This window comes from Niallia laureatilytica (assembly GCF_046613985.1).
GTDB lineage: Bacteria > Bacillota > Bacilli > Bacillales > Cytobacillaceae > Niallia.
Window position 1 is genome coordinate 57,672 of the sequence record NZ_JBKKHP010000008.1, and the last position, 193,664, is coordinate 251,335.

Annotated in this window: 191 protein-coding genes and 3 riboswitches (1 of these 194 only partly in view); of the genes, 146 read left to right on the forward strand and 45 right to left on the reverse strand. The window is 39.6% G+C overall.

Annotated features, from left to right (window positions below):
* Window positions 1–457 carry the end of a sugar kinase gene (locus ACLIJJ_RS18260; RefSeq protein WP_411411481.1) on the forward strand. It extends 491 nt beyond the left edge of the window, so only the last 457 of its 948 coding nucleotides appear in the window; its start codon lies beyond the left edge, outside the window; its stop codon occupies window positions 455–457.
* A gap of 57 nt (window positions 458–514) precedes the next feature.
* On the opposite strand, the gene ACLIJJ_RS18265 is transcribed toward ACLIJJ_RS18260, so the two are convergent.
* Window positions 515–1,279 (reverse strand): IclR family transcriptional regulator, encoded by a 765-nt coding sequence (locus ACLIJJ_RS18265; RefSeq protein ID WP_237940642.1) that lies wholly within the window; start codon window positions 1,277–1,279, stop codon window positions 515–517.
* Between the two features lie 286 nt (window positions 1,280–1,565).
* Here ACLIJJ_RS18265 and ACLIJJ_RS18270 point away from each other — a divergent pair, with 286 nt between their 5' ends.
* The 9 genes from ACLIJJ_RS18270 (at window position 1,566) to ACLIJJ_RS18310 (ending at window position 10,946) form a co-directional block, all read left to right on the forward strand.
* Complete coding sequence (locus tag ACLIJJ_RS18270) at window positions 1,566–2,471, forward strand: phosphate ABC transporter substrate-binding protein (protein WP_233316246.1); 906 nt, start codon at window positions 1,566–1,568, stop codon at window positions 2,469–2,471.
* Window positions 2,472–2,545: 74 nt separating this feature from the next.
* Window positions 2,546–3,469, forward strand: a complete 924-nt coding sequence (gene pstC, locus ACLIJJ_RS18275; protein ID WP_233316247.1) for a phosphate ABC transporter permease subunit PstC — start codon at window positions 2,546–2,548, stop codon at window positions 3,467–3,469.
* Window positions 3,469–4,356 carry a phosphate ABC transporter permease PstA gene (gene pstA, locus ACLIJJ_RS18280; RefSeq protein WP_233316248.1) on the forward strand — a complete coding sequence of 296 codons (888 nt, stop codon included), beginning with the start codon at window positions 3,469–3,471 and terminating at the stop codon, window positions 4,354–4,356. Before pstC ends, pstA begins: the two co-directional genes overlap by 1 nt.
* Before the next feature lie 18 nt (window positions 4,357–4,374).
* Window positions 4,375–5,202 carry a phosphate ABC transporter ATP-binding protein PstB gene (gene pstB / locus ACLIJJ_RS18285; RefSeq protein WP_233316249.1) on the forward strand — a complete coding sequence of 276 codons (828 nt, stop codon included), beginning with the start codon at window positions 4,375–4,377 and terminating at the stop codon, window positions 5,200–5,202.
* A gap of 11 nt (window positions 5,203–5,213) precedes the next feature.
* The gene (gene pstB, locus ACLIJJ_RS18290) at window positions 5,214–5,987 is read left to right on the forward strand and encodes a phosphate ABC transporter ATP-binding protein PstB (RefSeq protein WP_233316250.1); all 774 of its coding nucleotides are present in this window, start codon (window positions 5,214–5,216) and stop codon (window positions 5,985–5,987) included.
* Between the two features lie 15 nt (window positions 5,988–6,002).
* The gene (phoU, locus tag ACLIJJ_RS18295) at window positions 6,003–6,662 is read left to right on the forward strand and encodes a phosphate signaling complex protein PhoU (protein ID WP_411411446.1); all 660 of its coding nucleotides are present in this window, start codon (window positions 6,003–6,005) and stop codon (window positions 6,660–6,662) included.
* Window positions 6,663–6,801: 139 nt separating this feature from the next.
* Complete coding sequence (locus ACLIJJ_RS18300) at window positions 6,802–8,601, forward strand: methyl-accepting chemotaxis protein (protein WP_237940646.1); 1,800 nt, start codon at window positions 6,802–6,804, stop codon at window positions 8,599–8,601.
* Window positions 8,602–8,773: 172 nt separating this feature from the next.
* Window positions 8,774–9,970 (forward strand): 3D domain-containing protein, encoded by a 1,197-nt coding sequence (locus tag ACLIJJ_RS18305; protein WP_411411447.1) that lies wholly within the window; start codon window positions 8,774–8,776, stop codon window positions 9,968–9,970.
* A gap of 157 nt (window positions 9,971–10,127) precedes the next feature.
* A complete protein-coding gene (locus ACLIJJ_RS18310) occupies window positions 10,128–10,946 on the forward strand; it encodes a MetQ/NlpA family ABC transporter substrate-binding protein (RefSeq protein WP_233316254.1) in 819 nt (272 codons plus the stop codon).
* Between the two features lie 358 nt (window positions 10,947–11,304).
* Here the strand turns inward: ACLIJJ_RS18310 and ACLIJJ_RS18315 are convergent, their stop codons facing one another.
* From ACLIJJ_RS18315 to ACLIJJ_RS18325, 3 genes are all read right to left on the reverse strand, one after another.
* Window positions 11,305–12,597, reverse strand: coding sequence for an ABC transporter substrate-binding protein (locus tag ACLIJJ_RS18315; RefSeq protein ID WP_233316255.1), 1,293 nt, complete (start codon window positions 12,595–12,597; stop codon window positions 11,305–11,307).
* Window positions 12,598–12,685: 88 nt separating this feature from the next.
* Complete coding sequence (locus tag ACLIJJ_RS18320) at window positions 12,686–13,513, reverse strand: carbohydrate ABC transporter permease (RefSeq protein WP_233316256.1); 828 nt, start codon at window positions 13,511–13,513, stop codon at window positions 12,686–12,688.
* Entirely contained in the window at window positions 13,513–14,481 is a 969-nt protein-coding gene (locus ACLIJJ_RS18325; RefSeq protein ID WP_237940650.1) for a carbohydrate ABC transporter permease, read from the reverse strand. The genes ACLIJJ_RS18320 and ACLIJJ_RS18325 overlap by 1 nt, the downstream gene beginning before the upstream one ends.
* 245 nt (window positions 14,482–14,726) lie before the next feature.
* Between ACLIJJ_RS18325 and ACLIJJ_RS18330 the strand changes: the two genes are divergently transcribed.
* The 6 genes from ACLIJJ_RS18330 (at window position 14,727) to ACLIJJ_RS18355 (ending at window position 23,590) form a co-directional block, all read left to right on the forward strand.
* Entirely contained in the window at window positions 14,727–16,544 is a 1,818-nt protein-coding gene (locus ACLIJJ_RS18330; RefSeq protein ID WP_237940653.1) for a cache domain-containing sensor histidine kinase, read from the forward strand.
* Window positions 16,541–18,139: a response regulator gene (locus ACLIJJ_RS18335; RefSeq protein WP_233316259.1), complete on the forward strand. Its 1,599-nt coding sequence runs from the start codon at window positions 16,541–16,543 to the stop codon at window positions 18,137–18,139. Before ACLIJJ_RS18330 ends, ACLIJJ_RS18335 begins: the two co-directional genes overlap by 4 nt.
* Before the next feature lie 205 nt (window positions 18,140–18,344).
* Window positions 18,345–20,015, forward strand: coding sequence for a glycoside hydrolase family 13 protein (locus ACLIJJ_RS18340; protein WP_411411448.1), 1,671 nt, complete (start codon window positions 18,345–18,347; stop codon window positions 20,013–20,015).
* Between the two features lie 118 nt (window positions 20,016–20,133).
* Window positions 20,134–20,736 (forward strand): SAM-dependent methyltransferase, encoded by a 603-nt coding sequence (locus ACLIJJ_RS18345; protein WP_233316261.1) that lies wholly within the window; start codon window positions 20,134–20,136, stop codon window positions 20,734–20,736.
* Window positions 20,737–20,916: 180 nt separating this feature from the next.
* A complete protein-coding gene (locus ACLIJJ_RS18350; protein ID WP_411411449.1) occupies window positions 20,917–22,962 on the forward strand; it encodes a bifunctional diguanylate cyclase/phosphodiesterase in 2,046 nt (681 codons plus the stop codon).
* Window positions 22,963–23,356: 394 nt separating this feature from the next.
* A complete protein-coding gene (locus ACLIJJ_RS18355; RefSeq protein WP_233316263.1) occupies window positions 23,357–23,590 on the forward strand; it encodes an excisionase family DNA-binding protein in 234 nt (77 codons plus the stop codon).
* 104 nt (window positions 23,591–23,694) lie between these two features.
* Here the strand turns inward: ACLIJJ_RS18355 and ACLIJJ_RS18360 are convergent, their stop codons facing one another.
* Window positions 23,695–24,006 (reverse strand): winged helix-turn-helix transcriptional regulator, encoded by a 312-nt coding sequence (locus ACLIJJ_RS18360; protein WP_233316264.1) that lies wholly within the window; start codon window positions 24,004–24,006, stop codon window positions 23,695–23,697.
* Between the two features lie 154 nt (window positions 24,007–24,160).
* On the opposite strand from ACLIJJ_RS18360, the gene ACLIJJ_RS18365 reads away from it, so the two are divergent.
* Window positions 24,161–25,012, forward strand: a complete 852-nt coding sequence (locus ACLIJJ_RS18365; protein ID WP_233316265.1) for a VOC family protein — start codon at window positions 24,161–24,163, stop codon at window positions 25,010–25,012.
* Window positions 25,013–25,168: 156 nt separating this feature from the next.
* Window positions 25,169–26,011 carry an STAS domain-containing protein gene (locus ACLIJJ_RS18370; protein WP_237940658.1) on the forward strand — a complete coding sequence of 281 codons (843 nt, stop codon included), beginning with the start codon at window positions 25,169–25,171 and terminating at the stop codon, window positions 26,009–26,011.
* A 74-nt stretch (window positions 26,012–26,085) separates the two neighbouring features.
* On the opposite strand, the gene ACLIJJ_RS18375 is transcribed toward ACLIJJ_RS18370, so the two are convergent.
* Complete coding sequence (locus tag ACLIJJ_RS18375; RefSeq protein WP_233316267.1) at window positions 26,086–26,778, reverse strand: aspartate/glutamate racemase family protein; 693 nt, start codon at window positions 26,776–26,778, stop codon at window positions 26,086–26,088.
* 113 nt (window positions 26,779–26,891) lie between these two features.
* On the opposite strand from ACLIJJ_RS18375, the gene pdxR reads away from it, so the two are divergent.
* From pdxR to ACLIJJ_RS18395, 4 genes are all read left to right on the forward strand, one after another.
* Window positions 26,892–28,280 (forward strand): MocR-like pyridoxine biosynthesis transcription factor PdxR, encoded by a 1,389-nt coding sequence (gene pdxR / locus ACLIJJ_RS18380; RefSeq protein ID WP_411411450.1) that lies wholly within the window; start codon window positions 26,892–26,894, stop codon window positions 28,278–28,280.
* A gap of 87 nt (window positions 28,281–28,367) precedes the next feature.
* Entirely contained in the window at window positions 28,368–29,408 is a 1,041-nt protein-coding gene (locus ACLIJJ_RS18385) for a SepM family pheromone-processing serine protease (RefSeq protein ID WP_411411451.1), read from the forward strand.
* Window positions 29,409–29,580: 172 nt separating this feature from the next.
* On the forward strand, window positions 29,581–29,775 hold the full coding sequence (locus ACLIJJ_RS18390) for a Loki-CTERM sorting domain-containing protein (RefSeq protein WP_233316270.1): 195 nt from the start codon (window positions 29,581–29,583) through the stop codon (window positions 29,773–29,775).
* Window positions 29,776–30,432: 657 nt separating this feature from the next.
* Entirely contained in the window at window positions 30,433–33,171 is a 2,739-nt protein-coding gene (locus tag ACLIJJ_RS18395) for a tetratricopeptide repeat protein (protein WP_411411452.1), read from the forward strand.
* Window positions 33,172–33,214: 43 nt separating this feature from the next.
* Here the strand turns inward: ACLIJJ_RS18395 and ACLIJJ_RS18400 are convergent, their stop codons facing one another.
* The 3 genes from ACLIJJ_RS18400 to ACLIJJ_RS18410 form a co-directional block, all read right to left on the reverse strand.
* Window positions 33,215–34,867 (reverse strand): glutamine--tRNA ligase/YqeY domain fusion protein, encoded by a 1,653-nt coding sequence (locus tag ACLIJJ_RS18400; protein ID WP_237940660.1) that lies wholly within the window; start codon window positions 34,865–34,867, stop codon window positions 33,215–33,217.
* A gap of 199 nt (window positions 34,868–35,066) precedes the next feature.
* Window positions 35,067–35,384: an AzlD domain-containing protein gene (locus tag ACLIJJ_RS18405; protein ID WP_237940661.1), complete on the reverse strand. Its 318-nt coding sequence runs from the start codon at window positions 35,382–35,384 to the stop codon at window positions 35,067–35,069.
* On the reverse strand, window positions 35,374–36,105 hold the full coding sequence (locus ACLIJJ_RS18410) for an AzlC family ABC transporter permease (RefSeq protein WP_251648041.1): 732 nt from the start codon (window positions 36,103–36,105) through the stop codon (window positions 35,374–35,376). Before ACLIJJ_RS18410 ends, ACLIJJ_RS18405 begins: the two co-directional genes overlap by 11 nt.
* A 105-nt stretch (window positions 36,106–36,210) precedes the next feature.
* Here ACLIJJ_RS18410 and ACLIJJ_RS18415 point away from each other — a divergent pair, with 105 nt between their 5' ends.
* Entirely contained in the window at window positions 36,211–36,759 is a 549-nt protein-coding gene (locus tag ACLIJJ_RS18415; RefSeq protein ID WP_233316274.1) for a helix-turn-helix domain-containing protein, read from the forward strand.
* Here the strand turns inward: ACLIJJ_RS18415 and ACLIJJ_RS18420 are convergent.
* On the reverse strand, window positions 36,740–36,958 hold the full coding sequence (locus tag ACLIJJ_RS18420) for a hypothetical protein (protein WP_237940663.1): 219 nt from the start codon (window positions 36,956–36,958) through the stop codon (window positions 36,740–36,742). The genes ACLIJJ_RS18415 and ACLIJJ_RS18420 overlap by 20 nt on opposite strands.
* Window positions 36,959–37,068: 110 nt before the next feature.
* Entirely contained in the window at window positions 37,069–38,247 is a 1,179-nt protein-coding gene (locus ACLIJJ_RS18425) for an MFS transporter (protein WP_233316404.1), read from the reverse strand.
* Window positions 38,248–38,630: 383 nt separating this feature from the next.
* Here ACLIJJ_RS18425 and ACLIJJ_RS18430 point away from each other — a divergent pair, with 383 nt between their 5' ends.
* The 29 genes from ACLIJJ_RS18430 (at window position 38,631) to ACLIJJ_RS18570 (ending at window position 70,017) form a co-directional block, all read left to right on the forward strand.
* Window positions 38,631–39,980, forward strand: coding sequence for an aspartate kinase (locus tag ACLIJJ_RS18430; protein ID WP_233316405.1), 1,350 nt, complete (start codon window positions 38,631–38,633; stop codon window positions 39,978–39,980).
* A gap of 468 nt (window positions 39,981–40,448) precedes the next feature.
* Window positions 40,449–41,654, forward strand: a complete 1,206-nt coding sequence (locus ACLIJJ_RS18435) for an amidohydrolase (RefSeq protein ID WP_233316276.1) — start codon at window positions 40,449–40,451, stop codon at window positions 41,652–41,654.
* A gap of 50 nt (window positions 41,655–41,704) precedes the next feature.
* Complete coding sequence (locus tag ACLIJJ_RS18440) at window positions 41,705–42,919, forward strand: M20 family metallopeptidase (RefSeq protein WP_233316277.1); 1,215 nt, start codon at window positions 41,705–41,707, stop codon at window positions 42,917–42,919.
* 25 nt (window positions 42,920–42,944) lie between these two features.
* On the forward strand, window positions 42,945–43,970 hold the full coding sequence (locus ACLIJJ_RS18445) for an ABC transporter ATP-binding protein (RefSeq protein ID WP_411411453.1): 1,026 nt from the start codon (window positions 42,945–42,947) through the stop codon (window positions 43,968–43,970).
* Entirely contained in the window at window positions 43,967–44,980 is a 1,014-nt protein-coding gene (locus ACLIJJ_RS18450) for an ABC transporter ATP-binding protein (protein WP_411411454.1), read from the forward strand. Before ACLIJJ_RS18445 ends, ACLIJJ_RS18450 begins: the two co-directional genes overlap by 4 nt.
* 20 nt (window positions 44,981–45,000) lie before the next feature.
* Window positions 45,001–45,951 (forward strand): ABC transporter permease, encoded by a 951-nt coding sequence (locus tag ACLIJJ_RS18455; RefSeq protein ID WP_233316280.1) that lies wholly within the window; start codon window positions 45,001–45,003, stop codon window positions 45,949–45,951.
* A 16-nt stretch (window positions 45,952–45,967) separates the two neighbouring features.
* Window positions 45,968–46,894: an oligopeptide ABC transporter permease gene (gene opp4C, locus ACLIJJ_RS18460; protein ID WP_233316281.1), complete on the forward strand. Its 927-nt coding sequence runs from the start codon at window positions 45,968–45,970 to the stop codon at window positions 46,892–46,894.
* A 48-nt stretch (window positions 46,895–46,942) separates the two neighbouring features.
* The gene (locus tag ACLIJJ_RS18465) at window positions 46,943–48,565 is read left to right on the forward strand and encodes an ABC transporter substrate-binding protein (protein WP_411411455.1); all 1,623 of its coding nucleotides are present in this window, start codon (window positions 46,943–46,945) and stop codon (window positions 48,563–48,565) included.
* 219 nt (window positions 48,566–48,784) lie between these two features.
* The gene (locus ACLIJJ_RS18470; protein WP_233316283.1) at window positions 48,785–50,515 is read left to right on the forward strand and encodes an ABC transporter ATP-binding protein; all 1,731 of its coding nucleotides are present in this window, start codon (window positions 48,785–48,787) and stop codon (window positions 50,513–50,515) included.
* Complete coding sequence (locus tag ACLIJJ_RS18475) at window positions 50,508–52,358, forward strand: ABC transporter ATP-binding protein (RefSeq protein WP_411230163.1); 1,851 nt, start codon at window positions 50,508–50,510, stop codon at window positions 52,356–52,358. Before ACLIJJ_RS18470 ends, ACLIJJ_RS18475 begins: the two co-directional genes overlap by 8 nt.
* Before the next feature lie 191 nt (window positions 52,359–52,549).
* Window positions 52,550–53,248, forward strand: coding sequence for a GTP pyrophosphokinase (locus ACLIJJ_RS18480; RefSeq protein ID WP_411411456.1), 699 nt, complete (start codon window positions 52,550–52,552; stop codon window positions 53,246–53,248).
* Window positions 53,249–53,453: 205 nt separating this feature from the next.
* On the forward strand, window positions 53,454–54,593 hold the full coding sequence (locus ACLIJJ_RS18485; protein ID WP_233316286.1) for a DEAD/DEAH box helicase: 1,140 nt from the start codon (window positions 53,454–53,456) through the stop codon (window positions 54,591–54,593).
* Window positions 54,594–54,723: 130 nt separating this feature from the next.
* Entirely contained in the window at window positions 54,724–54,960 is a 237-nt protein-coding gene (locus tag ACLIJJ_RS18490; RefSeq protein ID WP_233316287.1) for a hypothetical protein, read from the forward strand.
* Between the two features lie 37 nt (window positions 54,961–54,997).
* Window positions 54,998–56,122 carry a GerAB/ArcD/ProY family transporter gene (locus tag ACLIJJ_RS18495; protein ID WP_233316288.1) on the forward strand — a complete coding sequence of 375 codons (1,125 nt, stop codon included), beginning with the start codon at window positions 54,998–55,000 and terminating at the stop codon, window positions 56,120–56,122.
* A 39-nt stretch (window positions 56,123–56,161) separates the two neighbouring features.
* Window positions 56,162–57,280, forward strand: a complete 1,119-nt coding sequence (locus ACLIJJ_RS18500; protein WP_233316289.1) for a GerAB/ArcD/ProY family transporter — start codon at window positions 56,162–56,164, stop codon at window positions 57,278–57,280.
* Entirely contained in the window at window positions 57,277–58,875 is a 1,599-nt protein-coding gene (locus tag ACLIJJ_RS18505) for a spore germination protein (protein WP_233316290.1), read from the forward strand. The genes ACLIJJ_RS18500 and ACLIJJ_RS18505 overlap by 4 nt, the downstream gene beginning before the upstream one ends.
* Window positions 58,872–60,068 carry a Ger(x)C family spore germination protein gene (locus tag ACLIJJ_RS18510; protein ID WP_233316291.1) on the forward strand — a complete coding sequence of 399 codons (1,197 nt, stop codon included), beginning with the start codon at window positions 58,872–58,874 and terminating at the stop codon, window positions 60,066–60,068. Before ACLIJJ_RS18505 ends, ACLIJJ_RS18510 begins: the two co-directional genes overlap by 4 nt.
* A gap of 93 nt (window positions 60,069–60,161) precedes the next feature.
* A riboswitch (TPP riboswitch) is annotated at window positions 60,162–60,271 on the forward strand.
* 143 nt (window positions 60,272–60,414) lie between these two features.
* The gene (locus ACLIJJ_RS18515; RefSeq protein WP_233316292.1) at window positions 60,415–61,029 is read left to right on the forward strand and encodes a thiamine phosphate synthase; all 615 of its coding nucleotides are present in this window, start codon (window positions 60,415–60,417) and stop codon (window positions 61,027–61,029) included.
* Window positions 61,010–62,131, forward strand: coding sequence for a glycine oxidase ThiO (gene thiO, locus ACLIJJ_RS18520; protein ID WP_411411457.1), 1,122 nt, complete (start codon window positions 61,010–61,012; stop codon window positions 62,129–62,131). The genes ACLIJJ_RS18515 and thiO overlap by 20 nt, the downstream gene beginning before the upstream one ends.
* A 3-nt stretch (window positions 62,132–62,134) precedes the next feature.
* Window positions 62,135–62,338, forward strand: a complete 204-nt coding sequence (gene thiS, locus ACLIJJ_RS18525) for a sulfur carrier protein ThiS (protein WP_233316294.1) — start codon at window positions 62,135–62,137, stop codon at window positions 62,336–62,338.
* 5 nt (window positions 62,339–62,343) lie between these two features.
* Window positions 62,344–63,111, forward strand: coding sequence for a thiazole synthase (locus ACLIJJ_RS18530; RefSeq protein ID WP_233316295.1), 768 nt, complete (start codon window positions 62,344–62,346; stop codon window positions 63,109–63,111).
* Window positions 63,108–64,112 carry a ThiF family adenylyltransferase gene (locus ACLIJJ_RS18535; RefSeq protein ID WP_233316296.1) on the forward strand — a complete coding sequence of 335 codons (1,005 nt, stop codon included), beginning with the start codon at window positions 63,108–63,110 and terminating at the stop codon, window positions 64,110–64,112. The genes ACLIJJ_RS18530 and ACLIJJ_RS18535 overlap by 4 nt, the downstream gene beginning before the upstream one ends.
* Window positions 64,113–64,261: 149 nt before the next feature.
* A complete protein-coding gene (locus ACLIJJ_RS18540; RefSeq protein WP_311315973.1) occupies window positions 64,262–64,633 on the forward strand; it encodes a lmo0954 family membrane protein in 372 nt (123 codons plus the stop codon).
* Between the two features lie 21 nt (window positions 64,634–64,654).
* Window positions 64,655–65,302: a PspA/IM30 family protein gene (locus tag ACLIJJ_RS18545; protein WP_411411458.1), complete on the forward strand. Its 648-nt coding sequence runs from the start codon at window positions 64,655–64,657 to the stop codon at window positions 65,300–65,302.
* A gap of 130 nt (window positions 65,303–65,432) precedes the next feature.
* On the forward strand, window positions 65,433–66,170 hold the full coding sequence (gene liaF, locus ACLIJJ_RS18550; RefSeq protein WP_411411459.1) for a cell wall-active antibiotics response protein LiaF: 738 nt from the start codon (window positions 65,433–65,435) through the stop codon (window positions 66,168–66,170).
* Window positions 66,167–67,213, forward strand: coding sequence for a sensor histidine kinase (locus ACLIJJ_RS18555; protein ID WP_233316299.1), 1,047 nt, complete (start codon window positions 66,167–66,169; stop codon window positions 67,211–67,213). Before liaF ends, ACLIJJ_RS18555 begins: the two co-directional genes overlap by 4 nt.
* Window positions 67,210–67,842 carry a response regulator gene (locus ACLIJJ_RS18560; protein ID WP_237940670.1) on the forward strand — a complete coding sequence of 211 codons (633 nt, stop codon included), beginning with the start codon at window positions 67,210–67,212 and terminating at the stop codon, window positions 67,840–67,842. The genes ACLIJJ_RS18555 and ACLIJJ_RS18560 overlap by 4 nt, the downstream gene beginning before the upstream one ends.
* Window positions 67,843–68,038: 196 nt before the next feature.
* On the forward strand, window positions 68,039–69,367 hold the full coding sequence (locus ACLIJJ_RS18565; protein ID WP_233316301.1) for a polysaccharide biosynthesis protein: 1,329 nt from the start codon (window positions 68,039–68,041) through the stop codon (window positions 69,365–69,367).
* A gap of 98 nt (window positions 69,368–69,465) precedes the next feature.
* Window positions 69,466–70,017 carry an RNA polymerase sigma factor gene (locus ACLIJJ_RS18570; RefSeq protein WP_237940672.1) on the forward strand — a complete coding sequence of 184 codons (552 nt, stop codon included), beginning with the start codon at window positions 69,466–69,468 and terminating at the stop codon, window positions 70,015–70,017.
* Between the two features lie 21 nt (window positions 70,018–70,038).
* Here ACLIJJ_RS18570 and ACLIJJ_RS18575 read toward each other — a convergent pair whose 3' ends face one another.
* Window positions 70,039–70,275 (reverse strand): hypothetical protein, encoded by a 237-nt coding sequence (locus ACLIJJ_RS18575; protein WP_233316303.1) that lies wholly within the window; start codon window positions 70,273–70,275, stop codon window positions 70,039–70,041.
* Window positions 70,276–70,421: 146 nt separating this feature from the next.
* Between ACLIJJ_RS18575 and ACLIJJ_RS18580 the strand changes: the two genes are divergently transcribed.
* Both ACLIJJ_RS18580 and ACLIJJ_RS18585 read left to right on the forward strand, forming a co-directional pair.
* Window positions 70,422–71,357, forward strand: a complete 936-nt coding sequence (locus ACLIJJ_RS18580; protein WP_245399831.1) for a magnesium transporter CorA family protein — start codon at window positions 70,422–70,424, stop codon at window positions 71,355–71,357.
* Window positions 71,358–71,445: 88 nt separating this feature from the next.
* Window positions 71,446–71,949 (forward strand): acyl-CoA thioesterase, encoded by a 504-nt coding sequence (locus ACLIJJ_RS18585; RefSeq protein WP_233316304.1) that lies wholly within the window; start codon window positions 71,446–71,448, stop codon window positions 71,947–71,949.
* 145 nt (window positions 71,950–72,094) lie between these two features.
* Here ACLIJJ_RS18585 and ACLIJJ_RS18590 read toward each other — a convergent pair whose 3' ends face one another.
* Complete coding sequence (locus tag ACLIJJ_RS18590; protein WP_325169582.1) at window positions 72,095–73,006, reverse strand: DMT family transporter; 912 nt, start codon at window positions 73,004–73,006, stop codon at window positions 72,095–72,097.
* 105 nt (window positions 73,007–73,111) lie between these two features.
* Here ACLIJJ_RS18590 and ACLIJJ_RS18595 point away from each other — a divergent pair, with 105 nt between their 5' ends.
* Both ACLIJJ_RS18595 and ACLIJJ_RS18600 read left to right on the forward strand, forming a co-directional pair.
* On the forward strand, window positions 73,112–74,545 hold the full coding sequence (locus ACLIJJ_RS18595) for an aminotransferase-like domain-containing protein (protein WP_233316305.1): 1,434 nt from the start codon (window positions 73,112–73,114) through the stop codon (window positions 74,543–74,545).
* Window positions 74,545–74,820 (forward strand): hypothetical protein, encoded by a 276-nt coding sequence (locus tag ACLIJJ_RS18600; protein ID WP_192486536.1) that lies wholly within the window; start codon window positions 74,545–74,547, stop codon window positions 74,818–74,820. The genes ACLIJJ_RS18595 and ACLIJJ_RS18600 overlap by 1 nt, the downstream gene beginning before the upstream one ends.
* Window positions 74,821–74,852: 32 nt before the next feature.
* Here the strand turns inward: ACLIJJ_RS18600 and ACLIJJ_RS18605 are convergent, their stop codons facing one another.
* The 3 genes from ACLIJJ_RS18605 to ACLIJJ_RS18615 all read right to left on the reverse strand — a co-directional run bounded on the left by ACLIJJ_RS18605 (window position 74,853) and on the right by ACLIJJ_RS18615 (window position 76,263).
* Window positions 74,853–75,491 (reverse strand): Bax inhibitor-1/YccA family protein, encoded by a 639-nt coding sequence (locus ACLIJJ_RS18605; RefSeq protein WP_192486535.1) that lies wholly within the window; start codon window positions 75,489–75,491, stop codon window positions 74,853–74,855.
* 69 nt (window positions 75,492–75,560) lie between these two features.
* Window positions 75,561–75,959, reverse strand: a complete 399-nt coding sequence (gene mscL / locus ACLIJJ_RS18610) for a large conductance mechanosensitive channel protein MscL (RefSeq protein WP_192486534.1) — start codon at window positions 75,957–75,959, stop codon at window positions 75,561–75,563.
* Window positions 75,960–75,993: 34 nt separating this feature from the next.
* Window positions 75,994–76,263, reverse strand: a complete 270-nt coding sequence (locus tag ACLIJJ_RS18615; protein WP_192486538.1) for an acylphosphatase — start codon at window positions 76,261–76,263, stop codon at window positions 75,994–75,996.
* A 233-nt stretch (window positions 76,264–76,496) separates the two neighbouring features.
* Here ACLIJJ_RS18615 and ACLIJJ_RS18620 point away from each other — a divergent pair, with 233 nt between their 5' ends.
* Window positions 76,497–77,624 carry a DUF4309 domain-containing protein gene (locus tag ACLIJJ_RS18620; protein ID WP_233316308.1) on the forward strand — a complete coding sequence of 376 codons (1,128 nt, stop codon included), beginning with the start codon at window positions 76,497–76,499 and terminating at the stop codon, window positions 77,622–77,624.
* Window positions 77,625–77,677: 53 nt separating this feature from the next.
* Here the strand turns inward: ACLIJJ_RS18620 and ACLIJJ_RS18625 are convergent, their stop codons facing one another.
* The gene (locus ACLIJJ_RS18625; RefSeq protein ID WP_411411460.1) at window positions 77,678–78,910 is read right to left on the reverse strand and encodes an aminopeptidase; all 1,233 of its coding nucleotides are present in this window, start codon (window positions 78,908–78,910) and stop codon (window positions 77,678–77,680) included.
* Between the two features lie 291 nt (window positions 78,911–79,201).
* On the opposite strand from ACLIJJ_RS18625, the gene pgmB reads away from it, so the two are divergent.
* Window positions 79,202–79,867 (forward strand): beta-phosphoglucomutase, encoded by a 666-nt coding sequence (gene pgmB / locus ACLIJJ_RS18630; protein ID WP_411411461.1) that lies wholly within the window; start codon window positions 79,202–79,204, stop codon window positions 79,865–79,867.
* A 36-nt stretch (window positions 79,868–79,903) separates the two neighbouring features.
* Here pgmB and ACLIJJ_RS18635 read toward each other — a convergent pair whose 3' ends face one another.
* On the reverse strand, window positions 79,904–80,341 hold the full coding sequence (locus ACLIJJ_RS18635; RefSeq protein WP_192486530.1) for a MerR family transcriptional regulator: 438 nt from the start codon (window positions 80,339–80,341) through the stop codon (window positions 79,904–79,906).
* Between the two features lie 197 nt (window positions 80,342–80,538).
* On the opposite strand from ACLIJJ_RS18635, the gene ACLIJJ_RS18640 reads away from it, so the two are divergent.
* Window positions 80,539–81,729 (forward strand): MFS transporter, encoded by a 1,191-nt coding sequence (locus tag ACLIJJ_RS18640; protein WP_192486529.1) that lies wholly within the window; start codon window positions 80,539–80,541, stop codon window positions 81,727–81,729.
* 28 nt (window positions 81,730–81,757) lie between these two features.
* On the opposite strand, the gene ACLIJJ_RS18645 is transcribed toward ACLIJJ_RS18640, so the two are convergent.
* Both ACLIJJ_RS18645 and ACLIJJ_RS18650 read right to left on the reverse strand, forming a co-directional pair.
* Window positions 81,758–83,848 (reverse strand): DNA topoisomerase III, encoded by a 2,091-nt coding sequence (locus ACLIJJ_RS18645; RefSeq protein ID WP_237940677.1) that lies wholly within the window; start codon window positions 83,846–83,848, stop codon window positions 81,758–81,760.
* Between the two features lie 162 nt (window positions 83,849–84,010).
* Window positions 84,011–84,169 (reverse strand): hypothetical protein, encoded by a 159-nt coding sequence (locus ACLIJJ_RS18650; RefSeq protein WP_233316311.1) that lies wholly within the window; start codon window positions 84,167–84,169, stop codon window positions 84,011–84,013.
* A 142-nt stretch (window positions 84,170–84,311) separates the two neighbouring features.
* Here ACLIJJ_RS18650 and ACLIJJ_RS18655 point away from each other — a divergent pair, with 142 nt between their 5' ends.
* The 5 genes from ACLIJJ_RS18655 to ACLIJJ_RS18675 all read left to right on the forward strand — a co-directional run bounded on the left by ACLIJJ_RS18655 (window position 84,312) and on the right by ACLIJJ_RS18675 (window position 88,679).
* Complete coding sequence (locus ACLIJJ_RS18655; protein ID WP_192486527.1) at window positions 84,312–84,689, forward strand: DnaJ family domain-containing protein; 378 nt, start codon at window positions 84,312–84,314, stop codon at window positions 84,687–84,689.
* Window positions 84,690–84,908: 219 nt separating this feature from the next.
* On the forward strand, window positions 84,909–85,709 hold the full coding sequence (gene motA, locus ACLIJJ_RS18660) for a flagellar motor stator protein MotA (protein ID WP_192486526.1): 801 nt from the start codon (window positions 84,909–84,911) through the stop codon (window positions 85,707–85,709).
* The gene (motB, locus tag ACLIJJ_RS18665; RefSeq protein ID WP_237940679.1) at window positions 85,702–86,520 is read left to right on the forward strand and encodes a flagellar motor protein MotB; all 819 of its coding nucleotides are present in this window, start codon (window positions 85,702–85,704) and stop codon (window positions 86,518–86,520) included. The genes motA and motB overlap by 8 nt, the downstream gene beginning before the upstream one ends.
* Window positions 86,521–86,655: 135 nt before the next feature.
* Entirely contained in the window at window positions 86,656–87,753 is a 1,098-nt protein-coding gene (locus ACLIJJ_RS18670) for a carbohydrate kinase (RefSeq protein ID WP_192486524.1), read from the forward strand.
* A gap of 14 nt (window positions 87,754–87,767) precedes the next feature.
* Window positions 87,768–88,679, forward strand: coding sequence for a pseudouridine-5'-phosphate glycosidase (locus ACLIJJ_RS18675; protein WP_192486523.1), 912 nt, complete (start codon window positions 87,768–87,770; stop codon window positions 88,677–88,679).
* Window positions 88,680–88,772: 93 nt separating this feature from the next.
* Here ACLIJJ_RS18675 and ACLIJJ_RS18680 read toward each other — a convergent pair whose 3' ends face one another.
* Window positions 88,773–89,099 carry a helix-turn-helix domain-containing protein gene (locus ACLIJJ_RS18680; RefSeq protein ID WP_233316312.1) on the reverse strand — a complete coding sequence of 109 codons (327 nt, stop codon included), beginning with the start codon at window positions 89,097–89,099 and terminating at the stop codon, window positions 88,773–88,775.
* Window positions 89,100–89,763: 664 nt separating this feature from the next.
* Window positions 89,764–89,849: riboswitch (cyclic di-GMP riboswitch) on the forward strand.
* A 39-nt stretch (window positions 89,850–89,888) separates the two neighbouring features.
* Here ACLIJJ_RS18680 and ACLIJJ_RS18685 point away from each other — a divergent pair.
* On the forward strand, window positions 89,889–90,008 hold the full coding sequence (locus ACLIJJ_RS18685; RefSeq protein ID WP_311315909.1) for an anti-repressor SinI family protein: 120 nt from the start codon (window positions 89,889–89,891) through the stop codon (window positions 90,006–90,008).
* Window positions 90,009–90,227: 219 nt separating this feature from the next.
* Here ACLIJJ_RS18685 and ACLIJJ_RS18690 read toward each other — a convergent pair whose 3' ends face one another.
* Window positions 90,228–90,551 (reverse strand): helix-turn-helix domain-containing protein, encoded by a 324-nt coding sequence (locus tag ACLIJJ_RS18690; protein ID WP_233316313.1) that lies wholly within the window; start codon window positions 90,549–90,551, stop codon window positions 90,228–90,230.
* 331 nt (window positions 90,552–90,882) lie between these two features.
* Between ACLIJJ_RS18690 and treR the strand changes: the two genes are divergently transcribed.
* The 3 genes from treR to map all read left to right on the forward strand — a co-directional run bounded on the left by treR (window position 90,883) and on the right by map (window position 93,074).
* Window positions 90,883–91,593, forward strand: a complete 711-nt coding sequence (treR, locus tag ACLIJJ_RS18695; RefSeq protein ID WP_237940681.1) for a trehalose operon repressor — start codon at window positions 90,883–90,885, stop codon at window positions 91,591–91,593.
* 80 nt (window positions 91,594–91,673) lie between these two features.
* The gene (locus ACLIJJ_RS18700) at window positions 91,674–92,189 is read left to right on the forward strand and encodes a type 1 glutamine amidotransferase domain-containing protein (protein WP_237940683.1); all 516 of its coding nucleotides are present in this window, start codon (window positions 91,674–91,676) and stop codon (window positions 92,187–92,189) included.
* 126 nt (window positions 92,190–92,315) lie between these two features.
* Window positions 92,316–93,074 carry a type I methionyl aminopeptidase gene (map, locus tag ACLIJJ_RS18705; RefSeq protein WP_233316316.1) on the forward strand — a complete coding sequence of 253 codons (759 nt, stop codon included), beginning with the start codon at window positions 92,316–92,318 and terminating at the stop codon, window positions 93,072–93,074.
* 24 nt (window positions 93,075–93,098) lie between these two features.
* On the opposite strand, the gene ACLIJJ_RS18710 is transcribed toward map, so the two are convergent.
* Complete coding sequence (locus ACLIJJ_RS18710) at window positions 93,099–93,323, reverse strand: DUF1128 domain-containing protein (protein WP_233316317.1); 225 nt, start codon at window positions 93,321–93,323, stop codon at window positions 93,099–93,101.
* A gap of 192 nt (window positions 93,324–93,515) precedes the next feature.
* Here ACLIJJ_RS18710 and ACLIJJ_RS18715 point away from each other — a divergent pair, with 192 nt between their 5' ends.
* The 3 genes from ACLIJJ_RS18715 (at window position 93,516) to ACLIJJ_RS18725 (ending at window position 95,332) form a co-directional block, all read left to right on the forward strand.
* Window positions 93,516–93,989: a low molecular weight protein-tyrosine-phosphatase gene (locus ACLIJJ_RS18715; protein WP_233316318.1), complete on the forward strand. Its 474-nt coding sequence runs from the start codon at window positions 93,516–93,518 to the stop codon at window positions 93,987–93,989.
* Window positions 93,990–94,024: 35 nt separating this feature from the next.
* Window positions 94,025–94,399, forward strand: a complete 375-nt coding sequence (locus ACLIJJ_RS18720; RefSeq protein WP_411411462.1) for a YtxH domain-containing protein — start codon at window positions 94,025–94,027, stop codon at window positions 94,397–94,399.
* 111 nt (window positions 94,400–94,510) lie between these two features.
* Complete coding sequence (locus tag ACLIJJ_RS18725) at window positions 94,511–95,332, forward strand: YihY/virulence factor BrkB family protein (protein WP_233316320.1); 822 nt, start codon at window positions 94,511–94,513, stop codon at window positions 95,330–95,332.
* A 222-nt stretch (window positions 95,333–95,554) separates the two neighbouring features.
* Here ACLIJJ_RS18725 and ACLIJJ_RS18730 read toward each other — a convergent pair whose 3' ends face one another.
* From ACLIJJ_RS18730 to ACLIJJ_RS18740, 3 genes are all read right to left on the reverse strand, one after another.
* Window positions 95,555–97,480 (reverse strand): heavy metal translocating P-type ATPase, encoded by a 1,926-nt coding sequence (locus ACLIJJ_RS18730; protein WP_411230119.1) that lies wholly within the window; start codon window positions 97,478–97,480, stop codon window positions 95,555–95,557.
* 206 nt (window positions 97,481–97,686) lie between these two features.
* Entirely contained in the window at window positions 97,687–98,862 is a 1,176-nt protein-coding gene (locus tag ACLIJJ_RS18735; protein ID WP_251646340.1) for an MFS transporter, read from the reverse strand.
* Between the two features lie 145 nt (window positions 98,863–99,007).
* The gene (locus ACLIJJ_RS18740) at window positions 99,008–99,427 is read right to left on the reverse strand and encodes a pyridoxamine 5'-phosphate oxidase family protein (RefSeq protein ID WP_197974718.1); all 420 of its coding nucleotides are present in this window, start codon (window positions 99,425–99,427) and stop codon (window positions 99,008–99,010) included.
* Between the two features lie 253 nt (window positions 99,428–99,680).
* On the opposite strand from ACLIJJ_RS18740, the gene cax reads away from it, so the two are divergent.
* The 3 genes from cax (at window position 99,681) to ACLIJJ_RS18755 (ending at window position 102,687) form a co-directional block, all read left to right on the forward strand.
* Window positions 99,681–100,745, forward strand: coding sequence for a calcium/proton exchanger (gene cax, locus ACLIJJ_RS18745; protein WP_192486428.1), 1,065 nt, complete (start codon window positions 99,681–99,683; stop codon window positions 100,743–100,745).
* Between the two features lie 407 nt (window positions 100,746–101,152).
* Window positions 101,153–101,764: a YczE/YyaS/YitT family protein gene (locus tag ACLIJJ_RS18750; protein ID WP_192486427.1), complete on the forward strand. Its 612-nt coding sequence runs from the start codon at window positions 101,153–101,155 to the stop codon at window positions 101,762–101,764.
* A 197-nt stretch (window positions 101,765–101,961) separates the two neighbouring features.
* The gene (locus tag ACLIJJ_RS18755; RefSeq protein WP_396953811.1) at window positions 101,962–102,687 is read left to right on the forward strand and encodes a YfkD famly protein; all 726 of its coding nucleotides are present in this window, start codon (window positions 101,962–101,964) and stop codon (window positions 102,685–102,687) included.
* 45 nt (window positions 102,688–102,732) lie between these two features.
* Here ACLIJJ_RS18755 and yfkAB read toward each other — a convergent pair whose 3' ends face one another.
* Window positions 102,733–103,857 carry a radical SAM/CxCxxxxC motif protein YfkAB gene (yfkAB, locus tag ACLIJJ_RS18760; protein ID WP_411411463.1) on the reverse strand — a complete coding sequence of 375 codons (1,125 nt, stop codon included), beginning with the start codon at window positions 103,855–103,857 and terminating at the stop codon, window positions 102,733–102,735.
* A 103-nt stretch (window positions 103,858–103,960) separates the two neighbouring features.
* On the opposite strand from yfkAB, the gene ACLIJJ_RS18765 reads away from it, so the two are divergent.
* From ACLIJJ_RS18765 to ACLIJJ_RS18790, 6 genes are all read left to right on the forward strand, one after another.
* Window positions 103,961–104,452 (forward strand): YtxH domain-containing protein, encoded by a 492-nt coding sequence (locus ACLIJJ_RS18765; RefSeq protein WP_192486425.1) that lies wholly within the window; start codon window positions 103,961–103,963, stop codon window positions 104,450–104,452.
* Between the two features lie 203 nt (window positions 104,453–104,655).
* On the forward strand, window positions 104,656–104,841 hold the full coding sequence (locus ACLIJJ_RS18770) for an SE1561 family protein (RefSeq protein ID WP_192486424.1): 186 nt from the start codon (window positions 104,656–104,658) through the stop codon (window positions 104,839–104,841).
* A gap of 134 nt (window positions 104,842–104,975) precedes the next feature.
* Window positions 104,976–106,511, forward strand: coding sequence for a fumarate hydratase (locus ACLIJJ_RS18775; protein WP_411411464.1), 1,536 nt, complete (start codon window positions 104,976–104,978; stop codon window positions 106,509–106,511).
* 118 nt (window positions 106,512–106,629) lie between these two features.
* Window positions 106,630–107,388 carry a delta-lactam-biosynthetic de-N-acetylase gene (gene pdaA / locus ACLIJJ_RS18780; protein ID WP_411411482.1) on the forward strand — a complete coding sequence of 253 codons (759 nt, stop codon included), beginning with the start codon at window positions 106,630–106,632 and terminating at the stop codon, window positions 107,386–107,388.
* A 97-nt stretch (window positions 107,389–107,485) separates the two neighbouring features.
* Window positions 107,486–108,346: a DNA-3-methyladenine glycosylase family protein gene (locus ACLIJJ_RS18785; RefSeq protein WP_411411465.1), complete on the forward strand. Its 861-nt coding sequence runs from the start codon at window positions 107,486–107,488 to the stop codon at window positions 108,344–108,346.
* A 136-nt stretch (window positions 108,347–108,482) separates the two neighbouring features.
* Window positions 108,483–109,298, forward strand: a complete 816-nt coding sequence (locus ACLIJJ_RS18790; protein WP_233316324.1) for a DUF1385 domain-containing protein — start codon at window positions 108,483–108,485, stop codon at window positions 109,296–109,298.
* A 30-nt stretch (window positions 109,299–109,328) separates the two neighbouring features.
* Here ACLIJJ_RS18790 and ACLIJJ_RS18795 read toward each other — a convergent pair whose 3' ends face one another.
* On the reverse strand, window positions 109,329–109,658 hold the full coding sequence (locus ACLIJJ_RS18795; protein WP_233316325.1) for a DUF3139 domain-containing protein: 330 nt from the start codon (window positions 109,656–109,658) through the stop codon (window positions 109,329–109,331).
* A gap of 334 nt (window positions 109,659–109,992) precedes the next feature.
* On the opposite strand from ACLIJJ_RS18795, the gene abnB reads away from it, so the two are divergent.
* The 10 genes from abnB (at window position 109,993) to ACLIJJ_RS18845 (ending at window position 121,291) form a co-directional block, all read left to right on the forward strand.
* Complete coding sequence (abnB, locus tag ACLIJJ_RS18800) at window positions 109,993–112,695, forward strand: arabinan endo-1,5-alpha-L-arabinosidase AbnB (RefSeq protein ID WP_282581416.1); 2,703 nt, start codon at window positions 109,993–109,995, stop codon at window positions 112,693–112,695.
* 146 nt (window positions 112,696–112,841) lie between these two features.
* The gene (rlmD, locus tag ACLIJJ_RS18805; RefSeq protein ID WP_192486419.1) at window positions 112,842–114,233 is read left to right on the forward strand and encodes a 23S rRNA (uracil(1939)-C(5))-methyltransferase RlmD; all 1,392 of its coding nucleotides are present in this window, start codon (window positions 112,842–112,844) and stop codon (window positions 114,231–114,233) included.
* 244 nt (window positions 114,234–114,477) lie between these two features.
* A complete protein-coding gene (locus ACLIJJ_RS18810) occupies window positions 114,478–115,278 on the forward strand; it encodes an SDR family oxidoreductase (RefSeq protein ID WP_251646390.1) in 801 nt (266 codons plus the stop codon).
* A gap of 110 nt (window positions 115,279–115,388) precedes the next feature.
* Window positions 115,389–117,320, forward strand: coding sequence for a BglG family transcription antiterminator (locus ACLIJJ_RS18815; RefSeq protein WP_411411466.1), 1,932 nt, complete (start codon window positions 115,389–115,391; stop codon window positions 117,318–117,320).
* Between the two features lie 49 nt (window positions 117,321–117,369).
* Window positions 117,370–117,813 (forward strand): transcriptional regulator GutM, encoded by a 444-nt coding sequence (locus ACLIJJ_RS18820; protein ID WP_233316329.1) that lies wholly within the window; start codon window positions 117,370–117,372, stop codon window positions 117,811–117,813.
* Window positions 117,814–117,834: 21 nt separating this feature from the next.
* Window positions 117,835–118,380, forward strand: coding sequence for a PTS glucitol/sorbitol transporter subunit IIC (gene srlA, locus ACLIJJ_RS18825; protein ID WP_233316330.1), 546 nt, complete (start codon window positions 117,835–117,837; stop codon window positions 118,378–118,380).
* Window positions 118,381–118,399: 19 nt separating this feature from the next.
* Complete coding sequence (srlE, locus tag ACLIJJ_RS18830; RefSeq protein ID WP_233316331.1) at window positions 118,400–119,401, forward strand: PTS glucitol/sorbitol transporter subunit IIB; 1,002 nt, start codon at window positions 118,400–118,402, stop codon at window positions 119,399–119,401.
* A gap of 60 nt (window positions 119,402–119,461) precedes the next feature.
* Window positions 119,462–119,821: a PTS glucitol/sorbitol transporter subunit IIA gene (locus tag ACLIJJ_RS18835; RefSeq protein WP_233316332.1), complete on the forward strand. Its 360-nt coding sequence runs from the start codon at window positions 119,462–119,464 to the stop codon at window positions 119,819–119,821.
* 103 nt (window positions 119,822–119,924) lie between these two features.
* The gene (locus ACLIJJ_RS18840; RefSeq protein WP_233316333.1) at window positions 119,925–120,596 is read left to right on the forward strand and encodes a transaldolase family protein; all 672 of its coding nucleotides are present in this window, start codon (window positions 119,925–119,927) and stop codon (window positions 120,594–120,596) included.
* 23 nt (window positions 120,597–120,619) lie between these two features.
* On the forward strand, window positions 120,620–121,291 hold the full coding sequence (locus ACLIJJ_RS18845) for an HAD family hydrolase (RefSeq protein WP_237942227.1): 672 nt from the start codon (window positions 120,620–120,622) through the stop codon (window positions 121,289–121,291).
* Between the two features lie 203 nt (window positions 121,292–121,494).
* On the opposite strand, the gene ACLIJJ_RS18850 is transcribed toward ACLIJJ_RS18845, so the two are convergent.
* Window positions 121,495–122,265, reverse strand: a complete 771-nt coding sequence (locus tag ACLIJJ_RS18850) for an SDR family NAD(P)-dependent oxidoreductase (RefSeq protein ID WP_411411467.1) — start codon at window positions 122,263–122,265, stop codon at window positions 121,495–121,497.
* 415 nt (window positions 122,266–122,680) lie between these two features.
* On the opposite strand from ACLIJJ_RS18850, the gene nirB reads away from it, so the two are divergent.
* From nirB to ACLIJJ_RS18875, 5 genes are read left to right on the forward strand one after another with little or no spacing between them, the layout of a single operon-like run.
* Window positions 122,681–125,086: a nitrite reductase large subunit NirB gene (gene nirB / locus ACLIJJ_RS18855; RefSeq protein WP_411411468.1), complete on the forward strand. Its 2,406-nt coding sequence runs from the start codon at window positions 122,681–122,683 to the stop codon at window positions 125,084–125,086.
* Window positions 125,087–125,119: 33 nt separating this feature from the next.
* A complete protein-coding gene (gene nirD, locus ACLIJJ_RS18860; protein WP_233316336.1) occupies window positions 125,120–125,437 on the forward strand; it encodes a nitrite reductase small subunit NirD in 318 nt (105 codons plus the stop codon).
* A 3-nt stretch (window positions 125,438–125,440) separates the two neighbouring features.
* Complete coding sequence (gene cobA, locus ACLIJJ_RS18865) at window positions 125,441–126,916, forward strand: uroporphyrinogen-III C-methyltransferase (RefSeq protein ID WP_233316337.1); 1,476 nt, start codon at window positions 125,441–125,443, stop codon at window positions 126,914–126,916.
* Complete coding sequence (locus ACLIJJ_RS18870; RefSeq protein WP_251646398.1) at window positions 126,871–127,605, forward strand: sirohydrochlorin chelatase; 735 nt, start codon at window positions 126,871–126,873, stop codon at window positions 127,603–127,605. Before cobA ends, ACLIJJ_RS18870 begins: the two co-directional genes overlap by 46 nt.
* 12 nt (window positions 127,606–127,617) lie before the next feature.
* Window positions 127,618–128,418 (forward strand): formate/nitrite transporter family protein, encoded by an 801-nt coding sequence (locus ACLIJJ_RS18875; RefSeq protein ID WP_411411469.1) that lies wholly within the window; start codon window positions 127,618–127,620, stop codon window positions 128,416–128,418.
* A 73-nt stretch (window positions 128,419–128,491) separates the two neighbouring features.
* Here the strand turns inward: ACLIJJ_RS18875 and ACLIJJ_RS18880 are convergent, their stop codons facing one another.
* Genes ACLIJJ_RS18880 through ACLIJJ_RS18895 form a run of 4 tightly spaced genes read right to left on the reverse strand, consistent with a single transcriptional unit; the run spans window position 128,492 to window position 131,751 of the window.
* Window positions 128,492–129,250, reverse strand: a complete 759-nt coding sequence (locus ACLIJJ_RS18880; RefSeq protein WP_411411470.1) for an ankyrin repeat domain-containing protein — start codon at window positions 129,248–129,250, stop codon at window positions 128,492–128,494.
* Window positions 129,251–129,283: 33 nt separating this feature from the next.
* Window positions 129,284–130,513 (reverse strand): amidohydrolase family protein, encoded by a 1,230-nt coding sequence (locus ACLIJJ_RS18885; RefSeq protein ID WP_341074901.1) that lies wholly within the window; start codon window positions 130,511–130,513, stop codon window positions 129,284–129,286.
* Window positions 130,514–130,520: 7 nt separating this feature from the next.
* Window positions 130,521–130,889, reverse strand: coding sequence for an amidohydrolase family protein (locus ACLIJJ_RS18890; protein WP_411411471.1), 369 nt, complete (start codon window positions 130,887–130,889; stop codon window positions 130,521–130,523).
* Window positions 130,852–131,751 (reverse strand): amidohydrolase family protein, encoded by a 900-nt coding sequence (locus ACLIJJ_RS18895; protein WP_411411472.1) that lies wholly within the window; start codon window positions 131,749–131,751, stop codon window positions 130,852–130,854. The genes ACLIJJ_RS18890 and ACLIJJ_RS18895 overlap by 38 nt, the downstream gene beginning before the upstream one ends.
* A 172-nt stretch (window positions 131,752–131,923) precedes the next feature.
* On the opposite strand from ACLIJJ_RS18895, the gene ACLIJJ_RS18900 reads away from it, so the two are divergent.
* From ACLIJJ_RS18900 to ACLIJJ_RS18910, 3 genes are all read left to right on the forward strand, one after another.
* Window positions 131,924–132,697, forward strand: coding sequence for a DeoR/GlpR family DNA-binding transcription regulator (locus ACLIJJ_RS18900; RefSeq protein WP_233316342.1), 774 nt, complete (start codon window positions 131,924–131,926; stop codon window positions 132,695–132,697).
* Window positions 132,698–132,795: 98 nt separating this feature from the next.
* Window positions 132,796–133,251: an AraC family transcriptional regulator gene (locus tag ACLIJJ_RS18905; RefSeq protein WP_233316343.1), complete on the forward strand. Its 456-nt coding sequence runs from the start codon at window positions 132,796–132,798 to the stop codon at window positions 133,249–133,251.
* A 230-nt stretch (window positions 133,252–133,481) separates the two neighbouring features.
* Entirely contained in the window at window positions 133,482–133,877 is a 396-nt protein-coding gene (locus ACLIJJ_RS18910; protein WP_233316344.1) for a VOC family protein, read from the forward strand.
* 261 nt (window positions 133,878–134,138) lie between these two features.
* On the opposite strand, the gene ACLIJJ_RS18915 is transcribed toward ACLIJJ_RS18910, so the two are convergent.
* A complete protein-coding gene (locus ACLIJJ_RS18915; protein WP_233316345.1) occupies window positions 134,139–135,542 on the reverse strand; it encodes an MFS transporter in 1,404 nt (467 codons plus the stop codon).
* Between the two features lie 269 nt (window positions 135,543–135,811).
* Between ACLIJJ_RS18915 and ACLIJJ_RS18920 the strand changes: the two genes are divergently transcribed.
* The 4 genes from ACLIJJ_RS18920 (at window position 135,812) to sspO (ending at window position 140,415) form a co-directional block, all read left to right on the forward strand.
* A complete protein-coding gene (locus tag ACLIJJ_RS18920; protein ID WP_411230127.1) occupies window positions 135,812–138,181 on the forward strand; it encodes a polyprenyl synthetase family protein in 2,370 nt (789 codons plus the stop codon).
* Between the two features lie 366 nt (window positions 138,182–138,547).
* Window positions 138,548–138,769, forward strand: a complete 222-nt coding sequence (locus ACLIJJ_RS18925) for a YdbC family protein (RefSeq protein ID WP_233316346.1) — start codon at window positions 138,548–138,550, stop codon at window positions 138,767–138,769.
* Between the two features lie 228 nt (window positions 138,770–138,997).
* Window positions 138,998–140,209 (forward strand): MFS transporter, encoded by a 1,212-nt coding sequence (locus tag ACLIJJ_RS18930; RefSeq protein ID WP_233316347.1) that lies wholly within the window; start codon window positions 138,998–139,000, stop codon window positions 140,207–140,209.
* Window positions 140,210–140,280: 71 nt separating this feature from the next.
* The gene (gene sspO, locus ACLIJJ_RS18935; RefSeq protein WP_233316348.1) at window positions 140,281–140,415 is read left to right on the forward strand and encodes a small acid-soluble spore protein SspO; all 135 of its coding nucleotides are present in this window, start codon (window positions 140,281–140,283) and stop codon (window positions 140,413–140,415) included.
* Window positions 140,416–140,450: 35 nt separating this feature from the next.
* On the opposite strand, the gene ACLIJJ_RS18940 is transcribed toward sspO, so the two are convergent.
* Window positions 140,451–141,611, reverse strand: coding sequence for an endonuclease (locus ACLIJJ_RS18940; RefSeq protein WP_251646404.1), 1,161 nt, complete (start codon window positions 141,609–141,611; stop codon window positions 140,451–140,453).
* A 191-nt stretch (window positions 141,612–141,802) separates the two neighbouring features.
* Here ACLIJJ_RS18940 and pepF point away from each other — a divergent pair, with 191 nt between their 5' ends.
* The 14 genes from pepF (at window position 141,803) to ACLIJJ_RS19010 (ending at window position 157,834) form a co-directional block, all read left to right on the forward strand.
* On the forward strand, window positions 141,803–143,614 hold the full coding sequence (pepF, locus tag ACLIJJ_RS18945; RefSeq protein ID WP_233316350.1) for an oligoendopeptidase F: 1,812 nt from the start codon (window positions 141,803–141,805) through the stop codon (window positions 143,612–143,614).
* Window positions 143,615–143,730: 116 nt separating this feature from the next.
* A complete protein-coding gene (locus tag ACLIJJ_RS18950) occupies window positions 143,731–144,345 on the forward strand; it encodes an acetate uptake transporter (protein WP_237940711.1) in 615 nt (204 codons plus the stop codon).
* Window positions 144,346–144,513: 168 nt separating this feature from the next.
* A complete protein-coding gene (locus tag ACLIJJ_RS18955; RefSeq protein WP_233316352.1) occupies window positions 144,514–144,687 on the forward strand; it encodes a hypothetical protein in 174 nt (57 codons plus the stop codon).
* A 773-nt stretch (window positions 144,688–145,460) separates the two neighbouring features.
* Complete coding sequence (locus tag ACLIJJ_RS18960; protein ID WP_233316353.1) at window positions 145,461–146,432, forward strand: ABC transporter ATP-binding protein; 972 nt, start codon at window positions 145,461–145,463, stop codon at window positions 146,430–146,432.
* 24 nt (window positions 146,433–146,456) lie between these two features.
* Complete coding sequence (locus ACLIJJ_RS18965; protein WP_233316418.1) at window positions 146,457–147,461, forward strand: ABC transporter ATP-binding protein; 1,005 nt, start codon at window positions 146,457–146,459, stop codon at window positions 147,459–147,461.
* 85 nt (window positions 147,462–147,546) lie between these two features.
* Window positions 147,547–149,280 (forward strand): peptide-binding protein, encoded by a 1,734-nt coding sequence (locus tag ACLIJJ_RS18970; protein WP_233316354.1) that lies wholly within the window; start codon window positions 147,547–147,549, stop codon window positions 149,278–149,280.
* A gap of 229 nt (window positions 149,281–149,509) precedes the next feature.
* The gene (locus tag ACLIJJ_RS18975) at window positions 149,510–150,472 is read left to right on the forward strand and encodes an ABC transporter permease (RefSeq protein ID WP_233316355.1); all 963 of its coding nucleotides are present in this window, start codon (window positions 149,510–149,512) and stop codon (window positions 150,470–150,472) included.
* A 12-nt stretch (window positions 150,473–150,484) separates the two neighbouring features.
* Window positions 150,485–151,405 carry an oligopeptide ABC transporter permease gene (opp4C, locus tag ACLIJJ_RS18980; RefSeq protein ID WP_233316356.1) on the forward strand — a complete coding sequence of 307 codons (921 nt, stop codon included), beginning with the start codon at window positions 150,485–150,487 and terminating at the stop codon, window positions 151,403–151,405.
* A gap of 135 nt (window positions 151,406–151,540) precedes the next feature.
* Window positions 151,541–153,208 (forward strand): ECF transporter S component, encoded by a 1,668-nt coding sequence (locus tag ACLIJJ_RS18985; RefSeq protein ID WP_411411473.1) that lies wholly within the window; start codon window positions 151,541–151,543, stop codon window positions 153,206–153,208.
* Window positions 153,205–153,954 (forward strand): LytR/AlgR family response regulator transcription factor, encoded by a 750-nt coding sequence (locus ACLIJJ_RS18990; protein ID WP_251646408.1) that lies wholly within the window; start codon window positions 153,205–153,207, stop codon window positions 153,952–153,954. The genes ACLIJJ_RS18985 and ACLIJJ_RS18990 overlap by 4 nt, the downstream gene beginning before the upstream one ends.
* Before the next feature lie 152 nt (window positions 153,955–154,106).
* Entirely contained in the window at window positions 154,107–155,339 is a 1,233-nt protein-coding gene (locus ACLIJJ_RS18995) for an L-lactate MFS transporter (RefSeq protein WP_233316359.1), read from the forward strand.
* A gap of 261 nt (window positions 155,340–155,600) precedes the next feature.
* Entirely contained in the window at window positions 155,601–156,260 is a 660-nt protein-coding gene (locus ACLIJJ_RS19000) for a 5-bromo-4-chloroindolyl phosphate hydrolysis family protein (RefSeq protein ID WP_233316360.1), read from the forward strand.
* Window positions 156,257–157,336 carry a toxic anion resistance protein gene (locus ACLIJJ_RS19005; protein WP_237940713.1) on the forward strand — a complete coding sequence of 360 codons (1,080 nt, stop codon included), beginning with the start codon at window positions 156,257–156,259 and terminating at the stop codon, window positions 157,334–157,336. Before ACLIJJ_RS19000 ends, ACLIJJ_RS19005 begins: the two co-directional genes overlap by 4 nt.
* An 18-nt stretch (window positions 157,337–157,354) precedes the next feature.
* Complete coding sequence (locus ACLIJJ_RS19010) at window positions 157,355–157,834, forward strand: GNAT family N-acetyltransferase (RefSeq protein ID WP_251646410.1); 480 nt, start codon at window positions 157,355–157,357, stop codon at window positions 157,832–157,834.
* A 41-nt stretch (window positions 157,835–157,875) separates the two neighbouring features.
* Here the strand turns inward: ACLIJJ_RS19010 and ACLIJJ_RS19015 are convergent, their stop codons facing one another.
* The gene (locus ACLIJJ_RS19015) at window positions 157,876–158,397 is read right to left on the reverse strand and encodes a QueT transporter family protein (protein WP_237940715.1); all 522 of its coding nucleotides are present in this window, start codon (window positions 158,395–158,397) and stop codon (window positions 157,876–157,878) included.
* Window positions 158,398–158,404: 7 nt separating this feature from the next.
* A riboswitch (PreQ1 riboswitch) is annotated at window positions 158,405–158,449 on the reverse strand.
* A gap of 178 nt (window positions 158,450–158,627) precedes the next feature.
* Here ACLIJJ_RS19015 and ACLIJJ_RS19020 point away from each other — a divergent pair.
* The 13 genes from ACLIJJ_RS19020 to ACLIJJ_RS19080 all read left to right on the forward strand — a co-directional run bounded on the left by ACLIJJ_RS19020 (window position 158,628) and on the right by ACLIJJ_RS19080 (window position 172,221).
* Window positions 158,628–159,455 carry an SAM hydrolase/SAM-dependent halogenase family protein gene (locus ACLIJJ_RS19020; protein WP_311315912.1) on the forward strand — a complete coding sequence of 276 codons (828 nt, stop codon included), beginning with the start codon at window positions 158,628–158,630 and terminating at the stop codon, window positions 159,453–159,455.
* Between the two features lie 136 nt (window positions 159,456–159,591).
* The gene (locus ACLIJJ_RS19025) at window positions 159,592–160,845 is read left to right on the forward strand and encodes a M20/M25/M40 family metallo-hydrolase (protein ID WP_233316364.1); all 1,254 of its coding nucleotides are present in this window, start codon (window positions 159,592–159,594) and stop codon (window positions 160,843–160,845) included.
* 218 nt (window positions 160,846–161,063) lie between these two features.
* Window positions 161,064–162,065 carry an efflux RND transporter periplasmic adaptor subunit gene (locus tag ACLIJJ_RS19030; protein WP_411411474.1) on the forward strand — a complete coding sequence of 334 codons (1,002 nt, stop codon included), beginning with the start codon at window positions 161,064–161,066 and terminating at the stop codon, window positions 162,063–162,065.
* Complete coding sequence (locus ACLIJJ_RS19035) at window positions 162,065–162,766, forward strand: ABC transporter ATP-binding protein (protein WP_245399834.1); 702 nt, start codon at window positions 162,065–162,067, stop codon at window positions 162,764–162,766. The genes ACLIJJ_RS19030 and ACLIJJ_RS19035 overlap by 1 nt, the downstream gene beginning before the upstream one ends.
* Window positions 162,763–163,941, forward strand: a complete 1,179-nt coding sequence (locus tag ACLIJJ_RS19040) for an ABC transporter permease (RefSeq protein WP_237940716.1) — start codon at window positions 162,763–162,765, stop codon at window positions 163,939–163,941. Before ACLIJJ_RS19035 ends, ACLIJJ_RS19040 begins: the two co-directional genes overlap by 4 nt.
* 116 nt (window positions 163,942–164,057) lie before the next feature.
* A complete protein-coding gene (locus ACLIJJ_RS19045) occupies window positions 164,058–164,747 on the forward strand; it encodes a response regulator transcription factor (RefSeq protein WP_237940717.1) in 690 nt (229 codons plus the stop codon).
* Window positions 164,686–166,221, forward strand: a complete 1,536-nt coding sequence (locus ACLIJJ_RS19050; protein ID WP_411411475.1) for a sensor histidine kinase — start codon at window positions 164,686–164,688, stop codon at window positions 166,219–166,221. The genes ACLIJJ_RS19045 and ACLIJJ_RS19050 overlap by 62 nt, the downstream gene beginning before the upstream one ends.
* A 44-nt stretch (window positions 166,222–166,265) precedes the next feature.
* Window positions 166,266–166,790, forward strand: coding sequence for an acyl-CoA thioesterase (locus ACLIJJ_RS19055; RefSeq protein ID WP_237940719.1), 525 nt, complete (start codon window positions 166,266–166,268; stop codon window positions 166,788–166,790).
* Between the two features lie 314 nt (window positions 166,791–167,104).
* Window positions 167,105–168,301: a branched-chain amino acid ABC transporter substrate-binding protein gene (locus ACLIJJ_RS19060; RefSeq protein ID WP_233316370.1), complete on the forward strand. Its 1,197-nt coding sequence runs from the start codon at window positions 167,105–167,107 to the stop codon at window positions 168,299–168,301.
* Between the two features lie 160 nt (window positions 168,302–168,461).
* On the forward strand, window positions 168,462–169,439 hold the full coding sequence (locus ACLIJJ_RS19065) for a branched-chain amino acid ABC transporter permease (RefSeq protein WP_233316371.1): 978 nt from the start codon (window positions 168,462–168,464) through the stop codon (window positions 169,437–169,439).
* Between the two features lie 9 nt (window positions 169,440–169,448).
* Entirely contained in the window at window positions 169,449–170,720 is a 1,272-nt protein-coding gene (locus ACLIJJ_RS19070; protein WP_251646413.1) for a branched-chain amino acid ABC transporter permease, read from the forward strand.
* Window positions 170,721–171,497: an ABC transporter ATP-binding protein gene (locus ACLIJJ_RS19075; protein WP_233316373.1), complete on the forward strand. Its 777-nt coding sequence runs from the start codon at window positions 170,721–170,723 to the stop codon at window positions 171,495–171,497.
* A gap of 13 nt (window positions 171,498–171,510) precedes the next feature.
* A complete protein-coding gene (locus tag ACLIJJ_RS19080) occupies window positions 171,511–172,221 on the forward strand; it encodes an ABC transporter ATP-binding protein (RefSeq protein WP_233316374.1) in 711 nt (236 codons plus the stop codon).
* A 44-nt stretch (window positions 172,222–172,265) separates the two neighbouring features.
* On the opposite strand, the gene ACLIJJ_RS19085 is transcribed toward ACLIJJ_RS19080, so the two are convergent.
* Window positions 172,266–173,324 (reverse strand): lactonase family protein, encoded by a 1,059-nt coding sequence (locus ACLIJJ_RS19085; protein ID WP_411411476.1) that lies wholly within the window; start codon window positions 173,322–173,324, stop codon window positions 172,266–172,268.
* 228 nt (window positions 173,325–173,552) lie between these two features.
* Between ACLIJJ_RS19085 and ACLIJJ_RS19090 the strand changes: the two genes are divergently transcribed.
* Together ACLIJJ_RS19090 and ACLIJJ_RS19095 are read left to right on the forward strand one after the other, a co-directional pair.
* On the forward strand, window positions 173,553–174,620 hold the full coding sequence (locus ACLIJJ_RS19090) for an ATP-grasp domain-containing protein (protein WP_233316376.1): 1,068 nt from the start codon (window positions 173,553–173,555) through the stop codon (window positions 174,618–174,620).
* A gap of 224 nt (window positions 174,621–174,844) precedes the next feature.
* Window positions 174,845–175,027 carry a hypothetical protein gene (locus ACLIJJ_RS19095; protein ID WP_233316377.1) on the forward strand — a complete coding sequence of 61 codons (183 nt, stop codon included), beginning with the start codon at window positions 174,845–174,847 and terminating at the stop codon, window positions 175,025–175,027.
* A gap of 305 nt (window positions 175,028–175,332) precedes the next feature.
* On the opposite strand, the gene ACLIJJ_RS19100 is transcribed toward ACLIJJ_RS19095, so the two are convergent.
* Window positions 175,333–175,458 carry a YfhE family protein gene (locus ACLIJJ_RS19100; protein ID WP_411411477.1) on the reverse strand — a complete coding sequence of 42 codons (126 nt, stop codon included), beginning with the start codon at window positions 175,456–175,458 and terminating at the stop codon, window positions 175,333–175,335.
* Window positions 175,459–175,519: 61 nt separating this feature from the next.
* Window positions 175,520–176,419 (reverse strand): TIGR01777 family oxidoreductase, encoded by a 900-nt coding sequence (locus ACLIJJ_RS19105; RefSeq protein WP_237940723.1) that lies wholly within the window; start codon window positions 176,417–176,419, stop codon window positions 175,520–175,522.
* Between the two features lie 96 nt (window positions 176,420–176,515).
* Between ACLIJJ_RS19105 and recX the strand changes: the two genes are divergently transcribed.
* Both recX and ACLIJJ_RS19115 read left to right on the forward strand, forming a co-directional pair.
* A complete protein-coding gene (gene recX, locus ACLIJJ_RS19110; protein ID WP_411411478.1) occupies window positions 176,516–177,325 on the forward strand; it encodes a recombination regulator RecX in 810 nt (269 codons plus the stop codon).
* A gap of 90 nt (window positions 177,326–177,415) precedes the next feature.
* Entirely contained in the window at window positions 177,416–177,730 is a 315-nt protein-coding gene (locus ACLIJJ_RS19115; RefSeq protein ID WP_411411479.1) for a YfhH family protein, read from the forward strand.
* A 41-nt stretch (window positions 177,731–177,771) separates the two neighbouring features.
* Here the strand turns inward: ACLIJJ_RS19115 and ACLIJJ_RS19120 are convergent, their stop codons facing one another.
* Window positions 177,772–177,921, reverse strand: a complete 150-nt coding sequence (locus tag ACLIJJ_RS19120; protein WP_233316382.1) for a small, acid-soluble spore protein K — start codon at window positions 177,919–177,921, stop codon at window positions 177,772–177,774.
* A 107-nt stretch (window positions 177,922–178,028) separates the two neighbouring features.
* On the opposite strand from ACLIJJ_RS19120, the gene ACLIJJ_RS19125 reads away from it, so the two are divergent.
* Entirely contained in the window at window positions 178,029–178,298 is a 270-nt protein-coding gene (locus ACLIJJ_RS19125; RefSeq protein ID WP_233316383.1) for a YfhJ family protein, read from the forward strand.
* Window positions 178,299–178,336: 38 nt separating this feature from the next.
* Here the strand turns inward: ACLIJJ_RS19125 and ACLIJJ_RS19130 are convergent, their stop codons facing one another.
* On the reverse strand, window positions 178,337–179,317 hold the full coding sequence (locus tag ACLIJJ_RS19130) for a metal-dependent hydrolase (RefSeq protein WP_233316384.1): 981 nt from the start codon (window positions 179,315–179,317) through the stop codon (window positions 178,337–178,339).
* A 268-nt stretch (window positions 179,318–179,585) separates the two neighbouring features.
* Here ACLIJJ_RS19130 and mutY point away from each other — a divergent pair, with 268 nt between their 5' ends.
* A complete protein-coding gene (mutY, locus tag ACLIJJ_RS19135) occupies window positions 179,586–180,674 on the forward strand; it encodes an A/G-specific adenine glycosylase (protein ID WP_237940724.1) in 1,089 nt (362 codons plus the stop codon).
* A gap of 39 nt (window positions 180,675–180,713) precedes the next feature.
* On the opposite strand, the gene ACLIJJ_RS19140 is transcribed toward mutY, so the two are convergent.
* Entirely contained in the window at window positions 180,714–180,938 is a 225-nt protein-coding gene (locus ACLIJJ_RS19140; RefSeq protein WP_233316386.1) for a hypothetical protein, read from the reverse strand.
* Window positions 180,939–181,054: 116 nt separating this feature from the next.
* Between ACLIJJ_RS19140 and fabL the strand changes: the two genes are divergently transcribed.
* Window positions 181,055–181,798, forward strand: coding sequence for an enoyl-[acyl-carrier-protein] reductase FabL (gene fabL, locus ACLIJJ_RS19145; protein WP_233316387.1), 744 nt, complete (start codon window positions 181,055–181,057; stop codon window positions 181,796–181,798).
* A 28-nt stretch (window positions 181,799–181,826) separates the two neighbouring features.
* Here fabL and ACLIJJ_RS19150 read toward each other — a convergent pair whose 3' ends face one another.
* Window positions 181,827–182,441: a TetR/AcrR family transcriptional regulator gene (locus tag ACLIJJ_RS19150; protein WP_233316388.1), complete on the reverse strand. Its 615-nt coding sequence runs from the start codon at window positions 182,439–182,441 to the stop codon at window positions 181,827–181,829.
* A 186-nt stretch (window positions 182,442–182,627) separates the two neighbouring features.
* Between ACLIJJ_RS19150 and ACLIJJ_RS19155 the strand changes: the two genes are divergently transcribed.
* From ACLIJJ_RS19155 to ACLIJJ_RS19180, 6 genes are all read left to right on the forward strand, one after another.
* Window positions 182,628–183,365: an SDR family NAD(P)-dependent oxidoreductase gene (locus ACLIJJ_RS19155; RefSeq protein ID WP_233316389.1), complete on the forward strand. Its 738-nt coding sequence runs from the start codon at window positions 182,628–182,630 to the stop codon at window positions 183,363–183,365.
* A gap of 39 nt (window positions 183,366–183,404) precedes the next feature.
* Window positions 183,405–184,190 (forward strand): SDR family oxidoreductase, encoded by a 786-nt coding sequence (locus ACLIJJ_RS19160; protein WP_233316390.1) that lies wholly within the window; start codon window positions 183,405–183,407, stop codon window positions 184,188–184,190.
* Window positions 184,191–184,432: 242 nt separating this feature from the next.
* Window positions 184,433–184,609: a gamma-type small acid-soluble spore protein gene (locus ACLIJJ_RS19165; RefSeq protein ID WP_233316391.1), complete on the forward strand. Its 177-nt coding sequence runs from the start codon at window positions 184,433–184,435 to the stop codon at window positions 184,607–184,609.
* A 281-nt stretch (window positions 184,610–184,890) separates the two neighbouring features.
* Window positions 184,891–185,151, forward strand: coding sequence for a YgaB family protein (locus ACLIJJ_RS19170; RefSeq protein ID WP_233316392.1), 261 nt, complete (start codon window positions 184,891–184,893; stop codon window positions 185,149–185,151).
* Window positions 185,152–185,336: 185 nt separating this feature from the next.
* Window positions 185,337–185,867, forward strand: coding sequence for a nucleoside tri-diphosphate phosphatase (ntdP, locus tag ACLIJJ_RS19175; RefSeq protein WP_233316393.1), 531 nt, complete (start codon window positions 185,337–185,339; stop codon window positions 185,865–185,867).
* A gap of 146 nt (window positions 185,868–186,013) precedes the next feature.
* Window positions 186,014–187,762, forward strand: coding sequence for an ABC transporter ATP-binding protein (locus ACLIJJ_RS19180; protein ID WP_282581419.1), 1,749 nt, complete (start codon window positions 186,014–186,016; stop codon window positions 187,760–187,762).
* Between the two features lie 42 nt (window positions 187,763–187,804).
* On the opposite strand, the gene ACLIJJ_RS19185 is transcribed toward ACLIJJ_RS19180, so the two are convergent.
* Both ACLIJJ_RS19185 and ACLIJJ_RS19190 read right to left on the reverse strand, forming a co-directional pair.
* Window positions 187,805–188,893: an FUSC family protein gene (locus tag ACLIJJ_RS19185; protein WP_233316394.1), complete on the reverse strand. Its 1,089-nt coding sequence runs from the start codon at window positions 188,891–188,893 to the stop codon at window positions 187,805–187,807.
* A 300-nt stretch (window positions 188,894–189,193) separates the two neighbouring features.
* On the reverse strand, window positions 189,194–190,492 hold the full coding sequence (locus tag ACLIJJ_RS19190) for a glutamate-1-semialdehyde 2,1-aminomutase (protein WP_237940726.1): 1,299 nt from the start codon (window positions 190,490–190,492) through the stop codon (window positions 189,194–189,196).
* A 200-nt stretch (window positions 190,493–190,692) separates the two neighbouring features.
* Between ACLIJJ_RS19190 and ACLIJJ_RS19195 the strand changes: the two genes are divergently transcribed.
* The 4 genes from ACLIJJ_RS19195 (at window position 190,693) to ACLIJJ_RS19210 (ending at window position 193,487) form a co-directional block, all read left to right on the forward strand.
* Complete coding sequence (locus tag ACLIJJ_RS19195; protein ID WP_237940727.1) at window positions 190,693–191,079, forward strand: ion channel; 387 nt, start codon at window positions 190,693–190,695, stop codon at window positions 191,077–191,079.
* 71 nt (window positions 191,080–191,150) lie between these two features.
* Window positions 191,151–191,615: a thioredoxin-dependent thiol peroxidase gene (gene bcp, locus ACLIJJ_RS19200; protein ID WP_237942232.1), complete on the forward strand. Its 465-nt coding sequence runs from the start codon at window positions 191,151–191,153 to the stop codon at window positions 191,613–191,615.
* Window positions 191,616–191,950: 335 nt separating this feature from the next.
* Window positions 191,951–192,394, forward strand: a complete 444-nt coding sequence (gene perR / locus ACLIJJ_RS19205) for a peroxide-responsive transcriptional repressor PerR (protein ID WP_245399835.1) — start codon at window positions 191,951–191,953, stop codon at window positions 192,392–192,394.
* A 217-nt stretch (window positions 192,395–192,611) separates the two neighbouring features.
* A complete protein-coding gene (locus ACLIJJ_RS19210) occupies window positions 192,612–193,487 on the forward strand; it encodes a nucleotidyltransferase-like protein (RefSeq protein ID WP_233316423.1) in 876 nt (291 codons plus the stop codon).
* Window positions 193,488–193,664: the final 177 nt, after the last annotated feature.

Consider the following 193,664-nt stretch of genomic DNA (forward strand, 5'->3'; position numbering starts at 1 on the left):
TCCTAATATTAGACCAGCTCTCTGGCCGGATAAACAAGAGATGGTTAAAGTGATTAATAACGTTGCAGTACTAGCAGATATTGTCTTCCCGGGAATGGAAGAGGGAAGGATTTTGACAGGCAGAGAAACGCCAGAGGGAATAGCCCAATTCTATCATGATGCTGGAGTAAAGACAGTAGTCATTAAACTCGGACCTCAAGGTGCTTTTACAAGCTCATTAGATAAGAGTTTCTATACAAAAGGCTTTAAGGTCAGCAAGGTGATTGATACGGTAGGGGCAGGCGATGGATTTGCGGTTGGGGTTACAAGTGCATTGCTGGAAAATCTGCCTTTGGAAGAAGCCATTATAAGAGGTACAGCCATCGGCGCACTTGCCGTGATGTCCCCTGGAGATAATGATGGACTGCCGGACAGGGAAAATCTGAATGCCTTTATGGAACTTAAATTAAACAGATAAACATAAAAAAAGAGCAATGGAATGCCTTGATAGGCAATCCTTGCTCTTTTTTTATGTTTATGAGCTGATCCAGCCGAAGTGCCGGGAAATTTCTGTACTGTATTGCTTTACTTTATCAACCAAGATGTCATTAACAGCATCCATTGTAACCCTTGTACTAGGGCCTGAGATGCTAAAGCTTGCGATAATGTTGCCTTCATGATTGTAAATAGGAGCGGCAATACAGCGTAAGTCTTTTTCATTTTCGATATTATCCAGTGCAAAACCTTGCAATTTCACCTTTTCAATTTCTTCTCGAAGACTTTCCTTTGAAGTAATAGTGGCAGGTGTCTTGCTGATGAATTCGATTTTGGACAGCAGTTCTTCCTGGATATCAGAATCAAGCCCTGATAACAGTACCTTGCCGACCGCTGTACAGTACATTGGCGCCCTGCTGCCGATACGGGAAAACATACGGATTGTTTGAGTGCTTTCAATCTTGTCCACATAAAGGACTTCTTCGCGATCTTTAATACATAGATGGATTGTTTCGTTTACTTCATTTGACAATTTAGAAAGAAAAGGCCTTGCTGTTTGGACGAGGGTATTGCTGTTTAAGAAGTTCCTAGCGAGAAACAGTGTCTGCAAACCTAATTTATATTTGTCCGTATCTGCATTCTTTTCCACATAGTTCATGTTTGTCAATGTTGCTAAGAGCCGGTGCACAGTGCTTTTGGAGAGTCCAACCTGTTCAGACAGCCGGGCGATTTGAAGTCCGTCTGGATATTCAGCCAGTTTGTTTAAGATGGTTAATGCTCTTTCAAGTGATTGAACGTTTGACATAGTTTTTACCTCTTCATCTAAGTCGGAATAGGACCATTTAAATCTATATTACGCCACATCCAATCTTTTGTAAATTAACGGATTAGCAGTAAAAATGACGGAAACAGGGATATATTTTAGGTTTTTCCTACTATAAAAATAGGTCTATAACCACTTTTTCGACAAATATGTACAAAAAACCCGCCTTTACAAAACCTTTACAAATGATTCAAACAGCATTAATAGTTTTCCCTTATTCTAATTCTTGTAGGACAAATCCAACATATCCTTAGGGGGAATTAAAGAAATGAAAAGTTTGAAAAAGCTAAGCCTGCTTCTGCTAGTTGCAGCACTAATGGCGTTCATTGCTGCATGCGGAGGAAATAACGACACAAGTGGATCTAACAATGATGATAATGGTTCAGAAGAAGAAGCACTGTCAGGCACTTTGACAATTTCAGGTTCATCTGCAATGCAACCATTGGTAGCAGCTGCTGCTGAAGAGTTTATGGCTGAGAATCCAGAAGTTGATATCCAAGTTAATGCTGGTGGTTCTGGTACAGGCTTATCACAAGTTTCTGAAGGTTCCGTTGATATTGGAAACTCTGACGTTTTCGCTGAAGAAAAAGAAGGAATTCCTGCTGATGAGCTAGTTGACCACAAAGTTGCTGTAGTTGGTATGACAGCTGCTGTTAACCCATCTGCTGGAGTTAAAGATATAACTAAAGAAGATTTAATTAAAGTATTTACAGGTGAAATCACTAACTGGAAAGACCTTGGCGGAGCTGATCAAAAAATCACTCTAGTAAACCGTCCTGATTCTTCTGGTACACGTGCTACTTTCAATAAATATGCATTAGACGGCGCTACACCTGCTGAAGGAGTTACAGAAGACTCTTCAAACACAGTTAAGAAAATCATCTCTGAAACAGAAGGAGCTGTAGGTTACCTTGCACTTTCTTACTTCACTGATGACACTGTAACACCACTTGCAATTGACGGTGTAGAAGCTACAGATGAAAACGTAAAATCTGGTAAATTCCCAGTTTGGGCTTACCAACATGCTTATACAAAAGGTGAACCTACTGGACTTGCTAAAGCGTTCCTTGACTACATGGCTGCTGATGAGCAAAAGCAATTGATTGAAGATCAAGGTTACATTCCTGGTGGCGACATGGACGTAGAGCGTGACGCTGAAGGAAATCAAAAATAAACGAAATAAGTAGGGGGCAATGCCAAGTTGGCGTTAGCCCCATTATGACGTAAATTAGGGGTGCTTCAAAAATTATGGAAAAGTCATCACTTCCTGTTAGGGAAAGATTAATTAAATCTAATAAAACAAGGCTTAATGGTGAGGTACGGGGTAGAGTTTTAGTAACATTATGTGCAATTATTATGATTTCTGCAACAATTGCAATCACAATTTTCCTAAGTACAAAAGGTTTACAGTCTTTCATTAAAAACGGTGTAAGTCCGATTGAGTTCTTAACCAGTACAAATTGGAATCCTACCGATCCAGAAAGCCCGATGTATGGGGCGCTGCCTTTTATCTTTGGTTCTTTCGCTGTAACAATGCTTGCGGCACTAGTTGCAGCACCACTTGGAATTGGAGGAGCTATTTTCATGACAGAAATCGCTCCGTCATGGGGGAAGAAGATACTTCAACCGGTAATTGAATTGCTAGTTGGTATTCCTTCCGTTGTTTATGGGTTCATAGGGCTTACAGTATTGGTGCCTTTTATCAGAGAGCATGTAGGCGGACTAGGTTTCAGCTTATTGTCTGGAACAATAGTTTTAGCAATCATGATCCTGCCGACAGTTACGACTATTGCAACAGATGCGATGGCAACATTGCCTAAATCATTGCGAGAAGGATCTTATGCACTTGGTGCAACAAGATGGCAAACAATCAGGAAAGTGCTTGTTCCAGCGGCCCTTCCATCTCTTTTAACAGCAGTTGTTCTAGGTATGGCAAGAGCGTTTGGAGAAGCTTTAGCAGTTCAAATGGTTATTGGAAACACAAGAATTATTCCTGAAAGCATCTTAGATCCAGCCGGAACATTGACAACAATCATTACATTGAATATGGGTCATACAACATATGGAAGTATTGAAAACAATACTTTATGGTCAATGGGTCTGATTCTACTAATTATGTCATTCGCATTTATCTTGCTAATCCGTTATCTGTCATCTAGGAGGAAAATTTAATGAACAGCAGAGTTGCAGATCGTATCGCAACCAGTGTTTTTGTTGCGATAGCTATTGTTATTGTATCCGTACTTGTCGGATTGTTTTCATATATTTTGTTTAATGGCGTCAGCCACATCTCTCTTGATTTCCTGACTAATCCTTCCAGTAATGTTCGTGCAGGGGGCGGAATCAGAGATCAATTATTCAATTCATTTTATATTTTGTTTATCACAATGTTAATCACTGTTCCGCTTGGGGTTGGCGGCGGAATCTATATGGCAGAGTATGCAAAACCAGGTCGAGTAACAAATACAATTCGTACTTGTATCGAGGTGCTTGCATCACTTCCTTCTATTGTTATTGGTATGTTCGGTCTATTAATGTTTGTTAACTTAACTGGATGGGGCTATTCAATCCTTGGTGGTGCGTTGGCACTAACAGTGTTCAACCTGCCTGTTATGGTACGTGTAAGTGAAGATGCACTACGTTCTGTACCGCGTGATCAAAAAGAGGCTAGTCTTGCATTAGGAATTACACATTGGCATACAATTAAAACGATTCTGTTACCAACGGCATTTCCATCTATTCTAACAGGCGCTATTCTTGCTTCAGGAAGAGTGTTCGGAGAAGCAGCTGCTCTATTATTTACATCTGGATTATCAACACCAAGACTGGATTATGCAAACTGGAATCCATTCGTTGAAAACTCACCACTAAATATTTTCAGACCTGCAGAAACCTTAGCTGTTCATATCTGGTCTGTTAATACACAAGGGCTGATTCCAGACGTTGAGGATATCGCAAACGGTGCGTCCGCTGTATTGATTCTGTCTGTGCTGATTTTTAACCTAGGTGCTCGTATAATCGGAAGTTTAATCCATCGGAAACTTACAGCATCTAAATAACGATTAAGGATGATGAAAATGAATACAAGTACATTGCCAAGAACTGCCGTCCTTAACAGAGAACAGATTTCTGAAACGTCAGTTACAAATAAAGAGTTAATCCTTCAAGTGAAGGATTTAGACATATATTATGGAGAAAAACGTGCAGTAAATACAATTTCAATGGATATTGAAAAAAATTCAATCACAGCACTAATTGGACCTTCTGGCTGTGGTAAGTCGACATTCCTTCGCAGTATTAACAGAATGAACGACCTTATCCCTGGTGCTAAAGCAAAGGGAGAAATCCTGTACGAAGGCTTAAATATCCTTGGCGATAATATTGATGTTGTTGCCTTAAGAAAAGAGATCGGAATGGTATTCCAAAAGCCGAATCCATTCCCGAAATCAATCTATGAAAATATCGCTCATGCCTTGAAATTCTCTGGTGTTAAGAAAAAAAGTGAACTGGATGTTATTGTTGAAGAAAGTTTGACGAAAGCAGCACTTTGGGATGAAGTAAAAGACAGACTTCATAAATCTGCTTTATCATTGTCAGGCGGACAGCAGCAACGGTTATGCATCGCCCGTACAATTGCTATGAAACCATCGCTTATGCTTCTTGATGAACCTTCTTCTGCTCTTGACCCTATTTCAAATGCGAAGGTCGAGGAGCTGATTGTAGAATTGAAGAAGGAATACTCCATTCTTATCGTTACGCATAACATGGGGCAGGCTTCGAGGATTTCGGATAAGACAGCTTTCTTCTTGAGCGGAGATTTAATTGAATTTGACGCGACAGAAAAGATCTTTACTAACCCATCTGTTAAAAAGACAGAAGAATATATTTCCGGCCGATTTGGATAAGGAGGACTATCATGTCAACTGTTGTTGCGCAAGCACCTGTATTTGAAATAAATGACTTAAACCTTTGGTATGGTGACCACCATGCATTAAAAAATATCAATTTTCCAATAAACCGTAATGAGGTTACAGCTATTATCGGTCCTTCCGGCTGCGGAAAATCAACATTCATCAAAACGTTAAACTTGATGATTAACATGGTACCGAGTGTTAAGATGTCTGGGGAAATCAACTATAAGAACAAAAATATCATCAATAAAAAAATCGACCTCGTCGATCTTCGTAAAAATGTCGGAATGGTGTTCCAAAAGGGAAATCCATTTCCGCAGTCCATATTTGAAAATGTGGCTTATGGTCCGAAGATTCACGGTGAAAAACGAAAAAAAGCATTAGAAGAGATTGTGGAAAAATCACTTCGTGACGTTGCACTTTGGGATGAGGTAAAAGACCGTCTGCATAGTCCTGCTATGGGGCTATCTGGTGGACAGCAGCAGCGCCTTTGTATCGCAAGAGCTCTTGCGACAAAGCCGGATGTGCTGTTGATGGATGAGCCGACATCTGCACTTGACCCGATTTCAACATTGAAGATAGAAGAGCTGATGCTTGAACTGAAAGAAAAATATACAATTGTTGTTGTTACACATAATATGCAGCAGGCAGCACGTGTATCTGACAAGACGGCGTTTTTCTTAATGGGAGAGCTTGTTGAGATTGATGAAACATCTAAAATTTTCTCAAGACCAGCTGACCAAAGAACTGAAGACTATATTTCCGGACGTTTCGGATAAATTGGGGTGCGATGAATGAACACTAGGACGAATTTTGACAGCAATCTTAAAGAATTGAAGCAAAGCCTTTTAGATATGGCAGAGGAATCGGAATATGCCTTAAAGAAAGCAATGGCATCCTTGATTAACCAAGATTTGCAAAAGGCGGAAGAAGTGATAGAAGGAGATAACAAGATTGATGAGATGGAAAATAAAATCAATGATCAGGCAATCTTGTTAATCGCAAAAGAATCACCTGTAGCAACAGATTTAAGAAAGATTATTGTTGCCCTCAAAATTTCGTCTGAAGTCGAGCGGATTGCCGACATGGCTGTTAACATCGCCAAATCAACGATTCATATTGGCAAGGAGCAGCATATTAAAGACATAGTAGAAATCCCGCAAATGATGGAGAAGGCTTTAAATATGCTGAGAGAATCCTTGACAGCATTCTATACAGAGGATACGGTTATTGCCAAAGCAAGCGCAGAAAAGGATGACGAAATTGATGCTATGTACGGCAGACTCATCCAAGAATTAATGGGCTATATCCGTCAAAATCCGTCTGAAACAAAGCAGGTAACACAGCTAGCATTTGTTTGCAGATATATTGAAAGAATCGGTGACCATGTCACAAATATTGCCGAGAATGTCATCTATTTAGTGACAGGAAAAAGATACGATTTGAATAATTAATCAGCAGAGTTTTCTGCTGGTTTTTTTTATGTAATTAATGTGTAAAATTTCTGTAAATTTGTAGATAATGAGCGCTAAATCCTGCATATTGGTAAGTGGGTATTTTGTCTTATTTATCATTATTTGCAGGAGGAAAGTCATGTCTGGTAAATGGAAATGGAAGCTGAAAACTAAGAAAAAAAGTAATACTGCCAAGCGGGCATGGTTTAAGAAAAAAAGTCTTGAAAAGGTGAAAAACATCTTTAAATGGAAAGACATTCAAATCCGTTCAAAGCTTTATTTACTGTTCGGTTTTAATGCCATTCTTTTCTTTGCTACAACTGTTATTGTCATTTTCCTGCTCAACATGGTTTGGGCAAAAACAGTCGATATTAAGAATCAAGGCGAAAAGGCGGCAGCAATTGAGGAGATAGGCTCACTTATCAGAGCAAAGGATATTCGGATTGCAGACTATATCACCTTCTTAAAAGAAGATGATATTAAAAGCTATCGGGAACTTCGGAATGAACTAAATGTATCGCTAGAAAGCTTAAATGAGACATTGGACAATAAGGAACAGCAGCAGCTGACAAAGAAAATAGAGGTAAATAATAAACGAATTGATGAGCTGTTCATCAGTGTTGTCGCACCTGCTGTTGTCAGGCTCGATGAACAGATATATACAGATGCGAGGATGGAAATAGCTCAGCTTCGCGAGGAAAATGCAGCAACACTTCAGGATTTAATCCAGGATGTGGAAGCAGACAGGAATAATACGATGCAGAATATGGAGCAAAGTATGACGCTGTTTGTTTGGCTGATAATCGGCGCCGCAGCTTTGTCTGCGATTTTCAGCGGCGTGTTTGTCTTCTTTGTATCCCGGTCACTTAAAAACAACTTGGCAAGGATTGTAGGAAGGGCCAAACGGGTCGCACAAGGTGACTTGGAGGAGGATGTGTCCACTTATGATGGCAAGGATGAAATAGGCCAGCTGGAGAAGGCAATCAGCGGTATGGTTGACAGCTTAAGGAAAATGGTGAATGGCATTGGAACTGCAGCTGTCTCTGTCCATAAGAACAGTGAGGAGCTTGCTCACAGTTCATCCAATGTGAAACATTCCAGTCAGCAAATTTCTGAAACGATGGCAGCACTGTCAGTCAGTGCAGAAAAACAGGGAGAAGGGACAGGCCAGCTGATCGCTGCATATAATTCTTTTAATACCCAGCTAGGAGTGGCAGCAGATAATGGAGCAATGGTGAACGAAGGCTCAGCAAAAGTACTCTCTGTGACACGGAGCGGCCATGAATCGATGAAGGAATCTATTAAACAGACGAATATTGTTTATGAAATGATCAGAAACACATATGAAGAAGTGCTGGGAATGGAAGAAAAGACAAGAAATATTCATACACTTGTTGAGTCCATTAAAGGGATTGCGGCTCAAACCAATCTATTAGCATTAAATGCGGCAATTGAGGCAGCTAGAGCTGGTGAGGCAGGCAGGGGTTTTGCGGTAGTCGCAAATGAGGTCAGAAAACTCGCCAATCAAGTGGAAGATTCGTTAGTAGAAATAAACAGTACTGTAATAGCTGTGCAAAATGTTTCTGAAGCAGTTTCTCGCTCTCTTAAGGACGGTTTCCAAGAATTAGAGGATGGAACGGCGAAAATAAGGAAAACTGGCGAAGGGCTTGAAACGATCAAATCAGAGGTAGAAGACATGGTTTGTAACATTGCTGTAATATCCAACACACTCGCAGACTTAATGGCTGGCTCAAAGGAGATAAAAGCGGGCGTGGAAGAAGCTGCAGAAGCCTCCCAAACCTTTGCTGCAGGAGCAGTTTCTTCGTCTGGATCGCTTCAGGAGCAGGATTCTGAGCTTGAACATATCTTTGCGAGGACGAATAAGATGCTGTCAGAAGCTAATAATCTATCTGCCCTTGTTAAGAATTTTAAGATGTAATCTAACTAGGCAGCTTGGTAAATAGTAGTATTTTTAATAGGAATTAAACCCATTTATAGCAGTATGTTCTAGCATGTAAGCGTTTTTTAAAGGAATTGACTTGCGAATTTAATAGAATTGTAATTTAACACCCCCTTTCATATGTTATAACTTAATGGAAAGGGGTTTTAAGATGAGTCTGATAAAAAAGATGATGGTTTTATCATTAATATGTGCTTCATTCTTTTCAACTACATTGATGGCACATGCAGAAACGAGTCAAGAAACACTTACAAATGGTAAAAGCAAACTAGAAGAGAAAGATAAATTGCTCGACGAAAAAGAGCAAGAACAGCAGCAGGCATCAAAAGAGCTTCAAGCTGTTCAAGACGAGCTGAAATCTACAGAAAGCCAATTAGAGGCAAGTAAAAATGAGATTTCAAGCATCGAAAGCAAGATAGAAGAAACGAAACAAAAGATAGAAGAGAAGAAAGAACAGATAGTTGTTTTAGAAGATAAAGTATTAGAACGTAAGGATGTTATGAAAGATAGACTCGTAACCTTACAAAACACAGATAAAACAAACATAATTATGGAAGTTATACTTAATGCTCAAGATTTATCCGATTTCTTAGATCGTGCAGCAGCTGTATCAGCTTTCTATAATGGAGATAAAGACCTTCTGGAACAGCAGCAGCAGGATCTTGAGACGATTGAAGCAGAGAAAAAGGATATTGATGCAAAAGAAGCAGAACTGCAGGAGAGTTATGAGTCTTTAGCTGAAAATCAAGCAGCTCTAGAAGAGAATCTCGAAAAAAGACAGGCAGCTGTAGAGAAGGCTAATAAGGAATACGAAAGCATCTCGAAAGAAATTGAGATTGCGGAGTCAGAAAAGGTAGCAATTCAAGCAGAATTGAAGAAAGCCGAAGAATCAATTAAGAAGCAGCAACAAGAGGCTGAGGCTCGCAAAAAAGCGATTGTACAGCAGCAAACAGCAGTTTCTGCTGAAACAACGGAGGCGCCGAAATCTTCCTCTTCATCTGCATCAAAATCAAAAGGTAAAAACAATTCAAGTTCTTCTTCAAAAGAAGAAAGCAGCAGTTCAAAGACAATCTATGTCTCTGCAACAGCGTACAGCCATGAGAGCACGAAGTCTGATTATACTGCGCTAGGGTATAACATTAAAAAGAATGCGAACATGAAGCTGATTGCGGTTGACCCGTCTGTTATTCCACTAGGCACTAAAGTATGGGTTGAAGGCTATGGAGAAGCAATTGCAGGTGACACTGGCGGTGCCATTAAAGGTCACAAAATTGATGTTCTCATGCCTAACAACAAAAAAGCGAAGGCCTGGGGCCGAAAAACAGTAAAAGTGAAAATCCTTGACTAATAAAGTTCAGGTGCAAAGCTCGCGCTTTGCACCTTTTTTGTCTTTGTATGAAATTTAGGAATATTTGAGAATTATTCTCAAAAATAACTGATTCATGCTATAATTACTTCTGGTCATGGAGCCAGAAAATAATGGAGAAAGACAGAGGGGTATATAAATGAAAAAAATCATGATGTTTATTTTGTTTAGTGTCCTATGCCTTGCAGGATGCGCAAGCAATGCAGATAAAGAAGAGCCAAAGGAAGAGAAAAAGGAACAGACACTTAAAGTGGCTTCCTTAATTCCTCCGATGACAGACATATTGGAAATAGCAAAGCCGCTGATGAAAGAGGAAGGCATTAATTTGGAGATTGTTGTTCTTAACGATAATGTTCAACCAAATAATGCCCTGCAAAACAAAGAGGTCGATGCTAACTTCTTTCAGCATGTTCCTTATATGGAGCAGTACAATCAAAACTCAAATGCAGATTTAGTAGCAGTACAGCCAATCTACCATGCAGTATATGGAGGATATTCTCCTAAGTATAAATCATTGGAAGACCTCCCGGATGGAGCTACTGTTGCAATTGCGAATGACCCGACAAATATCAGCAGATCTCTTGCGCTTATGGACAAATACGGGCTGATTAAGTTAAAAGATGGTGCAACTAGTACGACTGCAACAGAAGCAGATATCGCTGAAAATAAACATAACTTTGAAATCAAAAAAGTAGACTTACTTATGCTGGCACGTGTCTATGAAGATACAGATCTTACAATCATGACGCCTGCTTATGCAGAACCGCTAGGCTTAAAGCCGAACAAAGACGCTCTATTAACAGAAGGAGTAGAGTCTGCGTTTGCCATCACGCTCGTAGCACGAGAGGATAATGCCGATTCTGAAGCAATCAAGCTTCTAGCAGAAAAAATGACTGGACCTGAAGTGAAGAAATTCTTAGAGGAAGACTATAAAGATTCAGCGTTGCCAGCATTCTAATACAAAAAAAGATCCAGCTAATTACTTAGCTGGATTTCAAATATATCTATTTCAAGGGGGAACTTGAAAAAGAGTTAGTGTCTTAACATATTCTTATTGTACCCTCTAATTATGAAGAAACTATGACAAAACTATCAACTTTTCATAACAAGTTTGTGAAGCTTTGAAGACTATAGGTTAATTAAAAAAGCAGTGTGTCTCTGTGAGGGAGAACACTGCTTTAATACTATCGTTTAATTAACGGAGCAAACTAGGGAGGATTTTCCGCTGACTGCCCTTTTAAATATTCATACTTAGTCTACATACGAAAAAGCAGTGTTTCTCATAAAAGAAACACTGCTTTTTATTGCTGCTAAAGTTATTTCTTCAGCTTATTCCAAGTTTCATCAAGTGCTTTCATTGTTTCTTCTCTTGTACTTTCTTTGCCTACATAAGCTTGCAGGCTAGAACCAAATTCTTGGCCAGCACCGTCTGGATATTTCATGAACTGCCAAGTGTATGTTTTGCCTTCTTGAGAATACTTTTGAATCTCTGCGCCTAATGGACCGATATCATCAGCACTTGCTTCAATTGTTTTGAATGCAGGTACATATTTGAAGTCTTTTACTAACATTGTTTTAGCTGTATCAGAAGTAACAGTCCAGTTTAAGAAATCTAGAGCCGCTTCTTTATCAGCATCTGGAGCGCCATTGTGAACAACCCAGTTAGTTGGAACGTCTACCATCAATTTGTCTGATTGTGCTTCATCATCGCTAAGCGGCATTGGAATAAAGCCGACTTCCATATTAGGGCTCAATTTATCCAGCATCGGCTGAATCCAGTTTCCTTGTTGAATCATTGCTGCTTCACCTGTAGCGAATAAAGTGACCTGTGTATTATAGTCAGTTGTTAAAGGATTTTTGTTACCATTATCCAGTGTCAAGTCCAATAGATCAAAGTACTTGTTAAAATACTCATTGCCCTCAATCTTGCTCGTGCCATCATTCAAGCCTTTAATGAACGCATCTGCATCATCTTGATAAGCAAAAGGTACATTCAAGCCGTGGTTTGCAAGCACCCACCACTCGCCATAGCCGATTGAGAAAGGAGTAATGCCCGCAGATTTTAGTTTCTCTGCTGCTGCTTCTAACTCAGTGAAAGTAGTAGGAAGGTCTGTGATGCCTGCTTTTTTGAATAGCTCTTTATTATAAGCGAAGCCGTAACCTTCTAAGTTTACTGGCTGACCGTAAAGTTTCCCATCAATTGTCATTGGAACTAAGGCACTTTCATAAGCATCCTTCACCCATGGCTGATCAGATAAATCCTCGAGCTTATCCTTCCAAGTAATTGCTTCCTGGTAGCCGCCATTACCAAAAATATCTGGAGCTTTATTAGAAGCAAATTTAGCTTTCAGAGCAGCTGCTCCGTCTGCACCGCCTCCGACAGATTCGATATTAAAGGATACGTCAGGATGTTCTTTTGTATATGCATCTGTTAATGCTTTTAATTGATCAGCAATTTCAACTTTCCCGTTGAATATATCAACAACTACTTTTCCGTCCTTGCTGCCTGAGCTATCAGAAGCAGTTTCATTAGAACATGCTGTTGCAAGAAGAAGTGTTGCTGATAATACACCTGCTGCTAGTGAATATTTTTTGAATTTAAAACCCATTGGTTTCCCCTCCTGAATTTTAGGAAAAATTTTATATGGATCTCCATCCTTTAAAAAGGATGGAGGCTGATCCCGAATGTAGCTGTGCTTATTTGATAGAACCGCTTGTGATACCTTTGATAATATGTTTTTGCATCGCAAAGAAGAAAATCAATAATGGAATGATGCCGAGCATTAATGCGGCTAGTGCTAGATCCCATTGCTTTGTATATTGGCCAAAGAAGAAGAAGGTAGCCAAAGGAATTGTCCGCAATTCTGGATTCTGCAAGACAAGGGATGGAAGCAGATAATCATTCCAAATCCATAAACTGTTAAGGATAACAATTGTTACAGTGATTGGCTTTAACAGCGGGAAGACGATGCGCCAGAATAAACCGAAACGTGAACATCCATCGATAATTGCAGCTTCTTCTAATTCCACTGGTATTCCTTTAATGAATCCGTGATATAAGAAGATAGTCATACCTGATCCAAATCCTAAGTACATGATGACAAGCCCCCAGATGCTGTTCAGCAAGTTCAAGTTGCCGGCTGTCTTAATTAATGGAATCATGATGGATTGGAACGGGATAATCATTGCAGCAACAAAGGACATAAAGATGATATTAGAAATTTTCTTTTTAGTCCTTACAAGCATATACGCAGCCATTGAACAGAACACAACTAATACAATATTGCTTGCGATGGTGATAATTAAAGAGTTGCTTAGTACCTTTAAGTAATCAAGCTTTTCAAATGCACTTACATAGTTTTGGAACTGAAGCACCTTAGGCAATGCTGATGTATTCGTCAAAATTTCAGCAAATGGCTTTAAGGAGTTGGCGATTACATAATAGAATGGTACGAGAAACACAAGTCCAATCAGTATCGCGAATATTTCCAGAATAAAGGTTTTTCCAGTATATTTGCTGCCCATTAGGATTCAACCTCCTTCTTCTTAGACAGTGTAACTTGAAGGACAGAGATTGTTGCCACAACAAGGAAGAATATTAATGCTTTTGCTTCGCCAATTCCGTAGCGGTTGTTAACAAATGCTTCTGTGTAAATGTTAAGCGCTAACATTTCTGTTGACTTAAATGGGCCACCATTTGTCAGGGACAGGTTTGCGTCAAAGATTTTGAAGGAAGACGCAGTTGTTAAGAACAGACAGATTGTTACCGCTGGCGCAACTAAAGGTAAAGTGATATGACGCAATATTTGCCATTTATTTGCTCCGTCAATCTTAGCTGCTTCAATAAGCTCTTGCGGAACATTTTGTAATGCAGCAATGTAAATAATCATAATATATCCAGCACCTTGCCAGACGCTGACAATAACAATTCCCCAGAATGCGGTATTTGCATCTCCGAGCCATGCCAGCTCAAAGAGCGGAATGCCAGTTAACTCTCCAATTGAAGCGAAGCCTCTTACAAAGATGAACTGCCAGATGAATCCTAGCAATAAGCCTCCAAGAAGATTCGGCATGAAGAAAACTGTCCGAAGAATATTTCTTGTTTTCAGCATTTGTGTAACTAAAAGTGCTAAGCCGAAGCCAATTAAATTCGTCAATACAATGGCGACAATTGTATACTTTGTCGTCAGCAGGAATGACGCTTGAAATTGCTTATCCTCTGTAAACAAGTATTTAAAATTATCCAGTCCAACCCATTTTACTTGTCCTGTAATGCCGTTCCAATCAGTAAAAGAATAATAGATTCCGGTAAAGAATGGGATTAAGACAATAATGGTAAAGGCGAGAAACACAGGACCCACAAATAGTGTGAACAGCCCTGCATTTTTCAGTCTCTTTTTCTTGGCTGTTGTAATAGGCTTTTTGGTATTTCTGTTAATAGGTGTAACAATAGTGGAATTATTATGTTCCTCTAATTTATTTTGGTTGTTCACTTTCCGCACCTCCTGTATGTATAATGTAAGTTATAAAATGATTTTATGAAACGGCTTACATTGACGACAAGGGTGGAAAATATTAAACCGCCCTTTTTAGGCGCGGTGATGATAATAGAGATATATTAAATAGGAAGAGTGTGCACAAAGCAGATAAAAGTTGCTCATACTTCCACACTTATGCTAGTACATATAGAAGGGAGGGCAGGTCAGGAGAGAACACCTTTGAACTGCTGACCAGAATAATGAGATGGGGAATCCGGAAAAAACTGATACTGCTGCTGATGATAGCGACCATTCTTCCTTTTGGAACGGGGATTATCATCACCTATTATTATACGATTGACTCTATTAAGGAAAGGTCTGTCACAACTAACTATGACTTTATTAAAAAGGGAGAAGAGGAGCTTTCTGTTTATTTAGAGGATATTGCGCAGATGTCTTCTGTATTGTACCGGTATACTCCTTTCATGAATGTGCTTGTAAATGGGATTGAGGATGACAGTTCTGTTAATGAGGAGGAGGTAAGACGACTGCTGGCGTACTTGTTTAACACAAGAACAGAAATTGAACAGATGCATCTGTACATTGATAATGGGAAAGATTCTTATACAAATTATCATAGTAAAATCAGCGGCAGGGTAAAGTATGAAAATGTTTTTGACCATCCGTACTATGCGCAATTTAAGACGAACAAGGCGGACTATTCTCTTATTGAAGCACCGCATGAAATTTACAGCTATAATAATATCTCTGAAATTCCCAATTCAGAGAAAAATAATGTCTTAAGCTTTCATAATATAATCCGCAATATACCTGCAGAGGATTTCCTCGGTTATTTGTCGATTGACATCAATCTTTCGAGGATTGAGAGCATCGCCGAGCGCCTGTACACAGCAGGAGAAGAGGATTTATATATTGTTGATGACAAGAAAAAGATTATCTATTCTTCAACCAAAGAGGAAATTGGCAATGGAATGACAGAGGCTTGGTATGAAAAGATGCTTGATACGCGTGCAGAACAAAGCTATGAGTGGGAAGATGACGAGTTTTCCGGTGTAATCGTATTCCAGAAGTTCTCAGTTCAAGAGAATGACTGGTATATAGCAAAACGTATTCCGTATGCAATTTTATACCAGACTGCAAGAGAAACGGTTGTTATGAATAGTTTAATAGGAGTTATTGCTTTGGCAATCGTGCTGTTGGTCACATCACTCGTATCGGTAAAGGTGACAGCGCCGATTAAAGTGCTGATTGCCAATATGAAAAAAGTTGAAAGCGGTCAGCTGGAAGCAGACTTCGATTCTTTAGGCAATGACGAAATCGGGATGCTTGGGAAGCACTTTAAATCAATGATCGGAAAAATTAACTTGCTGATTGATAAAGAGTATAAGTTAGAAATCGAAAATAAGGCGTCACAGCTGAGGGTATTGCGGTCTCAGATAAATCCTCACTTTTTGTATAACAGCCTACAGTCGATAGGTACACTTGCATTAAAGTCGAAGGCAGCAAATGTATACTCCTTGTTGACATCCTTATCGAATATAATGCGGTACAGCATGAATATGCAGGAGGATATTGTTCCATTTTCGATGGAAATAAAGCATGTACAAGCATATTTATCGCTGCAAAAGCAGCGCTTTGATGAACAGTTTGAATTCAATATCCATGTATCACCAGGCCTTGGAAATATCCTTGTCCCGAAAATGATTTTGCAGCCAATCGTTGAAAACTGCTTTAAACATGGGTTTGCAGATCAAGTTAAGCTGGCAACAATCACTATTCAAGCTTCGTTATTGAACGATTATATTGTTTTGTCGGTCAGTGATAATGGTAAAGGAGCTAGCATGGAGGAGCTTCAGGAAATCAGGCAGAAGCTCTATAAGAAGGGGAATATAGCAGAACCTGGACAAAGGGAATCAATCGGACTTAAGAATATTTATGAACGAATCCAGATTTATTATGGAAATCAAGCTGAGATGATTATCAGCGGTAAGGAAGATCAAGGATTCATGGTAGAAATATATATTCCAAAGATAATTAATGGGGTGCAGGAACAATGAAAGTTTTGATTGTGGATGATGAAAAGCATGTCAGGGAAGGCATTCGGCTTCTTGCAAATTGGGAAGAGAACAATATTAATGAGATCTATGAGGCAAGCAATGGGGAAGATGCAATCGAGCTTATTGAACGCTACAAGCCAGAGTTGATTTTTTCTGATATGAAGATGCCGAAAATGGATGGAACGAAATTGCTGGAATGGATTAAGCAAAATCAGCCGACTAGCAAGACTGTCGTCATTACAGGCTATGATGACTATGATTACATGCGAAAAGCCATTCATTTCAACAGCTTTGATTATTTACTAAAACCTGTAGATCCAGAGATATTAAATAATACCCTGAAGAATGCCGTGGAAAGATGGAACGAAGAAGAAGTGGACAGGAAAAGGAAGGTGAATTCAGATCAGCTTATTAATAAGATGAAGCCAGCATACCGGGACAGAAAGCTGACCCATTTTTTAACAAGCAGATCTGTCAATGAAGAGGTCTTACGCGAATTCCAATTCTATTTAGCAAGTGAATACAGGGTTGCTGTTATGTGCATCACAGAAAAAACAATTGAACAGTTTAACAGAGACAGGGAGTTAGCTTACTTTTCCATCTTGAATATTATCACGGAGGCACTTAGTGAAAGAAGGAGCGGGATTGCGTTTCGCTATCTGGCTAATAAAGGTGAAATCGCGATTATCCTGTGGAATAAATCGGAGGATGTTGACCCTTTACTCACAGAAATTTATAAAAAAATTCAGCATACATTTGAAGTTTCCTGTCCGATTGCAGTTGGCGGTCCTGTCGGGGAGCTTGCGAAATTAATGGACTCTTATGAGGCGGGGAAAGAGCTGCTATATTCCATGAATGTTTTAGAAAAGCGTGCAGTTAGGGTGTACAGCGGGTCTTTGCTGCCAAAGCTAGAATGGAAAAGTTTAATGAAGCACAACTCAGCGATTAAAATGGCGATGCAGACAGGAGAAATTGGTGCTTTTCGAGAATTATTAGAGCAAGTTGCAGCAGAATATACCGAAAATGGATTTCTATCATGGAAGCAGCTTTTACATTTTGAGAAGGAATATAGAGTCGTCGGAGAACGGTGGTATAAGAACTATCAAATAGCTTTCCCGGAGGCATGGGAAAGTGCTGAAAACAGAACAGATAGCTTTTTTGAGTCAGATGGAAGCTTTCAGCTAGAAGCATATAAAACATATATAAAAAGAGAAATTGCTGTGTTTCTGAAAAAGGTGAAGCGGGCTTCTGCAACGAAAGAAAGCAGCATCATCTACGAGATTGAAAAGTATTTGCACGCGAATTTCAACAGAGATGTCAAATTACAGGAGCTTTCCGAACGCTTTTTTATCAGCAGGGAATATATCTCAAGAAAATTTAAAAAGGAATTCCAAGTAACCATTACGGATTACTTAACGAAAATCAGGATTGAAAAGGCTAAATCCCTGCTTGTAAACAGCTCGCTAAAGATATATGAGATTGCCAGTATGATAGGCTATCAGGATGACAAGTACTTCCGCAAGCTGTTTAAGAAAACAGTTGGTGTCACTCCAAATGAATATAGAGATGCACAAATCACCAATACGTTAAAGTAAATTAAAAGTAACGTCTATATTGTTTTAATCACTAATATAAGGGTAAAGGGAAGTTCAATATATTCCACCCTATTTGCTCAATGTAAGCAGTTTCAATCTGGGGGATATGCTTTAAAATATAAAGGAAACATATCAATTATTAAAAAGGCTTTTTTGTAAACCAGCAGAGTGTTTGGACTTTTTAAAATAGATGAGGTGCATATAGATGAACAAAAAATGGTGGAAAGAATGCGTAGCCTATCAAGTATATCCGCGAAGCTTCATGGACAGCAACGGCGATGGAGTGGGAGATTTAAAGGGAGTTACCTCCAAGCTTGATTACTTGAAAGAGTTAGGCATTGATGTTATTTGGCTATCCCCGATGTTTAAATCACCGAATGATGACAATGGTTATGATATCTCAGATTATCAGGATATTATGGAGGATTTCGGTACGATGGAAGACTTTGATGAGCTTCTTCACGAGGTACACGCTAGAGGGATGAAGCTTATACTTGATTTGGTTATTAATCATACGAGTGATGAGCATCCTTGGTTTATTGAATCTCGTTCATCTAAGGACAATCCAAAACGAGATTGGTATATATGGAGAGATGGCAAGGATGGGAAAGAGCCGAATAACTGGGAATCGATTTTCAGCGGCTCTGCCTGGAAATATGATGAGGAAACAGAGCAATACTTCATGCATATATTCTCGGGGAGACAGCCTGATTTAAACTGGGAAAACCCTGAGGTGCGGGAAGCTCTCTATAACATGGTTAACTGGTGGCTTGATAAGGGGATAGACGGTTACCGGGTTGATGCTATTTCTCATATTAAAAAAGCACCAGGCTTGCCGGATTTATACAATCCTGACCATTTGGAATATGTTCCGAGTTTTCCTTACATGATGAATGTACACGGAATTGATGAGTTCTTAACAGAATTTGCTGATAAAACAATCAAAAACTATGACATTATGACAGTCGGAGAAGCAAATGGTGTCGGCCTTGATGATGCGGACAAATGGGTAGGCGAAGAAAACGGTTATTTCAACATGATATTTCAGTTTGAGTTCTTAAGTTTATGGAATAAAGATGATGAAGACAAAGTCGATATTATTGCCTTAAAAAGGGTGCTGTCCAAATGGCAAAAGGGTTTAGAAGGCCGAGGCTGGAATGCTTTGTTTATCGAAAATCACGATCAGCCGCGCAGGGTGTCTTCCTGGGGAAATGATAAGCGCTATTGGAAAGAGAGCGCGAAAATGCTTGCATCTATGTATTTCTTAATGAAGGGAACACCATTTATTTATCAAGGTCAGGAAATTGGCATGACAAATGTTCAATTCCCTTCTATTGATGATTATGATGATGTTGGCATGGTTAACTTCTATAAAGTGGAATCGGAAAAGGGAGTTCCTCACGAGGATATTATGAAGGTTGTCTGGAAGCAGGGCCGTGATAATGCCCGGACGCCGATGCAATGGAATGCAGAAAATATGGCTGGCTTTACAACATCAAACCATACATGGATAGGAGTAAATCCTAATTATCTGGAAATCAATGTAGCTAATCAAGAGCAGGACCCTGATTCCATCCTTTCGTTTTATAAAGAGCTGATTAAACTGAGAAAAGGAAGCCCTCTGTTCACTTACGGAAGCTACCAGCTTTATTTGGCGAATCATCCAAGATTATTTGTATACACGAGAACTTTAGGTAAAAGAAAGGCTATCATTATTAATAACTTCAGTGATAAGCCGACCATTTTCAAGGTTCCATCAGAGCTTGTGTATCAATATTCTGAGCTGGCTTTAACTAATTATGAGGTTAAGGATAAAAAGCTCCGCAAGAAAACAGCTCTTAAACCATTTGAGACAAGAGTATACTTTATTTCATAACTTGCTTGCATAAGGAAGGCTTAGCCAAAGAGGGCTAAAGCCTTTTTTTGTTTGTATATAATATGTTTATGTGTATAGTTGGTTGTAGGATTAAACAGTTAAGAAAGGAGCGGGGAGAATGAAGGGAAAAGATTATGACAAAATACTGCGTATCAAGACAGAAGGAGAGCAGGCAGGCTTCAACAGCTCCTTCCATTACCACCGTTATGAACCGACACCATATGGGTATTTGACAGCATTTTTTGAGGAGTACAAGCTAAAAGAAGCAGATCGTATTGTTGACTTCGGATCGGGGAAAGGGAGACTGCTATTTTTGCTTCACCATTTATTCCAAACCACAGGCATTGGTATCGAGATGAATGAGCAGTTCCATACAGAGGCTATAACCAATAAATCGAGCTATTTTGCTAACAAGAAAAAGCAGGGAGAGCAAATACAGTTTCTCTTATGTAAAGCAGAGGATTACGCAATCCATCCTAATGATACTATCTTTTATTTCTTTAATCCTTTTTCTGTGCAGATCTTTCGGAAAGTCATCAATAATATTTTACTGTCTGCAGAGCAGCATGCCCGAGCTATCAGAATCATCTTATATTATCCATCAGATGAGTATATTTACTTATTAGATGAGCACCCGTCCTTTGTGAGGGAAGCTGAATTTTTCGTGCCTGCAGTGCATGAGGATTCGAGAGAGAAATTCCTTGTTTATAGCCATACGTAAAGAGAAGTACAAAGTTATCAAAATTGGAAGAAAATGCTGTAGCTACATCTCTTGTAGAACAAACCATTATCCTATATAGTCATAGATAAATAGTATAAAAGTCGTAGGATTAAAGTTTGTAATGGCAAAATAAACTACAATACTATTAATCTGTTGAATCCATCAAGAGGGAGAATTAATATGTTTACATTGCCAGATAGCAGTAAAGTAGTTTATTTAGAAGGCCATTATTCCATGCCTGTAGTAGCATTATCGATTATTATTGCGTGTATTTCAGCTTATACTGCTATATCAATTAATGAGCGTATAAGGTACAACAGCTTTTTCCATCGTTATGTATGGCTGACCCTTGCGTCCTTTACAATGGGATTCGGAATTTGGTCCATGCATTTTATCGGAATGAGTGCCTTGATGCTGCCAACCTCGATGCACTATCACCTCGGTTTGACTGTCCTATCTGTATTGCCTGCAATGCTTGCATCTTTTCTGGCATTCTATATGACAAGTTCTGGGAGTAAGTCTGTCACATCGATTGTCATCTCAGGAATTGTTATGGGTTTAGGGATTTCACTCATGCATTATATTGGCATGATGGCGATGATTATGGAGGATGTGCAATATACGTATCGGCTTAATTATTTTATTTTATCCGTTCTAATCGCGATTATTGTTTCATTTGTCTCATTATTTATTTTTGCGCGGATGAACAGATTTATGAACAACTTGGTGTTAAAGCTGATAACAGCCATCATAATGGGCCTTGCTGTTGCGAGTATGCATTATACAGGCATGTATGCAGTTAAATACTATGTTGATGCAGATGTACAGCTGAATAACAGTATGCATGAAATGAATGTTGGCTTCTTGATTCTATCCGTTGCTGCCGGGACGTTTGTTGTGCTGTTTATTTCTGGTTTATCGGCATTGCTTGATCGGTATGTTGATTATCGCCTCAATTATTTTGACTCCCTCACAAGGCTGCCAAACAGAAGACAGTTTGAGAAAATAATTCATACTCCAGGAAATATTAAAGGACTTGCTGTTCTTCATATTCATGATTTGGAGAAATGGAATAACACATACGGCTTTGAGTTCGGTGATGAAATCATCCGCTATATTGAACAGATTACTGTTAAGCTGAAGCCGAAGACAGTTGCCGTCTATCGTATTGAGGGTAACAGGCTTGGGTTTATCAGCACAAGCAAAGAGGATAATAAAAAAATGGAAGAAATGGCAAAACAAATTTGTGCTATTCTTTCATCTGCTCTTAATATCAATGACAGAATGATTATGATTAAGACTGTTTTTGCGATATCACTTGTTGAAAAAAAACGTGATGAAACGCAAGTTTATGAAAATGCCCTTGCTGTTTTGAATCATCATTCTGTTAAATATGAGCATGAAGTAATCACATATGATCCAGCCATTCATGTTCAGTCCTTCCAGACAACACTAATCGCAGATGTGGAAGAAGCGATGAGCAATGATCAGTTTTACCTCATGTATCAGCCGAAGGTGGAAATGCATTCAAATAAGATAACAGGACATGAAGCTTTATTGCGCTGGAATCACCCGATTTACGGATTCCTGTCACCAGCTGTCTTTATTCCGATCTTAGAATCTGCTGATAAAATGTTCGATGTCACAGACTGGGTCATAGACAGAGTATGCCGCCAGATTGCGGAATGGGAGAAAAACGGAACAAGAAAGCCTGTTTCTGTTAATATCCCTGGCCCCTATGTAACATCGCCAAGGCTGATGTCCTACTTAGAGGACCGTGTTACAAAGTATGGGTTTAATCCAGAGCTTCTGGAGCTTGAAATGACGGAAACGAGCGCGGTTGAGAATATTGAGGGTGCTATTCAAGCAGTCCATGCATTCCGTAACTTCGGCTTTTCTGTGGCCCTTGATGATTTTGGGACAGGAGTTTCCTCCTTATCTTATCTCAAGAGATTGCCAGTCACTACATTGAAAATCGACAAATCATTTGTTGATGGAGTTCCAGGCTCACGAAAAGACTCTGAAATTATGAAAGCAATCATTGCTTTAGGTAATTCCCTGCATTTAAATATTGTCATTGAAGGGGTAGAAACAGAGCAGCAAGTAACGTACTTGTCCACTGTGGATGGGTGCAAGGTGCTGCAAGGGTATTATTATGCGAAGCCAATGGTGCAAAGTGAACTGGAGGATTGGTGTCACAATTTCACGACGAAAACGGCTATATAATAGGAAGTGTATATTTTTAAAGAGGAGTTTCTTTATTTGTTGCAAAACAAAAAAAGAAGCTCTTTTTTTGAGGAAAAAGAGGACTTGTTAGTTAAATCATATTCGCCTTACAGATTTCTTCTGTTTTTCGGCTTTGCAAAGAAGGAACAATAAAAAATCAGTGAGAAAATCCCGATTAATTCCGCTAGAAATAAACCATTAAGGATTGTGCTTAACATTTTGCATCCCTCCGATATGATTGCTTCTTACACCTTTACTATACCCAGAAAGCATGTAGCTACCGTTAATGTATTATTAAATTAAAGTAATGAATGTATATTATTTATGAAGCATAAGTATTTGTTTGTTTAGCTAGAAGCAGGCATGCTATAGTAACAGATGAGGAGTGTTAACAATGTACTTAACAATTGAAGAAACGGCTGAATATTTATCTGTGTCTGTGTCTTATGTGGAAAATCTAGTGCTGCAAGGAAAAGTTCGGGTGCTACATGATGAGGACGGGAATGTATTAATCTATAAAGATCAGTTTAAAACCCATTTTAAACAGCTGGAAAAGTATCAGCTGCTTATGCAGGAACTAGCGAACGAACCGATACCGGAAGATAAAGATATTAAGGATGAAGACTAGGTATTCATAAATAGAAAGAAGGCGAATGGATAATAAGACCATTCGCCTTTTCTTCATGTACTTAATCCTCTATTGGGAATACTATACTCATTGCTTGCTTCGTTTTAAGCTTCCAGCCATTCTTGAGACCATTTTTCAATTTCTTTCATTAATGGCTGCAGGGAACGGCCTTTTTCAGTCAGAGAGTATTCTATGCGCACAGGAATTTCCGGGTAAACGTCCCTGATGACAATTCCTTGTTTTTCTAATTCTTTAAGCCTTTCTGAAAGAAGCCGCCCGCTGATTCCAATAGATGATTCAATGGTGCAGAAGCGCTGAGATCCATTCAGCAGCTGATAAATAATTAAACCAGTCCAACGCTGACTTAACAGTCCCATGGCTTTTTCAAACCTTGGGCAAATGACGGATGGATTCATGATATTTCACTCCTTTTTTTTATTATACAATAGTTATTACCTTAAGTAAAAATATTATCATTTATAAATTACTTACTTTACAATCATTGTTTATTAAAATATAATTACTTACATAAAGTAAGTGAGGTTAACAAAAATGACAGGAGGAGTTCCCTTGAGTTTTCACGAGTATCCTAATTTATATGTAGAGAATGTTACGTTAAAGGTTAAAAATTTGCAGAAGATGATTACCTTTTATAAGGAGATTATCGGGTTTCAAGTACTAGAGCAAACAGACAGTAAAGCAGCTTTAACAGCAGATGGAAAGACAGCGCTTCTTTATTTAGAAGAATTGAAAGAGGCAGAAGATAAGCGACGTCGCACAACTGGCCTGTATCATTTTGCTTTGCTTCTGCCGACAAGAGAGGATCTTGGCACACAGCTGCAGCATCTGTTAGAGAGCGGTTATCCATTGCAAGGAGCTTCTGACCATAATGTAAGTGAAGCACTTTATTTAGGTGATCCAGAGGGGAATGGGATTGAAATTTACCGTGACCGTGCTGCAAACCAATGGGCATGGGAAGATGAGTTTGTAAAAATGGACACACTGCAGCTGGATGCGCAAGGTGTGCTAGATGCTGGTAGAAATAAACAGTGGCTTGGTTTGCCAAGAGACACAAAAATGGGGCATATTCATTTACATGTGGCTGAATTGGCAGAGACAGCGGATTTTTATGTGAAGGGATTAGGCTTTAATATTGTGCAAAAATATGGAACACAAGCCTTTTTCATTTCTACAGGCAAGTACCATCATCATATTGGCTTAAATACATGGAATGGTGTCGGTGCACCTGCACCGCAGGACAATAATCCAGGCTTAAAATACTTCGACTTGAAGGTTCCGAGCAAAGAAGCAAGAGATGAGATTGCAGCAAGACTTGAGGGCATGGATGCTGAAATTACAAAGACGAACGATGCTTACTATGTAAAGGACCCTTCTGGGAACACAATTCGCTTAGTTCTATGATTAATATTTAAAAATTTGTGATTAAAAAAATTGCCTAATTCCCACTTTATTATTAAAATTTTAAATAGTGATTACTACAATAGGAAAATATTAAAATTGGACGGTTTTTCCTTTGAAAATTTCCAATCATAATTTTTTAGAATAGGTGGGAATATTTTGCAAAAGAATGAAAAGCTTTATAAGTATTTTCTTGAAAATGCTGACAGATTGACAGATGATTGGTATGCAAACTTGGACAGGACTGATCCTAACGGAGTTTATGCATCTGAAGATCCAGAAATCATTAAAACATTAAAAAAGCAAAATAACGACTTTCATTACTATTTAGCAAAAGTATTTATTGAGGAAGAAGAAAAATTTCTTGAGGAGTTCCGTGAATGGGTTGTAGCCATTGCCTCTGATAAGGAGCATTTAGAGACACCTATCCATTTTATTATTAGGGAGTTTATTCGGACTAGAGAGCAATACTTTCAGCTCGTCGAGGAATTTAAGCAAAAAAACGATATACCAGAAGAACGGATTACTATTTGGAATCGCAGCATTGTGCGGATTTTTGATATTGTTATCCTGCAGTTCACGGAACAATTCCATGAAAACTCGATTAAACAGCTTCGAGCACAGCAGGAAATGATAAATGAACTCAGTTCACCTGTTATATTGCTCAGTGAAAACCGTGCCTTGCTTCCGCTTGTAGGTGATATCGATACAGCACGGGCTGCTGCTATTTTGGAAAATACAATTAAACAGTGTGCTGAGAAGAGGGTAACACAGCTGTTTATAGACTTGTCTGGGGTTATTATTATCGACACAATGGTTGCTCATCAAATTTTCCAGCTGATTAACGGCTTGAGCTTGATTGGAGTTCACTCCACACTGTCTGGAATCAGACCAGAAATCGCGACAACTGCCATTCAGCTAGGATTATCCTTTAATGATATTTCGATTGCTTCCACATTAAGCAAAGCAATCGCTGAGGACAAAGAATTCTTTAACGAGTAATAGCAATTATTTTTTTCTTTATATGGTAAAAACCACACCGTATTGCCTTCTAATAAATACGGTGTGGTTTTTTATTATTTGCCAAATGAAAAGTCAACAGCCTCTTTAGAATGAAGATAGGTTGTATTAAATAAAGGAATGTTTATATCTTCGTCTTTAATTAATAGAGGTATTTCTGTACAGCCTAAGATGATTCCTTCTGCACCTTCTGCGATAAGCTTACGAATGATATCCAAATACCTCTCTTTTGACTCAGGCAAAAATTGTCCTTGGCATAGCTCGTCAAAAATGATGGAGTGAACATCCTCTCTGTCACAAGCTTCCGGGATGATTGTTTCAATTCCGAAGACCTCAAGGATATTGCTGTAGAAACCTTGCTCCATTGTGAATTTTGTTCCAAGTAAACCGACTTTTTTAAGCCCTTTGGCAGTAATGCTTCTTGCTGTTGATTCAGCGATATGAATGAGAGGAACCGAAACGGCTTCTTTCACCTCATTTGCCACTTTATGCATTGTGTTCGTACAGATAAGAATTACATCTGCACCGCCTGCTTCTAATGTTTTGGCAGCATCAGCAAGCTTCTGGGCTGCTAAGTCCCATTTTCCTTCCCGTTGCAGAATGGCTATTTCCTCCATATTAAAGGAATAAAGCAAGCATTTTGCTGAGTTTAATCCCCCTAATTCTTCCTTAACTAATGTATTGATAATATGATAATAGTCTGCTGTTGATTCCCAACTAAGCCCGCCGATCAGTCCGATAGTTTTCATTGTTTTCTCCTTCGTTGTATAGTTTTCCACAGCATAACATGCTATTCTGGTATATAGTAGGACCACAATTTATAAACTTTTATAGTGCCAGAGCATTTCGAGGTGGCTAATTTATGATATTCATTACAGTAGACAGGTCAAGCCCTATCTCTTTAACGCAGCAAATTTACGAACAAATCAGAAGTAGCATTCTTGGCAATACCTTAAAAGAAGGACAAAAGCTATTGTCAACAAGAGAGCTTTCAGCAACAATCGGCGTATCACGGAACATCGCTATGGAGGCGTATGACCGATTAATAGCGGAGGGTTTTTTAGAAGTTAAGCCAAAGGCAGGCACCTTTGTATCAAAGGGTACAGCGCTGACTACCATCAAGCATATGGAGCATGAGGGTCCTAAGGACCAAGCCTTTCCTTATGAAAAACCATATATTGATTTTCGCGGCGGGAATCCGGCGACCGATTATTTTCCACGGAAAAAGTGGGGCCAGCTCACAAAAGAAGTATGCATCGACTCTCCCCAGCATATATTCGGTTACAGTGATCCTCGCGGAGTGCCAGAGCTTCGGAATGTACTTGCTCAGTATTTGCGAAAAGCTCGGGGAGTAAAGTGTGATCCAGATCAAATTATCATTACATCAGGTGCGACCCAGGCATTGCGCCTTATTACTGAAATGATGCTGACTTCTGATGGATTTATCGCCTCAGAGGACCCGGTAGCAGATGAAATGAGGAATATTTTCTCAGTGGCAAAAGCAAAAGTATATCCAGTGCCAGTTGATGAAAATGGAATTATTCCTGAGCAATTGCCTGAAGCTGCGCCGGATTTCCTGTTTGTCATTCCTTCCCATCAATTTCCTTTAGGAGGAATATTGTCTATTCAAAGACGGTTGATGCTGATTGAGTATGCTCGAAGAACAGGCTGTTATATCGTGGAAGATGATTATGACAGTGAATTTACCTATGAAGGTGCCCCTGTTCCATCGATGCAGGGTATTGATCAGGAGCGTGTCCTGTATGTTGGTACGTTCAGCAAAATATTATCCCCAGCTTTGCGAATAGGATACGTCGTTTTGCCACATCCATTATTGAGAGAGTTTCAACAGCTGAAGTGGTTTAATGACAGGCATACATCGTCAATCGAACAATATGTGCTTGCCCGCTTTATGAAAGAGGGACATTTTGAGAGGCATATTCGCAAAATGAAAAAAATTTATCAAGAGCGCAGACAGGTGCTGGTTGATGCAATCAATAGCTGCTTTGAGGATGCCAAAATTATCGGGAAAGCAGCAGGGATGCATTTAGTGGTAGAATTTCCAGGCGTTTATTTCACTGAGGACAAAATGAACAGAATGAAGAAAGAGGGTGTTTGCATCTATCCAGTCGAGCAATACAGCATGCGTAAAGGAAGTCATGAGCATCTTGCTGTGCTAGGATACGGAGGTGTAGCACCAGAAGAAATACGAAAAGGAATCCTTATCTTGAAAAGGGTGCTTTCGTTTTAACATCATTTTTTAATGAACCTTTATCCTTTTTATGTTATAAAAAAGATAGCAGTCATTAGAAAAGAAAGTAAGGAGTTATATTTTGCGATGAAACAAAAAGGGACAAACAAAAAATTAAAAATAAGCCTATTTATACTCATGGGGATATTGCTAGTATTATTCTTTATTCCTACTCCTTATTACTTGAACCAGCCTGGTTCCATTGAATCGCTCGCGGAGAAGGTTACTGTCGAAGATGGAGATAAGACAGAGGCTGGCAGTTTGAACTTGACGACTGTCTATTCTATTAAGGCAAGTAACCCTTACATACTCCTGTATGGCTTGTTGGCTCCACATACAGAAATTAAAGAAGAAGAAGAAGTGAAGGGCGATCTTTCGGATCAGGAATATAATTCACTTCTGCTCCACATGATGGACACCTCTAAACAAAATGCGATTATTGCCAGTCTGCATGCTGCAGGGGAAAAGGTAGAATATCAATATAATGGTGTGTTTGTTGCAGGGGTGCTGGAAACATCAAAAGCAAAATCGGTTATCCATGTTGGCGATATTATCCATAAAGTAGATGGAAATGAATTCACACAAGCCACCGACTTAATTGCTTATTTAAAAGGCAAAAAAGCTGGAGATAAAGTAGAAATTGAATACACACATAACAATAAAGACAAAAAAGCAACAGTGGAAATGATTGTTCTGAATAAACAGACAGGCCAAGCGGGAATAGGGATAAGTACGGAAAATAATATGTCTATTGATCCCTCTGTTAATGTAAAGATAAACAGCGATAATATAGGCGGTCCGTCAGCAGGTCTGATGTTCTCATTAGAAATTTACAATCAATTAGAAGATGATGATTTAACAAAGGGCTATAAAGTAGCCGGTACCGGAACAATGGATGCAGAGGGTAATGTCGGTCAGATTGGCGGCATTAAGCATAAAATTGTCGCTGCACATAAAGCGGATGTAGACATATTCTTCTATCCAGAGGATAACTATAAAGATGATACGAATGAAAAGGAAATTAAAGAAGAAGTAGCAAAAGAAGGCTATGACGACATTAAAATCGTGCCAGTCAGCACATTGCAGGATGCAATAGATTATCTGGAGAAGCTCCCAGAAAAAGAATAATTCAAGAGTTAAGCGGGTGTAACAATGCCCGCTTTTTTATATGCTTTTTTAAAGGGATAAGTTGAGGGAAGCTAGTTTAAAAAGCCAAGATTAGGGAATGTTATGTACATGGATACATAGAACGGAATGTATTGCTTCAAGAGATTTTGGAGAATACAAAGGAGGTTTTATCATGAATGATTTTTTAGATGGAATATTTAGTGTATTTTATGGAGTATTTGGTTTTCCGTTGGCAATAATCTTCATTATTATTGTCGTTGCTGCAGTAATTCAAATCAGAAAGCGCCGCCGCCGAAAAAGAGAAGACTGGTACGGCCAATCACCAGTAGAGAAATTTGATGAAAATGATAAAGGGAAAAATAAGTAAGGTTGGGACATAAGTGTGTAAAACCGTGTGAAAACCGAACTATTTAATTGTTTTTTTTGATTAAATAGTTCGGTTTTTGTTTTTTTAGTTTAAATACAATAATTAAAAAATCATAGTGGAATGGAGCGGCGGACACTCGGGACACCTGCGGGAAATAGAGGAAAGGATGAGACCCCGCAGGCGAAGACGAGGAGGCTCATCTTCCTCCCCGCGGAAAGCGAGTGGCTGGAGCGCAATGAAACGAACTGATTTTAAAGCCATAATCTATTTAGTCACAAGCTTCATTTTTTAAATTTAGATGTAATTTATTATTCGTTTTTAAATAGGTTATCTTTTCTTTCATCTCAACATCTATATGCTGTTAACCGTAAAAGGAGAAAGGGTATATAGGCACTAGAGGAAGGCTCGCTTATTTTAGTAAGCTATTGTTATAGAAACAGACCTTTTAGTAAATGTTTTGTAACATAAATGAACAATTGCCGAAATGTACGGATGGAACGTCTTTGCTACAATAAAGAGAAGTATGGACTTATAGTTATGAATGCTGTCTTATTTGCATAATATTACAGTTGAATAGATACAAAGATATCGGGACTAAATGATTATGAGGATGAGGAAAAAGGTCATCATCATTCCAAAGATTAACAGGGGGAAGTTATGACATTAGAAAAGAAGTTAATTAATAAAACCTATTATGAAAGTTTTACCGTCGATCGGGAAGAGCCGCCAATCGAAGTGCTCGGCCAATTATATATCGCAGAGCAAAGAAAAAACGTTCCGGATTTAACGTCAATCCGATATGCACAGGGAGAGCTGTACTTCCACGTACATGATTATGAATCAGCAATATTCAAGTGGGAAAATATCTCAAATGAGCTCGAACCATGGGCGAAGAAAAACTTGGCTGACGCTTATATGGAATTAGGAGAGTTATCGACAGCAGAAAGTATTTATAAAGCTGTGTTAACTGATTCTGAACTATTAAGCACAGAGATTTCGATGCAGCTTTTTGCGTTATATATCGAAAAAGGCAATCATGATATGGCGCATCACACTATTAAAAGCTTGCTTGCAACAAACCCTGACTATGCCAACATGACACTTTTGGCGAAAACTTATTTTGAAGAACATGAAGCATGGGGAGATGCAATTGAACTAGCTGTTAATGAAGGAGAAAGAACGAATTCATTAAAATGGTATGAAGCATTGATTCAATATGCAAAAATCGGCGTTATTGCAGAGTACGAGCCAAACTATTTTAGGCAAAGCATCAGAAGTGTTGCCGAGCTGGATCAAAAACTGTTTGAGCAATTAAGTGTGGCATTCTGGGAAAATTATCGAAATAGTCCTTTTTACTTGGCATGGCTGTGGGACTACAACCAGTTGTTTCAACAGCTTCAATGGGAGAAAGAAGAAGAGTGGACAGAGCTTCCTAGTATGCTTGAAGACTCTTATTTGCATTTGATTAGCTCTGTTTATCCAATTAAGGAAGTCAGAGGACTTATTCCAGATATATTGAGCAATTTATTGGTAACAGCTAATAATCAGGATAGCATAATTGCGGCATCTGCTGTGCTTGCATGGAATGATATGTTCCCTAGTACAATTGAGGCGGAGTTTATCAACAGCGCAGAGCATTTAATTAATACTGCAGAGGCTGTTGTTGACTTGGCAGATATCATGCAATTGCTTCAGTCTATTACAGATTGGGCGGAGAATAATGATATCATCATCGACAAGAAATTCTCACAAAGAGTAGTGGAACAGATTCCTGCTGAAAGCCGTCAGCTTCTAATTATCGGTTCACCTGGAAGCGGCGTAAATTCTTGCATTAATGAACTTGTTGGGGAAACATTATTGTCAGAAGGCACAAATAGCCTTATCTCCATCCATGATCATGACTATTTAGAGATGGAGGAACTGACTGAAGAAGGAATCCGCCCTATTGATACATTAAACGATTTTTATGAAGAACAGCTTTCAAAAGATAGACATGGAGAGGAAACCCGCATCTTCCATTTATATACTCCATCCCATCTTTTGCATGAGAATAATTGGGCAATAACAACACTTCCTTTCCCTCATCAGGAGAGGTATGCAGATTACGCTTTACTGGCAGACAGCCTTCTTTTTGTCATTAATGAAAGATCGCTATTTCAGTCAAGTGATTATGAGAGACTGCTTGAATGGAAGGAAAAGGCTCCTCATTTAACGGTGCAGTTCTTAATCTACGCAGATGAAGCAGAAAACGAGAAAGTGGCAGCAAAAAGACTGCAAAAGGCAACAGCAGCAATTGATCAATATTTTCCAAACAGTGCTGTTTTCCTTTACTCAAAGGAAAATGACCGCAGTGTGCAGCTAAATGATATCAGCAGTTTTTACAGAAGACATTTTGCAGAAAGAAATATAGCAGAAGAGCGGACAACAAAAAGCATTGCCATCATTCAGGATTTATTATCTAATCTATTTGATAAGCGCTTGGAGATGGAAGAAAGTCTTTATACGACACTTCGTATGTACGAAGAAATAGTCAGCAAGCTGTCTGGTGCAAATAATCAGCTGGCAGATATGGAATCAGAAAAAACTCGTATTATCGTAAATGCTTTTGGAGAAATAAAAGAAAGCACAACACAGGAAATCCTTGAGGAAATTCCGAAGATTTTACGGAATTGCAAAAACTTCATTAAGGAAGACAGCGACTTTGGTAAGATTCATGTTGAGCTTAATGACAGAATGAATAGTGAGATTGACCAATATGTTCATAACGCATTGCTGCCAAAAGTATATGGCAAGATAAATGAATGGATTAAGCTGTCACAGGAACAATTGGAGGAAAGCCAAAACTTCTTAAATGAATTATGTGAAGGCTTTAATGGATTGTATGAGGAAAATCAATTGACACTCAGCTGTGATTTCTCCATATTAGATGATTGGAGAAGAGATGCACGCAGGCTGACTGGCGGCATTAAGCTTGATAAAGCTAATATTTTGCTTCGTCTTAAGCCTTCCCAAGTATTGCTTAAGAGTGCAGGGAAGCTGCTTGGCAGCATACCGCAAAACAAAAAAATGCTTTATACAAGATATCAGAAATATATTGAAACAGAGGATTTCACTGAAGTTGCTAACAATATTGCAGATGCATTCCTTCAGCAGTTTGACTTCTATGAGAAGGGATTAGCAGGGGATATTCATATCTTCTTCAGCAATCCATATGATGTGCTGCAAAAGACAATGGAAGAAAAAACTGTCGACATTCAAGAGTATCAAGACTTGCTGGAAAGACTAAAGAATAATCCGGAAATGTTCCACGATCCGCTTCGTTTATTCGAACTTCGTCTGCTTCAGTACGACTGGCTCACTAGTCCAGGAAAGCTGTCTTACAGTAAACATCTATAATAAAAAAAAACACAGCACGCATTGCGTGCTGTGTTTTTTTATTTTACAGCTTAAAGGAGCTCTTTAATGAAACAATTCGGTTAAATACAGGTTTTTCAGATGTTGTATATTTCGGATCTGCACTGAAATATCCATGTCTGAAGAATTGATATTTATCGTATGCTTGTACATCCTTCATATTTGGTTCAATGAAGCCTTGGACAATTTCAAGAGACTTCTCGTTAACATAGTCAAGGAAGGTTTCTCCTTCTGCCATTTCCTCCGCTTCTTCGTCTAAAATAAGCGGCTCATACAGGCGGAACTCAGCAGGGATGGCATTCGTCGCTTCCACCCAGTGCAATGTTCCTTTTACTTTTCTGCCTGTAAATCCAGATCCGCTTTTTGTTTCTTGATCATACGTACAGCGAAGCTCGATAACATTTCCTTCTTCATCCTTGATTACTTCCTCGCATTTAATGAAGTAAGCGTGTTTTAAGCGAACTTCGTTACCAGGGAATAGACGGAAATATTTCTTTGGAGGGTTTTCCATGAAATCTTCCTGTTCGATATAAATCTCACGAGAGAATGGAATTTGACGTGTTCCCATCTCTGGATTCTCTGGATTAATTTCTGCCTCCAGCATTTCAACTTGCCCTTCAGGATAGTTGGTAATAACTACTTTCAATGGGTTAAGTACGCCCATTGTACGAGGCGCTTTCAATTTCAAGTCTTCACGTACAAAGTGGTCCAGCATTGCTGAATCAACTGCACCAGAACCTTTTGAAATACCAAGCTCTTTACTGAATTCTTTAATCGCTTCAGGTGTTACGCCTCTTCTTCTCAAGCCGGAGATTGTCGGCATGCGAGGATCATCCCAGCCGTCTACGTATTTTTCATCCACTAAAAGCTTCAGCTTTCTTTTACTCATTACCGTATTCGTAATGTTTAAGCGGCCGAATTCAATTTGTTGCGGCGTGCTGTCCATTTCACATTCTCTAATAACCCAATCATACAGCGGACGTTGATCCTCAAACTCTGTTGTACACAATGAGTGTGTTACACCTTCAATAGCGTCCTCTAAAGGATGGGCAAAGCTGTACATAGGGTAAATGCACCACTTGTCACCTGTATTATGGTGTGAAGCATGTGAAATACGGTAGATTACTGGGTCACGTAAATTGATATTTGGAGAAGCCATATCAATTTTTGCACGCAGAACTTTTTCTCCATTACCAAACTTACCATCTCTCATAGCTTGGAATAGCTCTAAGTTTTCTTCTACTGAGCGGTCCCTATGCGGGCTGTTTTTTCCTGGCTCTGTCAATGTTCCTCTATACTCACGAATTTGGTCTGCATTTAAATCATCTACATAAGCAAGACCTTTTTTAATCAGTAGGATGGCACGGTTGTACATCTCCTCGAAATAATCAGATGCAAAAAACAAGTTATCCCATTTGTAACCAAGCCATTCTACATCTTCCTTAATTGCATTTACATATTCAATATCTTCCTTCAAAGGGTTTGTGTCATCAAAGCGCAAGTTTGTTTTCCCTTTAAATTCATCTGCCAGTCCAAAATTAATGAAGATTGACTTGGCATGACCGATATGCAAATAGCCGTTCGGCTCTGGAGGGAAACGAGTGATGACAGTATCGTGTTTGCCTGTCTCCAAATCTTCCTTCATGATATTTTTAATAAAGTTTGAATTGTTCTCCACTATATGGCCACCTTTCTTTTATGTATAAAGATAAATGTGCTAAGTTTTACCATTTAGCACATTTTGCAGAAATGATACAGCAAAAAGATTTCTTCTTTTAATTATATCAATAATATATCCAAATTTTTATTATAAACTTCCTAGTTAAGAAACGAAAGTCCTAGAATTGTTCTTTTTAGGTGGAAAATAGAAGTTTCTGTTAAAAAAAGAACCGGATAGCAGCCATCAAGAACACACCTGCAAGCACTGTAGTAAGCAAGCTTTTCGTAAATAATGCTATCAGAAGTGTTGGAATGGAAGCAGCCAATACAGTCCAGTCTACATGTAATCCACCACTGGAAGAGGATAAAAGATTTTCTACAATTAAACCTGTGAAAATACAAACTGGCAAATAGGAAAGCCATTTTTCCACAGGCTCAGGAACAGTGAAATTCCTTACGAGTATAAATGGCAAAACTCTCGGAATGATTGTTACTACCATGCAGGCAAGCAAAAGCAGGAGATATTCACTTGTCATTATTTGTCACCACCCCAACTGTTGCTGTTATAATTGTTGCTACGATGACGGCAAGACTGCTCGACATAACTGCTGACAGGAGCACCATTAACACTACCATTACTATTATCAGAAATAGATAGTGCCTTAGTTTGGAAGCCTGAACTGTTTGAAGCTGAAGAATCAGCAAGGCAATAAACATAGCAGTCAAGGCATAATCAAGTCCAAAAATCTCAGGATCAGGGAACCATTTGCCTGCATATGCGCCGACAGTACAGGAAATAATCCAAACTGTATAGGCTGTAATATTTAGACCATTCATCCACCGGTCTGTTATCGGGATATTTTTAGCAATCTTTGTAATGGCAACACCAAAGGACTCATCTGTTACAAGACTGCCAATACCGATGTTTTTCAATAAAGAATATTGTGTAAATTTAGGTGCTAGTGCAGAGCTGAGCAGTAAATGTCTTAAGTTAACAATAAACGTTGTCAGCACAATCGCACTAGTTGGACTGCCTGCAGCAATCATCGCACAGATAATAAACTGCGCCGAACCAGCATAAACAAGCAGAGACATGAAAAATACAGCCGCTATGCTTAAACCGGAAGAGACACCAACCACACCCATCGCTAAGCCAATACTAATATATCCCAGCAATGTGGGAATGCAGTCCTTTACCCCATCTAAAAAGGAAAAGGAGTTTGCTTCCTTCTCTACGTAAACTTTTGAAGATTCCAGGATGATACCCTCCTACGTTGTTTAATATATTATATAAATGTATGTTATAATGTACAGTATATAAAAGCTAGAATCATAAATCAATGAAAATTTAAGGAGCGTATAATGGAATCTATTACAAATGTTATTGGGCAAAATCTTGAAAACCTGCGCAAAACAAGAGGTTATAGTCTGGATAAAGCAGCAGAGCTGACAGGTGTCAGCAAAGCAATGCTAGCCCAAATAGAAAAGGGGAAATCAAATCCAACTGTTTCAACATTATGGAAAATCGCAATGGGGCTGCAAGTTTCATTTTCTTATTTCATGACGGAAAATACAACGACTGTAAAGAAGGTGTTATTTAAGGAGATTGAGCCGTTTCGAGATGATGCAAATCAATATCGGCTGTTTTCACTGTTCCCGTTTCATCCTGAGAAGAAATTTGAAGTCTACACTGTTGAAATGGATGGAAAGACAGAGCATTTTTCGGAAAAGCATGCAGGGGAGGAGTATGTGATTGTTGGAGAGGGAAGTGTTGCTGTCGTTATTGGTGATGACAAATACTATCTTGAAAAAGGGGATGCCCTTTCCTTTACATCTAATCGAGATCATCTGTACATTAATACTGGAGAAACCTTGGCGACACTTTTCGTTCTCATTTATTATCCGGAATAAAAAAAGAACCATTCTCCAAATCGCCGGATGAATGGCTCTTTTTATGTTTTTTCGCTTTACTGGACAGCAGTTCAGCTTTTGTTTTTGTTGTTTTTGTCATATGGTTGATGGTGCCCCAGCTTCCTCTTTTAATAGCAGGGTTGAATCCTGTTTCTCGGAGCTGTTTTTCCCGTCTTTTTTTTGCAGCAGATTTAGCCATTTTTTAAATTCCTCCAATAAATAGAATAGGTATACTCTTAAAGCTTTAGCCTTGCTTTTAGAGTATACCTATTATTATATACATTTTCTTATGAAAGATGCTAAGTTAGGTTATGACATGGATTGTTTTGCATATTTTGGATGGCGGTGCAGCATTGTTATTAAGAAAATGCCGCATATTAGCAGCAGGCTGCTTGTTGTAAAGAAAACAGCTGAAAAGCCGTAATGTGCTGCTATCAATCCGCCGAAGGTTGGTCCAATCACATTTCCAAGGAAGCGCAGGCTTGTTTCGTATCCCATCACTTCGCCCTGCATAGTAATCGGAACCTCCTGCCTTATATAGGCTATCCTTACTGGTATAAGTCCGCCAATGGATACGCCGAGAATAAAGCGGATAATCAACAGCTGCCAATATTCATGAACAAATCCGCCTGGCAAGTAGACTAATCCTGCTATAAATAACAAGATGACAAGTATCTTTAGATAGCCGTTACGATCACCAATTTCTCCCCATTTTCGAGCCATCAGCAAGTTTCCTAACCCAGCTGCTGAAAAGGCGATGCCGGAAAATAAGGCGATGCTCTCTGGACCGTGCAGCTTACTTACATATAAAGAGAGGATCGGCTGAATGCTGAAATGGGCAATCTGAATAACAGCAGATATTAGCAGTACTGTAATAAATATTGGGTTTTTTAGTATATAGGCCAGCACCTCTTTTGACGAATAGTGCTTTTTGATGCCATCCTTCACAGGAAGGATGAATTCCTTTGTGGTGAAGACCAAGATAACGGACAGAAGGATAGCAAAAGAAGTATATCGGAAGGTTGCAGAGTAACCGAAGCTGTCAGCAATTGCTCCTCCAAGCAAAGGACCGATGAGGGAGCCTGTAATACTTCCGGTCTGCAAGGTGCCGAGAACCTTTCCAGCCGTTTTTTTAGGAGTTTGTGTAGCGATAAATGCCTGTGACATCGGAATAAAACCTGTAAAGAAGCCTGTGAAAAAGCGGAGCGCGAATAACTGCCATACGGAAGTGACAAAGCTCATTAGAAAGATGGAGAGTCCGAGACCGAAACCTAACGCAATTAAGATTTTCTTTCTGCCATACTTATCCCCAATCTTTCCCCAAATAGGAGAAAATAAAAAAGCGGCAATGAAGGTGACTGAAAAACAGAGACCTGACCAATGTTGAACATATTCCTCTGAGAAATTTCCCATTGACTCAATATAAAGAGATAAAAAAGGTAACACCATTGTCATGCTGCCGCTAATAAAAAAGTTAGCGAACCACATGATTGTTAAATTTCGTTTTGAATACTGTTGATAATCGTCCAAAAATAACACTTCTTTCCGAAAACAATTTCGTTTTTCTAAATATTATCTTAACGCAATTCATACAAACAAGGAAGCCTTTAGCTTTACAAAAATATTGGAAATGTGCTAGTTCATTTTATTTTTTTAAGAATATTCAGCATTTGTATTCCTTAAAAGAACAAATGTATTTTACGAGAAGAAAACACTTGCTTCTTTAGTGCAAAAAAGCAATAATATGTTTAGTATTAATAATGGAAAATTTAAAAAATACCCTTAAGCGAGATGTTCCGCTGTTTATGGGAATGATAGCGAGGGAATTGACCAGCATAAACAATATACTTGATTCAATGGGAGATGGCGGCATGAAGGTAGTTAAGTTTGGGGGAAGCTCATTAGCTTCAGGACAGCAACTGGAAAAGGTACTGCAAATCATTAAGGCAGATAATGAGCGCAGAGTTGTTGTAGTGTCTGCCCCAGGGAAAAGAAATAATGAGGATACGAAAGTGACAGATTTGCTTATCAGCTGCGGTGAGAAGGTTTTGGCAGGAAAGGATCCAGGCGAAGAGGTAGAACAGATTATCGAAAGGTATGCAGATATTGCCAGAGAGCTTGACCTTTCCAGTGACATCATCACACAGATTAAGGGAGATTTCCTGGAGCTGTTAGCAGGTAGTACAGAAAATGCCCATTCCTTTATGGAAGCAGTAAAGGCGAGCGGGGAAGATAACAATGCTAAATTGGTTGCGAATTTCTTAACAGCAAGAGGCTTAAAAGCAGTATATGTAAATCCACAGGAAGCAGGGCTAATCGTGACAGATGAGCCAGGTAATGCCCAAGTGCTGCCAGAGTCTTATGACCGCTTATATTCGCTGCGTGACTATAATGACATTATTGTGTTTCCAGGATTTTTCGGATACAGCAAGTCTGGTGAGGTTGTCACATTCTCAAGGAGCGGCTCTGATATAACTGGTGCAATCTTGGCAAATGGCCTCAAGGCTTCTGTATATGAGAATTTCACAGATGTAGATGCAGTCTACTCCGTAAATCCAGCTATTGTGGCTCAGCCAAAGGAAATCAGTGTCCTTACATATCGGGAGATGAGGGAGCTTTCTTATGCCGGCTTTTCTGTCTTCCATGCAGAAGCTTTAATTCCTGCTTATCGTGCGGGAATTCCGGTTCATGTAAAGAATACGAATAATCCTGCCGTTCCTGGTACAAAGATTGCAGCAAAGCGGGATAATGATAATGGACCTGTAGTAGGAATTGCGAATGATAAAGGTTTTTGCTCCATCTATATCAGCAAGTATTTAATGAATAAAGAGATTGGCTTTGCTAGAAGAGTTCTCTCTATTCTTGAGGAATATGGAATCTCTTATGAACATATGCCTTCAGGTATTGATGATTTGACAATCATTTTGCGTCAAGACCAGCTGCTCCATGTGAATGAATCAGAGCTGCTTGACAGGATAAAGGAAGAACTGCATGCAGAAGAAGCTGTCATCGAGCATAATCTGTCATTAATTATGGTGGTTGGAGAAGGAATGCGCCATAATGTCGGAACAACATCGCGGGCAGCGGCAGCGCTGGCACAGGCAGGAGTTAATATAGAAATGATTAACCAAGGTTCGTCTGAAGTCAGCATGATGTTTGGCGTAAAAGAGCATTTTGCCAAGAAGGCTGTGAAAGCATTATACGAAGAGTTTTTTCAATAAAATTTACACCTGCTGCTTTTATTAGCAGCAGGTTTTTTGTTTGCTCTTAAGTTTTGATGATTTGGAGTAGGACAAACAAATTGTGAGAAAAAAATTTAAGTTGAGATGAGTGTTAGATTTTCTGACATAAATTTAGTTTATAGTAGAAAATGAAAGCGGAAACAATGTTGTGGTAGGTAGAACGGGGGAAAAATAAGTGCAAATACAATAATTAACTATTAATTCTGTTTATTATGATAATTAAAAAAACTTAGTATACTATTCCGAAAATTGAAGTTAATTTATAAGAAATAGAATACTTGCTAGGAAAAAGAAAGGAGGAATTCGCTAATATTACCAGTAATAGAGAGTGGCAACTCAACTAGAAAAGAGTGAATAAATATACTTTTTAATTTGTAATTATTAAAACCTCAAAAAACCTTTTGGAAAGATGTAATTAAAATTCTTCATTATATTAGGAGGGAACGTATGTTACAAAAATGGCATGAAGAGCTGGAAACAATGTTCGATCAGATGGTGGAGTGGAGAAGACATATGCATCAGTATCCTGAGCTGTCATTCCAGGAGGTTGAAACTCCAAAGATGATTGCAGATATCCTTGAGGGATTCGGAATAGAAGTGAGGCGCAATGTTGGGGGCAGAGGTGTAGTAGGAAAAATCTATGGAGCGAAACCAGGGAAAACGATTGCCTTGAGGGCAGACTTTGATGCATTGCCAATTCAGGATGAGAAGGAAGTGCCTTATAAGTCAAAGGTCGCTGGTGTAATGCATGCTTGCGGGCATGACGGCCATACTGCCACATTGCTTGCCGTTGCAAAGGTACTGCAGGATAACAAGGAAAACATCGCCGGTAATATAGTGCTTTTACATCAGCATGCAGAGGAGCTGTCACCAGGCGGTGCAAAGGCAATGATTGAAGATGACTGCCTTGCAGGAGTTGATGTAGTATTCGGAGCACATCTATCCAGTTTAAGTGAGTTAGGCAAGTATTATTGCAAGCCAGGCTATTCCCAGGCTGCAGCAGATGCATTTGAAATCACAGTAAGCGGAAAAGGCGGACACGGTTCATCGCCACATGAAACGGTCGATGCTATCGCTGTCGGCACAGCTCTTGTTACACAACTGCAGTTCATTGCAAGCCGCAGAGTAGATCCACTGAACCCTGTTGTACTGTCAATCGGTTCCTTCCACAGCGGCAATGCTAAAAATGTTATTGCTTCAAAGGCAACATTGACTGGAACAGTAAGAACACTCGATAAAGACTTACGTGTATTTATGGAAGAGGAAATACGCTTAATGGCAGAGAGTGTTTGTGAAAGCATGCAAGCATCTTGTGAAGTGAATTACATAAAAGGATATCCTGCCGTTTATAATCATGAAGAGGAAGTGGCTGTTTTTGAGAAGGTGATTGCAGACAGCCTAGATAAGGAAATGGTCGTTCGATCTTTGCCAATTATGGGAGCAGAGGACTTCTCCTATTATCTGCTAGAAAAACCAGGCATGTTCTTCCATACTGGTGCAAGAATAGAAGAGGCACAAAGCTATCCGCACCACCATCCAATGTTTGATTTTGATGAGAGAGCCATGATAAATGCCGGCAAAGCTTTCTTGAGTATTGTAGAGCACTATGTTGCTATTAAGTCACAAGAGGAAGTGGCGGAAACTGTTCTTTAAGATTTGTAGTCAAGCTGATAATTTAAATAGTGGATGGGAGAGATGCTGCAATGTTAAGCAAATGGTATGAAGAAATTGAAGCGATGTATAGCAAAATGGTGGAGTGGAGACGTCATTTTCATGAAAATCCCGAGCTTTCCTTTCAAGAAGTAAACACTAGCAAAATGATCGGTGATTTACTTGAGAGCTTCGGAATTGAAATAAGAAGAAATGTTGGCGGAAATGGGGTTGTTGGAAAAATTCGGGGGGCTAAACCGGGGAAAACCATTGCTTTGAGAGCTGACTTCGATGCATTGCCAATTCAAGATGAGAAGGATGTTCCCTTTAAATCGAAGGTAGACGGAATCATGCATGCATGCGGACATGATGGTCATACAGCCACATTGCTGGCAGTGGCAAAGGTGCTGAATGACAATAAGGAAAGTCTTGCAGGCAATATTGTGCTTTTACATCAGCATGCAGAAGAGCTTCCGCCAGGTGGGGCTATTGCCATGATAGAGGATGGATGTCTTGATGGAGTAGATGTTGTGTTTGGGGCACATCTTGCTTCAGGAAATGCGCTTGGAGAAGTGCTATATGGAGTCGGACCTGCTTCTGCTGCAAGTGATACCTTTGAATTGAAGATTCAGGGCAAAGGCGGACATGGAGCTTCTCCGCACCAAACAATTGATTCTATTGCAATTGGAGCGCAGATTGCTAACCAATTAAAGCATATTGTCAGCCGCCGTGTTAATCCGCAAAAACCTGCTGTTATCTCAATCGGCTCCTTCCATGCAGGTAATGCTGGGAATGTCATTGCAGACACTGCAGAAATAACTGGCACAGTCCGTACTTTTGACGAAGATGTTCGTGACCTTATTGAAAAAGAAATGGATGAACTGATTAGCGGTGTTTGCAAGGCATTTCATGCAACCTATGAATTTGATTATTCAAGAGGCTATCCTTCCACTGTGAATACACAGGAAGAAACAGATATTCTTGTAGAGTGCATTACAGCTAATTTACCAGATCAGAAGCTAGTGGAAATCGTTAAGCCAGGAATGGGCGGAGAGGATTTTGCTTATTATCTTCAACACAGACCAGGCTCATTCTTTTCTGTCGGTGCTAGAAACGAAGAAATCGGTGCTGTTTATCCTCATCACCATCCAATGTTTACATTTGATGAGAGAGCAATGCTTCATACAGCAAAAATTTTCTTGAGTCTAGTAGATTATTATCTGAATCCTGAAAAGGCTGATGCATTAGTAGAATCAACCACTATTTAACTGAAATTCAACTGGAGGGGGAAGAATGGGGAACAATATTTTAGAAGTGGATAAACTGCAAACGGCTTTTAAAACAGATAAGGGGGAAGTCATTTCTGTCGAAGAAGTGACTTTCCAGCTAGAGCCTGGTGAGACAATCGGGATTGTCGGTGAATCAGGCTGCGGTAAGAGTGTTACTTCTTTATCTATCATGAGACTTCTCGGAACACACGGCTTCATAAAAAAGGGCTCTGTAAAGCTGAATGGCAAAGATTTAACACAAATTTCAGAGGCTGATATGAGAAAGGTGCGCGGAAACGAAATTTCCATGATCTTTCAGGAGCCGATGACCTCCTTAAATCCGGTATTCACAATCGGAAACCAAATGGTTGAATTGATTCGTCTGCATATGGACTACAATGCGAAAGAGGCAAAAAGCTATGCAGTAGAAATGCTTCAAAAGGTTGGGATACCGAGAGCAGAAGTAATTATTGATGAATACCCCCATGCTCTATCAGGCGGAATGAGACAGCGGGTCATGATTGCGATGGCATTATCCTGCAAGCCAAAGCTGTTGATTGCAGATGAGCCGACAACAGCCCTTGATGTCACAATTCAAGCGCAAATACTGGAACTAATGAAAAGCTTAAAAAAGGAATCGAACACTTCCATTATGATGATCACACATGATTTGGGCGTTATTGCTGAAATGGCTGATAAGGTGATTGTTATGTATGCCGGCCAGGTGGTGGAGGAAGCGGATGTATTTACATTATTCGATGAACCGAAGCATCCATATACAAAAGGTTTAATCGATTCCATCCCTCATTTAGAATACGATTCAGATGAGAAGCTGTATTCTATCCCTGGGTCTGTACCGACATTGCAGCAAATGCCAAAGGGCTGCCGTTTTCATACAAGATGTCCTTATGCAATGGAAAAATGCATTGCAGAAAGACCTCCCCATGTAGAGGTTGATGGCAACAGTGAGCATAAAGTAAGATGCTGGCTTTATGATGAGGCAGGCAGCAAGACAAGCACACATACTAGTGGAAGTGAGGTAAATGTATGAGTAAGATAACTTTACCTGAAAAAGACGGAATATTAGGACAATTATCTGAGCCGTTGTTAGAGATTAGAAACCTCAAAAAATATTACCCAATTAAAAAAGGTGTGCTGTCGAAAACAGTCGGTCATGTAAAGGCTGTTGATGGGCTGGATTTTTCTATCTACCCTGGTGAAACCATTTCCCTTGTTGGTGAATCGGGGTGCGGAAAATCAACGACAGGAAGAGCAATTGTTAAGCTGGACCCTCCGACAGATGGGAGTGTGCTGTTCGAAGGAAAAGATATGGCAGATTTAAGCAAAGGGGAATTGCGAAAAATCCGCACTCAAATGCAAATAATTTTCCAGGACCCTTATTCCTCCCTTAATCCGCGCAAAAGAATCGGCGATCTTTTAGCGGAGCCGCTGTTGGCACATAAATTAGCTTCAAAGGAAGAGGTGAACAAGAAGGTAGATCAGATGCTTGAGACAGTGGGATTAACTAAGTTCCATAAGGGGAGATATCCTCATGAGTTCTCAGGTGGCCAGCGGCAAAGGATTGGTATCGCAAGGGCACTGATGCTGAATCCAAAATTGATTGTTTGTGATGAGCCTGTATCTGCACTTGATGTTTCTATCCAGGCACAGGTGCTGAATCTGCTCAAGGACTTACAGAAGGAGTTCAATTTAACTTACCTTTTCATTGCCCATGGCCTTGGTGCAGTCAAATATATCAGTGACAGAATTGCGGTTATGTACTTAGGGAAAATCGTTGAGCTCGGCAAAACCGGTGATATCTTTGCAAGGCCAAAGCATCCGTATACACAAGCGTTGTTAAGCGCCTACCCGATTCCAAATCCGCATTTGCGGGATAGAGAGCGGATTGTGGTGGAAGGAGATGTACCGAGTCCGGCTAATCCTCCAAAGGGGTGCAGATTTCATACGAGATGTCCGTTTGCGGCTAATATTTGCAGAGAGCAGGAGCCTGTTTTGAGCGGAGACAGCCATACGGTTGCCTGTCATTTTCCACTATCATAACAAAGGGAGGGAGCTCATAAATGCTACAGTACATTATCCGAAGAATATTAATTGCCATTCCAGTATTGTTTGGGGTGACGGTATTTAACTTTGTCATCATTAATATGGCACCCGGAAACCCTGTTGACATGTACCTCAATCCAGATGCAACAGAAGCGGATGCAGAAGCAAAGAAGGAGGCGCTCGGACTTAATGATCCTATCTATGTCCAATACTTCCGCTGGCTTAGCAATCTGCTTCACGGAGATTTTGGTTTTTCTTATACAACCTATGAACCAGTGCTCGATCTTATTTTAACAAGAGTGGGGCCAACGCTTCTCCTCATGGGGGCAGCACTTGTCATTGCCTATATTATTGCTATTCCGATTGGGATTCTCAGTGCGACAAGACAGTATTCTTGGATTGATTATTTAACGACAACATTTTCCTTTTTAGGTGTTTCCATCCCAAGCTTTTTTCTAGGACTCGGAGCGATTTATGTGTTTGCGTTAGTGCTAGGTGTCCTCCCTACAGGTGGAATGTTTACACTTGGAAGTGACGGAGGCTTTATGGATACACTCGTTCACCTCTTGCTGCCGGCACTCATATTAGGAACAGGGATAGCAGGCAGCACAGTCCGATACGTTCGAAGCAGCATGCTTGAGGTGCTGGGACAGGATTATTTAAGAACAGCCAGAGCAAAAGGGCTTAAGGAGTTCATTGTCACAAATAAACACGCTTTGAAAAATGCCCTTATTCCAATAATCACGATTATAGGTATGGAAATACCAGTGTTAATAGGTGGTGCAGTTGTAACAGAACAGATCTTCCAGTGGCCCGGGTTAGGACAATTGACAATCCAGTCAATCAGCTCCAGAGATTATCCGACATTAATGGCGATAAACTTCCTGGCTGCTTTTGCTGTACTGTTCTCCAATCTGCTCACAGATATTCTTTATTCTGTCGTCGATCCGCGCATCAAATATAGCTAAGGGGGGAGGAATTAGGATGAGTATACCAAATGTAAAGCTCGATACAGAGCTGCCAATCAATCAGCTGCCAGTTGCAGTCAAAGAGGAGCTTGGCAATGAAGAAAGCTATCTAAAGCTAATTACGAAACGATTTTTTAAACATAAGCTGGCTGTTGTCGGTTTAATCATTTTCAGTTTCATTGTGCTTTTAGCAATATTTGCTCCGCTGATTGCCCCGCATAATCCTTATGCTGTTGAAGGGGAATTCGCTGCGGCACCAAGCGCTGAACATATTCTTGGGACAGATGAAGTAGGCAGAGATTTATTTAGCCGATTGATATATGCTGCCAGAGTTTCTCTTTCAGTAGGCGTCGGTGCTGTTGTTATCTATGTAGCCATCGGTACTATTTTAGGTGCGATCGCTGGATACTTTGGAAAATGGGTAGATATGGTCATTATGCGTATTACAGATGTCTTCATGTCGTTCCCTTATTTGATGGTCATTCTAGTTTTGGTAAGCATCATGGGGCCAAAGCTCATTAATGTTATTCTGGTTTTAGGCTTGCTTGGTTGGCCGTCGATTGCACGGCTTGTTAGGGGGAGCGTCCTTTCCATTAAGGAGATGGACTATGTGAAGGCAGGTGTTGCTCTAGGTTTTTCTACACCAAAAATTGTTTTTCAGCATATCTTGCCAAACTGTATTGCCCCAATTTTAGTAAATGCAACCTTCGGGATTGCTTCGGCAATTATTATGGAAGCTTCTTTAAGCTTTCTCGGCATGGGTGTTCAGCCGCCTACAGCGAGCTGGGGGAATATGCTGACAGAAGCACAATCAATAACGGTATTGGCATCACAGCCATGGCTTTGGATTCCACCGGGCATTATGATTTTGCTTTCCGTGCTTTCCATTAACTTTATGGGCGACGGACTGCGAGATGCAATGGACCCAAAAAGCCTGAAGTAAGTGGTGGGAATATATATTCACAGTCTAAAGATAAATGGGGGAAAACAGATGAAGAATGTATTCAGAAAAGGATTAGGCTTAATTGCGATTGCAGTCCTGCTTTTATTGTCAGCATGTTCAGGTGCAGCAAACAGCGGCACGAATGCAGGGGGCTCCAAAGACAACACGATGTATATCGGACTAGTAAATGCTCCAGTCAGCTTCAACCCTATTAACTCATCTGATATTGCTGCTTCATGGCTTGAAAAATTCATGTTTGATACGTTTTTAGAAATGACTGGGCCGCTGGAATTCACTCCTAAGCTTGCAGATTCATTTGAAACAGAAGACAATCAAACATTCACCATTAAGCTGAATGATAAAGCAGAATGGTCTGACGGAACGCCAGTAACAGCAAATGATGTTGCGTTCACGATGAATCTTGTGGCAAACCCTAAAACAGAAACAGCAATCGGCACATATTTGACAATCATTGACGGATTGACCGAAAACGGCAAGTTCCCAGATGGTGTTACAGAAATTCCTTCCTTAACAATTGTTGATGATAAAACAATCCAATTTAAGACAAAAACACCAGTAGATCCAAACATGGTTAAAGAACAGCTTGGCTCTAAATTTATGATTCTTCCAGAGCATGTTTTAAAAGATGTAGCTCCAGAAGACTTGCAGAAGGATCCTTTCATGCAAAAACCGACAGTAACAAATGGGCCGTTTAAATTCGTGAAATATGCGAAGGACCAATATGTGGAGTATGAAAAGAATGACAACTACTATTTAGGTGAAGTAGAGCTTGATAAAATGTTCGTTAAGATTATGCCTGCAGCAAACCTTGTTGCACAGCTTCAAACAGGTGAGATTAATATGAATGCTGCCGGCGGTATCGGCAAGATTGCTGTACAGGATTTCGATACAGTGAAGGGCTTTGAAAATGTAACAACAAAAACAGATAGAACATATGGCTATCAAAATATGATGTTCAACACAGAAAAAATTACTGATCAAAAAGTCCGCCAAGCAATTGCTTATGCGATTGACCGGGAGAAAATAGTTGATCAGCTGTTGAAGGGTGAAGGAGAGATCGTTGATGGACCATATACATCAATTAGCCCTTACTTGGATAAGGATTTAGCAACATACACATATGACCCAGAAAAGGCAAAACAATTGTTAGAGGAAGCTGGATGGGATTTCAACAAAACAATTGATTTTGTTGTACCGATTGGCAATAAAGTTCGTGAGCAGTCTGCTGATATCATTGCCCAAAACTTAGAGGCAATCGGCTTGAAACTCAATACAACAACTTATGATTTCCCGACAATTATGTCAAAAGCAAAAGCAGGCGAATTTGATTTGCTGCTTATGGGATTCACGAATACAATCGATCCTGATGTGACTACTGTTTATGGTAGCGGCGCTACAAGCAACTATACTAACTACAGCAACCCTGAAGTTGATAAGCTGCTTCTAGCAGGAAAACAAGAGCCTGATACAGAAAAGCGTAAAGAAATTTACAATCAGCTTCAGGCAATCTGGAGCGAGGAATTGCCAGTCTTCACCCTTTATTCCGATTTTGATTTTGGAGCAGTATCAAAAGATGTTGCTGTCGGAGAACCGAAAGTATTTGGCTTCCATAATGAGATGTATAAATGGTCACTGACAGGAGCAGAATAATAAAAAATTAATTTAAATTTAAGGCGGGGGCTGTAGAATAATTCTACAGCCTTTTTACCGTAAACTTAGCGGAGCTGCTCCTGCCTAAAAAAGTGCTGAGATAGGTATAAACTTATGTTTTCTATTTTGGGGAAAAGAGGTATGATAATAGCAATATTTAGTTTTCCTAAAGAATTTAAAAACGGTTACATTGTTTATACAAAAGGCGGGAGGAGAAACATGGCAAAAATATTCAAAAGACTTCGGACATATCAAGTCAGCATCGCTGTTGCATTAGTTCTGATGCTGACAGAACTTGCAGTAGAGCTTGTCCAGCCTCTTATTATGGCAAAGATTATCGATGATGGATTGGCACATCAAAATACGGACACTGTTATTTTTTGGGGAAGCATTCTTGTCGGTATTTCCCTGCTTGCCTTTGCAGCAGGAATTATCAACACATTTTATTCAGCCCATGTCAGCCAGAACTTCGGCTACAGCCTCCGCAAAGAGCTCTATTCAATCATTCAATACTTTACATTTGCCAACAGCAGCAAGTTTTCCAGTTCTTCCTTAATAACAAGGCTGACAAACGATATTACACAGCTGCAAAATATGATTTTTATGAGCTTGCGTTTCCTTCTCCGTTCTCCCTTATTAATAGTCGGCGGAATCATCATGTCCTTTGCTGTCAACGCCAGGCTTGCTTTAATACTTGCAGTGACTATTCCTGTTATCATCCTGATGTTTATATGGGTAATCCGTAAAGGCGGGAGGCTGTTTAAGAAAGTACAGAGTAAATTAGATTTCGTGAACAATGTAATGCTTGAAAACTTAACCGCCGTTAAGCTGATAAAGGCATATACTCGAAAGCGTTTTGAGAACGATCGGTTCACTGTTGCCAGTGATGATTTAAAACAAAGCACAGAAAAAGCGTTGCGTGTAATGGAAATCACTGTTCCGCTCTTGCTGTTTATCATGAATCTCTGTATAATTGCCATCCTTTGGCTGGGATCAGGCCAAATAGCTGCTGGTGAGACACAGGTGGGGGATGTTGTTGCCATTATCAACTACTCATTAAGAATTACCTCTTCTCTATCTGTCATCACAATGCTCATTATGGTGATTTCCCGCTGTAAGGCATCAGCTGACAGGCTGCAGGAGGTTTTTGAGATGGAAGAAAAGGACAATGATAAAGCGAATCCTTCTCAGCAGCAAAAGAAAATTACCGGAAAATTAACATTCCGGGATATTGCCTTTGCTTATCCGAATACGAAAGTAAATGTACTGGAGAAAATCAGCTTCACTGTACAGCCCAATGAGGTCATTGCTGTCATGGGAATTACCGGAGCAGGAAAAACATCATTATTTCAGTTAATACCAAGACTCTTTGAACCGACTAAGGGTGCTGTTTATATGGATGACACAGATATCACTGATTATGATCTTGATTCCTTGAGAAAGCAGATTGGCTATGTGCCGCAAGTTTCCTTATTGTTTACAGGAACAATAAAGGAAAATATCATGTGGGGAAACCCTTTTGCTTCTGATGAGATGATAGTAAAGGCAGCTAAAGATGCACAAATACACGAGACAATTATGAAGCTGCCGAAGAAATATGAGACAAGAATTGGCCAAAAAGGCATTAATTTGTCTGGCGGACAAAGGCAAAGACTGTCTATTGCAAGGGCACTCGTAAGAAATCCTAAAATATTGCTTTTGGACGACAGCACAAGTGCGTTAGATTTGCAGACAGAAAAAGAGCTGCTTCAGGCAATCTCCACATATAATGCGACTGTACTTTTAATTACTCAAAAAATTTCAACAGCACGAAAGGCAAATCGGATTCTTCTGATGGAGGAAGGGAAAATTCTTGCCTATGCCCATCATGAACAGCTGTTGAAAGAAAACAAACTTTACCAGCAAATAGTTGAGTCACAGTTAGGGAAGGAGGAGGCTAGTCATGTTTAAGACCCTGACCGATGCTTTTTTGTATCCTAAGCCGGAAATAGGTAGGAAGGCTACAAAGAAAAAGGCGAAGACAAAACCCCGAAACATGAGCAGAACCCTGTATCGTTTATGGCAGTACATGGCTGTTCAGAAAGGCCTACTCTTTGTTGTGCTGTTTCTTGTAGCCGCAAGCTGCTTGTTAGGTTTATTAGGGCCTTATCTTGTCGGTAAATCAATCGATCAATATATTGTAAACAAAGAATTTACCGGGCTTGGCACGATGCTGCTTATACTCGGGGTCATCTACTTCTTTTATTCTGCCAGCCTATTTTTGCAGAACTATTGGATGATTGGCATATCCCAGTCAACGGTGTACAGACTTCGCACTGACCTTTTTGCACAGTTTCACCAGCTGCCGATTGCCTATTTTGATAAAAGACAGCATGGAGAGCTGATGAGCAGGGTGACAAATGATATTGAGAATGTCAGCTCCACACTCAACAGCTCTGTTATCCAAATATTTTCGAGTATTCTAACACTGATTGGAACGGTCTCCATCATGCTCTGGCTCAGTCCTCTCCTCACCGTACTGAGTTTAACGATAATACCTGTTATGTATTTTGGGATGAAATGGATAACGGCAAGAACAGGAGTGCTCTTTAAGGAACAGCAGAATAAATTAGGGAATCTAAACGGTTTTATTGAGGAATCCATTTCAGGCCAGCGAATTGTTAAAACCTTTTCCCTAGAAGACAGGATGATTAGTGACCTTGTTGATAAAAGTGAAAACTTAAAAAATGTTAGCTATTGGGCCCAAGTTTATTCTGGCTTTATTCCAAAGCTGATGAACATGCTCAATAATATCAGTTTTGCACTGATTGTCGGTGTCGGCGGACTAATCATTTTAAAAACAGGAAACATTTCTATCGGAGTTATCGTCATATTTGTTGAATACTCACGGCAGTTCACCCGCCCTCTGAATGATCTTTCCAATCAGTTCAACACATTATTATCTGCAATAGCTGGGGCGGAAAGAGTATTTGAAGTGCTTGATGAACAGAAAGAGGAGAAGGATGAAAACACAGCCTTTTCTCTTGAAGCTGTAAAGGGTGATGTTGTTTTTTCAAATGTGTCTTTTGCTTATGAAGAAGATAAAGGCATTTTGAATGGTGTTTCTTTCCATGCTAAACAAGGTGAAACGATTGCCCTTGTCGGTCCTACTGGAGCAGGAAAAACGACGGTCATTAACCTTCTGTCGCGATTTTATGATGCCACAGAAGGTACAATCAAACTCGATGGCTATGACCTTACCACTATTAAACGAGAGAGCCTACGCTCCCATATGGGCTTTGTTCTCCAGGATGCTTATTTATTTTCAGGGACAATTAGAGAAAATATTCGTTATGGAAGGCTGGATGCAACCGATAAAGAGATAGAGGAAGCAGCCATGCTTGCAAATGCCCACAGCTTTATCAATAGTCTGCCGGACGGATACGACACGGTTTTGGCAGCAGATGGGAACAGCATCAGCCAAGGACAAAAACAGCTGTTGTCAATTGCTAGAGCAATCCTTGCTGACCCTAAAATACTTATACTTGATGAGGCAACGAGCAGTATTGATACAATAACTGAATTGAAAATTCAAGAAGCGCTGCAGGTGCTGATGAAGGAGAAAACCTCCTTTGTTGTTGCTCATCGATTGAACACAATAAAGCATGCCGATTGTATACTAGTGCTTAATAATGGTGAGATCATTGAAAAAGGGTCGCATGATGAGTTATTGCTGAAAAAAGGCTTTTATTATCGACTGAACCAGAACCAGTTTCAGACAAATTCTGGCGAAAATGGAGCTGAAGGTCTTTAAAATACCAAGAAAAGGGGAATTGACTGACCGGTCATTTTTCTCTATAATAAAGACAGGTGCCTGTCACCCTTAACATTTCGAAGAGGTGAATGGTTGAAATGAAAACAATCGATCAGATTATCGAACTTTTGAAGAATATTGGAGTCAATGCAGAAAAGGTTTATAGAAAACCAAAGGAGACTTATTGATTTATGGATCGCTCTAACAACAATGAATCACTGCTTTCTCTAAACGAGTGGAGCTTAGACGACCTTTCAAATGAACTGATAGAGTGGAAAAACAATTTAATCGTCTATCGCTTTGCTTTAGAGGAAGTTAATACAAAACTGAAAATATTAAATGAAGAATTTCAATTTATCCACAATCACAATCCGATTGAACATATTAAATCACGAATTAAGGATCCGCGCGGGATTATGGTAAAACTTAACCGCAAAGGTCTCGACATTACAGTTGAAAATGCGAAAGAGCATATTCACGATATAGCTGGTGTACGAATTACCTGCTCTTTCATCTCTGATATTTATGACATTTATGAAATGCTGAAAAAACAAAGTGATATAAAAATCGTAGAAGTAAAAGATTATATTGAGAACCCAAAACCAAATGGTTATAAAAGTCTCCATTTAATTGTTAAAATTCCTGTGTTTTTGAGCAATGGAATGGAAGAAGTATATGTAGAGGTACAAATAAGAACAATAGCTATGGACTTCTGGGCAAGCCTTGAGCATAAAATTTATTATAAATTTGATAAAGGCATACCAAACCATTTGCTTGCAGAACTGAAAGAAGCAGCAGGTGCGGCCCATGAACTCGACGTTAAAATGAAAAAGATTAAAGATAGAGTTGATATTTACCAAACAGTTGGAGATGCTCAAACCCTCGTCTAAATTAAAAAAGAAAGTCTGCATTTCTCAGCAGACTTTCTTTTTTTCTTAAACTGCTGTTTCGATGATTGCATATCTATTTTTACGAGAATAATTTATAATAAGGAGATGCTTTTGTATTTGAACCTTTAGATGTTCTAATAAACATAATCCTTATAACAAAAAGGAACAGTAAAAAGCAGCAGCTGCAATGAAAAAGGAGAATAAAATGAGTAACCAAACCCTTTTAAATAAGATGAAACCATTTATAGAAGAAAACTGGGCTAAACAAGGTTTTCAAAAACCAACAACTATTCAAGACAAGGCTATTCCGGAGATTTTAGATGGCAAGGACATCATCGCTGAATCGCCAACAGGTACGGGAAAAACATTGGCATACTTGCTGCCGGTATTAAATAAGATTAACGCAGAATCCAAGGCTATGCAGGCAGTAATATTGGCCTCTTCTCAGGAGTTGGTTATGCAAATTCTGGCTGAGGTTCAAAAATGGGGAGAGAACAGCGGTGTGAGATCTGCTTCGTTCATTGGCGGAGCTAATGTAAAAAGGCAATTAGAAAAGCTGAAGAAAAATCCTCATCTTGCTATTTGCACACCTGGAAGGGCTTTGGAGCTTATTAAGCAAAAGAAGCTAAAAATGCATGAAGTAAGAACAATTGTCCTTGATGAGGCTGATCAGCTTCTCGTTCCAGAGCATATTGAATATGTACGCCAAATCATTAAAGCGACACAGAAAGAGGAAAGACAGGTTGTAATGTTCTCAGCAACGTTGACAGACAGAACAGAAGCGCTTGGCAAGGAACTGCTTTTAGATCCAGCAGTTATTCGAGTTAAAAAGGATACTACTATTGAAGCAGCAGATGTGCAGCATATATATTTTCAGGCAGAGCATCGAGACAAAATTAAACTGATGGAGAAAATCTCTCGTCTTGAAAATGCAAAGGTGCTTGTTTTTATTAAGGACATTGGAAATTTAGATGTGCTTCATGAAAAATTAGCCTTCAAGGAAATTAAAACGAGCAAGCTCCATAGTGATCTTAACAAGATGGACAGGCAAAAATATACAAGACTGTTCCGGTCTGGCAAAACGAGTATGCTGCTGGCAACAGATGTTGCAGCACGCGGGCTAGATATCCAAAATATAACCCATGTTGTGCATTTTGATTTTGCAAAAGATAAGACCCAATATATTCACCGTTCCGGCCGAACAGGACGATTCGGTAAAGAAGGTACAGTCATCAGCCTTGTAACAGAAAGAGAAGAACGGGAATTGAAGCAAATGCTGAAAGAATTAAAACTTCCCCTCAAACGCAAAGTATTTTATCAAGGTGAAATTACAGACGTACAATAAAATAATCAACTCAAATGCCGCTAAAAAATTAGCGGCATTTTTTTATTTTTATGCCTGCAAATTTTTACTACATAATATTGGAGAATTTTCACAAGATAAGACAAGAATAATATTTTGCAGGTGAATTAATATGGTTACATTTGTTTATTTATTGCTGATTGGCATGATGGGAAGCCTTACCCTGATTTTAGATATGTTCGTATTTCATGACAGCCTAAAGAATTGCTTTATGAACATATATAAGGCTGAAGTTGGAGCAGGAGCAATCACTATTGTCTTAACAGCAGGCTTTGGCTTTATCTGGTCTGTAGTGGTTGATTTCAGGAGGCTGAAAAAGAAGCTGCAGGGAAACAAAACCAATGCTTGAAACTATTTATGTTAAAAACTAAAGGAAGTGGAGTCCAATGCTCAAAGAGAACATTTCTTTAAGCCAATTAGCAGCATTAGTATTCAATTTTCAAATTGGCAGCTCCATTGTTTTCGGACTTGCATTAGACGCAAAAGAGGATGCATGGATTGCTCTCTTTATTGCATTTGGCTTTGGGATTTTCATCACTATGTTTTATTTATATTTAAGCTCACTGCTTCCTGGGAAAAATTTGTATGAGATGTTTGAGTACTGCTTTAAAAGACCGATAGCAATATGTATTAGCTTCGTGTACATCATTTATTTCTTGTACTATGCTTGCCGGATTATAAGAGACTTTGGAGAATTGATATCTGCGACGGTACTGCCGACCACTCCCATTGAATTCAGTACTTTTACACTGCTACTTGTGATAGGTTATGTGCTCTATTTAGGGATTGAGGTGCTGGCAAGGACATCTGAGATATTCACACCATATGCGATTATTTTTATGGTCCTATTAATTGTGTTTTTATATTCGGGGAAAAACCTGGATATGACAAATGTCAAACCTGTTTTAGGAGAAGGATTCAGCCCTTTATGGAAGGTGATTTTTCCTTATGAACTCGTACGTCCATATGGCCAGCTGCTTATTTTAACATTCATCCTTCCGAGTGTATCCAGATTAGATCAGAGCGCCAAAGTCGTAATGTCCAGCATGATTATTTCCAGCCTTTTGCTGATAGCATCATCTATGCTGATTATTCTGGCGTTAGGTCAAAATATTGCTCTTCGTTCTAATTTTCCGCTGTTGAGCGCTGCCCGTCTTATCTCTATTGGGGAATTCATTCAGCGGGTTGATGCAATTGTTGTTTTTACAATGGTGCTAGGGACATTAGTGAAAAGCTCTATTTACATATATGGAGGATTGAAGGGACTAGAGTATGTATTTTCGATTCCATTTCGCTTTTTTGCAATTCCCGTTTCATGTTTAATTTCACTATTCTCGATTTTTATTGCAAAAGGCTATTCCGATCATATTAACGAAGGACTGCTTTCCAATCCTTTCTTGCTGCATGTACCGCTGCAATTTGGGCTGCCTGCATTGTTATTAGTTATCCTGCTCTTTAAAAAATGGAGAGGGAAAAACAATGGCAAACAGATGAAGGAAAGGAATATGTAAAGTAACTTGCTGTGCAATAATCCATAAGGTGTTGAGCGTATGCTAAAGGAAAATATTTCATTAAGCCAATTAATCACATTAGTTATAAATTTCCTGCTCGGCAGCGCTATTGTAGTCGGAGTAGGGTTAGAGGCGAAGCGGGATGCATGGATGGTCGTAATTGCAGGCTTTTTTATCGGAATCCTCATCATGTCTGCTTATTATTTTTTGCTGTCTTTGCAGCCTGGAAAAAACCTCTTTGAAATAATGGAAATTTGCTTTTCCAGACCTGTAGCAGTCGTTATGTCTCTCGTATACATTTGCTACTTTCTGTATATAGCATGCCGGGTAATTAGAGATTTTGGAGAGCTGATTTCAGCAGCGATTCTTCCGTTAACGCCCATTGAAGTTACAGTAGTTCTGCCTGTCCTTGTCATAGGTTATATCCTCTATATGGGGATTGAAGTGTTGGGACGAACCTCTGAAATCTTTACACCATATACATTTGCCTTCATGCTCTTGTTGTTTATTTTCTTGTATGGGAGCGGAAATATTGAGCTGGACAATCTTCAGCCAGTTGCTTCAACCGGTTTTATGCCAATCCTGAAAGCAATCATTCCCTCTATCTCTGTTTTTCCCTTTGGGGAGCTGATTGCATTCACAGTGGTCCTTGCAGATGTGACGAACTTCAAGTACAGCAGGAAAGTAAGCCTTATGGGTGTTACCATTGCTAGTTTCCTGCTGCTTCTGTCTGTGTTTTTAATCGTCACATCTTTAGGTGAAAACATCGCCCTTCGTTCCAATTTTCCCCTGCTTAGTGCAGCGAGGCTTGTGAGTATTGGTGAATTTATTGAACGGATTGATGCATTAGTCGTCTTCATTATCATGCTCGGAATTTTAATTAAGAGCTCTGTCTTTATTTATGGCGGTCTCAAAGGATTAGAGTATGTATTCAATAAGCCATACCGGTTTTTTTCTATCCCAGTTGCCTGCATCGTCTCGATCTTCGCTGTTTTTATTAGTAATGACTTTGCAGACCATATAAAAGAGGGTCTTTATGTGGATATATTTATCTTACATCTGCCATTGGAATATGGGTTCCCAATTTTAGTGCTGGCTACATTACTGTTTAAAAAGTGGAGGAAAGACCGAGGCTCAGGCAAGGAGGCAAAAGCATGAAGAAGTTCTTGAAAAAACTGCTTTCCATCAACAGCAAAAAACAAATACCTTCTAATACGAAACCGACAAAAGCGGAAGAAATTGAAATGAAAGAAATCAGCTTTGAAACCGTGAAGGACGAGATTAAAAGGATTTTTGGCAATACAGCAGATTTAAAGGCAGATGATGTATTAGTAGGTAAGTCAGAAGCGATTATTTTTTATTTAGACACGGTCATCAATACCGACTTTCTCAAGGATATGCTTGGACAAACTTTGGAAAGTCCTGTTGAACAGGATATTAAGATTACGAGTGAAGAAGAATTGCGAGCATTTGGGAAAAAAGCTTTTGGTGTGTCAGGCTATAAACTTATTAATACAATCAGTGAAATGACAGAGACAATTCTTGAGGGAAGAATTGCTGTTGTTATAAAAGGGATACCGGCTGCACTCACTATCAGCTTCATCAACAGTGAAGGAAGAACCGTTTCGGAGCCGACTACACAAACAGTTGTAAGAGGTCCAAAGGATGCATTTGTTGAGGACATATCAACCAACATTAATTTAATCCGGAAAAGGATAAAAAACCATAATCTCCAGTTTGAGAAATTCAAGGTAGGAAATGAAACGAGAACGAGTGTGTATGTCGGCTCCATAAAAGGGGTTGTGAATGAAAAGATATTAGAAGAGGTGCGGAAACGAATAAAAGATATTAATATTTCCGCTGTTTTTGAATCTGCGAACATAGAAGAGCTCATTCAGGATAAATCTGCGACTGTCTTTCCTCTGGCTTTGAATACAGAGCGGCCGGATTCAGTCTGCTCAGCGCTTTTGGATGGAAAAATCGCCATCATAACCGACGGGACACCGTTTATTTTGCTGGTGCCTGCCGTACTGACAGATTTCTTTATTTCATCTGAGGATAATTACCAGAATTATTTCATGTCCAGCTTTATCAGGATGATCCGTTACCTGTCGTTTATGATTGGTTTGTTGATGCCTTCTGCCTATGTAGGAGTATTAACCTTCCACCCAGAGCTTTTGCCGACAACTTTGCTGTTAAGCGTAATTGCCCAGCGGGAGGGTGTGCCGTTCCCGGCAGTTATTGAAGTATTTATTATGGAGATAACCTTTGAAATTCTCCGTGAGGCCGGTGTCCGCATGCCAAGGGCAGTAGGTCAGACAGTATCCATCGTTGGAGCATTGGTAATCGGGCAAGCTGCAGCAGAAGCTGGAATCATTTCTAATATCATGGTAATTATTGTAGCGATCACAGCGATTGCTAACTTTGTCTTTCCGAATTACAGCTTTGCGAATGCCTCCCGGTTGATACGGTTCGTGCTTATTATTGTTGCATCGATACTCGGATTGTATGGAGTATTACTTGTGCTGATATTTATGGTTGCCCACCTTAGCTCGCTCCGTTCCTTTGGTGTGCCGTACTTGGCGCCAGTTGCACCGTTTATTGTCGAGGATCAAAAGGATATATTTATTCGCACGCCAATCTGGTTTCAAAATAAGCGGCCTGCCTATTTAAGTCCTAGCAGCACAGATAAGCAAAAGCCGCAAGGTTCACCATCTCCTCCTAAACAGACGAAAGGAGGAAGCGGGGATTGAAGCTTTATGGAAAACTGCTTATCTCCATTATGATTGTTTTCCTTTTGAGTGGCTGCTGGGATCGGAAGGAACTGTCAGAAATTAAACTCGTTTCAGGGATGGCGGTTGATAGAGGAGATGACGGCAAATATAAAGTGACGGTAGAGGCATTAAATGCAGCAGAATTGAATTCACGGACGAGCGGAGGCAATGCTCCTGCATTAGTAGAAACGATTGAAGGAGAGACCTTATCGGAAATCAGTCATCAATTCAGCCAGTATTATGCTCAATACCTTGTTTTTTCTCATATGAAGCTCCTCGTTATTGGAGAAGATGTAGCAAGGACTGGGATGATTGATTTTATTGATTATTTAGAAAGAAACAGGGAGCTTCGTGATGACTTCAAAATTCTAATTGCAAAGGACACGAAAGCGTCTGATGTGTTAAAGGTGACAAATCTCTACCGGAAATCCTCTTCTCTGAAGTTGTCGACACAGCTTGAAAACATGTTCCAAGACTGGGGCGGAGATCCGGATATGAGAATAAATGACTTTATCAATGACATCACTTTAGAAGGGAAGGAAGCAATTTTAAATGCAGTAGTTGTACAAGGAGACAAGAAAGTTGGAGCAACTGTTGAAAATATGAATAATGTTACACCAGAAGCAATCGTACTAGTTGATTCCCTTGCGATTTTTGACAAAAAGAAGCTAGTCGGCTTTTTGCCAATAGAGGACACTCGAGTGTATTTATGGATAACAAATAAATTTCAAAATACAACCTTGACAGTACAATGCGGGGATGATGAATATAGTGCTGTAAGAATTATCCACTCAACAACAGATGTCCAGACGAAAATGGATGGAGTAATACCTGAATTCAACATCAATATTAAAGCAGAAGGCTATATTGAAGGCACACAATGCTTTAAAGCATTGGATAAAATAGAGACCTTTCAAAAGTATGAAGACCTTGTCAGTAAAGATGCATCAGAAAAAATTAAAACCACAGTCGAAAAAATGCAAAATGAATATGGGCTGGATATATTTGGATTCGGAGAAATGATGAGAAGGCAGCATAATGACCAGTTTGCAAAGATAAAGGACGACTGGAACAAATACTTTTCAGAGGCCAAAGTAAATGTGGACTTTGAGTTCATCTTAAGAAGGACAGGAATCAGGTCAGACAGTTTCCTTGACGAAGTAGAGAAATAACGAAAAATAATAATGATCCCAAAATTTAATATAATTGCTTGAAATATGAAATAGATATGATATTCTGTATGTACAAACGAAAATTAAATGAGAAATCATCACTAGGGGATCCCTTGATAAGGGCTGAGAATAAAGTAGCTACTTTTAAACCCTCATAACCTGAACAGGTTCGTACCTGCGTAGGAAAGTGGAAGATTGTTTTGTTATGTACTTTTACTGTTCATACAATCAAAAGCCACTTTCCTACGGGATAAAGTGGCTTTTTTTATTGGAAAAAGGGAGGATTGGAGGGATGGCTACCAATTAAAGTTGAGTAATTTCATAGGTAAAGGTGGTTATTGATGAAATGAAGCTTATTGCCATAACAAATGATGCTTATTCAGTAGAGGAAACATGCACTAAAATACTGGAGATTCATGATTATGTTGATTTTATTCATATAAGAGAAAAGTCTAAATCGATGCTGGAGATATATTGTCTTTGTAAACAGCTTTTGGCAGGAGGGGCAGATAAACGAAAAATAGTTATCAATGGAAGGGAAGAAATCCTGCTTTTAGCCAATATGCTTCATGTTCATCTTCCCGAAAAGGGGTTTCTGATTGAAAGGACGCGCCGAAGGACAGCATGCCAGCTCGCCGGGAAATCAGTACATAGCCTTAAGGCAGCACTAGAAGCAGAAAAGGAAGGGGCAGATTATATTATTTACGGACATTGCTATGAAACGGACAGTAAAAAGGGGATGCCTCCTAATGGAATAAAGACATTGCAAGAAATCAAGCAGGCAGTCAAGCTTCCTGTATATGCAATCGGCGGGATAAGTGAGGACAAAGTGGCTGGGCTGTATGAATGCGGTGCTGATGGGATTTGCGTTATGTCAGGGATTTTTGCTGCAGGAAGTCCAAAGCTCGCCGCAAAAAAGTATCAAGAAAGGTGCAAAGAGTATGCAAACACGAAAATTTGAAGCTGCTGTTATTGGCGGCGGCATTATCGGCAGTGCAATTGCTTATCATCTATCCAGTGAAAACATTCAGACTGCCGTATTCGAGGCAAATGAGATTGGCGGGAAAACAACAAGCGCTGCAGCAGGAATGCTGGGTGCCCATTCTGAATGGGAGGAATTTAAAGAACTGTATCCATTTGTCGCAGACAGCCACAATTTGTATAACCAGTTGTCGCTGCAGTTAAAAGAGACTTGCGGGATTGATATTGAATTGAAAAAGGGAGGGATTCTTAATCTAGTCTATTCAGAGGAGGAAAAGAAAAAATTTAATTCTGTTCTTCACTTACCTTCTGTTTCATGGCTGTCTGCAGAGGAAGTTTGGGAAATAGAGAAGCATGTTAGCCAAGACATCTTCGGTGCTGTATATATGAAAGACGATGTCCATGTCACGCCGATATCTGCTTGTAACGGATTCAGCAAAGGTGCCTATCAGCTAGGTGCACAAATCTTTGAACATACGATTGTGCTTGAAGTGGAGCGATTTGGCAGTGAGTATCTTATAAAAACTACGAAAGGTGATTTCTATGCGGAAAAAGTAATCATTGCCTCTGGAGTATGGACAAATAAGTTTTTTGCTAAATTTGGAATTGGAAATGCCTTAGTTCCTGTTAAAGGCGAGTGCCTCTCTGTTATCAATGACCGATTGCCTTTGAGCAAAACTTTATTTCATGAAAAGAGCTATATTGTGCCAAGAAATAATAATCAGCTAGTAATAGGTGCAACACAGAAATGGAATGATTGGAATGAGTTGCCGAGCTTTGGCGGCATACAGGAAATCATGGAGAAGGCACGGAAAATGATGCCAGAGCTTGCATTAATGCGCCCAAGCAGGTTTTGGGCAGGGTTAAGGCCGCAATCCTTCGACAAAAGACCTTTTATCGGTGAGCATCCTGAAACCACAGGGTTATACTTTGCTGCTGGCCACCAGAGAAACGGCATCTTAATGGCACCAGCAACAGGGATGATGATAACAGATTTAATAATGGGAAGAAAGGTGAATGAGCTTTGGCTGAAGGCATTCAGAATCGACAGAGCAGAGCATTCCCAAATGGAGAGGGTGTAAGAAATGAATATACAGCTAAATGGGAAAAGCATAGATGTTCCTGATGATATAGGAACATTGCAAGATTTACTAGTTTGGTATGGTTTGCAGGATCGAATGGTTATAGCTGAATTAAACAGAGAAATTATTAAGAAAGAAACCTATCAATCTACAGCACTTACAGAGAAGGATATTTTAGAGCTTATTCATTTTGTCGGAGGAGGATGAAATAAATGATGAAAATAGGTAACCGTACATTTCAGTCAAGATTATTGCTAGGAACAGGTAAATATCCATCATATGATATCCAAAAGGAAGCAGTAGCAGTATCCGGTGCAGAAATATTAACATTTGCACTCAGAAGAATGAATGTGTTTGAAGAATCTCAGCCTAACTTCCTGGAGAAATTGGATTTGACGAAATATGCCTTGTTGCCGAATACGGCTGGAGCAAAAAATGCAGAAGAAGCAGTACGAATTGCGAAGCTTGCAAAAGCTTCAGGTCTTTGTGACATGGTGAAAGTAGAAATAATCGGCTGCAGCAAAACACTGCTGCCAGATCCTGTTGAAACATTGAAGGCTTCAGAGAAGCTGCTTGAATTAGGATTTACTGTTTTGCCTTACACTTCTGATGATGTGGTGCTCGCTAAGCGCCTTGAGGAATTGGGAGTCCATGCTGTCATGCCAGGTGCGGCACCAATCGGCTCAGGCAGAGGGATAATTAATCCGCTAAATATCAGTCTGATTATCGAGCAATCAAAAATCCCTGTAATTGTCGATGCTGGCGTTGGTTCTCCAAAGGATGCAGCATTTGCCATGGAGCTTGGGGCAGACGGAGTGCTACTTAATACGGCAGTTTCCAATGCAGAAGATCCTGTGAAGATGGCAAGAGCCATGAGCCTGGCGATTGAGGCAGGAAGACTAGGCTTTGAAGCGGGGAGAATGGCGATGAAGAAATATGGAGAAGCGAGCAGCCCGGCAAGCGGACTGGTGACCTCATGATTGGCAAATATAAAAAGCAAGAGCTGTTTATTGGGGAATCGAGTCAAAAGAGATTGCAGGAAAGTCATGCCGTTATTTTAGGTGTGGGGGCACTCGGTTCATCGACAGCAGAGATGCTGACAAGAGCAGGCGTTAAAAAGCTGACAATCATCGATAGAGATTATGTGGAATGGAGCAATTTACAAAGACAACAGCTTTACACAGAGGAAGATGCAGCATTAAAGCTGCCAAAGGCAATTGCTGCAAAACGGAGACTAGAACAGGTAAACAGTGATGTGCAGATTGATTGCCGGGTTGAGGACATAACAGGCAAGAATATAGAAGAAATGATTAAGGGAGCTTCCATTATTATCGATGGAATGGATAATTTTGAAACAAGACTTATCATCAATGATGCTGCTGTAAAAATGAATATACCATATATATTCGGTGCCTGTGTCGGCAGCTATGGGCTGACATACCCTGTCATTCCTGGTGAGTCACCGTGCTTGCACTGTATTATCGAGCAGCTCCCAGCACAAACAGAAACATGTGACAGTGCTGGAATTATCAGTCCTATTGTCCAGCTTGTCGCAGCTTTTCAGGCTGCATACGCGCTGAGGGTTCTCTCAGGCAAGGCAGTCGAACCGATACTCGTATCCTATGATATTTGGAGTATGCAAAAGGCAGAGATTCATGCCGATAAACTGAAAGACCCTCATTGTCCCGCATGTAGCCAAAGGTTATTCTCCTATTTGGACACAGGTAATCAAACGAAAACAGATATATTATGCGGCAGGGATGCCATTCAAATCCGGCCGGGAGTTTCACAAAGCTTTGATTTGGATGCCCTTGCTAAAAGCATTCAGCATGTTGTTGAACATATGATTGTTAATCCCTATTTACTCGCTTGTGAGTTTGAAAAGCACAGGGTTGTCCTATTTAAAGACGGACGTGCCATTATCCATGGCACTGATGAGCGCTCAAGGGCAAGAGCCATTTACAGCAGACTCGTTGGATGATTAATGCCAGCCTAAAGACCTTTTGAAGAGAAGGTCTTTTTTTTATGCCGCCAAAAAGCTGAGCATCCACTAAGCCTCAAGTCTTAGAGAGAAATCAAGCGGAAGCACGTTATGAAAAAACGTGCTGAAAGCTATGATAGGAGTATGAAATGAAAGGAGAGATTGATGAAATGAAAAAAGTAGGTTTAGTTCTTATCGGGGCGACAGCGGCAATTATCCTTCTGTCACAGTTAGGTCCTCTAGTTGGGCTGATTATAAGCGGAGCATTGCTGTACCTTGTGTTCAAGCAATTTTTAAAGGCAGGGCATACAGGAGCGAAGATAGGATGGGGAGCATTAGGCATCATATTACTCTGTATCACTGCAAGTAATCTTCCTGCAATACTTGGTTTAGCTGCAGCGTACATCCTGTTTTTAGTAATTAAAAAGTGGAAAAAGCCGAGTGTCACAGAAAAAATCAATACCTCTGATGATCCGTTCCAGAATTTTGAGAAGCAATGGTCTGAACTTAACAAAAACTAAACAGAAAAGAGGAAAATAATTATGGCAAAACTATTAGAAAGAATCAAAAATGCAGTAATGGCAGATATCAATGAAGTGCTGGATAAAAAAGAGAACAAGAACCCTCTTGCTCTGCTCAATCAATATTTAAAAGAATGTGAAAAAGAGACAGAAAAGGTAAAAGGGCTTGTAAAGCGCCAATATGTATTGAAAGAAGCGTTCACAAAGGAGCTTAAAGAGGCTGAGGAGCTAGCAGAAAAACGTAAAAATCAAGCAGAAATCGCATCAAAAGCAGGGGAAGAAGAGCTGTTTGCCTTTGCTCAAACAGAGCAGCATCATTATGAAGAAAGAATTGTCCGCTTGATGGAATCACTGAAAATCACAGACCAGCAGACAAGTGAGCTTGAGGCAAAATACGCCTTGATGAAGCATAAGCTAAAGGATATGAATATCCGCCGCCTTGAACTGATGGGCAAGGAAAACATGACAAGAGCTTCCTATACAATTGATAAAGTTACAAATGAACAAGGAAAAGAAGGTCAACCAACAAGATTCGATGAACTGGAAACATATATTGAAGGCTTAGATAAGAAGATTACGAACAATTATTACCAGCATACAATTGATGAAAAAATCGCAATCCTAGAAAAAAAGCTAGAGGAAAAGAAAGATGAAACTTTCACATCTTGAAAAAAATGATATTCTTAAAAGGCGTAGGTTTTTTATACGCCTTTCCGAGTATAGATAAGACGGGAATGAAATTATATCTATAGCCGGAAGGGCGTAGCCACCATGAAGGGAAAGGAAGGAGGAGCTTTCATTGTTTGAAAGAATTAAGAAGGATTTTGCTGGCTGGTTTGTAGTTGTTGCCGGGTTCCTGCTTCTATTGGAAATTTTCGTTTTGCATCCAGGATTAATCTTTTCCTTTCTGATTTCCATCGGTCTGATGTATTACGGAAAACGGGGATTAAAGGGGAAAACAGGAAAGTTGATGTTTTGGGCTGGATTGCTCGTGCTGCTGATTAGTGTGCTCAATATGTTTACGGTGAAGTTCCTGTTATTCAGTCTCCTTTTTTATTGGTTTGTGCAGTTTATCCAGAACAAAAACAATAAAGAGGTAATCAAACCAATTATTAAGGAAAAGAAAGAAGGGGACGGAGAGGACATAATCATTAAAAAGGAGCCGATGTTTCGCAACAGGCTGTTCCATCGGAATGAAACTCCTGATCATGTTTATGAGTGGAAGGATATCAATATTCAAACAGGTGCAAGTGATACGATTATTGATTTGAGCTATACGGTACTGCCGCAAGGGGAAACAGTCATCTCCATCCGGAATCTTGTCGGCAATGTCAAAATATATATACCATATGATTTGGAGGTCAGCATCAACCACTCCGTCCTGTTAGGCTCTGCCTCTATCTTCGATGAAGTAAATGAAGAGAATGCCTTCAATCTGAATGTAATCAGAAGCAGCGCTGCCTATGACCAAGCGGAAACAAGAGTGAAGATCATCACCTCTTTTTTAGTCGGAAATTTAGAGGTGAAAAGAATATGAGCATCATACAACGGCAAATTATATGGGGAATAAGCATTGCATTAATTTTGCTGATTTTCACTTCTGCTGTCTTTTTGCTCGTGTTTCCGCCGGACAGCTGGAGTGATATTTGGGATAAACAGGTTCTTGATATTCCTTTTGTCTTGTTCGTCGTTAGTGCAGATGTGGCGATTGGGCTCTTTTTTGGAGTGTTGAGCGGTTACTCATGGAGAAAGCAGTTTAATGCTCTTGATGGTATGATTCACAGCGGGGAAAAGAATAAGGAGCTGGACCGGGAAAGCTCAGGCTTTTATGAAGAAATACATTCTTTAGGGACCAAAATAACAAGTGTGCAAAACAAGCTGAAGGAGCAAATTAAACTATCGCAGAAGCTTGTCACAGAGCAGGCTGAGAATCAGCATACAAGAGTTCAAGCTGTCATTGCTGATGAACGGAACCGCCTTGCCAGAGAGCTTCATGATTCTGTGAGTCAGCAGCTTTTCGCTGCCTCCATGCTCTTATCTGCTATCAACGAAAGAAGACAGCCTGATGGTGATCCTGTTGAAACAAAGCAGCTAAAGCTTGTTGAAGAGACCATTCACCAGTCGCAGCTGGAAATGCGGGCACTGCTGCTGCATTTAAGACCTGCGGCATTAAAGGATAAAACCTTAAAAGAGGGCATAATGGAGTTATTATCAGAGCTTTTGCAAAAAGTGGAAATGCAAATTACGTGGAAGCTCGAGGAATTTATATTGGATAAAGGTATAGAAGACCATTTATTCCGAATTCTGCAGGAATCTGTCTCAAATACACTCAGGCATGCTAAAGCAAGCAAGCTTGATGTGCAGCTGCTACATAGAGAAGAGTACGTCATCTTAAGGGTTATGGATGACGGCATCGGATTTGATGTGGAAGAGAGCAAAACAGGTTCTTATGGTCTGCAAAATATGCATGAGCGGGCAGCTGAAATCGGCGGCCAGCTGAAAATAATCAGCTTGCAGCAGCAAGGGACACGGCTTGAGGTGAAAGTGCCGATGATTTTAGATGAGGAGGAGAAAGGATGATAAGAGTTCTGTTTGTCGACGATCACGAGATGGTCCGGATAGGCGTTTCCTCTTACTTATCAGCACAAGCGGACATTGAGGTTGTCGGTGAAGCTGACAATGGAAGAACGGCCATAGATATGGCTTTAGAATTACGCCCTGACATCATCTTAATGGATTTAGTCATGAAGGAAATGGACGGGATTGAAGCAACAAAACACATTATCGAAGCGTGGCCGGAGGCGAAGATCATTATAGTTACAAGCTTTTTGGATGATGAGAAGGTATATCCAGCATTGCAGGCAGGAGCGACCAGCTATATGCTGAAAACATCGAAGGCAAGTGAAATAGCAGATGCCGTCCGCTCCACCTTCAAAGGACAAATTGTCCTCGAGCCGGAAGTCACTGATAAGATGATGATGAAGATGCGGGAGAAGCCGCAAAGCTTACTTCATGACGAACTAACAGCAAGAGAGATGGAAATACTGCTGCTCATGGCCGAAGGAAAAAGCAACCAGGAAATAGCAGATGCATTGTTCATTGCTATCAAAACAGTTAAGACCCATGTGAGCAATATTTTAAGCAAGCTTCAAGTACAGGATAGAACACAAGCCGTCATTTATGCCTTTAAGTACAGGCTAGTTGAATAAAAAATCCGCGAGGGAAACCTTGCGGATTTTTTGTTTTTATTCGGATAAAAGGTGTTAGAGTCGGTGTTTAGGTCTTTTAAACAAACGTTTGATTAATAATAAACTTTAAAACTTGTAAATATATTTTTATAACTTGTCTCATATGATGAAAGAAAAGCAAATAAAAATAATCCATTTTTATTGTAAGGAGAGGTCCATGAGTTCATTTTATAAAGGTACGTTCCTACTGATTGTTACGGCGTTTTTTGGCGAATGCATTGAATTTTTAATCAATATGGTAATGGCAAGAGAACTGGGGGAACAAGGACTGGGGCTTTTTATGACTATCCTGCCGACGATTTTTCTTATTGTTCTGCTTGCAAGCTTTGAGCTGCCAGTCTCTATCTCTAAATTTATTGCAGAGAAAGACTCAGTCTATCATCACAGCATGCTTCAGCAGGTGATAAAATGGACAATCATCTTTACGATTGTACTGACTGTTATTGCTGGTTTTGTTATCCCATTTATTCCTATTTTCAAAGACTATCATCCAATATTAAGATGGCTTGTGCTGTTGCTGCTGCCGATAATCTCCTTTACTTCGATTGCAAGAGGATTTTTTATGGGGAAACAGCAGATGGGGAAGATTGCTGCATCTAATTTCTTGCGTAAAATTGTTCAGCTGGGAATGCTCGTCTTCTTGTTCCAATGCTTTTCTTTTGATTTGGAGACCTCTGTCCTAATCGCTTTTTGTACGATTGTAGGCAGTGACTTAGTTGTGTTTTTATATTTGCTTCATATGTTCTTTGTCCAATATCAGCGCATTAGAAAAGGAAACAATGAGAACATGGGCGGCAAGGCTATTTGGAAGGACCTATTAAGTGTATCTATTCCAACAACAGGTCTGCGGATTTTTCATGCATTGTCCCATGCTGTCCAGCCGTTTCTAATAAAAGGGGCATTAGTGTCATCTGGAATTACCGCTGCCAATGCAACAGAGCAGTTTGGGATGCTTGCAGGAATTGCGTTAACTATCGGTTTCTTTCCGGCATTCATTGCTCATTCCTTTATGACCATGCTGATTCCGACCGTTTCAAAGGCTTATGCAGACAGAGACTACTTGCATTTGCAGAATTTGCTTAAACAGGTGATGCTGATAACTCTTGGGTACGGATCCGTTGCTGTAAGCATCTTCTACTTCTATGCAGAACCGCTGACAATGAAATTCTTTCACTCATCACAAGCAGCTTCGATTGTACAGTTACTGTGGCCGTATTTCTTCCTCCATTATTTTACGATTCCAATGCAGGCATTCCTGATTGGGTTAGGCCTTTTAAAGGATGCCGTTTTCCACTCTATATGGGCTACAGTGTTTTCGTATACCGCCATCTATTATCTTGGCTCGTTAAGCCATTTGCAGATGGGAGGAATAGCAATCGGCATGAATTTAGGTGCAGTTATATTAGCCCTGCTCCATTATTTGACCATTTGCAAAAAAATCGGCTTTTCGATTTGGCTTTCACCAGGTAAACAAGTACATCAATAAAAATTTCTTTTAAAAAAATTTTTTTTGAAAAAAGTGTAGGGGTTGAAGGATGCCGTTTCGTTTATTGTATAGGAAAGCGTCCTAGGGGAAGGAGGACAATGATGAAACCCCTAAACAATAAATATTCAGGTGATTGTAAAGAAACCTGTTATGAAGAAATAATTAAAGAACATGGAAATGCTATATATGCCTATATTTTTTCATTGGTCAAACATAAAGAACTAGCTGAAGACATTTACCAGGAAGTACTCATATCCTCTTATCTGTCGTTTTCTTCCTTCGAAGATTACAGCAAAGCAAAAAGCTGGCTGTACAAAATAGCAATAAATAAATGCCGTGATTATTGGAGAAAAGAAAAGACATCGAAGAAGTTCTGGGAGGAGACCGTATATACATACGTAAGGGATACTTCTGTTTCCCTGCCGCCAGAGGATACAATTATGAATAAATGTGCACATGAGGAAATGATTGATACATTAGAAGAGCTGCCGCCAATGTATAAGGAGCCACTTCTATTATTCTATTATCATAACAATACACTGCTTGAAATTAGCGACAAAACAAAAACGCCCCTTTCAACTGTGAAAACACGAATGAAAAGGGCAAAAGAACAGCTTCGTCCTAAAGTAAATAAACTGGTTTCCATTTAGTATGGAAACCTTTTTTTATCTTCAATCTTCCCGCTGCTTGTTATAATAGTTAACCGAATACATGGCACCTTCACTGACCATATTGTTATCCCCAATATCTTGCGGATCAGGATTGCCGGTTTTTACCATAAGTGGCTCGTCCTGTTTGGAGTTAAACTTCTGAGTGACTCGCTGCATCATTTCTTTCCCTTTTGAGGTAAAAAGAAGGTAACTCCCAACTCCTGCACCAACAACAGCTAATGTACGCATCGTTTTCATTATTCATCCCTCCGATAAGTTTGTCCAAAATTTTTACTAGTCTTTATTTACCCAAGAGTAGCTGAAGGGAAACCTGCCTATACATTTAAGTTTTTTTTCCACCAAATGAGGGAAAGATAAGAAAAAACGTGATCGGAGTGATCTTTTTGAAAAAGTATCACATGAGCAACTGGGTATGGTATGCACTTGAAAAGATGGAAGAGATCGATCAAATAGAGGCAGAACTGAATTTACAGATGGAAGACTGGGGAAAAATCATTAATGAGAAAAAAGGTAACTATTTAGAGATGGACACCTCAATAATTGGCAAGGAATCATTGAGCGGGTCCCTTATCTATAATCGAAAGATCGAGGAACGAGGCGATTATGAGCTGTTTTACTTCTTTATATGCGGCAATACGCTTATAACATTGGACTATCATGATAACAGCCTCCATCTAAAAGACAGGACTACTATTATTCGTGCGGCAAAAAACGCAGAGTCCTCTGTTGATGGCTTTATGGTGATACTTGGCAATATTATGACAGACATTTTGTATCATATTGATGCATATGAGGAAAAGCTTGATGAGCTAATTTGGGATGTAAAAGAAAAAAACAGTACAAATACATTAGATAAGATTTATCAGTCTCGCCATGAAATACTTATTTGGAAAAACGTAATGATGCCGTTTTTAGAGCTGAAGTTTGCGATAGAGGAAGCATTTGGTGATGCTGTGAATAATGGCAGAGATTATAAGCGTGTTTCTAAAAGAATTCAAAGAGGCCTTACTTTAGTAGATGAATATGAAAAGGAATTAAATAATCTCGTCCACTTTGAAGAGGTTGTTTCCCAGCACCGCGGAAATGAAATTATGAAGACATTAACGGTTTTTACTGCCCTTTGCACGCCAATCATGGCACTTGGAGCATTATGGGGTATGAACTTTAAATACATGCCTGAGCTTGATTGGAAATACGGCTATGCTATTTCCCTAGCCTTAATCGTCCTGACTACTGTCATTATTTATGCTTATTTGAAAACACGGGGCTGGATGGGCGATCTTTTAAGAGCCAAAAAGAAAAATTCTTTTTTTCAGTAGCATGAAGGCACAATAGACGGCAAATAGTAAATTACATATAATAATATTAGTAAGTTATTATCCGCGAAAGTTACTCTAAGGAGGATATATGGAAGGTTCTAAATATTGCAGTGAGTCGCTCGTTATAAAAACGAGCATTGTTTTCCCTACAGATACGAACACATACGGTACTTTGTTCGGAGGGAAACTGATGGCATACATCGATGATACGGCTGCTATTGCTGCCATGAGACATGCAAGAAAACATATTGTAACAGCCTCGACAGATTCAGTCGATTTTCTTCATCCAATTCAAGAAGGAAATTCAGTTTGCTTAGAAGCATTTGTCACTTATACAGGAACATCCTCTATGGAAGTGTTTGTAAAGGTGACAGCAGAAGACTTGCTGTCAGGGGAAAAGAATCTCTGTGCTCTCAGCTTTTTAACTATGGTCGCTATAGATGAACATGGCAAACCGACAGCGGTGCCGCAGGTTGTCCCGCAAACAGAAGAAGAAATCAGTCTGTTTGAATCAGGTAAAGTGCGGGCCCAGATGAGAAGAAACAGGAAAGCAGAAACACAGGAGCTTGCTCGGAAATATAAGTCAAAATGACGTTAATCTGCCACTCAAAAGGCATGACCTGACAGGTAATGCTGTCGAAATTGGCAAATTATTTTCCAGGAAATGATGATATTTCTGGAATGATGTCTTTTTTGCCTTTCATTGTCTTATCTAGGCGAAATGTGAAATGGCATCCTCATTTAGAGGATGCCATTTTTTTTATTGAAATTATTTGCATAATTTTCTCGAGGTTTACTAAAACAAGGCTGCATAAAATCAGCATTACCCCAATAAGCATGACTGGATGAACAACTTCCTTATAGAAGAGGCGGCCGATAGTTAAGGCGATTAGCGGCGACACGTACAGCCATGTCGAAGGTAGAAACGCATTCGTTTTTGCTACAAGATAATAATAGATTGTATGGGCAATCATGGACCCTGCTACAGTTAAATAAACAATAGATAAAAAACCCGGCATTGTTATAGCAGGTGCTGTTTCTCCAGTGAATAAGGATAAAAGCAGCAACAGCAGCCCTCCGTATATCATTTGTACAGCATTTAAAGCCATTGGGCTTTCTTCTTTGAAGGTTTCAACGGTCTTTCCAGAATAGATGGAGCCTGCTGCATAGCCAATTTGACCAATAAGGATGATTCCACACCCGATAATCCAATGGATGTCCCAAGCAATCGACAATCCTGGCAGAAAGAGACATACTACCCCGAGAAATCCTAATAGGACACCACAGATACTTGCTTTAGTAATTTTAACCCGCAAAAGGGCAGTCTGAATTAGGATAATCATGATTGGTGCTGAAGCAGACAAGACGGCTGCAATTCCTGAGGAAATAAATTGTTCGGCCCAATATAGACAGGCAAAGGTAATGAAAGTTAAAGATAATCCTGTAAGCATAAGCTCTTTGCGCCAAAGGAGCTTCCATGTCGTCTTTTTTCGGGCAAGCAATAATACGTAAAGAACGGCACCTGCTGCCATAAAGCGTATTCCAGCCGACAGGAATGGTGGAAAGCCTTCGTCGACACCTACCTTGATAGCTAAGAATGTTGTTCCGAAAATAAAACACATCAGACTGTATAAAAAAATGGTCATCATAATCCCTCCTGCCCTAATTGTAAGCCAGACAGGACAGACCAGATGAATTCATGTAGAACAGATTTAAGGAAATGGTACAATAATAATAAGTAGGAGGGGTTGGAAATGGTTATAAAATCGGAACATACTGCACTATACAAGCAAGTTTATGAATATATGCTGACCCGTATTCAAACAGGAGAGTGGGAAAAAGACAGACGGCTTCCCTCGGTAAGAAGTCTTGCAGAGCTGTTGGGGGTTCACCGCTTGACCATCTTAAAAGCGTATCAGCTTTTAAAGGAGGAAGGACATGTTTATGCAAAGGACAAAACAGGCTATTATTGTAAAAATAGTAATCTTTTAAGCGGGCCAGGAGAACAGCCTGCCATCTACTCTTATATACAGAACAGCATCTTGTCAGATATTCATCGTGAGCAAACCTTTTTTAAATTTTCTGCTGCTGTCATTGACCCGACTTTATTGCCAAACAGATACCTATCTCAGCATGCAAAGGAGATATTCGATAAATATCCTCATTTGCTAGGCACATATGCACCCGTAAAGGGAGATGAAGAACTGATTGCAGGTTTGTCAGCTTATTTTCAAAAGTATGACCGATTGTACATACATGAGGATTCAATTATTATCACATCCGGAGCACAGCAGGGCATTGATATTATTGCCAAGGTATTCGTTCAGGCACATGATCATGTGCTGATTGAAAGCCCAACATACAGTGGAGCAGCAGATATATTTGTAAACAGAGGCGCAAAACTAATTCCTGTTCCGATAACCTCAGCAGGTTTTTGTCTTGAGGAAGTAGAATTACTTATGAAGAAGCACAAGCCAAAGCTTTTCTATACAAATCCAACTTTTCATAATCCGACAGGCTATACGGTTCCGACTGAGCAAAGAAAGCAGCTGGCAGAGCTTGCCGAAAAATATCAATGTATTATTTTAGAAGATGATTCTTTCCATGAAATCTATTTCCACGAACCGCCGCCGCCGCCGATTTTCTCTTATGATACAGGAGGATATGTCATCTATTTACGAAGCTTTTGCAAATACATGGCTCCAGGATTAAGAATATGTGCGATGGTTGCCCATCCGAGTTTAACGAAATGGCTCATTAAAGGAAAGGCGCTCGCAGATAACGGAACACCATTGCTTAACCAAAAGGCCTTTTTATTTTATCTTACTTCGGATAGAGTCCGTACACATATGGAAAAACTGAGGATAGCTTTGCAGATAAGAAAGGAGACAATGGAAGAGGAACTAAAGGGTTATTTCAAATGGGACAGTCCAGGCGGAGGTCTTAATTTATGGGTTCGCCTTCATGATGCCATTGATAAAACCGCGTTGAAAGACAAGGCGCTTGAAAGTTCTGTTTCCTATGTACCAGGTTATATTTGTGATCCTCTTGAAAGAGATATTCCATATATAAGGCTCAGCTACTCCTACTTAAATGAGCAGGAAATCAAGAATGGAATGGAGCTTCTAACGAATATTTATGATTCCTTGACTAACGGAATGGATGATAAACCGAACAGGAGGTTATAATGGCAGAACTGGCTTATTATGTTGTGACAAGAAGAATTGAGTTCAACATGCAGGTTATAGATGAAGTAGAAAAATGCTTGATTCTATCGAGTGACAAAATCAAGACTGAAAATGCAGCCTTTTATTTAGAATCTGTTTATGACATATCTGTTAAAAAAACAAATAACCTCTATCAAATTCTTTATTTGCATACAAATAAAGGTGTTTTCTCTTTTATTGTTAAAGAAGATCCAGCTGACTTCATCCGTCAAGTGAAGGGGAAATTAAGAAAATAAAAAATGCTGCCGAAAAGCAGGCAGCATTTTTATTAGTCCTTGCTTGAGAGAATCCCAAAAATTCGCAAGATGTTGATGAATAGGTTAACAAAATCCAAATACAGATTCAATGCCATTAATGGAACCTGCTCTGCAGTTACGCCATAATGCTTCATTCTGTTAAAGTCGTACAGCACATATCCACTGAATACAAGCACGCCGATAAAGGAATAAGCAAGCATTGCTGTTGAGCTGATTGGCCAGATTATGTTGAAAATTCCAATGACGATTAATGCCAGCAAGGCTGCCATCAGCATGCCGCCAAGGAAGGACAGGTCACGTTTTGTCGTTGTTGCATAAACAGCCAGTCCAGCAAATACAATCGTTGTTGTTCCTAATGCCATAATGACAACATTCGCGCCTATTGTAGAAACATAATGGGACACGATTGGATATGTTGTAATACCTGAAATAAAGGTAAAGGCATAAAGGAAGGAGTATGACATAGACTTTCCTCTTCTCAAGAAGAAAGCGATAAAGAGCAATACGAGCTCCAATATAGCCAATGGTAAAAACAGAGAAGCTGGAACGAAATTCCCTGCTAAAGTACCGATAGTAGCAATTCCTAATGATAAGGCAAATGTCCTTAACACGGCAGGTAAATGATCCGTTTTCATACTATGTGTGTACATAAAGTCACTCCGTTGATATTATTTTAATATTTTTACGTTTAATAGAGGAGAAGGTTTCAAAAAAAAGCATTAATTTTCTTCTTCTCTGACGCGATCCTTCTTTAAAAGATCGCGGATTTCCATCAACAGCTCTTCCTTCGCATCAATGGAAGGGGCTTTTTCTTCAGCCATTTCTTCTTTCTTCTTTTTAAACTTGGAAAGCAGCTTAATAACCATAAAGATGGAGAAAGCCACAATAAAGAAATCTAGAATTGTCTGGATGAATTGTCCGTAAAGCACAGTTGCTTTACCGTATGTTATTTTAAGATTTGTTAAGTTAACACCGCCGAGGAGGACCCCGACAATAGGCATAATAATGTCATTTACGAGAGAGCTGACAATCTTGCTGAATGCTCCGCCGATGATAACACCGATTGCTAAGTCAATCACATTGCCTTTGACCGCAAAGGCTTTAAATTCTTTCCACATTGTTAAACTCCTAACTTTATTTTCGTTTTTAAATCTAGTAACGGATGCTGAATGAGCGGAAGTGCTCAGGCTCTTGCTCTGTAATATCGACATGATGGACAGCCGCAAAGCGGTTTCCCTTTTTTATGTCGTCTATAAAAGAGGCTAGTGTCTCCTTTGGTCCTGAGATAACTGCTTCAACAGAACCGTTGTCTTTGTTTCTGACCCAGCCGTTTACATTATATTCGATTGCTTTCATTTGTACAAAATAGCGAAAGCCGACTCCTTGAACCTTTCCAGTGATGGCAAGATGATATTGAATCATAATAATTATTCCTTCCATTATTGTTTTTAGGAATGCTAACTATAGGATAACATAAAAGTGAGCTCGGCCAAATCGAGACTTGGCATATGTTGAAATTGCCAATTCAAAAGGTTTGCAAAGATGGAAAAACCTAGATTTGTAGAAAGGAAGCCATTTTGTTAATATTAATAAGTACGTCTAATAAAGCAAATTAAATAAAGCAAATTACGTGTTTTTAAAATCAGGAGAAAATAATGAAACCATATATATACATTAGCATGCTTATACTGTGTGCTGTTTTAATTGTCGTTGGGACAATCCAATATAGTATTAACAAGAATAAAGAGAGTGAAGCTTCTGCTAAAGCAAGTGAAACTAAAAAAATCAATTGGATTATAGAAAATGCCATTTCGTCTATAACAATCAAAGAAGATAATGAAGTATATGAAGCATACTTGATCGGCGATGAAACAGAGAAATATACGCTAGAAGAAGACAATTTTCTTGGTGACAAGGATGATACCATTGTCGAGGGGGCTTTTTCGCTGTATTTAACAGCAGAGTCAGAAGATGATACAAAAGAATATAAACAAGTGATTAAGCTCAGAAATCCGCTTATCTTTAACACAAAAAATAAAAATATCAGTACTTATACTGTAAATAAACATAGTATTATTGCAATCTATCAGACGAAGTCTAAGGATAATACAGTTGCCTCTTTGTATGCAGTTGACGATGGGGAGCTTACATCCCTTACTACAACTGAAATTCCAGTGTTAAAACGGAAAATAAAGAGCATCCAGCAAAATTACTTGCAAACAGCAGAAAAAAAGCAGGATAACGTATATGAAGTGACTTCATGGACATTAGATTCAGGCCGTCTTCAGCTCAAAGAGGCAGACAAGACGTCCATTGACAATGAAAAGGCTATAGAGAGATGGGTGGAGGAAGAAGACTATTATTTGCCGTTCAAAAATCTCACTATATCCAAAGATATTTTGACTATAGCAGAACAGGGGATGCTGATGGGAAGCCAGTATCCGATTGGTACAAGTATTAGCGAAATAACAAAATCAAATGATGAATATATAAAAACAGAGCAAAATGATGGATTAATGATGGTCGAATATCCAGAAGTTACCTACTATTATGATGGGAAGACAAAGCAGGTAAACTCTATCGCCATTCCCGGCATGCGTTTAAAGGCCGACATGTCTGCAGTCAATAAGGCATTAGGCAAGCCGGAAGCCATCGCGGCAAACAAAGAAAATAACGGTTATATTGCCACATATTCGGCTAACCATTATGAAATGAAGTTTATTCTTGACAGCAATCAGCATGTCCAGTCGATTCAGCTTGTGAAAAAACAGGACAGCAAATGAAAAAGAACCTAGCAGGTAGGTCCTGCTAGGTTCTTAATGTTGAGTTGGTTATATTAGAAAGCCCAATCTCCGTTACGGAAGACAGCTTCTGTTTTACCGTCAGATGTAATACCGTCAATATCCATTTTGTCAGAACCAATCATGAAGTCTACATGCGTGATGCTCTCATTTAGGCCTGCAGAAGCTAATTCTTCGCTGGACATTGTTTTTCCGCCTTTAATACAGAATGCATAGGCGCTGCCGATTGCCAAATGGTTTGATGCGTTCTCATCAAACAATGTATTGTAATAAAGGATATTAGACTCTGAAATAGGGGAACGATGGGGCACAAGCGCCACTTCACCTAAATAGTGGGAGCCTTCATCTGTTTCCACAAGCTGTCGTAAAATTTCCTCCCCTTGTTCTGCCTTCACATCCACAATTCTGCCGTCCTTGAACGTAACCGAAAAGCGGTCGATGATATTTCCGCCGTAGCTTAGCGGCTTGGTGCTTGAAACAGTACCGTTTACACCTGTTTTGAATGGAACTGTGAACACTTCTTCTGTCGGCATATTTGCCATGAACTCGAAGCCTTTTTCATTAACACTTCCAGCTCCGCACCATAGATGGTTTTCGGGAAGCTCAATTGTTAAGTCTGTTCCAGGTGCTGTATAGTGCAGCTTTTTGTATGACTTGCTGTTTAAGTAATCTACTTTTTCATGAAGATTTTTATCGTGCTGCTTCCATGCCTCGATTGGTTCGTCTTGGTCCACTCTTGATGCTTTGAAGATAGCATCCCACAGCAGGTCAACACGCTTTTCTTCCGGCTCATTGGCAAAAACAGTGTTAGCCCATGCGACAGAAGGAACACCGATTACTGTCCAGCTGACCTTATCTGATTGCACATATTTGCGGAAAGTGCTTAATGCCTTTCCAGAAGCCTTTTGGAAGTTGGCAATTTTTTCAGTTGAAATGCCTTTAAGCAAATCAGGGCTAGAAGAGAGGACTGACATGAATGCAGCTCCGTCTTTGGCAAGCTCTTCTGTTTCTTTCGCTCTCCATTCAGGATATTCTAAAAATGCTTCACTTGGTGCAAGCTCGTACTTCGTTCTTGTAACGATGTCGTCCGTCCAATTTACAACGACATTTTTAGCGCCTGCTTCATATGCTTTTCTGACAACAAGACGAACAAATTCAGCTGCATCGATTGTTGTATTTACGACTAAAGTCTGTTCCGGCTGAATATTGACGCCAACTTTCACTGCAAGTTCTGCATATTTTTCTAAATTTTGTTGAAATGTACTCATGACCCATTCTCCTTTATTAAGAGCTAGTATGTAATGATTGCCTATTTTGGAATTTTAGAAAAGCCGTTCCACTTTATCAGTATAATGTATGACATAGGAAATCCTTTCATCCATTGTAGCTTGTTTATACATATAAATAAACTGATTTGTCTAATAGTTGCAGATTTATTTGTTGATGAAAGCTATGTTCCGATAATGCTTTTGCACAAACTCACTCTTATAATCGCAACAGAAGGCGTCACCTCCAGGTTTTTGCTATAATATAAAGACTATTACGATTCGGAGGAAATCATGAACCCATCTTTAAAAGCTGTTATTTTTGATTTTGACGGAGTTATTGCTGATACTGTGCATCTTTATTATGAGGCAACAAAAAGAGTTGCTGATGAGCTGGAGGTGTCCTATACAATGGAAGATAATCTTCGTTTTCAGGGGATACCAAGAAAAATATTAATGGACGAGCTTGCCAATAGATGTGCAAGAGAAGTGACAGAGGAGGAGAAACTGTTGCTTGGCAATAAAAAAGGGGAATACTACCGAGAACTGATTACCGGCTTTACGAATGACGATATGCTTCCAGGCATGTATGAATTCTTGTTTAGTCTGAAGGAATCGGGCATCAAGATGGGGATTGCCTCCTCAAGCTCCAATGCTCCATTTCTTTTAGAGAAATTCGGTATCAAGGATTGGTTTGGGTGTATCGTTGATCCTCATAAGCTGAAAAAAGGCAAGCCAGACCCAGAAATATTCCTTACAGCAGCAGATTGCCTTGGTATTCCCTATGACTGCTGTGCTGCAGTGGAAGATGGTGAGGCAGGATTGCAGGGCATTATGGCGACACCAATGTTCTCTGTGAGCATCGGAAGATCAGTTGAATTAAAGCAGGCGGAGTGGAATGTGCCAAGCACGGATCATTTGACCCTTGATGAACTGCTGCGCAGGTTTGCAAACAGATAAAAAAAATCCAGCAAGCATAGACTTTGCTGGATTTTTCTATTTATTGTCTTCCTCGGCCCACTTCTTTAAAGCAGCTTCAGCTCGGTTCTTCAGTGACAAAATATCTTCCTCTACTTTAAGGATATTTTGCTTTTTTTGTTCAATCAGCTTCAGTTGCTCTAATGTTGTTTCTAAAATTTTCTCTAGCTTTTCTCTTTGCAGATTCGTTCCCTTTACTTGGCGGTAATCTAGTTTTTGCAGCTCTAAAGCATCACTTAAGGCAATGAAATCCTGGAGTTCCTGAAGAGAAAAACCGAGAACATCCTTAGCATTCGTTATTTTTTTTAACAGTGACACATGTTCTTCTGTATATAAACGGTATCCGCCATCGCTTCTTTGTGGAGAAGGAATTAATCCTATCTGCTCATAATAACGAATGGTCCGTTTCGTTAATCCGCTCATTTTTGCTACATCATCAATTTTTAACAGTTCCATAGCTCTTGCTCCTTTTAGATAATGCTCCCATTCAGGCAGCAGTATTGCGTTAAATCTTACTAATAACTTTGGCATATTAAAAAGAAAAGAGCAAGTGATTCACTGACAAACATTAACGTTGACGTAAACGTTAATTAGGTCTATACTTTTATTTGGATTATTAAATGTATTAAATTATAAAAAGAAGGTTGATATGAATGAGCAGGGAGACTGTTACGTCATTAGAAACACCAAACAAGCAGCCGCTTGTTATATGGGTCATCTTTTTTGCAACCATCATTTCCTTTATGGGACTTGGGCTGGTTGATCCAATCCTGCCAGCGATTGCTGTGCAATTGGATGCGACACCAAGCCAGGTGTCTTTATTGTTTTCCAGCTATAACTTGATTACAGGAATTGCTATGCTGATTACAGGAGTGGTTTCAAGCAGAATTGGTATAAAGTGGACGTTGTTGACAGGAATTTTGTTTACAATTGTCTTTGCTGGATTAGCTGGATCGTCTAACGGTATTTGGCAGATTGTCGGTTTCCGCGGTGGATGGGGACTTGGGAATGCTTTATTTATCGCAACAGCGTTGTCCGCTATCGTAGGCCTGTCAACTGGTGGAACGGCAAAAGCGATAATTTTATATGAGGCAGCCATTGGACTGGGGATCTCAGTAGGACCTCTTCTAGGAGGAGAATTGGGTTCCATTTCGTGGAGAGGCCCATTTTTCGGTGTAAGCATATTAATGATTATTGCGTTTTTGGCATTATTGCTGAAAATGCCTAAATTAGAAAAGCCGAAGGTAAAAAGCTCTGTATTAGATCCGATCAAGGCACTTAAATACCCAGGCTTATTTCGGTTAGGCCTGACTGCCTTTTTATACAATATTGGATTCTTTACATTGATGGCGTACTCACCATTCGTAATGGAATTAGATGAACATGGTTTAGGATATGTCTTCTTAGGGTGGGGATTATGTCTCGCAATTACATCAGTCTTGATTGCGCCAAGGCTGCAGGAAAAATTCGGTACAATTAAATCCATGACTGCTATGCTGCTGTTATTTGCGCTGACTTTACTTACGATGGGTATTTGGACAGACAGCAAGGAAGTGGTTATCTTATCTGTTATTGTGGCAGGTCTTTTCTTAGGCACAAATAATACACTGATTACTACAGCCGTTATGGAGGTTGCTCCTGTTGAAAGAGCTACAGCCTCAGCTGCTTACAGCTTTGTCCGCTTTTTTGGTGGTGCGGTTGGTCCATGGCTTGCAAATAAATTGGCAGAGGTTTATTCACCTCATGTGCCGTTTATAGTTGGAGCAGTGTTTGTATTGCTTGCGATGGTAACTGTTGCAACAGGCAGAAAACATCTTCATCACGTGGACCGGATTTCTCATTAAAAAAAGTAGACCATAGGGTCTACTTTTTTTATTTATCTTCATCCTTATTCATAGCGGCCTTTAATAAATCACCAAGGCTGTTACCGAAGCTTTCATCCTTCGTATACTTTTGCACAAGTTTGCGTTCTTCCTTTTTGCTGACGGATTTTTTACGGTCAGCAGCCTTTTCAACTACATTACATGAGCGGCATTGGAAGTATGTTCCTGCTACTCCGTTATGAATTTCCATTTTCTTATGGCATTGCGGGCAACGCTTGTTGGAAAGCTTAGGGTCCTTCCGTTTGCTGAAATTGCAATCCATGCTTGAGCAGACAAGAAGTTTGCCGTTTTTCGTGTTTTTCTCTTTCAAGAAAGATCCGCACTCAGGACATTTTGATCCAGTCAGATTTTGGATTTTATAGGCTTTATTGCTATTTTTGATTTCCAAAATAAACTGCTTTGTCTGTTGCTTGATTTCCTCCATGAATTTATCTGGATTTGCTTTGCCTTTTGCAATATCTTCTAATTTTTTCTCCCATTGTGCTGTCAGCTCAGGCGACGTCAAGTCATCATTGACAAGTTCAAGGAGTTGTTTACCTTTTTGAGTTGAATAAAAGCGGCCGTTTTGTCGTTCTACAACCTCTGTGGCGACAAGACGCTCAATAATTTCTGCTCTTGTTGCTGGTGTACCAAGTCCGAATTTCTCCATTTTCCCGAGGATATCAGCCTCACTGTAGCGAAGCGGCGGCTCTGTCCACTTTTGTTCGCTTTTTATAGAATGAACACGGACCTCCTCACCTTGCTTCACGGAGCTTAGCAGAGGATTGTTTGCAATTTTTGCACCTGTTAATACTTTAAAGCCTGGTTCGATAACATTCGTATCGTGGATGACAAATTGATGTTCGCCAATTGTCAGTGTTGTCGCAATAACCTCATATCTATGCTTCGGATAGAACAGGCATAAGAATCTTTTCACAATTAAATCGTAAATTTTCTTTTCGTCTCCATCAAGCTTGTGTAGGAATACTGGCTGTTCTGTCGGAATGATGGCATGGTGATCAGAGACCTTGTCATTATTAAATATATTAGGAGCTTCCACTTTGCCTTTTTTAACAAGCAGCTTTTGAGTTTCTTCTTTATAAGCGGCTGACACGCTTTGCAGTCTGTCAAACATCGTATCCTTCATATCTGTCGTTAAGTAGCGGGAATCTGTCCTTGGGTATGTCACTAATTTATGCTGCTCATACAGCTTTTGAAGGACATTTAATGTCTTTTTCGCTGAGAAGCCGAAAATCTTATTCGCATCGCGCTGTAGTTCTGTTAAGTCATACGGTAGCGGATGGTGTTCTGTTTTCTCTTTGCGTGTCATGGAGACAACTTTTGCTTGTTTATCTTTTGTACTGTTAATAATGGCTTCCATTTGTTCTTTTGAGAAAACTCGCTTTTCGCCATTCTTTTCATAGTGAGCAGTTGATTCACCGATTCTTGCACTAATTGTCCAATATTCCTTTGGAACGAATGCTTGAATTTGTTTCTCTCTTTCAATAACTAGAGACAGAGTAGGTGTCTGCACTCTTCCTGCAGAAAGCGGGTCATTAAACTTTGTTGTTAAAGCTCGGGATACGTTTAAGCCAATCAGCCAATCAGCTTGTGCTCGGCAAACAGCGGAAGCATAAAGCCGGTCGAACTCTTTGCTTGGCTTTAAGCTGCGGAAACCGTCAAGGATAGCTTTGTCAGTCTGAGAAGAAATCCAGAGACGCTTCATCGGTTTTTGGAAGCGGATTTTATCCAATATCCATCTCGCAACTAATTCTCCTTCACGCCCAGCATCTGTTGCAATGATGCACTCTTTAATGTCTTTTCTTTTAGCAAGCTGTTCAATCGCCTTATATTGGTGGCTAGTTTGCTTCATAACTTTAAGATCCATCTTTATAGGAATAATTGGCAAGTCGTCTAAATTCCAAGTTTTATATTTAGGGTCATAATGCTCTGGCATCTTTAATTCAATTAAATGGCCTAATGCCCATGTCACAATATATTTGTCTGATTCTATATAGCTTTTCGCTGTCTTTTGGCATCCGAGAACTCTGGCAATCTCTCTGGCCACACTCGGTTTTTCACAAAGTACAAGTGATTTCATATTTGCTCCTTCCAGCACCTGTTTTTCTAATAAACAAGCTAAGTTAGCTTGCAATTTTTAGGTCTTATCAACAATAGTATACCATTTGTTGTAATGGAAGTGATAAAAGGGAGGTTGGTTATGAGGGAAGGGCAGCCGGCAAGGAGCCGGCTTGCCTAGCAGTCAGTCTTCTTCTATACGATTTTTAAATGCTTCTTGTGTGACGATAAATTCCTCGTCTTCAGGTGCATCCTCTGCATGTGTATGTTTTCTTACACCCTCTGGAAGCGGACCAGGATGATGTTTTTTCTTATGTTCGAAATCTTTTCCTCTTGCCATCATTACACCCCTTTCTTTTCTTTTATATTGTCCTGAAAAATAAGAATTCCTATTCTTGTACGAAACAATTTTTAAATGGATATTATCGAGCATTTTAAGATAGGTTGTAAGTTATAATAAAAATAAAGGAAAGGATGTGCAAATCATGGATTTCTCTACAATCGTTTCGGAAGACAAGATAAAAAGAGCGTATCAAGAAGGTGAATTTAATAATTTGCCGGGATTTGGTAAACCGCTGCCTAAAGACAGCTTGGCAGCAGTGCCAGAGGAACTGCGCATGGCTTACCGGATTTTGAAAAACAGCGGCTTTTCTCTGGAAGAAAATGAACTAAAGCAAGAGCTGCTTACAATAGAGAATCTCTTGAAGGCATGTGCTGATAAAGATGAAGCGGCCGAATTGCAGACGAAATATAACCAGAAGCAGATACAATTCCATAAAATGATGAAAAAACGGACAGGGAACAGCCATTCAAAACTTTTCGGCAGCTACCAGCAAAAGGTAGAAGATAGGCTGACCCGCTAAGTTCATACTCTGATGATGCTGAAATAGGCATCTTTTTTTTGTGTTTTTACAGTGTTCAAAAAAAGTTCACAAAAATCATATAAATAAAAATCACTTTTTTTCTAAAAATTTGCTGGGAAATGTCGAAGAAAAGGAAGAGAAAGTAATCAAACTGTAATGAAACAAAAAAGCAATAGTAATAAAAGATAGAAGAAATAAACTGTAAGATAGGTGGTTTTTATGGATAAAACATCATTAATTGGTATCATACTAGCAATCGTTGCAGTAGGGGTCGGAATGGTCTTCAAAGGGGTAAGTCCTTCCGTGCTTGCCAACCCAGCAGCCCTTCTGATTATCGTATTAGGGACTATAGCGGCAGTTGTCATCGCCTTCCCTACTAGTGAAATTAAAAAGGTTCCTAAATTATTTGGCATCATCTTTAAGGAACAAAAGGTTCCAGATACGAAGGAATTAATCCGCATGTTTTCTGAGTGGGCACAATTAGCTCGTAAAGAAGGTCTTTTGGCATTAGAATCAAAAACTGACGAAGTAGAAGACCCATTTTTGAAAAATGGCTTGTCTATGTCAGTAGACGGACAAAGTGCTGAGTATATTCGTGATGTTCTATCAGAAGAAATTGAAGCAATGGAAGAGCGCCATCAAGCTTCCGCATTAATCTTTACACAAGCAGGAACATATGCACCGACACTTGGAGTGCTTGGGGCCGTTATTGGTCTTATTGCTGCACTAGGTTATATGGATGATTCAGAAGGATTGGGACATGCAATTTCTGCTGCGTTCGTTGCAACAATGCTTGGTATCTTTACAGGGTACGTATTATGGCATCCATTTGCCAATAAGTTGAAAAGAAAATCAAAAATTGAAGCGAAACAAAAATATTTAATGATTGAAGGTATCCTTTCTATCCTAGAAGGGGAAGCACCACGTGTTATCGAACAAAAACTAGCATCTTATTTGCCGATTTCTGAAAGGAAAAAATTCCTAGAAGAACTGGAAGGCAGCGTGAGCGCTAATGAGTAAAAAAAGAAAGAAAAAGGAGCATCATGAGGAGCATGTAGACGAATCATGGCTTGTTCCATACGCAGATTTGCTGACACTACTGCTGGCATTGTTTATCGTTCTTTATGCAATGAGCTCTGTTGATCAGAAAAAGTTTGCTGCATTGGCAGAAGTTTTTAATCAAGAATTTCAAGCAGGTACTGGTATCTTTGAATATCCAAGTCCTACTCCTGTAGAAGTAGAAGAGAAGTCTGACTTAGATGAGAACAATAAAACCGAAGGTGACGCTGCAGAAGAAAAAACCTCTGCTAATAAAGAAGTGTCAGAAGAAGAGTTAACCGAAGCTCAGCAAAAGCAGGATCAAGAAGAATTGCAAGGTATTCAAGATAAAGTTAATAGTTATATAGAAAAGAACAATTTGGAGGACAAGCTGGAAACCTCGTTAACAGATGAAGGCCTGCTTGTTTCCATCAGAGATAATGTTCTGTTTGCCTCTGGTAGCGCCAATATCCGCGGAAAAGACGAACATCTAGTTTCCGAGATTTCTAAACTATTAGTTATGGAGCCGCCGAGAAGCATCATAGTCAGCGGACATACAGACGATGTGCCAATCAAAAATTCTGAATTTGATTCAAACTGGGATTTAAGTGTTTCAAGAGCAATCAATTTCATGAAGCTGTTAATGGATAATAACAAGCTGAACCCAAGTTCCTTTAGTGCAAAAGGCTATGGAGAATTCAAGCCAATTGCCAGCAATAAAACAGAAGAAGGAAGAGAAAAGAACAGACGTGTTGAAATCTTAATACAGCCGAGAACCGTTTCAGAAGACTAGAGATAGTCTTCTTTTTTTTGTGAAAAAACAGTGAATTGGAAAAATTAGAAATTAAGACTTGTTCTCTAATTAACAAAAGTTTATAATATAAACAAAAGTTTAAAAAGCTGATACATACTGTTCGGGGGTGAAAATATGAATGAAAAAGAGATTACCATTTTGCAGCTTATCCAAGAGAACCCTTTTCTAACACAAAATGAACTAGCAGAAAAAACAGGGTTATCCAGATCAGCGGTTGCCGGGTATATTTCTGCTTTAACACGTGAAGGAAAACTTCTTGGGCGTGCTTATGTTTTGCCGCAGAAAAAAGAAGTTATTTGCATTGGTGGAGCTAATATTGACAGGAAGATTCAAGTGGAGGAAAGAATTAAGTTTGGAACCTCCAACCCTGCCAGCACCAGTCAGTCCTGTGGCGGGGTTGCCCGGAATATTGCGGAGAATCTTGGCCGGCTTGGAATGGACAGCTCCTTATTGACTATGGTTGGAGCAGATCATGGCGGGGATTGGATCATCGATTATACGAAGCTCTATGCTGATATGAAGCCGACTATTATCTCAGAAGAGTATGCAACAGGCACTTACACTGCTCTTCTTGATGTAGAAGGGGAGATGACTGTCGCTTTAGCTGATATGTCGATATACGACAGTATGACACAAGACGTTATTGAAAAACGCTGGGGGCATATTGCGTCATCTGAATTGATTATATTAGACACTAATTTCCCTGCAGACGTGCTAGAGCAAATCATTGTCAGATGCAGGAAGGAAAATCTCCAGCTTTGTGTTACTCCAGTTTCTTCTCCTAAAGTGAAGAAGCTGCCAAGTGACTTAAGAGGGGTGACATGGCTGATTGCCAATAAGGACGAGGCAGAGGCATTGTCAGAAATGAAAATCTATGAAGAAGGAGACTTCTTTAAAGCAGCTGAAATCATCATGAAAAAGGGTGTTGAACGGGTTGTAATTACCCGTGGTGACAAGGGCTTAATATTCTTTACGAAGCTTGGAGAAGCCGGTGTTATTTTGCCGCCTCCTGTTGAGGTTGCAGATGTAACAGGTGCAGGAGATTCTTTAGTTGCCGGAATCATGTACTCGTATTTAAAAGGATTAAATACGGAAAACTCCTGTAAAATTGGGGTTGCCTGCTCATTAATGACACTGCAATCACATGAAACAGTCAACCCGTTATTAAATCAGAAGAAATTGCAAGACACGTTCAAAAAATACTTTGATTAAAGGAGATATTATAAATGAAAACAGAATGGCTAGAGTATTCAGTAGAGGTATTAGAAGCAAAGAAGAACAATAAAGCGATTGTAGCCCTTGAGTCGACAATCATTTCACATGGTATGCCTTATCCGCAAAATGTGGAGACAGCGAAAGAAGTAGAGGATATCATCCGCAAAAATGGAGCAGTTCCAGCAACGATTGCCATTATTGACGGAAAGATTAAAATCGGGCTTTCAGATGATGAAATTGAATTTTTGGCGAAAAGCGATGATATTGAGAAAGCAAGCAGAAGAGATTTGCCATATTTGATTGCCAATAAGAAAAATGGTGCAACTACTGTTGCTGCGACAATGATCTGTGCTGAGCTTGCCGGGATTGAAGTGTTCGTTACAGGAGGCATCGGGGGAGTCCACCGTGAGGCAGAACAGACAATGGACATATCTGCTGATTTGCAGGAATTGGCTCAAACAAGTGTGGCAGTTGTGTGTGCAGGAGCAAAGTCAATCCTTGATATCGGCTTGACACTTGAGTATTTAGAAACATTTGGTGTGCCGGTTGTTGGATATGGCACTGAAATATTGCCGGCATTCTATACAAGAACAAGCCCATTTAATGTAAACTTCCGTATTGATGAGCCAGGTTTGGCGGCTGACATGATTCGTACGAAATGGGAGCTTGGCTTAAAAGGCGGTGTGGTAATTGCTAATCCGATACCAGAAGAGGATGCAATGGAAGAATCCTATATAACGAACATCATTGAAACTGCATTGAATGAAGCAAAAACAAACGGCATCAGCGGGAAAAATGTTACACCATTCTTGCTTAGCAAAGTAAAGGAACTGACAGAAGGATCAAGTCTGACAGCTAATATCGCATTAGTGAAAAATAATGCTGAGGTCGGCTCTAAGATTGCTGTTGAACTAAATAAATAATAAATGACTGGCAAAAGGCTATATGGTGCTTTCTTTAACAGGGAAGCTTCCATATGCCTTTTTTTTTAGGAAACGATTCCAAAAGCCTTGTCATTAATCTGCAGATGTCTTCTTGAATTTAATGAATTCTAAGTAGCATGAGAATTCTTCCTTTGTAATTCCTTCTTTTATAGCATCTTCTACTAAATTAATCCATTCTGAATCTAAGTATTCCGCCCCGTTAGAATTTGTTTCGAGGAGTTCTTCCACATGAGTATCAAGCGTGGTAGCAAGCTTTGAAAGGACCTGTAAAGAGGGATTCTTTTGGATGCCTCGCTCAATATAACTCAAATAAGACTTCGAAACACCTGCACGGTCAGATAGCTCGTTAATGGAATAGCCTTTTTCTAACCGCAGTCTTTTTAGTGCAGCACCAACCATATAGAATAATCTCCTTATGTATTATTAAACACATTTTCATTATAACGAACGAATTGTTCAATAAAAAATACAAAAAAGCTAGCATTCACGAGAAAATTCGAGAAAAAGAACGATAACCGTTCTCTAAAGAGAAAAAATAGCGGATTTTAGAATTTTCCAAAATGAGATAATTGAACTATACTAAACTCATCGGTTCGATAAAAAGAACGAAAAATCATTTAAAAAGAACTAATTTTGTTCATTCATAAAGCATATATTTGAAACTAATAGGTTAGCAGGTGGATTATGTATAGAAAAAACTGCGATAAGTGCAACAGACCATCTTACAGCAGCGCAGAAAGAGGGGAATGGTTCTGTCCGGTGTGCAACAATGACCTGACAAAATACCCATTTTTTGATGCAATGACCTTTGAAAAAATTCATATTAATTACTCTTTTAAAAAAGTATTGTCGTCCTATAGAAACCAATATATTAAAAAAGAAACCAGAGGATTCACGGGGGAGTTCGACAAAATATAACAATTCCCCACAAAATTAACGTTATATTGTAATAAGAAAAGGTATTGTTGTAGAAAAAAGTAGAAAAATATTTGGTAAAATGTATAAATTTCTTACAAAATTTTGCACATATGAAAAAAGAAAAGATATATAATTAAATGCATAAAAGATTGAAGGGCAAACCAATTCGAAAGATTGGGACGCAAAGTCACGGGTCTAATGTTTCTGAACAATGACAGCCGGACTGCCAAAGTACAAAGAAAAGTATTTTTGGGAGAGGGGCATAATTAAGTGATTGAAGAAAAATTAATGGTAGAAGAACTAGACACAGAATGGATTCAGTTAATGAAGGAAGCTAAAAGTATCGGGCTGGACATACAAGATGTGCGCAATTTCATCCATAACGATTAAGAGATTGCTTAATTAATATAGTATCCTAATGAGAACTCTGTACACCCTAAAGACAATATGAATGCTTTCATTTAACTGCGCTTATAATTATTATAATATTCAGAATATTTAAGGGGCAAGAAAGTTATTTCTGCTCCCTTTAGGTGCATGTGTAAAATAAAAAAGACACAAAATATTTGTGTCTTTAAGTAATCTTATTTAAGCGAACTGTGAAAAGTTCTATTTTTTTTGTTCAATTCTCCATTTATTATACTCAAGGAATTCGCGAAACTCAGATTTGGAAACGCCTGAGTCCATTGCCTCTTTAACAATTTTCAGCCATTCTGAATCAAGATCATCTTTATTTTGCTGTTCATTAATTAGATGATCTACAGGAACATTAAAAACAGTAGCTATTTTTTCTAAAAACTGTATGGATGGATTTGACTGGAGATTCCGCTCCAAGGAACTTAAATAAGATTTTGCAACACCTGCTTGTTCAGCAAGTTCTGACAAGGACATTCTTTTTTCTAAGCGAAGTTTTTTTACACGATCACCGATCATACAGTCTCACACACCTTATCACTATATGTAATAATATCATAACAAATATAATCCAAAAGTTCCATATAAAGAACGAATTGTTCGATGGTTTTGTTAATATTACCAAAAAAAATTCATAAAATATACAATTATTCCTTATTTGCTGGTAATTTTAATGCTTCCACTTTTAATAAGAGCAGTGTTTATAAAGTGTCATCGTATCCAATACCCTGTTCTGTTAGCATTTAAACCTTTTTTTATTTTATTTTATTTTTTTGTATTTAGACAAGCTCGTATAAAAAAGGTAGAATAAAGGCGAAGATAGAGGAAGATTTGAGCGATGGTGATAAGGATGAATAAATACCTAATTATATTTGAAGAAATAGAAACAGCAATTAGAAACGGCAGTTATGCCCCAAACAGCATATTACCTTCTGAGAATGAACTGGCTGAACGCTATAACACTTCACGCGAAACAATTCGCAAGGCGTTGAACATTCTTGCTCAGAAGGGATATATTCAGAAATTGCGCGGCAAAGGGTCGCTTGTCCTGGATATGCAGAAACTGCAATTCCCAATATCCGGTCTTGTAAGCTTTAAAGAACTAGCAGAGAAAATGGGCTCCAGTTCGGTGACACATATTGAAAGCTTTGAGAGAAAGAACCCGTCACCTGTTCTTCAAAAGGAAATGAACTTGAAGAAGGATGAATCCATTTGGGAAGTTTTACGTATAAGGGAAATTAATAAAGAAAAAATTATCCTGGATAAAGACTATATTATTGAAAAATTTGTACCAGGTCTGACAAAGGAAATATGCAGACGCTCTATTTTTGACTATATTGAAAAGGATTTAAAATTGAAAATCGGCTTTGCGAGAAAGGAATTCACGGTGGAAACACCTACTGAGGAGGATTATCGCCTTCTTGATTTAGAGGGGTTTCAGGCCATTGTGGTCGTTAAAAACTATATTTATTTTGAAAACGCTGCCCTTTTTCAATATACAGAATCCAGACACAGGCCAGATAAGTTTCGATTTGTAGATTTTGCAAGAAGAAATGAATAAAATTTATTAAAGGATGTTTTATCTTGTCCAATAAGGGAACTTTATCTCTGAAATCAAAAATAGAAGGAGATGTTCCCTATATGAGTAAAATTGCAACATTAATAACTAATATGTTCGAGGATTCAGAGTATACGGAGCCGGCAACATCCTTCAAGGAAGCTGGCCATGAAGTAGTAACAATTGAACTCGAGGCCGGCAAAACGGTGACAGGCAAACAGAACAAAGCTGAGGTTAAGATTGATAAAGGCATTGATGAGGTCTCTGCAGGTGATTTTGATGCTTTATTTATTCCTGGAGGATTTTCTCCTGACCAGCTGCGCGGTGATGATCGTGTTGTTGCGTTTACAAAAGAATTTATGGACAGCAAAAAGCCAGTATTCGCAATCTGCCATGGTCCGCAGCTGTTAATCACAGCAAAGACATTAGAGGGCAGAAATGCTACCGGGTATAAATCTATCAAAGTCGATATGGAATATGCTGGTGCAACATATAAGGATGAAGAAGTTGTTGTATGCGGCGGACAGCTTGTAACAAGCAGAACGCCAGAAGATATTCCTGCTTTCACAAGAGAATCATTAAAGCTGCTCGAAAAATAAAGGTTTTTAAAAAAAGTGCCTGTTAGTTTACTAGCAGGCATTTTTTTTCGTTTTTGCTTATAATCTTGATAAAGATATGCAATAAAGAAAATAATAACATTCAACTAAAAAAGGAGAATATAATTCATGATTGTACTGAAGTCGATGAGAGAAATCGAAAAGATGAAAGCGGCTGGCCGAATTTTAGCTGCCTGTCATAAAGAGATTGCAAAAATGATAAAGCCTGGGATTACTACAATGGAGATAGAAAAGTTTGTTGAGGGTTTCTTAAAGGAAAGAGGTGCTACGCCTGAGCAAAAGGGCTATCGTGATTACCCTTATGCCATTTGTGCAAGCATTAATGATGAGGTTTGTCACGGATTTCCTAGAGAGGAGGAGCTAAAGTCTGGTGATATTATCACAGTTGATATGGTTGTGAATTTACATGGAGGCTTGGCTGATTCTGCGTGGACATATAAGGTTGGAACAGTATCTGATGAAACGGAAAAGCTGCTGGAAGTTACAAAAAAGGCTTTGTATATTGGAATTGAGCAAGCGAAGATTGGCAACAGGATTGGTGATATTGGCGCTAGCATTCAACAATATGCAGAAGAAGAGGGATACTCTGTTGTAAGAGATTTCATCGGCCATGGTATTGGTGCTGTTATTCACGAAAAACCTGAGGTGCCTCATTTTGGCGAGAAAGGTAAAGGACCGCGAATTAAAGAAGGCATGGTTTTCACCATAGAGCCAATGATTAATATCGGAGCATATCCTGTCAAAATGGACGCAAATGGCTGGACTGCCCGGACAAAAGATGGTACATACTCCGCACAATATGAACATACAATAGCCATAACGAAGGACGGGCCGATTATCCTGACAGACCAGGAAGAAGGTATATAAAAAAGAGAAGGATAGCCTTCTCTTTTATTTTTTGCGGAGATTTCCCAATTCTTCTGCTAATGCTTGCATTTCATTCGGGCTGAAGGAATCTCTTTTCATGATATGATCATAAATTTCCTTCAGTTCTGTATACATTTCTTCATCGAAATGTGTTGGTTTAATCGCTCCAAGGTTCAGTACTTTCAGTTTTTCTTTTATTTGTTCAATCATGTATTCCACATTTTCAGTCGATTTAACATCTAAATTCAAAAGATATCTCTCCTTTATGCAGGCCTTGATTCATGTTTAATCTATGTCCCACTTTTTTTTCTATCTTTTCATGTGTAAAGAGAAATGTCAATTTAATTTTGCCTTTTCAATTGGAAGTAAATTACGATAAGCTAAAAACAAAACATCTAAATGAAATGATGTATGTTCTAAATAAGTTGGAGGGAAAATAGGATGGAAGTTCGTGTGTTATTTATTTGCTTAGGAAATATTTGCAGATCACCAATGGCAGAGGCAGTATTTCGGGATCTTGTAAAAAAAGAAAATTTGCAGGACAGCATTACATGCGATTCAGCAGGAACTGGTGGATGGCATATAGGTAATCCGCCGCATAGAGGTACAAGGGAGATTCTAAAAAAGAATCTAATAAGTGATGCAGGAATACTAGCAAGGCAGCTTCATACAGCTGATTTGGAAAGCTTTGATTATTTAATAGCGATGGATAACAGCAATCGTGAAAATATCAGGCTTCTAAATGAGCAGCTCGAGGAAAATAAAGTTCATTTGTTGATGGATTTTGCCGAAATTCGGGTATATGATGAAGTGCCTGACCCTTATTATACAGGCAATTTCGATGAGGTATTCCAGATGGTAACGGTGGGCTGTCAAGGCTTGCTTCAGGATATTAGAAGTAAATACCATTTGTGATTGCCGCTAACTCTTAAAAGGAAGGAAGATGCATAATGGCACAGCTTAGCTTAGTAAAAGGACTTTTATTGGGCGGTTTGATAGGAGCTTCGTTGAGTATGCTTGATAAACGGACAAGGAAGGCTTCCATGTACAATATGAAGCGCTTAACGACTTCAATCACTGACTTTGACACGATGTCTTCGAGCATTACAGAAACTTCTGAGAAGGTGAAGCAAACAGCAGAGAAGGTCTCCAATGATGTGGCTTTCATTTTGGATAAGGTAGAAGAATTGAAAGAAGTTACACCGGCAATTGCAAGCATTGTGAAAGAAACGAAGGAAGCATTTACTACTGATGGTACTCAGGAAGAGTACAAGCCACAAGGTTTGACTTCCAGCACGCAGTATTTGCCGCAGTATACACACTAAACAGCTTATATGCCTAGTGAGGGGATAAATGCTGATAAAAGGTTTGTCCTTGCATGAAGTAGGGGAAAAGAACATTATTAGCTAAACCGATATATAGGCAGGTGGAGTTTTATGGGAGAGGCAATGGGCTTTGTTAAGCAGCTGGCAGTAAAAATAAAAAATGATGATGTATTTGATTTAGCGGCACAGCTCGCATATTACTTTTTGCTGTCGATCTTTCCGCTGATCATTTTCATGATGACGTTATTGCCGTATTTACCTATCACAAAGGATGATTTATTAAACTTAATTTCAACCTTTGCTCCAGGGGAAAGTATGGATATTATTGAAACAAACCTGGAGCAGGTTCTGAACAGAAATGGGACATTGCTGTCCTTTGGTATCATCGCAACAATCTGGTCTGCTTCAAATGGTTTAAATGCTATTATCAAGGCATTTAATAAAGCTTATGAAGTAGAAGAAACACGTTCCTTTATCGTTGCAAGAGCGATGTCTGTTGTACTGACATTAGGTATGATTGCTGTAGTGGTTATTGCACTGCTGCTGCCAGTATTCGGCGAACAGATAGGAGTGTTTTTATTTTCTCAGTTTAGTTTATCGGATGAGTTTTTAAGTGTTTGGCGAGCACTGCGATTTTTAGTGACTCCAGTAATTTTATTCATTGTATTTTTAGCATTATATTGGGTTGCACCAAATAAGAAAATCACTTGTGTGAGTGCTGTTCCAGGCGCTATTTTTGCATCAGTGGGCTGGGTTGCAGTTTCATTAGGCTTTTCTTTTTATGTAGGCAACTTCGGTAATTATTCGGCAACATATGGCGGGATTGGCGCCATCATTGTATTGATGATCTGGTTTTATTTGACAGGCATCATTATTATTATCGGCGGTATCGTTAATGCCATTTTCACAAGCCGTAAAAAGAAGCCTTGCTAAACTTGGCATACTTTACAGTGCTAACCGGTTTTTACCTATCATAAAAGCTGTTCGTCATCACACACTAAGCTTGGGGAAACTATTACTGAAGAGGTGATAACGAATGGGCAAAAAGACTAAACAAAACAGTAAAAGTAAGCCGAAGCATAAAACATCTGGTTCTTCAAATGGACAAAATGGTTATCACTAAATAAGTAAAGGCAGCCAATTGGCTGCCTTTTTTTAGCCTCTTAAAAGACGGAGGCTGTTTAATATAACAAGAATGGTGCTGCCTTCATGGCCAATCACCCCAAATGGAAGGTCTACTGCTTGAAGAAGATTTGATATTACAAGCAGCATAATTACAGATATCGAAAATATAATGTTCTGCTTAATGATAGCATTCATTCGTTTTGACAATTTTATCGCTTCAGCAATCTTTGGCAAGTCATTTTTCATTAAGACAATGTCAGCTGTTTCAAGGGCAACATCTGTGCCGCCACCCATGGCGATACCAACATTTGCTGTCGCTAATGCCGGGGCATCATTGATGCCGTCACCGACCATCGCCACAATCGGATAACGCTCCTTAAGGTTTTTTATATGACTAACCTTTTGTTCAGGAAGGCATTCTGCAATATATTCCTGAACATGGCTTTCTTTGGCGATTGTATTCGCTGTTCTTTCATTGTCACCTGTAAGCATGATAGTATGAATTTGATAGTCCTTTAATAATTGAATGGCAGCTTTAGCCTCTGTTCGGACAATATCCTTTAAGGCGATGCAAGCGATAATCTCATCTCCAGCTTTGACGAACACAACGGTTTTCCCACTCTCTGACAACTGATTAAAAAGAGTAGGGTTAAAGCTTAGAGCACTGTCTTGACCAACAAATTCTGCCTTCCCGATTTTCCATTCTTTATCGTCTAGTTGTGCAGTTACACCAAAGCCAGACAGATTTTGAACACTATCAAGCGTAAGGAGCGGCTTATTGATGGTTGCGGCAGCTTTTTCGACAATTGCTTTTGCAAGCGGATGAGTAGAGTGATTTTCAATACTTGCAGCATACAAAAGAATTTCTTCCTCGGAATATCCTTGTTTAACGTGGATATCTGTTACTGTAGGCATTCCTTTTGTAAGTGTTCCAGTTTTATCAAAGGCAATAGCCTGCACTGCACCTAAAGTTTCTAAATGAATGCCGCCTTTAAATAATATTCCGTTTCGTGCTCCGTTAGATATAGCGGATAAAGTAGCTGGCATGATGCTTGCAACAAGGGCGCAAGGGGATGCGACCACAAGAAGAATCATTGCTCTGTAAAATGTTTCATTCCAGCTCCAGCCTAGTACGAAATGAGGCAGGAACATCATAATAACAACAATGCTCAAAACGACCTTAACATAAGTGCCCTCAAACTTTTCAATAAATGCTTGCGAAGGAGACTTTTCACTCTGCGCTGACTGAACTAGAGCGATAATCTTTTGAAAGAGTGTCTCATGTGCATTTTTCGTAATTTCTACTGTGATTGAGCCGCTTATATTCACTGTTCCCGCAAAAACCTCATCAGAGCTGTCTTTTGTAACAGGCAGTGATTCCCCCGTAATTGCCGCTTCATCAATAGAAGTTGTTCCAGATAATATTCTTCCATCAGCCGGCACTCTTTCACCTGGTTTAATCAATATTCTGTCATGGATGGAGAGTTCAGCGACAGGAATTAATTCTGTTGTACCGTCAGTATTTAATTTCCAGGCTTTTTCAGGCTGTAGATCCATCAATGCAGATATTTCTTTATGACTTTTATTCATCGTGTATGTTTCCAGTGCTCCGCTAACTGCAAAAATAAAGATAAGAATGGCACCCTCTGTCCAATAGCCAATTATCGCAGAACCAACTGCAGCAAAAACCATCAGCATTTCCACATTTAATTCCTTATTGGCAATGGTTTCTTCAATGCCTTCTTTTGCTTTAGCAAAACCGCCGATAATAAAGGCGAGCACATAGGAGATAACAGATAATGTTTGTTCCTCCTGATGGGCCATAAACCACCCAGTTAAAATGAGTAGACCGCTTATACCTGCCGCAATTAGTTCAAGATGCGGCATAATCTTTTCGGAAAATAGGGAAGGTGATTCAGAACCCTTATGTGCAAGTGGTTTCGTTTCCGTCAACATATTTATTCCTCCTTTAGTTTTATCATCTGTACATGAGAAAGATAATCAGCTTCATTACCCTTAAAAAACACGAAAGCTGCCACCTGTATAGGTGACAGCAAAATTTATGCAGGCTCTCATATAGAAAAATAGAGGTTCCTGCTGTTCGTTACTATTTAGTTATTCCTATCCTAACATAAAACGGAAGCACTTGGTATACTTTTGCCTTAATTTGGGACTGAATTTACTTCTTTCTGGATTTTCTGACTGCCAGAAATAAAGATGATTAAGCCTAGGATTAATAGCATTATGCTTATGACGATGAAATAGCTAAGATGATTCACATATTCTATAAATAGTCCGCCTAGATAAGGGCCTGTCAGACTGCCGATGCTAAATGCCATCCCGCACAAAAGATTTCCTGTCGGCAATAAACTCGACGGAACTAAATCAGTCATATAGCTGACACCCAAAGAGAAGGTAGAGCCTACTGCCATACCTGCGGCAAACAGACAGATAGCGAGACCAATAAAGGTATGTTCCACCATGCTTGCTGTCAGGAAGCAGGCAAAGCCGACAAAAAGGATTGTAACTAAAGTTCTTCTTCTGCCAAAACTATCACTTAAAATACCAAGGGGAAACTGAAACACAATCGCTCCTATCGCAAAGCAGGTTAATAAAATAGAGATTTCAGAAACCTCAAAATTTAGTCTGAGTCCGTAAACAGGAAAACTTGAATTTAGGCTTGATTCCAGAAAACCATATGCAAGCGGTGGAAGAAAAGCAGCCCAGGCATATTTTAAAGCAGCAGAAAAACGGGAAATCGTCTCTTTGAAGTTATTAGCTTCAGCTGTCTGCTCAGGGAAATCGTTCTTTAAGAACAAAGTGAAAATCCACGCTGTGAAACAAAGAGCAGATGAAAGCATAAAAGGAAATGCTTCATTTACTTTCACTAATGGTGTCATTAGTGGTCCTACGGCGAATCCAATTCCAAAGAAAACTCCATATAAGGAAATATTCCTGCCTCTGTTCTTTTCAGAGGATACAGTAGTGATCCATGTTTGTGTAGCGAAATGGAGAGAGTGGTCGCCAATGCCGATAAATAGACGCAGTAAAAACCAAAACCAGAATGTTTTCCATAGTGGAAACAAAGCCAAGGAAATAATGACGAGCAATCCGCCGAAAACGATAGCTGGTTTGTATCCGTATTTGCGAAGCGGGTATTCCATAAATGGTGAGATGAGCAGGATGCCGATATATAAGCCTATCGCATTTAATCCATTCATGCTGGAGGACAGGCCGTCATTTTCAAAGATGACAGCAATCAGCGGAAGCAGCATTCCTTGACTAAAGCCAGAGATGGAGACAATGCTGATTAAAATCGCAAATTTATTTTTAGTCATTATGTAAAATACTCCTTATGGTGGTAGAAAAAATTTAGTATCCCTAAATGATGGTAACTTAAAAAGGGAAGTATTGGCAACAAGAAAATTATCCCTATAATGAAGAAAAAGCTGCCGCAGAATTTGCGGCAGCTTTCTTATCTTATTACAGCTCTAAAACCTCTGCTTTAGAACTAGAATCAGCGAAATAGCGGATTTTTTGCGGCTTCAAGTGGAGCAGCACATAATTTGGATCATCTGGACCGCCCAGCCATTTGCTAAGCTTGTCACTCCAATATTTTTCTTTTTTCTCTTTAGAATCTTCAATTGTAGCTGTTGCCTCAATTTCACAGTAGGCACCAGAAAATCCAGCATCCTGAACACCAAGCAGTATATGGACATTAGGGTTTTGGCCGAGATCATCGACTTTATGTGTTTCCTTATTCGTTGCTGTATAAAGAGTCAATTCATCGTGAAAGAACAGCATAAACCGGCTGTACGGCTTATCGTCTTGTATGGTTGCCAATGTGCCTATTTTGTGATTATCGAGCAGTTCCAGTATTTTTGATTGTAATGCGTCATTCATTATAAAAAAACTCCTTTCCATTCTTAGTTAGTATGGGTGGTTTGTCTATATTTTATATACCCTATTATCTATTGAAAAAAGCTGATTTTGTTGGTATATTATGGAATGGTTTAGATAAAGCTGAAATATATTGGTCTGTAATGCGGATTATAAAGGAGTATTACAGCCTAAAAGAGGAGAAGTTTTTAAAAAATGTTTAGGAAATTTATAAACAGGGGAATGTTAATTGTTAAAAATAAAAGGAGTGGGGAAAATGGTGAATAAAATCTTTACCGTGGCAGTCCTCATCGGCGTTCCAATATCTATTATTGGTTCTTTGCTGCACTGGCCGAGTATTGTAATGTTTATCGTGTACTGTCTAACAATCATTGCCCTCTCTAGCTTTATGGGAAGAGCAACTGAAAGTTTAGCAATTGTCGCTGGACCGAGAATCGGCGGGCTGTTGAATGCCACGTTTGGAAACGCAGTCGAACTGATTATTGCAATTTTTGCTTTGAGAGAAGGACTGACAGAGGTTGTTTTAGCTTCCTTAACAGGATCCGTTCTTGGAAACCTGCTTCTTGTTGCAGGGCTGTCATTCTTTATTGGGGGCCTTAAGTACAAGGTCCAAACATATAATGTGTTTGATGCAAGACATAATTCTGGCTTGCTGATGTTTGCTGTTATCGTAGCCTTTGTTATTCCAGAGGTCTTCTCCGTATCAATGGATGACTCAGAAACCTTAACGTTAAGTGTGGGAATTTCCATTATCCTTATTTTGTTATATTTAGCAGCACTATTCTTTAAGCTTGTTACACACAGGGGAGTATACCAATCTGAGAACAAAGAAGGTACAGAAAGCAGCCATCATGAGGAGCCTGAGTGGACCGTGAAGCGCAGTGTCCTAATACTTGCACTTGCCACATTAGCGGTAGCCTATATCTCTGAAAATCTTGTACATACATTTGAGATTGTAGCTGAATCATTCGGATGGTCAGAGCTGTTTATCGGGATTATTATTGTCGCGATTGTCGGAAACGCGGCAGAGCATGCTTCGGCAGTGCTTATGGCGTATAAAAATAAGATGGACATCTCTGTTGAAATCGCAATCGGTTCAACCTTACAGGTTGCGATGTTTGTGGCACCGGTGCTTGTACTGCTGTCCCTTTTATTCCCGACAAACTTGTCCCTTGTTTTTAGCCTTCCAGAATTAGTATCCATGGCATCAGCTGTACTGCTCATGATTATTATATCGAATGACGGAGAAACAAACTGGTTTGAAGGAGCAACATTGCTTGCTGCCTACTTGATTATGGGAGTAGGATTCTACTTGTTGTAAGTTTTTTCGCCTAAATAAACAGAAAACCGTCCAGCTTTCTTTACAGCTGGACGGTTTTTTTTAGAAGGCATTCTCCTTTAAGTTTAAATGAAAAGATAAGTATATAATTGTGTGCTTATGTGTTCTGGGACAAAATCAAGTCGCTTCCATTAAGACCACCACCAATTCTTTTTAAGTAGACAATACTGTACATACTAAACTGATGCTTTGCCAAAAATGGTCTATCCTCCTTTTGTGATAAGCGATTTGATTAGCTGCCCTCCTTTTGTTTGATAAGCCTAGTATAATATAAATTTAGATAAATGTAAATATTCTGATAATTTATTTTTTACATTTTTGTACAAGTTTGCTGTGACGTGCGCATAAGTATAAAAGACGAGCATTAAAACGGGAGGGGAGTTAGGAGAATGGCGATGGTTTACCGCAGTCTTTTTTATGGTATCGGACTATTGATTTTGTCATTCGGCGCGACATTGACAATCAAGGCAAACTTAGGGGCAGGGCCATGGGATGCTTTAAATGTAGGCTTGTCAGCACTGTTAGGTTTGACAATTGGCAGCTGGATAGTTATTATCGGCATCTTGCTGATATTTGTCAATGCACTTCTATTGATGAGAAAACCTGAGCTGCTGTCATTATTCACCGTGTTCATTTTAGGTTTTTTCGTAGATTTTTGGATGGCGCATCTTACGAATGTCTTTAATTATTTTCTTTTCCTTAATCAGCTGCTTCTGCTTATTGCTGGACTCGCTATTATCGGCTTAGGGATTGCTACCTATTTGCAGGCAAGCTTTCCGCTGAATCCGATTGATGAGTTCATGGTCAGCCTGCAAGAGCGATTTGGACTTAATATCATGGCTTCCAAGCTGATCGGCGAGGTTTTGGCATTAGTATTTGCTTTTTTAGTCAACGGACCAATTGGGGTCGGAACAGTGATTATTGCTCTTGGAATCGGACCTGCCATTCAAGTGTTTCATCCGCTTTGCTGTGGAATAATGGACAAATTAGCGCTTAAATAAAGATATGCAAAAAATTGTTTTTGACAGGAAGCATAATCTAGGCGAACTCCGAAAAAAATAACAGTAAATATTACTGTTATGTTTGAAAGGAGTTCTTTAATTTGTTGAAACGAATTGGTATTATTCTACTAGCTTTTCTAATGATGCTGCCTAATATTGCGCCAGCATTTGCAGAAAAACCGAAAGACAAGCAAGATATGCCAAAATCAAAACTGGTTGCCATTCCGAATTCAGCTATGAACATCACAAAGGAAAACACATATCCGAATCCTTCGCAGGACTTGCCGAAGCTGCAGCCGAGTGAGCTGACACAGACGCTTATTGATTCTTCAAGGGTGAAAATTGAAAATCCTGACTTAATTCGCATGCTGAATGAGACAACGGTCAACAGCACACCATTTGCGATAGGATATAAGGCGATTGTCTATTTGGGTCAATGGCCATTAAATTATGAATCAACAGAAACAGCCCCTAACTGGGAGTATCAAAAGATAAACACAAACTTTTATGACAACAGAGGCGGAAAAGCGCCATATCAAATACACTATGTGCAAGAGTCTCAGAAAATCATCAGAGGCGGCCTGACTGCAAAAATTCCGAATGCAGAGGAAGTCAAAAAAATGATGATGCTCAAAGCAATGCAGAACTCCGGGCTGCCGCTTGCTTTTGAAACAGTGATAGGAACTGGCACGAAAAAAGACCAGATTTATAATATTCCTGCCAAAAGATTAGGCTATTTATATGGATACGCACCTGCTGTGAATGAAAAAGGAAAGGTCACATATGGAGAAGTGTATTTAATGCTGAAGGGCGGAAAGAAATCAATTGTCGTTAAAAATGTAACGTCCCAAGGTATTGGTGCATGGATTCCAGTTCAAGATCATGTTTCCTTCGGATTTGTGGCTAGCGAAAAGCCGAAATAAAAAAAGTGAGCAGCATTAGTTCAGACTAATTAGCTGCTCACTTTTTTAACGTTGAATTAATGCTACTTTTTTCGAGAAATCAATATCTCGGTAATAGCTGTTTTTAACAAGCACATTTGGACCTAAACATTGCACACTTGGGCAGTGGCAGTTAAGGGAAGAGGCTAAATCTGTTGCCAGCCATTTTTGGAATATATCTTCCAGGTTATCTGTTTGAATATTACCTAATGGTGGTGTATCCCCAAAGTCTGTAACGATAACATCTCCTGAGAAGATATTAACATTCAGACGGGAACGGCCGTCAGGATCGTTGCGGACAGTAACATTTTTACTTGCATACAGGCGTTTCAGCAGCTCTTGATCTTCTTTTGTACTGCTGCATGGATAAAATGGCAGTGTTCCAAACAGCATCCAGACATTTTCATCTCTTATGTCTAGCAAGTGATGGATGCTTTGACGCATTTCCTCCAGTGTTAATGTTTCCATCGTTGAAGCGAAATCAGATGGATACATTGGATGTATTTCATGGCGTTGACATTTCATCTCATCAACAATTTGACGGTGAATATGCTCTAAGTAAGGAAGTGTCTGTTTATTCAGCATCGTTTCTGCAGAAACGACCACACCTGCTTCCACTAATGCCCTGCTGTTAGTAATGATATTTTTGAAAAGTTTGCCTCTTTGTTCGTAAGACGGCTTTCTTGCCATCATCGCAAAGCCTCGTTCAGCAAACTCCTCTTCCGTACCCCAGTTATGAGATATATGCAAAACATCTAAATATGGAATGATTGGTTCATATCTGTCAAGACCTAGTGTCAGATTGGAGTTAATCTGTGTCTTTACACCTCTGCTATGGGCATATTTGAACAGCGGAACAACATAGTTTTCGACAGATCTGCGGCTCATCATCGGCTCACCGCCTGTGATGCTCATAGAGCGGAGATGAGGAATCTCATCAAGTCTCTTTAAAAGCAGATCAATCGGCAATGCATTCGGGTCTTTCGGCTGAAGGGTGTAGCCGACAGCACAATGCTCACAGCGCATATTACATAATGTTGTTGTCGTAAATTCTATATTGGAGAGTGTCAGCCCTCCATGCTGAGTTATATCCATATAAGCTTCCCAAGGATCATTCTTAGGGTTTACAATCGGATTTTTTTGAGAAATCATGATATTGCTCCTTTAAAAAAATTGCGAAAAAAAGCGCCCGCTTGTTTAAGTATTCATTAGACGGGAAAAGACAAGTAATGATAATAAAAAGGGAGATGATCTTATGTCTAATGAAAACAAGGGAAACAGTAAACTATTGGCTGGAATCGTCATTGGAAGTGTCATTGGGACAACATTATCCCTCATGGACCGTACAACAAGGACAAATGCTAAGGTGAAAGTGCAGCAGTGGAAGGAATCAACCAACCAGCTTGTGCATGAGCTGAGAGAAAACCCTAGTCAGGTAAAGCAAGATACTAGTGAAAAACTGCATTATTTAAGTGATACAATGCGAGAGGTTATGAATGACAGCCAAACAATGTTTCAGCATATTCAAAACACAATCAATGCAAGGACACAAGATTTAAAAGAAATAGCAGGCGATTTCAAGCAGCTTTACTTTCAATCGAAACGCCAATATCAGTCTATCCAACATAAATTGCAACAGACAAAAGAACAGATTGGCATGAACGGAAACTCATCCAGTGACAATCAGCTGTTGCCAGTAGTCGCACAGGACCACTCCCTGATGGAAAGGGAAAAGGCTACCCTATAATTATGTGAGCAGACGCACGTATAGTATAGTTTAACATAAAAAAAGTCACCTATAATGCCTATAGGTGACTTTTTTTAGAAAGGAAAGAGAAGCACAGGTGTAAAATCAGCGGAATTGAGCAAACATATAGAATAGAGGAAAAAGATTGCCGGAAGCTAATATTTTCGGTACGATGGATATGAGAGTGAAAGGAGAGATTTTTGTTGGGCAGTTCGATTACAGACAAAAATGAACAAGTTGATTTTTTAAAAACGAGATTAAATATGTTTCTTGATGTATTGGATGCGATTGATCCAGAAGAAGCGGAGCTTGAGGATATTGACCGCTTGATTGAAATGATTGACGATATTGAATCGAAATGCAATGAATTTAAACATAGAGACATTTAATTAGCGAAGAGCTCCAGTTGGGGCTTTTTTTGTTAGTATTTATGTAAACGATTTCATTACACTGTTCACAAACTCCGATGTAAGAGTATAATTTAAGAGAAAGATCGTTAAAAGGGTTGAGGGGGAGAAAATTAGTGAATATCAAGAATTTAAAAACAAGCATTTATCAGTTGATTGAAGAAACATCCACAAATCTTCCAAAAGATGTCCGCCGGGCTATTAAAAAGGCAGCGCTAAGGGAAAACGCAGGAACAAGATCGGCAATGAGCCTTGATACAATTCAAGCCAATATAGGCATGGCAGATATGGAAGTATCGCCCATTTGCCAGGATACCGGTCTGCCTACCTTTAAAATTAAGACACCAGTCGGTACAAATCAGCTTGAAATAAAAGCTGTAATCTATGAGTGCATGGAATTGGCGACACAAAGGGGGAAGCTTCGCCCGAATTCTGTTAATTCACTGACAGGAGATAACAGCGGCAACAACCTAGGAGCAGGAACGCCTGTTATTAAGTTTGAACAATGGGAAAAAGACTACATAGACATTGGCCTTATTCTTAAAGGTGGAGGCTGTGAAAACAAGAATATCCAGTACAGCCTGCCTTGTGAGCTTGATGGTCTTGGCCGAGCTGGCAGAGACTTGGACGGTATCCGTAAATGCATCCTCCATTCTGTTTACCAGGCCCAAGGGCAAGGCTGCAGTGCAGGCTTTATCGGTGTCGGCATCGGCGGCGACCGCTCAAGCGGCTATGATCTGGCTAAGGAGCAGCTTTTCCGTTCCGTAGATGATATCAATGAAAACGCAGAGCTTGCAGCCTTAGAAGAGTATATTTTGGAAAATGCTAATAAGCTTGGAATCGGTACGATGGGGTTTGGCGGTGAAACAACCTTGCTTGGCTGCAAGATTGGTGTGATGAACCGTATTCCAGCAAGTTTCTTTGTCTCTGTCGCTTATAACTGCTGGGCATTCCGCCGCTTAGGAATTAAGATTGACGCCATATCAGGCAGTATACTTGCGTGGAAATATGATGATGGAGAGAAAATAAACTTTGCAGGCAAACAAGAAGCTGATTCACAAGAAGAGGATAAAGTTATTAAGCTGACAGCACCAATAACAGAAGCAAAAATCCGTTCCTTAAAGGTCGGCGATGTAGTTGAAATCAGCGGAATGATGTATACAGGCAGAGATGCAATCCATAAATATTTGAGCACAAACGATTCACCAATTGATTTAAATGGACAAATTATCTATCATTGCGGTCCGGTTATGCTTAAAAGTGAAGATGATGTATGGCATGTAAAGGCAGCAGGACCAACAACGAGTATTCGTGAAGAGCCGTATCAAGGCGATATTATGAAAAAATTCGGCATCCGAGCTGTTATGGGTAAAGGCGGAATGGGTCCCAAAACCTTAAAAGCATTAGGCGAGCATGGCGGTGTTTATTTAAATGCAATCGGCGGAGCTGCTCAATATTACGCTGACTGCATTAAGTCTGTTCAAGGTGTTGATCTGATGCAATTCGGCATACCGGAAGCAATGTGGCATCTTCAAGTCGAGAATTTCCGTGCCGTTGTAACAATGGATTCACACGGCAATTCCTTGCACGAGGATATAGAGAAGTCATCATTGGAAAAACTTTCTCAGTTCAAGGAAGCTGTCTATAGTTGATTGTTTAATTTACCAATCATACTCCCTCTGTCACAACAAATAATAAGCTTAGATAGCTTATAAAGGAGGGAGAAAGGTGAAGCAGTTTAAACTAATATGTGCTTTTTTTGCATTATTTATGCTAGTACAGCATCCTGTGCTGGCGAACGTTTCCAACCAGCCTCAGCATTGGGGCTTCAAAAAATCAAGCAATGAGCAGCCAGCAGAAGCAGGGCAGCCGCTTGATCAACTTCTCCAGAAATATGGAGCATTTTATAAGGACAGCCCCGATGAGAAGGTATTGTACTTAACTTTTGATAATGGCTATGAAAATGGCTATACAGGGAAAATCCTTGATGTGCTGAAAAAAGAAAAGGTACCAGCAACCTTCTTCGTAACAGGACATTACTTACAAAGCGCCACAGATTTGGTGAAACGAATGGCTGATGAAGGGCATATTATCGGGAATCACTCGTACCATCATCCTGATTTCACACAAGTATCTGATTCTAGACTAAAAGAGGAACTGGATAAGGTGGCGAAAGAAACAGAAGAGATTACAGGCAAAAAAGGGATGAAATACTTACGGCCTCCCCGCGGTGTATTTAGTGAACGTACTTTGAAGCTTGCTAAAGATCTCGGCTATACACAAGTGTTCTGGTCTTTAGCGTTTGTTGACTGGAAAACCGATCAGCAAAAGGGCTGGCAATACAGCTACGACAATATGATGAAGCAGGCGCATCCTGGCTGCATAATGCTTTTGCATACTGTATCAAAAGATAATGCAGATGCGTTAGAAGCTGCGATTAAAGACTTAAAGAAAAGAGGCTATACTTTTAAAAGCCTTGATGACTTTATGGAAAAGCAGCAAAAAGCTAAAGAGAAAAGTCCGAATTAAATCGGGCTTTTTTCTTTTTTTGTAAAGATTAGTTAATGCATAGAACTTCCACATATATCCATGCTATAATGAGTGGAAAACAGAACAGGTGATTCTATTGCATATTCTTCCAGTTGCAGGACCATATAATTTTGATCTTGTGTTAAGCCGATTAGCGTTAGATCCGTTGCAGCAAATAGATTTTCAGGAGAGGTCTGTTAAAGTTCCGCTTGTTATTGGTCAAAAGCAAATGGTTACAACTGTAAAAGCGATTGGCACAACAGAGAAGCCAGCATTCCAAATAGAAGGCTATACGGACGAATTTGAAGAGAGTGTTATTCGAGAGCTGACGCGGATTTTTCAATGGGAAAGCTCTCTTATCGAGGTGCATGAACATTTCCAGCACACACAATTACACGAGCTGTTTAACAGCCATTTCGGAACACCGCTTGTCCTTGATTTCCATCCATATAACTGTCTTGTGAAGTGCGTTATCCATCAGCAGCTTAATTTAAAGTTTGCCCATATATTGACAGAAAGATTTGTGAAAACATATGGATTTGAAAAAGACGGAGCATGGTTTTACCCGGAACCAGAACGTGTTGCCAGCCTTACAGTGGCAAACTTAAGAGAGCTGCAATTCAGTACAAGAAAAGCTGAATACATCATTGATATTTCGAAGGAGATTGCTTTAGGAAGACTGAATATAGAGAGTCTGCATGATAAAACAGAGGAAGAAATTATGAAAGAACTGATAGTGTACAGAGGAATTGGGCAATGGACAATTCAAAATGTGCTTCTGTTTGGGCTAGGAAGGAAAAATCTGTTCCCGATTGCAGATATCGGCATCCAAAATGCCTTAAAAAAGCTGCTTGGCTTAAAGGCCAAGCCGACAAAAGAGCAAATGGAGGCAATGATTCCGGCTTGGGAGCCATATTTAAGCTATGCTTCTTTATATTTATGGCGAAGTATTGAATGATTTCATGAAACCAAGGGATAAGCCTTTACGTCTATAAAATTAGACAAACATGATTATGCTAACACATGTATTGTGCAATTCGGGAATATATTATATAAAGGAAGAGAAAAAAATCTTGTGAAAAATGGAGACATTTATGAACTATGGAGGAAAAGCGCTTTTTAATGGCGTAAAGTTTCATTCAAAAAATGTTAGTGTTAAATCAATCCGAAAAGATGGCAAGATTACGACAACCCACCAAATAAAGGGGAGGGAAGAAGAGGATATAGATGACTTTGATATCGATAAATATTTAAAAAGAGTGCCGATAGTCAGAGGTATGTGGTTTTTCATCACATCATTCCTTGATACATGGAAGTCGTTTTTGTCTATATTAGCTTTTGGGTTTACGTTTCTTTTTGTCATGTCCAAAGGAAGCTGGTCAATCGGAGGTTTAAGTGCAGCAGAGATCGAAACAGCAGTTATACTACTTATAATTTTATACTTACTGATCTACAAGCTCACACCGCTCGGAAAGTACCATGCTGCCGAACATATGGCAGCCAACTGTTTTAATAGAAGAGAAGACCTTACATTAAAAAATGTGCAAAGCCAGTCCCGCATCAGCGAAGACTGCCATTTGAATCTTGTCATTTTTATTGCGCTCTTCAGTGTAACGGTTTGGCTTATTCCCTATTCTAATCAAATCGACGGTATTGTTGTGCTTTTCGTTGTACTGGCACTTGCATATGAGCTGTACATCATCCGAAACAAGCATGTGAAGAAGCTGTTGAGACCGATTTATTTTATCGGATATGGTCTGCAGTACCTTCTTTTCACAACGAAACCTGCCGCAGAACATCTTGAAACAGCTATTCAGTCACTAAAGAAAATGGCTGCACTCCAAGAAAGCATGGACAAAGAGGAAGCCGCTAAGAAGGGAACTGAAATAGTGTTTCATCCAGCTAAATAAAAATGAAAACAGCTCAAATGAGCTGTTTTTTTATTGAAGATGCTTGCCTTCATATTCATTGTTGCTGTTATCATACGTATTAATAAAGATTGCTTCTTTATGTCTATATATAAATTCATAGTTTAAACCCTTTTCATCTTTAAATACGACAGTGACGTAATAATGACCTGATTTTTCATCATACCACGGTTCTATTTTTTTGATGTTTTCCTCAAGTTCTCCGTTAGCCTCTAAATATTGCAACACAGCTGTTTCAGACTTTTTTTCCATCCAAGAAAATCCGTATAATTCTCCATATAGGTAGACCGAAAATCCGATTATTACAAGCGAAACTAAAAAAACAAATAAATTTTTAGCCAATATTACAACACCTCCATTTTAGTGTAATTTTACTCTTTTATTGTTAGATTGTCTATTTAATGGTAAAAAAACCTAAAGAAAAAGGTGTTTTCTTGATAATTCATTCGTATAAGTTCCTTGTTTTATTCGTAAATATGTACGAACAATTATAATTGATATATTGACACGTACGTATATGTGTAATACGATAATCAAAGTTATGAAAGTGTTTACATAATAGAGCTAAAGCAAGAGGGGATAAGCTTTCGTAGCAATAATAGAGAAACCGTATTGGCTTAAATGGACAAGTATAAATGCTACTCAACAAAGCTGACACGGCAGGGAGGAATTCACAATGAAAAGGAATGGATCTCGAAGGTTTTTGATGTTTTTCTTGGCAGTTGTTCTCGTAATTCCGCAGTTTTTTCTTTTAAGCACAAATTCAGCAGTAGTTAAGGCTGCCACAGAGCCGGTCTTTAAAAGGGCTTCTGTTCATGACCCTTCTGTTATTGAGGCAGATGGGGAGTTTTATGTTTTCGGTTCTCATCTTGCCTCTGCAAAAACGAAGGATTTTATGCAATGGGAGCAAGTCTCCTCCACTGTGTCTGCAGAAAATCCTCTGTTTGAGAATGTTTTAGAAGAGCTGAAGGAAACATTTGATTGGGCAGAGTCCGATACACTCTGGGCGGCAGATGTTATCCAGCTTGAGGATGGAAAATATTATATGTACTATAATGCCTGTAAAGGTGATTCTCCCCGTTCAGCACTTGGTGTTGCCGTTTCTGATAGTGTAGATGGACCATACAAGGATCTTGGCATTATCTTGAAATCAGGCATGTGGGATGAGGAAAGCGAGGACGGCACGATTTATGATGCGACAAAGCATCCGAATGCTGTTGATCCTGATGTGTTTTTCGATAAAAACGGCAAGCTTTGGATGGTGTATGGCTCCTATTCCGGCGGGATTTTCATCCTTGAAATGGACCCGGTAACAGGCAAGCAGCTTCCAGGCCAAGGCTATGGGAAAAAGCTTCTTGGCGGCAATCACAGCAGAATTGAAGGCGCCTATATTCAATACAGCAAGGAAACAGATTATTACTATATGTACTTGTCGTTTGGAGGATTGGATTCGACTGGCGGCTACAACATGAGGGTCGTCCGTTCAAAAACTCCAGATGGTCCGTATTATGACGCGGCAGGCAATGATATGACGAATGTAAAGGCAGATCCGACATTGCCATTATTCGACGACAAATCAATTGAACCGTATGGCGTTAAGCTGATGGGCAGCTACCTGTTCAAACGAGAGATTGGGGAAAGCGGAACAGGAATTGGCACAGGCTATGTCTCACCAGGACATAACTCTGTTTATTACGATGAAAGCACAGATGAACAATATTTAATTTTCCATACCCGTTTTCCTGAAAGAGGAGAGCAGCATGAACTTCGTGTTCACAAAATGTATATGAACGACGAGGCTTGGCCTGTTGTGTCTCCATATGAATATGCTGGTGAAAGCCTGCAGGATGTAGCTGCAGCGGATATATCCGGCGACTATAAGTTTATTAACCATGGCAAAGATATTTCAGCAGACATTAAACAGTCTGTTTTAATAAGTTTGAACAATGATGGAAGCATTACCGGTCAGGTTTCAGGTACGTGGAAGGAACAAGGTTCTAATAAAGCAGAGCTGACGATTGACGGTAAGGTATACAATGGCGTGTTTGTCAGCCAGTGGGACCCAACTTCGAAATCGAATGTAATGACATTTACAGCTACATCAGATGAAGGTGTATCTGTCTGGGGCAGCAAAGCGGAAAGTAAATCAGATGAAGAAATAGTCGAGGCAGTGAAAGCTGGTCTTGATTTAGGTGATACAACAGCGGTTATCAGCAACTTGAAGCTTGTAACAGAAGGGCTGCGCGGTGCGGTTATTAGCTGGAGCTCCTCCAATGAAGAGGTTGTCACAAGTGAAGGAAAAGTCACAAGACCGACTAATGGAGAGGCTGTTAAAGTGACATTGACGGCAACAATCACAAAAGGGGAAGCTACGGCTAGTAAAGCCTTTGAGATTACGGTCTTGCCAGAGGAACAAGGCAAACTTGCTGCACACTATGCGTTTGAAGGCGATTTAAAGGACAGCACAGGCACGCAAGCAGACGGACAGCCAACAGGAAATCTCATTTCTAACACAGGTGGTACAATTTCTTACACAGAAGGTAAAACTGGCCAAGGTGCAATTTTTGACGGTGCATCAGGCGTACTATTGCCAAAGGGACTGATTTCCAGCAATAAATACAGCGTATCCTTCTGGCTGAACCCTGAGCAGCTTACTAATTATACGTCTGCGTTTTTTGGAGCCAAAACAGATGCAAACTGGATTAGTTTTGTACCGAAAGGCAATGATGCTGTCAGCAATAACAGCATGATCTGGTCGAATAGCGACGGTTGGTATGATGCAGATGCAGGCACACAAATTCCCGTCAATGAATGGTCTCATATTGCCTTTACTGTTGATAACGGACAAATCAATATTTATATCAATGGCGAAAAAGCATTCAGCGGCACAGAATTCTTTAATGTTTTCACAGACAAAAATGCCCTGTTCGCTCTAGGTGTGAATTATTGGGACACCCCATTCAAAGGGCTGATGGATGAAGTGCTTGTGTATGATTCTGTTGCTTTGACAGAAGATGCGGTTAAGGACTATTACACTACTGGAACAATTCCAGTAGTTGCGGAACCAGAAACACCAGCTCCAGATGATGAAGAAGAAATAGACAAGCCGGATGAGAACGGCACGCCAAGTCCAGAAGATGGAACAGATAAACCGGACGATAACGGCAGTCAAGAAAGTGGCGGCAATGACACGAATGATAACGAAGAAGGAAGCAGTAATACGACGGAAGATGGTGAGAAGGACAGTGTGAAAGGGGAAGGACATGGACTGCCTAATACGGCAACAAATTCCTTCAATTATTTACTGGCAGGTATTGCCATGATTGTGATTGGTGCATGTGCGTTTCTTTTTAAAAAGAAAAGGGCTAGAATAGAATAAGAAAAAAATCCCTCAAAGAATTCATTTTGAGGGATTTTTATTTGCAGGATAACTAGATTATCGAATAAAGAAGTATTAGTATAAAGGTTGCAGATTAGACTGATTATAATGAATAAAAAATAGAACCTAATTACAGGAGCAAAAGAATGAATGATATTAAACAAACAAGCACGGTAAAAATAAAGCTAGGACAAACCTTCCCACTGACAATTAAGCGGCTCGGAATTAACGGAGAAGGTGTCGGTTATTTTAAACGGCAGGTCGTTTTTGTCCCAGGCGCCCTTCCAGGGGAAGAGGTTGTTGTTGAGACAACAAAAGTTATGCCGAAGTTCTCAGAGGCAAAGGTCAAAAAAATCCGCAAAGCATCACCATTCCGTGTACAGGCACCTTGTCCTTTTTATGAACAATGCGGCGGCTGCCAGCTTCAGCATTTGGCTTATGATCAGCAGCTTCGCGAAAAACGCGATATTGTTATTCAATCACTTGAAAGACATACTAAGCTGAAAATTGAAAATCTCGAAATCCGTCCGACAATCGGTATGGAAGACCCATGGAATTACCGTAACAAAAGCCAATTCCAAATCGGCCAGCAAAAAAACGGCAAAGTGATCGCAGGGCTTTACGGTATTGATTCCCATCGCCTTGTGCCAATCCAAAACTGTATGGTTCAGCACCCGCTCACTAACAAAGTGTCAGAAGAAGTCCGCAACATCTTAGAAGAGCTACAGGTGCCAATCTATAATGAACGGACCCAAAAAGGCATCGTCCGTACCATTGTAACAAGAGCAGGCTTCCAATCAGGAGAAGTACAGGTCGTCTTAATCACGACCCAAAAAGAAGTGCCGCGCAAAAAGCAAATTATGGCGGAAATTCAAAAACGTCTGCCTGAAGTGAAGTCACTCGTGCAAAACATTAATGGCAACAAAACATCCTTAATATTTGGCGAGAAAACGATTCATCTAAGAGGAGAGGAAGTTATCCAGGAAACACTCGGTGACTTGAACTTTGAGCTGTCAGCCCGCGCCTTCTTCCAGCTGAATCCAGTGCAAACAGTCAAGCTGTACGACGAAGTTAAAAAAGCAGCCAGACTGACAGGCAAAGAGAAGATTGCTGACGCCTATTGCGGAGTCGGAACAATCGGCTTATGGCTTGCAGACGGTGCCAGCGAAGTCCGCGGCATGGATACAATCGAAGCAGCCGTTCTCGATGCCCAAAAAAATGCCGATAGACACGGCATCAAAAACGCCACATACGTAACCGGCACAGCTGAGCACTGGCTTCCAAAATGGGTCGAAGAAGGCTGGCGCCCAGACGTAGTAGTAGTCGATCCGCCAAGAACCGGCTGTGACCGTAAGCTGCTTGACGCCATCAAAAAGGTCAAGCCGAAAAAGTTTATTTACGTATCCTGCAACCCATCAACATTGGCGAAGGATATTGATTATTTGAGCAAGGATTATAAGGTAGAGTATTTGCAGCCTGTGGACATGTTCCCGCACACAGCGCACGTTGAATGTGTGGCACAGCTCGTATTAAAATAACAATCACATAAAGCAAATCAGACCCTGCTTTCGTAAAATAATTTGCGATTGTAGGGTTTATTTTAAGTATTGTTTCACTAACAAAATGCCTAATTAACCATGTATTTAATTAAACAGAGTAATAATACAGACTTTTTCACTTTTGTGTGAAAAAGTCTGTATTAAATTATTTTAGTATTCCTCCTATACTGAAATCAGTGATAGAAAGTGCTTTCAAAACACAAATGTGGAGGAGGAATTACTAATGAGTGATACATGGTTAAATTTAAAAGGAAAAGTTGCGATCGTAACAGGCGGTGCCTCTGGTATTGGTTTGGAAATTACGAAGGGACTTTTAAATAATGGAGTTAAAGTTGTAGTTGCAGATTTAAATGGAGAAGAAGGAGCTAGAGAAGATGGTTCTTATTTTCTAAAATGTGATGTGACAAATAAAGAAAGTGTTGATAAAACTGTTTCTAAAACAGTTGAAATGTTTGGCACTGTAGATATCTTAGTAAATAATGCTGGTGTTAACTTGCCAAGATTGTTAGTGGATGATAAAGGGGAAAGACCGGAGTATGAATTGAGCGAGGGTGATTTTGACTTTATGGTAGCAGTAAATCAAAAAGGTCCTTATCTTTTTGCTCAAGCTGCTGCTAAGGAAATGTTAAAGGAAAAGAAAGGTGTCATTATTAACGTTTCGTCTGAAGCTGGTCAAGAAGGTTCTGCTGGGCAAAGCTGTTACTCTGCTACAAAAGGTGCCGTTATTTCTTTCACTCGTGCATGGGCAAAGGAACTTGGAAAGTTTAATATCCGAGTTGTTGGTATTGCTCCCGGTATCATTGAAACAACAGGTTTAAGAACAGATGCTTATAATGAAGCGTTAGCATACACTCGCGGCGTTACTGTAGATGGATTATCCACAGATTACAGCAAATCCATTCCTCTTGGAAGAGAAGGCAAACTAACAGAGATTGGCGATTTGGTAACCTATTTAGCTTCCGATCGTTCCAGCTATATCACGGGTACAACATTGAATATTTCAGGAGGAAAATCTAGAGGTTAACAGTGAAGTCAGAATGCCTTTAATGATTGTTTAAAACGAGGTTGACTGTCATTCACTTTAAGTTTTTCTAACCTGCTGTTTTGGCATTCATTTAGCAAAGAGGTGGTAGAATGTCTGACTTTACATTAGAGGATAAAGTAATTCAGATTATAGAATTATCGCAACAAAGAGACTATAGCTCTTTAGAGTTTTTAGCAGAAGCTTTAGGAGTAGGAACTAGATCTGTCCGAAACTATATCAAGAAGGTAAATGAGGAATTAGAGGGCATTGCATGTCTTGATAACAAAAGAGGCAAAGGCTTCTGGTTATCCATACAAGATCAATCTAGCTTTGACCTTCTAATGAATCACATCAGCTCTAAAAAAAATTTAATGGATTCATCGAAGCGCCGTATAGCTTATATCATTGAAAGGCTTATTAATAATGAGGTCATAATCACTTTAGATGAGCTGGCTTACGAGATGAATATAAGCCGAACCACACTCGTAAATGAATTGAAAAAAGCTTCTGTATCGTTGGAAGCCTATAATCTTAAAATTCATGGTAAACCAAATACAGGAATTAGCTTAGATGGTGTCGAGCTGGATATTCGCTTTTTTATCATCAATAATGTCTTTGAAATGATTTACAGGTCCTATCCATTAGATCAAGACATCGAAGAAGAAATAACAACAATTGCTGCCCGCCACGATTTCGAATCTAGTACACAAAAGCGATTGATGGAATTTGTAATAGTAATGCTCGATCGACTGTTGAAAAATCAACCATTAAAAAAAGTAAAGGACAGTCATTTAAAGCTCAAGCATACGCATGATTATCAAATCGGTTTAGAGATTGCCGCCGTCATTGAAAAATGTCTTCCAATCACAATCCCGGAAAGTGAGATAATTTTCATTACTATTCCAATCGCGGGGAGAAGGACGCCAACAAATAATCGCTCAATAGAAAATATTGCAATACCAGGTGAGATTAAGAGATTACTAGAGTTAATTGTCGAAAATATTGGCTTCAAAAAAGATATTATCGAAGAAAATGAATCATTCTTTATCGATTTGCAATATCATTTAACATTTATGATTAACCGATTAATGTTTGGTTTGCGAATAGAAAATCCGATGTTAATGGATGTCAAAGAAAAGTATCCAGTAGCTTTTCAAATGGCAAAGATTGCAGGGGACATCATTAACAAGGAATATGATTTAGATGTTTCAGATGATGAACTCGGTTACATCGCTTTCTATTTTGGGGTGTTCATTTCGCAGAGTGAAGTGAAGGTTAAAAGCATTAGAAAAGCAGCAGTTATCTGTGGAACAGGAAGAGGAACAGCTAAGCTAGTCTCCAATCAGCTGCAGCGCATCCTCAATAAAGAGACAGAATTAAAACTTTTCTCAGAAACAGAGGTAACAAAAGAACTTCTAAATGAGTTTGATATTATCTTTTCTACAGTAAAACTTTCTATTCAAACTAGCAAACCGGTTATTTTGATAAATGAAATCTTTGATGAACAAGCTATTTCTCGAAAAATAGACGAAGTAGCATATATGCAAGCGTTTAGGATAAAGGCTGATTCTAATTCGCATTCATCCATTTTAAATCATTTAATAAGCAAAGAAAGCTTCTTCCTTTTAAATAGTAAGGTTGATTATCATGATAACTTATACACGATGGTGGATGAACTGGTTAAGACCGGACACTTGGATCATGAGTTCATAAATCGACTTAAGGAAAGAGAGAAAAAAGGATCAATGGTATTTGATCGTTACATTGCAATACCACATACCTTTAATTATCAATCTGATCAAATTAAGCTGGCACTAGGAGTTTTCCCCGATACAGTAATCTCTGATGGAAAAGATATAAAACTTATTTTCTTATTAGGCATTCCAGAACAACAATCTGAAATGACCGAACATCAGCTAGTGAGTGTTTATGATGAAATTATTCGAATAGCAAATGACGAAAAGGTGATAAACCAGCTAGCTAGTGCAGCAAATTATGAGGATGTATCAGAATGTTTAAAAAAGATTAGTAAGTTTAGTTAATCGTTATGCAATATTTTGTAAGCGTTTATCTTTGCAGCTGGAGAATTTAATGAAAAGGGGTAAGGAAATGTTTTTAGGATTTATTATATTGATTGGTATTGCATGGCTGTTACAAAGTATTTTTGGTTTTCTACAAATTAAACATTTCAATAGGAAGTATAGTGAATTAAGGCGCTTAGGCCGTGTAGCTATTGGCAAAAAAACCGGTATGTTCAGAGCAGGAACGGTTGTTATGTTCGCCATTGATAAGCGAAATAACATTATAAAAGCCGCTAAAATGCAAGGAGTTACGGTTTTTTCCCGAGTGCGAGAACTAAAAGGGTTTGAAGGGAAAAATCTATTGAAAATTTCAGATGGAGATTATAAAGGTATAAACAAATTAACAAAGTATGCAATAGAAGATGCTTTAAAAAGCTACGATGTTATTTCTAAAGGCGGAGAGTTAAGAGTTAAAAAAGGCTGGATTGATTATCTAATTCCTAAAAAAAGCTGACAGAAAAGGAGAGATTAGTATATGGATATCTTAATTAAAGGCGCAGAGAAATTTATGGACTTGTTCCGGCATGGGGGCGAGACATTTATAGGAATGGTAACAGATATTGTTCCTTTGTTAATCATGCTGCTGGTTGCGATGAATGCACTTGTCCGTTTGGTAGGGGAAGAAAGGGTGGAGAAGCTGGCAAGAAAGTCTGCGAAAAACCCATTTACCCGCTATTTTATCTTACCGATCATCGGTACATTTATTTTAGCTAATCCAATGACATTATCATTAGGCAAGTTCTTGCCTGAAAAATATAAGCCAAGCTATTACGCAGCTGCTTCCTATTCATGCCACACTCATAACGGGTTATTCCCGCATGTTAACCCAGGAGAATTATTTGTTTTCTTAGGTGTTGCAGCAGGGATTACGGCACTAGGTTTTGATACTGCAGAATTAGCTCTTCGTTATTTCCTAGTTGGGATTGTAACGAACTTCTTGCGAGGCTGGATCACAGATTATATGACAGCCTATGTAGCTAAACAACAAAATGTAAAATTAAAAGATACTGTTAAACTATAATAAATGGTGGTGAAGGAAAATGAAAACATATCAAGCTATTAAAATATCAAAAGGTTCAGGCGGATTTGGCGGACCATTAGTCATTACACCAACAGAAGAAAAAAATAAGGTTGTGTATATTACAGGTGGCGAAAAACCTGATATTGCAGATAAAATTGCTGAATTAACTGGTTGTGAATTAGTGAATGGTTTTAAAACAAGTGTTCCTGAAACAGAAATGGCATGTGTCATTATTGATTGCGGCGGAACATTGCGTTGTGGTTTATACCCGCAAAAACGCATACCAACAATTAATATAATGCCTACAGGTCAAAGTGGTCCATTGGCGAAACATATTACGGAAGACATCTATGTGTCAGGTGTAAAAAAAGATAATATCCAGCTTGCAGACGGGGAAGTGCTGCAAAACACAGCGAATACTCCTGCTGAGAAAACGGAAGAAAAAGAATATAAATATGATTCCAGCAAAAAAATTAGTGAGCAACAGAAACCAAAAGGTTTAATGGCAAGAGTTGGCATGGGAATGGGGAATATCACAAGTGTTTTCTATCAAGCAGGCCGAGATGCAATTGATACCGTAATTAAAACGATCCTTCCATTTATGGCCTTTGTTGCCATGCTAATTGGAATTATCTTAGAAACAGGCATTGGCGATCTTTTTGCAAGTATTTTATCACCATTTATCGGTAATGTTTGGGGATTGATGGCGATAGCACTTGTTTGTTCCTTCCCGCTGTTATCACCATTTTTAGGACCTGGTGCTGTTATTGCTCAAGTAGTAGGAACGCTAATTGGTGTAGAAATCGGTAAAGGCAATATTCCACCACACTTAGCACTTCCTGCATTATTTGCAATCAATTCACAAGCTGCAGCCGACTTTGTTCCCGTAGGGTTAGGATTAGCTGAGGCAGAGCCTGAGACAGTGGAAGTCGGAGTGCCGGCTGTGCTGTATGGCAGGTTTTTGACAGGAGCGCCAACCGTTTTTATCGCTTGGCTTGCTAGTTTTGGACTTTATGAATAACCATTTAACAACACAGTTTGAATAGCACAAAAAATTTTAGAGTAAAAGGAGTAAAAAACCATGCAAAAGAAATATGAAACAGTCATTAATAAAATAGGTCCTTCAGTATCCGCATTTCTTGGCGACAAAATGTTGATTCTTTTTGGAGAAAATGCACCAGCAGAACTTGCTGATTATTGCTTATCCATTACGGTAAATAATATTGACAATGAAATAAAAGCAGGAGATACACTTCAACTAGGGGATAAAAACTATACAATTACATCGGTCGGAGATGCTGTGGAAAAAAACCTGACAGCCCTAGGACATATCACTCTCAAATTTGATGGATCGGAGAATCCAGAATTACCAGGAACGCTATATTTAGAAGACAGTGAAATAGCTGATGTGAAGCAAGGCGACATCATCCGAATATATTAATTATTTTTTGTCAGTAAAGTTTATAGCTTAACATTTCTAGGTAATCAGATAAATGGTCGTCGGAAGTTAAGCTATTTTATTTTTTCCTAAAGGGAGTGGAAATATGAAACTATTCATTGATTCTGCAGACATAAACAAAATTAAAATGCTTACTGAATACTATTCTATTGACGGCGTAACCACAAACCCAAGTATTATCGTTAAAGAAGGCAAACCTTTTTTACCTTTACTAAAAGAAATCCAAAGCAGTCTAGGCGTAGAGAAGGAACTTTTTGTGCAAACAATTGCTGACAAGGCAGAAAACATAGTGGAAGAAGCAAAGTACATTCAGAAGTCATTACAAGGGAATATAGTAATCAAGATACCTGTGACAAGCGAAGGCTTAAAAGCAATTAAATTGTTGAGCGGCATTGGAATTCGGACATTAGCAACAACAGTTTATACTCCCTTAAATGCATACTTAGCTGCCAAAGCAGGTGCAAACTATGTAGCTCCATATGTGAACCGAATTGATAACTTGACAGGCAACGGTATCCAAGTTGTCAAAGATATAGTAGAAATATTCGTAAAATCTAATTTTAATTGTGAAGTATTAGCAGCAAGTTTTAAAAATACCCAACAAGTACTAGAGGTTTGCCTAGCAGGAGCACATGGGGTTACAGCTTCTCCAGACATTATTGAAGCATTTCTTAAAGTTCCATCTATTAAAGAGAATGTAGAAACATTCAGTAGAGAATGGTATGAATTATACGGAAATAAAAGCCTTTTGGATTAAGTGGAGAGAAGGGGAAGCAGATGATAAAAGCGATTGTTTTTGATTTTGACGGATTAACGATTGATACAGAATACGCTTTATATGAAAGTTTTTGTGATATTTTAGAAATGGAACCAGGAAAACTGCCAATAAGTGAATATGCTGTCCATATTGGCACTGATTCTAGCAGCCTTTATAATTTTATCCTAAGCCAATCGAATGGGCTTTTAACAAGAGACGAAATCATCGAAAAATCAGCTGTTTTACATAAAGCAAAATTGAGTAAGCCTTTTGCACGAGATGGAATCGAGGATTATTTGAAAGCAGCTAAAGAGCTAGGGTTAAAGATTGGCTTGGCATCAAGCTCTTATAGGGATTGGGTTGAACATTTTTTAAAGGAGTTGAACATCCTTCATTATTTTGATGTTATTCAAACAAGAGATGATGTCAAAAAAGTGAAGCCAGATCCAGAGCTTTATAAAAATACAATCAAGCTTTTAGGAGTTAATCCGCAAGAAGCAATAGCATTTGAAGATTCAGCTAATGGTTCTAAAGCTGCACTTGCAGCCGGTCTAAACTGTGTAGTAGTTCCAAATAAAATTACAGAGCATCTTCCATTCGAGAATTATCATTTGAAATTAGCGAGTATGGCAGATAGATCACTGCAAGAAGTGATAGAGAGTATGGAGAAATCTGTTAACTTGCTAGAGAAGTAAAAAGACGACACTTTCAGTTAAGATAAGATAATGTTTTTACAATTAATAATGATAAAAAAATAGACCAACACCTGTAAAAGCTTTGCAGGGGTTGTGTCTATTTTTTTTTTCCAAAAGTGAAGTTTAAGTGAATTATAATTCCATGTAATTAAAATAATAGCCAGCTCCACAAAAACGAGGAACTGACTATTTCTCTATTTAAATCACAAAGCCCCCATACCACCATCAACCCGATACTGCACACCTGTAATAAACGCACTTTCATCCGAAGCAAGGAATAGAACGAGATTGGAGATATCCTCGGATTCTCCGTATCTTCCTAATGGAATAGATTTTTCCATGTCTGCTTTCGCTGCTTCAGCTTGTCCTGGTGCGAAGCCTTCTTCTAATGAGCGCATCATTCTTGTGTTCACTGGGGACGGGTGAACGGAATTGACACGTACTTTGTATGGAGCAACTTCTACTGCAGTGGCTTTTGTTAGGCCGACGACTGCGTGTTTAGATGCGATATAAGGTGTTACGTTCGGGCTGCCGCTTAGTCCGGCTACAGAAGAAGTATTGATAACACTTCCGCTTCCTTGTTCCTTCATGACGGTTAACACATGTTTTAGTCCTAAGAATACGCCGCGAACGTTAACGGCAAGAACTTTGTCTAAGTCTTCTACTTTTTGTTCTGTGATTGGAGCTACTTTACCTTCGATTCCTGCGTTGTTAAAGAAGACATCTATTCTGCCGAACTTCTCGACAGTTTTCTTTACATAGTTTTTCACATCTTCCTCTTGGGATACGTCTGCTTGTATAACGATAACTTCTCCGAAGGCTTCTAATTCTGCTTTTGCCTGATTAAGAGGTTCTTGAAATAAATCTACTAGAACTACTTTGGCACCTTCCTCTAAAAAACGTTTTGCTGTTACTTTCCCAATTCCGCCTGCTCCTCCAGTAATAAGGGCTACTTTGTTCGCTAATCTTGACAAAATGATAACCTCCTCTAAAAAATAGCGCTTACAATTCGCTGCGCTAAATATTGTGACAATTGTGTGAATAATAAACCTCTATTTATTATAGGCTAACATGGCGCAAGATTTCTAATGAAAAGCCTTATTTCAATAGTGTTTAAAGGCTTTTTCGGCGTTGGAAATTTTTATTAGGTTAACGGTATGAAAGTAGTTGTCATAAAATCGTCGAATTTTTAAGTCTTTTCTACCTAATGAAGCAGATATAATGGAACTATAAAAGATGCATTTCCACTACTTCTTTATAAGGTTTTGTATTTAGGGGGGAATATTCAATATAGTTTTGAAAAACTTATAGTTTAAGTGTAACAACTATATATGTGATTTATTTCACAATCATATCGATTTTCTAGTCCTTATCTTGGAGGGGAAGACAATGAAAAAGAAATTAGTCATGATTGGAAACGGCATGGCAGGAGTCCGAACTGTTGAAGAAATACTAAAGAGAAATACTGATAGCTTTGATATTACCATTATTGGAGATGAACCTTATCCAAACTATAATCGCATTATGCTTTCAAATGTTTTGCAAGGAAAGACGACGGTCGATGATATTTACATTAATGACTGGAGCTGGTATGAGGAAAATCACATTCACTTAATAACGGGAGAAAAGGTTATTAAGATTGATAGAAATAAAAAAGAACTAGTCACAGATAAAAACCAACTCATTAACTATGATGAGCTAATTATTGCTACAGGATCGAGTGCCTTTATCCTGCCTATTCCCGGAAGTGAATTAGAAGGAGTTATCGGATTTAGGACGATTGAAGATACAGAAAAAATGCTGGAAACAGCTCAAAACTATAAAAAGGCTGTTGTTATTGGCGGTGGCTTATTGGGATTAGAAGCGGCAAGAGGGTTAATTGACCGTGGCATGGATGTCCATGTTGTTCATTTATTGCCGACCTTAATGGAGCAGCAGCTGGATGCAGCAGCAGCGGATCTCTTAAGAAAAGATTTGGAAGCACAAGGTATGAAGTTTTTGATGGAAAAACAAACAGCTGAAATTTATGGAGAGAACCGTGTGCAAGGCTTAACGTTCACAGATGGATCATCTGTTGAATGTGATCTTGTTGTGATGGCTGTCGGGATTCGTCCGAATATTGCAATTGCTAAAGAAGCTGACTTAGAAGTGAACCGCGGAATTATTGTTAATGATTATATGGTAACATCTGATCCTTCTATCTATGCAGTCGGAGAATGTGCGGAACATAACGGGATAGCATATGGATTAGTTGCACCTCTTTATGAGCAAGGTACTGTCTTAGCTGATTATATAACAGGGAGACAGAGTGAGGGCTATCAAGGAAGTGTGCTTTCTACTCAGCTGAAAGTAGCCGGCTGTGACTTATTTTCAGGTGGAAAGATCCATGAAGATGAAAATACGCAAGCAATTATTGTTCATGACCAATTTGCAGGATTATACAAAAAAATCTTAGTAACAGAGAATAAAATCGTGGGGATTGTTCTTTACGGAGACGCTTCAGACGGCAATCGCCTGTTTAATATGCTGAAAAAACAGGCAGACATCAGTGAATACACAAGCTCGTCTGTTTTGAGTAAAGCGGGTCAGGAAAGAGAAGAAGATTTAGTTGCAAGCATGAGTGCGGAAGATACAGTGTGCGGCTGTAACGGGGTAACAAAAGGAACAATCGTCCAATCCATTCTAGAGCAAGGACTAAGCACATTTGAAGAAGTGAAAGGCTGTACAAAAGCAGGCGGGTCTTGCGGCAAATGTAAACCAATGGTAGAGAGTATTTTAGCACATACCCTTGGAGACGGTTTTGATGCATCTTTGCAAAAGACAGGAATGTGCAGCTGTACAGCATTAACTCGTGACGAAGTAGTCGCACAAATAAAAGAGAAGCAGCTGAAATCACCGAAGGAAGTGCGAATGGTTCTTGAGTTTGCAAGTGAAGAAGGATGTTCTAAATGTCGTCCAGCTTTGAATTACTATATGCGCATGCTGTTCCCGGAAGAATACGAGGATGATAAAGCATCAAGATTCGTGAATGAAAAGATGGAAGGAAATATTCAAAAAGATGGTACATTTTCTGTTGTCCCTCGGATGTATGGCGGAACAACGACGGCAGACGAATTAATTAAACTGGGCGAAGCAGCGAAAAAGTATAATGTTCCGTTAGTGAAAATTACAGGTGCAAGCCGCATCGGACTGTACGGAGTGAAAAAAGAGGATGTACCACATGTATGGGAAGACTTAGGAATGCGTTCTGGCTATGCTTATTCTAAATCACTTCGAAACGTCAAATCCTGTGTCGGTTCAACATTCTGTCGTTTTGGGACTAAGGACTCTTTAGGGCTTGGCATTAAACTTGAACAAGCGATAGAGATGGTGGATACGCCGCATAAAATGAAGATGGGAGTTACTGGCTGTCCGCGTAACTGTGCTGAAGTGCTGACAAAAGACTTTGGGGTTGTTTGTGTAGAAAATGGCTATCAGCTGTATTTCGGCGGAAATGGAGGCACCGAAGTTCGAGAGTGTGACAGCTTAACTACTGTTAAAACAGAAGAAGAGGTTATAACATTTGCAAAAGCATATGTACAATATTACCGGGAAAATGCGAATTACGGAGAAAGAACAGCTCCATGGGTAGAGCGCACAGGCGCTGATAAGGTGAAGGAAACACTATTAAATGAAGAGAATGTTAAACAGTTTGTAAGCCGTTTTGAAAAGGCGCGATTAACATATAAAGAGGCTTGGTCTTCCATATTGAGTGATGAAACGAAACGAGAAATGTATGAAGTAATTAAAGGATAATCGTTAAGGATAAAAATGGAGGGGGAAGTAAAAATGACAGCAACAAAAGAATGGACGAAAATTATGAAAAAAGCGGATCTGCCAGTTCAAATCGGTAAAGAAGTGCATCTGAAAGGAAAATCAATTGCTTTATTTCATCTTTCTAATGGTGAAGTAAGAGCGATAGAGAACCGCTGCCCACATCAAAACGGCCCTTTGGCAGAGGGGATTGTGTCTGGAGAGTATGTTTTCTGCCCGCTGCATGATTGGAAGATTTCTTTAGTTACAGGGCTCGTGCAAAAACCAGACGAGGGCTGTGTAGAAGTATATGAAACATTAATAAAAGACGACGAAATTTATGTAATGGTGTAAAAAATGAAAACAAACAAGGGGTATGTAGCATTTGTGGGAGCAGGACCTGGAGATATTGGCTTGATTACTGCAAAGGGGATGGAGTGCTTACGGAAAGCGGATGTTGTTTTGTACGACCGTCTCGCCAATCCGCGGCTTTTACGCTTCACAAAGAATGACTGTGTTTTCATATACTGCGGAAAGCTGCCAAATCATCATATTATGCGGCAAGAAAAGATTAATGAAACATTAGTAAGGGAGTCATTAAAGGGAAAATATGTAGTCCGGTTAAAAGGCGGTGATCCTTCTGTTTTTGGCAGAGTCGGCGAAGAAGCAGAAGCAATTGCCAAATACAATATACCGTTTGAGATAGTGCCTGGAATAACAGCAAGCATTGCCGCGAGCATCTATGCAGGCATTCCAGTAACACACCGCGATTACAGCAATAGTTTTACGATTAGAACAGGGCATAGATGCAAGAAAAATGAAGGTTTAACATCCTTACCTAAGCAGGAAGCGGCAGGAGAAACACTAGCGTACTATATGGGGGTACAAGGCTTGCCGGACATCTGCGAGCAGTTACTATTAGAAGGCTATGCTAGTAATACAAAGGCAGCTGTTATTGAATGGGGGACTTTAGGAAAACAGAGGGTGGTAGAAGGCACGTTAAAGACAATTGTTGAAAAGGTAACGGAAGCAAATGTGAAAAACCCTGCTTTAACGATAGTTGGTGATGTGGTCAAGCTGCGGTCAAGCATTGCTTGGTTTGAGAAAAAACCTTTTTATCAACGAAAGCTGCTGATTGCAGGTGACCAAGAAGAAAGCATCCTTGAAAGGCATTTTACAATCAACGGAGCAGAAGCTTATGCATTTCCTGCTTTACTAACAATCCCTCATTCCTTTTCAAATGAAGAATTGCAAATAGTGATGGAAGCTGAAAGATTAATTTTTGCTTCTCCGGAAGGAATAGATATCTTATTCTCCCAGCTATTTAAGGCTGGGTATGATATAAGGAATCTTCCGCGGCGGATTGAACATCTGTCTGAAAAAGTCCGTGAAGAGCTACAAAAAAGAGGAGTGCACAGTAATAAGGCATCCTTTGATAGAAGCAAAGCGGTTTTAATTGGTGACATGCAGGCATTAACTGAAAATACATTTTCGAATAATTTGCTCGTAATACCAAGTCATCATGTGGATATCGATACTAGATTTGATGAGATAAATGAACGATTATTGACAGAAGATGCTTGGGAAACAGTTGTTTTTTCGAATAAACGCTCAATCGATCTCTTTCTGCAAGAATGGAATTATTATACTAAAAGAGATCCTAAGGAATTGTCTTTTGCTGCAATAGGTCAATCAGTAAAAAAATATGCATTACAAATGGGATTCAGGCGTGTAGATGAGAAGGTCCAGCAAGAATTAGATAAAAAAGAATGGATGCGTGATCACGAATGGACGCAATTGTATACATTGGACATGGCAGCATTAAGCCTATAGGAAACAAACAGTTTACAACGTTTGTTGAAGAAGTAAAAAAAGAAGTGAATATACAGGTTCAAGAAGTTGCCTTTTTAGAGCTTGTTTCACCATCAATTTCTGAAACAATGAAAAAGGTAATTACAGGCGGAGCAAAAGATATCTTAGTAGTTCCTGTTTTGCTGTTTGCGGCAACTCATTTTAAGAGAGATATTCCAGAAGAGCTAGCTAAAATGAAAGTGATATTTCCAGAGGTAAACTTCTATGTTTCTAGACCATTTGATGTTCATCCCAAAATGATAGACTTAGTCATAAAACGAATTCAAGAAAAACGAATCGACAATGAAGGAAGTATTCTAATTGTCGGCAGAGGCAGCAGTGATCCTGAACCAATTCTGAAGCTGTTGGAAATGAGCCATCATATTTACCGCAGATTAGATGCACCTGTCTATACTGCCTTTTTAACTGCTGGTAAGCCGGACTTTGTTAATGAGTTGAATAAACTTCAGCAAGAGTACAGCAAAATTTATATTGTCCCATATCTATTATTTACAGGTATGCTGTTAAAAAGAATGGAAAGTGCTGTTGCGAACAGCCGCCAAGAGGTCATTCTTTGTGATCCGCTGCAATACGATTCACGCCTGAAGCAGGTGCTGTTAGAAAGGATGCAAGAGCAAATAATGGCTGAACGGGGAAATGAAGCAAGATGAGGAGTGTTTAACATGAAAGATGTAATTACAGCTTTTAGTAACACTGCATTAATGAAGACAAATGCACTTAATGCAAACAAAAGTAAGTATATAGTAGGCTCAATGCTTGCTGGTTTTTTCGTTGGATTAGGGATAATTCTTATTTTTACAATTGGCGGTATGCTGGCTCCAGCTGAGTTTGCTGGTACAAAAATTATCATGGGAGTCTCCTTTGGTATTGCTTTGAGCTTAGTGATTATGGCAGGCGCAGATCTTTTTACTGGCAATAATATGGTGATGACAATTGGGATGCTGGAAAATAAAGTGACCTGGAAAGACACGGGAAAAGTATGGGGATTCAGCTATATCGGCAACTTTATCGGCTCTATCCTTGTGGCATTATTATTCAGTTATTCTGGTTTAGCTATTGGCGGTGTAGCTGATTTTGTAACAAGTGGAGCAGCAGCAAAGATGAATGCTCCTTTTATGGAATTGCTTATCCGCGGCATTCTTTGTAATATATTAGTTTGTTTAGCTGTATGGTGCTCCGTCAAGCTCAAGGATGAAACGGCTAAATTAATTATGATATTTTGGTGTCTCTTTGCATTTATCACTTCTGGCTTTGAACATAGCATTGCAAATATGACGTTGCTATCTATTGCGTTAATCATCCCGCATCCTGAGACAGTCTCTTTTGAGGGGATGTTTGCTAATTTGCTGCCAGTAACACTTGGCAATATTATCGGAGGCGCTGTTTTTGTAGGTGCTGCGTATTGGTATAATATTTCAGAAAAGACACAAGCGGTTGTTAAGTCTTTTAAGAAGGAAGCATAATATAATATTATGTGAATTTATTCACAAAAAATAGGAAGAGGGCAAGTTATCCAATTATAACTTGCCCCTCTTCCTATTTTTTAGCGCCTGCATCTATAAGAATATCTTTTATCTCCGTAAAACCTAGCTCCTTTGCATGTTGAAGGGGAGTAACCCCATTCGAGTCAGGGATGTTAACATCTGCTCCATGCTTTATTAATAATTGAATTGTTTCCTGTTGATTTTCCCCGCCATCACTAAGCACAATTGCTTCTAGCATAGCTGTCCAGCCAAGATTATTAACATGGTTAACATCTATATCCGTGTTGTCGAGAAGCTCTTTAATAACATCCACATAGCCGTGCTCAGATGCAGGAATTAATGCTGTTCCGCCAAATCTATTTACCAGCTTTGGATCTGCTCCAGCATTTATAGTCAGCTTAACAATTTCTAAATATCCTTCTGCCCCAGCATACAAGAAAGGGTTATTTTTCATATTATCTTGAATATTAACATCAGCACCATTTTCAATCAGAAGCTTTACTGTTTCAGGATCATTGTTGTAAGTAGCAACCATTGCTGCAGTCCGGCCCTCTTGATCGACACTGTTAATATCGATTCCCTTTTCTATGAAACTCGTAATTTCAGATATATTGCCAGTCTCCACTGCTTGAAAAAACTGCTCTTTTTCTTGATTACTCATCGGTTCTTCTGAGTCAGCCTCCTTATGTTTCATCATTGTTTCTTCTGAGTTGTTCTCTTTGTCTTGGTTAGCCGTTTTCTGTTGTTCTGGAGCTGCTTGACAACCAACCAAAATGATTGTGGCTAAAAATAAGATTAATAGAGTTCGCAAAAAGAATTTTCCCTCCTTTATCCTTTGTCGGTATTAGCGGGAAAGAGACCCTGATAGCAATGTTCCTTTATAAAAGACTGCTTCTCTAGTTGCCCGTCTTGCCACTGCTTCAGCACTGCATGATGCTTTAACAAGATTCATATCAGCATCATCTCCAACAATTGGCCAAACTTGTTTGCCTTGCTTATTTAACGGTGTTTTTCCCCCAGTCGCAAACCGCAGTGACTGTGATAAAGACCATTCATCCACATAGCCGTAAAGCTCTGCGAGACGGCCAACCTTTTCTAAATGATCGCCGTTGCCAAACGGGGACCAATGGTCAGTAAGGCTGTCTGTGCCTAGTAATACTGGAACACCTTTCTCTGTTAATAATGGAATAGGCATGATTAATTTACCAATAGGGACTGTTGTAGTCACTGCGATTCCAAGATGAGCAAAGCGCTCGGCCAGTTCAGCAGCTTTTATATCAGGAACACCGGCAAATCCAAAGGCGTGGCTGACGGTTACTTTGTTGTGCAAACCTGCTTGCTCCGTTAAATCAGCCAATCGATTCATTGTAAACAACCCTAAATGGTCTCTGTCATGGATATGGATATCCACCTCTGAATTAGTATCAACGGCCATCTCTATAATCGTATTCAACGATTTTTCTATATTCCCGTCGACTGAATGTGGATCCACTCCGCCAACATGTGTAGCACCGTTTGTTAGTGCTTCTTTGACAAGACTCGCTACACCAGAATGAAGCAAACCATGCTGAGGGAAAGCAACAATCTCATGTGAAATCTTTCCCGAGAAGGAAGCAAGAGCTTCTAGTGAAGCTTCTAAATTTTTCAGTCCGATGACAGGATCAATGTTAACATGGGTGCGGACATGGGTTGAACCGAACCCAATCAGTAAATCTAAGATTTTCATTGCTCTTTCTTTGGCAGTCGGCAGCAGTTGAGGCAGCAGTTCTTTTTCCTCTGCAAAGCGATCAAAGATGTTTTTTGCTGGTGTAACAGCTTTCCATGGACCGCCATAATAAGTTTTATCAATGTGAATATGCATTTCTTTAAATGTTGGCAGCATTAGAGATTTTCTTGCATCATACTTGATAACATCATCACTAATGAATGTTGACTCAGGAACAATCTCAGCAAATTTTCCGTTTTCAATGAGAATATGGAAAATGGATGTGTTTGTGCCAGTAACTATATCGTCTTTAAATTGATATCCTGTTTCTAAACGGACATTTTTCAGCCAATAAGAAGAATGTGTCATCTATGAATCATCCTTTCGTAAATCCACCTGCTACTAATTTTCCTTTATACAGAACTGCTGGGCGGTTTGATCTTCTGGCAATTGCTTCAGCAGAGCAGCTTGCTTCTGTAAAGACAATGCTTGCCTCATCGCCGATTTTCGGCCAAACCTGCTGTCCATTTTTGTTCAATGGTGTAATTCCGCCTGTTATAAAACCAAGAGTTTCTGCAAGCTTTTGTTCTGTTGATCTGCCGGAAAGCTGGGCTAATGTGCTGGCTCTCTCTAAAATATCTCCATTGCCAAAGGGCGACCATGAGTCAAAAATATTGTCACAAGCAACTGCAACTTGAACTCCTTTATCATGAAGAAAGCTGACGGGGGGGGATGGTTCTGCCAATTGGTACACTAGTAATAATGGAAATGCCAAGTTCTGCAAGCATCTGTGCCATTTCATCAGCTTCCCCTTTACCCATGTCTCCTAATGCAAAAGCATGGCTGATGGCCACTCGTCCATGCCAGCCGGCCTCTTCTGTCAGTTTTGCCAGCCTTCTAATTGTCGCTAACCCAAGCTGACCAGGATCATGTAAATGCAAATCAATACCTACATTTTCTTCCACAGCAATATCCATCATCTGCTGTAAGGATTTTTCCATATTTCCATCAACATTGGCAGGGTCAACACCACCCACTAAGCCTGCTCCATTGCGGACAGCATCTCTTACTAAATCTGCGCAGTTATTCAATAGCAAGCCATGCTGTGGAAAAGCAACAATCTCGTAAGATAATTTCCCTTCATATTCTGCAAGTGCTTCCTGAACCTCAAAGAAGTTTTTTAGGCCTGCTTCTTGATAGATATCCACATGTGTGCGAATATGTGTAGAACCAGCTTGTAGCAGAACTTCAATAAGTGCTTGAGCCCTTTCTTTTGTTGTCGTTGGAAGGGTGGGCAACACGTTTTTTTCAAGTTCAAACCGTTCAAAAATGCTTGAAACAGGTGTAACTGCACGCCATTTATCTCCAAGTAATGTCTTGTCTAAATGAACATGCTTTTCAACAAAGGAGGGTAAAGCTAATAAATTATGAACATCTTTTTTTGGTAAATGATCGTCCAGCAACGTATCAGCAGAGATGATGTTGGCGATTTTGCCATTTTCGACAAACAGGTGGCAGTTTTCCGTTATTGTGCCAATAATCGCCCCATGTTCATAGCGATAACCTTTTTCTAAACATACATTTGTTAGCCAGTAGGATGAAGACATTGTGTCACCACTTTCTTTGTGATAATTAGTTAAGGAGAAATAAGTTATACATAGTTGTTTACAGTAATCATAACGAACTAAAAATGCATATTCAAGCAAAAAAACTTAAATAAAATGCAATATTTTGCAAATTGACTTAAAAAAACTTATAATAAAAGAACGAGGTGAAATAATGTTACAAGATGAAAGACTCGAAGCAATTGTCCAATATTTACATGTAAATGAGAGAGTTGATATAGAAACAATCTGTGAAATGAATCATGTATCTAAAGATACAGCACGAAGAGATTTAATACTGCTAGAAGAAGCAAAAAAAGTAATTAGAATCAGAGGCGGAGCAAAAAGAGCACAATTATCCAACGAGGTTTATAATTTCGATGAGCGTGCAGAAATGGCACTAAAAGCAAAAAATGAGATTGGCAAACTAGCAGCCACATTGATTCGTGATGGAGACCATCTTATTTTGGACGCATCAACAACAGTACTCGCTTTAACAAAATACTTAACAAGCCAGAACCATAATATTGTAACGAACTCAATGGATGTGGCCAATGAATTATTAGTAAGAGAAAACATCCGCATTAACCTGTTAGGCGGAACTCTGTCAAAGAATCACCGTGCTATATACGGATCACGGGCAATGAAAGATATTCAAGACTATAAAGTGAACAAATGCTTTATCGGAACTTGCGGTATATCTGAAACTGGTCTGTCTACATCTATTGAAGAGGAAGGTCTTCTTAACCGTGAAATGGTAAAGTGTGCTGATACAGTTATTGTCCTTGTAGACTCTACGAAGTTTAATAAAACCTTTTTTCAAAAAGTATGCGGCTTAGAAGACATCGACATAGTCATTACGGAAAAAGAAATACCGAAAAATATGCTTGAACTGCTAGAAAAGCATAATATCCAAGTAATCGCTGCTCCTGACGAGCTCGGAAGGTAAAAAAAACGAAAACTTTTTAAATTCCAGTTGTTTTCCATTTTAGTACATTATACGATGTGTTCAGACATCGATGTACTTTAATTGGAAAGGGATATGAAATGAAACTTAGAATCGAAAACATGCCGTCTTGCCTAGTAGCCTATATGAGACAAATTGGTCCGTATGGACGTAGAAACGAACAATTAATGAAGAAGTTCAAAGGCTGGCTGAAGGCTAATAACTTACTGAATCAGAAATCTAGCATTCTCGGTATTGCCCAAGACAATCCACTGTTAACTGCACCACAAGATTGCCGATACGACACATGCTTAATTGTCCCACAAGGGTTTGTAACAGATAGGGAGGAAGTCAAAACTGGGCATATGAGTGGAGGGAAGTACGCAGTCTTTAAAATTGCCCACACTGCAGAAGCTGTTCAAAAGGCTTGGGTTGAATTTCCTTTAGTATTAGATGAACAAGGGTTAAAGCATGATGAAACGAGGCCTGTGTTGGAGAGGTACATCCTTGAGCTTGTTGAGGAGCATTATTGTGAGTTGTGTGTTCCGATTCGGTGAGGGTGGCAGAAGCATATAATCCTCCCGTAATTATTGTTTATCTCTGGAGTCTATTAAAGGGATAACGGGATTACCCCAATAAATCATTTATTGGGGTTTTAAAATTGCCCTTTCAACTAATAATAGAGGATGAAAAACTTTTCAAGACTCTGCATTTTGAATAGGAAAAATTATAAGAAATACGGAATTAATAATAGCAGTCTCATTTTTAATATACCTAGGAGGAAACCATGGGAAGATTAGTACATTTCGAGATTCATGTAAGTGATATGGAACGGGCAAAGAAGTTTTATGGAGAGGTCTTCGGCTGGACGTTTCAGGATTGGACGGGATATGCAGGAATGCCTTACTTTGGGGCAGTAACAGGGACAGAGGAAGAGCCGGGAATAAATGGAGCACTAGTGCAGCGGCAAGGTTCAGATCCTGAAGGAAATCAAGCTTTAAACGGCTTTGCCTGTACGATGGGAGTAGGAGATTATAATCATACTGAAGCAATCATTCTCGAAAATGGCGGCGCGGTTGCTTTGCCGAAATACGCCCTGCCTGGAATGGCTTGGCAAGGCTATTATAAGGATACAGAGGGGAATATTTTTGGGATTCATCAGCCAGATGAAAATGCAAAATAAAAATTGCTGCTCCAATAAGGCGGATAGAGGTAACTTTATTTGCTTTATGGGGTTTTTTATTGGTGTGAATTTTTGAGCTTTATTAATGGGTTGCTGCTTTTCAAAAATGGGACTAGCAGCTCGGGATTCGATGGTGAATTTAGGTAGTGGATATTACTAAGTGGCAGGACAAGTAATTTTTAACATTTAGTCAGAATAGCTAAGCTTAAAAAATATGTAATAAAAAAAGGCAACGAACTAGCCGTTGCCTTCATCTGTTGCCTATCTGCTCCCAACCTCATCTGTCACCTTTAACACCACATTATCACGCGATGCAGCACCGAGTCGGTCGAAGCTGCCGTATTTCTCTCTCACCAATAATAGGACAGCTCCTCCAAGAATGCTCGGAATCGCAAAAGCCATAAAGGCGCTTTTCGGTTCGAGATTTGTTGCCAGCAGCAGGCCGATAACGGTCGGGGCAAGAATGGAGCCAATCCGGCCGAATCCTACTGTTATGCCGACTCCTGTGGAGCGGATTTCCTTCGGATAAAACTCAGAAATATACGGGTTTGCCAGGTTTTGGGTTCCGCCTGTGCAAGCTCCTCCTAGTGCGATTAATACGTACAGCAGGATTACATTTGATGTCAGGCTTAATGCAACGAAGCAGACTGCGCCGATCAGCAGCATGGATACTAACACGTTGCGATGGCCGATTTTGTCAACGAGATAGCCGCCAAGCAATGAGCCGATAATTTGGCCGACACTTAACACAAGTGTGAAGGAAAGGGCGGATGTTAAGCCATAGCCGGATTCCTGCATGATTTTTGGCAGCCATGTGTTTAGGCCTGATACCATTAAGAGACTGCAGACTACGAAAATCCAGAAAGCGAATGTGCTGATTGCACGGCCGTTTGAGAACAGCTTTTTGATTGGTGCGCCGCTTTCGGCTTCTTTTCCTGTTGTACTTACATAGTTATCTGTTGATTGATAATTGCCGTTTGGGTCTACTTGATTCAAGATGTTTGCTACTTTGTCATTTTGCTTGCGCAATAAGTAGTACGATACTGATTCAGGGAATTTCTTCATGAAAATTGGCAATGTGAATAATGGCAGAATGCCAAGCCAATATAATATTCTCCAGCCGAAGTCCTCCAGCAAGTACATGCCCAGCAGCGATGCTAAGATTCCTCCGACAGAATAACCGCAGTACATTGTTGCAACAATTAATGCTCTATTTTTCTTAGGGGAATAGTCGGTCATCATAGCGATAACATTTGGCATCAGTCCGCCCATTCCGATTGATGCGATGAATCTCATGATTGTAAAGATAGTAACCGAAGGTGCCAATCCAGAACCAAGTGTAAATACACTGAACAGGAACATACAGATTGCCAGCACCTTTTTCCGGCCGATAATATCAGCTACAGGACCGAGAATGAAGGAACCGAGCATCATTCCGACAAGGGTATAGCTCCCGACAGCTCCTGCTTCGACAGGTGTCAGGTTAAAATCCTCCATCATTAATGGCAGGCCAACACCGTACATGGCTATATCAAAACCATCAAATGCAATTGCGTATACACACCATAAATATACTAATAAATGAAAGCGATTGAACTTGCTTGCCGCAATTACATCAGACGGGTTGATGCTGCGTGTTTTAAGCGTAGTTGATTTTGTTGTCATTCTTTGTTCTCCTTGTTATGTAAGATTGTGCTTGTATAATAGCATGTTAAAGCAAGTATAGAGTAACTGTTAATTTAGATAAGTGGATATAGCGAAAAGCTATAGCGAAGCAATGGATTTTACATAGTCTGGATATGGTAAGGCTTTCAATTTACCCCTAACAAAACGGGTATTTTTGCTAGGTACTCCTTTCTGGTTATAAACCTGTTTTTCTAGTACTATATTATTAAGTAGATAGCTAAATGAAAAGATTTGAGGTACTTTACCGTATGAATAAGGAGTTTACAATTAATGCCGAGGTTTGTTTCTCTAAAGAGGAGCAAAAGGCGTCTCTATATTTTCAGGAGCTTTATGGGCAGGTTGCAAAAAAGGCTTTTATTCCTATCCTCACTAATGATATTCAACAATGGAAGCATAATCATATTCACCATCCTTCTCTTTTCTCCTTTTTTTCAAGAAGCAAGGGCAAACAATCACCGTCAGGATATCAGCCCTATATTCAGTGGCTTAAGCACACAGGCAAGCTTGATAATTATCTCGATCGGAGCATTTCCTACCTCTATATGAGGGACTTGGGCAAATCTTTAGAATCACAGGCAACGCTTAGAGGCATAAGACGCTCTGTTGAAAGTTTAAAAAAGCATCTTACTGGCAGTAATGAGAAAAAAATCGGGGTATTCAGCATGGCTGGCTTATACCGGTTTGCGGAAAAGGAAGGAATAGAACCGACAATGATTTGGCTTATGGCTAAGCTTGAGTCCGTCTCCATTCATATTCCAGAGGGAATGGATGCAGCAAATGCACAGCGCAAGCTCATCAAAATTATTGCTGGTGTTATCATGCATGTTCTTGACGATTTGCCTGAAGATACTGCTCAGGCTGTCCGCTCCCAAAGACTTGGAGAAGCAATTAGGCTTGGTTACTCTTATGGCTTAACTTATCCGTTTATTGATGACCTTTTCGATGCGAAGATATTGTCGCCAGATGAGGAAAGACGATATGCAGGTTTAATCCGTACGGCACTGACAACAGGCAGTGTGCCTGAATTAGGTGACTGGTCTGGTGCCAATGCAGAATTGATTGCTTATGTTCATACTGAACTGCGGGAAGCATTTGAATATATTAAGACCAATCAGCGTGAAGAAACGATTCAGCCATTTTTAGAGCAGGCATATGTGTTTTTCCATTCACAGGAGATTGATCGTGACAAGGACCTTTCCAACAGCGAATATACAAATGAAGAGTTGTTTATTCCAGTCATCTTAAAATCTGCGTCTTCACGGCTGATTGTCAGGTCTGTGATTAGTGCGGAGCTTGAAGAAGGCTTTGAAAAGCGGTCGTTTTTCTATGGTATATACAATCAGCTTGCAGATGATTTTGCTGATATGTTTGATGACTGGCAGGAAGGAGCTGTGACTCCGTATACGTATTATATGAAGCATCATACTGTACGCCCTGACTTAGTCAATCCGTATGAATTGTATTGGACAGTGATATCCCATTTGATTCACAACGTCTATCATTCAGATAAAAAGACATGTGAGGTCATATTAGACAGGGCCATTAATGGCTTGAAACGGTTTAAGAAAAAGTGGGGCAATGATAAATATAATGAAACAATGGAGCTTTTTGCCTCTCGTATGCCAGAGTTTAATCGTCTCATTCAAAAGATGGTCAAGAAGGCTGATGATGTTGATTTCTTTGATAAGCTTTTAAGAGATCATATGGTTGAAAATCTCCAAAGGGATAAGAGGGAGCGGGAGGAGTTTTTTGAAAAGGTTAAAGAGGTCCGAGGTCAAATTAACAGCGCACTTGCGATTACCAAATCAGCTGACGGTCCGCATCATGAGCCTCTTACTGATGGGGCGAACTACAGTCTTATTGGCGATGGTAAACGGTTAAGACCAATTATGACATGGTTTATGGGCACACAAGGCTATGGCTTGGACGATAAAGCACTGATGCCGCTATTGCGTTCCTTGGAATATATGCATACAGCATCATTGATTTTTGATGATCTGCCGTCACAGGATAATGCCAATATTCGCAGAGGGAAGGAAACATTGCATCAAGTTGCTAATACGGCGGTTGCTGAATTGACGGGCCTTTTTCTGACACAAAAGGCAGTTGAGGAGCAGACCTCAATCGACTCCTTCGATTCGCGGGCAGTACTGCAGCTGATTAAATATTCATCTCAACGAACGGCGGATATGTGTAAAGGTCAGGCGATGGATCTTGACTCGAAAGGTAGACAGCTGACTCTTGCGGAATTGAACAAAAAGAGTTTTTACAAAACAGGCATGGCATTTGAGGTTTGTTTATTGATGCCGGCTATACTTGCACAAGCAAGTGAAGCGGAAATGGACATTTGGAAAAAATTCTCCTACCATGCAGGCATCGCTTTTCAAATTAAGGATGATCTCCTTGATGTGGAAGGTAATACTAGCTTGCTTGGCAAACAGGCTGGCATTGATGCAGACAACAACCAGACAACGTTTGTATCTATACTCGGGATTGAAGGAGCGAAAAAAGCAATGTGGGAGCATTATTGCCTTGCTGTGGAGTCATTAGAACAGGCCCCCCGAAATCCGGCTTTCCTAAAGCACTTATTAGACTACTTTGTAAATAGAGATCGTTAAAGGCTGCAAAGCACTCTTCCAAGAGTGCTTTTTTTTGAACCTATTTTTAAAAAATTAGTCGAAAAACTATAGGAATACGCTTACAAAACAGTAGAGGTGAACATATGATGTATTAATAATAAAAGGAAGGGGGAATAAATGATGTTTCCTGAAGCTCTTCCTTCTTTAGTTTGGATACTCTACTATTTATTTATTGTGCTGACAATGCGTCATTAATGCCAAGGACAACCTTTCCTTAGGCGGGTAAGAGCCCGCCTATTTTATTTGCATGTAAATAAGCGCCTAAATCTTTGCAGAAGATATATAATATAAGAATATATACGTTAAATAATTTAAGCATTCATATACATATTAGGAGGTAGTTTTGTGGCAGAGATAAAATTTGAAATCACCGAGCATATTACAGTCCTGTCTGAATCGCCGAAAGGCTGGACGAAAGAGCTGAATCTAATTAGCTGGAATGGACGGGAACCGAAGTACGATATTCGGGACTGGGCTCCAAATCATGAGAAAATGGGCAAGGGGGTTACCCTTGATTTGGACGAGGTATTGAAACTGAAAAAGGCTTTACAGGATTCAGAGTTATAATATTATGTAAGGGAAATGTACAGACAGCTCTGTACATTTTTTTTAAACGAAAAATTTTCACAAAATAGTCGAAAAGCTTCTAAAGGTAGGCAGAGTAACCATTGTAGCAGCCTTTTCTTCGTGAAACATAAATTTCGGGAATGAAAGTAATTCCTATATATGTTATTATTGAGAATATTGAAACTACTCATCAGATATACTCTGATGCAGCTTAGGAGCGCGAACGGCATGTTAAGGTGGAAGCGTAATTTGCTTGTTTTATGGGTCGGAGTGTTTTTTACGGCAGCGAGTTTTTATATGGTCATCCCGTTTTTGCCGATTTTCCTGCTGGAGATTAATGTTCATGACCATACAGAATTATGGGCAGGCATTTTGTTCAGTTCGGCTTTTTTTGCAGGAGCGCTTTCCTCGCCGTTTTGGGGCAGGATAGCAGATAAGTATGGCAGAAAGCCAATGATAGTCAGAGCAGGCTTCGTTTTATTTATTATCTACACATTAGCTGCTTTTGTGACTAACCCATATGAGTTATTGGTTTTACGAATATTGCAAGGGCTTCTTTCCGGCTTTATTCCAGGGGCAATTGCTTTAGTCGGGACGAATACACCGACAGAGAAAGTAGGTTACGCTTTATCGATGATCTCCACCGCAAGTGCTACAGGAGGAATAGTCGGTCCGCTGCTTGGCGGACTGCTTTCAGAGCTAGTCGGCAACAGGCTGGCATTTGCGAGTGCTGGGTTCATCGTTTTCCTTGCAACATTCCTGATTATATTTTTTGTGAAGGAAGAGAATTTCAAGCCTAGCAAGGAAAAGGGCTCTGTCAAAAATGACATTAAGGTTGCGTGGTCAAACCGTCCGCTTATGCTTGTCATGCTGTTGACAGTCGTCACTTCTTGCTCAATCCTTTCGATTGAACCTATTTTGCCGCTGTACATTGTTGATCTTGGCGGCTCTAAAGAAAATGCTTCTTTGCTTGCGGGGGTTGTTTTCTCTTTGCCTGGGATAGCTAGTGTATTGTTTGCTCCGTACTGGGGGAAATGGGCTGATAAGATCGGCTTCAACAGAATATTATTTATCGGCCTCCTTGGAGGCGGATTAGGCACATTTTCGCAAATCATTTTCCAAGATATTTGGGGTTTTTCCATTACCCGCTTTATCTTCGGCATTTTCTTCTGCGCCGTTTTCCCTGCATTGAACGGACTTGTCGTTAGATCAACTTCAGAGGATTTCCGCGGCAGAGCTTTTGGTTTGAACCAGACGGCCAACCAAATTGGCGGTATGATTGGTCCAATGGTTGGTGGATTTTTAGGAGGTATTTTCCCTGCATATAGTGTTTTCATTTTGACAGGGGTTATGCTTCTGGCAGCAGCAGCGATTGCTTATCAGAAGGATGACAGCCTAAAGCAGACTGTATTTAAAAAAGTCATGCATGGTAAAGGATAATCGCACCCACTGCTTATGCTGTACATAATAATAAAATTTGTTACGTACAATAAGCTTTGGGGGTGAAGATTATGACTACAAAAAAACGTGATAAGCAAGAAGACATAAAAGGGAACTTTTCAAAAGCTTACGACCATGAATTCGCAAATGAACCATTGTCTGCAGCAGAAAAGCTTAATAATAAGAAAACAAAAAAACGTCAATAACAAAACGGGCCGCTGTTTGCCGGCCCGTTTTGCTTTTACCAAATAACTTCTACCCACTCAGGGTGATCAATAAATGGATTGCGGTTATGCTGATAATCTTGATAAATTACTTCATTCCTGTTTCTTTCAAAATCGTCAACAGGATCAAGTTCGTTCCAGCGCTTCAATGTGGACAGTTTGCCATGGAGCGGGGCAGAACCGTTATTCACACTTTCTGTTACCTCTAAGTCAAGTTCGCCGCTATCACCTTCATAGCGCACAGCCATATAAAATATCATACGTGCAATGTCGCCTTTAACTTCATCCCGCGGTTCCCAAGAATCGCTGTCAGCATATGTATCTGGCGCTTCTTTTTGGGCAGTTCCTCCATCATCAAAATCCTTGTTGCCACGTGATGAATTAACGGAAACATCAGTAGGTCGCAAGTGATGCAGATCTGTTCCTGCTCCCATTGCTGTGCCAAAGTCACCATGGGATTTCGCCCATACATGCTCTCTGTTCCATGAATCGACACCGCTGCCGTTAGTCGTTTTGCTTTGCGATCTGCCTGTATAAAGCAGAATGACGTTATTGCTGTTGTTAGGGTCTTCATCTGTATGACGCAGCGCATCCCAAACCGCGCTGTAGGAAAGCTCTGTATGATCATCAATAATCTCATGTAAAGCAGTTTTTAAAGCTTCGCCAGTTTTACCTGAGGCACTGTTATAGTAACCTTCATAGTTCTCAGAAGGTGTAGGTGTGCTTCCTGTATCTTCTTCAGGCTCTTCGGGCAATTCCCCTGCAGCACTTATTGACATAGCTGTTACATTTTTTAAACCTGGATGAGAGAAGTAGGCGGCAGTGCTGCCAGTCACTTTTATTTTCGTGCCAATTAATTCCGGATTCGTTTTTAGTCCAAAGCTTCCTCGAAAGGAGGAGGGAATTTGAACATAAAGCATGGAGCCAGTTGCTTTCTCTGCTGGACTGTCTGCGAGTGCTAGGGCATAATCGTCAGAGAAGCTGCTCGTCTGAATGGAGGAAGCTGAAATGGGCTTTCCGACTATGTAACCTTCTACTGTCTGAACTGACCCGTTTTGAGTTTTAATTGCATTCGTTACGGAAAGAGTGGCTGCTCTCGGTGAAACTGTGAAATAAGACGACACCGCTATAGCAGCGATTACTGCAAGCAAAACAAAAATTTTTGAGCTTTTTTTCATTTTCTGCCTCCCATACAAAAATTAAATGCTCTTATAAAATAACATGTTTATATGGAGTAAGTTGTAGAAAAGTGTAAAGAATTTGCTATTATAAATTAATTTAGTAAATTATTTGAAAATTTACAGTTTTCTTATATAATAAAGTTATTCGTTTCGAATGGCGAAATATATGAAAAAGGGGAGAAGCTTACATGAATAAGCTGCAAGGTAAGACGCTGGCAAGGAAGGATGTTTCTGTTGAAGAAACGTGGAACTTAACCGATTTATTTCCTTGTGAAAAAGCATGGAAAATGGAGCTCGATGCTATTACCCAAGACATGGAAAAGTTTGCTGAATATAGAGGAAGTCTTGGAAACAGTGCGATAAATTTACTTCAGTGCCTTCTTGAAAGGGATTCATTATCTGAACGGCTTTCCCGTGTACTTACATATGCAAGCTTGCTTCAATCCGCCGATGGGACAGACCCTAATAATCAAGCAAATGAGGCGATTGCGGCATCTGTTTATGCTGCTGCACGCGCAAATAATTCCTTTATTGATTCAGAAATACTTGCTCTATCGGAGAAGAAAGTCCGTGAGTTTATGAATCAAGAAAGCGGGTTGCAGGATTACAAAAAAACACTGGAGGATTTATTTGAGGCGAAAGCTCATATACTTTCCCCAGAAACAGAGGAAGCCTTAGCTGCATACAGTGAGATTCATGAAGCTCCTTATATGATTTACCAGCGCAGCAAAACATCAGATATGAGCTTCTCATCTTTTACAACAGCAGATGGAACAGAGTATCCTTTAACATTTAATTTATATGCAAAGTATGAGGAGTCGCCTGATACGGAAATTCGCCGTAATGCCTATGACGCTTTCATTCAAACATTAAATCAGTACAAAAATACATATGCAGCTACATATGCAACAGAAGTGAAGAAGCAAGTGGTTGAAGCCAGATTGCGTAACTATGATTCTGTTACAGATATGCTGTTATTTGAACAGCAAGTAACAAAGGAAATGTACCATAACCAGCTTGACACAATATTAACAGAGCTTGCTCCTCATATGCGCCGCTACGCCGCATTAAAAAGACAAGCACTAGGTCTTGATAAATTGCTGTACAGTGATCTAAAAGCTCCTCTTGATTCAGACTTTAATCCTGAAGTGACATATGATGAAGCAGCAGAGCTTGTGCTTGAAGCACTGCAGGTAATGGGGCCGGATTATGCAGAAATTATGAGACAAGGACTGGAGAACCGCTGGGTAGACAGAGCAGATAATATTGGCAAGCGATCTGGCGCCTTTTGTTCAAGTCCATATGGAGCACATCCGTATATTATGATGACATGGAATAATTCCATGCGAAATGCATTTACTCTTGCACATGAGCTCGGACATGCAGGACATTTCGTTTTGGCAGGACAGAATCAGTCCATTTCTAATACACGTCCATCACGGTATTTTGTGGAAGCACCGTCAACCATGAACGAAATGCTGCTCAGCAGACATATTTTAGAAAAATCGGATAATGACAGAATGCGTCGTTGGGTTATTCTCCAATCACTCGGGACATACTACCATAATTTTGTGACACATATATTGGAGGGAGAGCTGCAGCGCCGTATTTATGAACTTGCTGAAGCAGGAACACCGATAACCGCCAAACTGTTATGTGAACAAAATCTCGAGCTGCTTGCAGCATTTTGGGGCGACAGTGTGGAGTTGGATGAGGGAGCAGGATTGACTTGGATGCGCCAGCCGCATTACTATATGGGTCTTTATCCGTATACGTATTCAGCAGGTCTGACAGCTTCCACTGCTGCTGCGTTAATGATTCAAAAAGAGGGTCAGCCTGCTGTAGATCGTTGGCTTGCGGCTCTTAAGGCAGGGGGAACAGTAAAACCTCTTGAATTAATGAAGCTTGCAAATGTGGATATGTCGACACCTGAACCTATCAGTACAGCGGTTGCTTATGTTGGCAGCTTAATAGATGAACTCGAACAAAGCTTTTATTAAAGTTTGAACATCCTTGCAACTATTGCAAGGATGTTTTTTTATGAAAAATAGGATTGACACACTCCTGCTAATCTTATACATTACATAAGTATGTTTTTTTATTATAGGAGGAATTTATGAGCAACAAGAACTATACCCAAGTAAAAATGGTGACGGCAGATCCATCTGCACTTGGACTATTCGGTCTGGCAATGGTGACATTGGTGGCATCTTCACAAAAACTTGGTTTAACAGAAGGGTTATCTTTTATTCTGCCGTGGGCGTTCTTTTTGGGTGGATTGGCTCAATTGATCGCTGCTTTGCTTGATGCGAAGCATAATAATATTTTTGGAACAACTGCTTTTGCAGCATTTGGTCTATTCTGGTTTGGCGTAGGCTTTTCCTGGTTAATCCAACTTGGAGCGTTTGGCGAGGTATTGGCGCAAAATGTTGACCCTAAACAGCTGGGCTTTGCATTTATCGGCTATTTAATTTTCAGCCTTTTCATGACAATTGGGGCAATGGAAACACATAAGGTATTATTCTTTATCTTTGTTTTTATTGATATATTATTTATTGGATTGTCCTTAAGTTCTTTTGATGTGATGTATGAAGTGACACATATGATTGCAGGTGTGGCAGAGCTTTGTATTGCCCTGTTATCCTTCTATGGATGTGGCGCGATTGTGCTGAATACTCATTTTGGAAAAACGGTACTGCCAATCGGAAAACCTTTTGGCGTTTTTAAATAAGAATACGAAAAAGAGTCTATCTATAGGCTCTTTTTTTTGCTCAAAATAATTTATCTATATTAAAGCAATACCTAGAGGATTTGTTGGCATTTCTAATGGAAAATTCTATAATATTTCGTTAAAATAAGTAATTGGCGATATAGTGACATGCTGATGATGGAGGTATATATGATTAGTGAGCTTCAAAAAAACATAAAAGACCTTTCGGAAGAGGAAGCAAAATCTTTGCTGCTGCAAACGGCTCTTTATTTGCAGATGATGAAGGACGCCGACCTCATTTCACAACAGGAAATCATGAAGGAGCTTAGCGATGATATTATGGATAAGCTTATGTCCCGATAATCATCTCTTAGTTTACATACATACTGCAAAAATCCAAAACTATCTCCTCCCCCTATCTATGAAGGAGGCTTTTTTGGCTTCCTTTTCCCCGTTAATCCTTTAAATAGATAACAATAAAAAGGAATAATATTATTCACCTGAACGTTTTTTTACACATATTTAATAATGTTTGGACGTATTTATAGTTAAATTTCTTTTTTAATATATAAAAAGGATAATTTAATTATTTTAAGTTTAGAAAGACTAAACGGTATTTTAGTAGGAGTTTTATTGTTATATCAATATATTTTATCGGTTTAGTTGTGGACATTTGTTGTCCACCCTAAAGAAACAATTGTCTTTATTAATTGTCGATTTTTGTTTCTCGTTCAGTTACATCAAGTTTTCACTATAATTATATTAGTTGTTAGTTGCACAGGATTTAAATCATGAATGGATAGCTGTTTAGAATAGTTATTATATTTGTATACTGTATTTCGTTTTAGAGAGTTGTATCTACAATAGTAGAAATGGAGGAAAACAGTGGGGATTTCTACTAAAAACCTAGATGATTCTACAAAAAATCTATTTTTCTGAAAAATTTGTCTTTACAAGAATAATAGAAAGGTATTATATTATTTATCAAAACGGTTTCTATTTTCAGAATAATTTTTTTAATTAAAAAGTTCCCTCAATTCAAAATTAATTATCAGATTTCATCCTACCAATTTATTACTACCCAAGAAATTAAACTTAAAACACAATAATTCAAGGATTTTAGCAGAGGTGAGTATATGACTAAACATGCGTTATTAGAAGTGGAAGGTTTAAAAACGTATTTTCAAGTAGATAAACACAGAGTTGCAAAAGCTGTGGATGGCGTTGATTTCTCTATAAATCCTGGTGAGACAGTGGCGCTGGTTGGTGAGTCAGGTTCAGGCAAAAGTATAACCTCACTGTCTATAATGAAGCTCGTCGGAAAGCCTGGAAAAATTAAGGGAGGGCAGATTCGCTTTAACGGCGAGGATATTGTCCCCTTTTCTAACAAACAGATGGCAAAGCTGCGGGGCAGTGAGATTGCCATGGTATTCCAAGAGCCGATGACCGCATTAAATCCAGTCTTCACGATTGGAAATCAGCTTATGGAAACAATTCGCAAGCATAAAAAAGTCTCAAAGGAAGAAGCGCGAATCAGAGCCGTTGAGCTATTAAGAATTGTCGGCTTCCCAAGGGCTGAAGAGACAATTAATGAATATCCTCACCAACTTTCCGGAGGGATGCGTCAGCGTGCGATGATTGCTATTGCCATTTCATGTGAGCCGAAGCTGCTGATTGCCGATGAGCCGACAACCGCTCTTGATGTAACGATTCAAGCGCAAATTCTTGATTTGTTAGATGAGATGAAGAAAAAGTTCAACATGGCAGTACTGCTGATAACGCATGACTTAGGTGTCGTAGCTGAATATGCTGACAGGGTCATGGTTATGTATGGCGGACAGATTGTTGAACAGGCGGAAGTAAACAAGATGTTCATTGAGCCGAAGCATCCGTATACGAATGGACTTCTGGAAAGTTTGCCGAAATTAGAGGATGACGTAAGCAGACTTGGTGTTATTAAAGGGACAGTACCGCCTGCCTATGATTTTCCTGTTGGCTGCCGCTTTTCTGACCGCTGTAAACATGTAATGGATAAATGCCGTGTTAGCAATCCTAATCTTCTAGATGTGGAACAAAACCATAAGGTGCGCTGCTACCTGTATGAATAGGAGGAATAAAATTTTATGTCATTAATGGAGCAAGATTTACGAAAAAAGACAGAAGAAGATTACATACTTCAAGCGAAAAACATAAAAAAATACTTTCCAATTAAGGGCGGAGTCCTAAAGCATACAGTTGGCAACGTTAAGGCGGTCGATGATATTTCATTAAATGTTATCAGAGGGGAAACGCTTGGACTTGTAGGTGAATCAGGCTCTGGAAAATCTACGCTAGGACGAGTTATTCTAAGACTCCTTGATCCGACAGAAGGCAGCATTGTCTTTGAAGATAAGGATATTTCAACTTTAAACAACAGAAAGATGCGCCCCATTAGAAAGGATATGCAGATTGTATTTCAAGATCCATTTGCCTCATTAAATGGAAAAATGAGTGTTCAAGAGCTGATTGAAGAGCCGCTGCTAGTTCAGACGAACTTAAACCGACGTGAGCGGGAAGAAAAAGCAATCAGCTTACTTGAGAAGGTAGGGCTTCGGGCAGATGCGAAATCGAAGTATCCTCATGAGTTTTCCGGTGGACAAAGACAGCGGATCAGCATCGCGAGAGCACTAGCGCTGAATCCTAAATTCATTGTCTGTGATGAGCCAGTTTCTGCATTAGATGTTTCCATTCAGGCACAGGTGCTTAACTTGATGGCAGATCTTCAGGAAGAATTCAATTTAACCTATCTATTTATTGCCCATGATTTGAGTGTTGTTAAACATATAAGTGACCGTGTCGCAGTCATGTATTTAGGAAGGATAGCGGAATTGGCACCGAAAAAAGGTCTATATGAAACACCGCTTCATCCATATACACAGGCGCTTTTATCCGCAGTTCCGACAACGGATGTAACAAGAAAGAGAGAAAAGATTATCCTCAAAGGGGATTTGCCAAGCCCGTCCAATCCACCGACAGGCTGTACATTCAGAACACGCTGTCCGAAAGCGCATGAAAGATGTGCAATCGTGCGCCCTGATTTGACGGAAGTGTCAGAAGGCCACTTCGTTGCTTGTCACTTATACACGAAGGAAGACTGAGTATTCTGCCGTTTAAGGAGGTGGTGTGTCGATTTTGAGTTTGGTTTGCTTTTTCTACAGATAATTATTTTAAGGGGGAAAGACGTTGAAAAAGAAAAATTGGTTACTTGTATTAGGCTTTACCTTAATATTCGGGATCTTGGCGGCGTGCAGCAACTCAAGCGACGACACGAATTCTGAGCCTGGCGAAGCAGTTGATGGAGGCACGGTAACTGGTGCGATGGATACAGCTCCTGCTGGTTTATTCAACCCAATTTTCTATGCTGATGCATATGAAAACAATATCTTAACTTTAACGCATGAAGGATTATTAGGACAAGATAAGAACCTTGATTTTATTCCGAAATTAGCAAAAGACTGGGAATTTAACGAAGACCAAACAGAAGTGACATTCCACTTAGAAGAAAACGTGAAATGGCATGATGGCGAGCCATTCACAGCAAACGATGTTGTATTTACATACAAATCGATTGCAAGCCCTGGTTATGTAGAGGCTGGCGGTCTGCGTACACAATATGTTTCAAGACTGTTAGGCTATGAGGATTTCTCTACTGGCAAAACAGATGAATTCCAAGGTGTTGTTGCAGTTGACGACCACACTGTAACATTCAAATTCGCTGAGCCGAATGTATTGGCCCTTTCTGATTCAAGCTTCCCAATCATTCCGGAGCATATCTTTAAAGATGTTGCCATTGCTGACATGCCAAAAGCTGAAGGCACAACAAAAGCAGGCAAAATTGTTGGTACTGGTCCATTTAAATTAACGGACGTTGTAGAAGGCGAGCAATATGTTTTAGAGAAAAACGACGACTACTGGCAAGGTGCACCTAAACTTGACAGCATCGTGTGGAAGGTTGTAGACCAATCTGTCATCCTAGGTATGCTTGAAAGCGGTGAAGTGGACTTTGTAGCAGATCCAACTGGTATCCAGGCTGCAGATTATGAGACAGTTGCTGCAAATGAAAATGTTGAAATTATTGAACAGCCAGATTTCGGTTACCAAGTATTAGGTATGATGGTTAACCACCGTGAACAAGGCGACACATCTATCGATCCATCTAAATGGACAGAAAATACGAAGCTATCCGATCAAAAAGTCCGTCAGGCAATTGCTTATGCTGTTGACCGCGAAGCGATCATCAACGGATTGCTGTACGGCAAAGGGGTAATTCAAAACTCTCCTATCGCAACACAATTCTGGGCATATGATGATACAAAGCCTAACCAATATGCATTTGATGCAGAAAAAGCAAAATCACTATTAGATGAAGCAGGCTATAAAGATACAAATGGCGACGGCTTCCGTGAAGATCCAGATGGAAAAGAGTGGGTGTTGAACCTGAACTATCCATTAGGAAACCAAATTCGTGAAAAATCCGCACCAATCATTCAAGAATATCTTGAAGCTGTCGGAATCAAAATTGACTTGCGTCAGCCAAAACAAGCTGCTGCATACTTTGAAGACCTAGAAAAGAATGCACAAGATTGGGATCTATACTTGCTTGGCTGGAGCTTAGACAGCACAGACCCAGATCCGAGCGGCTTATGGTCTGCTAATGCTGCTTACAACTATTCTCGTTGGAATAACCCTGAAGCAGAACAGCTGTTAAAAGACGCATTTACACCACCAGATGCGTTTGAACAGGATTACAGAAAAGAGAAATACAGCGAATGGCAAGTGAAGTTCTCTGAAGATCTTCCAGCATTAATCCTGTATGCTCAAAACAGCTTATGGGCGCATAACAAACGTCTTCAAGGCATAGATGTATTGCCGTACTCATTCTTGAACAACACACATTTATGGAGTGTGACTGAGTAATTAAAGGTTAATTAGATGGGGCTTTCGTATTTTGGGAAATTCCGCATATTAACAGGAAATTTACTTATATGCGGGGCCTGTTCCTTAAAGAAAGCCCCTTTTAAATTCTTGTTATTTTGGTTCATTTCGTGTGGTGCTGCGGTCTGTACGAAATGAACCAAATAATGGTTCAATCCGGCTGCAACTTTAGCAGCTTTATATTTACATCATAAGAAATGGAGGGGGAGCAATGTATAAGTATATTATTCGTCGCGTATTAGTGTTCATTCCAATGCTATTCGCTTTGACTGTCATCGTGTTTGGCTTAATGCAGGCGGCTCCTGGCGATCCCTTTACTGGAAAGCTTGATCCGAATGTAGACCCAGAAGTATATGAACAGCAAAAAGAAGCTTTAGGGTTGAATGACCCAATTTATGTGCAATATTTCCGCTGGTTAGGAAATATGCTTCAGGGGGACTTTGGGGAATCAATTGTGTATAAGGGACGTGAAGTAACTGACTTGCTTGAATCACGAGTTAGCAATACACTCACGCTAGGAACCTTTTCTTTATTTATTACGATTTTATTTTCCATTCCGATCGGGATTTACTCAGCAAGAAAACCATATTCTATACTTGACTACACAGTAACAACCTTCAGCTTTTTTGGGCTTGCTATTCCGAGTTTCTTCTTCGGTTTGGTGGCAATTTATTTCTTCGCCATCCAGCTCGGCTGGTTCCCGTCACAAGGAACGGTCTCGAGTCCGAATCTGCAAGGAGCAGAGCTTTTCTGGGATAAAATCCATCATTTAATCCTGCCTGGATTAACATTAGGTTTAGGTGGAATGGCTACATATACTCGCTATATGCGCTCAGAGGTGCTCGATGTGCTGTCAGGAGATTATATCCGTACAGCCAGAGCAAAAGGAATGACAGAAAATACAGTATTGTACAAGCATACATTAAGAAATGCCTTGATTCCGATTGTGACATTGCTTGGATTTGAGATTGGCGCCATTTTAGGGGGAGCCATCATTACAGAGGGTGTATATCAATATCCTGGTCTTGGGACATTGTTCATTAACTCTATTTCCAGCAAGGATTATCCTGTCATCATGGTCATTGCTTTAATGATCGGCTTCTTTACATTGCTGGGAAATCTGCTGGCAGATATCGGCTACAGTCTTGTTGACCCGAGAATTCGATACGAGTGAGGTGAATGAACAATGGAACTGAAACAACAAACGATCGAAACAGAACCAAACTTACCTTTAAAGGTAGAAAATAAAAAAAGTAAAACTCCTGGCCAGATTGCACTCGGCAGATTTTTAAAGAATAAATTAGCAGTGCTTGGTGTTATTGTTTTAACGATTATTATCCTTGCCGTCATTTTCGCACCGCTGATTACAGACCAAAGTCCAACTAAGTCAAATTTGCTGTTGGTTGAACGGGGACCAAGCGCTGATCACCCGCTCGGCAATGATGGCTCAGGAAGGGATAATCTTGCTCGTCTATTATATGGAGGACGAATTTCTCTTATCGTAGGATTCTCTGCAATGGTTTGTACGTTAGTAATTGGTGTGCTGTTAGGCTCCATTGCCGGCTACTATGGCGGAATTGTTGATGCGATCATCATGCGTATCGCTGATATCATCATGATGCTTCCATTTATTGTTATTGCTTTAACAGTAGTTTCTATTATGCCAAAGGTGTCAATCGGCAGCTTCGTTGCAATCATTGCGATAACCTCGTGGCCGAATTTAACGAGGATAATCAGGGGAACGTATTTGTCCTTGAGGGAGCAGGAATTTGTTCAAGGAGCAAAGGCAATCGGCGCAAGCGATTTCCGCATTATTTTTAAGCATTTTATTCCGAATGCTATTGGGCCGATTGTAGTAAACGCTACATTGATGATGGCAACTTATATTATCATTGAATCTGCCATGAGCTTCATCGGTTTTGGAATACCGCAGCCAACACCAACATGGGGGAATATGATTTCTGAAGCACAAAGCATCCGTATTTTACGGAACAGCCCTGAAGCATGGATACCGCCAGGACTTTGTATATTTGTCACGGTACTTTGCATCAACTTTATTGGAGACGGTCTTCGCGACGCACTTGATCCAAAAAGCAATAAGCGTTAATGAGGAAAACCTGCTAATGATTTGGCAGGTTTTTTTCTTTTATCTGGAAACAGATGAAGCTAACCTTGTTTATTGCTAATATATAATAGAAGAAAATACATACATAACATAATGGCATCAAGAGGAGGATTACAGATGTATGCGTCAATGGAAATTCAAATGCTCATTCAATTAATTGAGAGGGCAGCATTACTGCTTATTACGCTGTTTTTTTTATCAAGAGTGCCGAAATTTAAGGAAACATTGCAGAAGGAAAATCATTCTCCAACAGAATTGACGCTGATTACGTTCATATTTTGCGCCTTCGCTTTGTTTGGCACGTATTCGGGAATCGAGGTAGAAGGTTCGATTGTTAATATCCGCATTATTGCAGTTATGTCCGGCGGGATTTTATTTGGACCGTGGGTCGGAATCATCACTGGAATTGTGTCAGGTGTTCATCGTTATTTAATTGATATAGGCGGGGTCACCTCTGTGCCTTGTTTAATAACAAGCATTTTGGCAGGGATTGTTGCGGGCATTATTTATTTCCGTGTAAAGAAACAAAAGAGATGGGTATACGGAATCATTGCTGGTATGATTTGCGAAATGCTGACAATGGTGCTTATTCTTGTGATGGCAGAGCCGTTCTCTCTAGGTGTGGATATTGTTGCTAAAATCGCTCTGCCGATGATATTAGGACAAGTCAGCATTGGCTTTATCGTCTTGATGATTGCGAGTGTTGAAGGAGAGAAAGAGAGAATTGCTGCAAAGCAGGCACAGCTGGCATTAGGTATTGCTAACAAAACCTTGCCGTATTTTCGGTCTATCAACAGTGAATCGCTTCATAAGATCTGCAAGATTATCCAGAAGGAGATTAAAGCAGATGCTGTGGCTATCACCGATACGATGGATGTTCTTGCATATGTCGGCTTTGGTGAAGAAAAATATAAAAACGGACATGAAATTATCAGTGGCTTAACGAAGGAAACGATAAGCAGCGGCAAGATAACAATCCGCAATAATATTGCAGACCATCATACACCGCAAATTCATTGTTTGCTAATCATCCCTCTTGAAGAAAGAGGAGTGGTAACTGGTACATTAAAGATTTACTACCGCAAAGCATATACTATCACTCATACACTTCAAACGATGGCGATTGGGCTTGCCCAAATAATTTCTACATTAATGGAGGTTTCCAGAGTCGAACAAATAAAGGAAGCAGCCAATAAAGCTGAATTGAAGGCATTACAGACAAAAATCAATCCACATTTTTTGTTCAATGCGTTAAATGCAATTGCTTCAACTACAAGACGAAATCCCGAAAAAGCTCGGGAATTGATAATCAGTTTATCTGGATATATGAGATATAACTTAGAGGTAGGAGATGAATTAATTGACATTCATCTTGCTTTACAGCAAGTCCAGGATTATATCGATATTGAAAAGGCTCGGTTTGGCAGCAAGCTGCAAGTTGAATACCATATAGATGATGTTCACATTAAAGTGCCGAGCCTTCTTATCCAGCCATTGGTTGAGAATGCCGTTGTCCATGGAATATTGAAAAGAAAAGCACCTGGCCTTATCACTATTTCAGTTGAGGACAAAGAGGAAACTATCAGGGTCAGTGTGGAGGATACAGGTGAAGGAATTAAACAGGAAATCATTGATAAGCTGTACCGCGGCGAAATGTCATCCAAACAAATAGGTCTTTCCAATGTGCATGAAAGAGTGAAGCTGATTTATGGAAAAGGACTTGTGATTGAAAGATTGAATCCTGGTACAAAAGTATATTTTGACATAACAAAGGAGAAACAATGAGAGCAATAATTGTAGAGGATGAAATTCCAGCAAAAGAAGAGCTGGAATATTTAATCGAAACACATAGTGGTATTGAAATTGTTGGTGCTTTTGAGGATGGGCTTGATGTCCTTAAGTTTTTACAGGAGGAGGAAGTAGACGCGATATTTCTTGATATAAATATCCCATCACTTGATGGCATGCTCCTTGCCGGCAATATCAGTTTGTTTGCAAAAAAGCCGTATATTATTTTTACGACAGCCTATAAGGAGCATGCAGCGCAAGCTTTTGAGCTTGAAGCGTTCGATTATATTTTAAAACCTTATGATGAAAAAAGAATTGCCGCAATGCTGAGAAAGCTGGAGACAGCTTTTGAGAAGGACTATGGCAAAGAGGAAGACAAGGGAGAAAAGGAGCCTGCTGCAGATCAAGGAGCCAGCAGGAGAATCAATCTCCGTAAAAATGAAAATATTATCGTAACAGATGTGAACGATATTTACTATGCTTCTGCAAGTGAGAAGGTGACGATTGTCTATACGAAAACAGATGAATATATGATGCCGATGAGTATTTCAGAATTTCATGCAAAGCTTCCTGAAGATTTGTTCTTTAAATGCCATCGCTCGTATACAGTCAATCTTACAAAGATCCATGAGATTGTCCCTTGGTTTAATCATACGTATATTTTAAGATTAAAAGACATTAAAGGAGAGGTGCCTGTAAGCAGAAGCAAGGTAAAGGAATTCCGACAAATTATGCAGCTATAAATGCAATTCATTCCGAAATCTTTGCAATTCATTCTGAAAACGATTTTATGAATAGTTTCGGAGGTATAATCCTCCTATAAAGAAAACGCTTAAATCTTAAGTTAAGAGTTTTATATAGGAAGAACCGAAACGAGGAAAAGAGGAGATTTCAGATGAAAAACCGCACAGAAAACCGGCTGTTAATTGTCATCGGTACAATCATTGTTCAAATGGGTCTTGGTACAATATATACGTGGAGCTTGTTCAATCAGCCGCTTGTTGATGCATTTGGCTGGAAATTAAGCTCTGTTGCTATCACCTTTTCTATTACTAGCTTCGCATTGGCATTTGCGACATTGTTTGCAGGGCGCCTGCAGGATAAATGGGGAATTCGCCGCCTAATCGCTGCATCAGGTATATTGCTCGGCGTAGGGTTGATTCTTAGCTCTCAAGCTTCATCACTCGGAATGCTTTATGTGCTTGCAGGAGTGGTTGTCGGCTTTGCCGATGGTACAGCGTATATTACAACATTATCGAATTTAATTAAGTGGTTCCCAGAGAAAAAAGGTCTTATTTCAGGTATTTCAGTAGGAGCATACGGAACTGGAAGTCTTGTGTTTAAGTATATTAATGGACATTTTATAAGTGCATACGGTGTAACGTCAGCCTTCTTATTTTGGGGTATCATCGTTCTGATTATGGTAGTCGGCGGCTCTTTCCTAGTGAGAGAAGCAAAGGTTACTTCAAGTGCAGCAGCAGGAAATGTTGCTACAAAGGATTATACAGTGAAGGAAATGCTGAAGACAAAACAGGCATACCTGCTGTTCGTCATTTTCTTTACAGCATGCATGAGCGGACTATACTTGATTGGTATTGTTAAGGATATCGGTGTTAGTCTTGCAGGTCTCGATGCAGCAACTGCTGCAAATGCAGTAGCATTAGTTGCAATCTTTAATACGACAGGCCGTATAGTTTTAGGAGCGCTGTCAGATAAAGTCGGCAGATTGAAAGTTGTTTCAGGTGCATTATTCGCAACGGCAATTGCTGTAGCAACATTGAGCTTTGTTCCATTAAACTTCCCGATATTCTTTGCTTGTGTTGCGGTTATTGCCTTCTGCTTTGGTGGAAACATTACTGTATTCCCTACGATTGTAGCAGACTTCTTCGGATTAAAGAATCAAAGCAAAAACTACGGTGTAATCTATCAAGGTTTTGGCATCGGTGCATTGGCCGGTTCCTTTATTGCAGCACTTTTAGGAGGATTTATTCCAACCTTCATTATCTTGACGATTCTCTGCATTATCTCCTTGGTAATTGCATTCACAATCAAACCGCCATACCAAGGTAAAGCGGAAAGAAAATCTAATCAGAAGCTGCCTAACATGCAGCCTTCACACAAGTACTGATATGTAAATAGTTGCTAGTCCCTCTAAAGATATTTCTTTAGAGGGGTTTTTTGCATGTTTTTGAGAGAGTTCGTATATGCATAAGGAAAGGAGCTGTTTTATGATAATTACGTCTTAAGTCTTAGATGCGATTCCTTTTTAAGTCTATGGAAAAAATATTGCTTATCCGTTATTGTATAAGCATAAGAGTAATATAATTGAAACCTTTTTTTCACATAGTTCGTATAAAAATAAAAGACGTAAAGTCAGGAGTCGATCAAATTGAACTCATTTTTGCTTTTTCTCATCCGAACGGGTGTTGCGCTGCCAACAGGGATATTGACTTGGTTTGTTAGCATGTTTGCATTCAATCAAGGTTTCTTCCTATCAGTCATATATGCGGTGGGCCTCGGGACTGCTGCTTATTTCCTAGCCGATGGAATCAGCTCCCACAGATTTTTAAAGAAGCATGCTTTGACAAGAAAAGAGTATAAGTTTATTCAAAAACAGCTTAAAGAAGCAAACAGCAAGATATCGAGGCTTAATCGGGCGATGTTACAAATCCGCCATTTGCCGTCTATAAAGAAGAGAATTGATTTTATCAGGGTGACGAAAAAAATCTACCGTTTGACAAAACAGGAGCCGAAAAGATTCTACAAGGCGGAAAAGTTCTATTATTCCCATTTGGATTCTGCTGTAGAAATAGCGGAAAAATACGCTTTGCTTTCTGCCCAGCCAAAGAAAAATTATGATTTGCAGGAAACGCTGACTGAAACGAGAATTACTTTAGAGAAGCTGTCATTCACACTGGAGGAGGATCTTCATGAGATTCTTGCAGATGACATCGATGACTTGCATTTCGAGATGGATGTAGTTCGTCATACTTTGGACAGCAAGAAATTAGATAATAAGCCAATTGATGAAAGCAGGAGGTTAAAATGACCGAAAGGGATGAAATTCAATTAAACGAGAGCTTGCAGAATAGTCCTGCAGAAAAGGCGAATTCACATCGCCTTTTTCCTGTTTTATCTGAACAAGAGCAGCTTGAAGCGAAAGCGCTTGCCGATAGCCTCGATTGGTCCAGTCATCATGCCCTGATAAATTTCGGACATGATGCGCAAAAACGGCTCCTTACTTTTTCACAGACGATGATTGACCATGTCCAAAGAAAGGATGTAGGAGAAGTAAGCAGTATTATGAAGGATTTAATGGTGCGGCTTGATGACATCAATCCTGATGAATTATCGGTTAAAAAGAAGGGGCTGTTTTCTCGTCTTTTCGGCAGAGCAAAGTCTTCTGTGCAGGAGATACTGTCTCAATATCAAAAAACAAGTGCTCAGATTGACAGGATTAGCGTAAGGCTTACAAGAAGCAAAAATTTGCTTATCTCAGATATTCATTTGCTGGAGCAGCTTTATGAAAGCAACAAAAAGTATTTCCATGATCTAAATATACTGATTGCAGCTGCAGAAACAAAGCTTGCAGAGGTAAAGGAGCAAATAATCCCAGACAAGAGAAAGCTTGCATTAGAGCTTCAGGACGAAATGAAAATGCAGGAGGCAGAGGATATGGAGGACTTTGCTGAAAGGTTGGAGAAACGCATCTACGATTTAAAAATCAGCAGACAAATTACCATCCAGACAGCACCTCAAATCAGACTGATTCAGCAAACAAACCAGACCGTTGTGGAGAAAATCCAGTCTTCCATTATGACAGCAATTCCCCTGTGGAGAAATCAACTGTCCATTGCATTAACATTATTGAGGCAAAAGCATGCAATGGAAACAGAAAGCAGTCTCCGCAACGCCACAGGTAATATTATTGAAAAAAACACAGAAATGATCCGTATGAATGCAAGCGGCAGTCAGGGGCAAATCCTAGAGATTGCTGAACTGAAAGAAACTCAGCAAAAGCTTTTGTCTGCAATTGAAGAAACAATCGCCATCCAGGTAGACGGCAGCCAAACAAGACAGCAGGCGGAACACGAATTAAAAACGGTCATTCAGCTCGATAAATAGCAGGCAGGAGTGGTAAAGATGGAAGCAAAGCTTAAGATCGTTCCATGCACTGATGCGAATCGGATACTTTTAAAAAATTACCGCTTGAAAAAGGGGCAGGAGCAGTGGACGGCCATGCCTCTTGCTGCAATGGAACAATGTGACACAGATAAAGATAGATATCCGTTTCTGCTGCTATGGGATTTGCAGCTTGCAGGTTTTTTCGTTCTGCATAAAGGGAAAGGTGTGATGGAATACCACAGCAATAAGAACGCCATATTGCTGCGCGCCTATTCGATTGAAGCAAGTTACCAGGGTAGAGGATTTGCTGGAAGCATGCTAAAGCAACTTCCTGAGTTTATAAAGGGCTCGTTTCCTTCTGCAGATGAACTGATTCTTGCCGTTAACGAGGACAATGAGGCTGCACAGCATGTTTATGAGAAGGCAGGCTTTGCAGACAGAGGACTGCGTGCTGCCGGAAGTGCCGGCCACCAGCTGGTTTTACACAAGAACATATAAAAAAAATCACCCTAAAATCTTTAAGGTGATTTTGTTATATTTTAATCTCTTGATGGAGAATAAGTTCTTTTCGTTCCATTTATCAAGGAAGCAAAATCAACTCGCTTATTGATAACGTAGATGATCGGAATCCCGACTGCAAGGACGACAAATTCGCCGACTGCTGTTGTAAGCCATGTTGCCCAGAATGGAAAGTCCAATGCTAAATGCAATTCAAAGGCAATAATAAACATCGTGAAGGTAAACACGATAGTATTAATAATCATACGCTTAACAATGTTTTTTACATAGCGACCAACTACTATGGTAATAAGCAAACTGATAATAGACTGGCCAACACCAAATATAAGGTCATAAGGAACCATTGGCGAAAAGAATAAATTAGCTAGAAATACTCCAGCAACTATTCCGTAAATGTATTTCTTATTGAAGACAACAAGATGATTAAACATTTCGGATAAGCGAAACTGGACATTCGTAAAGCCGAATGGAGCAATTGCAACAGTGACAGCAATGTACAATGCTGCAATCACACCGTTTACTGCAAGTGTTTTTGTATTCATTTTTTTCTCTCCCTTAGTTTTTTTACGTGGGATGGTTACGAACCACGATATGAAAATATTATAAAACCAAACAATAATCCTACATTAAAAGGGTATGTGAGTCAATATAATTTTATCCTAATATAATTAATAGCCCTACGCACTGTGGTGTGCATAATATGTTTTCTCTTCACACATATAATAAATATTAGCCAATTGTAAAATGCAGCTTTGAGAGGAATGGTGATTTAGTGAAAGCATTAGTATTGCAATCTGACTTTGGTTTAAGTGACGGAGCCGTTTCAGCTATGTATGGAGTGGCCAATTCCGTTCAACCTGATTTGCGCATTTTTGACCTGACACATGATATTCCCCCTTTTAATATATGGGAGGCTTCTTATCGCCTTCTACAAACTGTGTCTTACTGGCCGAAAGGAACTGTATTTGTTTCTGTAGTAGATCCAGGCGTTGGATCAGACAGAAAGAGTATCGTTGTAAAAACTTTAGAAGGCCATTACATAATCACGCCTGACAATGGCACGATTACACATATGCTTCATGCAATAGAAGAAGTTCGCGTGCTTGATGAAACAAAGAATCGCCTTCCAAACAGCGGTGAGTCATACACTTTTCATGGCAGAGATATTTATGCCTATACAGGTGCGAGACTTGCTTCAGGACAAATAAGCTACCAAGATATCGGACACTCCACAGAAAAGGAAGCAGTTGTAACATTGCCTGTTGTAAAAGCGGTACTGGCTAATAATGAGCTTAATGGCATTATTGAAATACATGATAATCGGTTCGGAAATATATGGACGAATATCCCGGCGTCTATGGTAAAACAAAGCGGAGTAAAATATGGAGATACATTAACTGTCACAATCAATTATAATAAGGAAGAAATCTTCAAGGATAAAGTTCTTTTTGGTCATTCTTTTGCTGACGCTGCTATTGGCGAACCTATTGCCTACTTGAATTCTCTTCATTATTTCAGTCTCGCTATTAACCAGAAGTCGATGGCAAACAGATATAATTTAGGAACAGGCAATGAGTGGAGAATACTAGTAGAGAAATAAATAAGATAACCAGACGCGTTTATAGCGGTCTGGTTTTTTTGTTTTTATAAAAGAAAGATAGTATTTATAGAAAATTTAGAATATAATAAAAATATTCTATTTTGTAAAACGAAATAAATGAAAGAAGGGGTAATTTTTGAGAGAACAAGTTGCTGCTGTGAAAACGAAAGGTGTATTTGATCAATTGCTGGAACATTCCCTTGTGCAAAAAGGGCTGGAGTATTTGCTAAAGGATGCAGATGCAACGCTGGAGGAGCAGATTGAGCTCACAAAAATACCGGCGCCTTCTTTTATGGAAGCGGAAAGAGGCAGGGTTTATAAGGCGAAGCTGGAGCTTCTTGGTCTTGACGATATTCAGGAAGACAGACACGGCAATGTGTTTGGAATTCGCCCTGGCACTGGTAAAGGTCCAAGAATTTTCGTATGTGCTCACTTGGATACTGTTTTTCCGAATGGGACAGATATAGTTGTCAGAAGAGAGAATGGCAAGGTGTTTGCTCCGGGAATTTCTGATGATGGCCGCGGGCTTGCAGCTGTACTAACACTGGTGCGAGCATTTAATGAGACAAACATTCAGACAGAAGGCGATATTATTTTTGGAGCAACAGTGGGAGAGGAAGGACTCGGCGACTTGAGAGGAGTAAAGGGCTTGTTTGCGGACAGGACGGATATAGACGGCTTTATTTCCATCGAGCCTGGGCATCCGGAGCGCATTACCTATCTCGGGACAGGAAGCCATCGTTTCCACATTACTTATAAAGGATCAGGAGGCCACAGCTTTGGCGACTTTGGTATCCCGAGCCCGATTCATGCACTCGGCAGAGCAATCAGTAAAATCGGTGATATAAAAACGCCTGACGAACCGAAAACAACCTTTAATGTCGGTACGATAACAGGCGGCACTTCAGTAAATACAATTGCCGAAGAAGCCAGCATGATGCTTGATATGCGTTCTAATTCTGCAGAAGAGCTTATTCGTCTCGAAGAGCAGGTCATGGATATTCTCCACAACTCGGCAGAAGAGGAGAACAATCGCTGGAACAGTGAAAAGACAGCGATTGAAGTGACAATTAAGCAGGTAGGTGACAGACCGGCAGGCGCACAAAGCCCAGAAGGAGAAATAGTGCAGACAACGATTGCTGCAGCAGCTTCTCTCGGTTTGAACCCTGTGCTGTCACAAGCCTTCAGCACAGATTCCAATGTACCGATCAGCCTTGGCATTCCTGCTGTGACATTAGGTGGCGGTGGCAGTAACAGCGGCGGTTTTCACACTTTAGAGGAGTATTTCGATCCAACAGATGCCCATATCGGACCGCAAAATATCTTTTTGACGATATTAGGACTAGTAGGAATGAGAGATGTAACAGCACCATTACTATCAAAGAAATAATAGATAAAGCAGAGAACTAAGTTTCTCTGCTTTTTTTTGAGTGTAAAAAGCCGTTCCTAAAAATTTTTTGGGAAACTTTTAAAAAATATTTCCCTCGACTTATTCCTGACACATTTCTTTTATATTCTATTACTTGTAAGAGGCACAAGCCTATTGGAACTAAGAAAAAATGCAAGTTAAGCATATAAAATATAACAAGAAAGAGGATGAGAAGAAGGATGAAGAAAAGCATAAAGAAATGGATCGTTAGCGGAGTTATTGTTGTAGTAATTGGTGGAGGTTTTGGTTCCTACTTTTATTTCACAAAAAATGATACGCAGCAAGTAGCTGCACAGGCAACAACACAAACCGCTGCTGCAGAAGTTGGAGATGTAGAAATTAATGTGAGCGGAACTGGCAGCATAGCAGCTATTAATACAGAGGCAGTAACCTCTGTCGGCAATGCAACAGTCGATGAGGTGAATGTAGCAGTTGGAGATGAAGTCGAAGAAGGAGATGAACTTGTTACATTTGAAGATGATACGCTTGACCCGATTACAGCTTCTTTCTCTGGTGAAATTACGGCGCTTAATGTAGAAGAAGGCGACAGTGTTTCAATGGGAACAGAAGTATTGACAGAAACAGACTATGATAATTTAGAAATGGTTGTAAATGTGGACGAGCTTGATATTTCTAAAGTTGAGAAAGGACAAGAAGCTACGATTACAGTAAGTGCTTTAGAAGACAAAGAATTTACAGGTGAAGTAACGAATGTTGCAAAAGAGGCAACTTCATCTGAAGGTTCTAGTGTGGCAAAATACGAGGTAACAGTAAAAGTTAAAAAACCTTCTGGATTATTAGTTGGGATGACAGCAGAAGCAACTATCACAACGGACAGTAAAACAGATGTAGTAACAGTTCCAGTCGAAGCAGTACAAAAAGAAGATGATGAATATTATGTTCTAATCCCGTCTGGATCTTCAACAACTGAGGAAGGTTCAACAGCAACAGCAACAACAAAGCAGACTGTAGAAGTAGGTTTGGAAAATGAAGATGTTGCTGAAATTACAAGTGGATTAGAAGAAGGAACTACAGTTGTTCTGCCAACATTTGAATCAAGCAGTGACAGCAGCAGCCAGCAGGGCTTGCCAGGCGGAGGGCAAATGCCATCAGGCGGACAAATGCCAAGCGGAGGGCAAATGCCATCAGGCGGCTTCGGCGGCGGAGGTGCTAACCAGTAATGATTGAAGAAAATAGAATTGTAGAAATTAAGAACTTAAATAAGCAATATACACTTGGCGGAGAAACGGTCAAGGCACTGGATAATGTGAGCTTCTCTATTAATAAGGGCGACTTTATTGCCATCATCGGTCCATCAGGGTCAGGCAAATCGACCTTGATGAATATGATCGGCTGTCTGGATACACCAGATTCTGGCGAATACTTCCTTGATGGGCAAAATGTCTTTCAATTAAAAAGCAAACAGTTAGCAGATGTAAGAAACCATAAGATTGGCTTTATCTTTCAGTCATTCAATCTGTTGACGAAGCAATCGGCATTTGAAAATGTAGAACTGCCGTTAATTTACAGAGGAATGAACAGCAAGGAACGAAAAGAAGTTGCTTTGACTGCTTTAAAAAAGGTAGGATTGCTGGAACGTGCTGGCCATAGGCCGACTGAATTGTCAGGTGGCCAGCAGCAGCGTGTGGCGATTGCCCGCGCTCTTGCCGGCAACCCGCCGATTCTGCTTGCGGACGAACCTACAGGGGCGTTGGACAGTAAGACAGGAGTAGAAGTGATGAAGCTAATCAAGGATTTGAACAAGCAAGGACATACAATTATATTAATCACCCATGATCTTGAAATAGCGAAGCAGGCTAAGAGAGTCATCCGTATTCAAGATGGAAGACTCAGGGAGGAAAAGGAGGTAGGAGTTTCTTGAAATTAGGGCAAGCAATAAAAATATCATTTAAGAATATAACCATGAACAAGCTTAGAGCCGTTCTGACGATGCTTGGAATAATTATCGGAGTTGCTGCTGTAATTGCCTTGACCTCTTTAGGAATGGGTGCTTCCCAATCGGTTTCAGAAGAGGTTTCCAGTCTTGGCAGCACAACTGTTTCCGTATCACTGTCTGGCAATTCAAGCGATGAGGAAGTCGTCACATATGATGAACTCATGTCCTTTGAAGATTTGTCGGAGGTAGAAGCAGTAGCACCGACGGTTTCTACTAGCAGTACATTGAAAAACGGTACAACATCAAGCGAAGGTGTTACTGTAACAGGGATTAACAATTCCTACGAAGATGTAAATGACATTACGGTCCGCTCTGGGCGCAGCATTATGGATATTGATTTGGATAACCGTAATAAGGTCGTCGTGTTAGGCGCCAATGTTGCTACAGAACTGTTTGGTTTTTCAAATGCTGTTGACCAGACTATTAAAATAGATGGCACAACTTTTAAAGTAATTGGTGTGCTAGAGGAGCAAGGTGAAGAACTGTCAGGCTCTGTTGATGATCAAGTATTGATTCCTTTTACAACAGCACAGCGCTTTATCGGGCAAACATATGTAACATCAGCTACAGTTAAAATGACATCTGAGGATACTGTTGAAATTGGAATGGCAAAAATGGAGCAGGATTTATACAACCAATTCGGCGGTGACGAAACATCCTATTCTGTCCGCAATCAATCTTCTGTATCTGATGCCCTTGATTCTGTCAGCAATACAATGACATATCTGCTTGCAGGTATCGCAAGTATTTCCTTAATTGTCGGAGGAATTGGCATCATGAACATTATGCTTGTATCTGTTACAGAAAGAACAAGGGAAATCGGGATAAGAAAAGCAATTGGAGCGAAGAAAAAAGATATCATGTTACAGTTCTTAATTGAAGCGGTTGTTTTAAGTGCATTTGGCGGAATACTCGGTGCCTTGATTGGACTTGGAAGTGCTGAGGTGCTGTCAAGCATGCTTGATATGACAATGCAGATCACTTGGTGGATTGTCGGAGGTTCGGTAACCTTCTCTATCTTAATAGGGATAATATTCGGCATCTTCCCTGCTAACAAAGCATCAAACTTAAGCCCGTTAGAGGCCTTGAGGTATCAGTAATATTTAGGGTCAGGCTTTTGCTAGTATAGTAAAAGCCTGACCCTCTTTTCATAGGTGATAGTTTTTTATCCCTTTATTCTTGTATAATGAGTAAAAAACAAAAGGACTAATTAGAGATGAAGCATATATTAATTGTTGAAGATGAATTGGCAATAAGCATGGTGCTTGGAGCTTACCTTGAGAAGGAAGGTTTTGCGGTGAGCTATGCATACAATGGACAAGAGGCGTTAGATAAAATAGAAGAAACAGTGCCGGCATTGGTTCTTCTTGATGTTATGATGCCCCATATGGATGGCTGGGAAGTGCTTGGCCATATCCGCAAAAAAAGTGCATGTCCTGTCATTATGCTTACTGCACTTTCCGATACAGATCAAAAGCTGAAAGGCTTTGACACAGGAGCGGACGATTATATAACGAAGCCATTTGTAGCGGAAGAGGTAATAGCAAGGGTGCATGCTGTTTTGCGCCGCTCCCCGCAATATCAGGCAGAGGAAGATGTCACTTATTATGGAAACTTGAAAATAAATAATCTATCACACCAAGTGTTTTTAAATGGAATTGAAGTTCCGTTTACACCGAGAGATTTGTCTGTACTGCTCTTTTTGGCTGGCAACCCAAACCAGACTTTCACAAGAGATCAGCTGCTGGACCACGTATGGGGCAGTGATTATGATGGCAGTGACAGGGCGGTGGATTTAGCGATTAAAAGAATTAGGAAATTATTGAATGGATGGGATGCAGAATATGGGGAAATTAAAACATTACGCGGACTCGGCTATCAATTCTATATTCAAGAAAAAAAATAAAGAAAAAACACCCCTTCTATATTATTGGACAAAACGATATTTATTTACATTAATAGTCGGACTTGTCATCATCGGAGTAGTTTCCATTCTCTGGATCCGCCATAATGCCTTGGCGAACAGGCTTGAATTGACGAAGTTCGTTGCCCAAGAAATAGCAGGAAGAGCAGGCGATGAAGATTTAGAAAATATCTGGGACGTCAGGTTTCCATTTATGCAGGACAGGCAGGATTCGCAAAGCATCTATCAGCCAATGAGCATTTATATTAAGGCTGAATCAGGTGAGGTAAATCTCCTTTCTCCTATGCAGGACATGGCGCCGAACAGCCCTCAGTCAGAAATGAAGGAGCCTGCTCCAAATAATACGGATCAAGCATCTGCGATTGAAGATTTGGATATGGTGGAAGATTTAACTGTGGAGACAATCACCTTAAGCGATAACAGAAAGGCATCTGTTGTAATTGCCCCTATCTTGAAAGGCGATAAGTTGGCGGGAAACGTGTATATTATCCAGCCCCATGATCAGCTCCGCATTAATACAGAGGAATATCAATTACTTGGTCTTCTTCTGACAGGTCTTGCCATCCTTGGGTGGCTTGTAATCTACTCTTTGTCAAAGAAGCTGGCAAAGCCTGTGGAGGAAGTCGCAAATGCGGCACAAAACTTAATGAATGGCAATTATGATATTCGACTCAACGAAGATGTTCAGGAAAAGGAGCTGCATCAGCTCGTATTATCCTTTAATGAAATGACGAAGAGGCTGCAAACATTAGAGGGACTGCGGACACAGCTTCTCGCAGGTGTGACGCATGAGCTGAAAACACCAATTACTTCTATTAGCGCCCTCGTTCAAGCTGTGAATGATAATATTATTACAGATGACAGAAAAAAAGAGTTTTTAGCGATGAGCTTAAAGGAAGCGAAACGGCTGCAGAGCATGGTGGAGGATCTCCTTGATTTTAACAGCTTTAGTGCAGGATCTATTAGAGTCCATTTCGAGAAGACAAATATTCAAGCAGCTGTTAAAGAAATTATCTATCAGTGGGAAATTGTCCATGCAGATGCGTTAAAAGATGTGAAGGTAACCTATACTAGTATGGAAAAGCAAGTGTTCGCCAATATCGACAGTGTCCGCTTGCAGCAAATCGTGGTCAATCTGCTTAATAACAGCCTTCATGCCATTAAAGGCAAGGCTGATGCAGAACTGTCAGTCAGCCTTAAATATGACAATGACAACGTCTTAATTACGGTCGAGGATAATGGATATGGTATTCCTGTTGAGGAGCAGCATTTTATTTTTGAGCGCTTCTACAGGGGAAAAAACAAGAAGGACGTAGAGCGTGGACTTGGATTAGGATTGCCATACAGCCTGCTTTTGGCAAAAGCGCTTGGAGGGCTTTTATCTTTACAAAAATCCAATGGTTCTACTACAATGTTTTTATTGAAATTGCCATTATGGAAAGAAGAAAGCAACTAAAATATTTATCTTCCCGTCATGAAAGGCATCAAAAGGAGTGCAGCATGTTGAATATGCCCAAAGAGAAATTTTGCAAAGATTCATTAGTAGTAAAGACAAGCAGAATCTTTCCGATTGATACAAATAATCATAATTCTTTATTTGGCGGAAAGCTGATGAGCTATATTGACGATGTAGCATCAATTAGTGCTTCAAGACATTCTAGAAGCAATGTCGTTACAGCTTCCACCGATTCCGTTGATTTTTTAATTCCGATAAGGCCGACTGATTCGGTTTGCCTTGAGTCTTATGTCACACATACAGGCAGATCCTCAATGGAGGTATTTGTGAAAGTGGTGGCAGAAAATTTAAAAACAGGTGAACGCAAGCTTGCCGCAACGTCATTTTTGACATTTGTAGCTCTTGATGAGGAAGGAAAGCCAACAAGGATTCCACAGGTAGTTCCTCAATCTGAGGAAGAGCATATGCTTTTTAATACAGCAGAACAGCGGGTTAGAGTAAGAAAAGACAGAAGAGAGCACAGCAAAGCATTTGCGAAAGTGGTTAAAACAGATGCTCCGTGGATTTAAATGAAAAACAGAAGGCGAAATAAGCCTTCTGTTTTTTTGTGTTTAACAATGTTGATAAGCACAATGGGAAGCTTGTTTTATTAAATGGAAAGAAGTAAAGAAAAGACCAGTTATTTCGAGAAATAAAACATATGTCTGGAAATAAAAAAATTTTGAAAATATGCCGTTAGATTATCTGACAATATGAAAGACACTTGTTTCATCCGAGATTATAATCCTTACATAAGTATAGCTAATGATGGCACATCTGCCAGAAGAGGTTATCTGTTTGCAATACCGCTTTAAAAAAGTACATAGCAAATAGGAGGAGAACTATGTTATCCAAAAAGGCATTATCAATCGCAATGACAGCTACTTTAGCACTTGGGTTTTTAAGTGGATGTGCTTCTTCCAGCTCTGACTCCTCAGGAGACAGTGATGGAGGAAAACAGGTAATTAAGATTGTTACACAATCACCTCTATCTGGCGGAAGTGCCACATTAGGGGAAGCGATCAAGCTGGGAGCACAATTGGCAATCGATCAGCAACAGGACAAATTCGCTGATTTGGGCTTCGAGCTGAAGCTGGAGGCACAAGATGACCAAGGCGATCCGAAAAAAGGGGTGGCTAATGCTCAGCTGGTAGCAGCAGACCAAGCGGTGCTAGGTGTTGTCGGCCATTTAAATTCAGGTGTGTCCATCCCAGCATCTGAAGTGTATGAAAATAATAAACTTATCAGTATTTCTCCTGCAAGTACAGCAACAGATTTTACGGACCGTAACTTGGAGACAGTCAGCCGAGTAGTTGCCCGTGATGACTTCCAAGGCCCAGCTGGTGCTGAATATGCGATAAACACATTAGGAGCAAAGAAAATATTTATTATTCAAGACAAAACCGCTTATGGCTCAGGATTGGCTGAAGCCTTTAGAGGTGCTGCAGAGGAGATGGGAGCTGAAATTGTAGGATTTGAGGGAATCACGGTCGGGGAGAAGGACTTCAATGGAGTTCTAAATCAAGTTACTTCTAAACAGCCGGACATGATTTATTATGGAGGGCTGTATGCCGAGGGTGGCATCCTTGTAAAGCAAGCTCGTGAAAAAGGCCTAGATATTCCATTTATGGGTGGAGACGGCCTTGATTCATCTGCATTTGTTGAAATTGCCGGTGACGCTGTCAAAAACACATTCCTGACATCTGTTGCAGGCGATACGACAAAAACAGAAGAAGGCACAAAGTTTGCGGACGACTATAAAGCAGCCTTTAATAAATCAATTGAATCATATTCAGCATATGCTTATGACAGTGCCGGGGTTTTGCTTGCAGGCATTGAAAAAGCCATTGAAGAAAATGACGGCAAAATGCCTACACGAGAGGCAGTGACAGAGGCAGTACGCGGAACACAGGATTATAAAGGTGTTGTAACAGAGGTAGGCTTTGATGAAAAAGGAGATAACAAGTACGCTAAAATATTCATTTATAAATTTGATGAAGCTTCTTACCCGGCAACATTAGACGGTGAGATCTCTCAATAAGCCTTGCAAATTCTTTTAAAAGATGTGCCAATCTTCTAGAAAAGGACGGCATATTTTTAGAAAAAGGGTATGAGTGTTCATACCCTTTTTCGTTTCAATTACTACATAGGGGACTGCCCTTATCTTTCAATAAAAAAACTATAAAAGTGTGGGGAAGAATATGCTGACAGAAGTGTTGCAAACATTGCCGCAAGTTTTAATTGACGGTCTTGCTTTAGGAGCGGTTTATGCCGTTATCGCTTTAGGCTATACGATGGTTTACGGGATTTTAGAACTGATTAACTTTGCTCATGGCGAAATTTTCATGACAGGAGCATTTGTCGGAACAGCAGTGCTGATTGTATTGACAAGCCTTGGCTGGACCTCCATGCTTCCGGCGGTCTTGTCTTTAATTATTATGCTTGTCATCACAAGCTTGATTACGGGATTAATGGGGATGGGAATGGAAAGAGTTGCTTACCGTCCGTTAAGGAAGGCTCCCAAATTGATTGCCTTGATATCCGCAATCGGTATTTCCTTTCTTTTGCAGGATATTGTCCGTTTTATCACAGAGCTGTACAAAGGCAACTATATCCTGAACACTCCTTCCTTATTCTCAGGGCAGCATCAAGTGGGCTCCCTTTTAGGTGCTAACAATGCGAGCTTCAAAACCTCTTTTCTTGTTGTTATTATTGTTGCTGTTATTTTAATGGTTGGTCTTGACTTCTTTGTTAACAAAACTAAATGGGGGATGGCAATGCGAGCTGTCGCCCAGGACAGGGACACTGCATCACTCATGTCTATCAATGTGAATAAAGTTATTTCTGTCACCTTTTTTGTCGGATCTGCATTAGGCGGTGCGACAGGAGTACTATTTGCTGTCCAATATGGGACGATTGATCCTTATATTGGATTCATTTTAGGCTTGAAGGCTTTTACTGCAGCAGTACTTGGCGGGATTGGCAATATTCGCGGTGCAATGGTAGGGGGATTGCTTATTGGTCTAATTGAAATGTTTACAGCCGCAAACCTGTCGGTCATTACAGATGGAATATTAGGTGCAGAATACAAGGATGTTGCAGCATTTGCCATACTGATCATTGTGTTGATATTTAAACCAGAAGGCTTATTTGGCAAAGCCGTAGCCGAGAAAGTGTAGGTGGGTATAATGGCAAATTTCATGACCACATTAAAAACAAGCAAACTTGCCCAAGGCATTCTCTTTTTCTTCTATGTATCTGTAACAAGTGCAAGCCTTTATCTTGCCCAGAAATCTGTCACAGCTTTTTTGCTTTTGCTGCTTTCATTGCTAATTCTCTATTTCATGAACTTCGGCAATAAGTGGAAATGGGCAGCAGGATTAGTTATCTTAGGTTTCATCCTTCCATATGCGGCAAGTCAGGGACCAACATACCAATCTTATATGGAAGTAGCAACAATGGTCGGGATTTATGTATGCATGGCCCTTGGTTTAAATATTGTCGTTGGTCTAGCTGGTCTCCTTGACCTAGGATTTGTTGCATTTTTTGCAGTTGGTGCTTATACATATGGGATATTTGCGACAGTACAGGCTTCTAACTTCATGCCGTTCGGTGAATATCCTCTTTCAGGTAACAGCTTTTGGATATTTATTATTATTGGCTTGTTTGTGGCCGCATTGTTTGGTGTCTTATTAGGAATACCAGTTCTTCGTGTGAAAGGTGATTATCTAGCAATTGTCACATTAGGCTTTGGAGAAATCATCCGGATTGTCTTTAATAACCTTGATAAGCCTGTCAATATAACGAACGGAGCAATGGGTCTTGCCAGCATCAGCCCGCCGGAAATATTTGGTATAACTCTTATCTTTCCTAATCAATATTATTATGTTGTTCTAGTAATGTTTCTTTTTGTCATTTACGCTGTGACAAAACTAGAGCATACGAAGCTGGGACGGTCATGGAAAGCAGTCAGAGAAAATGAGATTGCCGCACAGGCGATGGGGATCCCCCTTGTAAAAACAAAGCTGACTGCATTTGCGATTGGAGCCTCCTTTTCAGGAATGATGGGTGTTGTTTTTGCCGCAAAACAGATGTTTATTGATCCGACAAGCTTCACATATCTGGAATCGACAACCATTCTGGTGATGGTCATCCTTGGTGGGATGGGCAGTGTGCCTGGTGTTATTTTAGGAGCAGCAGTTGTCACTATTCTTAATTTGCAAGTACTGACAGAAATTACAGGCTGGCTCAGCCAAGTTGTTACTATTCCTGATGCATTATCGCCTGTTAAAATGCAGCGTTTTATCTTTGGAATATTGCTTGTAGTTATGACATTATACCGTCCGCAAGGGCTGATTCCAGCAAAAAACATCCGGTTTGATGTAAACAAACTGAAATCTCCGGAAAAGGTAGACACAAACCTGGAATCAAAAATACCAGTCGCAAGGAGGGATATATAAATGAATATTCTTGAGGTGACAGGCTTGACGAAAACATTCGGCGGCTTAATTGCGAATGCTAATATTGATATGGCGGTGGAAAAGAATACAATTACAGCAGTTATAGGTCCAAATGGGGCAGGTAAAACAACTTTTTTTAATATGATAACAGGAGTCTACAAGCCGACAAAAGGTTCAATTATGTTGAATGGTAAGCAAATTGCCGGTTTAAAGCCGCATGTTGTTGCCAAGCACGGAATTTCAAGGACATTTCAAAACATCCGCCTTTTCAGTGAGATAACAGTGCTAGAGAATGTTCTTATTGGGATGCATAACCGAATTAAGGGAAATATTATCGGCACTTTACTGCAGCTGCCGAGTGCAAGACAGGAGGAGGAGGAAGCTAAAAGGGAGGCATACAGACTGCTTGAATATGTCGGCCTTGCAGATGCAGTGAATGAAAGTGCCGGAAATCTGTCTTATGGTGCGCAAAGAAGGCTGGAGATCGCCCGCGCCCTTGCAACAAATCCAAGTGTACTGCTTTTAGATGAACCAGCTGCAGGCATGAATCCAAAAGAGACGGCCCTCTTAACTGATTTAATCCAGGATATATGCGCAAAGCTCGACTTGACTATCATTCTGATTGAACATGATATGAAGCTTGTTATGGAAATTTCTAATCATATCATCGTTTTAGACCATGGAGAAAAGATTGCTGAAGGTAGGCCTGAGGATATCAGATCCAATCCGAAAGTAATTGAAGCATACTTAGGAAAAGGTGCCGTATCACTTGCATAAGGGGGGAATTAACATGGATAAAATATTAGAATTAGTCGAGGTAGAGGCATCTTATGGAGGCATCCAAGCATTAAAGGGCATCAGTCTCCATGTAAACTATGGAGAAATTATTACATTAATCGGCAGCAATGGGGCTGGAAAATCTACGACATTAAAGTCAATCAGCGGGCAGGTACCTGTCAAAAGAGGAAGCATTATTTACAAGGAAAAGATGATTACTAACATTGCTGCACACAAAAGTGCGATATTAGGAATTTCCCAAGTTCCAGAGGGAAGAAGGATATTTCCTAAGCTGACAGTGAAGGAAAACCTGCTTATTGGCGCCTTTGCTGTAAAGGATAAGTCACTGATTGAAACAAGAATAAAAAAAGTGTTTGAGTATTTTCCGAGACTGAAAGAGCGGATAGACCAGAAAGGAGGAACGATGAGCGGCGGTGAGCAGCAAATGCTCGCAATTGGCCGTGCCTTAATGATGCAGCCAGAGCTGCTGATGCTTGATGAACCATCCATGGGTCTTGCGCCTATTATTGTTGAACAGATTTTTGAAATTATTAAGGAGCTTAACCGAGACGGAATGACGATTTTATTGGTAGAGCAAAACGCTTTTCAGGCACTGCAAATCGCAAATAGAGGTTATGTCATTCAGACCGGGGGAATTGTTCTGGAAGGATATGGGGAGGAACTTATTTCTAACAAACAAGTTCAAGAAGCATACTTAGCGTAAAAAAAACCAAAAGAGATTGAAATCTCTTTTGGTTTTTTACTGCATTAATAGTTCAAGAATTTTACACAAACTGGTTCTGGAGCATGAATTTCTGATTGAAGCAATGTCAGCTTGCCTGTTGCTTCATCTCTTTCAAACAATGTAAGTGTGTCCGATTGCTCATTTGAAGCTACGATGAACTTTTCAGTTGGATCAAGCACAAAATCACGAGGCCAGTTTCCTTCTGTTGAAGTATGCTCGATAAAAGTCAATGTTCCTGTTTCGCTGTTAACGCTAAAAAGGGCAATAGAGTTATGGCCGCGGTTTCCAGCATAGACAAACTTGCCGTCAGATGATAGGTGAATTGCGCTACCTTGGCTGTTTTCAGTAAAGTCGATCGGCAATGCAGAGATATATTGCAAATCTTTCAATTCGCCTGTTTCGCTGTTATAAGATAATGTGATAACTTCATTGCTTAATTCAGTCATCACATAAGCGAATTTGCCATTCGGGTGGAATGCAATATGTCTTGGTCCGCTTCCAGGTTTAACTGATAGGCTGCAAACTGTTTCCAATTGGCCGTCTGTCAGCTTATAAGTTTCAACTTTATCGATACCAAGGTCAACAGAAACGACAAAACGCTCATCTGGTGTAAAGCCTGAGAAGTGCATATGCGGCTTTTCTTGTCTCGCTGTATTTGGACCAGTGCCTGTATGCTCAACTTTTGCAGCCAATTCTTGAACAGCTCCATCAGTATTTAGTGGGTATGCCTCGACTGTTCCTTTATGGTAATTTCCAGTAAGTGTATAGCTTTTGTTTTCATCTACGCTAACATGACAAGGGGAAGCGCCTTCAGTGAACTGCTTGTTAATGAATTCAAGCTTTCCAGTAGTAGGGTCAACACTATAAGCGGCAACTCCTCCAAGTGAGCCTTCCTTACCTACAGCATATAGGAACTTATTATCTTTAGAAATTGTTGCGTATGTCGGGTTCTCTAATTCTGCAGCCAGTTCTACATTCGAAATTTTCTTTTCCTCTGTATCAAGCACGAAGGAATAAATTCCTTTACTAGTTGACTTTGTATATGTACCTACATATCCTATAAACTTCTTTGAATTTGTCATGAACAAGTCTCCTTTAAAAGATTTAAATATATTATAGCAAATTGTAAGCCCACTCACTAATAAAGAAGCTTCTAAAATGCAAATAGAGAGAAAATTCAAACGTACAGCAGTGTAGAAAAGGCGTAATATCAAGCCTTCTTAGTCTAGCGTATAAATAAAAAAATCATGAGCATACTAGTAGTTTGAGAGAGATAATTGCAATGTTTGTATTATGGAAAGGATAGAGAAATGAAGAAAAAAATATGGTTTAATCATTGGTTCACAACAGCTGCTCACTTTATTGACATGATCAAATACAATGCTGACGGAAATGATTTTGAGGTGTATGGCACCTCCATTAATGAGCATGCATTATATTTAAGCTACTGTGATGCAGCATTTATCGAACCAGATATTAGCGGGGAAGATTATATTGAATTTTGTTTGCGCTTTTGCAAAATTCATCGCATAAATATATTTGTTCCACGAAAAGAGAATGTACTTATTTCAAAAAATCTCCACAAGTTTGAGGAGCTTGGCGTAAAGGTTCTTGTATGTCCTGATTCTTCACTGATGGAGGTTCTTGATGATAAGGAAGCTACATATAAGCTGATGAGTGAGCATCCGGTACTTAAAACCGCGGTGAACATACCTGATTATGAGATTGTTAACACTGCTGAGGAATTCAAGAAAGCATATTTTACATTAAAAGAAAAAGGTCATAAAGTCTGCTTTAAACCTGTTATTGGAGAGGGAGGGAACGGCTTCAGAGTTATTCAGGAAAAGCTTGATTCCATTGATGAGCTTTTCTATCAAGGGATTAGTGCTAATATATCCTTGGATTCAGCGTATCAAATATTGAAGCAGCAGGAATCCTTTCCGCCTTTGATGGTGCTAGAATATTTAGATGGATATGAGTACAGCATTGACTGTCTGTCGTATGAAGGTAAATTGATGGCTGCTATCCCAAGAAAAAAGGGAAAAGGCAGGCTCAGGGAGCTGGAGGACAATCCATTGCTCTTAAAGCTGGCAAAAGAAATAAATGAAGCCCTTAAAATCCCGTTTATCTATAATATCCAAGTGAAATATCAAAACGGTATACCGAAGCTGCTTGAAATCAATCCAAGAATGTCAGGCGGCCTTCATTACAGCTGCTTAGCAGGAATTAATATGCCATACAGGGCAATAAAGCTTTTAATAGAGGGAAGAAAGGCAATTAAATATTTTCAGCCTCACTTTGGTATTAAATCAAGCTATTTAGAAAAGGAAATAGTGTTAAAAGATAATGCTTTCTACACAAAAATTGTGCATATGTAAGGCAAGAAAAACCTCGGTTAAACTGGGGTTTTTTTCAAAATAACAAACGGTTCTTTATAAGAAACAAAAGTTATTGACATAACGAACGTATCGACGTATTATTAATTTATTAACACTTTATAACAAACAAAATTTGTTCTTTATAAAGAAATTGTCTGTAAAGGTAATATTTTTTTGCTTATAGGTTCTTTATAGAGAACAAAAAATACTTGGGAGGAATACCAGTGGATGCCATTATCCAAACACTAAAAATGCGATATTATGCAAGGCTTATCAACAAGTACTCACAAAAATCAAATAAAGCGGCATTAGGTTTAGATAGAAATCTCTATTTCCAAAAGTACTGTTACTATCAAGATAAACTGAGAATGCTTCAGGAAGAGATATCTGCTGGCAGAAGTATTTAATATATTCATTTAAATTTACTGCAATTATACTAATTATTTAAGAAAACGAAATCCACCAGCAATTGCTAGTGGATTTTTTCATGTTTAGACCCTGTGGAAAAAGAGCGTACTTATTCACTTACTTATACACATGCGAAAACTATAGGAGAGTGGTATTCCACAGATTTATTCACAATATCCACAGTTTTAATGTGGTTATCCTAGTGGATTTGTGGATAAGTTGGGATATGTAAGCATAAAAAATGAAAATGCTTTCATAAGTTAGAAAGTTATCCCCAGCTTTACCATGTAATGTATTTATTGACTTACTGTTTTCCTTGGTCGAATTGTCTGCTTGCAGCTCTATCCGCCATTTTAAATTCATGCTGATATGTGACCTCTTGCATGCTGGAAAGCTTTGGTTTCCCTTTGAATGCTTTTTTCTTATCCATTGCTGACATCCTTTCTAAATGAAGATAATGTTATTGTCTCCATTCTTGTTGGAAAGATACATCAGCAGAGGCTGGCGATGGCAGAATCTATCGTCTCATATGTAAAGGTATAGCCATGTTTAGTCAAGACAGAGGGAAAAACATGCTGCCCTTCTGCAACTAGCACACTCATTTCTCCTAATGCCAGCTTAAGAAAAGGAGCTGGAACTGGCAGCCAATGCGGACGGCCGAGCTGTCTGCCTATCGCTTTACCTAGAATACTCATCTTAACTGGAGCTGGTGCTGTGAAATTAACTGGACCTGAAATAGAATTATTATTTATAATAAACTCCATTGCGGCAACAACATCTTTAATATGTATCCAAGATGCCCACTGGTTTCCACTCCCTAAATTTCCGCCGGCAAATAACTTATAGGGAAGAAGCAGTTTCGGAAGAGCTCCCCCTTTTTCTGAAAGCACAAGACCGAAACGACAAAAAACCGTTCTGATGTCCTGCTCTGTTGCATGAGCAGCATGTGCTTCCCACTGTTTTACAGTATCTGCAAGAAAATCATTGCCTAGACTGGACTCTTCTGTAAATTTCATGCTTAAGGAAGTTCCATAAACACCGATTGCACTGGCGTTCATCCAAAGCTTTGGTCTGTTTGGAAGCTCTCTGATGATAGATAGAAGTCTGTCTGTTGACTTTACCCGGCTTTTGACGATTCTTTCTTTTCGTTCAGATGTCCAGCGGCCGCTGTTTAGTGATTCACCAGCAAGATTAATAACAATATCGATAGGTGCAGGAAGTGCAGCAGAAGAGCTTGTTAATGCATCATCCCAGTTAACAAAAAATAATTGTCCGCTGTTCTCCCGATTTTTGCTTCTAGTCAAACAATAGATAGCATGACCTTTTTGCGTTAAACTCTTTATTAGAGCATTACCGATCAAGCCGGTTCCGCCAGCAATCAGGAAATTCATTGTGTAATCCTCCCTAAATATTTTCTTTTTTATTATAATATTGACATGTATTTGAATCCTAGCCAGACGACTTATAGAGAAAGGGGGAAAAATGGGATGAAAATCAGTAAAATTACGAGGCAGAAAAATTTAAGCGACCGATATAATCTTTTTACGGAAAAAGCCGGCAAGGAAGAGTATGCATTCAGTGTTGATGAATCAATCCTAGTGAAGTATCAGCTCCGCAAAGGGATGGAACTTGATCCTCTTTTATTAAATCAAATACAGTACAGTGATGAAATCCGCAAAGGCTATCATACAGCTGTTAGATATTTGACAAGGATGAAGAGAACAGAAGCAGAGGTCCGAACACATTTGCGCATGAAAATCGAGGAAGACACAGTCATCGCAGAAGTCATTCGCAAGCTCTACGAAATGAAGTTTCTGGATGATGAGGATTATGCTTATTCCTATGTACGAACACAAAAAAACACTTCAGATAAGGGTCCTGAACTAATTAGAAGAGAATTAAGAGAAAAGGGACTGGGAGATGAATTAATTAGCAAAGCGTTAGTGGAGCTTCCTTTTGATGTTATGCTCGCAAACGCCGAAAAAATTGCTGCCAAGGCTTTAAGCAGCAATAAGAAGAATTCCTTTAAAATGGCCAAGCAAAAGGTAGAGCAGACTTTGACTAGAAAGGGTTATCCAGGTTCGGTTATTAAGGAAGTAAAGCTTTCCTTAGACGAGACAGGTGAAGAAGATGAGCTAGCTGCATTACGCGTTCACGGCGAAAAAGCTCAGCGTAAATTTTCCGCATATACAGGCTATGAATTTAAACAGAAGATGAAGCAGTTTTTATACAGAAAAGGCTTTTCCATTGAGTTAATTCAAAAATATCTGGACGAATTGGAGAGCTTTGAAGATTAACACGTAACACGCTAGTTCATTTTTTTTGCTGAAAGCATTTTTGTCATATAAAATAAAGCAAGATAGAAGGAGAAGGGGGAACTGAAGCAATTGCAAACGAAAAGGTACAGCTTGATGTCTGAATATGAATTACGGTCTGAAATCGCCCAGTTAAATGATAAGGCCAAAAAAGCAGAACAACTGGGCATCGTCAATGAATTTGCCGTGCTCGAACGGAAAATCGTAATGGCAAAAGCATATTTGCTCGACCCGAATCAATTTAAACAAGGTGAAATGTATGAAATTGAGGGAGATCCTGGCGTGCATTTCACGATTAATTATATGAATGGTATTTTTGCGTGGGGCACGCGAGATAATGGTGAAGGGCAAGAAGAAGGCATCCCCATCTCCTTATTGAAAAAATAAGAGGCATAAGAGCGGGCAACCGTTCTTATGCCAATTTCTTCTTATTGTTTATGTCTATGTGATGAGGCATTCATTCTTTCTTGCGGATGGGTATTAATTGTGCCATCTGCTCTCTTAGATGCATACTCTGGTTTTGCTCTTGGCTCACCTTCAAATTTGTTCTCATTTATATTATCTACCCCTTTAACCATTGGGCTGTTCCTCCTTTATAGTTCTTAATATATACTTGCACATCAATAGTATTTGTATCAGTTAAACAAACTATAAGCGTTAATTATAAGGAAAGAAGGTAGTTTTCATGTATGATTATCAAAAAAAACTTGTGGACAGATTGCTTGAGATAAATGAAAGTATAACAGTTATTCAGGCACAGACATGGGTAGAGCTGCTGTGGGAGGATTTTGAAACAACATATGCTAAGGCGGGAAGAGATTATAAAGGAGCAGAAATGACGGAGAAGGTTGTAAGCCAATGGATAGAAAATTATGGTCCAAATCTCCATGAATTTGTAGCGGAAAATCCGAAGTATAAAGACTTTCTTGCTGAAAATAAGCGAAGCTTCCATTAAAAAAATCCAGCAGATGCTGGATTTTTTGTGCAAGCAGATTAGTTTGTTATTATGTCAAGTTTCTTCTGAAGCTTCTCTTCACTAAATATCCAGCCTGTGTACGAGGAAATGATGTTCAGATTTGTATCGAGATGGACGACAGCGACAAATGGATAATGCCCATTGCTGCGGTAGCGCAAATCAATAAATCGGACCTGATATTGATCCTCTAGCTCTGTAACTTCCCAGCGATATACTGGGGAGAAGGAAAGGAAAGCAGACAGGTTGCTGTCTGTTTTTGCTGCTTCCAGCACAGGTGTGGATGGAATGGCAATCCGCTTAAATTGGTCATAAATTTCAATTTTATAGTTATGTGCTCTGCCGACATAAAAATACTCATCTGTCATTACGGCGACACGCCAATGGCCATATCTCATCGTTGGAGACAGGATGATAGTGTTTGCATCAGGTATGACTTCTTTTACTTTATGCTTCACCCTTCTTTGGGCCAGATAGCGGAGTATATAGTAAAAAAACAACACGATATATAACACGAGGAAAGTATATCCAGGTGGTGCTCCGAAAGCCCAAATAAACAGACCAACTACGTGCAAAGCAAAAATAATTGGATCAAATGTATTGATGAAACCGAGTGCTACCCATTTAGAAGAAAATGGTCTTAAAGCTTGTGTCCCATATGCATTGAAAATGTCGACGAATACATGGAGGAACACGGCAATAAATGTCCACATCCATAAATGGAGCAAGTTAGCTTCAGGAAAAAACGGATATAAAACAGCTACAATTATTAGCGGCCATAGTACCACAGCAGGAACTGAATGAGTTATACCTCTGTGATTACGAATATATACTGCGTTATTTCTTAGTTTTAATATAGTATCGACATCAGGAGCTTGAGAACCGGCTAATGTTGCAATCATCACGCTTATTGTTGTCGCATGGCTTCCTGCAACTGCTGGATCAAGAGTCGCCAAGCCTCCTAGCGCTAATCCCATTACTACATGTGTCCCAGTATCCAAAAATAAATTACCTCCCTGATTTTGCATAAGCAATTAATGGATAATGCTCTAATAATTTCTATAAAAAATAGCTTTATTTTTTTTATCAGTAAAGATACACTTTGATTTTAGACTAACTGAAAAAATTATCTCTGTTTACTTTGTGAAAGAGAAACATTATCTATACCTTATCATTGGGATTGTTTTCATAAAAGCCCAAAATGGGTTAGAAGAACACATTTTATGTTATTCCCCATTTCACAAAATATTAACATGGTGGAGGGTAAAAGTGAAAGAAGAAGCAAAAAGCCAATTGGACATACAGCAATTTAGAGATGACTTACTTAATTGGTTCATAGCAGAACAGCGTGACCTTCCTTGGCGCAAGGACAAGGATCCATATAAGGTTTGGGTTTCAGAAATCATGCTTCAGCAGACGAAGGTGGATACTGTTATTCCATATTTTAACCGGTTTATTGAACTGTTTCCGTCCATTAATGCATTGTCAGATGCAGAAGAGGAGAAAGTGCTCAAGGCTTGGGAAGGACTTGGATATTATTCTCGTGCTAGGAACTTACATAGTGCTGTGAAGGAAGTACGAGAAAAGTATGGTGGTGTTGTTCCGGATACTCCAGCAGAAATAGCAACATTGCGCGGAGTGGGCCCATATACTGCCGGTGCGATTCTCAGCATTGCCTACGGTGTACCAGAACCAGCCGTAGATGGAAATGTGATGCGGGTTTTATCGAGAATTCTGTCGATATGGGAAGATATCGCTAAGCCAAAAACACGAAAAACCTTTGAGGAAGCTGTGAGGATGTTAATATCTCATGAAAATCCGTCCTATTTTAACCAAGCATTGATGGAGCTAGGAGCGCTTATTTGCACACCAACATCTCCTTCCTGTCTATTATGTCCTGTCCGTGAGCACTGCCAGGCTTTTATGGATGGCACACAAGGTGAATTACCAGTAAAGACAAAGAGTAAAAAACAGAAGACAGTTCAGCTAGCTGCAGTCATATTAGCAGATGAAAATGGCAGAACCTTAATTCACAAACGCCCAGATAAAGGATTGCTTGCCAACCTTTGGGAGTTTCCTAATATGGAAATAGTGCAGACACTTACAAGTGAAGCAGAGCAGTTAAAGGCAGAGATGTTGAGCAGATATGGAGCAACTATTGAAGTGGAGGAAAGCATCACAAGGATTGAACATGTTTTCTCACACCTTATCTGGCAGATTACGGTATATAAAGGGAAGCTTATCAAGCTTGAAGAAGAAACAAACACATTAAAAAGAGTGAATGCCAAGGAAATTGAACCATATCCTTTTCCGGTATCACATCAGAAAATGCTCAAATTTATCCCTGAAGCAGAATAAAAATGCCTGTCCCTTATTTTGGGAGAGGCATTTTTTATTTTAATCATAGCTGACTTCTGTGCCATGGGTCCAATCGGCTTCCTGCCTTTTCAGCCCGCCGCGATTTTCGATTTCCTCGATAATTTTTCTATGGATAGAGACACCTTCCACATTCAAGTATTGGGTCATTTGCTGCAAGGAATGATGAAAGTAGGCGAGTTCGCTGTCTTTCCATTCAGATTTATCAATCATTGCCAGTTCAGTCATATCTCTGCCGACATACATATAAGCACCTTCTTTCCCTTATTATCTATAAGTATTGTGTTGTTGTTGATTGCGAACTATGCATGGAACAGGTAAAATGTGAAGCGAAATAATGACGGAAGGGATTGGTAAAAAAGATGGAAAATAAAGTAGCTTTAATTACAGGCAGTTCTAGAGGGATTGGAAAAGCAACAGCACTGAAGCTCGCAGCAGCTGGTTATGATATCGTTATAAATTATGCAAGAAGCAAAAAGGCTGCAGAGGAAACGGCAGAGGAAATCAGAGCACTCGGCAGAAAGGCTCTTATAGTAAGGGCGAATGTCGGCGATGTGGACAAGATTAAAGCGATGTTTACTGAAATAAAGGAGGAATTTGGCAGACTGGATGTATTTATTAACAATGCCGCATCTGGAGTACTGAGACCAATTATGGAGCTTGAGGAATCACATTGGGATTGGACGATGAATATAAACAGCAAGGCGCTGCTGTTTTGTGCGCAAGAGGCAGCAAGGCTAATGGAAGACGGCGGGAAAATTGTCAGCATCAGCTCATTAGGATCCATCCGATATTTAGAGAACTATACAACAGTAGGTGTGAGCAAGGCGGCAATGGAGGCATTGACAAGGTATTTAGCTGTTGAACTGTCACCAATGAATATTGTAGTTAATGCTGTTTCTGGTGGAGCGATTGATACAGAGGCATTAAAGTCATTCCCAAACAGGGAAGAGCTGTTAAATCATTCTGCAGAAAGAACGCCTGCAGGCAGAATTGTAGAAATAGATGATATGGTGAATGCTGTCATGTTTTTAGTTAGCGATGATGCAAGTATGATAAGAGGGCAGACAATTATTGTCGATGGAGGAATCTCTTTATTAGTATAAGGAAAAGGACCGGGGCTTCCGGTCCTTTCTAATGTTTATGAGCTAATTTGCCAATAAACTCAAACGATTGAATATGAGTCTTGGTCAGTTCAATTACTTCTTTGATGAATTCTTCTTGTGATTCCTTGAAGCCGTCCCGAATCCAATTTAATATTAGCCCGTAGAAGCCGTAAGCCGTATAGCGTTTAAAATAATCCATGTTAACAGGAATATGGTTAATTGTATCAAAGATGAATTGCTCTTTATAGATTTTCAAAATAGTCTGCGGGAAGTTAGTATGTAATCCTGGTAATGTATCTTCATACTTTATCAGCTCAAAAAAATTACGGTTTTTGTATATGTAAGCAACGATACTGAAAGACTGCGGATTAAGCTTTTCTGTATAAAATTTATGGCCATGCATGTATGGTTTGCCGACTGCTGCTTCTAAACCTTCCAGCTTTGAAACAAGCAAATCTTCTGCCAGTTCTATTTTATCAGGGTAGTGAATGTAAAAAGTGCTGCGGTTATAGGAGGCATGGTCCACAATGTTTTTAACTGTGACAGCGTGATAGCCTTTTTCTTTTATAAGTTCTATTAATGCTTGCTTCAGATGTTCTCTCGTCCGGTTTTGCCGATTTGTTGCCGGATGTTCTTGATCCATGAAAAAAACCTCCCTGAAAATAGACAGATTTATCGCAAGTGTCTAACTAATAGTCACTTAATGATATCTTAATGATTGTTAATTGTGAACAAAAGAGTAAAATTTAATTTGTAATTAAGCATATTCATCAAATAGTCTAGTACTTTTTATAGGAATATGTAAGCATATTTTTTAGGGGGATTTACAATGGGAAAATTACAAGATAAGGTTGCAGTAATCACAGGCGGCGCGTCTGGTATTGGCGCAGCAACAGCACGTTTATTTGTCTCAGAAGGTGCTAAAGTTGTGCTTGTAGACCTAAATGAAGAAAAAGGAAAGGCCTTCGAGTCAGAATTGAAAGCGCTTAACGCTGGAGCTCTGTTCGTTAAAGCTAATATTACAAGTGAAGATGAGGTTGCTAATATCTTCAAGCAAACGATAGATGCATTTGGCAAAGTTGATATTGTTTTCAACAATGCAGGTATTGGCCGTGTTCAGCCTTCACATGAATTGGACTATTCCGAATGGCGCCAAACAGTAAATGTAGATTTAGATGGTGTTTTCTTAGTGGCACGTGAAGCTATCCGCGAAATGTTGAAAGCTGGAGGAGGCACGATCGTCAATACAGCTTCCATGTACGGATGGGTTGGTTCACCAGGTTCTGCTGCCTATAATGCGGCAAAAGGTGGCGTTGTTAACTTAACTCGCTCTCTTGCATTAGAATATGCTGAACAAAATATACGTGTAAATGCGCTTTGCCCTGGATTTATTGATACACCAATCATTCCAGAAGAAAGCAAATTAGCACTCGCTGCAGCAACACCTGTAAAACGTCTCGGCAAAGCAGAAGAAATGGCAAAAGCTGTCTTGTTCCTAGCTTCTGATGATTCTTCTTATATGACAGGGAACAGCTTGATAGTAGACGGCGGTTATACTGCACAATAATTCAATTACGGCTTAAACATGAAAAGGGGGAAGAGGACGATGGAAAATCGTTTTGATGGCAAAGTTGTGTTAATTACAGGCGCTGGCTCTGGCTTAGGACAGGCTTCCGCTCTGCAAATTGCGAAAGAAGGAGCTAAGCTGTCCCTTGTGGATTTAAATACTGCTTCTTTAGAAGAAACAAAAAAACAAGTGCTTGCAACAACACCAGAAGCAGAAGTTTTGCTTATTACAGCAAATGTAGCCGATGAGAAGGCAGTTGAAAGCTATGTAAACGAAACGGTTGCTAAATTCGGCAAAATTGACAGCTTTTTCAATAATGCTGGTATTGAAGGTAAACAGGATCTTACGGAAGATTTCGGTCTAGACGAGTTCCAAAAAGTCGTTAGCATAAACTTAAATGGTGTATTTTATGGCTTGAAATACGTATTGAAAGTTATGAGAGAACAAGGCTTTGGGTCTGTTGTTAATACTGCATCTGTAGGTGGAATCCGCGGTGTTGGAAACCAATCCGGCTATGCAGCAAGCAAACACGGCGTTGTCGGCTTAACTCGCAACTCAGGAATTGAGTACGGCCAATATGGAGTCAGCATTAAAGCGATCGCGCCAGGTGCAATTATGACACCAATGGTAGAAGGATCATTAAAGCAAATCGACCCAGACAACTGGGAAGAGGTCGGCAAACAATTTGTTGAACCAAACCCAATGAAGCGTTTCGGAAAACCAGAGGAAGTTGGCTACTTAGTTGCATTCCTGCTGTCTGATCAAGCTAACTTCATCAATGCGACTGTTATTCCAATTGACGGCGGACAGTCCTACAAATATTAATATTAAGATATAAGCTTCCATTTTCGCTTGCGATTGTTTTCCAGCTAAGTTTCAATAGCCCCCCAGGTTAACAGCTTTACTATGGAATAATTGCAAAAGATTTAACAGCTTAATTAGGGTCTTAGTAGAATTTAAAGCACGAGTTAATCTCGTGCTTTTTTATATGGATTTTATTGAAATTAAAAAAATAATGGATAGAACTTCTGCATCCGGGACAAATTATATTCGTGGAGGTGATAGTAATGGCTAAAAAAGCAGGTAGCACACAAACTGGTACTAACATCCAAGAAGTAAAACAACAAAACGCTTCAGTAACTTCTGGTCAACAATTCGGTACAGAATTCGCTAGCGAAACTGACGTACAAGAAGTAAAAAGACAAAACGCTCAAGCAGAGCAAAACAAATCTAAAAACTCATAATTATAGCTAAAAGATGAAGGCACTTTTCTTAGAGGAAAGTGTCTTCTCTTATTTCTCCTAAAAAAATCCTCGTATACTCCTAATGGAAAGTTCGACAAAACCTCTTGTTAGTCTACAGAAGTAGTCAAAGGAAATAGGGACTTGAAGTGGAAATAATCAACAGAGCAAAAAAAACACCAAAATTTAAAAGTCAGCAGTGAAGAGGGAATAGTAGAATATCTTTTTTAAAATGAGAGGTAATTAAATCCTTGCTAAAAATATGAATTAGGATGTGTATGTTCATGAACGTGTTCAATGGATTAGTAGGAGAACAGATGAAGATTATGGAAAAGCTGCTGTACTTGCAAAGTGAGCTGGAGCGGTGTGAGGAAATAGAGGCACAATTGCAGCAATTGCAAAAGGAAACAGAGCTGAAGGAAGTGCAGGTTGAGATCCTGAATATGGAGATGGAGCTGAAAGAGATTCAGCGAATATTTGAAATGCAGACAGAAAAAGTTATCAAGGTTTACCAGCAAAACGAAATGAATTTAAGCTCCATTTGATAGGTAACATTAAATATTTCTTATCCCTTCTGCAATTTCAATGGTTCTTTTGTTTTAAATTTTTCTATTAACCGTTATAATAATAGAAAAAAGAGGAATTGTTCTTTGTTGCCTTGATTGGGAATTAGAATATTTAAATGTAAGTAGGTTGCAAAGCGTCCGCAAAATGAAAGTAGGGGAGAATAATGGGCGTACCTATCGAGGGTGAACCAATACAAATTCATAGCTACAAACATAATGGGCACATCCATCGAATCTGGGACGAAACAACGATACTTAAAGGGACGCAAAATTTAATAATAGGCGGTAACGATCGGACAATTGTTACAGAATCAGACGGCAGAACATGGGTCACCCGTGAACCGGCAATATGCTATTTTCATTCCCAATACTGGTTTAATGTAATTGGAATGATAAGGGAAGACGGAATCCATTATTATTGTAACCTTAGTTCGCCATTTATTTATGATGGAGAAGCAGTGAAGTATATTGATTATGATTTGGATATTAAAATTTTTCCAGATATGACTTTCAACCTCCTTGATGAGGACGAGTATGAGCGTCACCGTGCGGAAATGAAGTATCCAGATGCGATTGACCGTATCTTGAAATCGCATGTTAATCAATTGATTCAGTGGATACGCCAAAGAAAAGGTCCCTTTGCACCAGATTTTATTGATTTATGGTATGAAAGGTATTTAACGTACAGAAGTTAATAAGTAAGGAGGAATAGCTTGTTGAGAGTTCAGCAAGCTTTTTCTTTTGTTTTGATTTGTGCTAGTGGTAAAATAACATCTTGTTTGGAAGCTTTGTTCTAATTACTTATTTACATAACAACTTTGGAAAGGAAAGAGGAGAGAATGTGGACAGTATTAAAAGATATTTGCATTTCGTAAAACCTTACCGAATGCAAATTATAGGAACTATCATCATTGGTATCATCAAATTCGCTATTCCTTTGCTCATTCCGCTTTTGCTTAAATTTGTCGTTGATGACATTATTAACGCAACAGACTTGGATAAACAAGAGAGAATAACAAGCCTTTTGAAGATGATGGGTATAATGTTAATCATCTTTGTCATCATTAGGCCGCCTGTTGAATATTACCGCCAATATTTTGCCCAGTGGACGTCGAATAAAATACTTTATGACATTCGTGATCAGCTGTTTTCTCATTTACAGAAACTGAGCTTGAAGTATTATTCAAATACAAGGGCAGGGGAGGTTATCTCCCGCGTAATTAATGATGTGGAGCAAACGAAGAACTTTATCCTGACTGGCCTGATGAACTTATGGCTTGATGGTGTTACCATCTTAATTACGATCGGAATAATGCTGACGATGAATGTGAAGCTGACGATTATCTCGATTATTCTTTTGCCGTTTTATGCGTTATCTATCAGACATTTCTTCGGAAACTTACGTACGCTGACAAGAGAGAGATCGCAGGCTTTAGCAGGAGTGCAAAGCTTCTTGCATGAAAGAGTGCAGGGAATCTCGGTCATCAAAAGTTTTGCAACAGAAGATCATGAACAAAAACACTTTAAAAAATATAATAGTGCATTCTTGGAAAAGGCAACAGATCACACACGCTGGAATGCAAAAGCATTTGCTGTGGTTAATACGATTACGGATATTTCACCATTAATCGTAATTGCCTATTCAGGCTATCAAGTAATCAGCGGTCAGCTGTCTTTAGGGGCTATGGTAGCTTTCTTTGCATACATTGAAAGGCTGTATAATCCGCTGAGACGAATGGTGAACTCTTCCACTACACTGACACAGTCAATCGCATCAATGGATCGTGTTTTTGAGCTGATAGATGAAAAGTACGATATTCAAGATAAGGAGACAGCTGTCCCATGTGTGGATGTTAAAGGGGATATTAGTTTTCAGAATGTCGATTTTGCCTACGATCAAAAGGATGACCGTGTCTTAAAAAATATCACTTTAAATATAAAGCAAGGAGAAACAATTGCTTTTGTAGGGATGAGCGGCGGCGGTAAATCATCACTGATCAGTCTGATTCCGCGCTTTTATGATGTTACTGGCGGCAGTATTCTTCTTGACGGAAAAGATATCCGCGATTTTCAAGTAAGAACCTTAAGGGATAAAATCGGAATGGTTCTCCAAGAAAATATTCTATTCAGTGAATCAATCAGAGAGAATATTATGATAGGAAAGCCAGATGCAACAGAGGAAGAAGTAATCGAAGCAGCAAAGGCTGCTAACGCACATGACTTCATCATGCAGCTCCCAGATAAATATGAAACAAAGGTTGGCGAAAGAGGAGTAAAGCTAAGCGGCGGACAAAAGCAGCGTGTTGCCATTGCCCGTGTATTCTTAAAGAATCCGCCAATTCTCATTTTGGATGAAGCTACGTCTGCTCTTGATTTGGAAAGTGAGCAATCTATTCAAGAAGCGATTGAGAAACTGGCAAAGGAAAGGACGACATTAATTGTTGCCCATAGACTTTCGACCATCACTCATGCAGACCGCATTGTCTTAATTAACAATGGGGAAATTGTTGAGGATGGCAGCCATGAACAGCTGATGAAGCTTCAAGGTCATTACTTTAATCTGTTTCAAATACAGCAGCTTGGAGTATAAATAAAAGAAAGGATGTCCTTGAATCAAGGACATCCTTTCTTTTTATTCTTCTATCTTAACTTCCGGTTCATGCTTATGATGTACTTGAATCGTGGTGATTAGTGTATCTAAATGCTCCACATTTTCATCATATTCAATGATTGCAGAAATGATTTGCATTGCATGGTACTGCACCATTTCCTCGTCGTGTTCACATATACGCTCATCAACTGTTTCACGGTAGTGGTTGATAAGCTGGTAGAATAGTTCCTTCCTGTCAAGGGTGATATTCCCTTCCTCAAAGGTGACATTCGGTTTCACTTTACCAATGAACTTCAGCATCACATGCTCATGATGATGGATCAGACAATCAAGCTGCTGCTGGATGATATTTTGAAAATTCTCCGGCAATGATTTAAGCTCATTTTCAAAACGGTGCAATTTCTTTAAAGTATGGAATGATCTTTTAAGTGTGTTAATCATTTGCCTGTATATAACAAGCTTTCTCGCTTTAAGAGGCGTATTCCTCTTAAAATAGTTTCTTTCTTCTTTATACATTAAGTACAACTGGTCTATTTTAATAATCCGGTCAGAAATCTTGTCGATATCATTCTTTAGTAGACTATGTTCAGATGCATGCCTAATATTCAGGCGTATCCACTTTGTAACTTCTTCACTAATATCAGAAATGCTGTTATACAGCTTGTTTTCATATTTTGGAGGCAAAAATACGAGATTTACGATAAACGCTGATAGAATTCCCAGCATTATAGTTGAAAATCGTATAATCGCAAATGTAATAAAGTCATCTGTCGTCGTTTCCATAATTGCAATCAACGTTACTGTTGACAAAATGATTGTTTTTTCTAGTTTAAGCTTTAAATTAATCGTAATTACAATTACCGCGGCAAGACCAATGATAAAGATATTGTTGCCGAAGCTGAGTACGAAAACAACAGCGATAATTGCGCCTATAATATTACCTTGTATTTGCTCTATAATAGATAAGTAAGATCGATAAATAGTAGGCTGTATCGCAAAGATTGCGGAAATTCCTGCGAATACAGGTGTGGGCACTTGCAGTGTTTGGGCAAGCAGCAACGCTAAAACGATGGCGATTCCTGTCTTAAGAATGCGCGCTCCTAAAGTCATATAGAAATAATCCTCTCTCATACATTTTAAGTAGCCTAGTATATCTATACTTTAAACAAATTATAGAAAAACTAAACAATAATGTACTATACAGTGATTGACTGTTAACATCAATAGTCATTTAATGATTATATGATTTTTTCATGAAAAATTAATGAAATGTAATGCTGCGGAATATGCTTTGTTGGATTTTAGCAGGTTGCAAAAGTTTTTACAGGAGAATTTAAACGTTGTATCATGCAGATTTATGTGATTTATAAAACAGAGAGCAATATAACTGCTCTCTGTTTTAGATGGTTTTTATAGTTCTTTCGCCAATGCTTCAAAAGCATTGTTGACAGCATGGATTGTTGCCTCAATATCCTCTTGGGTATGAGCAATGGTAATAAACCATGCTTCATATTTTGAAGGTGCAAGCATAACACCTTGTTCTACCATTAACTTAAAGAATTTACCGAATAATTCACCATCAGTGTTTTCGGCCTGCTCATAATTCATAACCTTTTCGTTCGTGAAGTAAATAGTAAGTGCGCCTTTTAGACGGTTAATAGTAATCGGCACCTTATGCAATGCAGCCGCATCAGCAATCCCTTTTTCAAGCAAAGCACCCAATCTATCCAAGTGCTCATATACGCCTTTTTGTTTCAGCACTTCAAGGCAGGCAATTCCTGAAAGCACAGAAGCAGGATTTCCGGCGTGTGTACCAGCTTGGTATGCGGGTCCAATCGGTGCCACTTTGTCCATAATTTCCTTTTTGCCTCCATAAGCTCCGATTGGAAGACCTCCGCCGATGATTTTCCCTAATGCTGTTAAATCTGGCTTTACTCCCAGTAAATCCTGGGCACCGCCGTATGTAAAGCGGAAGGCAGTGATTACTTCATCATAAATGACAAGAGCTCCAGCATTATGGGTATATTCGTTAATTAATTCAAGGAAACCTTCAACAGGCTCGACAATACCGAAGTTACCGACTATTGGCTCGACAAGGACGGCAGCAATTTCTGGTCCCCATTTCTCAATTGCATCCTTGAAGGCATCGATATCATTGAAAGGAACAGTGATAACATCAGCGGCAATCACAGCAGGTACGCCAGCTGAATCTGGTGTGCCCAGTGTAGATGGACCTGAACCTGCTGCAACAAGGACAGGATCGGAGTGGCCGTGATAACAGCCTGCGAATTTAATAACCTTGTTTCTGCCAGTATAGGCACGTGCCACCCTGATCGTTGTCATGACCGCCTCTGTTCCAGAGTTCATGAATCTGACTTTCTCCATAGAGGGAATAGCTTCTTGAAGCATTTTAGCGAATGTCACCTCATGCGGTGTCGGTGTCCCGTACAAAACGCCACTTTCTGCTGCTCGAGTGATAGCTTTTGTTATATGGGGATGAGCATGTCCTGTAATGATTGGGCCGTATGCTGCCAAATAATCAATGTACTGGTTTCCATCCACATCGAAGAAATAGGCTCCTTGTCCTCTTTCCATAGCGACAGGAGCTCCGCCGCCAACTGCTTTATACGAACGAGAAGGGCTGTTGACTCCCCCGACGATTACTTTAAGTGCTTCCTCATGTAATCTCTCAGAATTATTATGTTGCATGATATTCCTCCTAAATCTTCTATCATTATTAAATGATGTTCATCATAATTTTAGCACTTTTTTTCAGAAGATAAACGATAAAGCTATTGTAAGTACTACTTTGCCTGATGCTCTGGTCTTTATGTAGAAAGACAAGCATACATTTTTAAAAAGAAAAGCAGATAAGGGGGAGGAACGTGTTTTTTTATTTTCTGTTAGCTATGATTATTTTTTTTATCATGATGAGCTTGCGAACATTGTTCGTTCCTTATCGTCTGAAAGAAAAATGGGTTTCTTTTGAGAACTTTATATACTTATTCTTTGTTTATATCACCATTATGATAGGATTTGGTTTAATCTACACACTCCTTCAGCTCAACGGGGTAGAGGTCTACAATGAAAGTGAACAAATGTATGACTCTTCCCTGCATTTTATAGATATGCTTCAAACAGGGATATATTTCAGTGGCATCACTCTTTTTTCAGTCGGCTTCGGCGACTTGGCGCCAATCGGGTTTGGAAGATTGATTGTAGTAATAGAAGCACTAATCGGCTATACAATTCCTGCGGCATTTGTGGCAAGAGCAGTTCTTGATATGGACAGCTAAAAGGGATGTAAGTTGAAAAAAAATGCTCCTTTCGCTAGGCTATTATTAATAATAGTATTGGAGGAAGAATGATGAGTGTGATTATAGGAGAGAAAGCACCTGATTTTACATTAGAAGCAAATAATGGAGAGACAGTTAAATTGTCAGATTTTATTGGGAAAAATGTTGTTTTATACTTTTATCCGAAAGATATGACACCTGGATGTACAACAGAAGCGTGTGATTTCAGAGACAGCCATGCTATCTTCGAAGAGCTTGAGGCAGTTGTCCTTGGAGTAAGTCCTGATCCTGTCAATAAACACAGAAAGTTTATTGAAAAACACGGCTTGCCGTTCCTGCTTCTTGCAGATGAAGATCATCAAGTAGCAGAAAGCTACGAAGTCTGGAAGCTGAAGAAAAACTTCGGGAAGGAATATATGGGTATTGAACGTTCCACCTTTCTTATCGACAGAGAGGGTAGACTTGTCCGTGAATGGCGAAAGGTCAAAGTGGCCGGTCATGTAGAGGAGATTGCTGAAGAACTGAAAAAACGATAAGCTTTTCTAGCCTAATTTATTACGGCTGAGGCTTTTGTCCATTCCAATATACAAGTTGTGAATACATTATATTAGGGCATACCTCCTCAGATATATGTTGCAGACCACGATGGTTGGTCTGCCTTTTTTTATTTAGGAAGATAAGAGCATTATATATGGCCAATCGAATATAATAAGAAGTATAGAAAAAGAATCATTCTAGTTTTAGACAAATGATAACACAATATCAGTCTGATTTACGTCTATTCCGCCATTCTTATTGACAAAAGCATGATTTTGTTAGTACACTAATTATAAACATTATAAAATAAGAATACTTTTTAGAAATGGGGTGCATGTCTGTGGAACATAATGAGTTACAGGAAGCTCTTGATAAACTAAAAGAAACAGGAGTGCGCATTACCCCGCAGCGTCATGCGATACTTGAATATTTAATAAGCTCAATGTCACATCCGACTGCCGATGAAATTTACAAAGCACTGGAAGGCAAATTTCCAAATATGAGTGTGGCCACTGTTTATAATAATTTAAGAGTGTTTAAAGAAGTGAGTCTTGTAAAGGAATTGACATATGGTGATTCTTCAAGCCGCTTTGATTTTATCACTTCCCATCATTACCATATCATATGTAAGGATTGCGGGAAGATAGTGGATTTCCATTATCCTGGACTGGATGAGGTAGAACAATTCGCCAGTCATGTCTCAGGTTTTAAAATCAGTCATCACCGCTTAGAAATTTATGGAACATGTCCTGAATGTGCAAAAAACGAAGCGCACTAAGCAAGTATAAAGAGGATGTCTCTTTTTGAAATTTCCCACCAAATGCCGGCGGGGGATTTAAAAAATGATGACTCCTCTTTTTGTCTTTTATGTGCTCATTAGAAAAACGTATCATAAAGTTTGCCGGGGATTATTGTCCGATTTAGTGAAAGGCAGGAATTTTAGAACAATATATCGAAAGTATAATTAACGAATTTTTTATGATGGGGGAGCAATGATGGAAGACATTCTTCGTCCGATTTATCAAGAAAGAGCGAGCCAAGCGAACACACTTGGCGTTCTGATGATAGAAAAAAGACAAAAAGAAATGACGGTAACAGATACATTTGACTCGGTGATGCTAATCATCGTAAAAGAGGCGGAAAAGCCAATTTTCATTAAGCATTATACGTATACAGATAAAAAGGCAGCACTTCATGTCATCACAGAGACTCAGTTGAAAAAATGGATCCTGCTTGGGACAAATAAAAAAATCTTTGAATGGCTGTACAATGGGAGAGTTATATTTGACCGCAATGAGTTTGTCTCGCAGCTCAAAAGTGAGTTAAAGGATTTTCCTGTCTCTGAAAGAAAGCGGAAGATGGGTGTGGAGTTTGCCAAGCTTATCAGAAGATATATGGATGGAAAGGCATTTTTTGAGAACAAACATTATCTTGATGCATATAATGATGTCGTTCACTCCTTGCATCATTTAGCAAGGCTTGCGGTCATCGAAAACGGGTTTCACCCCGAGGTGACTGTTTGGAGTCAGGTTAAACAGATTGAACCAGAGATTTATAAATTATATGTTGAATTGATTAACAGTGAAGAGCCTTTGGAAAAAAGACTTGAATTGTTGTTTTTGGCAAGCGAGTTCCTCATCCATTCAAAGACAAAAATGAGCATTCAGCATATTTCAGATATACTGGAGGAGAAAGAGTATTGGTCATTTAATGATCTTATGGAGAATGAAGAGCTTTTTCTTGTATATTCTGTTGATTTAGGAATGCTTGTTGAATATTTAATTGAAAAACATTTTATTGAAGTGGTGGATGTGGAAACGAAAAGTCCTAAGGTTTATCACCGCTATTATAAGGTTTCGAAAAAAGATTAAAGTTTTTTTAGAAAAAGTATTGACGCTAACTAAATAACTTGTTATATTTATATCCGTCGCTAAAACAACACAAAATGTTGCTGAAACGGCGGAAAAGTTTTTTTAAAAAACAGTTGACACGAAAAAGGTCAAATGTTATATTAAGAAAGTCGCTTCTGGAAGAATGAGGAAGCAGAC

Bases quoted from the DNA above. Each gene is read 5' to 3' on its own strand.
- ACLIJJ_RS19170 (WP_233316392.1), top strand. From the start codon at position 184,891: ATGAACGTGTTCAATGGATTAGTAGGAGAACAGATGAAGATTATGGAA.
- ACLIJJ_RS18320 (WP_233316256.1), bottom strand. From the start codon at position 13,513: ATGGGCAGCAAATATACTGGAAAAACCTTTATTCTGGAAATATTCGCG.
- ACLIJJ_RS19060 (WP_233316370.1), top strand. From the start codon at position 167,105: ATGTTATCCAAAAAGGCATTATCAATCGCAATGACAGCTACTTTAGCA.
- ACLIJJ_RS18960 (WP_233316353.1), top strand. From the start codon at position 145,461: ATGACTAAACATGCGTTATTAGAAGTGGAAGGTTTAAAAACGTATTTT.
- ACLIJJ_RS18545 (WP_411411458.1), top strand. From the start codon at position 64,655: ATGGCAAAACTATTAGAAAGAATCAAAAATGCAGTAATGGCAGATATC.
- ACLIJJ_RS19210 (WP_233316423.1), top strand. From the start codon at position 192,612: ATGGAAGACATTCTTCGTCCGATTTATCAAGAAAGAGCGAGCCAAGCG.
- ACLIJJ_RS18905 (WP_233316343.1), top strand. From the start codon at position 132,796: ATGAAACTTAGAATCGAAAACATGCCGTCTTGCCTAGTAGCCTATATG.
- ACLIJJ_RS18930 (WP_233316347.1), top strand. From the start codon at position 138,998: ATGTTAAGGTGGAAGCGTAATTTGCTTGTTTTATGGGTCGGAGTGTTT.
- pstC (WP_233316247.1), top strand. From the start codon at position 2,546: ATGGAAAAGTCATCACTTCCTGTTAGGGAAAGATTAATTAAATCTAAT.
- ACLIJJ_RS18415 (WP_233316274.1), top strand. From the start codon at position 36,211: ATGGAATCTATTACAAATGTTATTGGGCAAAATCTTGAAAACCTGCGC.
- ACLIJJ_RS18605 (WP_192486535.1), bottom strand. From the start codon at position 75,491: ATGTACACACATAGTATGAAAACGGATCATTTACCTGCCGTGTTAAGG.
- ACLIJJ_RS19070 (WP_251646413.1), top strand. From the start codon at position 169,449: ATGGCAAATTTCATGACCACATTAAAAACAAGCAAACTTGCCCAAGGC.
- ACLIJJ_RS19010 (WP_251646410.1), top strand. From the start codon at position 157,355: ATGGAAGCAAAGCTTAAGATCGTTCCATGCACTGATGCGAATCGGATA.
- ACLIJJ_RS19100 (WP_411411477.1), bottom strand. From the start codon at position 175,458: ATGGATAAGAAAAAAGCATTCAAAGGGAAACCAAAGCTTTCCAGCATG.
- opp4C (WP_233316356.1), top strand. From the start codon at position 150,485: ATGGAACTGAAACAACAAACGATCGAAACAGAACCAAACTTACCTTTA.
- ACLIJJ_RS18530 (WP_233316295.1), top strand. From the start codon at position 62,344: ATGATGAAAATAGGTAACCGTACATTTCAGTCAAGATTATTGCTAGGA.
- pgmB (WP_411411461.1), top strand. From the start codon at position 79,202: ATGAACCCATCTTTAAAAGCTGTTATTTTTGATTTTGACGGAGTTATT.
- ACLIJJ_RS18820 (WP_233316329.1), top strand. From the start codon at position 117,370: ATGAAAAGGGGTAAGGAAATGTTTTTAGGATTTATTATATTGATTGGT.
- ACLIJJ_RS18395 (WP_411411452.1), top strand. From the start codon at position 30,433: ATGACATTAGAAAAGAAGTTAATTAATAAAACCTATTATGAAAGTTTT.
- ACLIJJ_RS19120 (WP_233316382.1), bottom strand. From the start codon at position 177,921: ATGGTTAAAGGGGTAGATAATATAAATGAGAACAAATTTGAAGGTGAG.
- ACLIJJ_RS18975 (WP_233316355.1), top strand. From the start codon at position 149,510: ATGTATAAGTATATTATTCGTCGCGTATTAGTGTTCATTCCAATGCTA.
- ACLIJJ_RS18305 (WP_411411447.1), top strand. From the start codon at position 8,774: ATGAGTCTGATAAAAAAGATGATGGTTTTATCATTAATATGTGCTTCA.
- ACLIJJ_RS19065 (WP_233316371.1), top strand. From the start codon at position 168,462: ATGCTGACAGAAGTGTTGCAAACATTGCCGCAAGTTTTAATTGACGGT.
- pdxR (WP_411411450.1), top strand. From the start codon at position 26,892: ATGATATTCATTACAGTAGACAGGTCAAGCCCTATCTCTTTAACGCAG.
- ACLIJJ_RS18835 (WP_233316332.1), top strand. From the start codon at position 119,462: ATGCAAAAGAAATATGAAACAGTCATTAATAAAATAGGTCCTTCAGTA.
- ntdP (WP_233316393.1), top strand. From the start codon at position 185,337: ATGGGCGTACCTATCGAGGGTGAACCAATACAAATTCATAGCTACAAA.
- bcp (WP_237942232.1), top strand. From the start codon at position 191,151: ATGAGTGTGATTATAGGAGAGAAAGCACCTGATTTTACATTAGAAGCA.
- ACLIJJ_RS19080 (WP_233316374.1), top strand. From the start codon at position 171,511: ATGGATAAAATATTAGAATTAGTCGAGGTAGAGGCATCTTATGGAGGC.
- yfkAB (WP_411411463.1), bottom strand. From the start codon at position 103,857: ATGATTTCTCAAAAAAATCCGATTGTAAACCCTAAGAATGATCCTTGG.
- ACLIJJ_RS18895 (WP_411411472.1), bottom strand. From the start codon at position 131,751: ATGTCTTCATCCTACTGGCTAACAAATGTATGTTTAGAAAAAGGTTAT.
- ACLIJJ_RS18385 (WP_411411451.1), top strand. From the start codon at position 28,368: ATGAAACAAAAAGGGACAAACAAAAAATTAAAAATAAGCCTATTTATA.
- ACLIJJ_RS19085 (WP_411411476.1), bottom strand. From the start codon at position 173,324: ATGACAAATTCAAAGAAGTTTATAGGATATGTAGGTACATATACAAAG.
- thiO (WP_411411457.1), top strand. From the start codon at position 61,010: ATGCAAACACGAAAATTTGAAGCTGCTGTTATTGGCGGCGGCATTATC.
- ACLIJJ_RS18750 (WP_192486427.1), top strand. From the start codon at position 101,153: ATGGCGATGGTTTACCGCAGTCTTTTTTATGGTATCGGACTATTGATT.
- ACLIJJ_RS18600 (WP_192486536.1), top strand. From the start codon at position 74,545: ATGGCAGAACTGGCTTATTATGTTGTGACAAGAAGAATTGAGTTCAAC.
- ACLIJJ_RS18645 (WP_237940677.1), bottom strand. From the start codon at position 83,848: ATGAAATCACTTGTACTTTGTGAAAAACCGAGTGTGGCCAGAGAGATT.
- ACLIJJ_RS18790 (WP_233316324.1), top strand. From the start codon at position 108,483: ATGAACTATGGAGGAAAAGCGCTTTTTAATGGCGTAAAGTTTCATTCA.
- ACLIJJ_RS18375 (WP_233316267.1), bottom strand. From the start codon at position 26,778: ATGAAAACTATCGGACTGATCGGCGGGCTTAGTTGGGAATCAACAGCA.
- ACLIJJ_RS18470 (WP_233316283.1), top strand. From the start codon at position 48,785: ATGGCAAAAATATTCAAAAGACTTCGGACATATCAAGTCAGCATCGCT.
- ACLIJJ_RS18725 (WP_233316320.1), top strand. From the start codon at position 94,511: ATGGGAGAGGCAATGGGCTTTGTTAAGCAGCTGGCAGTAAAAATAAAA.
- ACLIJJ_RS19035 (WP_245399834.1), top strand. From the start codon at position 162,065: ATGATTGAAGAAAATAGAATTGTAGAAATTAAGAACTTAAATAAGCAA.
- ACLIJJ_RS18870 (WP_251646398.1), top strand. From the start codon at position 126,871: ATGGACGCAATTGTATACATTGGACATGGCAGCATTAAGCCTATAGGA.
- ACLIJJ_RS18515 (WP_233316292.1), top strand. From the start codon at position 60,415: ATGAAGCTTATTGCCATAACAAATGATGCTTATTCAGTAGAGGAAACA.
- ACLIJJ_RS18615 (WP_192486538.1), bottom strand. From the start codon at position 76,263: ATGATTCAATATCATCTTGCCATCACTGGAAAGGTTCAAGGAGTCGGC.
- ACLIJJ_RS18990 (WP_251646408.1), top strand. From the start codon at position 153,205: ATGAGAGCAATAATTGTAGAGGATGAAATTCCAGCAAAAGAAGAGCTG.
- treR (WP_237940681.1), top strand. From the start codon at position 90,883: ATGAATAAATACCTAATTATATTTGAAGAAATAGAAACAGCAATTAGA.
- pdaA (WP_411411482.1), top strand. From the start codon at position 106,630: ATGCTAGTACAGCATCCTGTGCTGGCGAACGTTTCCAACCAGCCTCAG.
- cax (WP_192486428.1), top strand. From the start codon at position 99,681: ATGGTGAATAAAATCTTTACCGTGGCAGTCCTCATCGGCGTTCCAATA.
- ACLIJJ_RS18900 (WP_233316342.1), top strand. From the start codon at position 131,924: ATGTTACAAGATGAAAGACTCGAAGCAATTGTCCAATATTTACATGTA.
- ACLIJJ_RS18840 (WP_233316333.1), top strand. From the start codon at position 119,925: ATGAAACTATTCATTGATTCTGCAGACATAAACAAAATTAAAATGCTT.
- motB (WP_237940679.1), top strand. From the start codon at position 85,702: ATGAGTAAAAAAAGAAAGAAAAAGGAGCATCATGAGGAGCATGTAGAC.
- ACLIJJ_RS18420 (WP_237940663.1), bottom strand. From the start codon at position 36,958: ATGGCTAAATCTGCTGCAAAAAAAAGACGGGAAAAACAGCTCCGAGAA.
- ACLIJJ_RS18265 (WP_237940642.1), bottom strand. From the start codon at position 1,279: ATGTCAAACGTTCAATCACTTGAAAGAGCATTAACCATCTTAAACAAA.
- ACLIJJ_RS19190 (WP_237940726.1), bottom strand. From the start codon at position 190,492: ATGCAACATAATAATTCTGAGAGATTACATGAGGAAGCACTTAAAGTA.
- ACLIJJ_RS18345 (WP_233316261.1), top strand. From the start codon at position 20,134: ATGAAGGGAAAAGATTATGACAAAATACTGCGTATCAAGACAGAAGGA.
- opp4C (WP_233316281.1), top strand. From the start codon at position 45,968: ATGAGTATACCAAATGTAAAGCTCGATACAGAGCTGCCAATCAATCAG.
- ACLIJJ_RS18480 (WP_411411456.1), top strand. From the start codon at position 52,550: ATGGATCGCTCTAACAACAATGAATCACTGCTTTCTCTAAACGAGTGG.
- nirD (WP_233316336.1), top strand. From the start codon at position 125,120: ATGACAGCAACAAAAGAATGGACGAAAATTATGAAAAAAGCGGATCTG.
- ACLIJJ_RS18450 (WP_411411454.1), top strand. From the start codon at position 43,967: ATGAGTAAGATAACTTTACCTGAAAAAGACGGAATATTAGGACAATTA.
- ACLIJJ_RS18475 (WP_411230163.1), top strand. From the start codon at position 50,508: ATGTTTAAGACCCTGACCGATGCTTTTTTGTATCCTAAGCCGGAAATA.
- ACLIJJ_RS18540 (WP_311315973.1), top strand. From the start codon at position 64,262: ATGAAAGGAGAGATTGATGAAATGAAAAAAGTAGGTTTAGTTCTTATC.
- nirB (WP_411411468.1), top strand. From the start codon at position 122,681: ATGAAAAAGAAATTAGTCATGATTGGAAACGGCATGGCAGGAGTCCGA.
- ACLIJJ_RS18300 (WP_237940646.1), top strand. From the start codon at position 6,802: ATGTCTGGTAAATGGAAATGGAAGCTGAAAACTAAGAAAAAAAGTAAT.
- ACLIJJ_RS18310 (WP_233316254.1), top strand. From the start codon at position 10,128: ATGAAAAAAATCATGATGTTTATTTTGTTTAGTGTCCTATGCCTTGCA.
- srlA (WP_233316330.1), top strand. From the start codon at position 117,835: ATGGATATCTTAATTAAAGGCGCAGAGAAATTTATGGACTTGTTCCGG.
- ACLIJJ_RS19105 (WP_237940723.1), bottom strand. From the start codon at position 176,419: ATGAATTTCCTGATTGCTGGCGGAACCGGCTTGATCGGTAATGCTCTA.
- ACLIJJ_RS18535 (WP_233316296.1), top strand. From the start codon at position 63,108: ATGATTGGCAAATATAAAAAGCAAGAGCTGTTTATTGGGGAATCGAGT.
- ACLIJJ_RS18690 (WP_233316313.1), bottom strand. From the start codon at position 90,551: ATGATCGGTGATCGTGTAAAAAAACTTCGCTTAGAAAAAAGAATGTCC.
- ACLIJJ_RS18720 (WP_411411462.1), top strand. From the start codon at position 94,025: ATGGCACAGCTTAGCTTAGTAAAAGGACTTTTATTGGGCGGTTTGATA.
- ACLIJJ_RS18755 (WP_396953811.1), top strand. From the start codon at position 101,962: ATGCCAAAATCAAAACTGGTTGCCATTCCGAATTCAGCTATGAACATC.
- ACLIJJ_RS18585 (WP_233316304.1), top strand. From the start codon at position 71,446: ATGGAAGGTTCTAAATATTGCAGTGAGTCGCTCGTTATAAAAACGAGC.
- ACLIJJ_RS18485 (WP_233316286.1), top strand. From the start codon at position 53,454: ATGAGTAACCAAACCCTTTTAAATAAGATGAAACCATTTATAGAAGAA.
- ACLIJJ_RS19045 (WP_237940717.1), top strand. From the start codon at position 164,058: ATGAAGCATATATTAATTGTTGAAGATGAATTGGCAATAAGCATGGTG.
- ACLIJJ_RS18940 (WP_251646404.1), bottom strand. From the start codon at position 141,611: ATGAAAAAAAGCTCAAAAATTTTTGTTTTGCTTGCAGTAATCGCTGCT.
- sspO (WP_233316348.1), top strand. From the start codon at position 140,281: ATGACTACAAAAAAACGTGATAAGCAAGAAGACATAAAAGGGAACTTT.
- ACLIJJ_RS18680 (WP_233316312.1), bottom strand. From the start codon at position 89,099: ATGGTTGGTGCTGCACTAAAAAGACTGCGGTTAGAAAAAGGCTATTCC.
- ACLIJJ_RS18985 (WP_411411473.1), top strand. From the start codon at position 151,541: ATGTATGCGTCAATGGAAATTCAAATGCTCATTCAATTAATTGAGAGG.
- ACLIJJ_RS18675 (WP_192486523.1), top strand. From the start codon at position 87,768: ATGAAAACAGAATGGCTAGAGTATTCAGTAGAGGTATTAGAAGCAAAG.
- ACLIJJ_RS18625 (WP_411411460.1), bottom strand. From the start codon at position 78,910: ATGAGTACATTTCAACAAAATTTAGAAAAATATGCAGAACTTGCAGTG.
- ACLIJJ_RS18560 (WP_237940670.1), top strand. From the start codon at position 67,210: ATGATAAGAGTTCTGTTTGTCGACGATCACGAGATGGTCCGGATAGGC.
- ACLIJJ_RS19050 (WP_411411475.1), top strand. From the start codon at position 164,686: ATGGGGAAATTAAAACATTACGCGGACTCGGCTATCAATTCTATATTC.
- phoU (WP_411411446.1), top strand. From the start codon at position 6,003: ATGAACACTAGGACGAATTTTGACAGCAATCTTAAAGAATTGAAGCAA.
- abnB (WP_282581416.1), top strand. From the start codon at position 109,993: ATGAAAAGGAATGGATCTCGAAGGTTTTTGATGTTTTTCTTGGCAGTT.
- ACLIJJ_RS18435 (WP_233316276.1), top strand. From the start codon at position 40,449: ATGTTACAAAAATGGCATGAAGAGCTGGAAACAATGTTCGATCAGATG.
- ACLIJJ_RS19125 (WP_233316383.1), top strand. From the start codon at position 178,029: ATGTATGATTATCAAAAAAAACTTGTGGACAGATTGCTTGAGATAAAT.
- thiS (WP_233316294.1), top strand. From the start codon at position 62,135: ATGAATATACAGCTAAATGGGAAAAGCATAGATGTTCCTGATGATATA.
- ACLIJJ_RS18700 (WP_237940683.1), top strand. From the start codon at position 91,674: ATGAGTAAAATTGCAACATTAATAACTAATATGTTCGAGGATTCAGAG.
- perR (WP_245399835.1), top strand. From the start codon at position 191,951: ATGTCTGTGGAACATAATGAGTTACAGGAAGCTCTTGATAAACTAAAA.
- ACLIJJ_RS18315 (WP_233316255.1), bottom strand. From the start codon at position 12,597: ATGGGTTTTAAATTCAAAAAATATTCACTAGCAGCAGGTGTATTATCA.
- ACLIJJ_RS19150 (WP_233316388.1), bottom strand. From the start codon at position 182,441: ATGGATCAAGAACATCCGGCAACAAATCGGCAAAACCGGACGAGAGAA.
- ACLIJJ_RS18350 (WP_411411449.1), top strand. From the start codon at position 20,917: ATGTTTACATTGCCAGATAGCAGTAAAGTAGTTTATTTAGAAGGCCAT.
- ACLIJJ_RS18500 (WP_233316289.1), top strand. From the start codon at position 56,162: ATGCTAAAGGAAAATATTTCATTAAGCCAATTAATCACATTAGTTATA.
- ACLIJJ_RS18430 (WP_233316405.1), top strand. From the start codon at position 38,631: ATGAAGGTAGTTAAGTTTGGGGGAAGCTCATTAGCTTCAGGACAGCAA.
- ACLIJJ_RS18640 (WP_192486529.1), top strand. From the start codon at position 80,539: ATGAGCAGGGAGACTGTTACGTCATTAGAAACACCAAACAAGCAGCCG.
- srlE (WP_233316331.1), top strand. From the start codon at position 118,400: ATGAAAACATATCAAGCTATTAAAATATCAAAAGGTTCAGGCGGATTT.
- ACLIJJ_RS18730 (WP_411230119.1), bottom strand. From the start codon at position 97,480: ATGTTGACGGAAACGAAACCACTTGCACATAAGGGTTCTGAATCACCT.
- ACLIJJ_RS18425 (WP_233316404.1), bottom strand. From the start codon at position 38,247: ATGTGGTTCGCTAACTTTTTTATTAGCGGCAGCATGACAATGGTGTTA.
- ACLIJJ_RS18810 (WP_251646390.1), top strand. From the start codon at position 114,478: ATGAGTGATACATGGTTAAATTTAAAAGGAAAAGTTGCGATCGTAACA.
- ACLIJJ_RS18875 (WP_411411469.1), top strand. From the start codon at position 127,618: ATGAAAGATGTAATTACAGCTTTTAGTAACACTGCATTAATGAAGACA.
- ACLIJJ_RS18595 (WP_233316305.1), top strand. From the start codon at position 73,112: ATGGTTATAAAATCGGAACATACTGCACTATACAAGCAAGTTTATGAA.
- pstB (WP_233316249.1), top strand. From the start codon at position 4,375: ATGAATACAAGTACATTGCCAAGAACTGCCGTCCTTAACAGAGAACAG.
- ACLIJJ_RS19030 (WP_411411474.1), top strand. From the start codon at position 161,064: ATGAAGAAAAGCATAAAGAAATGGATCGTTAGCGGAGTTATTGTTGTA.
- ACLIJJ_RS18950 (WP_237940711.1), top strand. From the start codon at position 143,731: ATGAGCAACAAGAACTATACCCAAGTAAAAATGGTGACGGCAGATCCA.
- ACLIJJ_RS18885 (WP_341074901.1), bottom strand. From the start codon at position 130,513: ATGACACATTCTTCTTATTGGCTGAAAAATGTCCGTTTAGAAACAGGA.
- ACLIJJ_RS18995 (WP_233316359.1), top strand. From the start codon at position 154,107: ATGAAAAACCGCACAGAAAACCGGCTGTTAATTGTCATCGGTACAATC.
- pstA (WP_233316248.1), top strand. From the start codon at position 3,469: ATGAACAGCAGAGTTGCAGATCGTATCGCAACCAGTGTTTTTGTTGCG.
- ACLIJJ_RS19005 (WP_237940713.1), top strand. From the start codon at position 156,257: ATGACCGAAAGGGATGAAATTCAATTAAACGAGAGCTTGCAGAATAGT.
- ACLIJJ_RS19090 (WP_233316376.1), top strand. From the start codon at position 173,553: ATGAAGAAAAAAATATGGTTTAATCATTGGTTCACAACAGCTGCTCAC.
- ACLIJJ_RS18270 (WP_233316246.1), top strand. From the start codon at position 1,566: ATGAAAAGTTTGAAAAAGCTAAGCCTGCTTCTGCTAGTTGCAGCACTA.
- ACLIJJ_RS18955 (WP_233316352.1), top strand. From the start codon at position 144,514: ATGATTAGTGAGCTTCAAAAAAACATAAAAGACCTTTCGGAAGAGGAA.
- ACLIJJ_RS19195 (WP_237940727.1), top strand. From the start codon at position 190,693: ATGATTATTTTTTTTATCATGATGAGCTTGCGAACATTGTTCGTTCCT.
- ACLIJJ_RS18670 (WP_192486524.1), top strand. From the start codon at position 86,656: ATGAATGAAAAAGAGATTACCATTTTGCAGCTTATCCAAGAGAACCCT.
- ACLIJJ_RS18340 (WP_411411448.1), top strand. From the start codon at position 18,345: ATGAACAAAAAATGGTGGAAAGAATGCGTAGCCTATCAAGTATATCCG.
- ACLIJJ_RS18715 (WP_233316318.1), top strand. From the start codon at position 93,516: ATGGAAGTTCGTGTGTTATTTATTTGCTTAGGAAATATTTGCAGATCA.
- ACLIJJ_RS18490 (WP_233316287.1), top strand. From the start codon at position 54,724: ATGGTTACATTTGTTTATTTATTGCTGATTGGCATGATGGGAAGCCTT.
- ACLIJJ_RS18620 (WP_233316308.1), top strand. From the start codon at position 76,497: ATGAAACCATATATATACATTAGCATGCTTATACTGTGTGCTGTTTTA.
- ACLIJJ_RS18445 (WP_411411453.1), top strand. From the start codon at position 42,945: ATGGGGAACAATATTTTAGAAGTGGATAAACTGCAAACGGCTTTTAAA.
- motA (WP_192486526.1), top strand. From the start codon at position 84,909: ATGGATAAAACATCATTAATTGGTATCATACTAGCAATCGTTGCAGTA.
- ACLIJJ_RS18465 (WP_411411455.1), top strand. From the start codon at position 46,943: ATGAAGAATGTATTCAGAAAAGGATTAGGCTTAATTGCGATTGCAGTC.
- ACLIJJ_RS19140 (WP_233316386.1), bottom strand. From the start codon at position 180,938: ATGTATGTCGGCAGAGATATGACTGAACTGGCAATGATTGATAAATCT.
- ACLIJJ_RS18455 (WP_233316280.1), top strand. From the start codon at position 45,001: ATGCTACAGTACATTATCCGAAGAATATTAATTGCCATTCCAGTATTG.
- ACLIJJ_RS18910 (WP_233316344.1), top strand. From the start codon at position 133,482: ATGGGAAGATTAGTACATTTCGAGATTCATGTAAGTGATATGGAACGG.
- mscL (WP_192486534.1), bottom strand. From the start codon at position 75,959: ATGTGGAAAGAATTTAAAGCCTTTGCGGTCAAAGGCAATGTGATTGAC.
- ACLIJJ_RS18965 (WP_233316418.1), top strand. From the start codon at position 146,457: ATGGAGCAAGATTTACGAAAAAAGACAGAAGAAGATTACATACTTCAA.
- ACLIJJ_RS18440 (WP_233316277.1), top strand. From the start codon at position 41,705: ATGTTAAGCAAATGGTATGAAGAAATTGAAGCGATGTATAGCAAAATG.
- ACLIJJ_RS19165 (WP_233316391.1), top strand. From the start codon at position 184,433: ATGGCTAAAAAAGCAGGTAGCACACAAACTGGTACTAACATCCAAGAA.
- ACLIJJ_RS18405 (WP_237940661.1), bottom strand. From the start codon at position 35,384: ATGACAAGTGAATATCTCCTGCTTTTGCTTGCCTGCATGGTAGTAACA.
- ACLIJJ_RS18655 (WP_192486527.1), top strand. From the start codon at position 84,312: ATGGATTTCTCTACAATCGTTTCGGAAGACAAGATAAAAAGAGCGTAT.
- ACLIJJ_RS19055 (WP_237940719.1), top strand. From the start codon at position 166,266: ATGTTGAATATGCCCAAAGAGAAATTTTGCAAAGATTCATTAGTAGTA.
- ACLIJJ_RS18650 (WP_233316311.1), bottom strand. From the start codon at position 84,169: ATGATGGCAAGAGGAAAAGATTTCGAACATAAGAAAAAACATCATCCT.
- map (WP_233316316.1), top strand. From the start codon at position 92,316: ATGATTGTACTGAAGTCGATGAGAGAAATCGAAAAGATGAAAGCGGCT.
- ACLIJJ_RS19155 (WP_233316389.1), top strand. From the start codon at position 182,628: ATGGGAAAATTACAAGATAAGGTTGCAGTAATCACAGGCGGCGCGTCT.
- fabL (WP_233316387.1), top strand. From the start codon at position 181,055: ATGGAAAATAAAGTAGCTTTAATTACAGGCAGTTCTAGAGGGATTGGA.
- ACLIJJ_RS18635 (WP_192486530.1), bottom strand. From the start codon at position 80,341: ATGGAACTGTTAAAAATTGATGATGTAGCAAAAATGAGCGGATTAACG.
- ACLIJJ_RS18915 (WP_233316345.1), bottom strand. From the start codon at position 135,542: ATGACAACAAAATCAACTACGCTTAAAACACGCAGCATCAACCCGTCT.
- ACLIJJ_RS19160 (WP_233316390.1), top strand. From the start codon at position 183,405: ATGGAAAATCGTTTTGATGGCAAAGTTGTGTTAATTACAGGCGCTGGC.
- ACLIJJ_RS18575 (WP_233316303.1), bottom strand. From the start codon at position 70,275: ATGAAAACGATGCGTACATTAGCTGTTGTTGGTGCAGGAGTTGGGAGT.
- recX (WP_411411478.1), top strand. From the start codon at position 176,516: ATGAAAATCAGTAAAATTACGAGGCAGAAAAATTTAAGCGACCGATAT.
- ACLIJJ_RS18765 (WP_192486425.1), top strand. From the start codon at position 103,961: ATGTCTAATGAAAACAAGGGAAACAGTAAACTATTGGCTGGAATCGTC.
- ACLIJJ_RS18355 (WP_233316263.1), top strand. From the start codon at position 23,357: ATGTACTTAACAATTGAAGAAACGGCTGAATATTTATCTGTGTCTGTG.
- ACLIJJ_RS18920 (WP_411230127.1), top strand. From the start codon at position 135,812: ATGAATAAGGAGTTTACAATTAATGCCGAGGTTTGTTTCTCTAAAGAG.
- ACLIJJ_RS18555 (WP_233316299.1), top strand. From the start codon at position 66,167: ATGAGCATCATACAACGGCAAATTATATGGGGAATAAGCATTGCATTA.
- rlmD (WP_192486419.1), top strand. From the start codon at position 112,842: ATGAATGATATTAAACAAACAAGCACGGTAAAAATAAAGCTAGGACAA.
- ACLIJJ_RS18590 (WP_325169582.1), bottom strand. From the start codon at position 73,006: ATGATGACCATTTTTTTATACAGTCTGATGTGTTTTATTTTCGGAACA.
- cobA (WP_233316337.1), top strand. From the start codon at position 125,441: ATGAAAACAAACAAGGGGTATGTAGCATTTGTGGGAGCAGGACCTGGA.
- ACLIJJ_RS18390 (WP_233316270.1), top strand. From the start codon at position 29,581: ATGAATGATTTTTTAGATGGAATATTTAGTGTATTTTATGGAGTATTT.
- ACLIJJ_RS19075 (WP_233316373.1), top strand. From the start codon at position 170,721: ATGAATATTCTTGAGGTGACAGGCTTGACGAAAACATTCGGCGGCTTA.
- ACLIJJ_RS18330 (WP_237940653.1), top strand. From the start codon at position 14,727: ATGAGATGGGGAATCCGGAAAAAACTGATACTGCTGCTGATGATAGCG.
- ACLIJJ_RS18570 (WP_237940672.1), top strand. From the start codon at position 69,466: ATGATGAAACCCCTAAACAATAAATATTCAGGTGATTGTAAAGAAACC.
- ACLIJJ_RS18740 (WP_197974718.1), bottom strand. From the start codon at position 99,427: ATGAATGACGCATTACAATCAAAAATACTGGAACTGCTCGATAATCAC.
- ACLIJJ_RS19015 (WP_237940715.1), bottom strand. From the start codon at position 158,397: ATGAATACAAAAACACTTGCAGTAAACGGTGTGATTGCAGCATTGTAC.
- ACLIJJ_RS18735 (WP_251646340.1), bottom strand. From the start codon at position 98,862: ATGACTAAAAATAAATTTGCGATTTTAATCAGCATTGTCTCCATCTCT.
- ACLIJJ_RS19185 (WP_233316394.1), bottom strand. From the start codon at position 188,893: ATGACTTTAGGAGCGCGCATTCTTAAGACAGGAATCGCCATCGTTTTA.
- pstB (WP_233316250.1), top strand. From the start codon at position 5,214: ATGTCAACTGTTGTTGCGCAAGCACCTGTATTTGAAATAAATGACTTA.
- pepF (WP_233316350.1), top strand. From the start codon at position 141,803: ATGAATAAGCTGCAAGGTAAGACGCTGGCAAGGAAGGATGTTTCTGTT.
- ACLIJJ_RS18565 (WP_233316301.1), top strand. From the start codon at position 68,039: ATGAGTTCATTTTATAAAGGTACGTTCCTACTGATTGTTACGGCGTTT.
- ACLIJJ_RS18495 (WP_233316288.1), top strand. From the start codon at position 54,998: ATGCTCAAAGAGAACATTTCTTTAAGCCAATTAGCAGCATTAGTATTC.
- ACLIJJ_RS18505 (WP_233316290.1), top strand. From the start codon at position 57,277: ATGAAGAAGTTCTTGAAAAAACTGCTTTCCATCAACAGCAAAAAACAA.
- ACLIJJ_RS18360 (WP_233316264.1), bottom strand. From the start codon at position 24,006: ATGAATCCATCCGTCATTTGCCCAAGGTTTGAAAAAGCCATGGGACTG.
- ACLIJJ_RS18335 (WP_233316259.1), top strand. From the start codon at position 16,541: ATGAAAGTTTTGATTGTGGATGATGAAAAGCATGTCAGGGAAGGCATT.
- ACLIJJ_RS18815 (WP_411411466.1), top strand. From the start codon at position 115,389: ATGTCTGACTTTACATTAGAGGATAAAGTAATTCAGATTATAGAATTA.